215 protein-coding genes, 2 pseudogenes and 1 riboswitch (2 of these 218 running past the window's edge) are annotated in these 226362 nt (G+C 71.6%); of the genes and pseudogenes, 148 read left to right on the top strand and 69 right to left on the bottom strand.

Features of this window, described 5'->3' with window-relative positions; genetic code table 11:
• Nucleotides 1-443, bottom strand: the 5' portion of a protein-coding gene (locus AC07EG_RS09490) for a DUF4383 domain-containing protein (protein WP_478252557.1). The gene continues 13 nt to the left of window position 1, outside the view; the window shows 443 of its 456 coding nt (coding positions 1-443); the start codon lies at nucleotides 441-443; the stop codon falls past the left edge of the window.
• 129 nt (nucleotides 444-572) lie between these two features.
• Here AC07EG_RS09490 and AC07EG_RS09485 point away from each other — a divergent pair, with 129 nt between their 5' ends.
• The 3 genes from AC07EG_RS09485 to AC07EG_RS09475 all read left to right on the top strand — a co-directional run bounded on the left by AC07EG_RS09485 (nucleotide 573) and on the right by AC07EG_RS09475 (nucleotide 2645).
• Nucleotides 573-1094: a hypothetical protein gene (locus AC07EG_RS09485; protein ID WP_478252556.1), complete on the top strand. Its 522-nt coding sequence runs from the start codon at nucleotides 573-575 to the stop codon at nucleotides 1092-1094.
• Nucleotides 1094-1696, top strand: a complete 603-nt coding sequence (locus AC07EG_RS09480) for a hypothetical protein (RefSeq protein ID WP_478252555.1) — start codon at nucleotides 1094-1096, stop codon at nucleotides 1694-1696. Before AC07EG_RS09485 ends, AC07EG_RS09480 begins: the two co-directional genes overlap by 1 nt.
• A 91-nt stretch (nucleotides 1697-1787) precedes the next feature.
• Nucleotides 1788-2645, top strand: coding sequence for a manganese catalase (locus tag AC07EG_RS09475; protein ID WP_478252554.1), 858 nt, complete (start codon nucleotides 1788-1790; stop codon nucleotides 2643-2645).
• Between the two features lie 46 nt (nucleotides 2646-2691).
• Here the strand turns inward: AC07EG_RS09475 and AC07EG_RS09470 are convergent, their stop codons facing one another.
• Nucleotides 2692-3216 (bottom strand): DUF2231 domain-containing protein, encoded by a 525-nt coding sequence (locus tag AC07EG_RS09470; RefSeq protein WP_478252553.1) that lies wholly within the window; start codon nucleotides 3214-3216, stop codon nucleotides 2692-2694.
• Between the two features lie 91 nt (nucleotides 3217-3307).
• On the opposite strand from AC07EG_RS09470, the gene AC07EG_RS09465 reads away from it, so the two are divergent.
• A complete protein-coding gene (locus AC07EG_RS09465) occupies nucleotides 3308-4456 on the top strand; it encodes a zinc-dependent alcohol dehydrogenase (protein ID WP_478252552.1) in 1149 nt (382 codons plus the stop codon).
• Between the two features lie 13 nt (nucleotides 4457-4469).
• Nucleotides 4470-5042 carry a hypothetical protein gene (locus AC07EG_RS09460; RefSeq protein WP_478252551.1) on the top strand — a complete coding sequence of 191 codons (573 nt, stop codon included), beginning with the start codon at nucleotides 4470-4472 and terminating at the stop codon, nucleotides 5040-5042.
• A gap of 44 nt (nucleotides 5043-5086) precedes the next feature.
• On the opposite strand, the gene AC07EG_RS09455 is transcribed toward AC07EG_RS09460, so the two are convergent.
• The 3 genes from AC07EG_RS09455 to AC07EG_RS09445 all read right to left on the bottom strand — a co-directional run bounded on the left by AC07EG_RS09455 (nucleotide 5087) and on the right by AC07EG_RS09445 (nucleotide 7553).
• A complete protein-coding gene (locus AC07EG_RS09455; RefSeq protein WP_478252550.1) occupies nucleotides 5087-5527 on the bottom strand; it encodes a hypothetical protein in 441 nt (146 codons plus the stop codon).
• A gap of 263 nt (nucleotides 5528-5790) precedes the next feature.
• Nucleotides 5791-6429: a hypothetical protein gene (locus tag AC07EG_RS09450; protein WP_478252549.1), complete on the bottom strand. Its 639-nt coding sequence runs from the start codon at nucleotides 6427-6429 to the stop codon at nucleotides 5791-5793.
• Complete coding sequence (locus AC07EG_RS09445; RefSeq protein WP_478252548.1) at nucleotides 6426-7553, bottom strand: carboxylate-amine ligase; 1128 nt, start codon at nucleotides 7551-7553, stop codon at nucleotides 6426-6428. The genes AC07EG_RS09450 and AC07EG_RS09445 overlap by 4 nt, the downstream gene beginning before the upstream one ends.
• 56 nt (nucleotides 7554-7609) lie before the next feature.
• On the opposite strand from AC07EG_RS09445, the gene AC07EG_RS09440 reads away from it, so the two are divergent.
• A complete protein-coding gene (locus tag AC07EG_RS09440) occupies nucleotides 7610-7960 on the top strand; it encodes an arsenate reductase family protein (protein ID WP_478252547.1) in 351 nt (116 codons plus the stop codon).
• A 245-nt stretch (nucleotides 7961-8205) separates the two neighbouring features.
• A complete protein-coding gene (locus AC07EG_RS09435; RefSeq protein WP_478252546.1) occupies nucleotides 8206-8850 on the top strand; it encodes a sulfotransferase family protein in 645 nt (214 codons plus the stop codon).
• On the opposite strand, the gene AC07EG_RS09430 is transcribed toward AC07EG_RS09435, so the two are convergent.
• From AC07EG_RS09430 to AC07EG_RS09415, 4 genes are all read right to left on the bottom strand, one after another.
• Nucleotides 8801-10555, bottom strand: coding sequence for a fibronectin type III domain-containing protein (locus AC07EG_RS09430; protein ID WP_478252545.1), 1755 nt, complete (start codon nucleotides 10553-10555; stop codon nucleotides 8801-8803). The genes AC07EG_RS09435 and AC07EG_RS09430 overlap by 50 nt on opposite strands.
• Before the next feature lie 61 nt (nucleotides 10556-10616).
• Complete coding sequence (locus AC07EG_RS09425; RefSeq protein WP_478252544.1) at nucleotides 10617-12026, bottom strand: MFS transporter; 1410 nt, start codon at nucleotides 12024-12026, stop codon at nucleotides 10617-10619.
• Nucleotides 12023-12964 carry a 2OG-Fe(II) oxygenase family protein gene (locus tag AC07EG_RS09420; protein WP_478252543.1) on the bottom strand — a complete coding sequence of 314 codons (942 nt, stop codon included), beginning with the start codon at nucleotides 12962-12964 and terminating at the stop codon, nucleotides 12023-12025. The genes AC07EG_RS09425 and AC07EG_RS09420 overlap by 4 nt, the downstream gene beginning before the upstream one ends.
• On the bottom strand, nucleotides 12961-14148 hold the full coding sequence (locus tag AC07EG_RS09415) for an aminotransferase class V-fold PLP-dependent enzyme (protein ID WP_478252542.1): 1188 nt from the start codon (nucleotides 14146-14148) through the stop codon (nucleotides 12961-12963). Before AC07EG_RS09415 ends, AC07EG_RS09420 begins: the two co-directional genes overlap by 4 nt.
• A 512-nt stretch (nucleotides 14149-14660) precedes the next feature.
• On the opposite strand from AC07EG_RS09415, the gene lat reads away from it, so the two are divergent.
• From lat to cmcH, 7 genes are read left to right on the top strand one after another with little or no spacing between them, the layout of a single operon-like run.
• Complete coding sequence (lat, locus tag AC07EG_RS09410) at nucleotides 14661-15998, top strand: L-lysine 6-transaminase (protein WP_478252541.1); 1338 nt, start codon at nucleotides 14661-14663, stop codon at nucleotides 15996-15998.
• A gap of 48 nt (nucleotides 15999-16046) precedes the next feature.
• Entirely contained in the window at nucleotides 16047-26909 is a 10863-nt protein-coding gene (locus AC07EG_RS09405; RefSeq protein ID WP_478252540.1) for an amino acid adenylation domain-containing protein, read from the top strand.
• Complete coding sequence (locus tag AC07EG_RS09400) at nucleotides 26906-27889, top strand: 2OG-Fe(II) oxygenase family protein (RefSeq protein WP_478252539.1); 984 nt, start codon at nucleotides 26906-26908, stop codon at nucleotides 27887-27889. Before AC07EG_RS09405 ends, AC07EG_RS09400 begins: the two co-directional genes overlap by 4 nt.
• 10 nt (nucleotides 27890-27899) lie before the next feature.
• Entirely contained in the window at nucleotides 27900-28601 is a 702-nt protein-coding gene (locus AC07EG_RS09395) for a CmcI family methyltransferase (protein ID WP_478252538.1), read from the top strand.
• A 7-nt stretch (nucleotides 28602-28608) separates the two neighbouring features.
• Nucleotides 28609-29460, top strand: coding sequence for a CmcJ/NvfI family oxidoreductase (locus AC07EG_RS09390; RefSeq protein ID WP_478252537.1), 852 nt, complete (start codon nucleotides 28609-28611; stop codon nucleotides 29458-29460).
• 23 nt (nucleotides 29461-29483) lie between these two features.
• Entirely contained in the window at nucleotides 29484-30416 is a 933-nt protein-coding gene (locus AC07EG_RS09385; RefSeq protein WP_478252536.1) for a 2OG-Fe(II) oxygenase family protein, read from the top strand.
• 26 nt (nucleotides 30417-30442) lie between these two features.
• Nucleotides 30443-31996, top strand: coding sequence for a 3'-hydroxymethylcephem-O-carbamoyltransferase (gene cmcH, locus AC07EG_RS09380; protein WP_478252535.1), 1554 nt, complete (start codon nucleotides 30443-30445; stop codon nucleotides 31994-31996).
• Nucleotides 31997-32357: 361 nt separating this feature from the next.
• Here the strand turns inward: cmcH and bla are convergent, their stop codons facing one another.
• From bla to AC07EG_RS09360, 4 genes are all read right to left on the bottom strand, one after another.
• Nucleotides 32358-33290 carry a class A beta-lactamase gene (gene bla, locus AC07EG_RS09375; RefSeq protein ID WP_478252534.1) on the bottom strand — a complete coding sequence of 311 codons (933 nt, stop codon included), beginning with the start codon at nucleotides 33288-33290 and terminating at the stop codon, nucleotides 32358-32360.
• Nucleotides 33291-33441: 151 nt separating this feature from the next.
• Complete coding sequence (locus AC07EG_RS09370) at nucleotides 33442-35619, bottom strand: xanthine dehydrogenase family protein molybdopterin-binding subunit (RefSeq protein WP_478252533.1); 2178 nt, start codon at nucleotides 35617-35619, stop codon at nucleotides 33442-33444.
• On the bottom strand, nucleotides 35619-36578 hold the full coding sequence (locus AC07EG_RS09365; RefSeq protein WP_478252532.1) for an FAD binding domain-containing protein: 960 nt from the start codon (nucleotides 36576-36578) through the stop codon (nucleotides 35619-35621). Before AC07EG_RS09365 ends, AC07EG_RS09370 begins: the two co-directional genes overlap by 1 nt.
• Nucleotides 36565-37017: a (2Fe-2S)-binding protein gene (locus tag AC07EG_RS09360; RefSeq protein ID WP_478252531.1), complete on the bottom strand. Its 453-nt coding sequence runs from the start codon at nucleotides 37015-37017 to the stop codon at nucleotides 36565-36567. The genes AC07EG_RS09365 and AC07EG_RS09360 overlap by 14 nt, the downstream gene beginning before the upstream one ends.
• Before the next feature lie 164 nt (nucleotides 37018-37181).
• On the opposite strand from AC07EG_RS09360, the gene AC07EG_RS09355 reads away from it, so the two are divergent.
• Nucleotides 37182-37781: a TetR/AcrR family transcriptional regulator gene (locus tag AC07EG_RS09355; RefSeq protein ID WP_478252530.1), complete on the top strand. Its 600-nt coding sequence runs from the start codon at nucleotides 37182-37184 to the stop codon at nucleotides 37779-37781.
• A 22-nt stretch (nucleotides 37782-37803) separates the two neighbouring features.
• On the opposite strand, the gene AC07EG_RS09350 is transcribed toward AC07EG_RS09355, so the two are convergent.
• Nucleotides 37804-38349, bottom strand: coding sequence for a carboxymuconolactone decarboxylase family protein (locus AC07EG_RS09350; protein WP_478252529.1), 546 nt, complete (start codon nucleotides 38347-38349; stop codon nucleotides 37804-37806).
• 71 nt (nucleotides 38350-38420) lie between these two features.
• Here AC07EG_RS09350 and AC07EG_RS09345 point away from each other — a divergent pair, with 71 nt between their 5' ends.
• Entirely contained in the window at nucleotides 38421-38888 is a 468-nt protein-coding gene (locus tag AC07EG_RS09345; RefSeq protein WP_478252528.1) for a MarR family winged helix-turn-helix transcriptional regulator, read from the top strand.
• A gap of 5 nt (nucleotides 38889-38893) precedes the next feature.
• Here AC07EG_RS09345 and AC07EG_RS09340 read toward each other — a convergent pair whose 3' ends face one another.
• Nucleotides 38894-39466, bottom strand: coding sequence for a GrpB family protein (locus AC07EG_RS09340; RefSeq protein ID WP_478252527.1), 573 nt, complete (start codon nucleotides 39464-39466; stop codon nucleotides 38894-38896).
• Nucleotides 39467-39475: 9 nt separating this feature from the next.
• Entirely contained in the window at nucleotides 39476-40225 is a 750-nt protein-coding gene (locus AC07EG_RS09335; RefSeq protein ID WP_478252526.1) for a GbsR/MarR family transcriptional regulator, read from the bottom strand.
• Nucleotides 40226-40381: 156 nt separating this feature from the next.
• Between AC07EG_RS09335 and AC07EG_RS09330 the strand changes: the two genes are divergently transcribed.
• The 3 genes from AC07EG_RS09330 (at nucleotide 40382) to AC07EG_RS09320 (ending at nucleotide 45709) form a co-directional block, all read left to right on the top strand.
• A complete protein-coding gene (locus AC07EG_RS09330; protein WP_478252525.1) occupies nucleotides 40382-41542 on the top strand; it encodes a cytochrome P450 in 1161 nt (386 codons plus the stop codon).
• Between the two features lie 122 nt (nucleotides 41543-41664).
• On the top strand, nucleotides 41665-42951 hold the full coding sequence (locus tag AC07EG_RS09325) for an MFS transporter (protein WP_478252524.1): 1287 nt from the start codon (nucleotides 41665-41667) through the stop codon (nucleotides 42949-42951).
• Nucleotides 42952-42988: 37 nt separating this feature from the next.
• On the top strand, nucleotides 42989-45709 hold the full coding sequence (locus AC07EG_RS09320) for a family 78 glycoside hydrolase catalytic domain (RefSeq protein WP_478252523.1): 2721 nt from the start codon (nucleotides 42989-42991) through the stop codon (nucleotides 45707-45709).
• Here the strand turns inward: AC07EG_RS09320 and AC07EG_RS09315 are convergent.
• Both AC07EG_RS09315 and AC07EG_RS09310 read right to left on the bottom strand, forming a co-directional pair.
• Nucleotides 45682-48258: an alpha/beta hydrolase domain-containing protein gene (locus tag AC07EG_RS09315; protein ID WP_478252522.1), complete on the bottom strand. Its 2577-nt coding sequence runs from the start codon at nucleotides 48256-48258 to the stop codon at nucleotides 45682-45684. The two genes, AC07EG_RS09320 and AC07EG_RS09315, sit on opposite strands and share 28 nt — an antisense overlap.
• A 94-nt stretch (nucleotides 48259-48352) precedes the next feature.
• Nucleotides 48353-48925 carry a QsdR family transcriptional regulator gene (locus AC07EG_RS09310; protein ID WP_478252521.1) on the bottom strand — a complete coding sequence of 191 codons (573 nt, stop codon included), beginning with the start codon at nucleotides 48923-48925 and terminating at the stop codon, nucleotides 48353-48355.
• Between the two features lie 84 nt (nucleotides 48926-49009).
• Here AC07EG_RS09310 and AC07EG_RS09305 point away from each other — a divergent pair, with 84 nt between their 5' ends.
• Entirely contained in the window at nucleotides 49010-49342 is a 333-nt protein-coding gene (locus tag AC07EG_RS09305) for a hypothetical protein (RefSeq protein ID WP_478252520.1), read from the top strand.
• A 4-nt stretch (nucleotides 49343-49346) separates the two neighbouring features.
• Here AC07EG_RS09305 and AC07EG_RS09300 read toward each other — a convergent pair whose 3' ends face one another.
• Complete coding sequence (locus AC07EG_RS09300; protein ID WP_478252519.1) at nucleotides 49347-50321, bottom strand: LacI family DNA-binding transcriptional regulator; 975 nt, start codon at nucleotides 50319-50321, stop codon at nucleotides 49347-49349.
• A 56-nt stretch (nucleotides 50322-50377) separates the two neighbouring features.
• Between AC07EG_RS09300 and AC07EG_RS09295 the strand changes: the two genes are divergently transcribed.
• Complete coding sequence (locus tag AC07EG_RS09295; protein ID WP_478252518.1) at nucleotides 50378-51541, top strand: MFS transporter; 1164 nt, start codon at nucleotides 50378-50380, stop codon at nucleotides 51539-51541.
• Here AC07EG_RS09295 and AC07EG_RS09290 read toward each other — a convergent pair.
• Complete coding sequence (locus AC07EG_RS09290; protein ID WP_478252517.1) at nucleotides 51529-52152, bottom strand: class I SAM-dependent methyltransferase; 624 nt, start codon at nucleotides 52150-52152, stop codon at nucleotides 51529-51531. The two genes, AC07EG_RS09295 and AC07EG_RS09290, sit on opposite strands and share 13 nt — an antisense overlap.
• Nucleotides 52153-52372: 220 nt before the next feature.
• Between AC07EG_RS09290 and AC07EG_RS09285 the strand changes: the two genes are divergently transcribed.
• The gene (locus AC07EG_RS09285) at nucleotides 52373-53521 is read left to right on the top strand and encodes a GDSL-type esterase/lipase family protein (protein ID WP_478252516.1); all 1149 of its coding nucleotides are present in this window, start codon (nucleotides 52373-52375) and stop codon (nucleotides 53519-53521) included.
• Here AC07EG_RS09285 and AC07EG_RS09280 read toward each other — a convergent pair.
• Nucleotides 53518-53892: a hypothetical protein gene (locus AC07EG_RS09280; RefSeq protein WP_478252515.1), complete on the bottom strand. Its 375-nt coding sequence runs from the start codon at nucleotides 53890-53892 to the stop codon at nucleotides 53518-53520. The genes AC07EG_RS09285 and AC07EG_RS09280 overlap by 4 nt on opposite strands.
• A gap of 184 nt (nucleotides 53893-54076) precedes the next feature.
• Between AC07EG_RS09280 and AC07EG_RS09275 the strand changes: the two genes are divergently transcribed.
• The gene (locus AC07EG_RS09275; protein ID WP_478252514.1) at nucleotides 54077-54676 is read left to right on the top strand and encodes a maleylpyruvate isomerase family mycothiol-dependent enzyme; all 600 of its coding nucleotides are present in this window, start codon (nucleotides 54077-54079) and stop codon (nucleotides 54674-54676) included.
• Here AC07EG_RS09275 and aztA read toward each other — a convergent pair.
• The gene (aztA, locus tag AC07EG_RS09270) at nucleotides 54639-55358 is read right to left on the bottom strand and encodes a zinc ABC transporter ATP-binding protein AztA (protein ID WP_478252513.1); all 720 of its coding nucleotides are present in this window, start codon (nucleotides 55356-55358) and stop codon (nucleotides 54639-54641) included. The genes AC07EG_RS09275 and aztA overlap by 38 nt on opposite strands.
• Nucleotides 55359-55406: 48 nt before the next feature.
• Here aztA and aztB point away from each other — a divergent pair, with 48 nt between their 5' ends.
• The 4 genes from aztB to aztD are packed head-to-tail and all read left to right on the top strand — an operon-like array spanning nucleotide 55407 to nucleotide 59504.
• A complete protein-coding gene (gene aztB / locus AC07EG_RS09265) occupies nucleotides 55407-56258 on the top strand; it encodes a zinc ABC transporter permease AztB (RefSeq protein WP_478252512.1) in 852 nt (283 codons plus the stop codon).
• Nucleotides 56255-57415 carry a hypothetical protein gene (locus AC07EG_RS09260; RefSeq protein ID WP_478252511.1) on the top strand — a complete coding sequence of 387 codons (1161 nt, stop codon included), beginning with the start codon at nucleotides 56255-56257 and terminating at the stop codon, nucleotides 57413-57415. Before aztB ends, AC07EG_RS09260 begins: the two co-directional genes overlap by 4 nt.
• A complete protein-coding gene (gene aztC / locus AC07EG_RS09255) occupies nucleotides 57412-58317 on the top strand; it encodes a zinc ABC transporter substrate-binding protein AztC (RefSeq protein WP_478252510.1) in 906 nt (301 codons plus the stop codon). The genes AC07EG_RS09260 and aztC overlap by 4 nt, the downstream gene beginning before the upstream one ends.
• 23 nt (nucleotides 58318-58340) lie before the next feature.
• Nucleotides 58341-59504 (top strand): zinc metallochaperone AztD, encoded by a 1164-nt coding sequence (gene aztD / locus AC07EG_RS09250; RefSeq protein ID WP_478252509.1) that lies wholly within the window; start codon nucleotides 58341-58343, stop codon nucleotides 59502-59504.
• Between the two features lie 366 nt (nucleotides 59505-59870).
• On the opposite strand, the gene AC07EG_RS09245 is transcribed toward aztD, so the two are convergent.
• Complete coding sequence (locus AC07EG_RS09245; protein ID WP_478252508.1) at nucleotides 59871-60194, bottom strand: helix-turn-helix domain-containing protein; 324 nt, start codon at nucleotides 60192-60194, stop codon at nucleotides 59871-59873.
• Between the two features lie 201 nt (nucleotides 60195-60395).
• Between AC07EG_RS09245 and AC07EG_RS09240 the strand changes: the two genes are divergently transcribed.
• Both AC07EG_RS09240 and AC07EG_RS09235 read left to right on the top strand, forming a co-directional pair.
• Nucleotides 60396-60827 (top strand): Hsp20/alpha crystallin family protein, encoded by a 432-nt coding sequence (locus AC07EG_RS09240; protein ID WP_478252627.1) that lies wholly within the window; start codon nucleotides 60396-60398, stop codon nucleotides 60825-60827.
• Nucleotides 60828-60891: 64 nt separating this feature from the next.
• A complete protein-coding gene (locus AC07EG_RS09235) occupies nucleotides 60892-61347 on the top strand; it encodes a hypothetical protein (protein ID WP_478252507.1) in 456 nt (151 codons plus the stop codon).
• Nucleotide 61348: 1 nt separating this feature from the next.
• Here the strand turns inward: AC07EG_RS09235 and AC07EG_RS09230 are convergent, their stop codons facing one another.
• The 6 genes from AC07EG_RS09230 to AC07EG_RS09205 all read right to left on the bottom strand — a co-directional run bounded on the left by AC07EG_RS09230 (nucleotide 61349) and on the right by AC07EG_RS09205 (nucleotide 67331).
• Entirely contained in the window at nucleotides 61349-61969 is a 621-nt protein-coding gene (locus AC07EG_RS09230; RefSeq protein WP_478252506.1) for an NAD(P)-binding protein, read from the bottom strand.
• Between the two features lie 106 nt (nucleotides 61970-62075).
• Nucleotides 62076-63188, bottom strand: coding sequence for a family 2 encapsulin nanocompartment cargo protein terpene cyclase (locus AC07EG_RS09225; RefSeq protein WP_478252505.1), 1113 nt, complete (start codon nucleotides 63186-63188; stop codon nucleotides 62076-62078).
• A gap of 4 nt (nucleotides 63189-63192) precedes the next feature.
• Nucleotides 63193-64044, bottom strand: coding sequence for a geranyl diphosphate 2-C-methyltransferase (locus AC07EG_RS09220; protein ID WP_478252504.1), 852 nt, complete (start codon nucleotides 64042-64044; stop codon nucleotides 63193-63195).
• A 268-nt stretch (nucleotides 64045-64312) separates the two neighbouring features.
• A complete protein-coding gene (locus AC07EG_RS09215; RefSeq protein WP_478252503.1) occupies nucleotides 64313-65857 on the bottom strand; it encodes an outer membrane protein assembly factor BamB family protein in 1545 nt (514 codons plus the stop codon).
• Nucleotides 65858-65972: 115 nt separating this feature from the next.
• Entirely contained in the window at nucleotides 65973-66704 is a 732-nt protein-coding gene (locus AC07EG_RS09210) for a S1 family peptidase (RefSeq protein WP_478252502.1), read from the bottom strand.
• Nucleotides 66705-66905: 201 nt separating this feature from the next.
• On the bottom strand, nucleotides 66906-67331 hold the full coding sequence (locus AC07EG_RS09205; protein WP_478252501.1) for a hypothetical protein: 426 nt from the start codon (nucleotides 67329-67331) through the stop codon (nucleotides 66906-66908).
• Nucleotides 67332-67449: 118 nt separating this feature from the next.
• On the opposite strand from AC07EG_RS09205, the gene AC07EG_RS09200 reads away from it, so the two are divergent.
• Complete coding sequence (locus AC07EG_RS09200) at nucleotides 67450-68028, top strand: LURP-one-related family protein (protein WP_478252500.1); 579 nt, start codon at nucleotides 67450-67452, stop codon at nucleotides 68026-68028.
• Here AC07EG_RS09200 and AC07EG_RS09195 read toward each other — a convergent pair.
• Nucleotides 67941-68765, bottom strand: coding sequence for a helix-turn-helix transcriptional regulator (locus AC07EG_RS09195; RefSeq protein ID WP_478252499.1), 825 nt, complete (start codon nucleotides 68763-68765; stop codon nucleotides 67941-67943). The genes AC07EG_RS09200 and AC07EG_RS09195 overlap by 88 nt on opposite strands.
• Before the next feature lie 36 nt (nucleotides 68766-68801).
• On the opposite strand from AC07EG_RS09195, the gene AC07EG_RS09190 reads away from it, so the two are divergent.
• Nucleotides 68802-69167 (top strand): DUF4345 domain-containing protein, encoded by a 366-nt coding sequence (locus AC07EG_RS09190; RefSeq protein ID WP_478252498.1) that lies wholly within the window; start codon nucleotides 68802-68804, stop codon nucleotides 69165-69167.
• On the opposite strand, the gene AC07EG_RS09185 is transcribed toward AC07EG_RS09190, so the two are convergent.
• Nucleotides 69116-69943: an NAD(P)-dependent oxidoreductase gene (locus AC07EG_RS09185; RefSeq protein ID WP_478252497.1), complete on the bottom strand. Its 828-nt coding sequence runs from the start codon at nucleotides 69941-69943 to the stop codon at nucleotides 69116-69118. The two genes, AC07EG_RS09190 and AC07EG_RS09185, sit on opposite strands and share 52 nt — an antisense overlap.
• 82 nt (nucleotides 69944-70025) lie before the next feature.
• The gene (locus tag AC07EG_RS09180; RefSeq protein ID WP_478252496.1) at nucleotides 70026-70355 is read right to left on the bottom strand and encodes a winged helix-turn-helix transcriptional regulator; all 330 of its coding nucleotides are present in this window, start codon (nucleotides 70353-70355) and stop codon (nucleotides 70026-70028) included.
• Nucleotides 70356-70413: 58 nt separating this feature from the next.
• Between AC07EG_RS09180 and AC07EG_RS09175 the strand changes: the two genes are divergently transcribed.
• The 3 genes from AC07EG_RS09175 to AC07EG_RS09165 are packed head-to-tail and all read left to right on the top strand — an operon-like array spanning nucleotide 70414 to nucleotide 71921.
• A complete protein-coding gene (locus AC07EG_RS09175) occupies nucleotides 70414-70938 on the top strand; it encodes a GNAT family N-acetyltransferase (RefSeq protein WP_478252495.1) in 525 nt (174 codons plus the stop codon).
• On the top strand, nucleotides 70939-71475 hold the full coding sequence (locus AC07EG_RS09170; protein WP_478252494.1) for an NADAR family protein: 537 nt from the start codon (nucleotides 70939-70941) through the stop codon (nucleotides 71473-71475).
• The gene (locus tag AC07EG_RS09165; protein WP_478252493.1) at nucleotides 71472-71921 is read left to right on the top strand and encodes a VOC family protein; all 450 of its coding nucleotides are present in this window, start codon (nucleotides 71472-71474) and stop codon (nucleotides 71919-71921) included. Before AC07EG_RS09170 ends, AC07EG_RS09165 begins: the two co-directional genes overlap by 4 nt.
• A gap of 2 nt (nucleotides 71922-71923) precedes the next feature.
• Here the strand turns inward: AC07EG_RS09165 and AC07EG_RS09160 are convergent, their stop codons facing one another.
• From AC07EG_RS09160 to AC07EG_RS09150, 3 genes are all read right to left on the bottom strand, one after another.
• Entirely contained in the window at nucleotides 71924-72313 is a 390-nt protein-coding gene (locus tag AC07EG_RS09160) for a RidA family protein (protein WP_478252492.1), read from the bottom strand.
• Nucleotides 72314-72589: 276 nt separating this feature from the next.
• A complete protein-coding gene (locus AC07EG_RS09155) occupies nucleotides 72590-73258 on the bottom strand; it encodes a class I SAM-dependent methyltransferase (protein WP_478252626.1) in 669 nt (222 codons plus the stop codon).
• A gap of 366 nt (nucleotides 73259-73624) precedes the next feature.
• The gene (locus AC07EG_RS09150) at nucleotides 73625-73813 is read right to left on the bottom strand and encodes a hypothetical protein (RefSeq protein ID WP_478252629.1); all 189 of its coding nucleotides are present in this window, start codon (nucleotides 73811-73813) and stop codon (nucleotides 73625-73627) included.
• Here AC07EG_RS09150 and AC07EG_RS09145 point away from each other — a divergent pair.
• A pseudogene (locus AC07EG_RS09145) lies at nucleotides 73734-74313 on the top strand (glucuronyl esterase domain-containing protein). The gene AC07EG_RS09150 and the pseudogene AC07EG_RS09145 sit on opposite strands and share 80 nt — an antisense overlap.
• On the opposite strand, the gene AC07EG_RS09140 reads toward AC07EG_RS09145, so the two are convergent.
• The gene (locus tag AC07EG_RS09140) at nucleotides 74310-75116 is read right to left on the bottom strand and encodes an AAC(3) family N-acetyltransferase (protein WP_478252491.1); all 807 of its coding nucleotides are present in this window, start codon (nucleotides 75114-75116) and stop codon (nucleotides 74310-74312) included. The pseudogene AC07EG_RS09145 and the gene AC07EG_RS09140 sit on opposite strands and share 4 nt — an antisense overlap.
• A gap of 95 nt (nucleotides 75117-75211) precedes the next feature.
• Between AC07EG_RS09140 and AC07EG_RS09135 the strand changes: the two genes are divergently transcribed.
• From AC07EG_RS09135 to AC07EG_RS09115, 5 genes are read left to right on the top strand one after another with little or no spacing between them, the layout of a single operon-like run.
• Entirely contained in the window at nucleotides 75212-76039 is an 828-nt protein-coding gene (locus tag AC07EG_RS09135; RefSeq protein WP_478252490.1) for an ABC transporter ATP-binding protein, read from the top strand.
• A gap of 38 nt (nucleotides 76040-76077) precedes the next feature.
• Nucleotides 76078-77046, top strand: a complete 969-nt coding sequence (locus AC07EG_RS09130; RefSeq protein ID WP_478252489.1) for an ABC transporter substrate-binding protein — start codon at nucleotides 76078-76080, stop codon at nucleotides 77044-77046.
• Between the two features lies 1 nt (nucleotide 77047).
• Nucleotides 77048-79132, top strand: coding sequence for an iron ABC transporter permease (locus AC07EG_RS09125; protein ID WP_478252488.1), 2085 nt, complete (start codon nucleotides 77048-77050; stop codon nucleotides 79130-79132).
• 25 nt (nucleotides 79133-79157) lie between these two features.
• Nucleotides 79158-81332, top strand: a complete 2175-nt coding sequence (locus AC07EG_RS09120) for a hypothetical protein (RefSeq protein WP_478252487.1) — start codon at nucleotides 79158-79160, stop codon at nucleotides 81330-81332.
• Nucleotides 81333-81337: 5 nt separating this feature from the next.
• Nucleotides 81338-82150, top strand: coding sequence for a class I SAM-dependent methyltransferase (locus AC07EG_RS09115; protein ID WP_478252486.1), 813 nt, complete (start codon nucleotides 81338-81340; stop codon nucleotides 82148-82150).
• Here AC07EG_RS09115 and AC07EG_RS09110 read toward each other — a convergent pair whose 3' ends face one another.
• The 4 genes from AC07EG_RS09110 to AC07EG_RS09095 form a co-directional block, all read right to left on the bottom strand.
• Complete coding sequence (locus tag AC07EG_RS09110; RefSeq protein ID WP_478252485.1) at nucleotides 82151-83614, bottom strand: amidase; 1464 nt, start codon at nucleotides 83612-83614, stop codon at nucleotides 82151-82153.
• 322 nt (nucleotides 83615-83936) lie between these two features.
• Complete coding sequence (locus tag AC07EG_RS09105; RefSeq protein WP_478252484.1) at nucleotides 83937-85757, bottom strand: fibronectin type III domain-containing protein; 1821 nt, start codon at nucleotides 85755-85757, stop codon at nucleotides 83937-83939.
• Nucleotides 85758-85849: 92 nt separating this feature from the next.
• Nucleotides 85850-87334: a nitrilase-related carbon-nitrogen hydrolase gene (locus AC07EG_RS09100; protein WP_478252483.1), complete on the bottom strand. Its 1485-nt coding sequence runs from the start codon at nucleotides 87332-87334 to the stop codon at nucleotides 85850-85852.
• A 125-nt stretch (nucleotides 87335-87459) separates the two neighbouring features.
• Complete coding sequence (locus AC07EG_RS09095) at nucleotides 87460-88473, bottom strand: polysaccharide deacetylase family protein (RefSeq protein WP_478252482.1); 1014 nt, start codon at nucleotides 88471-88473, stop codon at nucleotides 87460-87462.
• 123 nt (nucleotides 88474-88596) lie between these two features.
• Between AC07EG_RS09095 and AC07EG_RS09090 the strand changes: the two genes are divergently transcribed.
• Together AC07EG_RS09090 and AC07EG_RS09085 are read left to right on the top strand one after the other, a co-directional pair.
• The gene (locus tag AC07EG_RS09090; protein WP_478252481.1) at nucleotides 88597-90168 is read left to right on the top strand and encodes a putative glycoside hydrolase; all 1572 of its coding nucleotides are present in this window, start codon (nucleotides 88597-88599) and stop codon (nucleotides 90166-90168) included.
• 66 nt (nucleotides 90169-90234) lie between these two features.
• Nucleotides 90235-90301: riboswitch (guanidine-III (ykkC-III) riboswitch) on the top strand.
• Between the two features lie 10 nt (nucleotides 90302-90311).
• Nucleotides 90312-90626, top strand: a complete 315-nt coding sequence (locus AC07EG_RS09085) for a DMT family transporter (RefSeq protein WP_478252625.1) — start codon at nucleotides 90312-90314, stop codon at nucleotides 90624-90626.
• A 6-nt stretch (nucleotides 90627-90632) separates the two neighbouring features.
• Here AC07EG_RS09085 and AC07EG_RS09080 read toward each other — a convergent pair whose 3' ends face one another.
• Nucleotides 90633-90842 (bottom strand): hypervirulence associated TUDOR domain-containing protein, encoded by a 210-nt coding sequence (locus AC07EG_RS09080; RefSeq protein WP_478252480.1) that lies wholly within the window; start codon nucleotides 90840-90842, stop codon nucleotides 90633-90635.
• 144 nt (nucleotides 90843-90986) lie between these two features.
• Here AC07EG_RS09080 and AC07EG_RS09075 point away from each other — a divergent pair, with 144 nt between their 5' ends.
• Nucleotides 90987-91943, top strand: a complete 957-nt coding sequence (locus AC07EG_RS09075; protein WP_478252479.1) for a glycoside hydrolase family 43 protein — start codon at nucleotides 90987-90989, stop codon at nucleotides 91941-91943.
• 458 nt (nucleotides 91944-92401) lie between these two features.
• Here AC07EG_RS09075 and AC07EG_RS09070 read toward each other — a convergent pair whose 3' ends face one another.
• Together AC07EG_RS09070 and AC07EG_RS09065 are read right to left on the bottom strand one after the other, a co-directional pair.
• Nucleotides 92402-92947 carry a hypothetical protein gene (locus AC07EG_RS09070; protein WP_478252478.1) on the bottom strand — a complete coding sequence of 182 codons (546 nt, stop codon included), beginning with the start codon at nucleotides 92945-92947 and terminating at the stop codon, nucleotides 92402-92404.
• Between the two features lie 348 nt (nucleotides 92948-93295).
• Nucleotides 93296-93643 (bottom strand): WGxxGxxG family protein, encoded by a 348-nt coding sequence (locus AC07EG_RS09065; RefSeq protein ID WP_478252477.1) that lies wholly within the window; start codon nucleotides 93641-93643, stop codon nucleotides 93296-93298.
• A gap of 228 nt (nucleotides 93644-93871) precedes the next feature.
• Between AC07EG_RS09065 and AC07EG_RS09060 the strand changes: the two genes are divergently transcribed.
• The 8 genes from AC07EG_RS09060 (at nucleotide 93872) to AC07EG_RS09025 (ending at nucleotide 101804) form a co-directional block, all read left to right on the top strand.
• Nucleotides 93872-94384: a hypothetical protein gene (locus tag AC07EG_RS09060; RefSeq protein ID WP_478252476.1), complete on the top strand. Its 513-nt coding sequence runs from the start codon at nucleotides 93872-93874 to the stop codon at nucleotides 94382-94384.
• 112 nt (nucleotides 94385-94496) lie between these two features.
• The gene (locus tag AC07EG_RS09055) at nucleotides 94497-95282 is read left to right on the top strand and encodes a hypothetical protein (RefSeq protein ID WP_478252475.1); all 786 of its coding nucleotides are present in this window, start codon (nucleotides 94497-94499) and stop codon (nucleotides 95280-95282) included.
• Nucleotides 95283-95563: 281 nt separating this feature from the next.
• A complete protein-coding gene (locus AC07EG_RS09050; RefSeq protein WP_478252474.1) occupies nucleotides 95564-95887 on the top strand; it encodes a hypothetical protein in 324 nt (107 codons plus the stop codon).
• A 94-nt stretch (nucleotides 95888-95981) separates the two neighbouring features.
• Complete coding sequence (locus AC07EG_RS09045) at nucleotides 95982-96326, top strand: hypothetical protein (RefSeq protein WP_478252473.1); 345 nt, start codon at nucleotides 95982-95984, stop codon at nucleotides 96324-96326.
• Between the two features lie 411 nt (nucleotides 96327-96737).
• Complete coding sequence (locus tag AC07EG_RS09040; RefSeq protein WP_478252472.1) at nucleotides 96738-98318, top strand: sugar transferase; 1581 nt, start codon at nucleotides 96738-96740, stop codon at nucleotides 98316-98318.
• Nucleotides 98319-98416: 98 nt separating this feature from the next.
• Nucleotides 98417-99031, top strand: a complete 615-nt coding sequence (locus AC07EG_RS09035) for a malonic semialdehyde reductase (RefSeq protein WP_478252471.1) — start codon at nucleotides 98417-98419, stop codon at nucleotides 99029-99031.
• Between the two features lie 206 nt (nucleotides 99032-99237).
• On the top strand, nucleotides 99238-101256 hold the full coding sequence (gene thrS / locus AC07EG_RS09030) for a threonine--tRNA ligase (RefSeq protein WP_478252624.1): 2019 nt from the start codon (nucleotides 99238-99240) through the stop codon (nucleotides 101254-101256).
• Entirely contained in the window at nucleotides 101253-101804 is a 552-nt protein-coding gene (locus AC07EG_RS09025; protein ID WP_478252470.1) for an HIT family protein, read from the top strand. The genes thrS and AC07EG_RS09025 overlap by 4 nt, the downstream gene beginning before the upstream one ends.
• A gap of 1073 nt (nucleotides 101805-102877) precedes the next feature.
• Here AC07EG_RS09025 and AC07EG_RS09020 read toward each other — a convergent pair.
• Entirely contained in the window at nucleotides 102878-103426 is a 549-nt protein-coding gene (locus AC07EG_RS09020) for a YceI family protein (RefSeq protein WP_478252469.1), read from the bottom strand.
• Nucleotides 103427-103524: 98 nt separating this feature from the next.
• Here AC07EG_RS09020 and AC07EG_RS09015 point away from each other — a divergent pair, with 98 nt between their 5' ends.
• Genes AC07EG_RS09015 through AC07EG_RS08995 form a run of 5 tightly spaced genes read left to right on the top strand, consistent with a single transcriptional unit; the run spans nucleotide 103525 to nucleotide 107319 of the window.
• Complete coding sequence (locus AC07EG_RS09015) at nucleotides 103525-104100, top strand: MarR family winged helix-turn-helix transcriptional regulator (protein ID WP_478252468.1); 576 nt, start codon at nucleotides 103525-103527, stop codon at nucleotides 104098-104100.
• A gap of 48 nt (nucleotides 104101-104148) precedes the next feature.
• On the top strand, nucleotides 104149-104766 hold the full coding sequence (pgsA, locus tag AC07EG_RS09010) for a phosphatidylinositol phosphate synthase (RefSeq protein ID WP_478252467.1): 618 nt from the start codon (nucleotides 104149-104151) through the stop codon (nucleotides 104764-104766).
• Nucleotides 104763-105680 carry a phosphatidylinositol mannoside acyltransferase gene (locus tag AC07EG_RS09005; RefSeq protein ID WP_478252466.1) on the top strand — a complete coding sequence of 306 codons (918 nt, stop codon included), beginning with the start codon at nucleotides 104763-104765 and terminating at the stop codon, nucleotides 105678-105680. The genes pgsA and AC07EG_RS09005 overlap by 4 nt, the downstream gene beginning before the upstream one ends.
• Nucleotides 105677-106819 (top strand): glycosyltransferase family 4 protein, encoded by a 1143-nt coding sequence (locus AC07EG_RS09000; RefSeq protein WP_478252465.1) that lies wholly within the window; start codon nucleotides 105677-105679, stop codon nucleotides 106817-106819. The genes AC07EG_RS09005 and AC07EG_RS09000 overlap by 4 nt, the downstream gene beginning before the upstream one ends.
• On the top strand, nucleotides 106816-107319 hold the full coding sequence (locus tag AC07EG_RS08995; RefSeq protein WP_478252464.1) for an NUDIX hydrolase: 504 nt from the start codon (nucleotides 106816-106818) through the stop codon (nucleotides 107317-107319). Before AC07EG_RS09000 ends, AC07EG_RS08995 begins: the two co-directional genes overlap by 4 nt.
• Here AC07EG_RS08995 and AC07EG_RS08990 read toward each other — a convergent pair whose 3' ends face one another.
• Nucleotides 107320-109431, bottom strand: coding sequence for an elongation factor G-like protein EF-G2 (locus AC07EG_RS08990; RefSeq protein ID WP_478252463.1), 2112 nt, complete (start codon nucleotides 109429-109431; stop codon nucleotides 107320-107322).
• A gap of 252 nt (nucleotides 109432-109683) precedes the next feature.
• Here AC07EG_RS08990 and pdxS point away from each other — a divergent pair, with 252 nt between their 5' ends.
• Nucleotides 109684-110598, top strand: coding sequence for a pyridoxal 5'-phosphate synthase lyase subunit PdxS (gene pdxS / locus AC07EG_RS08985; RefSeq protein WP_478252462.1), 915 nt, complete (start codon nucleotides 109684-109686; stop codon nucleotides 110596-110598).
• Nucleotides 110599-110643: 45 nt separating this feature from the next.
• Here the strand turns inward: pdxS and AC07EG_RS08980 are convergent, their stop codons facing one another.
• Nucleotides 110644-111201 carry a helix-turn-helix domain-containing protein gene (locus AC07EG_RS08980; protein WP_478252461.1) on the bottom strand — a complete coding sequence of 186 codons (558 nt, stop codon included), beginning with the start codon at nucleotides 111199-111201 and terminating at the stop codon, nucleotides 110644-110646.
• Between the two features lie 71 nt (nucleotides 111202-111272).
• Between AC07EG_RS08980 and AC07EG_RS08975 the strand changes: the two genes are divergently transcribed.
• From AC07EG_RS08975 to AC07EG_RS08910, 14 genes are all read left to right on the top strand, one after another.
• The gene (locus tag AC07EG_RS08975; RefSeq protein ID WP_478252623.1) at nucleotides 111273-111977 is read left to right on the top strand and encodes an AzlC family ABC transporter permease; all 705 of its coding nucleotides are present in this window, start codon (nucleotides 111273-111275) and stop codon (nucleotides 111975-111977) included.
• Nucleotides 111978-111979: 2 nt separating this feature from the next.
• Nucleotides 111980-112300, top strand: coding sequence for an AzlD domain-containing protein (locus tag AC07EG_RS08970; protein WP_478252622.1), 321 nt, complete (start codon nucleotides 111980-111982; stop codon nucleotides 112298-112300).
• A gap of 77 nt (nucleotides 112301-112377) precedes the next feature.
• Nucleotides 112378-113001 carry a pyridoxal 5'-phosphate synthase glutaminase subunit PdxT gene (gene pdxT / locus AC07EG_RS08965; RefSeq protein ID WP_478252460.1) on the top strand — a complete coding sequence of 208 codons (624 nt, stop codon included), beginning with the start codon at nucleotides 112378-112380 and terminating at the stop codon, nucleotides 112999-113001.
• A gap of 36 nt (nucleotides 113002-113037) precedes the next feature.
• Nucleotides 113038-113787, top strand: a complete 750-nt coding sequence (locus AC07EG_RS08960) for a YebC/PmpR family DNA-binding transcriptional regulator (protein ID WP_478252459.1) — start codon at nucleotides 113038-113040, stop codon at nucleotides 113785-113787.
• Nucleotides 113788-113819: 32 nt separating this feature from the next.
• Entirely contained in the window at nucleotides 113820-114341 is a 522-nt protein-coding gene (locus AC07EG_RS08955) for a DUF4262 domain-containing protein (protein WP_478252458.1), read from the top strand.
• 82 nt (nucleotides 114342-114423) lie between these two features.
• A complete protein-coding gene (gene ruvC / locus AC07EG_RS08950; protein WP_478252457.1) occupies nucleotides 114424-115002 on the top strand; it encodes a crossover junction endodeoxyribonuclease RuvC in 579 nt (192 codons plus the stop codon).
• Nucleotides 114999-115607 (top strand): Holliday junction branch migration protein RuvA, encoded by a 609-nt coding sequence (gene ruvA / locus AC07EG_RS08945; protein ID WP_478252456.1) that lies wholly within the window; start codon nucleotides 114999-115001, stop codon nucleotides 115605-115607. The genes ruvC and ruvA overlap by 4 nt, the downstream gene beginning before the upstream one ends.
• 9 nt (nucleotides 115608-115616) lie before the next feature.
• Nucleotides 115617-116699: a Holliday junction branch migration DNA helicase RuvB gene (gene ruvB / locus AC07EG_RS08940; RefSeq protein WP_478252455.1), complete on the top strand. Its 1083-nt coding sequence runs from the start codon at nucleotides 115617-115619 to the stop codon at nucleotides 116697-116699.
• Between the two features lie 132 nt (nucleotides 116700-116831).
• Nucleotides 116832-117248 (top strand): preprotein translocase subunit YajC, encoded by a 417-nt coding sequence (gene yajC, locus AC07EG_RS08935; RefSeq protein ID WP_478252454.1) that lies wholly within the window; start codon nucleotides 116832-116834, stop codon nucleotides 117246-117248.
• A gap of 184 nt (nucleotides 117249-117432) precedes the next feature.
• Nucleotides 117433-119151: a protein translocase subunit SecD gene (secD, locus tag AC07EG_RS08930; protein ID WP_478252453.1), complete on the top strand. Its 1719-nt coding sequence runs from the start codon at nucleotides 117433-117435 to the stop codon at nucleotides 119149-119151.
• 1 nt (nucleotide 119152) lies between these two features.
• Nucleotides 119153-120388, top strand: coding sequence for a protein translocase subunit SecF (gene secF / locus AC07EG_RS08925; protein ID WP_478252452.1), 1236 nt, complete (start codon nucleotides 119153-119155; stop codon nucleotides 120386-120388).
• 64 nt (nucleotides 120389-120452) lie between these two features.
• The gene (locus AC07EG_RS08920; RefSeq protein ID WP_478252451.1) at nucleotides 120453-120971 is read left to right on the top strand and encodes an adenine phosphoribosyltransferase; all 519 of its coding nucleotides are present in this window, start codon (nucleotides 120453-120455) and stop codon (nucleotides 120969-120971) included.
• Nucleotides 120972-121098: 127 nt separating this feature from the next.
• On the top strand, nucleotides 121099-123402 hold the full coding sequence (locus AC07EG_RS08915; RefSeq protein WP_478252621.1) for a RelA/SpoT family protein: 2304 nt from the start codon (nucleotides 121099-121101) through the stop codon (nucleotides 123400-123402).
• 30 nt (nucleotides 123403-123432) lie between these two features.
• The gene (locus tag AC07EG_RS08910; RefSeq protein ID WP_478252450.1) at nucleotides 123433-124212 is read left to right on the top strand and encodes an enoyl-CoA hydratase-related protein; all 780 of its coding nucleotides are present in this window, start codon (nucleotides 123433-123435) and stop codon (nucleotides 124210-124212) included.
• Nucleotides 124213-124279: 67 nt separating this feature from the next.
• Here the strand turns inward: AC07EG_RS08910 and AC07EG_RS08905 are convergent, their stop codons facing one another.
• Nucleotides 124280-125152: a peptidylprolyl isomerase gene (locus AC07EG_RS08905; RefSeq protein ID WP_478252449.1), complete on the bottom strand. Its 873-nt coding sequence runs from the start codon at nucleotides 125150-125152 to the stop codon at nucleotides 124280-124282.
• A 162-nt stretch (nucleotides 125153-125314) separates the two neighbouring features.
• Between AC07EG_RS08905 and AC07EG_RS08900 the strand changes: the two genes are divergently transcribed.
• Nucleotides 125315-125962: an MBL fold metallo-hydrolase gene (locus tag AC07EG_RS08900; protein ID WP_478252448.1), complete on the top strand. Its 648-nt coding sequence runs from the start codon at nucleotides 125315-125317 to the stop codon at nucleotides 125960-125962.
• Nucleotides 125963-125987: 25 nt separating this feature from the next.
• Nucleotides 125988-126602, top strand: a complete 615-nt coding sequence (locus AC07EG_RS08895; RefSeq protein ID WP_478252620.1) for a hypothetical protein — start codon at nucleotides 125988-125990, stop codon at nucleotides 126600-126602.
• On the opposite strand, the gene AC07EG_RS08890 is transcribed toward AC07EG_RS08895, so the two are convergent.
• On the bottom strand, nucleotides 126599-128032 hold the full coding sequence (locus AC07EG_RS08890) for a YibE/F family protein (RefSeq protein WP_478252447.1): 1434 nt from the start codon (nucleotides 128030-128032) through the stop codon (nucleotides 126599-126601). The genes AC07EG_RS08895 and AC07EG_RS08890 overlap by 4 nt on opposite strands.
• Before the next feature lie 532 nt (nucleotides 128033-128564).
• Between AC07EG_RS08890 and AC07EG_RS08885 the strand changes: the two genes are divergently transcribed.
• From AC07EG_RS08885 to AC07EG_RS08820, 14 genes are all read left to right on the top strand, one after another.
• Nucleotides 128565-129353 carry an IclR family transcriptional regulator gene (locus AC07EG_RS08885; RefSeq protein WP_478252446.1) on the top strand — a complete coding sequence of 263 codons (789 nt, stop codon included), beginning with the start codon at nucleotides 128565-128567 and terminating at the stop codon, nucleotides 129351-129353.
• Nucleotides 129354-129490: 137 nt separating this feature from the next.
• Nucleotides 129491-131065, top strand: a complete 1575-nt coding sequence (locus tag AC07EG_RS08880; protein WP_478252445.1) for an ABC transporter substrate-binding protein — start codon at nucleotides 129491-129493, stop codon at nucleotides 131063-131065.
• A gap of 12 nt (nucleotides 131066-131077) precedes the next feature.
• Complete coding sequence (locus AC07EG_RS08875) at nucleotides 131078-132034, top strand: ABC transporter permease (protein WP_478252444.1); 957 nt, start codon at nucleotides 131078-131080, stop codon at nucleotides 132032-132034.
• Nucleotides 132031-132864 (top strand): ABC transporter permease, encoded by an 834-nt coding sequence (locus tag AC07EG_RS08870; protein ID WP_478252443.1) that lies wholly within the window; start codon nucleotides 132031-132033, stop codon nucleotides 132862-132864. Before AC07EG_RS08875 ends, AC07EG_RS08870 begins: the two co-directional genes overlap by 4 nt.
• Entirely contained in the window at nucleotides 132861-134441 is a 1581-nt protein-coding gene (locus AC07EG_RS08865; protein ID WP_478252442.1) for a dipeptide ABC transporter ATP-binding protein, read from the top strand. Before AC07EG_RS08870 ends, AC07EG_RS08865 begins: the two co-directional genes overlap by 4 nt.
• Nucleotides 134438-135433, top strand: a complete 996-nt coding sequence (locus tag AC07EG_RS08860; protein ID WP_478252441.1) for a Gfo/Idh/MocA family protein — start codon at nucleotides 134438-134440, stop codon at nucleotides 135431-135433. The genes AC07EG_RS08865 and AC07EG_RS08860 overlap by 4 nt, the downstream gene beginning before the upstream one ends.
• Nucleotides 135430-136161 carry a creatininase family protein gene (locus AC07EG_RS08855; RefSeq protein WP_478252440.1) on the top strand — a complete coding sequence of 244 codons (732 nt, stop codon included), beginning with the start codon at nucleotides 135430-135432 and terminating at the stop codon, nucleotides 136159-136161. Before AC07EG_RS08860 ends, AC07EG_RS08855 begins: the two co-directional genes overlap by 4 nt.
• On the top strand, nucleotides 136158-136922 hold the full coding sequence (locus AC07EG_RS08850; protein WP_478252439.1) for an amidohydrolase family protein: 765 nt from the start codon (nucleotides 136158-136160) through the stop codon (nucleotides 136920-136922). The genes AC07EG_RS08855 and AC07EG_RS08850 overlap by 4 nt, the downstream gene beginning before the upstream one ends.
• Nucleotides 136919-138034 carry a mandelate racemase/muconate lactonizing enzyme family protein gene (locus AC07EG_RS08845; RefSeq protein WP_478252438.1) on the top strand — a complete coding sequence of 372 codons (1116 nt, stop codon included), beginning with the start codon at nucleotides 136919-136921 and terminating at the stop codon, nucleotides 138032-138034. The genes AC07EG_RS08850 and AC07EG_RS08845 overlap by 4 nt, the downstream gene beginning before the upstream one ends.
• On the top strand, nucleotides 138031-138900 hold the full coding sequence (locus AC07EG_RS08840; protein ID WP_478252437.1) for an amidohydrolase family protein: 870 nt from the start codon (nucleotides 138031-138033) through the stop codon (nucleotides 138898-138900). Before AC07EG_RS08845 ends, AC07EG_RS08840 begins: the two co-directional genes overlap by 4 nt.
• Nucleotides 138897-139652 (top strand): amidohydrolase family protein, encoded by a 756-nt coding sequence (locus AC07EG_RS08835; RefSeq protein ID WP_478252436.1) that lies wholly within the window; start codon nucleotides 138897-138899, stop codon nucleotides 139650-139652. The genes AC07EG_RS08840 and AC07EG_RS08835 overlap by 4 nt, the downstream gene beginning before the upstream one ends.
• Before the next feature lie 6 nt (nucleotides 139653-139658).
• The gene (locus tag AC07EG_RS08830; RefSeq protein ID WP_478252435.1) at nucleotides 139659-140615 is read left to right on the top strand and encodes a dihydrodipicolinate synthase family protein; all 957 of its coding nucleotides are present in this window, start codon (nucleotides 139659-139661) and stop codon (nucleotides 140613-140615) included.
• A 52-nt stretch (nucleotides 140616-140667) separates the two neighbouring features.
• A complete protein-coding gene (locus tag AC07EG_RS08825) occupies nucleotides 140668-141306 on the top strand; it encodes an NIPSNAP family protein (RefSeq protein WP_478252434.1) in 639 nt (212 codons plus the stop codon).
• A 32-nt stretch (nucleotides 141307-141338) separates the two neighbouring features.
• Nucleotides 141339-142235 (top strand): GNAT family N-acetyltransferase, encoded by an 897-nt coding sequence (locus AC07EG_RS08820; protein ID WP_478252433.1) that lies wholly within the window; start codon nucleotides 141339-141341, stop codon nucleotides 142233-142235.
• 1 nt (nucleotide 142236) lies between these two features.
• Here AC07EG_RS08820 and AC07EG_RS08815 read toward each other — a convergent pair whose 3' ends face one another.
• Entirely contained in the window at nucleotides 142237-142965 is a 729-nt protein-coding gene (locus AC07EG_RS08815) for a class I SAM-dependent methyltransferase (protein ID WP_478252432.1), read from the bottom strand.
• Between the two features lie 96 nt (nucleotides 142966-143061).
• Here AC07EG_RS08815 and AC07EG_RS08810 point away from each other — a divergent pair, with 96 nt between their 5' ends.
• From AC07EG_RS08810 to AC07EG_RS08790, 5 genes are all read left to right on the top strand, one after another.
• Nucleotides 143062-144582 carry an Rv2578c family radical SAM protein gene (locus tag AC07EG_RS08810; protein WP_478252431.1) on the top strand — a complete coding sequence of 507 codons (1521 nt, stop codon included), beginning with the start codon at nucleotides 143062-143064 and terminating at the stop codon, nucleotides 144580-144582.
• Nucleotides 144583-144681: 99 nt separating this feature from the next.
• The gene (aspS, locus tag AC07EG_RS08805; protein ID WP_478252430.1) at nucleotides 144682-146451 is read left to right on the top strand and encodes an aspartate--tRNA ligase; all 1770 of its coding nucleotides are present in this window, start codon (nucleotides 144682-144684) and stop codon (nucleotides 146449-146451) included.
• Between the two features lie 3 nt (nucleotides 146452-146454).
• Nucleotides 146455-147396 (top strand): DUF389 domain-containing protein, encoded by a 942-nt coding sequence (locus AC07EG_RS08800; RefSeq protein ID WP_478252429.1) that lies wholly within the window; start codon nucleotides 146455-146457, stop codon nucleotides 147394-147396.
• Between the two features lie 34 nt (nucleotides 147397-147430).
• On the top strand, nucleotides 147431-148672 hold the full coding sequence (locus AC07EG_RS08795; RefSeq protein ID WP_478252428.1) for a phosphotransferase: 1242 nt from the start codon (nucleotides 147431-147433) through the stop codon (nucleotides 148670-148672).
• 86 nt (nucleotides 148673-148758) lie between these two features.
• Complete coding sequence (locus AC07EG_RS08790; RefSeq protein ID WP_478252427.1) at nucleotides 148759-149601, top strand: SGNH/GDSL hydrolase family protein; 843 nt, start codon at nucleotides 148759-148761, stop codon at nucleotides 149599-149601.
• Here AC07EG_RS08790 and AC07EG_RS08785 read toward each other — a convergent pair.
• Entirely contained in the window at nucleotides 149555-150130 is a 576-nt protein-coding gene (locus AC07EG_RS08785; protein ID WP_478252426.1) for a TetR/AcrR family transcriptional regulator, read from the bottom strand. The genes AC07EG_RS08790 and AC07EG_RS08785 overlap by 47 nt on opposite strands.
• 52 nt (nucleotides 150131-150182) lie before the next feature.
• Here AC07EG_RS08785 and AC07EG_RS08780 point away from each other — a divergent pair, with 52 nt between their 5' ends.
• Nucleotides 150183-151316 carry an FAD-dependent oxidoreductase gene (locus AC07EG_RS08780; RefSeq protein ID WP_478252425.1) on the top strand — a complete coding sequence of 378 codons (1134 nt, stop codon included), beginning with the start codon at nucleotides 150183-150185 and terminating at the stop codon, nucleotides 151314-151316.
• Here the strand turns inward: AC07EG_RS08780 and AC07EG_RS08775 are convergent.
• A complete protein-coding gene (locus AC07EG_RS08775; RefSeq protein ID WP_478252424.1) occupies nucleotides 151241-152002 on the bottom strand; it encodes a metallophosphoesterase family protein in 762 nt (253 codons plus the stop codon). The genes AC07EG_RS08780 and AC07EG_RS08775 overlap by 76 nt on opposite strands.
• Nucleotides 152003-152092: 90 nt before the next feature.
• Between AC07EG_RS08775 and AC07EG_RS08770 the strand changes: the two genes are divergently transcribed.
• Nucleotides 152093-153463 carry a replication-associated recombination protein A gene (locus AC07EG_RS08770; RefSeq protein ID WP_478252423.1) on the top strand — a complete coding sequence of 457 codons (1371 nt, stop codon included), beginning with the start codon at nucleotides 152093-152095 and terminating at the stop codon, nucleotides 153461-153463.
• Nucleotides 153464-153500: 37 nt separating this feature from the next.
• On the opposite strand, the gene AC07EG_RS08765 is transcribed toward AC07EG_RS08770, so the two are convergent.
• Together AC07EG_RS08765 and AC07EG_RS08760 are read right to left on the bottom strand one after the other, a co-directional pair.
• Complete coding sequence (locus tag AC07EG_RS08765) at nucleotides 153501-155567, bottom strand: phosphocholine-specific phospholipase C (RefSeq protein ID WP_478252422.1); 2067 nt, start codon at nucleotides 155565-155567, stop codon at nucleotides 153501-153503.
• 41 nt (nucleotides 155568-155608) lie between these two features.
• Entirely contained in the window at nucleotides 155609-156445 is an 837-nt protein-coding gene (locus tag AC07EG_RS08760; protein WP_478252421.1) for a phosphoribosylaminoimidazolesuccinocarboxamide synthase, read from the bottom strand.
• 87 nt (nucleotides 156446-156532) lie between these two features.
• Between AC07EG_RS08760 and AC07EG_RS08755 the strand changes: the two genes are divergently transcribed.
• From AC07EG_RS08755 to AC07EG_RS08710, 10 genes and pseudogenes are all read left to right on the top strand, one after another.
• Nucleotides 156533-157396: a helix-turn-helix domain-containing protein gene (locus tag AC07EG_RS08755; RefSeq protein ID WP_478252420.1), complete on the top strand. Its 864-nt coding sequence runs from the start codon at nucleotides 156533-156535 to the stop codon at nucleotides 157394-157396.
• Nucleotides 157397-157438: 42 nt separating this feature from the next.
• The gene (locus AC07EG_RS08750; protein ID WP_478252419.1) at nucleotides 157439-157837 is read left to right on the top strand and encodes a DUF948 domain-containing protein; all 399 of its coding nucleotides are present in this window, start codon (nucleotides 157439-157441) and stop codon (nucleotides 157835-157837) included.
• A complete protein-coding gene (locus AC07EG_RS08745; RefSeq protein ID WP_478252418.1) occupies nucleotides 157834-158124 on the top strand; it encodes a hypothetical protein in 291 nt (96 codons plus the stop codon). Before AC07EG_RS08750 ends, AC07EG_RS08745 begins: the two co-directional genes overlap by 4 nt.
• 114 nt (nucleotides 158125-158238) lie before the next feature.
• Complete coding sequence (alaS, locus tag AC07EG_RS08740) at nucleotides 158239-160896, top strand: alanine--tRNA ligase (RefSeq protein ID WP_478252417.1); 2658 nt, start codon at nucleotides 158239-158241, stop codon at nucleotides 160894-160896.
• Nucleotides 160893-161384 (top strand): Holliday junction resolvase RuvX, encoded by a 492-nt coding sequence (gene ruvX / locus AC07EG_RS08735; protein WP_478252416.1) that lies wholly within the window; start codon nucleotides 160893-160895, stop codon nucleotides 161382-161384. Before alaS ends, ruvX begins: the two co-directional genes overlap by 4 nt.
• Complete coding sequence (mltG, locus tag AC07EG_RS08730) at nucleotides 161381-163228, top strand: endolytic transglycosylase MltG (protein ID WP_478252415.1); 1848 nt, start codon at nucleotides 161381-161383, stop codon at nucleotides 163226-163228. The genes ruvX and mltG overlap by 4 nt, the downstream gene beginning before the upstream one ends.
• Before the next feature lie 19 nt (nucleotides 163229-163247).
• Nucleotides 163248-164078, top strand: coding sequence for a shikimate dehydrogenase (locus AC07EG_RS08725; protein WP_478252619.1), 831 nt, complete (start codon nucleotides 163248-163250; stop codon nucleotides 164076-164078).
• Between the two features lie 41 nt (nucleotides 164079-164119).
• Entirely contained in the window at nucleotides 164120-165421 is a 1302-nt protein-coding gene (locus AC07EG_RS08720) for a GrpB family protein (protein ID WP_478252414.1), read from the top strand.
• A 75-nt stretch (nucleotides 165422-165496) separates the two neighbouring features.
• Nucleotides 165497-166704 (top strand): annotated as a pseudogene (locus AC07EG_RS08715) (endonuclease/exonuclease/phosphatase family protein).
• A gap of 21 nt (nucleotides 166705-166725) precedes the next feature.
• On the top strand, nucleotides 166726-167670 hold the full coding sequence (locus AC07EG_RS08710; RefSeq protein ID WP_478252413.1) for a D-2-hydroxyacid dehydrogenase family protein: 945 nt from the start codon (nucleotides 166726-166728) through the stop codon (nucleotides 167668-167670).
• Here the strand turns inward: AC07EG_RS08710 and AC07EG_RS08705 are convergent.
• Nucleotides 167667-168485 carry a serine hydrolase domain-containing protein gene (locus AC07EG_RS08705; RefSeq protein WP_478252412.1) on the bottom strand — a complete coding sequence of 273 codons (819 nt, stop codon included), beginning with the start codon at nucleotides 168483-168485 and terminating at the stop codon, nucleotides 167667-167669. The two genes, AC07EG_RS08710 and AC07EG_RS08705, sit on opposite strands and share 4 nt — an antisense overlap.
• Between AC07EG_RS08705 and AC07EG_RS08700 the strand changes: the two genes are divergently transcribed.
• Entirely contained in the window at nucleotides 168484-169398 is a 915-nt protein-coding gene (locus AC07EG_RS08700) for an SAM-dependent methyltransferase (RefSeq protein ID WP_478252411.1), read from the top strand. The two genes, AC07EG_RS08705 and AC07EG_RS08700, sit on opposite strands and share 2 nt — an antisense overlap.
• A gap of 1 nt (nucleotide 169399) precedes the next feature.
• Here the strand turns inward: AC07EG_RS08700 and AC07EG_RS08695 are convergent, their stop codons facing one another.
• From AC07EG_RS08695 to AC07EG_RS08655, 9 genes are all read right to left on the bottom strand, one after another.
• Nucleotides 169400-170740, bottom strand: coding sequence for a cytochrome P450 (locus AC07EG_RS08695; RefSeq protein ID WP_478252410.1), 1341 nt, complete (start codon nucleotides 170738-170740; stop codon nucleotides 169400-169402).
• Nucleotides 170741-170751: 11 nt separating this feature from the next.
• Complete coding sequence (locus tag AC07EG_RS08690) at nucleotides 170752-171534, bottom strand: thioesterase II family protein (RefSeq protein ID WP_478252409.1); 783 nt, start codon at nucleotides 171532-171534, stop codon at nucleotides 170752-170754.
• Nucleotides 171534-173237 carry a non-ribosomal peptide synthetase gene (locus AC07EG_RS08685; RefSeq protein ID WP_478252408.1) on the bottom strand — a complete coding sequence of 568 codons (1704 nt, stop codon included), beginning with the start codon at nucleotides 173235-173237 and terminating at the stop codon, nucleotides 171534-171536. The genes AC07EG_RS08690 and AC07EG_RS08685 overlap by 1 nt, the downstream gene beginning before the upstream one ends.
• Before the next feature lie 13 nt (nucleotides 173238-173250).
• A complete protein-coding gene (locus tag AC07EG_RS08680; RefSeq protein WP_478252407.1) occupies nucleotides 173251-174726 on the bottom strand; it encodes an FAD/NAD(P)-binding protein in 1476 nt (491 codons plus the stop codon).
• A 5-nt stretch (nucleotides 174727-174731) separates the two neighbouring features.
• Entirely contained in the window at nucleotides 174732-175913 is a 1182-nt protein-coding gene (locus tag AC07EG_RS08675) for a cytochrome P450 (protein ID WP_478252406.1), read from the bottom strand.
• A 910-nt stretch (nucleotides 175914-176823) separates the two neighbouring features.
• Entirely contained in the window at nucleotides 176824-178032 is a 1209-nt protein-coding gene (locus tag AC07EG_RS08670; RefSeq protein ID WP_478252405.1) for a DUF222 domain-containing protein, read from the bottom strand.
• Nucleotides 178033-178360: 328 nt separating this feature from the next.
• The gene (locus AC07EG_RS08665; RefSeq protein ID WP_478252404.1) at nucleotides 178361-178627 is read right to left on the bottom strand and encodes an HPr family phosphocarrier protein; all 267 of its coding nucleotides are present in this window, start codon (nucleotides 178625-178627) and stop codon (nucleotides 178361-178363) included.
• Between the two features lie 42 nt (nucleotides 178628-178669).
• The gene (locus AC07EG_RS08660) at nucleotides 178670-179899 is read right to left on the bottom strand and encodes a PTS transporter subunit EIIC (protein WP_478252403.1); all 1230 of its coding nucleotides are present in this window, start codon (nucleotides 179897-179899) and stop codon (nucleotides 178670-178672) included.
• Nucleotides 179896-180681, bottom strand: coding sequence for a GntR family transcriptional regulator (locus AC07EG_RS08655; protein ID WP_478252402.1), 786 nt, complete (start codon nucleotides 180679-180681; stop codon nucleotides 179896-179898). The genes AC07EG_RS08660 and AC07EG_RS08655 overlap by 4 nt, the downstream gene beginning before the upstream one ends.
• 226 nt (nucleotides 180682-180907) lie before the next feature.
• Here AC07EG_RS08655 and AC07EG_RS08650 point away from each other — a divergent pair, with 226 nt between their 5' ends.
• Nucleotides 180908-181144 (top strand): PTS sugar transporter subunit IIB, encoded by a 237-nt coding sequence (locus AC07EG_RS08650; protein WP_478252401.1) that lies wholly within the window; start codon nucleotides 180908-180910, stop codon nucleotides 181142-181144.
• Nucleotides 181141-181596, top strand: coding sequence for a PTS sugar transporter subunit IIA (locus tag AC07EG_RS08645; protein WP_478252400.1), 456 nt, complete (start codon nucleotides 181141-181143; stop codon nucleotides 181594-181596). Before AC07EG_RS08650 ends, AC07EG_RS08645 begins: the two co-directional genes overlap by 4 nt.
• A 55-nt stretch (nucleotides 181597-181651) precedes the next feature.
• Here the strand turns inward: AC07EG_RS08645 and AC07EG_RS08640 are convergent, their stop codons facing one another.
• Nucleotides 181652-182068, bottom strand: coding sequence for a QcrA and Rieske domain-containing protein (locus AC07EG_RS08640; RefSeq protein ID WP_478252399.1), 417 nt, complete (start codon nucleotides 182066-182068; stop codon nucleotides 181652-181654).
• 121 nt (nucleotides 182069-182189) lie between these two features.
• On the opposite strand from AC07EG_RS08640, the gene AC07EG_RS08635 reads away from it, so the two are divergent.
• From AC07EG_RS08635 to AC07EG_RS08590, 10 genes are all read left to right on the top strand, one after another.
• Complete coding sequence (locus AC07EG_RS08635; RefSeq protein ID WP_478252398.1) at nucleotides 182190-182567, top strand: hypothetical protein; 378 nt, start codon at nucleotides 182190-182192, stop codon at nucleotides 182565-182567.
• Nucleotides 182564-183076, top strand: a complete 513-nt coding sequence (locus tag AC07EG_RS08630; RefSeq protein ID WP_478252397.1) for a sigma-70 family RNA polymerase sigma factor — start codon at nucleotides 182564-182566, stop codon at nucleotides 183074-183076. The genes AC07EG_RS08635 and AC07EG_RS08630 overlap by 4 nt, the downstream gene beginning before the upstream one ends.
• A complete protein-coding gene (locus AC07EG_RS08625) occupies nucleotides 183073-183699 on the top strand; it encodes an anti-sigma factor family protein (protein WP_478252396.1) in 627 nt (208 codons plus the stop codon). Before AC07EG_RS08630 ends, AC07EG_RS08625 begins: the two co-directional genes overlap by 4 nt.
• Before the next feature lie 99 nt (nucleotides 183700-183798).
• Entirely contained in the window at nucleotides 183799-184422 is a 624-nt protein-coding gene (locus AC07EG_RS08620) for a prepilin peptidase (RefSeq protein WP_478252395.1), read from the top strand.
• Nucleotides 184423-184487: 65 nt separating this feature from the next.
• A complete protein-coding gene (aroC, locus tag AC07EG_RS08615; RefSeq protein WP_478252394.1) occupies nucleotides 184488-185675 on the top strand; it encodes a chorismate synthase in 1188 nt (395 codons plus the stop codon).
• Nucleotides 185672-186217, top strand: a complete 546-nt coding sequence (locus AC07EG_RS08610) for a shikimate kinase (RefSeq protein ID WP_478252393.1) — start codon at nucleotides 185672-185674, stop codon at nucleotides 186215-186217. The genes aroC and AC07EG_RS08610 overlap by 4 nt, the downstream gene beginning before the upstream one ends.
• Entirely contained in the window at nucleotides 186217-187323 is a 1107-nt protein-coding gene (aroB, locus tag AC07EG_RS08605; protein WP_478252392.1) for a 3-dehydroquinate synthase, read from the top strand. Before AC07EG_RS08610 ends, aroB begins: the two co-directional genes overlap by 1 nt.
• Nucleotides 187320-187754, top strand: coding sequence for a type II 3-dehydroquinate dehydratase (gene aroQ / locus AC07EG_RS08600; protein WP_478252391.1), 435 nt, complete (start codon nucleotides 187320-187322; stop codon nucleotides 187752-187754). The genes aroB and aroQ overlap by 4 nt, the downstream gene beginning before the upstream one ends.
• A 32-nt stretch (nucleotides 187755-187786) precedes the next feature.
• Nucleotides 187787-188701 carry a GNAT family N-acetyltransferase gene (locus AC07EG_RS08595; RefSeq protein ID WP_478252390.1) on the top strand — a complete coding sequence of 305 codons (915 nt, stop codon included), beginning with the start codon at nucleotides 187787-187789 and terminating at the stop codon, nucleotides 188699-188701.
• A 105-nt stretch (nucleotides 188702-188806) separates the two neighbouring features.
• Nucleotides 188807-190318 (top strand): glycoside hydrolase family protein, encoded by a 1512-nt coding sequence (locus AC07EG_RS08590; RefSeq protein WP_478252389.1) that lies wholly within the window; start codon nucleotides 188807-188809, stop codon nucleotides 190316-190318.
• Here AC07EG_RS08590 and AC07EG_RS08585 read toward each other — a convergent pair.
• A complete protein-coding gene (locus AC07EG_RS08585) occupies nucleotides 190291-190725 on the bottom strand; it encodes a B-4DMT family transporter (protein ID WP_478252388.1) in 435 nt (144 codons plus the stop codon). The genes AC07EG_RS08590 and AC07EG_RS08585 overlap by 28 nt on opposite strands.
• A 27-nt stretch (nucleotides 190726-190752) precedes the next feature.
• On the opposite strand from AC07EG_RS08585, the gene AC07EG_RS08580 reads away from it, so the two are divergent.
• The 3 genes from AC07EG_RS08580 to nusB are packed head-to-tail and all read left to right on the top strand — an operon-like array spanning nucleotide 190753 to nucleotide 192904.
• Nucleotides 190753-191850, top strand: a complete 1098-nt coding sequence (locus AC07EG_RS08580; RefSeq protein WP_478252387.1) for a M24 family metallopeptidase — start codon at nucleotides 190753-190755, stop codon at nucleotides 191848-191850.
• Nucleotides 191851-191891: 41 nt separating this feature from the next.
• Nucleotides 191892-192455 carry an elongation factor P gene (gene efp, locus AC07EG_RS08575; protein ID WP_478252386.1) on the top strand — a complete coding sequence of 188 codons (564 nt, stop codon included), beginning with the start codon at nucleotides 191892-191894 and terminating at the stop codon, nucleotides 192453-192455.
• Nucleotides 192452-192904 (top strand): transcription antitermination factor NusB, encoded by a 453-nt coding sequence (nusB, locus tag AC07EG_RS08570; RefSeq protein ID WP_478252385.1) that lies wholly within the window; start codon nucleotides 192452-192454, stop codon nucleotides 192902-192904. The genes efp and nusB overlap by 4 nt, the downstream gene beginning before the upstream one ends.
• 107 nt (nucleotides 192905-193011) lie before the next feature.
• On the opposite strand, the gene bldD is transcribed toward nusB, so the two are convergent.
• On the bottom strand, nucleotides 193012-193500 hold the full coding sequence (gene bldD / locus AC07EG_RS08565; protein WP_003096372.1) for a transcriptional regulator BldD: 489 nt from the start codon (nucleotides 193498-193500) through the stop codon (nucleotides 193012-193014).
• Nucleotides 193501-193757: 257 nt separating this feature from the next.
• On the opposite strand from bldD, the gene pyrR reads away from it, so the two are divergent.
• From pyrR to AC07EG_RS08500, 13 genes are all read left to right on the top strand, one after another.
• Nucleotides 193758-194375, top strand: a complete 618-nt coding sequence (gene pyrR / locus AC07EG_RS08560) for a bifunctional pyr operon transcriptional regulator/uracil phosphoribosyltransferase PyrR (RefSeq protein ID WP_478252384.1) — start codon at nucleotides 193758-193760, stop codon at nucleotides 194373-194375.
• Nucleotides 194372-195310 (top strand): aspartate carbamoyltransferase catalytic subunit, encoded by a 939-nt coding sequence (locus tag AC07EG_RS08555; RefSeq protein WP_478252383.1) that lies wholly within the window; start codon nucleotides 194372-194374, stop codon nucleotides 195308-195310. The genes pyrR and AC07EG_RS08555 overlap by 4 nt, the downstream gene beginning before the upstream one ends.
• Nucleotides 195307-196599, top strand: a complete 1293-nt coding sequence (locus tag AC07EG_RS08550) for a dihydroorotase (RefSeq protein WP_478252382.1) — start codon at nucleotides 195307-195309, stop codon at nucleotides 196597-196599. The genes AC07EG_RS08555 and AC07EG_RS08550 overlap by 4 nt, the downstream gene beginning before the upstream one ends.
• A complete protein-coding gene (locus tag AC07EG_RS08545; RefSeq protein ID WP_478252381.1) occupies nucleotides 196599-197111 on the top strand; it encodes a PH-like domain-containing protein in 513 nt (170 codons plus the stop codon). Before AC07EG_RS08550 ends, AC07EG_RS08545 begins: the two co-directional genes overlap by 1 nt.
• Nucleotides 197108-198232 carry a glutamine-hydrolyzing carbamoyl-phosphate synthase small subunit gene (carA, locus tag AC07EG_RS08540; protein WP_478252380.1) on the top strand — a complete coding sequence of 375 codons (1125 nt, stop codon included), beginning with the start codon at nucleotides 197108-197110 and terminating at the stop codon, nucleotides 198230-198232. Before AC07EG_RS08545 ends, carA begins: the two co-directional genes overlap by 4 nt.
• Nucleotides 198232-201546, top strand: a complete 3315-nt coding sequence (gene carB, locus AC07EG_RS08535) for a carbamoyl-phosphate synthase large subunit (protein ID WP_478252379.1) — start codon at nucleotides 198232-198234, stop codon at nucleotides 201544-201546. Before carA ends, carB begins: the two co-directional genes overlap by 1 nt.
• A complete protein-coding gene (gene pyrF, locus AC07EG_RS08530; RefSeq protein WP_478252378.1) occupies nucleotides 201543-202370 on the top strand; it encodes an orotidine-5'-phosphate decarboxylase in 828 nt (275 codons plus the stop codon). The genes carB and pyrF overlap by 4 nt, the downstream gene beginning before the upstream one ends.
• A gap of 181 nt (nucleotides 202371-202551) precedes the next feature.
• A complete protein-coding gene (mihF, locus tag AC07EG_RS08525; protein ID WP_113691187.1) occupies nucleotides 202552-202869 on the top strand; it encodes an integration host factor, actinobacterial type in 318 nt (105 codons plus the stop codon).
• Nucleotides 202870-202910: 41 nt separating this feature from the next.
• Nucleotides 202911-203468, top strand: a complete 558-nt coding sequence (gene gmk, locus AC07EG_RS08520) for a guanylate kinase (protein ID WP_478252377.1) — start codon at nucleotides 202911-202913, stop codon at nucleotides 203466-203468.
• 35 nt (nucleotides 203469-203503) lie between these two features.
• Nucleotides 203504-203776, top strand: a complete 273-nt coding sequence (rpoZ, locus tag AC07EG_RS08515) for a DNA-directed RNA polymerase subunit omega (RefSeq protein WP_113691188.1) — start codon at nucleotides 203504-203506, stop codon at nucleotides 203774-203776.
• Complete coding sequence (gene coaBC, locus AC07EG_RS08510; RefSeq protein WP_478252376.1) at nucleotides 203773-205023, top strand: bifunctional phosphopantothenoylcysteine decarboxylase/phosphopantothenate--cysteine ligase CoaBC; 1251 nt, start codon at nucleotides 203773-203775, stop codon at nucleotides 205021-205023. Before rpoZ ends, coaBC begins: the two co-directional genes overlap by 4 nt.
• Before the next feature lie 68 nt (nucleotides 205024-205091).
• Nucleotides 205092-206294 (top strand): methionine adenosyltransferase, encoded by a 1203-nt coding sequence (gene metK, locus AC07EG_RS08505; RefSeq protein ID WP_478252375.1) that lies wholly within the window; start codon nucleotides 205092-205094, stop codon nucleotides 206292-206294.
• A 67-nt stretch (nucleotides 206295-206361) separates the two neighbouring features.
• A complete protein-coding gene (locus AC07EG_RS08500) occupies nucleotides 206362-208536 on the top strand; it encodes a primosomal protein N' (RefSeq protein ID WP_478252374.1) in 2175 nt (724 codons plus the stop codon).
• Nucleotides 208537-208543: 7 nt separating this feature from the next.
• On the opposite strand, the gene AC07EG_RS08495 is transcribed toward AC07EG_RS08500, so the two are convergent.
• Nucleotides 208544-209206 carry a GntR family transcriptional regulator gene (locus tag AC07EG_RS08495; protein WP_478252373.1) on the bottom strand — a complete coding sequence of 221 codons (663 nt, stop codon included), beginning with the start codon at nucleotides 209204-209206 and terminating at the stop codon, nucleotides 208544-208546.
• Between the two features lie 24 nt (nucleotides 209207-209230).
• On the opposite strand from AC07EG_RS08495, the gene AC07EG_RS08490 reads away from it, so the two are divergent.
• The 11 genes from AC07EG_RS08490 (at nucleotide 209231) to AC07EG_RS08440 (ending at nucleotide 219787) form a co-directional block, all read left to right on the top strand.
• Nucleotides 209231-210151 carry a threonine ammonia-lyase gene (locus AC07EG_RS08490; protein ID WP_478252372.1) on the top strand — a complete coding sequence of 307 codons (921 nt, stop codon included), beginning with the start codon at nucleotides 209231-209233 and terminating at the stop codon, nucleotides 210149-210151.
• 48 nt (nucleotides 210152-210199) lie between these two features.
• Complete coding sequence (gene ggt, locus AC07EG_RS08485) at nucleotides 210200-212014, top strand: gamma-glutamyltransferase (RefSeq protein ID WP_478252371.1); 1815 nt, start codon at nucleotides 210200-210202, stop codon at nucleotides 212012-212014.
• Between the two features lie 101 nt (nucleotides 212015-212115).
• Nucleotides 212116-213048 (top strand): methionyl-tRNA formyltransferase, encoded by a 933-nt coding sequence (gene fmt, locus AC07EG_RS08480; protein ID WP_478252370.1) that lies wholly within the window; start codon nucleotides 212116-212118, stop codon nucleotides 213046-213048.
• Nucleotides 213045-214496 (top strand): RsmB/NOP family class I SAM-dependent RNA methyltransferase, encoded by a 1452-nt coding sequence (locus tag AC07EG_RS08475; protein ID WP_478252369.1) that lies wholly within the window; start codon nucleotides 213045-213047, stop codon nucleotides 214494-214496. Before fmt ends, AC07EG_RS08475 begins: the two co-directional genes overlap by 4 nt.
• Nucleotides 214496-214999 carry a flavoprotein gene (locus AC07EG_RS08470; protein ID WP_478252368.1) on the top strand — a complete coding sequence of 168 codons (504 nt, stop codon included), beginning with the start codon at nucleotides 214496-214498 and terminating at the stop codon, nucleotides 214997-214999. Before AC07EG_RS08475 ends, AC07EG_RS08470 begins: the two co-directional genes overlap by 1 nt.
• A 64-nt stretch (nucleotides 215000-215063) precedes the next feature.
• Nucleotides 215064-216047 (top strand): zinc-binding dehydrogenase, encoded by a 984-nt coding sequence (locus AC07EG_RS08465; protein ID WP_478252367.1) that lies wholly within the window; start codon nucleotides 215064-215066, stop codon nucleotides 216045-216047.
• Nucleotides 216048-216120: 73 nt separating this feature from the next.
• A complete protein-coding gene (gene rpe, locus AC07EG_RS08460; RefSeq protein ID WP_478252618.1) occupies nucleotides 216121-216792 on the top strand; it encodes a ribulose-phosphate 3-epimerase in 672 nt (223 codons plus the stop codon).
• Between the two features lie 25 nt (nucleotides 216793-216817).
• A complete protein-coding gene (locus AC07EG_RS08455; RefSeq protein WP_478252366.1) occupies nucleotides 216818-217489 on the top strand; it encodes a riboflavin synthase in 672 nt (223 codons plus the stop codon).
• Nucleotides 217486-218814, top strand: coding sequence for a bifunctional 3,4-dihydroxy-2-butanone-4-phosphate synthase/GTP cyclohydrolase II (locus AC07EG_RS08450; RefSeq protein WP_478252365.1), 1329 nt, complete (start codon nucleotides 217486-217488; stop codon nucleotides 218812-218814). The genes AC07EG_RS08455 and AC07EG_RS08450 overlap by 4 nt, the downstream gene beginning before the upstream one ends.
• Nucleotides 218811-219317 carry a 6,7-dimethyl-8-ribityllumazine synthase gene (gene ribH, locus AC07EG_RS08445; RefSeq protein ID WP_478252364.1) on the top strand — a complete coding sequence of 169 codons (507 nt, stop codon included), beginning with the start codon at nucleotides 218811-218813 and terminating at the stop codon, nucleotides 219315-219317. The genes AC07EG_RS08450 and ribH overlap by 4 nt, the downstream gene beginning before the upstream one ends.
• Nucleotides 219318-219331: 14 nt before the next feature.
• On the top strand, nucleotides 219332-219787 hold the full coding sequence (locus AC07EG_RS08440) for a PH domain-containing protein (RefSeq protein ID WP_478252617.1): 456 nt from the start codon (nucleotides 219332-219334) through the stop codon (nucleotides 219785-219787).
• Here AC07EG_RS08440 and AC07EG_RS08435 read toward each other — a convergent pair.
• Both AC07EG_RS08435 and AC07EG_RS08430 read right to left on the bottom strand, forming a co-directional pair.
• Complete coding sequence (locus tag AC07EG_RS08435) at nucleotides 219784-220563, bottom strand: exodeoxyribonuclease III (protein WP_478252363.1); 780 nt, start codon at nucleotides 220561-220563, stop codon at nucleotides 219784-219786. The genes AC07EG_RS08440 and AC07EG_RS08435 overlap by 4 nt on opposite strands.
• A gap of 108 nt (nucleotides 220564-220671) precedes the next feature.
• Nucleotides 220672-221373 carry a S1 family peptidase gene (locus AC07EG_RS08430; protein WP_478252362.1) on the bottom strand — a complete coding sequence of 234 codons (702 nt, stop codon included), beginning with the start codon at nucleotides 221371-221373 and terminating at the stop codon, nucleotides 220672-220674.
• Between the two features lie 237 nt (nucleotides 221374-221610).
• Here AC07EG_RS08430 and uvrC point away from each other — a divergent pair, with 237 nt between their 5' ends.
• From uvrC to whiA, 4 genes are all read left to right on the top strand, one after another.
• Nucleotides 221611-223734, top strand: coding sequence for an excinuclease ABC subunit UvrC (gene uvrC / locus AC07EG_RS08425; protein WP_478252361.1), 2124 nt, complete (start codon nucleotides 221611-221613; stop codon nucleotides 223732-223734).
• Between the two features lie 65 nt (nucleotides 223735-223799).
• Nucleotides 223800-224657 carry an RNase adapter RapZ gene (rapZ, locus tag AC07EG_RS08420; RefSeq protein ID WP_478252616.1) on the top strand — a complete coding sequence of 286 codons (858 nt, stop codon included), beginning with the start codon at nucleotides 223800-223802 and terminating at the stop codon, nucleotides 224655-224657.
• A gap of 22 nt (nucleotides 224658-224679) precedes the next feature.
• Nucleotides 224680-225666, top strand: a complete 987-nt coding sequence (locus tag AC07EG_RS08415; protein ID WP_478252360.1) for a gluconeogenesis factor YvcK family protein — start codon at nucleotides 224680-224682, stop codon at nucleotides 225664-225666.
• A protein-coding gene (gene whiA, locus AC07EG_RS08410) for a DNA-binding protein WhiA (RefSeq protein ID WP_478252359.1) crosses the window boundary here: on the top strand, nucleotides 225657-226362 show its 5' portion. Its footprint extends 284 nt past the window's final position; the window shows 706 of its 990 coding nt (coding positions 1-706); its start codon is at nucleotides 225657-225659; its stop codon lies beyond the right edge, outside the window. Before AC07EG_RS08415 ends, whiA begins: the two co-directional genes overlap by 10 nt.

Below are 226362 nucleotides of genomic sequence, written 5' to 3'. Positions count from 1 at the left end.
CTCGCGGTCTTGTCCAGCAGCAGCACGCCGAGCGCGATCATGCCGATGGCCAGTGCGAGGTGCAGCCAGTTGTCGGCGCCGTTGAGCGGGACGAAGTTCGCGGCGGAGTCGTGGTCGACGACCAGGCCGTAGACCCACAGCAGCAGGTAGACCAGGCCGCCGCCGATGAGGTAGTTGCGGGCGCCGTCGACCGACCTGGCCAGCAGGAGCCCGGCCAGCCCGAAGGCCAGGTGCACCAGGTTGTGCAGCACCGAGACGGCGAAGATGCCCAGCAGCATCGCGCCGGAGTGGTGGCCGGCGAAGGTGATGGTGTCGAAGTTCGTGGTGATCCCCGGGATGAAGCCCATCACCCCCACGAGCAGGAAGACGATCGAGACGGCCAGTGCGGCGTACTGGACGGGCCGGCGGCCGGTGCGGGTGGCTTGCTGGTTCCTGCGGGACATCGAGGTGTCCTCTCGCCGTTTCTTTCGCGTGCCCGACCGGGGCGACGCGCTGGTTCGACGCGATTACCCCGCCGATCCACGCGTAACCGGCCGATGATTGACCACCCGGCGGTGGGGTAGCCGACCGGCATGATGAAGCGGGTGTGGTGGCAGGGGCTGGTCGCCGGTGCGGCCGGGGTGGCGGTGATGACGGTGGGCGAGAAGCTCGAACAGCGCTTCACCGGCAGGCCCGATTCGCACGTGCCCGCCCGGGTGCTGCAGCGGCTGACCGGGATGGCGGAGCGGCCGGGGCGGCAGCCGGTGGCGGTGAACTGGGCGATGCACTTCGGCCAGGGCATCGTGCTGGGCTGCCTGCGGTCGGTGATGGCCAACGCCGGCCTGCGGGGGCCGTGGTCGTCGGCGAAGTTCGCGGTGGTGCGGCTGACCAACGACCAGATCCTGGAGAACGCCACCGGCGTCGGTGCCCCGCCCAGCACCTGGCCGCGTGGTGAGCTGGTGGTGGACCTGGCGCACAAGGCGGTCTACGCCTTCGTCACCGGGCTGGTGGCCGACGCGCTGGCGGCCCGGTCCGGCCCCGGGCCGGGGCAGCGGCACGCCATGGTGCTGCCCGGCCGTCACGCCGATGTCGGCCCGGTGCCGCGGAGTCGCTGATGGTGCTCACCAGGAAGGTCTTCGAAGCCCTGGCGTCGGCCCGGCACGCGCGTGCGTTCCACCCGCGGGGGCGGCTGTTCGGCGGTGAGCTGCGGGTGCGGCCCGGTGGCGGCCTGCCCATCCAGCCCGGCGAAACCGAGGTCACGGCCCGGCTGTCCAAGGGCGTCGGCACCCCCGGCGGCTTGCCGGACGCACTGGGCCTGGCGCTGCGGTTGCCCGGCTGGGACCTCACCCTGACCAGTTCCCGGGCGCGGATCCTGCCGTGGCCCGCGGCGTCCTGGAGCAGCGCGGTGTTCAGCAGCCTCACGCCGTACTCGGTGGACGGCCGCCTGCTGTGGATCGGTGCCAAGGCGGATGACCGCCCGACCACGGGCGGGGCGGCGCTGACCGGGGTGCCGCTGGAGTTCACCCTGTACACCGCGGGCCGCCGCGCCGGCTGGCAACCGGCGGCGGACCTGCGGTTGCACCCGGCCGGCGGGGACGGTGCCGAGCCGTCCTTCGACCCGATGCTGCACCACCCGGAGCACCTGCGGATGTACCCACGCTGGCTGGCCCGCCTGCGGGAGTCCGCCTACACCGGCAGCCGTTCCGGCCGTCGCTGAACCGGGCCGATTCCGGCAGCCGTGCCACGCATGGATCCGATCGTTCCGGGAAGCCGGGGGCCACACACCGAATTCCAGGAGGTTGTTCACTTTGTTCCGGCATACGAAATTGCTGCAGTTCGAGGCCAAGCCGGAGAAGCCCGATCCGGTGTACGCGCGCAAGCTGCAGGAGCTCATCGGTGGTGCTTACGGTGAGATGACGGTGACCATGCAGTACCTGTTCCAGGGGTGGAACTGCCGCATGGAGGGCAAGTACAAGGACCTGATCATGGACACCGCCACCGAGGAGATCGGGCACGTGGAGATGCTCGCGACCATGGTGGCCCGCCTGCTCGAGGGGGCGCCGGCGACGGTGACCGCCGAAGCGGTCAAGGATCCGGTGATGGCCGCGGTGATCGGGGGGATGGATCCGCAGCAGGCGATCATCGGTGGCGGCGGTGCGTTGCCGCACAACTCGCAGGGGGTGCCGTGGATCGGTTCCTACATCGTGGCCAGTGGGAACCTGCTGGCGGATTTCCAGGCGAATGTGGCGGCCGAGGCGCAGGGGCGGTTGCAGACCGCGCGGTTGTACAACATGACCGACGACCCGGGTGTGAAGGAGATGCTGAAGTTCAACCTGGCTCGTGACACGGTGCACCAGAAGCAGTGGCTGGCCGCGATCGAGGAGTTGCGGGCGGACGGGATCGAGGAGACCCCGATCGCGCCGAACGCGTTGTTCGACGAGGAGGACCAGGTGCACAACAACACCATCTGGCACCTGTCGGACGGCCCGGACGGCGCATCCGGTGGCTGGAGCCAGGGTGAGGGTTCCATCGAGTACCTGATGGACCCGGAAGCGCAGGGCGGCCCGGGCACCGCCCCGGCACCGGACCCCGCGCTCTACGGCACCCACGCCCTGGTGGAGAACGAGGCGGCGGGCGCCACGAAGGCCAAGCAGGCCAAGAACTGACCACGACCGCCCGGGTGACGTCCGCCGTCACCCGGGCGTGGTCCGGTCAGGCCGGCTGCCAGCGGTGCACACCCGCCCCCTGGGCGTAGGACAGGTGCCCGCCGAGCGCACCGCCCGCGCCGATCGCGGCCAGTCCGGCCACGCTCAACACGACCCCCGTGCGGTGCGCGCCCCGCGTGCGGCACAGGTAGGACAACGCGAACAGGGCCGCCCCGGTGGCGTTGACGGCGGCGTGCGCCAGCCCCACCCGGCGCTGGCGTTCGTCCAGTTCGGCGTAGTCGGCCAGGCCCAGCAGCACCGTGGGCGGCGTCGCCGCCAGGCCGACGGCGACCAGCTTGCGGGCGGCCTCCCGGTCGCCGGTGCCGAAGTCGAAGACCGCCGCGCTCACCCAGGCGCCGATGGGCAGGGTGACCAGCAGGGGGTGCAGCGGGTGGCCGAGCCAGGCGCCACGCAGCGCCCGCCGGGTTCCGGTGCGGTCCAGGGTACGGCGGACCCGGCCGGCGAGTCCGGCCGCCGGGCCGTCCGCGGAGCGCCACGATTCGACGCGCTGGAGCAATCGGTGCGGGTTCATGCCGACCCGGTTACCCCGCCGATGGGCTGGGTAACTCGGGGGACGCGTGCGGTTTTCCGCCGTCGAACACCCGATCCGGAGGGAAGTGCTGATGCGTGCGATGGTCTACCGCGGGCCGTACAAGGTCCGCGTCGAGGAGAAGGACATCCCGCCGATCGAGCACCCCGGTGACGCGATCGTCCGCGTCGGGCTGGCGGCGATCTGCGGCTCCGACCTGCACCTCTACCACGGGATGATGCCGGACACCCGGGTCGGCATGACCTTCGGGCACGAATTCGTCGGCGTGGTCGAGGAGGTCGGTTCCGGGGTCCGCCATCTCAAGCGCGGGGACCGGGTCATGGTGCCCTTCAACATCTACTGCGGAACGTGCTGGTTCTGCGCTCGCGGCCTGTTCTCCAACTGCCACAACGTCAACCCGAACGCCACCGCGGTCGGCGGCATCTACGGCTACTCCCACACCTGCGGTGGTTACGACGGCGGCCAGGCCGAGTTCGTCCGCGTGCCGTTCGCCGACGTGGGGCCGACGGTCATTCCCGAGTGGATGGACGAGGAAGACGCCCTCATGCTCACCGACGCCCTCGCCACCGGCTACTTCGGCGCCCAACTCGGCGACATCGTCGAAGGCGACGTGGTGGTGGTCTTCGGTGCCGGGCCGGTGGGCCTCTACGCCGCGAAATCGGCGTGGCTGATGGGTGCCGGGCGCGTCATCGTCATCGACCACCTCGAATACCGGCTGGCGAAGGCCCGCGAATTCGCCCACGCCGAAACCTACAACTTCGCCGAATACGACGACATCGTCGTGCACATGAAAAAGCTCACCGAGCACCTCGGGGCCGATGTCGCCATCGACGCGGTGGGCGCCGAAGCGGACGGCAACTTCACCCAGCACGTGACCTCGGCCAAGCTGAAGCTGCAGGGCGGTTCACCGGTGGCGCTGAACTGGGCCATCGACTCGGTGCGCAAGGGCGGCACCATTTCGGTGATGGGCGCCTACGGCCCGATGTTCAGCGCCGTCAAGTTCGGCGACGCGCTGAACAAGGGGCTCACCCTGCGGATGAACCAGTGCCCGGTCAAACGGCAGTGGCCACGGCTGTTCGAGCACATCCGCAACGGTTACCTCAAACCGAGCGACATCATCACCCACCGCGTTCCGCTCGAGCACATCGCCGAGGCGTACCACATGTTCTCGGCGAAGCTGGACGGCTGCATCAAACCGGTCATCGTGCCGGACGCCGCGTGAGAAAAGGGAAGCCATGACCTACACCTCGAAGCGACCGGCGATCGCCGAGTCCAGTGAGCAGTTGCGCGCCCGCATCCCCGGCTGGGGCGCGGACCTCGACCCGAAGGACCGCCCGTCGGTGCCGAAACTGCAGTGGCAGGAGGACCGCGGCGGCGCCCACTGGGACTTCCCGGAACGGCAACCGGAGAAGTGGCCGCGGGAACGCTCGATCGAGCACGAGTTCCTCACCCCCGTCTTCGGCACGTCGAGCCCGCCCAAGGGGCTTTCCGGCGTGCTGCGCAAGCTGGCTTACCGCAGGTTCAGCGAGGGCCGTGCCGCGCACTGGCTCATCCTGCTCGGCGCCGACCGGGTGGACGCCTGGGAAAGCCACCTGCGCTCGTTCGCCACCGCCCGCCCGGACAACCCGATCACGCAGACCGGTGTGCTCAGCGAGTTCTCCCGCCACGGGCTTTCCTCGCGGCTGGGGCGGAAACGCGCCGACGTCAAGCACCAGTGGCTCGACCCGCTCATCGTCGCGGGCCCGTGGCTGTTCGCCGGTGGACTCGCCGTCAAGGCGGTCAGGGCGGTGTGGCGGCGCCGGCGGTGATGATCCGGGGGCCAGCCGGGAAGACCGGGCCCCGGACTCGCCGGTCAGCGCGACGAAGCTCGTTCCGCGGCGGCGAGGTCGTCGAGCAGGTGGGCCCGGCCGGGGGCACCGGCGATCCGCAGGCCGTTGACGCAGCCGGGGACGTCGGCGGGGGACGAGCAGTTGTCCGGCCGGTTCCCGGTCACCGCGGCGCCGTTGACCAGCGTGACGCGGGCGGCCAGGGTGTCGATGCCGCCGCCGGAGCCGGGCCACGGGGACGAACCCGAGCCGGCCTCGCCCGCGGTGTTGCCGCTGACGGTGCCGCCGTCGAGGGCGAGGGTGCCCTGGTACACGCTGAGCCCGCCACCACTGCCGCCGTAACCGGCCCGGCCGGGATATCCGCCGGAGCCCGGGACACCGCTGTCGCCACCCCGGCCCGCGCGGTTGCCGGTGATCGTGCTGCCCTCGATCACCGGGTTCAGCGGCCGGCCCGGACTGCCGCTCACCTCGAGCCCGCCGCCCGTGCCACCGCTGCCGCCGTCTCCGCCGCTGCCGCCCGCGGAGCCGCCCGCCCCGCCCCGGCCACCGCCGGCGGCGGTGTTGCCGGTGAGGTCGCTGCCGGTGATCCGCAGGCTGGTACCGCTGCTGAGGGCGATGCCCCCGCCGAACCCGCCGCTCCCGCCGCGGCCACCCGCCTGGGTACCCGTGCCGTTGCCCCCGCGGCCGCCGGCGCCGGTGGTGTTGCCGGTGATCGAGCTGTTGACGATGGTCAGCGATGCGTCTCCGCCGGAGCTGTAGGAGTAGACGCCACCACCGAAGCCGCCGAGGCCGCCGCGGCCCGCGGTGGCTCCGGTGGATCCGGAACCCGGCGCGCGCCCGCACCGGCGGAGTTGCCGGTGAACACGCTGTTCGTGATGGTCAGCCCGCTCCAGTTCTGGATGCCGCCGCCGGCGTCACCCTGATCCGCGTCGCCCCAGGGAGTGAGCCCCTCACCGTCGGCGGCGTGGCCACCGGTGGGGGCCAGGTCGTTGAGGGTCAGCTCGCCCCGGTTGGCCATCAGCCGGAACCGCGGTGCGTGCTCGGCGCGGCTGATGGTGGCGTGGTTGCCGTTGATGGTGAGCTCGCCGCGGACTTCGGGCAGGCCCGTGTGCCACGTGGTGTCGGCCGCGGTGCTGAGCGAGTAGACGCAGCCCGGTGCCAGCGACAGGGTGTCCTCGGCGGTGGACGCGCTGGCCGCGGCGACCGCCTCGACCAGCGCGGCCGCATCGCAGGGAACGCCGGTTCCCGCGGCGTTGGCGGCCGGGGCGGCCGGGGTGGACGCCCCCAGCGCGGTTGCCACCACGAGGCCGGATCTTCCTCTCGGCAGTGCGGAGCCGGCCATCGAACACCCGGTGTCGAAAACGGTCACCCGCCGGACACTAGCCTGGTTCCCGATTCCGGATCTCCGCGTTTTCCCCGGTTGGTCCGCCCGGCGTGGCGCTGATCCTCCAAATCGGACTCGAGGAGCGCGGGCGTGGTGCACGAGGACTGGTCCCGGACGCTCAGCTGAGCCAAGTGGGTGAGGACGTCGGCGGCCGAGCCACGGGTGGCGAAGGCCGCGCGCTGGCGGACGGCGCCGTTGCCGAAGGCGCGGGTCCGGTCGAGCAGTTTGGTGGTCATCCGCAGTTCGCCGAACCGGTCCAGGTCCGGGTGCACGTGCTGGAGCAGGGCGGCGACGAGGTCGGCCTGCGGCACCAGCCGTCCGGTGCCCGGGTCGAAGCCGAGCCCGGTCAGGCCGTCCCTGGCGGCTCGCCAGCTCGCCAGGCGCAGCGGCTGCTCGGGCACCAGCGGCGCGGCCTCCCCGCGGGCGAGGCGCCGCAGCGCCGCGGCGGCCAGCGCGCGGACCAGCGTGGCCAGCGCGACGGTTTCGTCGGTGGTCGCGGGCACGTCCACCTGCACCTCCACGGTGCCGCCGGAAAGCCGGGCGTCCCAGTGGTTCCCGGCGTCGAGCAGCATCCCGGCCAGGTCGTCGTGGTGCGCGGCCGAGGTGAAGTAGGGCGGTGGCCCGGCGCAGGGCCGCCCGGACCGCAGGATGGTCCGGCAGCTGGCGTAGCCGGTGTCGCGGCCGAGGTGCACCGCGGAGTTGGCGCTGAGCGCGAGCAGCACCGGCAGCCACGGCCGGAGGTGGTTGAGCACCTGCACGCCGCTCTCGCGGTCGGGCACGATGACGCGGACGCAGCACCCGCAGACCAGCGGCTCGGCCAGTTCGCCTGCGGGCTGGGCACCGGCCGCGACCAGGCGGGCATCGGCCGACCGGGCCACGGCCGCGGTGGTGGTCCGCGCGGCCAGCACGTGCCGCCGCAGGTCGCGGGCGTGGCCGCAGAGCGGCGAGGTGAGCGAGAGCCGGCCGTGGCTCGCCACCCGCTGGGCCCGCAGGCCGACCACACCGGCGGCCCGGGCCACCTCGTCCGCACCCGGGGCGAGGTGACCGGTGGCGTCGTAGAGCAGGAACTCCTCCGCCACGCCCATCGACGGGGCGTCAAAGCCGGACATGGCCCACCGGCTACCACTGCCGGGTCCGGCCAAACCCCGCCGGGCACAATGGCGGCATGGAGATCTGGCACAACCCGCGGTGCACCAAGTCGCGGGCGGCGAAGAAGGCACTGGACGATTCGGGCACCGAGTACACCGAGCGGCGTTACCTCGACACCCCGCCCACGGTGGCCGAGCTGACCGAGGTGCTGGGCAAGCTCGGGCGGGAACCGTGGGACATCACCCGGACGAAGGAACCGGTCGCCAAGGAGCTCGGCCTGGCCACCCTGCCCCGGGACGCGGCGAACCGGTCCCGCTGGATCCAGCTGCTCGCGGAGAACCCGGTGCTGATCCAACGCCCGATCGTGATCGACGGGGAAAACGCGATGGTCGCGAGGGACGAGGAAACGCTCGGCAAGCTGGGTTAGCTCGGCGGGCCTCGCTCAGGACTGGGCGGGGGAGCGCTCGGCGAGCCGGGTCACCTCGCGCGGGCTGGGGGATGGGGAAAGCTGGGGTTGGCTCGGCGGGGCGTTGCGCAGGACTGGACGAAGGTGGGCGGTCGCGGGGTGACTCCGGCGGTCGAGCGCCTCGATCCGGAGCCGGGCCTGGCCGGGCAGCGTCGCGGGCCGCTGCCCGCCCGCGTTGCTGCGGGTGGCGAACGGAGGAGGAAGTCGTGAAGGTGATCGGTGCGGGTGCCGGCCGGACCGGCACCGTGTCCCTCTGCCGCGCCCTTCCCGCGCTCGGCTTCGGGCCGTGTCACCACATGAAGGACGTGCTCGGCGAGCCCGAGGCCACCGAGCGGTGGGCGCGCGCGTTGCGCGGTGATCGCGAAGCCTTGCGTGCCGCCGTCCGCGGGTATGCGTCTATTGTGGACTTCCCGGGTTGCCTGCTGTGGCGGGAGATCGCCGAGCTCTTCCCCCGCGCCCGGATCCTGCTCAGCGTTCGTGATCCGGAGAGCTGGTACCGCAGCGCCGCCGCGACGATCTTCGCGCCGGCCATGGCCGAACTGGCCGCCAAGCTCGGACCGGGAACCGAGGACCTGATCGCGGCGATGGCCGAGCGCGGTTTCGGCCCGGACAACCAGAAGGACTGGTTCAACCGGCACAACGAGGAGGTTCGCACCGAAGCGCCCCCGGACCGGTTGCTGGTGTACCGGGTCTCCGAGGGCTGGGCCCCGCTTTGTGACTTCCTCGGCGTCGGCGTACCGGAGGAACCGTTCCCCCGCGCCAACGACGCGGCCGATTTCACCGAGCAGGTCGAGGACTTCCTCAGCTCTTGGCCCACCGGATCCGGTTCGACTCCACACCGTCGGCGGTGACCCACACGGTTTCGTCGATCTGGTCGAAGGGGAACGCCTCGAAGCTGATCGTGCCGTCGGCCTTCGCGGTCTGCGTGGAACCCGGGCTGCGGTACGAAGTGGCGGTGGCGTGCGATGTGAACCGGTACGACTGCCCCGGCGTGAAACCCTCCGCCTCGATGTGCATGTAGGCGCATTCCGGAATCGAGCAATCGTCGATGTTCGTCACCGGAGCGCCCCGCGACAGGGTGATCGACCGTTCCGGCGCGATCGGCCGCACCCCGGCGGACCGGGCCCCCGGTCCGCGCCCCACCGCGTTCTCGGCGGTCACGGTGATCACGTAGGTGGCCCCACTGGACAAACCGCCGAGCGTGGTCGAGCGGGCAGCACCGCCGACGGACTTCGAGCCGCTGCCCGCGCTCGAGGTCCACGAGACGTGGTAGCCGGTGATCGGGCTGCCGTTGGGTGCGGCCGCACCCCAGTCCACCGTGATCGCCGCGGTCCCGGCGGTACCCCGCACCCCCGGCGGCGCGCCCGGCGGACTGGCGGGCTGCGCCGGTGGCGGATCCGGTTGCCGCGGCTCGGTTTTCGCGGGTGGCTGCGAACGAGCGGGCGGGGGCGCGGGCTGCCGCGGCGGTTCCGGCTGCTCCGGCTCCTCCGGACGGGGCCCCACCGGCACCGGGCGCACCTCGCCGTCGCCACCCACCACGAGCACGTGCCCGCCGTCGTGGCTGTCCACGTAGACCCGGGAATCCTCGCCCCGGGCCAGATGCGGCTCACCGGGCGGCACCGGCACGGTCTTCTTCGGCCTGCCCTGCGCGTCGTAGGTGAGCACGGCGTTCTTGGCGCGGTCGAGCAGCACCACCGCCTCCCCGGCGGAGGCGAATCCGGCGTAGTCCCCACCGGCGGGCAGGTCCACCGAGACCGGCGCCGCCTTCGCGGGGCTCGGGTCCACCAGGTGCACCCGCTGCGCCGGCGGGTCGAGCACGGCGAGCCTGCCCGCCACGTCGGTGGCGGTGAACCGGGCGTCCGGCGGCGCGTCGATGCCCAGCGCGGTGCCCTCGCCGAGGCCGTCCCCGCTCAGCGGGTGCACGGTGTCGGTGGTGGTGTCGACGAACACCGGCCGCTCGCCCAGCACGGTCAGCCCGCCGGTGTGCCCGCCGGGCACACCGGCCGGGCAGGTCAGCCGGTTCGCGTCGCGGGCCAGTTCGCACAGCGACCCGTTGTCCGGGCGGTGCACCCACACCGAGCCCGCGGGGGTGGCCACCGGCTCAGCCAGTCGACCACCGGCGGGCACGGTGGTCAGCACGTCGCCGAGGCGCACGATCCGCCCGGCCTGCCGGTAGACCAGGTACGGCCCGCCCGCCACCTCGAAGGCCACCGGCCGCTCGGGTGACGGCGCGGCGATCGACCGCTCCACCTCGAGATCGGACTTGCCGAACTCGATGATCCGGTTGCCGCCGACCACGTACCCGCCGGTTTCGCCCTGGACCACCTGGCTGCCCGGCTCACCACCGGGCAGCGACGCCTGCGCGTCCACGGTGCCGGTGGCGCCGTCGAGGTGGAACACCGCCTGCAGCACCGAGTTGAACACCCAGTGCCCCGACTGCAGGAAGTCCACCCCGCCGCCGGGAGCGGTGGCGCCGGACACCGCCACCCCCACCGCGGCCGTCAGCGCCGTCACGGTGACCACCAGCGGCGCGCGGCCACGTCCCCACCTCGTCACCGGACGAGGATAGACCGGCCGGGTCCCAGCGGTGGTCCACCCCCGGTGCGTCCGGCCCGGATCACCGGTGGGTGTCGCGCATCGCGGGCAGCACCGGGGTGAGCACCGCGATCGCGACCATGAACAGGGCGATGCCGAGGAACGCGCCGCCGTAGTGCCCGGCCAGTTCGGCCGGGCTGCCGGAGGTGCCGCTCGCGGTCACCGTCAGCAGCACGGCCAGCCCGAACGCGCCGCCGAACTGCCGGGTGGTGTTCATCAGCCCGGAGGCCGCACCGGCGTCGGACGGGCCGACCCCGGAGGTGACCGTGCGCGCCAGCGGGGTGCCCACCAGCCCGCCGCCGATCGAGGTCAGCACGGCGGGCCCGAGGATGCCGCCGAGGTAGTCGCTGTCCGGGGTGATCCGGCTCTGCCACCAGAAGCCGAGCGCGCCGATCAGCGCCCCGGCCGCGATGAGCACCCTGGCCTGCACCCGCCGCATCAGCCACGGCACCAGCCGCAGCCCGACCACCAGCATCACCACCGCGTGCGGCACGAAGGCGAGGCCGGTGACCGCGGCGCTGTAGCCCAGCACGTGCTGCATGGTCAGGGTGAGGAAGAACCACACCGGCACCTGGCTCGCCCCGGCCAGCAGCATGGCCAGGTTGCCCCAGCTGATGCCGGGCAGGCCGAACAACCGCGGCGGGATCAGCGGTGACGCGGCGAACCTGGCCTCCACCACCACGAAGACCAGCAGCGCGAGCGCCCCGCCCGCCAGCGGCAGCACCACCGCGGGCGCACCCCAGTCGTGGTCGTGCGTGTGCGACACCCCGAGCGTGAGCAGGGTCAGCCCGGCCGTGGCCAGCACCGCGCCCGGCAGGTCGAGCCGGACGCGGGCCCACGGCGTGTCCGCCGGCCGGGCGAGCACCCGCGCGGCGAACCACAGCACCGGCAGGCCGATCGGCACGTTGACCAGCAGCACCGACCGCCACGACAGGAACTCGGTCAGCACCCCGCCGAGCAGGTTGCCCGACGCCCCGCCGACCAGGGCCACCGCGGTGGAGATGGTCAGCGCCCGCGTGCGCGGCGCCCCCTCGGGGAACGAGGTGGTCAGCAGCGTGACGGCCAGCGGCGCGAGCACCGCGGCGCCCGCGCCCTGCCCGGCCCTGGCCGCGATCAGCACCGCCGGGGTGGTGGCCAGCCCGCCGGCCAGGCTGGCCGCGGTGAACACGGCCAGCCCGCCGAGGAACACCCGCCGGTGGCCGTGGACGTCGGCGAGCCTGCCGCCGAAGAGGAGCAGGCCGGCGAAGGCCAGCGTGTAGCCGTTGACCACCCACTGCAGCGCCGCCGGGTCGAAACCCAGCTCCGCCCGCACCGACGGCAGCGCCACGGTGATCACCGAGGTGTCGAAGACCACCAGGAAGTGCGCGATGCACGCCAGCGTCAGCGCGGTCGTGGCCGTGCCGGCCCCGCCTCCGCCCCGGACCGTGGTCACCGCGCGGCGGCGGTCTTCCGGATGTTGATGTAGTTCCCGCCGATCCAGTCGTCGAAGGTGGCCGTCTCGGCGGGAATGCTGACGTCGAACCCGCACTCCCTGGCCCGCGGCACGCTGAAGCTGAAGTCACCGCGGGGGCGCAGGAAGAACACGCTGGAGGTGCGGCTGCTGCCCACCCGCTGGTCCGCGCCGGGCGCGGCGACGTGGTGCTTCGGCGCCCTGATCCGGCCGTCGGCCACCAGCGTGGCCACCGCCCCGCAGAACACCAGCACCGCGTCCGGCTGCGCCGGGATGTCCACATAGGATCCGTCCACCTCGACCTGGAGGCTGACGAAACCGTTGGCGCACGGGGTCTGGTGGATCAGGGTGACGATGGACAGGTCGTAGTGCGGCGCCATCCGCAGCGGCTGCTCCTCGGCGACGCGGTCCTCGGGCACCTCGGGGAAGTACCGCAGGCGCAGCAGCGGTTCGCAGTCGAGGAAGTGGTCCATACCGCCGTCGGGGTCCGCGCCCGCCGTGGTCAGCACCTGCCGCGCGACCTCCTGCGAGGCGCGGTACACCCGGGCGAAGTACTCCTCCCACGCCTGGGCGAACTCCGGGGTCGGGAACAGGTTGTCCGCCGTGCCCATCGAGTACGACATCGAGTAGTCGGTGTACTTGCCGGTGTTGGTGATCTGCGCGGTGCTCTCGGACTCCAGCCCGGCGTAACCCCGGCGGATGGTCGGGATCGGCGTCATCACCGCCTTCTTCTCCGCTTCCGTGCCGTGCTCGAAGAAGTCCACCGCCACCTCGCGGGCCGAGGCGTGGTCCGCTTCGGTGAGCCCGGTGCCCTTGAGGTAGAACACGCCCTTCTCGCTCAGGCAGCGCCGGAACTGTTCGGCGTGCAACCCGGCCCGCAGCTCGGTCAGGTCGAAGGTGGGCACGGTCGCGTCGGTCATCTGCTCAGCTCCTTCAGCGCCTCGGCCAGGCGCTCGACTTCGGTTTCGGTGTTGTAGAAGTGCGTGGACACCCGCAGCAGCGCGTGGTCCGGCCGGTCGAGCACGGCCACTTCGATCCGGAAGCGCTCCCACAGCCGCCCGCGCAGCTCGGGACCGGTGCCCGGCGGCAACCGGAAGGCGGTGATCGCCCCGGACAGCCCGGGGTGCTCCGGGGTCACCGGCTCCAGGCCGAGCCAGCCGCTGAGCCGCTCGCGGGTGAAGGCCGCCAGTTCCCGTTGCCTGGCCCGGATGCGCTCGTGGCCGAAACCGGCCTGGAAGTCGATCGCCGAGGGCACCGCGAGCCAGGGGCACAGGTCGCGCGTGCCCTCGCACTCGAGGTCGCGCAGCCGGTCGGTGCTGCCGAACTGGTTGCGCTCGTCGGGTGCGCGCCCGCTGCCGGGCCGGTGGCCCCAGCTGACCTGGGTGGGCTGCAGCACGCCTGCCTGGTCCGCGCCGAAGTGCAGGAAGCCGACGCCGGTCGGGGCGAGCAGCCACTTGTGCCCGCTGCCCGCGTAGTAGTCGCACGGCAGCGCGTCCAGGGCCAATCCGGTGAACCCGGGGGCCTGCGCGCCGTCGACCACGGTCAGCACGCCGCGGCGGCGGGCCTCTTCGGACAACCGCGCGGCGGGCAGCACGAGGCCGGTGGCGGAGACGACGTGGCTGAAGAAGAACAGCCGGGTGCGCGGGCCCATCGCGGCCACCGCCGCGTCGACCACCTCCTCGGGCCCGGCTGGTTGAGCCGGTAGCCGAAAGGTCCGGACCACCAGGCCCCGCCGCCGGGCCGCCCGCTCCCAGCACCACCGCATGGGCGCGTACTCCTGGTCGGTGAGCAGGATTTCCCCGCCGGGGGCCAGCGGGACCGACGAGGCGACCAGGTTGACCGCACCGGTGACGTTGGTGGTGAAGGCCAGCCGGTGCGGGGTCGCGCCGAGGTGGGCGGCCAGGCGTTCGCGCGCCGTCCACAGCAGCGGCGGCAACTGCCGGGAGAGGAAATCCATGGGCGCGGCGGCCAGCCGCGTGCGCAGTCCGGTGACGTGGTCGAACACCGGCCGGGGGAGCGGGCCGCAGGAACCGGCGTTGAGGTCGATCACCCCCGGCGCGGCGGACAGCTGGTCACGGGCGTCCGCCCAGGCTGTCGCGGGCATGCGCAGGTCTCCCCAGATGCGTATCGGCGAAATGGCTAAAAAGGTAACCGCGCATTCGAGTAAAGCGGAGAAAAGCGCGGTGGCCGGGTGTGGGTGGAGCAATTCCCGAGGGGCCGTGCGGTCACGGCGGACTGCCAGGCGGAGCCCGCAGCCGGTGTGGAAAGGCTACCAGCCGCCGGCGCGCCTTGGCAAAGAAAAACCACCCGACCGGCCCCGCGACTCGGCCGCGCCGTCCGCCGCGACGAGCAAAAACCCTTGTGTACAGCCGATTCGCGCGCTCCATCGCATGGTGATCATGGTTGTGACGCCCCGTCGCCGGATGTCACCCCAATGGCGGTTCACGGTCCGGCTCGCGCTGTTAGCCTCGGATCATGTGACGAGCTGACCGTCATGCGTTGGTGTGCGCCGATCATTTTCCGGCGGTTCACCCGGCAGCAATCAAGCAATTGCCGAAGCGGGTTTCACCGACCCCGGACGGCCCTTCCACCACAAGCAGACGCTGGGGGACAGTCATGGATCTCGAGATGCCGCCCGCGCGCGTGCCGGTCCGAGCCGGGGAAGTGCGCCAGGCGCTCGCCAGGCACGTGCTCGCCGACGGTTACGACCTGGTGCTCGACCTCGACGCGAGTTCGGGTTCCTGGCTGGTCGACGCCGTCACCGGGACCCGTTACCTCGACCTGTTCTCATTCTTCGCCTCCGCGCCGCTCGGCATCAACCCGTCCTGCATGGTGGACGACGCCGCGTTCACCGGCGAACTCGCCGCGGCGGCGGTCAACAAGCCGTCGAACCCCGACGTCTACACCCTGCCCTACGCCAGGTTCGTCACCACCTTCGCCCGCGTGCTCGGCGACCCGCTGCTGCCGCACCTGTTCTTCGTCGACGGCGGGGCGCTGGCGGTGGAGAACGCGCTCAAGGCCGCGTTCGACTGGAAGGCGCAGCGGCTCGGCCTCGGCGAGCACGAGGTCAACCGGCTGGCGGTGCTGCACCTCGAACGCGCCTTCCACGGCCGCAGCGGGTACACCATGTCGCTGACCAACACCGATCCGGCCAAGACCGCGCGCTTCCCCAAGTTCGACTGGCCGCGCATCCCCGCCCCCGCGCTCGAACACCCGCTGGCCGAGCACACCGAGGCGAACCGGCTGGCCGAGCGGCGGGCCCTCGCGGCGGCCGAGGCGGCGTTCGGAGCCGCGGACGGCAGGATCGCCTGCTTCCTCGCCGAACCCATCCAGGGCGAAGGCGGCGACAACCACTTCAGCGCCGAATTCCTCCAGTCGATGCAGGAACTCTGCCACCGCAACGACGCGTTGTTCGTGCTCGACGAGGTGCAGAGCGGCGGCGGCATCACCGGCACCCCCTGGGCCTACCAGCAGCTCGGGCTGCGCCCGGACCTGGTGGCCTTCGGCAAGAAGACGCAGGTGTGCGGGGTGATGGGCGGCGGCCGGATCGGCGAGGTCCCGGCCAACGTGTTCGCGGTGTCCTCCCGGATCAGCTCGACCTGGGGCGGGAACCTGGCCGACATGGTGCGCGCCACCCGCGTGCTGGAGACGATCGAGCGCACGCGGCTGCTGGATTCGGTGGTGCAGCGCGGGAAGTACCTGCGTGACGGGCTGGAGGCGCTGGCCGAGCGCCACGCCGGGGTGACCAACGCCCGCGGCCGGGGGCTGATGTGCGCGGTCGACCTGCCGGACGCGGCCCGCCGCGACGAGGTGCTGGCGCGGATGTACCGCGAGCACCGGGTGCTGGCGCTGCCGTGCGGCACCCGCGGCCTGCGGTTCCGGCCGGCGCTGACCATCACCGAGAGCGAACTCGACCAGGGGCTCGAAGCGCTGGCGCGCAGCCTCGCCCGCTGACCCGATCGACCTCTCCCGCCTCCTCCCCGCCGTGAAGGAAGTCCCCCGATGACCTCTGCACGACACCTGAAGTCCGCCGCGGACTGGTGCGACCGCATCGGTGCGCTGAGCCAGCGCTGCGACCTGGAGATGCTGCTCACCGACCAGTGGCGGCACCGGGTCGCGGTCCGCGACGACGACCCGGCCGTGCGGGCCACCCGCGAGCAGGAACTGCTGATCACCGGTGGTGACTACACCGCGCTCAAGGCGGCCCTCGGCGACGGCGAGCACCTCGGCACCCACGCGCTGGCCACCCTGCACAGCGTGCTGCACGCCTACGGCCACGGCCACCAGACCGTGGTCGCCTACCTGGACGGGGGGCGCGTGCTCCCGGTGGTCGTCGACCACCTCGACCAGGCCGCGCTGACCTGCGCCGAAGCGGTCGAGCAGCTCGGCGGGGCGGTGCGGCGGCGCGAGTCCTACCTCGACCCGGCGGAGGTGCTGCAACGCGGCCTCTTCGACGCCCTGCTGCTGCGCACCGACCAGCGGCCCGCGCTCACCGACCTGCCGCCGTCGCCGCTGGTGGCGGTCGTGCGCGACGACGCGGCGGCCGGCTGCCTGCACTGGACGCTCGCCTACGCCGGGGAGTTCTTCGAGGACAAGATCATCGCCGGGGTGCTCGACGTGACCCGCGAGGTGCTCGGCCAGTTCGCCGGCCGCCCCGAGCAGCTCGTCGCCGACCTCGACCTGGTCTCGGCGGAGCAGGAACTCCAGCTGCACCAGTGGAACGGCACCGACGGCGAGTTCGACGAGGAGCACCGGCTCAACGAGTTGTTCGAGGCGGTGGCGGAGCGGGCGCCGGAGCGGGAAGCCGTGGTGTGCGGTGAGGTCCGGCTGAGCTACCGCGAGCTCAACGAGCGCGCCAACCAGTTCGCGCACCGGCTGCTCGGCGCGCCGGTCCGCGTCCGGCCGGGGGCGCTGGTCGGGCTGTACCTGGACAAGAGCGAACTGGGGGTGGTCGCCACCTTCGGCATCTGGAAGTCCGGTGCCGCCTACGTGCCGATCGACCCCGCCTACCCGGCCGACCGCATCCGCTTCATCGCCGGTGGCACCGGCCTGTCCGCCATCGTGACCAACCGGCGGCACGCTGCTCGCCTGCGTGAGGTCCTCGGCGCCGACGTGCACGTCATCGAGGTCGAAACGGTGCTGGCGGCGCCCCACGACGACTCGGCGCGGGAGAACCCCGGCCTGCCGCTCAGCAGCCACGACCGCGCGTACGTCACCTACACCTCGGGCACCACCGGTGTGCCCAAGGGCGTGCCGAAGTACCACCACAGCGTGGTCAACAGCATCACCGACCTCTCCGAGCGCTACGACATGCGGCGGCCGGGCACCGAGCGCGTGGCGCTGTTCGCCTCGTACGTGTTCGAGCCGCACCTGCGCCAGACCCTGATCGCGCTGCTCAACGAGCAGACGCTGGTGATCGTGCCCGACGACGTCCGGCTCGACCCCGACCGCTTCCCCGCCTACCTCGAGCGGTACGGCGTGACCTACCTCAACGCCACCGGCTCGGTGCTCCAGCACTTCGACCTGCGCCGGTGCCCGAGCCTGCGGAAGCTGCTGCTGGTCGGCGAGGAGCTGACCGCGGCCGGGCTGCGGCAGCTGCGCGAGAAGTTCACCGGGCACGTGGTCAACGAGTACGCCTTCACCGAGGCCGCCTTCGTCACCGCGATCAAGGAGTTCGCGCCGGGGGTCACCGAGCGCCGGGACCGCAGCATCGGCAGGCCGCTGCGCAACGTCAAGTGGTACGTGCTCAGCCAGGGCCTCAAGCAGCTGCCGATCGGCGCGATCGGCGAGCTGTACATCGGGGGCTGCGGGGTGGCACCCGGTTACCTCAACCGGGACGACCTGACCGCCGAGCGCTTCACCGCCAACCCGTTCCAGACCGAGGAGGAGCGGGCCCGGGGCCGCAACGGCAGGCTCTACCGGACCGGTGACCTCGCGCGGGTGCTGCTCAACGGCGAAGTCGAGTTCATGGGGCGCGGCGACTTCCAGCTCAAGCTGAACGGCGTGCGCGTCGAACCCGGTGAGATCGAGGCGCAGGCCACGGAGTTCCCCGGGGTGCGCAAGTGCGTGGTGGTGGCCAAGGAGACCGCCACCGGCGACCGGCACCTCGTCGGGTACTACCTGGTCGAAGACGGCGCCGAGGTGAGCGAAGCCGAGCTGATCGGCTTCCTCGAACAGCGGCTGATCCGGATCATGGTGCCGGCCAGGATGGTGCGGCTGACGAGCATCCCGGTCAACGTCAACGGCAAGGTCGACTGGCGGGCGCTGCCCGAGGTCAGCGTCGGCGACACCGAAGCGGATTCACCCACCGGCGACGGTGTCACCGGGCAGCTGCGGGAGATCTGGAGCGACGTGCTCGTGGTGCCGGCGTCCCGGATCGGCGCGCACGACGACTTCTTCCGGCTCGGCGGCCAGAGCATCTCCTGCATCCTGCTGATCGCCAGGGTCCGGCAGCGCCTCGGCCTGCCCCTCGCCGTCGAGGACGTCTTCGCGCTCCGCACGCTCAGCGCCCTGGCCACCCACCTGGAGCAGCAGGAGCACGGCGCCGAACCGGCGGTCGTGGCCGACGACGTGACCACCGGCGGCGACCCGGTCCGCATGGCGGCGAACGGGTTGCAGCAGGGCCTGCTCTACCACCACCTGAAGACCGCCGGTGGCGACGACGCGTACGTGGTGCAGTCGGTGTACCACTACCACGCGCCGATCCGCCCGGAGCTGATGAAGGACGCCTGGCAGCTGGCCAGGCAGAAGTACCCGGCGCTGCGGCTGCGGTTCGAATGGGCGGACGAGCCGGTCCAGGTCGTCGACAACGACGACAAGCCGGTCGACTGGCGCTTTGTCGACCTGAGCGCGTCGGCCGACGCGGAAGCGCAGATCCGCGAGTTGCAGGAACGCGACCGCACCGAGCCCTACGCACTGGCCGGCGGCCGCCTGTTCCGCGTCTACCTGATCAAGCAGCGCGAGGACCTGTACTCGCTGCTGTTCAGCTGCCACCACATCATCCTGGACGGCTGGAGCCTGCCGGTGCTGCACGACGAGGTGCACCGCGGTTACCTCGCGCTGCTCCGGGGCGCACCGGTGGAGTCCGAAGTGGACACCGCGTACGTGGCCGCGCAGCGGTACTGGGAGGAGCACCGCAACGACCACGCCGCCTACTGGGTCGAGCAGCTCGGCCGGATCGACGAGCGCGGGGACTTCGCCGGGCTGCTCAACGAAGCCAGCCGGTACCGGGTCTCGCTCGGCGACTACGACCACGTCCGGCAGCACCGCACGCGCAAGCTGCGCCTCGGCGCGGAGCTGACCGAAGCGCTCAAGGCGGCCTGCGCCGCCGACGAGGTGACCCTGCACTCGGTGCTGCAGTTCGCCTGGCACAAGGTGCTGCACGCGATCGGCGGCGGGAACACCACGGTGGTCGGCACCATCGTCTCCGGCCGCAACCTGCCGGTGGACGGCATCGAGCACTCGGCCGGGCTGTTCATCAACACGCTGCCGCTGGTCGTCGACCACGACACGCAGGCGGACCGCAGCGTGGCCGAGGCGGTCCGCGACATCCAGGCCGCGGTGAACACGATGAACAGCAAGAGCACCGTGGAACTGGGCAGGCTGCAGAGCGGGGAGCTCAAGCGGCGCCTGTTCGACACGCTGCTGGTGCTGGAGAACTACCCGCGGTTGCTGGACGAGGCCGAAGAGCGCGAGCACCAGGAGCTGCTGCGCTTCGAAATGGCCTACGACGCCGACAAGGTCGACTACCCGATCGCCGTGGTGGCGCGGGAAGAAGGCGAAGAACTGACCGTCACCCTCTGGTACGCGGGTGAACTGTTCGACGAGGAGACCATCGACACGCTGCTCGAGGTCACCCGGACGCTGTTCCAGCAGGTGGCAGGCGACCTTTCGCGGCCGGTGCGGGAACTGGACCTGGTCTCGCCGTCGATGCTGGCCCGGTTCGAGGCGTGGAACGAAACCGCCGAGGAATTCCCCGCGGAGAAAACGCTGCACGCGGTGTTCGAGGAAATGGCGGCCCGCTGGCCGGACGAAATCGCGGTGGTGTACCGGGAAACCCGGCTGACCTACCGCGAACTGAACGAACGGGCCAACCGGCTGGCCCACTACCTGCGCTCGGTGGCCGACCTGCGCCCGGACGACCTCATCGCGCTGGCGCTGGACAAGAGCGAGCTGATGATCACCGCGATCATCGCGGCCTGGAAGACCGGCGCCGCCTACGTGCCGATCGACACCGGCTACCCGGACGACCGCATCGCGTTCATGCTGGCGGACACCCGGGCCCGCCTGGTGGTGACCAACGAGGTCCACAGCGAACGGCTGCGTTCCCTGCCGGACGCGGAAACCCGGCACGTGCTGGAGATCGAGCTGCTGCACCTCGGCGACCAGCCCGCCACCAACCCGGTCACGCGGACCGCCGGCACCGACCTGGCCTACGCGATCTACACCTCCGGCACCACGGGCCAGCCGAAGGCGGTGCTGGTCGAACACCGCGGGGTGGTCAACCTCCAGGTGTCACTGGCGAAGTTGTTCGGCCTGGGCAAGGAGAACCGCGACGAAGCGCTGCTGTCGTTCTCCAACTACATCTTCGACCACTTCGTCGAGCAGATGACCGACGCGCTGCTCAACGGGCAGAAGCTGGTGGTGCTCGACGACAGCATGCGCACCGACCCGGAACGCCTGTGCCGGTACCTGAACGACGAGCAGGTCACCTACCTGTCCGGCACGCCGTCGGTGCTGTCGCTCTACGACTACTCGTCGGCGACCTCGCTGACCCGGATCGACGCCATCGGCGAGGACTTCACCGAGCCGGTGTTCCGCAAGATCCGCGACACCTTCCCCGGGCTGATCATCAACGGCTACGGCCCGACCGAGATCTCGATCACCAGCCACAAGCGGCCCTACCGGCCCGACGAGCACCGGGTGAACAAGAGCATCGGCTTCCCGGTCGCCAACACCAAGTGCTACGTGCTGAACGAGGCGATGAAGCAGGTGCCGGTCGGCGGCATCGGTGAGCTGTACATCGGCGGCATCGGCGTGACCCGCGGGTACCTCAACCGCGAGGAGCTGACCGCCGACCGGTTCCTGGACAACCCGTTCCAGTCACCGGAGGAGCGGGAGCGCGGCGAGAACGGCCGCATCTACAAAACCGGCGACCTGGTGCGCTGGCTGCCCAACGGCGAGGTGGAGTACCTGGGCCGCACCGACCTCCAGGTCAAGATCCGTGGTCAGCGCGTGGAGCTCGGCGAGGTGGAGGCGGCGCTGTCGTCCTACCCGGGGGTGGTGCGCTCGCTGGTGGTGGCCCGCGAGCACGCGGTGGGGCAGAAGTACCTGGTCGGGTTCTACGTCGGTGAGCAGGAGTTCGACGAGCAGGACCTGAAGTCGTGGATGCGCCGGAAGCTACCGGAATCCGTGGTGCCGGCGCGGGTGCTGCGGATCACCGACATCCCGGTCACGCCGAGCGGCAAGCTGGACGCCCGCCGCCTGCCGGAAACCGACTTCGGGGCCGGCGAGGGCGCCGAGTACGTCGCGCCGGTCAGCGAGTTCGAGCTGAAGCTGTGCGGCATCTGGTCGCAGGTGCTGGAAATCGCCCCGGACCGCATCGGCGTGCACGACGACTTCTTCGCGCTCGGCGGCGACAGCATCCGCGCGATGGCGCTGGCCCAGGCGATCACCACCGGCTTCGGCCAGGGGCTCGGGGTCGCGACCGTGCTGCAGCACACCACGCTGGCCGCGCAGGCCGCGCACCTCCAGGCCACCGCGGCCGAGCAGACGGCCTGGGCCCCGCCGCCCACCGCGGCCGAGCACCCGCCGGTCTCGCTGGCGCAGGAGCGGCTGCTGTTCATCGACGACTTCGAGGGCGGTACCGCGGCCTACAACATCCCGTTCGTGCTGCGGTTCCCCGCCGGTGCCGCGGACGCGCTGCCCGGTGCGCTGAACGTGCTCGTCCGCCGCCACGCCGCGTTGCGCACGCTGCTCCGGACCGACGACCACGGCGTGCGGCGGCAGTACCCGGTCCCGGACGCCCAGCTCGGCGTTCCGTTGACCACGGTGGACAGCCGAGCCGAGCTGGACGAGGTGCTGACCGAGCGCGCCGGGCACGTGTTCCGGCTGCACGAGGAACTGCCCATCCGGGCGGAGCTGGTCGAACTCGGCGACGAGGTGTACCTGAGCGTCGTGGTGCACCACACCTGCTTCGACGGCTGGTCGTGGGACGTCTTCCGCTGGGAACTGGCGGCCCTGCTGGCGGGGGCGGAGCTGCCCCCGGTCCGCGGCACCTACGGCGAGTTCGCCGGGTGGCAGCGGCAGTACCTGACCGGCAAGCGCCTGTCCGCGCTGACCGGCTTCTGGACCGGTGCCCTCGGCGGGTTCGAGACCGTCGGCCTGCCCGCCGACCACCCGCGCCCGCCGCGGTTCGACTACCGCGGCCGCGAGCTGGAGTTCGAGCTGGACGAGCGCACCACCGAGGCGCTGCGCGAACTGGCCAGGACGGCCAGGGTGAGCCTGTACAGCGTGCTGCTCGGTGCGTGGGCGGTGCTGCTCAGCCGGTACACCGGGCAGCACGACCTGGTGGTCGGCACGCCGTCGGCCAACCGCGGCCGTCCCGAGTTCGACCGGACCATCGGCTTCTTCGCGAACCTGCTGGCGCTGCGCGTCCGCATTGATCCGGCGGCGACCGTGCCCGCGTTCGTGCGCTCGGTCGGTGAGGTCGTGGTGGCCGCGCAGGTGCACGGCGAACTGCCGTTCGAGCAGCTGGTCAAGGAACTCGAGGTGGAGAAGGACCCGAGCCGCCACCCGATCCTGCAGCACAACTTCACCCTGCAGAACGTCTCCGACCACTCCAGCGCGCTGACCACGTACCAGCCGGACAGCGGCGGCTGGACCACCACGAAGTTCGACCTGTCGGCGACGCTCACCGAAACCGCCACCGGCCTGACGGGGAACCTGACCTACGCCGCCTCGCTGTTCGAAGACACCACCGCGAGCGGGTTCATCGCCACCTACCGGCACGTGCTGGCCGAGTTCGTCCGGCACGCCGCCGACGAGACCCCGATCGCGCAGCTCAGCGCGCTCGACGAGCCGGGGCAGGCGGCCCTGCTGAGCTCACCGGCCGAGCCAGCCACCCGGACCCGGACGCTGCACGCGGTGTTCGAGGAGGTGGCGGCGACCTGGCCGGACGAGATCGCCGTGGTCCACGGCGACGTGCGGCTGAGCTACCGCGAGCTGAACGAGCGGGCCAACCGGCTCGCGCACCACCTGCGTGCGGTCGCCGAGCCGCGGCCGGACGAGCTGGTCGGACTCGTGCTGGACAAGAGCGAGCTGACCGTCGTCGCGATCCTCGCGGTGTGGAAGGCCGGTGCGGCGTACCTGCCGATCGATCCCAGCTACCCCGACGACCGGATCGCGTTCATGCTGGCGGACACCGGGGCGGAACTGGTGCTCGCCGGGGCCGCGCACAGCTCGCGGCTGCCCGCCCTGACCGGGGCGAAGGTGCTCGACGTCGAGCGGCTCGACCTGAGCGGTGAATCCGCCGAGAACCCGGTCACCGAGACGACGAGCACCGAACTGGCCTACGCGATCTACACCTCCGGCACCACCGGCAGGCCCAAGGCGGTCCTCGTCTCACACGGTTCGGTCGACAGCTTCCGCGCGCAGCTGAGCGGGCGCTACTTCGGCTCACCGGGCGAAACCCGGGAAGCCGTGCTGTTCCTGGCGAACTACGTGTTCGACTTCTCCGTGGAGCAGCTGGCGCTGTCGGTGCTGGCCGGGCACAAGCTGGTCGTGCCGCCAGCCAACGACGAAGAGTTCTACGAGCTGGCCAACCGCGAAGGGCTGAGCTACGTCAGCGGCACCCCGACGCAGGTGCTGCGGTTCGACCTGTCGCGGCTGGCGCACCTGCGGACCGTGCTGGTCGCCGGTGAAGCCTTCCAGCCGCAGCACTTCGACAAGATCCGCGCCGAGTTCGACGGCCCGGTCCTCAACGCCTACGGCACCACCGAAACGACCGTCTACAACACCGTGCACCGCTTCGAACCCGGTGACCGGCACCGGAACACGCTCGGTACCCCGCTCGGCAACACCCGCCTGTACGTGCTCGGCGACGGGATGAAGCTGCTGCCCACGGGCGCGGTCGGGGAGCTGTACCTGGCGGGCGACTGCGTCACCGAGGGCTACCTGCACCGGCCCGAGCTGACCCGCGAGCGGTTCCTGCCCAATCCGTTCCCCGCCGAAGCCGGCCGGTTCCCGATGATCTACCGCACCGGTGACGTGGTGCGCCGCGGCCCGGACGGCGAGCTGCAGTACCTGGGCCGCAACGACGCCCAGGTGAAGATCAACGGGCTGCGGATCGAGCCGGGTGAGGTCGAGGCGGTGCTGGCGGCCTGCCCCGGCGTGCGCCAGTGCGCGGTGGTGGCCGGTGCCGATCCCCAGGCCCCCGAGCGCAAGCGGCTCGTCGGTTACTACCTGCCGGAGCCCGGTGCGGCCGTCGAGGAGGGTGACCTCCTCGCGGCGCTGCGGGCGCGGCTGATGCCGAGCATGGTGCCGTCGCTGCTGGTGCGGCTCGACCGCCCGCTGCCGATGACGATCACCGGCAAGCTGGACACCGACGCCCTGCCGAGCCCGGACTTCTCACCGAAGCGCGCGCCCTACGCGGCGCCCCGCGACCGCGTCGAAGCGCGGCTGTGCCACCTGTGGAGCGCGCAGCTGCCGGGCGGCTCGGTCGGCATCGACGACGACTTCTTCCGCTCCGGCGGGGACAGCATCAGTGCCCTGCACCTGGCCGGCCAGGTGCAGCGCGAGCTGGGGCGCAAGGTCGGCGTCAAGTCCATCTTCGACCACCCGACCGTGCGGTCGTTCGCCGAGAACGTGCGCTCCGGCCCGGCCGGCACCGGGGAGGCCGAGCCGGAGCAGGGCAGGCTGACCGGTGACTGCCCGCTGCTGCCCATCCAGGAGTGGTTCTTCGCCAAACCGCTGGCCGACCGGCACCGCTGGAACCACAACTTCGCCATCCGGACGCCGCTGCTGGACCTCGGGAAGCTGCGGGCCGCGCTGGACCGGCTGGTCGACCACCACGACGCCTTCCGGCTGCGGTTCCCCGAACCCGGCGTGCAGGTCTACGTCCCCGGCGCCCCGACGATCGAGTTGCACGAACTCGACGTGCGCGACCCGGACTTCCGGCAGCGGCTGATCGACTGGCAGAGCGGGTTCGACCTGGCCGGCGGCCCGACCGCCTGCGCCGCCTACCTGCACGGCTTCGACGACGGTTCGGCGCGCGTGTGGTTCGCCGTGCACCACCTCGTGGTCGACACGGTCAGCTGGCACATCCTCGCCCAGGACCTGGAGATCCTCTACAACGGCGGGGACCTGGGCGCGAAGACCGCCAGCTACCGGCAGTGGGCGCAGGCCGTGCGCGACTACCCCCCGGCCGACGGCGAACGCGAGTACTGGGCGGAAACCACCCGGGCCATGGAGTCCGCCGAACTGCTGGCACAAACCGGGAGCACCCGCCGCCGCGAGGAGTTCGCGCTCACCGCGGCCGACACGCGGACCCTGCTTTCGGACAGCCCGTGGGCGTACGACACCGAGGTCAACGACCTGCTGCTGACCGCGACCGGCTTGGCGCTGCGGTCGATCACCCGGCAGCCAGCCAACCACATCACCGTCGAGGGGCACGGCCGGGAACTGTTCGACGGCGCCCCGGACGTGCGGGACACCGTCGGCTGGTTCACCACCATGCACCCGTTCACCGTCGAAGTGGATCCCGGTGACCTGGGTGGCAGCATCCTCGCCACCCGGGCGAACCGGCGGCGGGTGCCGCACCACGGCATCGGCTACGGCGCCCTGTCCGGTGGCCGCGCGCCGCTGCCGCCGGTCAGCTTCAACTACCTCGGCAGGCTGGGCGGAACCGAGGGTTCCGGGGATTCCCGGGCGTGGCGGGTCGACCCGGAGTTGTCCGGCAGCCACACCGCGGACGGCAACCGCCAGGCGAACCGGTCCAGCATCGACGTGACGATGAGCTGCACCGGCGGCAGGCTGGTCGCGGTGGTGGACAGCCTGCTCGGCGAAGCCGCCACCCGGCTGTTCACCAGTGAGCTCAAGGTGTGGCTGGAACGGCTCGTCGCGCACACCGCCACCGTGGCCCGCAACGAACCGGCGCGGGAGGCCACCGAGCTGTTCGACCCGTACATCGTGGTCGACGAAGAAGCCGAACCGACGCTGTTCGTGCTGCCGCCCGGTGAAGGTGGTGCCGAGAGCTACCTGAGCAACCTCGCCCGGCGGCTGCCTGGCTACCGGCTGGTGCTGTTCAACAACGTCCACCTGCACACGCCGATGGGTTCGTTCGAGGAACTCGGCCGCTACTACGTCGAGCACATCCGGCGGTTGCAGCCGTCCGGCCCGTACCACCTCCTCGGCTGGAGCTTCGGCGGCGTGCTGTCGCTGGAGATCTCGCGGCAGCTGGCGCTGGCCGGGGAGCGGATCGACGACCTGCTGCTGATCGACCCGTACTTCGGGATGCGGCAGGCGTCGGCGAACATCGGGCTGCCCGGCGTCGAGGACATCCTCGACCCGATCAACTACCACTACCAGCCGGACCCCGGCGACCTCGACCGGCTGGCCGGGCAGCTCGGGAACCTGGTGCTGTTCAAGGCGGGCGAGCCGAACGACGTGGTGCACGGCCCGCACCAGCGCCGGTGCTTCGACCACTACCACGGGACGCGCTTCAACCACCTCGACCTGCTCCTGCCCGCCGAAGCGATCGAGGTGCGGGTGCTGGCCGGGGAGACGCACCACTCCTGGGTGCGGAACGAGGAACTGGTGAGTTCGATGTGCGAGCGGATTTCGGCGAGCCTGAGGAGAAATCGATGAAGATGCCATCAGCGGAAGTTCCGACGATCGACGTGTCGCCGTTGTTCGGGGAGGACACCGAGGAGAAGGTGCGCGTCGGCCAGGAGATCAACAAGGCCTGCCGCGGCTCGGGTTTCTTCTACGCGGCCAACCACGGCGTCGATGTGCAACTGCTCCAGGACGTGGTGAACGAGTTCCACCGCACCATGTCCGACGAGGAGAAGTACGACCTGGCGATCAACGCGTACAACCCGGGCAACCCGCACGTGCGCAACGGCTACTACATGGCCATCCCGGGCAAGAAGGCGGTGCAGTCCTTCTGCTACCTGAACCCGTCGTTCTCCGAGGACCACCCGGAGATCAAGGCCGGCACGCCGATGCACGAGGTGAACATCTGGCCGGACGAGGAGAAGCACCCGCGGTTCCGCCCGTTCTGCGAGCAGTACTACTGGACCATGCACCGCCTGTCCAAGGTGATGATGCGCGGCTTCGCCCTCGCGCTGGGCAAGGACGAGCTGTTCTTCGAACCGGAGCTGAAGGAGGAGGACACGCTCTCCTCGGTTTCGCTGATCCGGTACCCGTACCTGGAGGACTACCCGCCGGTGAAAACCGGCCCGGACGGCACGCTGCTCAGCTTCGAGGACCACTTCGACGTCTCGATGATCACCGTGCTGTACCAGACCCAGGTGCAGAACCTGCAGGTGGAGACCGTCGACGGCTGGCGGGACCTGCCCACCTCGGAGGACAACTTCCTGGTCAACGCCGGCACCTACCTGGCGCACCTGACCCACGACTACTTCCCGGCCCCGCTGCACCGGGTGAAGTTCGTCAACGCGGAACGCCTTTCGCTGCCGTTCTTCTTCCACGCCGGGCAGCACACCCTGATCGAGCCGTTCCACCCCGACGGCGAGCCGGACGCCGTCCGGCACCCGGCGGTCGAGTACGGCGACTACCTCAACCACGGTCTGCACTCGCTGATCGTGAAGAACGGGCAGACCTGAGGAGCACGGAATGAGCGACCACACCCGAGAGGGTTTCCTGGATCTGAACCTGTTCCGCGGGCTGGGGGAGGACCCGGTCTGGCAACCGCCGGAGCTGACCGACCGGCCGCGCGACTGGCCGCTCGACCGGTGGGCCGAGGCACCCCGCGACCTCGGTTACCCCGACTTCGCCCGGTACCAGTGGCGTGGGGTGCGCCTGCTCAAGGACCCGGACACGCAGGCCGCCTACCACGACCTGCTGTGTGAACTGCGGCCGCGCACGGTGGTCGAACTGGGCGTGTTCAGCGGTGGTTCGCTGATGTGGTTCCGCGACATGGCCGACCTGATGGGCATCGACTGCCAGGTCATCGGCATCGACCGCGACCTGTCCCGGTGCCAGATCCCGGAAAACGAGATGAAGAACATCTCGCTGCGCGAGGCCGACTGCGCGGACCTGGCCACCTACGAGCAGCTGCGCGACCTGCCGCACCCGCTGGTGTTCATCGACGACGCGCACGCGAACACGTTCAACATCCTGCGGTGGACGGTGGACAACCTCCTGGTGGAGGGCGACTACTTCATCATCGAGGACATGATCCCGTACTGGTACCGGTACGCGCCCAAGCTGCTGACCGAGTACCTGGCGGCGTTCCGGGACGAGCTGAGCCTGGACATGGTCTACGCCAACGCCAGCGCGCAGCTGGACCGCGGCGTGCTGCGCCGGAAGGCGTAGGTGGGCCGTGCCGACCGTATCGAGCCGCCTGTACTACGCGTTCCCGCTGACCCCGGACGGCGGGGCCGAGGACTGGTGCATCGACGCCGTGACCCGCCCGCCGGAGGTGCTGTTCAACTTCCGCAAGGTGGGGATGGAGACGACCATCCACGACCTGCGTGACGGCTCGATCCGGCCGGCTCTCGACACCACGGGGTTCGAAAAGGCCACCACGGCGACGGAAGTGGACCAGCGGGCGCTGCTGGACCGCGACGAGGGTGCTTTGTCGGCATATCAACGGGAAACCGGTGAGCTGCTGAAGTCGCTCACCGGCGCGGACGCGGTGGACTTCTTCGACGCCACGGTGCGGCGGCAGGACGGCGGCGGGGCCACGCAGGCACCGCACCAGCGGGTGCACGTGGACCAGAGCCCGGACAGCGCGCGGGCCCGGGCCGCGCGGCACCTCGGCGAGGGCTACCGGCGGTTCCAGATCATCAACGTCTGGCGGCCGCTGCTCGAACCGGTGCGCAACTTCCCGCTGGCGCTGTGCGACTTCCGTTCGCTGGACCTCGCCGCCGACCTGGTGCCGACCCGGCTGGACTTCCCGGAGTGGCTCAAGGACCGCGAGAACTACTCGGTCCGGCACAATCCCGCGCACCGCTGGTACTACTGGCACGCGCTCACCCCCGCTGAGGCGCTGGTGTTCAAGTGCTACGACAGCGCGAGCCGGGAGCTGGCCTCGGTCAGCGAGCACACCGGCGGTGAGCTGATCGACGTGGCGGGACTGTGCCCGCACACGGCCTTCTTCGACGAGAACGGGCCGTCGACCGGTCACCTGCGCACCTCGCTGGAGCTGCGCGCGCTGGCCTTCCACGAGTGAACCACGAGTTAGGAGCAGGGGAAATGGCGGACAAGACGGTACCGGTCTTCAGCCTGGCCGAACTGCGCGAGGGCAAGCGCCAGGCGGAGTTCCGCGAGTGGATCCGGCACGGGGTCTTCTACCTCACCGAGTACGGCGCCACGGAGCAGGACCACCGGCTGGCCACCGACACCGCGATGGAGTTCTTCGAGCAGGGCACCGCGGCGGAGAAGAAGGCGGTGACCACGAAGATCCCGACCATGCGGCGCGGTTACTCGGCGCTGGAGGCGGAAAGCACCGCCCAGGTCACCAACACCGGTACCTACACCGACTACTCGATGTCGTATTCGATGGGCATCGGCGGCAACCTGTTCCCGTCGGAGAAGTTCGAATCGGTGTGGAACAACTACTTCGACACGCTGTACCGCGCCGCGCAGGAGACCGCGCGCGTGGTGCTGACCGCGTCGGGCACCTACGACGGCGGTGACCTGGACACCCTGCTCGACTGCGATCCGGTGCTGCGCCTGCGTTACTTCCCCGAGGTCCCGGAGCACCGCGCGGCCGAGTACGAGCCGCGGCGGATGGCCCCGCACTACGACCTGTCCATCATCACCTTCATCCACCAGACCCCGTGCGCCAACGGCTTCATCAGCCTGCAGGCCGAGATCGACGGGGAGATGGTGAACCTGCCGCACGTCGAGGACGCCGTGGTGGTGCTGTGCGGGGCGATCGCGCCGCTGGTCACCCAGGGCGTGGTGCCGGCGCCGAACCACCACGTGGTCTCGCCGGAGGCGGGCATGCTGAAGGGCAGCGACCGCACGTCGAGCGTGTTCTTCCTGCGGCCGTCGACCGACTTCACCTTCTCGGTGCCCAAGGCCAGGGAGTACGGCCTCGACGTCAGCCTCGACCTGGAGACCGCGACGTTCGGCGACTGGATCGGGACCAACTACGTCACCATGCACGCCGTCACCTCGTAGCCACCCCGCCACGCCTGGAGGAACGAATGCTCATCGTCGCGTTCAAGCCGGGGCACGACGGTGCCGTCGCCGCGATCGGCGATCGCCGGTTGCTCTACTCGCTCGAATCGGAGAAGGACTCGCGGCCGCGGTACTCGCCGATCCTGGCCACCACCTTGCTCGACCTCGCCGAACGGCTCGACGCCGTGCCGGACGTGGTCGCGCTCGGCGGGTGGAGCGACCTCCGGCCGAACCGCATCGCCTGCACCGGTGCCGGCTACGCGGGGATCGGCGATCCCGTCGTGTCCACCTCGCGGTTCTTCGGCAAGGAGGTCGAGTTCTTCAGCTCGACGCACGAGCGTTCGCACATCTACATGGCGCTGGGCATGGCCCCGGCGGATGACAGCCCACTGCGGACGGTGCTGGTGTGGGAGGGGGACGTCGGCGCCTTCTACGTGGTCGACTCGGCCTGGCGGATCGTGCGCAAGGTGCCGGTGATGACCGGCCCGGGGGCGCGGTACTCGTTCCTGTTCGGCCTCGCCGACCCGACCTTCACCGGCGGGAAGCCGAGGTTGAACGACGCGGGGAAGCTGATGGCGCTGGCGGCCTTCGGCAACGCGGCCGACGCGAGCCCGGACATCACGCACGTGGTCGAGCGCATCCTGAAGCAGGATTCGATGTACCCGGCGCCCAAGGCGGAGTACCGGGACACCCCGCTGTTCAACGCCGGGGTGGAGTCGCCGGAGTGCAAGACCGCGGCTGCTCTGCTCACGGAACGCCTTTTCGAGACCTTCGCGGAAGTGGCTCGGGAGGAGTTGCCTGCGGGGAGTCCCCTCTATGTTTCCGGTGGGTGCGGGCTGAACTGCGACTGGAACAGCATGTGGGCTGACCTGGGGCATTTTTCCTCGGTTTTTGTGGCGCCCTGCACGAACGATTCGGGTTCGGCGCTGGGGACGGCCATCGATGCCCTGGCTGCGTTCACCGGGGATCCGCGGATTTCCTGGGACGTTTACAGCGGGCTGGAGTTCGAGGTGGATGCCTCGCCGGATCCGGCTCGGTGGACTTCGCGGGAGCTGGATCACGGCGCGCTGTCGACGGCGTTGGCTGCCGGCCGGGTGGTCGCCTGGGTGCAGGGCCGGTGGGAGATCGGGCCGCGGGCGCTGGGCAACCGTTCACTGCTCGCCGAGCCGTTCAGCACGGCGACGAAGGACCGGTTGAACGAGATCAAGCAGCGGGAGGGGTATCGCCCGATCGCCCCGGTGGCGCGGGTGGAGGATCTGGGCACGGTCTTCTGCGAGGACTTCGAGGACCCGTACATGCTGTATTTTCGGCGGGTGCGGCCGTCGAGCGGGTTGGGTGCGGTTACCCATGTTGACGGTTCGGCTCGGGTGCAGACGGTGCGCGAGTCGGGGAATGCGCAGATGCACCGGTTGCTCACGGCGTTCGCGAAGGAGCGGGGGGTGGGGGTGCTCTGTAACACCTCCCTGAACTTCAACGGGGAGGGGTTCATCAATCGGATGTCCGACTTGGTGCTCTATTGCGAGTCGCGGGGGATTGGTGACATGGTCGTCGGGGATACGTGGTACCAGCGGGTCCCGTAGGGGTTGCCCGCCCCGATTTTTCATCGTGACCACGGCGAAGCCCTCGTTGTCAAGGCTGGGGTGCTTACCTTGACAACGAGGTCTTCGCCGTGTTGTTGGCTTTGGATCGGGGATGGGGAGGGGTGGGTGGGGGTGGCTGGGCGCGTGGGGTGCCCGGCTTGCGTCACTTGGGGCTGGTGACGACTGTCTTCCTCTTTGTTTGCTCGCTTTGTTGAGTTTTTATTGCCTATCCTTTTCCTGCTTCCCTCTCTGTTGCCCGCGTCTCGTGCTGGTGTCCGCTTTCACGTGGGTGCGCGGGAGCCGAGTGCCGGGCGAGCCGGGGTGGCCAGGCCAAGGGGCGCCCGGTGGCCGGGCCAGGCGCTCAGGGGAGGGAGGTCAGGGCCACCTTGGCGGCGTCGGCCAGGAGGGCGTCGGCGCGTTTGGCGCGTGGGGTGTCCCGGCTGGTCATGACGGCCATCACGATGGGCGCGCGGTTCGGCGGCCAGAGCACGGCGATGTCGTTCCGGCCGCCGTAGTAACCGCTGCCGGTTTTGTCGCCGACGACCCAGTCGGCGGGGACGCCGGCCCGGATCACGGTGTCGCCGGTGGTGTTGCGCCGCAGCCAGTCGGTGAGCAGGGCCCGGTCGTCTTCGGCGAGGGCGTCGCCGAGTACGAACTGCCGCAGGTTCCCGGCGAGTGCGCGTGGCGTGCTGGTGTCCCGCACGTCGCCGGGGATGGCGGAGTTCAGGTCCGGCTCGAACCGGTCGGCCGAGGTGACGTCGTCGCCGATGGCGGCCAGGGCCGCGTCCAGGCCCGCCGGGCCGCCGATGTGCTTGAGCAGCAGGTTTCCCGCGGTGTTGTCGCTGAACCGCACGGCGGCGTCGCAGATCTCCCGCAGGGGCAGGCCGCTGCCGACGTGCTTTCCGGTGACCGGGGAGTTCTCCAGGATGTCGGCCTGGGTGTACCGGACCACCTCGTCGAGCTGCTCCGGCGTGGTGTTGTCCAGCACGACGGCCGCGGCCAGCGCCTTGAACGTGGAGGCGAAGGCGAACCGCTCGTCGGCGCGGAAGGCGACCGACCGGCCCGAGCCGGTGTCCACCGCGTACAGGCCCAGCCGCGCGTCGTACTGCTCCTGCAGCCGGTTGAACTCCTGCTCGAGGGCCGGATCCAGCGGGGCAGGAGCGGCACTGACCGGCGCGGGTGGTGCGGGCGGCGCCTGCTGCGGCGGGGCGGGTTCGGGTGAGGCCGACGAGCACGCGGTCAGGGTCAGTGCGGCGGCGGCCAGCCACGCGTGCCGCTTCGTGGTGGAGAGCATGCGGTCCTTCGGTTGTGCCGGGGATGACCCCACTATGGCACGAAAGCGTGGCTCCTCGCCGCGAACGGGGTGCCGGACCACCGGAACGGGTCGGCGTGTCCGCAAAGGACGGACGGCCGGTCCGGGTGGCCACCGGACCGGCCACCGGCGGTCACCGCTCGTCGAGCAGGTCCTCGATGGTGATCGGGAGGTGGCGCACCCGGATGCCCGTGGCGTTGTGGATGGCGTTGGCCACCGCCGCCGCCATGCCGACCGTGCCGATCTCGCCGAGCCCCTTGGCGCCCAGTGCGTTGTGCAGGGTGTCCGGGTACTCGACGAACTGCACGTCCACCTCGGGGATGTCCGCGTTCACCGGCAGCAGGTAGCCGGCGAAGTCGCCGTTGGCCAGGCGGCCGTTGCCCTCGATCTCCAGCCCTTCGTGCAAAGCCGACGAAACGCCCCAGATCATGCCGCCCATGAGCTGGCTGCGCGCCGCCTTCTCGTTGATCACCCGGCCGGCGTCGAACACCCCGAGCAGGCGCGAAACCCGGGCTTCCCGCGTCCACCGGTGCACCCGGACCTCGCAGAACTGGGCGCCGAACGAGCTGAACGAGTGCTTGGTCAGCTCCTCGCCGGGAGCGGACGAACCGGTCACCGCCAGCGAGGAACGGCCCGTCGCCCGCAGCACCTCGCCGAAGCCAAGGCTCCGGTCACCGGCGAACACCCGGCCGTCGGCGTAGGTGACCTCCTCGCCGTCGAACGGCCCGCCGGTGGCCGAGGCGAGGCCCAGCAGCTGGTCGATGGCGTTGGCCGCGGCCGCCATGGTGGCCGTGCCGGCGCTCGCCGTGGCCGTCGAGCCACCGGACAGGCCACCGGGCGGCAGCCGCGAATCGCCGAGCCGGGGGGTGACCCGCTCCGGGGCGATGTCCAGCGATTCGGCGCCCACCAGGGAGAGCACGGTCAGCAGGCCGGTGCCGGGGTCGGCGCCGCTGGTGGCCACGGTGGCCGTCCCGTCGTCGGCCAGGGTGACCTCGACCGTGGCGGGGAAGCGCAGGGCCGGGAACATCGCGGTGGCCACGCCCACGCCCACCAGCCAGTCGCCGTCGCGGTGGCCCTGCGGTGACCGGTTCGCCCAGCCGAACCGGTCGGCGCCGATGCGGAAGCACTCGTCGAGGTGCTTGCTCGACCACTGCAGGTCCCGCCCCGGCGGGGCGCTGGAGTTGTTCCGCAGGCGCAGCTCGATCGGGTCCAGCCGCAGCGCGATCGCCAGTTCGTCGATGGCGCTTTCCAGCGCGAACGAACCGGGTGCCTCGCCGGGGGCGCGCATGAACGTGGTCGGCGGGACGTTCAGCGGCACGATCTTCTGGCTGATGGCCAGGTTCTGCGTGGCGTACCACTCGCGCGACGTGCCGTGCGAGGTCGGCTCGACGAACGAACGGGCGGTGTCCGTGCTGCACCACGAGTCGTGGCGCAAGGCGATCAGCGTGCCGGTGGTGTCCGCCCCGAGGGAGATCCGCTGCACGGTCGCCGCGCGGCCGGCCGTCGCGGTGAACACCTGCTCCCGGGTCAGCGCCGCCTTGACCGGGCGGCCGAGCGCCTTGGCGGCGGCCGCGGCGAGGAAGGCCGGTGCCGAGGTCCGGCCCTTGCCGCCGAACGCCCCGCCGACGACCGGGTTCGACGCGTGCACCTGCTCCGGCTCCAGGCCGAACGCCGCGGCCAGCTCCGCCGCCTGCAGGTCGCTGCCCTGGTTCCCGCTGTGCACCGTCAGGCCCTGCTCGGTCCAGTGGGCGACGGCGGAATGCGGTTCCATCGCGGCGTGGTTCTGGGTGGCGGTGGTGTAGGTCGCGTCGACGACCACCGGGCTCGCCGCCAGGGCGTCCTCGATGGAGTCCACCCCCGGCGCCAGCACGGCCAGCGACGACGGCTCGCCGCCGAGGGAGGGCGGTGCGTCTTCCGCGGTGGCGAGGCCGTCGGCCAGCGAGGTCAGCGCGGGCCGGGTGCGGTAGGTGACCTCGACCAGCATGGCGGCGTCCCTGGCCTGCTCGAAGGTCTGCGCGACCACGAAGCCGATCGGCTGGCCGTAGTGGGTGACCTCGGCGTTCTGCAGCGGGACCCACGTCTCGCCGAAGAACGGCGTGGTCGGCGTCCTCAGCTCCAGCGGGTCGAACGGTGAGTAGATGCCGAGCACGCCCGGCGCGCTCCTCGCCGCGGTGGTGTCCATGGCTTCGACCTCGCCGTGCGCGATGGTGCTGAGCACGAGGTAGCCGTAGACCGTGCCGGGCGGGGTGTGGTCCAAGCCGTACTTGGCCCGGCCGGTGACCTTCTGCGGTGCGTCCAGCCTGGTGGGCATCAGCGGCTCCCCTCGGTCAGTTCGAGCAGTGCGCGGACGATGGTGCGCCGCAGCAGGGGCACCTTGAACCCGTTGGCGGACAGCGGCCTGGCGCCGGCACCCGCCACCGAGGCGGCCTTCTCGAAGGTCTCCAGGCTCACCGGCTCACCGCGCAGGGACGCCTCCACCGCGGGCAGGCGCCACGGCACGGTGCCCACGCCGCCCGCGGCCACCCTGGCGTCGGCGATGCGGGAATCGCGGATGTCCAGGGCGACCGCCGCGGAGCACAGCGCGAACTCGTAGGATTGCCGGTCGCGCACCTTGACGTAGGTGGACCGCGAAGCCCAGTCCAGCCGCGGGACCACCACCTCGGTGATCAGTTCGCCGGGGCGCAGGTCGTTCTCGGTGGCCGGGGTGTCACCCGGCGTGCGGTAGAAATCGGCCAGCCGGACCGCGCGGTCGCCGTCGGCGCCGGTCAGCCGGATCTCCGCGTCGAGCGCGACCAGCGCGACCGCCACGTCGCTGGCGTGCGTCGCCACGCAGGAGTCGCTGGTGCCGAGCACGGCGTGCATCCGGTTGGCGCCTTCGAGCGCCGGGCAGCCGCTGCCCGGTTCACGCTTGTTGCACGGCGTGGCGACGTCGCGGAAGTACGTGCACCTGGTGCGCTGCAACAGGTTGCCGCCGATGCTGGCCATGTTCCGCAATTGCTGGGACGCGCTCAGCGACAGCGCACGGGAGACCACCGGGTACACCCCGGGGTGCGCGGCGATGTCGCTCATCCGCTCCAGCGCGCCGAAGCGCAGGCCGTCGGTGGTGTCGATGCCGCGCAGCGGCAGCGCGTTGATGTCCAGCACGTGCCGCGGGGTCAGCACGTTGAGCTTCATCAGGTCGACCAGGGTGGTGCCCCCGGCGAGGAAGGTGCCGTCCGAGCCGGCGGCGTCGGTGACGGTGGTGGGCGCGGTCAGCTCAAACGGTCGCATCGGCCCCCCTCGCCTGCTCGACGGCCGCGACGATGTTCGGGTAGGCGGCGCACCGGCAGAGGTTGCCGGACATGAACTCGCGCACGTCGGTCACCCCCTGCTCGACCGCGGCGACCGCGGACATGATCTGGCCGGAGGTGCAGAACCCGCACTGCAGCGCGTCCTGCTCGACGAAGGCCCGCTGCACCGGGTGCAGTTCGTCCGATGTGGACAGACCTTCGACGGTGGTCACCGGGCCCCGCACGGTGGCGGCCAGGGTGAGGCAGGCGAGCACCGGCCTGCCGTCGACGTGCACGGTGCAGGCGCCGCACTGGCCCCGGTCGCAGCCCTTCTTCGGGCCGGTGACGGCGAGGCGCTCGCGCAGCGCGTCGAGCAGGGTGACGCCGGGGTCGGCCTCCAGCCGTTGGGTGGTGCCGTTGACTTCGAGTGAGATGTCCACTGGATCTCTTTCCCGCGGAGGGTCGGGGTGGTGGAAGCGGATAGTCATCCGGTTCAATCGAGGCTAGCGGATGACTATCCGCTTCGCAATCACCCGGAGTTGCTCCAGCTCACGCCCCGTGGTGCATTACATTTCTCCGGAGGAGCCGAGCGGGGGGAGGGCAGATGGCGGAGCGGAGCACGGGCTCGGTCAACCCCCGGCGCGCCGACACCCGGCGCAACCACGAGCGCATCCTGATCGCGGCGGGGGAGTCGCTGGCCCGGAGCGGCGAGGTTTCGTTCAACGCGATCGCGAAGCAGGCCGAGGTGGGCGTCGGCACGGTGTACCGGCACTTCCCGACGCCCGAGGCGCTCATCCTGGCCGTCTACCGGCGCGAAGTGCGCCACCTGATCGACATCGTGCCGACCCTGCTCGAAGCCCACCCGCCGGAGCGGGCCTTCCGGTTGTGGGCCACCGACCACCTGGCGCACTACATGATGACCAAGCGCGGCCTGGCCAGCGCGCTGCGCAACGTGACCGCATCCGGTGGTGCGGAACTGCCGGTGAACGCCTACGAGGCCATGGTGGGCGCGGTCGCCACGCTGCTCGAAGCCAACGTCGAAGCCGGCACCGTGCGTGCCGACCTGGATCCGGAAACGGTGCTGCGCGGCCTCGGCGGCCTGCTCTACCTCGACGCGAGCGGCGAGTGGCGCCGGGAAGCGGCCGGCCTGGCCGACCTGCTGTGGCGGGGGATGTGCTCCTGCGACTGCGGGAAGAACGCGTGACGATGCGGTACTGCGGCGGGGTTCAGTCCTTCGTCCAGGCGAACTGCTTCATCGGCTCGTCGAGCGGGGCGCGGGTGAGCCGGTTCGCCAGGGTGGACACGGTGTAGGTGCCGATGCCGAGCACCACTTCGAGCGCCTGCTGCTTGGTGAACCCGGCGTCGAGGAAGGCGGTCAGCTCGGCTGACGGCACTTCACCCGCGTTGTCGAGCACGGTGCGCGTGTAGTCCTGCAGAGCCGCGAGTCTGTTGTCCGGCAACGGTTTCTCGTCCCGCAGTGCCGCGGTCAGGGCGGGGTCGGCATCGAGTTGGCGCAGGCGCGCGGTGTGCATGGCGACGCAGACGTGGCAGCGGTTGCGGGTGGCCATCGTCATGATCACCGTCTCGCGGGCGAGCGGGTCCAGGCTGGTGGTGTCGAACAGGGCGGTCAGCTTCAGGAAGCCGTCGAGCAGCTGGGGTGCTTCGGCGAGGCGGGCGACCGCGGCGGGCAGGTAGTCGAGCTTCTTCTCGGTGGCGGCCATGGTGCGCCGCGCTGCCTCCGGGGCGGATTCGATGGTGTGGTCGGCGAACACGGTTCTCCTCAGGTGGTCAACTTGGTTGTCTTGATAGTAAACCTGGTTGTCCAACTTGGCAATGGTCGACAATGCTGGGTGTGACTCCCGGCTACGAACTGCCCATGCTGCTCTTCGGCGGCTTCCGCGCGCTCATCGACCGGCTGCACGAGGAGCTGGCACGGCAGGGCCACGCGGACGTGCGGCCCGCGCACGGGTTCGCCATGCAGGCGATCGGCGAGCAGGGCACCACGGCCTCGGAACTGGGGCGGCGGCTCGGCGTTTCGAAGCAGGCGGCGGGCAAGACCGTCGACCGGCTGGCCCGCCTCGGTTACGTCGAACGAGCCGCGTCACGCGCCGACGCACGCGCGAAGGTGGTGCGCCTGACCCCGCTCGGCATGGACGTCCTTTCCCGCTCGGCCGCGATCTTCGGCGAACTGCGCGCGGAATGGGCCGGTGTTCTGGGTGAGGACCAGGTCGCGGCGCTCGAAGCCGCCCTGCGCAGGGTCGTCCCGTCCGGCCCGGAGGTGGACGCAGTCGCCTGGTTCGGCGCGGACTGAGCCGCTCAGCGCCGGACCCACGCGTTCAGCCGCGGCTCGATCTCGGCGAAATAGGCGGATTTCGCCCGGGTGTAGTCGTCGTAGTCGGGCGCATGCGCATGCAGTTCGGCGAGTTCTCGCTTGAGCTGCCCGTAACGCGCCGCTTCGGCGGGGTGGTGGCGCAACCAGTCACGGAAGTCGAGCACGAAGCGGGCGAAGGGGGAATCGGTGCGGCGGATGTGCAGGATCGCGTCGCGGTCGGGCGAGTAGAACAGCCGCTTCTCGTGCAGCGCGGCGAGGTGCCGTGCCCCGGGCCGCGGCGTGTCGCGGTAGACGCCCGGGGAGTCCGGGCGTGAACCGTGTGCGGGCTCGAAGCCCACCGGCGCCAGGAGCACGGCGAGTTCCCCGAGCGCGGGCAGCTCCGGCATGCGCACCTGCAGGTCGATGCTGGGCTTCGCGGCAAGACCCGGCACCGCGGTGGATCCGATGTGGTCGTATTCGCAGCCGGCGTGCTCGGACAGGGCCGAGCGCACCTCGTCCAGGTACTGCTGCGCCGAACGAGGCCAGCCAGGATCGTGATCGACGACAATCGCGGGCACGCTTCGAACCTACCGAAGGCGATCGGCGGGCGTGGCTTTCGTGGTCTGCTGCAAACCAGTGGCTGGAATCCCGGTGCCGCTCTGGTCGTTCCGGAAGGCGCGGCGCCGGTGTTCCGCGGCGGCGGTCATGTCCTGGCGCAGCAGCTCGAAGAACTCCCCGGTGCGGCGCAGCCGGGCACCCGCCCCGGTGCCGGGCCCGAACAGCGCCGCGCCTTCGTGGGCGGCGGCGGCCCACAGGCCGATCGACCGGGTGCTGGCCGCCCACGCCCGGTACCAGATGTCCTCGTCGACGACGTAGCGCTCCCGCCGCTCCCCGGGGGCGCGTTCGCGGCGGACGAGGTCCAGGTTCTCCAGGTACCGCACCGCCTTCGAGATCGACGCCGGGCTGACCCCGAGCCCGCCGACCAGTTCGGCGGCGGTCAGGCAACCGGCCTCGCTGGTGAACAGGCAGGAGAGCACCCGCGCGCTCATCGGCGGCAGGCCGGTGCCGATCATCATCGTGGCGAACCGCTGTTCGAACTCGCCGACCGTGCGCCGCGGCGGTTCCGGAGCCGGTGCGCGGCGGCGGGCGCGCCGGGTGGTGGCCCGGTGCGCGCGGTCGGCCCGGTAGCCACCGAGACCGCCGTTGCGGGCGACCTCGCGGCTGATCGTCGACGTCGGCCGGTTCAGCCGCCGGGCGATTTCGGCGTAGTTCCGCCCCTCGCCGAGCCAATGCGCGATGCGTTCGCGCTCCTCGCGGGTCAGCCGGTCACCAGGCATGCCCCGCAGTGTGCGCTCCACACCAGGTCATTGCAACACCACGCCGATTGCATTACCCGGCAGGCTGATTGCAATTCCAGTTATACCAACAAAAATCACTGTTGACGGGTGGAGAAACGCAATTGTAGGTTTCCGGCAGAGTGAAGGGAGTCGACGATGTTGCCCGCACTACCGCTCGGCCGGGCCGCCGGCCGTCCGTTCGATCCACCCGAAGAGTTGCTGGCGCAGCCGCCGCTGACCCGGATGTCCTATCCGGACGGACACCGGGGCTGGCTGGCGACCGGGCACGCCGTGGTCCGCGAGGTGCTGGCCGATCAGCGGTTCAGCGCCCGCAGCGAGCTGCGCCACCTGCCGATCCCGGGCAGCCGGGCCGACCCGCGGCCCGCGCCGCCGGGCATGTTCGGCACCCAGGACGCCCCGGAGCACACCCGGTACCGGCGCCTGCTCGCCGGGCAGTTCACCGTGCGCCGCATGCGCCTGCTGGCCGAGCACATCGAGCACCTCACCGGGCAGTACCTCGACGCCGTGGCGGCCGAGGCCACCCCGGTGGACCTGGTGGAGTCGCTGGCCCAGCCCATTCCGGCGCAGGTGATCTGCGAACTGCTCGGCGTGCCCTTCGCCGACCGGGCCCGTTTCCAGGACGACGCCTACGCCCTGTTCCGCCTGGACCTCGCGCCGGAGCAACTGGCGGCGGCGTACGCGTCGGTGCACGGGTTCGTCGGCGAACTGGTGGCCGCCAAGCGGGCCGAGCCCGCCGACGACCTGCTCTCCGGGCTGACCACCAGCGACCTCACCGACGAGGAACTGGTCAACATCGGCTTCACGCTGCTGGGCGCCGGACTGGACACCACGGCGAACGTGATCGCGCTCGGCGCCTTCGCCCTGCTGAGCCGGCCGGAGCTGATCCCGGAACTGCACGCCGATCCCGATCGCACGGTCGAGGAACTGCTGCGGTACCTGAGCGTCGTGCCGTTCACCGTGCGCGTCGCGCTGGCCGACGTCGAGCTGGCGGGGGAGCTGATCAAGGCGGGGGAAACCGTCACGGTGTCGGTGGCCGCGGCCAACCGCGACCCGCGGCACTTCGCCGACCCGCACACCCCCGACCCGCGGCGGTCGACCGCCGGGCAGGTCGCCTTCGGCCACGGCATCCACCAGTGCCTTGGGCAGCAGCTGGCCAGGGTGGAGCTGCGGGTCGTGCTGCCCGCGTTGTTCGGGCGGTTCCCGGAGCTGCGCCTGGCCGTGCCGCCGGAGGAGGTCCCGCTGCGCACCGACATGCTCATCTACGGCGTGCACCGGCTGCCCGTGAACACGATGTGAAACGATTCATTACGTAGCGCTTCGTCCTCGTATGAGCCTTGAGTCCACTGACCAGTTTCGCTACAGTCCCGCTTGATACGTTTCAAAGTGTGACCTGCGTCAACGAGGACGAGGAGACTCACTTGACTTCCTCCGAAGCCGTCCGCGCCCCGGACGGCGAGTCCGGGACCGTGACCCGCCAGCAGTGGAAGTGGTCGGTACTGGCCGCGATGGCCTCCTACCTGGACGCCGGTTCGATCGTGGCGCTCGGTTCGGGGCTGGCGCTGTTCCAGTCGTACCTGGGGTTGAGCAGTGGCGCGGTGGGCGCGCTGGCGGCCATCGGCCCGAACGCGATCGGCTGCGCCGTCGGCGCGCTGATCGGCGGGCGGCTGGGCGACGTGCTCGGGCGCAAGCGCATCTACAAGTACGACCTGCTGGTCTACGCGGCGGGCATCCTGTGCATAGCGCTGGCGGTGAACGCGCCGATGTTGTTCATCGGCACCTTCGTCGTCGGGGTCGCGGTCGGCGCGGACGTGCCCACCTCGCTCGCGCTGGTCGGGGAGTTCTCGCCGTCGAAGGCCAGGGGCAAGCTGGTCAGCTTCACGCAGATCGCCTGGAACGCCGGGCCGGTGGTCGTGCTGCTGCTGGCGCTGGCGTTGTCGTCGCTGGGGTTGTTCGGCATCAGGATCGTGTTCCTGCACCTGTTCTTGGTCGCCATCGTCACCTGGGCACTGCGGCGGGGACTGGCGGAATCGGCGCGGTGGAAGGCGGCGTCGACCGGTGGCCCGTCGACCACGGCCCGGCTCGGCGCCCTCTTCCGCGGCGCCAACCTGCGGGCCCTGGTCTGGACCGGCACGATCTACCTGTTCTGGAACGTGGCCGCCGGCACCAACGGCATCTTCACCCCGTACATCATCACCACGCTGAACGCGGGCAGCCAGGCCGCGAGCGTGGCGCTGTCCGGCGCCGGGTTCGTCATCGGCATCCTCGGCACGCTGGTGTTCATGCGCCTGGTCGACCGCGGGCACGAACTGCGCAGGCGGATGTGGGCGCTCGGCGCGCTGGCGCAGGTGCTCGCCTTCGGGTTGTACCTGGTGTTCCCGTTCAACATCCCGGTGATCATCGGCAACATCGTGTTGTTCGGCGTCGGTGCCGCGTTCGCCGGTGAGGCGGTGTACAAGATCGTCAGCCAGGAGCTGTTCCCGACCATGCTGCGCGGCACCGCGCAGGGCGTGACCTTCGGCGTGGCGCGGATCTTCCTCGGCATCTGGAGCTTCTTCGTGCCGACGCTGGCGAACGCCGGGATCGGCTCGGTGGCGGCGTTGCTGGCCGTCTGCCTGCTGATCAGCGGGGTGGTCGGCTACTTCTTCATGCCGGACACCTCCGGCAAACCGCTGGAGCAGATCGAGGCCGAGCGGGCGGCCGCGTGAGCGGACCGCCGCGGTCAGGAATCCAGGAGGGCATCCGTTGACCACCACCACCGGTCCGGTCCGCTTCGAGCACCGCGACCACCCGCTCGGCCTCGGCACCGGAACGCCGCGGCTGTCCTGGCAGGTGCGCACCGGTGACCCGGACTGGGCGCAGACCGCGTACGAACTGGAGTCCGGCGGCACCGTGGTGCGGGTGGACTCCGCCGAGCAGGTGCTGGTGCCGTGGCCGTTCGAACCGCTGCCGTCCCGCGCGCGGGCCGCGGTCCGGGTCCGCGTCGCTTCCGGGCCGCGGTGGACGGACTGGAGCGAACCGTCCACTGTGGAGATCGGGCTGCTGTCGGCGGGCGACTGGACCGCGCGGTTCGTCACCCCGGCCGAACTGGGTGGCATCGGGGCACCGGCGCCGATCCTGAGCCGTACGGTGACCCTGCGGGCAGGCATCGCCTCCGCCCGGCTGTACGCCACCGCGCACGGGGTGTACCAGGCGCGGCTGAACGGCAACCGGGTCGGTGACGAGGTGCTCGCCCCGGGCTGGACCAGCTACCAGCACCGCCTGCGGTACCAGACCCACGACGTGACCGCGTTGCTGCACGAGGGCGGGAACGAACTCGACGTGCTCCTGGGCAACGGCTGGTACCGCGGACGGCTGGGCTGGGGCGGGCGGCGGGCCCACTACGGCGACCGGCTGGCGTTGCTCGCCCAGCTGGAGGTCACCTACGCGGACGGCTCCGCCGAGGTGATCGGCACCGACGAGCGGTGGACCGCGCGGAACAGCGGCGTGCTCGCCGACGACCTCTACGACGGCCAGCACACCGATCTCCGGCCGCTGGACTCTGCAGTGGACCAGGTGCGGCTGGTGGACGCCGGCCTGGACCGCCTGGTGGCGCCGGAAGGACCGCCGGTGCGGGTCACCGAGGTGCTCGCCGCGGCCGGGGTGTGGCGGTCGCCGTCTGGCCGGACACTGGTGGACTTCGGCCAGAACGTGGTCGGCTGGGTCCGGCTCCGCCTGCGGGACACCCGCGCCGGGCAGGAGGTCGTGGTGCGGCACGCGGAGGTGCTGGAGCACGGCGAACTCGGCGTCCGCCCGTTGCGTTCGGCGAAGGCCACCGACACCTACGTGCTCGGCGACGCCACCGAAGTCGTGGCCGAGCCGAACCTGACCTTCCACGGGTTCCGGTACGCCGAGATCACCGGGGCGGACGTGGCCGCCGAGGACCTGGCCGCCGTGGTCGTCGGCACCGACCTGCGGCGGACCGGCTGGTTCAGCTGCTCCGAACCCGAGCTGGAGCAGTTCCACCGCAACGTGGTGTGGGGTATGCGCGGCAACTTCCTCGACGTGCCGACCGACTGCCCGCAGCGCGACGAACGGCTCGGCTGGACCGGTGACATCCAGGTGTTCTCGCCGACCGCCGGATTCCTCTTCGACACCGCGGGCTTCCTGAGCAGCTGGCTCGCGGACCTCGCCGCCGAACAGCAGGAAGACGGTTCGGTGCCCTACGTCATCCCGGACGTGCTCCACGGCACCGAACCGGCCGCGGCGGCCTGGGGGGACGCGGCCGTGGTGGTGCCGTGGGTGCAGTACCGGCGCTACGGCGACACCGGTGTGCTCGCGCGGCAGTTCGGCAGCATGTGCGCGTGGGTGGACAAGATCGCCTCGCTGACCACGGACGGGGTGTGGACGGGCGGCTTCCAGTTCGGTGACTGGCTCGACCCGGCCGCACCGCCGGACAACCCGTTCGCGGCGCAGGCGGACCCCGACGTGGTGGCGACCGCGCACCTGGTCCGGTCCGCCGAGATCGTCGCCGAAGCCGCACGGGTGCTCGGCCGCGACCCCGGCCGGTACGAGGAACTGGCCGCCGCCACCCGCGACGCGTTCGCCCGGCACTACGTCACCGGTTCCGGCCGGGTGCTCAGCGACGCGCCGACCACCTACGCGCTGGCACTGGAATGGGACCTGCTGCCGACCGCCGCGCAACGGCAGCACGCCGCGGACCGGCTGGCCGATCTGGTGCGGGCCAACGGGTTCCGCATCGGCACCGGTTTCGTCGGCACCCCGCTGGTGACCGACGCGCTGACCGCGGCGGGCCGCCCCGGCCTGGCGTACCGCCTGCTGCTCGAACGCGGCTGCCCGTCGTGGCTGTACCCGGTGACCATGGGCGCCACCACGGTCTGGGAACGCTGGGACAGCATGCTGCCCGACGGCTCGATCAACCCGGGTGAGATGACCTCGTTCAACCACTACGCGCTGGGCGCCGTCGCCGACTGGCTGCACCGGAGCGTCGCGGGCCTGGCCCCGGCCGGGCCGGGTCACCGGCGGATCACCGTCCGGCCGGTCCCGGACGGCGCGCTGACCCACGCGTCGGCACGCCACGACACGCCGTACGGCACGGCGTCGGTGGCCTGGCGGCGGGACGGCGGGGAGTTCACGCTGGAGGTGGAGCTCCCGCCGGGGACGTCGGCCGAGGTGCACGTGCCCGGGCGGGCGCCGGTGCGGGTGCGGCACGGGCGGCACCACTGGACCGTGCCCGACCCGGTGCGCCCGCGACCCACCCCGGACACCGTGCGGGACCTGCTGGACGATCCCGAGCGGTGGCCGGAAGCGGTGGCGTTGCTCACCGAACTCGGCCTCGGCGAGGATTCGGCGCAGCTCGCCAGGGAAGCGGCGCCCTACCTGGACCGGCCCGCGGCCGAACTCGCACGCTTGCTCACGATGAAGGACCCGTCCGCCGATCAACTCCCGAAGCGGCGGTCCAGGTAGTCCTTGAACTGCACCGTCACCACGTGCTGATCCGACGGCCAGTTGGGCACGGCGACCGTGCGTGACTGGCCACCGGAGCCCCGCACCACCTCGGTCACCCGGATCGGGGAGGCCGCGCCGGGCTCGGCGGGCAGGTAGGCGTCCACGCCGGTGAGGAAGGGCAGCGTGTTGAACTGCGGCAGCGCGGTGCCCAGCTGCGAGGTCAGGTCGCAGCCGTCGTCGAAGGCGAAGGCGGCGAGGACCTGCCGCAGCCGCGGGGAAACGGCCGGATCCAGCAGGTTCACCCCGTTCAGCTCCAGCCGGTCGTTGTCCGCCTGGTCCGACCACCACTCCCGGCCGCGCAGCACGGTGAGCGCGGTGTGCGTCGGGCACTTGTCGATCTGGTCGGCGATCCCGCCCGGCGGGGAAACCTGCAACCGCAGGAACCGGTCGCTGCGCTCGAACGGCTCGAAGTAGTAGTGGTAGGTCTGCCGGCCTTCGCGGAGCAGGACCAGTTCGTAGTGCCGGTACCCGTGCACCTGCAACGGCCCGAACGCACCGTCCGCACCGGTCGTCAGGTCGTGCACGGGAGCGCCCCGGCGGGCACCGGTTCCGGCGTCGACCTCCCACACCTGCAGGCGCCCGGCGATCCCGGTGTTCTGCGGGAAGAACACCGCGCGCCCGGCGATCTGCACGAGGCCGGGCAGTTCGGGCGTCACCTCGGTGGTGATCGGCGGCGTGCCCCGCAGGAACTGGTGCACGTGCGTGAAGCTTTCCGCCGCGGTGGCGGATTCGGTGTGCCCCAGGTGCGGGAGCCGGACGTTGATCGCGCCGCCGATGCTCCCTTCGGGCTGCAAGCCGCTCCACAGCGCGAGCGTCGGCACCCCGCCGGGCGGTGTGGCGCTGGAGCGGCCGTCGACGTTGACGTACTTGCGCACCAGCGCCGCCCGTTCGGGGCTGCCGAGGTAGCTGTGCAGCACCGTGGTGCCACGGGAGTGCGCGATGACGTCCACCTCGGCCGCACCGGTGCGGGACCGGACGCCGGCGATGAAGGCGTCCAGTCCGGCGACGGCCTGGTCGTTGGTGAGGACGCTGGTGTCGTATTCGTAGGAGTACAGCAGCTTGTCGGCGTATCCGTTGGCGGAGAACCGTTTCGCGTTGGCCTGCCACTGGTGGGCCGAGCCCTGCTGGCCGTGCACGAAGATGATCGGCGTGCTGCCGCCGGAAGCCTCGTCCAGGTTCCGCTTCGCGTCGGCGGCGAGCAGGTACCCGGCGCGCACGTTCTGCGCGTCCACGGTGGCGACCTTGCCGAGGTGGTGGCCGAGGCTCGGGTACAGCTTCGCCAGGGTCGCCCGGTCGAACGGAATGTGCGTGCCGAACAGCTGGCAGAAGGTCTCCCCGCTGTTGTCCCCGGTGTTCAGCGCGGTCGGCGCGGCGACCTGCGACAGCCGGATGCCACCCAGCGCCAGGCCCAGTTCGTCGCGCTTCTTGGTCACGCCGTCCGCCTCGAACTCCAGCGGCGGCGCCGTCGGCGGCGGCGTGCCGCGCTCGGCCCAGCGGCGCAGGTGCTCGTACGCCGCGGCGGTGACGTGGTGCACCGGCACGCGGCTGAACGGCGGCTTGTCGCAGTTGTACTGCGGGGCCGCGCCCAGGTCGCGTTCGGAGATCGGCGCGCGGTAGACCTGCCCCTCGTACCCGGAGTGCGCACCGCCGGCGACCTCCCAGCGGCGGAACCGGTCGGTGTCCGCCGGGCGGCTGGTGTTCCGCACGTCGGTTTCGGAGAGCACCTGGAACACCGGTTCGGCACCGGCGCGGGTGGGAGCCGGGCCGACGATGAACCCGTAGCCGTCGAACACCGGTTGCTGCTGCGGCAGCACCTTGTCGTAGAGCACGGTCATCCGGCCAGCCGACTGGGAAGCACCGATGGCCAGCACCGTGCGCGGGCGCAGGCCGCCCAGCACCGCACCGGATTCCACGGCCCGGCCCGCCTGCGTGAAGATGTCGTAGGAGAGCTGGTCGGCGGCGTATTGGCCACCGCCGGTGACGTCCAGGCCGCCGTAGCGGGCCGGGCTCCACGCGCGGAGCTGGTCGACGCCGACGCGCTGGGCCGAAACGCCGATCCAGGCGTGCCCCGCGCGGATGACCGAGTCCGCGTTCCACAACGCGTCCAGGTCGTACCCGGCGGTCACGTTCTGCCATTCGACCAGCGTGGTGCCGCTGAACTTCGCGGCCTGCGCCGGCCGCCGCACCACCACGCGCGTGGAGTACGGCACGCCGGTGGCCACCTTGGTGCCGTCGGCCGCCCAGCCGTCGGCCAGGCCGGAGAGGTGGTACTCCTGCTCCACGTACCCCCTGGCGGCCAGGTCGGCCGGGGTGGAGAAGAACGGGTAGGTGTCCTCGATGTGCTCGGCCAGCGGATCACCGGGCACGGTGCTGGGCAGCGGCCCGGTCACCTGCGGTGGCGCGGCCGGAGCGGGCGCGGACTGGGCGAGCACGGGCGGGGCGGCCGGGAGCAGCAGGCCGAGCACAGCGGCCACGAGTCCGGCACGACCCCATCGGGCGATCGGCATGGTGTCTCCCACACGGCTTCGGGTAGGACTGCCGCGAACGTAACCGCGGCGCCACGATCCGTGCCGGTGGGCGGGAAAGCGTGAGACCGCCGTCTCAGCCGGGTTGCAGCACCGCCCGTGCCGCCCGTTCCACCAACTCCGGGTCGGGAGCCACCGCGCCGAGGAATTCGGCGTACACAGCGGATTCGATGATGCGCACGTAGAGGTAGGCCGTCTGGTCCAGCGCACCGGGCGACCACGGGCGTTCGCCGTGCGCCTCACGCAGGATGTCGCGTTGCACCGAAACCATCCGCCGGTGCACCACGCCGGAGGTGGTGAACAGCACCCGCGCCGCGGTGTCCGGTTCCGCGCGCAGGAACGCGTGGAACGGCGCGGCCGCGTGCAACTGGCCGACGAACGACCGGGTCACCTCCAGCACCCCTTCGGCGCCCGCGTGCCTGCGCCGTTGCCTGGCGCGGACCAGGAACCGCTCGGTGAACCGCCACAGCACCTCGCCCAGCAGGCCGTCGCGGCTGTGCGCCACCCGGTACAGCGTGGCGCGGCTGACCGCCAGGCTGGCCGCCAGCCGGTCCATGTCGACCCCGCCGTGCTCGGCGAAGAACCGGCACGCACCACGCACCACCTGGTCGTGGCTGACCACCCGCCGGACGCGGTCCCGGCCCGCCATCGCCGCCCTCCGATCCGCCGGGCCACCCGCCCGGCCCCACCAGCATCATCGTCCGGTGGGCGCGGGAGGCGCTAGCCTGAACCGATGGGCGATCCGCACATCCACGTGCAGCGGAAGGTGCTCCAGGCGGGTGCCGACCACCGCAACCTGGTCGCGTCCATGCTCGGCCGCGCCGTCGACGCCCCGGCCGTGGTCACCACCGGGTGCGGCGCCGAGGTGCCGTACGCGATGACCTCGCCGAACCCGGAGAGCGTCACCTGCCTGCCCTGCCGGGAACACGCGCACCGCGAGCACCGGAACTCCGCCGACCAGATCGGGAGAATGAGCGTGCTGCCGGGGGTGCGGGTCACCGCCGACGAGGTGGCCGAGCTGGTGCGCTGGCACCGGGAGCGGGCGGAGCGGTTCGGCACCGGGTGACCGCTCAGGTGGTGCCGCGCGGGACCAGCTCGGAAGCGTACGAGGTGGACGCCCGGGCGGACCGCTGGTCCAGCACCGCGGTGGCCGCGCCGGTGGCGATCGCCTCGACCGGGTGCGTGGTCGTGGTCAGCGCGGGCGTGCTGAGCGCGGCGAACTCCAGGTCGTCGAAACCCGCGACGGCGACATCACCGGGCACGGTGACCCCCGCGCGCCGAAGGGCACCGAGCGCGCCCAGCGCGGCGAGGTCACCCAGGGCGAAGATGGCGTCGGTGTCCGGCCAGCGGGCCAGGATCTCCGTCGCCGCCTCCGCACCGCGTGCGGCGGTGAAGTCACCCGGCACCACCCTCGCCGGGTAACCCGCTTCTTCGGCGGTGCGCAGGTAGGCGGCCACGGGCCGGTGGGTGCACGGCAGCCAGCCCGCGCCGGTGATCATGGCCGGTCGCCGCCTGCCGCCGTCGAGCAGGTGGGTGAGCAGCCGGGCGGTCGCCGGGCCGTTGTCGATGTCGAAGGCGGGCACGTGCCGGTTGCCGACCCCGATGGCCGCGACCCGCCGCCGCAGCGACCGGGGCACGGCGAGCAGCGCGGCTTCGGTCGGGTTGAGCAGCAGCATGCCGCCGATACCGGAATCCTCCGCCAGTCGCCCCAGCCCCGCCGGGGCGGACAGGGGCAGCCAGTGCACCGAGACACCGGCTTCGCGGGCCGCGGCCACCTTCGCCGCGACGGTGACCACCCGGCCGACGTACGGGTCGTGCAGCACCTGCTCGGTCCGGCCGTTGACCACCACCGCCAGCCGCGTGCCGCGGCCGGTGGCCAGCGCCCGCCCGGCCGCGTGCGGGATGTAGCCGAGTTCACCGGCCGCGGCGGCGACCCGGTCGCGCACCGCCGCGGACGCCGGGCCACGGCCGCTGAGCACCCGCGAAGCCGTCGACAGCGACACCCCCGCCGCCAGCGCCACCTCGGTCAGCCGCGCCTTCCCCATACCGGCCAGTCTGCCAGCTCTTGCACTGCAAGCGCTTGCAGGCATGGGGTGGGGCCATGTCGATCATCGAGACACCCCGGCGCGCGGCGGTCGGCGTCGCGGTCGTGTTCGGGCTCAACGGCTTGGCCGTGGCGTCCTGGTTCGCCCGCGTCCCGGCGGCCAGGGAGGTGCTGGACCTCACCGCGGGCGGCCTCGGCCTGGTGCTGCTGTGCCTGTCCGCCGGCGCGACGCTGGCCATGCTCACCGCCGGCGAGATCACCCACCGGCTCGGCCCGCGGCGTGCGGTCGTCGTCTCGACCGGGGGAGTCGCCGCCGGGCTGGCCCTGACCGGTGCCGCCATCGGCGCCTGGCCGTCGGCCGTGGCCGCCGGGATCGGCCTGTTCGTGCTGGGCTGCGGGTCGGGCATCTGCAACGTGGCGATGAACGTGGAAGCGGCGGCCGTCGAGCGGCTGATCGGGCGCACGGTGATGCCGCGCTTCCACGCGGCCTGGAGCCTCGGCACGGTTTCCGGCGCCGGGGTGGCGGCGCCCGCGGCCTGGCTGGAGGTGCCGGTCACCGTCCACCTGGCCGTGATCGCGCTGCTCACCCTGGCCGGCACGGTCCACGCGGCCCGCGGTTTCCAGCACGGCGGTGAAGCGGGCGGACGCGGTGGCAGCGGGGTGCTCACGGCCTGGCGGGAACCGCGCACGCTGCTGATCGGCTTGCTGGTGCTGGTGCTCGCGTTCACCGAAGGCACCGCCAACGACTGGCTCGCGGTGGCGTTCGTCGACGGGCACTCGGCCGGGCAGGCCGCCGGGGCCGCGGTGTTCGCGTTGTTCGTGACCACCATGACGGCGGGCCGGGTGCTCGGCACGCACGCACTGGACCGCTGGGGCCGGGTGCCGGTGCTGACCGGCACCATGCTGGTCGCGGCCACCGGGGTGCTGCTCGTGGTGCTGGCCCCCACGCCCGTGGCGCTCGCCGGGGTGCTGCTGTGGGGTCTCGGCACGTCGCTGGGCTTCCCGGTCGGGATGAGCGCGGCGGCCGACGACCCGAGTCACGCTTCGGCGCGGGTGAGCGTGGTGTCGATCATCGGCTACACCGCCTTCCTCGCCGGTCCGCCCGCCGTCGGCCTGCTCGGCGACCACCTCGGCGTGCTGCGGGCCCTGCTGGTCGTGCCGGTGCTGCTGGTGCCCGCGCTCGCCCTGGTGCCGGTGCTGCGCCCGCGTCAGGCGTCGTAGACCAGGGTGTACCGCCAGAACAGGCGGCGCCGGAGCCGCGCGCCGGGCAGCTCCCGCGCGGCGGCGGCGCGGATCTCGGCCAGGGTTTCGGCCGGCTCGGCGGTGGGCGCCCGCAGGTGCGGTGGCGTCTCGCGGGCGGGGCGCGGGTGCTTGACCAGGCCGACGAGCGGATTGACGAGCACCGCGGGCAGCGCGGCGAGCAGGTCGGCGAACCCGGCCTCGCGGTAGCAGCCGACCACCACGAGCCGCCCGCCCGGCGCCAGGCACTCGCGCAGCGCCCGCAGGGTCGGCTCCAGCGGCAGGTGGTGCAGCACGGCGACCAGGGTGATGGCGTCCCAGCGGCGTTCGGGGTCGCGTCCGGCGAAGTCACCGCGCACGATGGTGACCACCGGATCGCCTTCGAAGCGGTCCACCGCCAGCTGCGCGGTCGCGGGATCGGGCTCGAGCCCGGTGACCGTGGTGGCGCGGCGGCGGAGGCGGGCGGCGAGGTTGCCGGTGCCGCACCCGATGTCGAGCACGTGGCGGGCGTCGCCCACCTGCCTGGCCACCCATGGTCCGTAGTGGTCGTTGTGGCTCCACGGGTGTCGCTGGTTGAACCGGTGCAGCCCCATCGCGCCGACGATACCGAGGCGGTCCAGCCCGGTGGCGGCGGACGCGCGGCTGGCCAGCCCGTTTCGTACCGTTCGAGCCGCACCTCCCGATTGCGTTCCGCGGCGCCGTCGGCGCATTCCTGCTGCTGGCCGGCCACTACGACATACCGGCCGGGTGCCCAACACGCTCCGCATCGCCCCCGACGGCCCCCGGCGGCTTGGCCGCTGACAGACTGCGATCATGAACCACACCACGCCCATCACCGCCGAACTGATCCGCGGCGCGGTCGAGCTGGAGCCCACCGAGCACGGCCTGCAGCCGCACCGGCTCCCCGCCTGGGCGCGGGCGCAGTGCGCCGACGGCCAGCTGGCCATGGCCGAGGCGCAGCCGTCCGGGGTGCGGCTGGTGTTCCGCACCGCGGCCACCGCCATCGAACTGGACACGCTGCGCACCCGGGTCGGCTACCGAGACCTGCCGCTGCGCCCGGACGGGGTCTACGACCTGCTCATCGACGGTGAACCGGCCGGTCAGGCCGGTACGACCGGCGGCAAGGTGATGCTGCTCGACCTGGCCACCGGCACCGCGGAAACCCAGCCGGGCCCGGTGGGCACGGTCCGGTTCGACGGCCTGCCGGCGCGGCTGAAGGACGTGGAGATCTGGTTGCCGCACACCGAGATCACCGAACTGGTCGCCCTGCGCACCGACGCCCCGGTCGAAACCGCCCCGGCCACGGGGCGGCGGGTGTGGCTGCACCACGGCAGCTCGATCAGCCAGGGTTCGAACGCCGCCAGCCCGGCCACCACCTGGCCCGCGCTGGCCGCCGCCCGCGGTGACGTCGAGCTGATCAACCTGGGCTTCGGCGGCAGCGCCCTGCTCGACCCGTTCACCGCCCGCACCCTGCGCGACACCCCGGCCGACCTGGTCAGCGTCAAGCTCGGCATCAACCTGGTCAACGCCGACCTGATGCGACTGCGGGCCTTCGGCCCCGCCGTGCACGGCTTCCTCGACACCATCCGCGAAGGCCACCCGAGCACACCGCTGCTGGTCGTCTCCGCCCTCTACTGCCCGATCCACGAGCACACCCCCGGTCCCGGCGCCGTGGACTTCAGCACCGGCACGCTGAAGTTCCGCGCCACGGGCGATCCCGGGGAACGGGCGGCCGGAAAGCTCACGCTCACCGTCATCCGCGACGAGCTCGCCCGCATCGTGGCGCAGCGGGCCGACCCCCACCTGCACTACCTCGACGGCCGCGAACTCTACGGCGAAGCGGACGCCGCCGAGCTGCCGCTACCCGACGAACTCCACCCGGACCCCGCCGCCCACCAGCGCATCGGCCACCGCTTCGCCACCCTCGCCTTCGGCGACGGGGGCCCGTTCGCCCGGTCCTAAGAGGACGAACGCGCCAGCCAGCCGTGCAGCACCACCACCTCGAACCGGTGGTCGTCGACCACCGCGCGCAACCGCCCGTCGGCCTGGTGGGCGTGGAAGCGGGGCTCTGACATCAGCAGCACCAGCGGCTCCGCCCCGGCCCCGAGGGCCGCCTGGCACATGCTCGCGACCGAACGGAACCGCCGCCGGATCGGCACCTCGAGGTCACGCGCCCCGGTCAGGCCGATGTCGGTGAAGTTGCCCGCCGCCCACACCGCGGCCGTGCGGCCGTGCAGGTGCGCGTGCAACTGGCTGGGCTTGCAGCAGTGGACTTCGCTGATCCGGACCACCCGACCGGGCGCCGAGCGGGACTGACGGAACGGCCAGGGCACGTCGAGGCGACCTCCTGAGCAGCGTTAGGCGCTTGCGCACCGAGCAGCCTACGACGAACCCCACCGGTCGCGTGGCCGACCTCGGGATTACCGCCGCGGAAATTTCCTCGGCGGGGTGTCCATCGGCCGGGTCGCCGTTCGTAGTGGGAGCGAACAGGCACCCCGACGAGCTAGGAGCACCCCGATGCCACGCCAAGAGATCATGACCTGGGTGAAAGCCGAACGCCTCAGCGTCGCCGGCTTCCTCGACGGCCTCAGCGAGCGCGAATGGGAGGTGGACTCCCTCTGCGACGGGTGGACCGTACGGGAGGTGGCCGCGCACCTGACCCTGTCCACCCGGATGACCCTGTGGTTGTCGATCAAGGGGGCGATCCGGGCGCGGGGCGATGTGCACCGCATGTTCGACCAGTTGGCGCGGGAGCGGGCGGCCCGCTTCGCCCCGGCGGAGTTGGTGGCGCAACTTCGTGAGACGGCCGGTTCGACGCATCTCACGCCCGGGGCCAGTCCGTTCGACCCGCTGATCGACAACCTGGTCCACGGCCAGGACATGGCCCGCCCGCTGGGCCGCCCGCGCCCGATGCCGCTCGAACCGGCGGCTGCCGCGCTGCAGCACGCGTGGAGCAGCCGGTTCTACGGGGCGCAAAAACGTTTGCGCGACGTCCGGCTGGTCGCCACCGACTGGGACTGGACCGGCGGCCGCGGCCCCGCCGAGGTCCGCGGCACGGTGGCCGACCTGCTCATGCTGGTCACCGGCCGAACTCCGGCACCGGCGACGGCAAGCTGACCGGGACGCCCCAGGCCGTGCTGACGTGGGCGGGCGTCAGGACGGACCGGGGTGGGCCGTCGGCGACCAGGGCGCCGTCTTTCAGCAGCAGGCAGTGGTCTGCCTGGCTGGCGACACCCAGATCGTGGGTGACCCGCACGATCGTCACACCGGAGTCCCTGGCGGCGCGCAGTGCCTCGTCGATCAGGGTCTGGGCGTGGAGGTCCAGACCGGCGGCGGGTTCGTCCAGCAGCAGCAAACCGGACCGCTGGGCCAGGCCCTGGGCCACCAGGGCCCGCTGACGCTGCCCACCGGAGAGGCTGCCCAGCTGGCGGCGCGCCAGGGCAGTTATGTCCAGCCGGGCCAGGCAGTCCTCCACCACGGCCTTGTCCTCAGTGGACAATCGGCGCCACGGACCCCGATGGGCCCAGCGGCCCATGGTGACGGTGGCACGCACGGTGATCGGCAGCGCACTCGACACCTCGCTGTGCTGCGTCACGTAAGCCGGGCGGCCGGGCGCGGAAACGGTGCCCGCCGCCGTCGGCAGTACGCCGGCGATCACGTTGAGCAGGGATGACTTCCCCGCGCCGTTCGCCCCGACGACCGCGGTGAGCCCGCCGGACGGCACCACCGCGGTGATCCCGCGCAACACCTCCCGGGTGCCGTAGCTCGCGTGCACGTCACGCAATGTGATCTCGTTCATTCCGCCACCACCTATGATAATGAAAATCATTCCCACTATAGTGGCCGCGTGGACTGGTTGGTCATCCCCTTCGAGGTGTCGTTCGTGCAGCGCGCGCTGGTCGCCGGAGTGCTGGTGTCGGTGGTGTGCGCGCTGGTGGGCACCTGGGTGGTGCTGCGCGGCATGGCCTTCATCGGCGACGCGATGTCGCACGGCATGCTGCCCGGGGTGGCGATCGCCTCGCTCGCCGGGGTGAACCCGCTGCTCGGCGCGGCGGTCAGCGCCGGGGCGATGGCGCTCGGGGTCACCGCGCTGAGCCGTTCGCGGCGGTTGTCGCAGGACACCACCATCGGGCTGCTGTTCGTCGGGATGCTCGCCGGCGGCGTGATCATCGTTTCGCATTCGCAGTCGTTCGCGGTCGACCTCACCGGGTTCCTCTTCGGCGACGTGCTCGCCGTCGGCTCCGGCGACCTGCTCGGCCTGGCGATCACGCTGGCCGTCGTGGGACTGGTGTCGCTGCTGGGCTTCCGCTCGTTCACCGCGCTCACCTTCGACGCGCGGAAGGCGCACACACTCGGGCTGCGCCCCGGCCTGGCCAACGCGCTGCTGCTCACCCTGGTGACCCTGACCATCGTCGCGTCGTTCCGGGTGGTGGGCACCCTGCTGGTCTTCGGCCTGCTCATCGCGCCCGCCGCGGCCGCGGCGTACTGGGCGCGGCGCATCGCCACGATCATGCTGACCGCCGCCCTGCTCGGCTGCCTGGCCACGCTCGCCGGACTGGTCATCTCCTGGCACTGGGGCACCGCCGCCGGGGCGACCATCGCGGCCACTTCGGTCCTGTTGTTCTTCGCCTCCGCGCTGCTGTCCGCGGTGCGCCGGCGATTCCTGTCCACCACAACGGAAAACGAGTCGTCACGATGAAACTCAGCACAGCCGGCCCGCTGGTGGCCGTCGCGCTGCTGGCCGCCGCCTGCGGCACCGGCAGCGAGCCACCGGCGGCCGAAGCACCGCCGCACGGTTACGTCGAAGGGGCGGAGGAAACCGCCGAAGCGCAGTCGCGGCTGGTGGTGGCCGACCCCGCGACGGGGGCGGTGCAGGTGGTGGACCTGATCACCGAGCAGGTTCACCCGGCTGGACGGGTCGACGGCGTGCGCGGCATCGCCGGGGACGGGCGCTTCGGCTACCTGACCGCCGGGGACGGTTCGGTGCACGTGGTGGACAGCGGTTCCTGGATGGTCGACCACGGTGATCACGTGCACTACTACCGGGCCCAGGTCCGGCCGGTCGGCGTGGCGCCGAACCGGGAACTGGTGGCCGCCCACAGCGATCCCGTGGTGACCGCACTGTCCTATGCAGACGGGACGGTCACCTTGCTCGACCGGGCGCAGCTGGACAAGGGCTCGGTCGCCGAACTCGGCGGGATCGACCGGGCCGCGGCCGCGGTGCCGTACGGCGAGCACGTGCTGGCGGCGGCCGACCGGATCCGCGTGCACGACCGGCGGGGCCGGTTCGTCTCGGAGATCGGCGAGCCGTGCCCGGAAGCCGGGGGACAGGCGGTCACCCGGCGCGGGGTGGTGTTCGGCTGCGCGGACGGGGCGTTGCTGGTGACCGAAAAGGACGGTGTGTTCGCCGGGGAGAAGATCCCGTACCCGCAACCGGTCGGGGCGCCGGAGCGCGCCACCCGGTTCACCCATCGGCCCGGCAGCACCACGCTGGCGGCGACGGCGGGTGAACACGCGGTGTGGTCGCTGGACGTCGGGCGCCGGGTGTGGAGCCGGGTCGAGACCGGGCCGGTCGCCGCGGTGAACGCGGTGGGGGAGGGCGCGCCGTTGCTGGTGCTGACCCGCGACGGGGCCCTGCGGGCCTTCGACGCGGCCACCGGCGAGGAACGGGCGAGCACCCCGCTGCTGCCGCCCGGCGGGGCCACGCCCGCCATCCAGGTCGACACCAGTCGCGCCTACGTCAACAACCCCGCATCGGGAGAGGTGTACGAAATCGACTACAACGACAACCTCCGCCGCGCCAGGACGATCACCGTGCCGGGCAAGGCCGGGCTGCTGGTGGAGACCGGCCGGTGAAGCGGCTCGCGCTCCTCGTCGCGGCGCTGCTGCTGGCCGCGGGCTGCACCGCGGCGGGCGAGGGCCGTCCGTCCGTGGTGGTGACCACGAACATCCTCGGGGACCTCACCCGCACCATCGTCGGTGACCAGGCGCAGGTGACCGTGCTGATGAAACCGAACGCCGACCCGCACTCCTTCGGCATTTCCGCGCAGCAGGCCGCCGAGGTCGAACGCGCCGGGCTGATCGTCTACAACGGACTCGGGCTGGAAGAGGGCATCCTGCGCAACGTGGTCGCGGCCCAGGACAGCGGCGTGCCCGTCCTGCCGGTGGGGGAGCGGGTGCGCCCGATCAGCTACACCAGCGACGACGCCGCAGGCCGCCCCGATCCGCACTTCTGGACCGATCCCGGCCGGGTGCGCGACGCGGTGACGCTGATCGCCGACCAGGTCGTCGCCGAAGTGGACGGGGTGGACGCGGCGGTGGTCCGGGCCAACGCCGACCGGCTCGGCGGGGAGGTCGAGGCGCTGGACGCCGAGATGAGCCGCCGGTTCGCGGAAATCCCGCCGGAACGCCGGAAACTGGTGACCAACCACCACGTGTTCGGCTACCTCGCGCAGCGGTTCGGCTTCGAGGTCATCGGCGCGGTGATCCCCGGCGGCACCACCCTGGCCTCACCCAGTGCCGCCGACCTGAAGTCGCTGGCCGATGCCGTGCGCGCAGCCGGGGTCCCGGCGGTTTTCGCCGACTCCTCGCAACCGGACCGGCTCGCCCGCGTGCTGGCGGACCAGGCCGGTCTGCACGTGGTGGTCACCCCGCTGTTCTCCGAGTCGCTGAGCGAAGCGGGCCAGGGTGCCGCCACCTACCTGGAAATGATGCGCGCCAACACCGAGTCGATCGCGACCAGTCTCACGCGTCCGTAGTACAACCGAAAGGTACGAAAAAAATGAGAAAAACGCGGTTCGCGGCCGTCGCCGCGGTGGGCGCGCTCGTGCTGACGGCGTGCGGCTCCGAAGAGCAGCCGCCGCAGCACAACGCCGCGCCTCCGGCGCAGCAGCCCGTGGTCACCGACCCCGTCGCCGTCACCTACGACGGCGGGATCTACCTGCTCGACGGGAAAACCCTGCAGGTGGCCAAGGACATCCCGCTGGCGGGGTTCAACCGGCTCAACCCCGCCGGGAACGACCGCCACGTGCTCGTCTCCACCTCCACCGGGTTCCGGGTGCTCGACGCGGCCGGTGCCGTGCTGACCGACACCGAGGTGAAGGCCCCGAAGCCGGGGCACGTGGTGCGGCACGCGGGTAAAACGGTGCTCTTCGCCGACGGCACCGGCGAAGTGACCGTGTTCGACCCGGGAACGCTCGGTACGTCGACCCCGGCGCCGCAGTACAAGACCCCGGAGCCGCACCACGGCGTGGCGGTCGAACTCGCCAACGGTGAACTGGTCACCACCATCGGCAACGAGGACGAGCGGCCGGGCATCGCGGTGCTGGGCAGGGACCGCAAGGAGATCGCCCGCAACGAGGACTGCCCCGGCGTGCACGGTGAAGCCGCCGCGCGCGGGGAAGCCGTGGTGATCGGCTGCGAAACCGGCGCCCTGATCTACCGCGACGGCAAGATCACCAAGGTGACCAGCCCCGACCCGTACGGGCGGATCGGCAACCAGGCCGGTTCGGACGCCTCGCCCATCACCCTCGGCGACTACAAGGTCGACGAGGCCGCGGAACTGGAACGGCCGACCCGCATCTCGCTGATCGACACCGAACAGGCCACCCTCCGGCACGTCGACCTCGGCGTCAGCTACAGCTTCCGCTCGCTGGCCCGCGGCCCGCAGGGGGAGGCGCTGGTGCTGGGCACCGACGGGCAGCTCCACGTGGTGGACCCGGTCAGCGGCACGGTGGTCCGGCGGATCGCGGTGACCGGTTCGTGGCAGGAGCCACTGGAATGGCAGCAGCCCCGCCCGGCCATCTTCGTCCGCGGCGGAACGGCCTACGTGACCGAGCCGGGCAAGAAGGAGATCCACGCGGTGGACCTCGCTTCGGGTACCAAGACGGCGACCGGTGCGCTGCCGGGCGTGCCGAACGAGATCAGCGGCGTGCTCGCCCACTGATCGGCTACTGCCCGGGCCCGGTCGCCTGACCGGGCCCGGGTGCTTTCTCCGCCTACCGGTTCGGGGTGAGTGGTCGGCCTCCGCCCTGGCGGCTGGGTCGAGGCAGGGCGGTCGGTCGGCTGAGGCGGTGACCGGCTCGGCTGCCTGGCGGGGATCCGGGTGGCCGGCCCCTGCTCCCGGCTACTGGGCCGGGGCGCTCGCCTCCGCCTCGGTCACCGAGCTGGAAGCCGGTGCGGTCGGCCTCGCCTCCGGGCTACCGGCTCGAAGCCCTGGCCGCGGTCGAGGCGGTGTGCCTCGCTCCGGCCGCCGGCTGGGCAGGCGCCCTCGGACCGGAATCGACCGGGCCGCCTGGCCGAGGTGGTGCGGTCAGGCTTCCCCGTCGCGTTTGCCGAGTTCGGCTCGAAGGGCGCCGATCTCCTCGTGGGCTGCGGTCAGCTGGTCTTCCAGGCCGGCGATGCGCGCCGCCGCCTGCAGGGTGTGGCCCTGGTCGAACAGCTCCCGGAGCCGCGCCGCCTGTTCGAGTTGGCGCCGGGAGTAACGCCGGTGGCCACCGGCCGACCGCTCGGGTTGCACCACCGCGGCGGTGTCGAGGCTGCGCAGGAAGGCGATCTGCACGCCGAGCAGCTCCGCGGCCTGACCGGTGGTGAAGGCTGGGTAGTCCTGGTCGTCGAGCTTGCCCAGATCCGGCACAACTCCTCCTTCCGTAGCAGCCCACTCACCTTAAGATCAGCCGCCGGTTGACACAACCTCCAGTGCGCGCTACATATTTTGGTGTGACCGCTACCGGCTCCCAGCAGCGGCGGGAACAGAAAACTTGAGTCGAACGTTAGCAAGATGGCAACCAGCGATCCGCCCCCCGAGCGCGGGGAGCGTCGGAAGGAGGACGACATGATGTTGGTGCGCACCGACCCGTTCCGTGAGTTCGACCGGCTCACCCAGCAGTTCTTCGGCACCCCCGGCACCACGGCCCGCCCGGCCGCGATGCCGATGGACGCCTACCGCGACGGTGAGAACTACGTCGTGCAGTTCGACCTCCCCGGGGTCAGCCCCGAGTCGATCGACCTGGACGTCGAGCGCAACGTGCTGACCGTGCGGGCCGAGCGGCAGACCCAGTTCGGCGACGACGTGGAGGTCAGCGTGTCCGAGCGCCCGCGCGGGGTGTTCAGCAGGCAGCTCTTCCTCGGCGACACGCTCGACACCGAGCACATCGACGCCGACTACCACGGCGGTGTGCTGACCCTGCGCATCCCGGTCAGCGAGCGGGCGAAGCCGCGCAAGATCACCATCAGCTCGCGCGAAGACACCAAGCAGCTCAACGCCTGATCCCCGGTCCACCCCGCCCCGGCCGCCCAGCGCGGCCGGGGCCCGGCCACTGCCTGAAACCGAGATGCCTCCGCACTTCCACACCACCCTGTTCGGCTACGACCGCCTCGAGGTCGACGACCACCTGCGGCAGGCCGAACTGGCCCACGCGCGCCTCGCCGACGAACGCGACACCGCCACCGCCCGCTGCCGTGAACTCGAACGCCGCCTCGGCGTGGCACACCAGCAGAACGCCGAACTGCAGGAGCGGATCAACCTGCTCCAGCGCGAGCCGATCGACGCCGCGGCTCTGCAGGAACGCCTGCGCGGCATGCTCGACGTGGCCCGCGAAGAAGCCGCCGAGCACCTGTCCGCGGTCCGCGCGCAGGCCGCCGCCGAACTGGACCTGGCTCGCCGTGAGGTCGCCGAACTGACGCGGGTGCGCGATCGTTTGCGCGACCAGCTGCACCAGGCCGGTGAACTGCTCGAAGCCGTGGAAGCGGACCTGCTTCCCGAACGACCGCGTCTGGCGGTCGCCTGACCTACGAGGGCTGTGCGGCGCCTCGTCGCATGATCATGAGGCGATCACCGGCGGCGAGGCGCAGCGCCACCGCGTCGGCGCCCAGGTGCCGCACGCCGCCGCGCAGCACGCCGACCGCGCCGGCCTGGCACTCCCGCAGGGTCAGCCCGATCTCCGAGGACTGCACCGGCCGGGAGTGCACCAGCCACGCCGAACCCGGTTGGTGCCCGGGAGCCACCCGGTGCCCGAGCGCGCCCGCGGCCAGCGCGGCCCCGGTGGTGTCCGACGCGATCACCACCTGGTCGGCACCACGCAGGAAACCGACGTGCCCGTGGTCGTTGACCGCGGTCACCACCACCGCGTCCGGCGGGCACAGTTCCCGCGCGAGCATGGTGATGAACACCGCCGAGGAATCCGGCTGCACCGCCACGACCACGTGCCGCGCCCCGGTGATCCCGGCCCGCCGCAACGCGGACCGGTCGGCGGCGTCGCCGAGCACCGCGGGCAGGCCGAGCTGTTCGGCTTCGGCGACCGCCGTGTCGCGGTGGTCCACGACCACGAGCGGCACACCGGTGGACAGCAGCAAGCGGGCCGCGGCGGCGCCGATCGCGCCGAACCCGATGACCACGGTGTGCCCGGTCACGGGAGCTTCCGCCTCTGGAGGCACATGAGCCGCGAGTAGACCCGGCTCACACGGACGGGTGTAGAGCATCGGCGGAATATTTACGACTTCTTTGCGGGTGGCCGGGTCAAGCGCTGCGGTACCGCGGATTGCGGGCGTGCCATTCGAACCCGCCCGCCATCCAGTCCCGGACGCCGTCGAGGAACCGGTGCAGTTCCGGCGACGGCACCATCCGCAGTTTCCGGTGCCCCTCCTGGAAATCACGCACCATCGAGTTGTGCAGCGCGACGGTGGACTCGGTGGCCTCCTCGATCGAGCAGTTCCGGTCGGCCGCGATCTGCAGCACCATGTTGCACACCGGGTGCTCGTCGGCGGCGTCCTTCGCCACCGAGTGCAGGTCGTTGACCAGCACGCACGCGGTGCCCGCCTGCATCATCAGTTCGCGCACACGCGGGTCGTAGTACAGGTGCGGTGCCAGTTCGTACCCGCCGACCGCGTCGATCAGCGTCATCGAGGTGTAGAAGCTGTCGTGCTGGCGCGCCGCCAGGTACTCCCACGCCGGTGGGTAGGCGGCGGTGTACCGCCAAGCCGCGTAGGCGTCCCAGGAAACGAACATCGCGAAGGTGGAGTAGCAGACCCGCTGCACCTGCACGGGGGTGCCGTGCCTGCCGAGGTGTCCGATGCCCGAGTTCAGCGCCACGAGAATGGGGTCCCCGCGCAGCGCTTCGTCCAGTTGCCTGGTGAATTCGCCCGCCGGGGCGACCGGGTCCATGGCCGACATCACCAGCGCCAGCCGCGGTGGCAGTTCCGTCGGCGCGGCCCCGAGTTGGCTGTCGTCGGCGTAGTAGTCATCGGCCGCCCACCACGCCGCGTTCAGCTGCGCGGCGATCAGCAGGAGGTCGGGGTCGTCGGAGTCGGGGTGGGCGAGCACGGCCAGCCGCCCGAAACCGGCGCCGGCGATCTGGTCCAGGCCCGCGCCGGTGAAACCGCAGTCGGCGGCCCAGGCGACCAGCCGCCGGTCGACCTCCTCGGCGAGCGCTTCGTTGTCGCGCCGCAGGACGGGGCAGTAGAGCGGGGGCGCACTGCCGTCGCCCCACGGCATCTCCGCGTAACCGGGTTCGGCCACCGCGGCGGACGGTGGTTCGACCGCTTCGATACGAGCCGCCAGCCGCGCGGCCGAGGTGCCGAGGCCGGACGGGCCGGAGAGCACCGCGACGAGAGCGGAATCGGTGTCGGCCACCGGCTCACACCCGGTCGGCGGCGATGAGCAGGTAGTGGAAACTGCCTTCGCGGTAGGCGGTGAGGAACGGCCCTTCGATACCGGTGGCCACGGAGGACTTCTCCCGCAGTTCCCAGTACGGAATGGTCGCCGCGGTCAGGTCCACCACGTTGATCGGCACGAAACCGTTCGCCGCCAGCGCCTTGAAGTAGTCGCCGCGGGCGTGGATGTTGCAGATGTAGTGCTGGTCGATCTGGCTGACCGCCCGCGACCGGCCACCGGTGACGTCGTTGTAGCAGCCGGTGATCGTCACGTAGCGGCCGCCGGGGGCCAGCTGGCGGGCGTGCTCGGCGAACAGCTCGTGCAGGTCCACGTACATGGTGGATTCGTTGTTCCAGATGCCGGCGAACGCGCCGCTCTCGAAGCCGGTGTCGAGCATGTTCCGCACGTGGTAGCGGACGTGGCCGTGGACGCCGAGCCGGGCGGCCTGCCGGTTGGCGAAGTCGACCTGCTGCCGGGACAGCGACACGCCCTCGACCCGGCAGCCGAACCGCCGGTGCGCCATCACGCTGGTGCCGCCGCGGCCGCAGCCGGCGTCGAGCAGGCGGTCACCGGGGGCGACCCGGCCGAGGTGGTCGAGCAGCACTTCGGCCTGCGCGGTTTCCAGCCGGTGCATTTCGGCGATGATGGCGTCGTCCCGCTTTTCCGCCGGCGTTTCCAGCACGGCCGGGTCGAAATCGCCGATGCCGTAGTGGTGGTGGTAAAGACCGTCGATGTCGCCGAGCCGGAGGTTGACCGGGTCCTTCTCCTTGTCCCAGTAGTCGGCGATCGACTGCTGATAGGCGGTGCGCACCACAGGCCGGTCGAGAGAGGTCATTCCGGCGGCTCCTTAACGGCAGAAATCTCTGGTCTGGCAAAAGTTTTCCGGCAGTTCCGGTGTCGACGCGGTCCAACGCTAGACGCGGCTCGGTGCTCGAAACAAGAAGCTTGATCGCGGTTCACTCAGGGGTGGACACCCGGCTGTGGGCGATTGCCTGCTTGGCCTAGCCGAGGGCTCGGCAGGCCATTACCGGAAGGCCGACGAGTGGACGACGGAACCAATGTTTTCCCCGAAAGGCTGAGCGCCGCATTGACTGTCCGTGAACTCACCGAAAGCCGGTGACCGGGGTGGCTCCGGCGCGGGCGACGACCAGCGCACCCGGGGCGGGCACGAGGGCGTGCCGCCGGAGCCCGGACAGCATGGGCGGTGGTGCCCCGGCGGGCGACGGCAGCACCACCGGCAGGGCAACCGCCGGGCCGCCGTCGAGTTCCTGGCGGTGCAGGTACGACCCACCCGGCGCCGAGCACAGGCGCCAGTAGGCCGTCGGGGTGGTCGCGTGGGCCAGGCGGTCGGGGCAGGCCGCGAGGTCGACGGCCACGCCGCCGCCGAGCACGGCGCCGGTGAGTTCGCCGTTCTCGCTGCGCTCGAGCAACGGGGTCTCCCCGAGGCCGACGCGGGCGCCGGCTGGACCATCCACAGTGGACAAGACGGCGCCGGTGGCGGCGTCGAGCAGGACGTCGGCGGCGGCACCGGGTTGGCGCAGCGCCAGGGAAAGCACCTGCCCGCCGGGGGAGGAGTCGAGGAAGTAGTCGGTGCGCTCCGGGGTCGGTTCGGTCACCGGCAGGCGGAACTCCCAGCGCTGGGCGCCGGTGCGCGCGTCCAGGCCGAGCACGCCGATCCGGTCCGGGCAGCGGATCGGGGCGGTCACCACGTCGCGCCCGCTCGCGGGCAGCGCGTACGGCGATTCGCAACCCTCCGGCGCCGACCAGGTCCACAACTTCGCGCCGGTGCGCAGGTCCACCGTGTCGATGCGGAAGTCGTCGTCGCCCCGGTAGCCGGTTCGCGGCAACGCGGTGGTGGTCGGCGCGAGCCGGCCGGCGGCCCCGGCCACCTCGTCGATCAGGCTGTCGTGCACGGCGGCCCCGGTGAACGCGTCCAGCACGACCAGGTGGTGGAAACCGGTGTCGCGCCCGCCGCCCGGCGCATACGAAGCCAGCAGCAGCGCGCGGTCCGGCGTGGCCACCAGCGCGCGCACGTGCGCGCCGGGGCGGGCGTAGGTCCACCGCACGGCACCCGTCGGGCCGTCGAGCGCGGTGAGGTCACCGTGCGGCCCGGCGACCGCCACCCCGGCCCCGGCCGCCACCACCTCGCGCACCCCGGCGGGGGAGGTCCACGACCACGAGGCGCCGGACACCCGGTCGGCCACCGGCGCGGCGGGCACGGCCGCCGCCGTCACCGAGCGAACCGGCAGCCGGGGCACCACGGTCACCGCCGTGACCGCGCCCGCCACCAGCACGACCACCAGCGGCGCGGCGAGCCACCAGCGCGGCGGGCCGAGGGCGAGCGCGACCGCGCCCGCCGCCACCACCGCCGCGACCGCGAGCACGCCGGTGGCGCTGCCCGGGGTGCCGCTGCGCAGGTCGGCGACCAGGCAGTACCCCGCCCAGGCGGCGGAGCCGGCGGCCAGCGCCAGCGCGATCCAGTGGTTCACCCGCGCCTTGCCGAGCGTCAGCAGCGACACCGCGACCAGCGCCGTGGTCAGCAACGCCACGTCGACGTCCGGCCACCCCGGCCGGACCGCGTCGCCGGGCAGGAAGAAGGCCACGACCGCGCACCCGGCGGCGAGCGCCGTGACCACCGCACCCATCATCGGGGGTCATCCTCGCACGCGGGTACGACATCCCGTGGCCGTGGAAATGACCACACGGTGAACCGCCACCCCCGGCGCCGTGGCGGGGGTGGCGGTCCGGTGTGGTCCGTCCTGATCAGACGCCGGCCACCTGCTGGATCCAGCTGCGGTACCGGGTGATGTTGGTGTACGCGGTGCTGTTCGACCGGTCACTGGTCGAGGCGACGCCGACCTGGCGGCCGGAGGCGAACATCGGGCCGCCCGAGTCACCACCGGCGGTGATGCCGTCGATGCGGTTGGCGCACACCGAGATCCCGCCGTAGTAGTCGCTGCAGTTGACCGAGTTGACCCGGACGTTGGCGTACTTGAGGTACCGCGACTGGCAGTTGATCTCCGAGCCGCACTGGCTGGTCGCGCCCCAGCCGTAGACCTGCACGGTCTGGCCGGTGGCCACGTCGCTGGTGGTGCCCAGCGGGGAGTAGGTGGCGTTGACCGAGGTGGTCAGCCGCACGATGGCCAGGTCCGCCGAGCCGGGGTAGCGGGTGATCGTGCTGCCGGTGGCCATCGTGCCGCCGGTGGTCTGGTCGAGGCTGCCGATCCGGAAGGTGTAGGTGCCGCTGCTGGCCACGCAGTGCTTCGCGGTCAGGATGTACTGCGGCGCGATGATCGTCGCGGTGCAGGTCTGCCTGCCGTTGACGAACAGCCGGGCCGCCCACGGGCCGCTGGTGGCGTACTGGCCGCCGATGATGAACGGCTGCACCTGGGCGGGTTCGTCCGCGGCGACCGGGGTGGCGGTGGCGGGCGCGGTGAACCCGAGCAGGGCCAGCAGCGCGCTGCCGAACAGCACGGCCAAGGAGCGCAAGCGCATGATTCCGACTCGATTCTGCGGCACGGGGTGCGTGCCGCGTCGGGGGGAGGGGATGCGCTCATTCTGTGACCGGCGGGCGAAGGCCGGGAACCGACGAAAGTCTGGTGGTCCAGACCGGGAATACCTATTTCGCCGGAGTTATGACCACGGTGTTATCCGTACCGCTGCGCCGTTCGGCGGAGTGAACAACAGGTAGTGCGCCTAGTCCAGGAGCTGTCCCGGATCGGCTTCGTGGCCCGGTTCGCCCGGGGTCCGGCGGCGGCGCTTGAGGCGCGCTTCCCAGCTGTGGCGGCTGCCCCCGGTGAGTTCGCGCGCCCGCGCCACGTAGTCCCGGAACACCTCGTAGTAGGTGTCGTCGTACTCCTCGACCACCTGGTAGGTCCAGCGCCCCGGCAGCACGTTGCGGCCGAGCAGTTCGCGCTCCAGGTCGGCGGCCAGTTCGTGGTGCCCGGCGCGGCGCAGCCCGTCGATGCCCTCCTCCAGTGCGAAGTCGGCGGTGCCGGTGAGCTGGTGGAAGGTGTAGAGGGCACCACGGGCGCGTTCGATGGTCTCGAAGGCGGCGCTGATCTTGCCGACGGCCTCGTCGGTGTCGATGCTGTCCTTCGTCGGGCCTGACAGGTCGGTCATGATCACCGGGTACCCCGCCGATCGCCGGGCGAAAGCACCGTCTTCCGACCCTGTCACAGCGCGTGCAGGCCCTGCCCTACCATCCGGGTGACCAACGACACAGCCGAGGGACCGCCACGTGAACCATTCCGCGCTGCACATGCACCAGAAGGTCACCTTCGCGGTGAACCGCTACGAAATCTTCGCCGACCGCGACGGGCAACCGGGCGAGCTGATCGCCTTCGTCGAGCAGAAGCGGCTCAAGTTCAAGGAGGAGGTGACCATCTACACCGACTCCACCAAGCGCACCGTGCTGGCCGCGTTCAAGGCCCGCAAGGTGATCGACCTCGGCAGCGGCTACGACGTCACCGACGCCGGTGGCCGGTCGATCGGCCAGTTCCGCAAGGACTTCGGCAAGTCGCTGCTCAACTCCACCTGGCACCTCGAGCAGCCCGGTCTCGGCACGGCCACCGGCAGCGAGCGCAGCGGCGGCATCGCCGTGCTGCGGCGGGTGTGGAACTTCCTGCCGATCATCGAGAACGTGCCGTTCCCGTTCCGCTACCACTTCGACTTCGTGCGCGACGGCAAGCCGGTGTTCAGCGTGGACAAGAAGACCTGGCTGCGGGACCACTACCTGATCGCCATCCCGGACCCCGGGGTGGACCGCAGGCTGGTCATCGCGCAGGCCGTGGCGGTGGACGCGCTGCAGTCCCGCTGATCGCCGAGCACCACCAGGCGGGTCGCCGGGTTGAGCAGGCGGCTCGCGCTGAGGCCGAACAGGGCGCGGAAGCTGTCGCTGAAGTGACCCGGTGAGGCGTATCCGGCGCCGACGGCGGCGGTGGTCAGGGAGTGCCCCCCGGCGATCGCCGCCGCGACGTGCCGCAGGCGCGCCCACTGCCGGTAGCGGCGGAAGGTCGTGCCCGTGTGCGCGGTGAACAGGTGCTGGAACCGCGAAGCCGACAGGTGCACCGCTCCGGCGACGCCGGCCGCGGTCAACCGGCCCTCGCGGTCTTCGCGCAGCAGCCGGAGAGCGTCGGCGATCCTGGCGTCGGCGGGTTCGGCAGGGGAGCCGAGCGGGGGCAGCCTGCCGCCGCGGGCGCCCGCGGCGAAGGCCAGCTCGTCCCGGTGTCCGATGTGGATCGGACCGGCCCCGGTCATCCGCTCGCGCACCCCGGCCAGCCACGCCGGGTTCGGATCCCGGTAGAGGAACAGCATCCGCCCGCTCCCGGCCTCGACGTGACTCTGCACGCGAGCCGGGATCAGCGCGCTGCGCACACGCCGTTCGCCGCCCGCGTGCACGGTGAACTCGCCGTCGAGGCCGAGGGCGAAGCAGTGCACCGAGCCCGAGTGCGCGCGCAACCGGAGCGGCGGTCCGAGGTAGGCGGCCCACCCGAGCCCCACCCAGACCGTCGCCCAGCACGTTTCCGGAAGCGCCGCGTCGTCCACCGTCAGCATGCTGGCACAGCTGACGGCGGACGAAAAGGAGCACGCATGACCACGATCCTGCCCCTCGGGGTGGCCGGGTTCTTCCTCGCGATGGGTTTGTCCGCGCTCGCCGCCCCCGCGGCGCTGGTGCGGCCGTTCCGCCTCACCGCCGACACCCCGGAGAGCCGTTCCGAGGTCCGGGCGGTCTACGGCGGGTTCGGTGTCGCCGTCGCCGGTGTGCTGGTCGCCGGGGTGCTCGCCGACGGCGATTTCCGCCGGGGTGTGCTGGTCACGGTCGCACTGGCCCTGGCGGGCATGGCGCTCGGCCGGGTGGTCTCCCGGCTGCTCGACCGGGCGACGCCGTTCTACCCGATCTGGTTCTACTGCGGGGTCGAGGCGGTCGCCGCGGGGGCGCTGCTGCTGACCGCGTGATCGTCCAGGAGGGCCAGCAGCGGTGCCCGGAGCCGCGCCGGTACGCCCTGCGCGGCCGAGGTGCCGGCGATGTTCGCCAGCGCCACCTGCTCGACGCGCCGGTTCTCGTCGGTGAACTCGGCCGTGGTCACCAGCGGCAGGACGTCGGCCATCGAGTGCAGCCACGGCACGAGGAGGTCGGTGGTGAACGACCCGGCGGCGACGCCTTCGGTGCCGACCAGTGCGGTCGCGTGGAAGGCACCGGCGAACATGCCGTACATGGCGCCCAGCAGGGCGAGGTCGTGCAGCGCCGCCAGCCCCGGGTCCGCCCCGAGGAACCGGACGGTGCCCCAGCTGCCCAGCGGGCCCGACCACCGGTCGAACGCCGCCCGGGACCCGCTGCAGAGCACCACCGCTTCGGACTGCCCGATCGCCTGCGGCACCGCCATGATCCCGCCGTCCAGATAGGACACCCCGTGGCCGCTCGCCCAATCGGCGAACCGGCGGGCTTCGTCGGCCGTGCCGTTGGTGACGTTGAGCAGCACCCGCCCGGACAACTGCCCGGCCACCGGTTCGAGCAGCTCACGCACGACCGGGTAGTCCAGCACGCACACCACGACCAGCTCGCCGGCGAGCACCGCTTCGGCCACCGTCGCCGCGTGCACGGCACCCCGCTCGACCAGCGCGCCCGCCTTGTCCGCCGACCGGTTCCACACCGTGGTCGGCAGGCCCGCGGCCAGGAAGGCCGAAGCCAGCGCCTGGCCCATCGCGCCCAGTCCGAGAACCGTCACCCTCATCCGCACTCCCTTTCCCGTTGTACCCGGCCGATCTTCGGCGGGCGGCGGGCGGGACGGCAAGTACGCACAAAAAGGTAACCACTCACCCCGCGGTGGGCACGAGGTGTTCCAGGCTCCATTCGGTGAGCGGTTCCAGCGCCTTCGTCAGCGAAACCCCCGCGCCGGTCAGCGAATACTCGACGTGCGGCACCCGGCCCGGCAGTTCCCGGCGGGTGCACAACCCGTCGGCGGCCAGTTCACGCAACTGCTGGGTGAGCACCTTCTCGCTGATGCCGCCGACCAGCCGGCGCAGTTCCCCGAAGCGGCGCGGCCGCTCCCGCAGCTCCCACAGCAGCAGGATCTTCCACTTCCCGCTGAGCAGCTCCACCGCCGCGTCCAGGCTGCAGAAGTGGGCCCCGGGTTTTGCGTGCATGGCGTTCCCTCCAGGAAATCGGTGTCCCGGGCCATTCTGCAGCGCTAGGCTCGGCGGGGTGCTGACCGGGAAGCTGGTGAAACTGCGCGCGCTGGAGCCGTCGGACGCCGAGGTGCTGCACCGCTGGAACGAGGACCCGGAGGTGGGCCGGTGGATGGTCAACGAGTACCCGATGTCCCTGGCCCAGGTCGTCAAGCGTGGTGCGGAACGGCCACCCAGCACCTACGGCGAGCTGCGCCTGTGCATCGAGACGCTGGCGGAGCGGCGCCCGATCGGCGTGATCAGCCTGACCGGCGCCGAACCCGAGTCGGGGCGGGCGGAGCTGGACGTCTGCGTCGGTGAACCGGAGTTCCGCGGTGGCGGCTACGGCACGGACGCGATCCGGGTGCTCTGCCGCTACGGGTTCGGCGCGATGCGCCTGCACGGGATCAGCCTGTGGGTGGTGGCGGAGAACGAGGGCGCGCTGCACGTGTACCGGAAGCTGGGTTTCGTGCAGGAGGGCAGGCGCCGGGAGAGCTTCTTCCGCGACGGCCGGTGGCACGACGAAATTCTGATGAGCGTGCTCGAGGGGGAGTTGACCTAGGTGCGGACCAGGGAGGAACTGGTGGCCGCGATCGAGGCGGGGCGGCGGTTCGAGTTCTGCTTCTTCTGGGGCCACACCCCCGGTGACGCACCGGTGGGCAAGTGGTGCCTGAGCCAGTGGTGGCCGGTGGCGTTCACCGTTGACGGCGTGGAGTACCGCAGCGCCGAGCACTTCATGATGGCGGAGAAGGCGCGCTTGTTCGGCGACACCGGCACCGAGCGCCGCATCCTGGCCAGTCAAACGCCCGCCGAGGCGAAGGCACTGGGGCGCGGGGTGCGCAACTTCGACCACGGCACCTGGGCCGCCGCTCGCTTCGACATCGTGGTGCGCGGCAACGAGGCCAAGTTCGGCAGGCACGAGCCGCTGCGGGAGTTCCTGCGGTCCACCGGCGAGCAGGTGCTGGTCGAAGCGGCGCCACGGGACGTGGTCTGGGGGATCGGGCTGGGCGCGGCGGATCCGCGGGCGGCCGATCCGGCGCGGTGGCGGGGGCGGAACCTGCTCGGGTTCGCGCTGATGGCGGTCCGGGAGCGGCTTTGACCGGGAACTTCTACCACCTGTGCTTCGTGGTGCAGGACATCCAGCGGGCCACGGAGGACCTCACGCGCACGCTCGGCGTGAGCTGGTCGCCGATCCGCGAGGGACGGCTGGGCGAGTGGGACTACCGCATCGTCTTCTCGGCGGGCGGGCCGCCGTTCTTCGAGGTGATCCAGGGGCCGCCGGGCAGTCCGTGGGACGCCTCCGGCGGCTCGCGGTTCGACCACATCGGGTACTGGTCGGGTGATGTCCTGGCGGACCAGCGGGTGCTGCACGACCGGGGCGCGCCGCTGGAGTTCGACGCGTGCCCGTACGGCCGCCCGTTCGCCTACCACCGGCTGGACAGCCTGGGCGTGCGCGTCGAACTGGTCGACCTCGCCGCCCAGGAGGGCTTTCTCGAGGCGTGGCACCCCGGCGGTGAGCCGATGCCGCCGATCGACCTGCGCTGAGATCAGCCCGCCACGGCGTCCACCTCGAACAACATGCCGGGCAGCGCCAGTTTCGCCACACCGAGCAGGGTCTGCGTGGGCGGCCGGTCGCCCCAGATCTCGGCGATCTGCGTACCGAGCACGCCCAGCTTCTCCTCGTCGTGGTCGACGATGTAGGTGCCGAGGCGGACGACCGCGCCGAAGTCCAGGCCCGCCGCGGCGAGCGCGATCCGCAGGTTGGCGAAGGACTGGCGCACCTGCGCGGCGAAGTCACCCGGGACGAGGTGACCGCCGGTGTCCGCCGCCCACTGCCCGGCGATGAACACCAGGTCGCCGGAGGTGCGGGCGAGGTGGCTGTAGCCGTAGGGCACGGGGTCGGCCAGGCCACGGGGATTGATCAGGGTGTGGGACATGCGGTGATCCTGCACCCTCCACCGCGCTGGAGGTCAAGGCGGAACCCACTTCGCCAGCCACCCCGGAGTGGCCTGGGTAGTGCCAGCCGGCCCACGGTGATCCGGCAATGCCAGTCAGCTGGAGGTAACCCGGCAAAGCCGAAGCAGCCCAGAGCGATCCGGGCACCACCAGCGGCCCCAGGGTGACCCGGCGATGCCGGTCAACCCCAGCCTCCCCCCGTTCCAGTCCAAAGCCGAAACACCACCGTAGTCACGGTAGAACCCCGGGGTGGGCACTCACCCCACGATCAACCGGAACCCCGCATCCCACTGCGCCAACCCCAGCAACTCCCGGTGCCGCTCCGCCCACCGCCCGCTCTCCAGATCAGCCCGCAACTGACGCACCCCACGCTCCACCGCCACCGGATCCGTTTGCGCCAAAGCAGAACAAGCCCGCCGCACCCCGGGATCGAGATAGGCCGCCGGTCGCCGCCAGTAAGCCGGGAAAACGCCATCGGTGAAATCCCACGGCAGCGGCAGCGGTATGACAGCCCGAGCCCCCAACTCCTCCGCGATGTCCGCAGCGGACGGCCGGGAAAGTTCCAGAGCCGCGATTTCGGGCACGTACTCGCGGACGAACCAGAATTCCGTGTGCCGCCGGGTGTCGTAGGCGAGCACCACCCGGCGTGGCGCGATCCGGCGGAGTTCGGCGATCCCGGCCCGCCAGTCGGTCCAGTGGTGCACGGTGAGCACGGCCAGCGCGGCGTCGGCGGCACCGTCGCGGACCGGCAGCGCTTCGGCGAGCCCGCGCACGGCCGGGCTCGCGGACCCCGGTCGCTGCCGGATCATTCCGGCGGAGGGCTCCACGGCGAGCACGGTCCGGCCTTCCGGTTCGTAGGAACCCGTCCCGGCACCCACGTCCACGATGGTTTCGGCGGGCCCGAGCGCGTCGAGCACGGCCGTCATCCAGCGCGGGTCGGTGCGGCGGCCCAGTGCGTACCCGGCGCCGATCCGGTCGTAGATCACCCGCGAAACCCTACGCGCACTCTTCTTGACACTCACCTCACGCCCGTTTTACCGCGAAGTTTGTCCGAAATTTTCGAACCGCCACCACCTATCCGGAAGGAGGGCCCGGTGCAGCTCGGTCGGGCCGGTTCAAGATCCGTTCGATGGTCACCCCGCTGGCGGTGGCGGCGTTGCTGGTGCCGGGCACGGTGCCCGCCGGCGCCAAGCTCCCCGATCCGTTCAAGCGGCTCAACGGGACGCGCATCGCCACCAAGGCCGATTGGCGGTGCCATCGTGCGGAGCTCAAAAACTGGCGGAAAAGTACGTCTACGGCGAGAAGCCGAAGAAGCCGGCCAGCGTCACCGGCAGCGTGACGAACAGCGGTATCACGGTGAACGCGTCCGAGAACGGCAAGAGCGCGAGCTGCTCGGCCAAGGTGGAACTGCCGAGCGGCAGCGGGCCGTTCCCGGCCGTGGTGGTGCTGGGCGGGTTCGGCGCGGACACCGCCGCGATCAAGGCCGCCTGCGCCGCGGTGATCGGCTACGACCCGCTGGCCGTGGGCAAGGAAGGCACCCCGCGCAACAACAAGCAGGGCGCCTTCTGCACCCTCTACGGCTCCTCCAGCAGCACCGGCCTGCTGCTCGCCTTGGCGTGGGGCCTTCGTCACCGGGGCGTTCGACCAGCGGATCGCGCTGACCTTGCCGGTCGAATCGGGCAGCGGCGGCGCCAAGGAAAGCGGTTCCCAGCCGCTGAGCAGTGCCTACGGCGAGCAGCCGTGGCTGGGTGACGCCTTCAACGCCCACACCGGCAATCCCGGCGGGCTGGCGGTGGACACCCACCAGGTGGCCGCCATGGTCGCCCCGCCTGGCCTGCTGATCATGGAGAACCCGCACATCGACTGGCTGGCGGCGAAGTCCGGCAGCGTGGCCGCGCTCGGCGGCGCCGAGGTGTACGAGGCGCTCGGGGCCGGGAACCTGGGTGGGTGGCGGGACTGGCAGACCCCGGCACTGTCCTAACCGGACTGGACGCGGTGGCGCGCCAGCCAGTCCTCGGCGTAGGCCACCGCGTCCGCCAGCGGGAACAGCCGGGTGGTGCTCGCGCCGACCGTGCCGTGCCGGACCGTCTCGGCGCGGTCGGCTTCGAAATCGGCGCCCAGTGCGGCGAAGTCGTCGCTGTCGATGCGGGTCTCGCGCAGGGTGACCCATTGCCGCCCGGATTCGGTCCGCATGGCGAAAGCCACGTCCTCGTGCGGGCCGGGCACCCGGTATTCGGCGAGGTGGAAGCAGGAGCAGCTGTCGAAGCCCGCGCCCAGCAACAACACCCGGGCGCCGAGGGCTTCCAGGCGGGCGAGCGGGCTCTGCTCGCCGAGCCGGCAGTCGACGGCGTGGCCTTCGGTGATTTCGGTGGCCCGCGGCCCGAGCGCGGCGAACGAGGTCTGGGGATGCGCGCTGCGCAACGCCCCCGGCCAGGTCCGGACGGCCTCCGCGATCGCGCCCATCATCCGTGACGGTGTTACCAGGGGGTCGTAGGCGGGCATGGCCGACCGGATCACCGGCCACCAGTCCGGCGGCACCGGCGGGGCGGACCAGTCGGCCGGGTCGGAGTTCTCCCCGGTCATCGTGGGAACCACCAGCGTGCCCCCGGGTCCGAGCACGTCCAGCAGAGCTTCGACGACGGCCACCGCGCCCCCGGCCACCCAGCCCAGCGATCGCAGCGACGAGTGCACCAGCAGCGTCTGCCCGGCCTCGACCCCGGCGCCACGCAGCCCGGCGGCGAGCGAGTCACGGGTGCAGAGCGGTCCAGCCGGTGCGGAGGTCATGGGCCAACCCTATCCGGATGCTCCACAGAGGACGGAATGTGCCGGTGCCCACCCGGCGCTTGCCACTTAGGTAAGCCTGTCTTTAATGTGTGCTCGTGTCCCAGACCCCGCCCGCCGCTTCCGGCGTGTCCGCGCACGAGATCGACGTCGCCTACGGGCGTGACGTCGTGGTGAGTGCCGCTTCCGTCACCGTCGGCGCCGGGGCGGTCACCGCCCTGATCGGGCCCAACGGCAGCGGGAAGTCCACCCTGCTGCGGGCGCTGGCCCGGTTGCACGACCCGGTGGCGGGCGGCATCTCCTTCACCGACGGCGCCGAACTGCGGGCGCTGTCCAGCCGGGAGCTGGCCCAGCGGATCACCCTGCTTTCCCAGCACCGCAGCGTTCCCGGCGGGTTGTCGGTGCGCGAGCTGGTCGAGTTCGGCCGCCACCCCCACCGGTCCCGCTGGGGCGGCCGCGACCCCGGCGGACCCGAGGCGGTGGCCCGCGCGATGCGGCTGACCGGGCTCGCCGCCATCGCCGACCGGCCGGTGCAGGCGCTCTCCGGCGGGCAGGCGCAACGCGTGTGGCTGGCCAGCTGCCTCGCCCAGGACACCACGCTGCTGCTGCTCGACGAGCCGACCACCTTCCTCGACCTGCGTTACCAGGTCGAAATCCTGGACATGGTCCGCGACCTCGCCGACGAGCACGGCGTCGGCGTCGGGGTGGTGCTGCACGACCTCGACCAGGCCGCCGCCATCGCCGACCGGCTGCTGCTGATCGAGGGCGGCCGGATCACCGCCGAGGGCAGTCCCGGCGAAGTGCTCACCGAAGCGAACCTCACCCGGGCCTACGGCATCCGGGTGGACGTCGAAGCCGGCCCGGACGGGCGGATCCGCACCCGGGCCGTCGGCCGGTTCAACGGCGTGCCCGCCGCCAGGGCCTGACCGGTTCCCGCCGGTCGTCGATTCCGAGTAGGAGACACATGCGCAAGTTCACCGGGCTGGCCACGGCTGCCCTCTTGCTGGCCGCGGGCTGCGGCACCACCGAAGATCCGCAGAGCCAGCCGGCCACCACCGCGGCGGGCGCGCCGATCACCGTGGTCGACTCCCGTGGCAAGGAGGTGCGGCTCGACGGGCCGGCCGAGCGCGTCGCGGCCACCGAGTGGAACGGGGTGGAGCACCTGGTCTCGCTCGGCGTGATGCCGGTCGCGGTGTCCGACATCAAGGGCTACGGCCAGTGGGTCAGCGCGGCACCGCTCGACGCCACCCCGAAGGACATCGGTACCCGCGGCGAGCCCAGCATCGACACGCTCAACTCGCTCGACCTCGACCTCGTCGTGGTCACCGACAGCCTGGCCGAGGGCGCGCTGGAGCAGATCGAGGCCAAGGTGCCGGTGGTGGTGCTGGCCGGCGGTGACACCAAGGACCCGATCGGCTCGATGTTCTCCGCGCTGGACCTGATCGCCAAGGCCACCGGGACCGAGGCCAAGGCCGCGCAGCTGCGCACCGAGTTCGACAACAAGATCAACGAGGGCCGGGCGGCCGTGGAGCAGGCGGGCGCGGCCGGGCAGCCGGTCGCCTTCTCCGACTCCTACGTCAGCTCCGGCACGGTCAGCATCCGCCCGTTCGCCAAGGGCGCGCTGGTGCCCGCGGTGTTCGAGCGCATCGGGCTGACCAACCCGTGGCCGATGGAGGGCGACCCGGTCTACGGGCTCGCGCAGGCCGACGTCGAGGGGCTGACCCAGCTGCCGGACGTGCGCTTCTGGTACATGGCCAACGATTCCTTCGGCGACCCGTACACCCAGGAGCTGGCGGGCAACACCATCTGGACCAACCTGCCGTTCGTCAAGAGCGGGAAGGTGCGGCGGCTGCCGGACTCGCTGTGGATGTTCGGCGGGCCGAAGTCCATGGCGCAGTACGTCGACGCCGCGGTCACCGCGCTGAAGTCGTAACTTGGACACGCTGGACGCCGTCCGGGCACCGGTGGTGGCCGGGCGGCGGGGTGGACGGCTCGCGCTGCTGGTGCTCGGCCTCGGGGTGCTCGTCGTGCTCGGCGCGGCCGTGCACCTGACCCAGGGCACGGCCAGCGTCGGCCCGTGGGACGTGCTGCGGTTGCTCGCCGGCGCCGAAACCCCGGACACCACCGCGGTGCTGCTCGAATCGCGGCTGCCGCGCCTGGCCGCGGCACTGGTGGTGGGGGTCGCGCTCGGCGTGGCGGGTGCGACGCTGCAATCGGTGTCGCGCAACGCGATCGCCTCCCCGGACACGCTCGCCGTGGACGCCGGTGCGCACCTGGCCATCGTCGCGGTCGCCGCGGTGGGCGTCTCGCTGCCGCTGCTCGGTGCCGCGGGCATCGCCTTCGCCGGTGGGCTGGGCGCGGCCCTGCTGGTGCTCGGCCTGGCGGGCACCGGCGGGCAGGGCGTCGTGCGGCTGGTGCTGGCCGGTACCGCCATCGCGCTGGCGATGATCTCGGCCACCCGCGTGCTGCTGCTGTTGTTCTCGCAGGAAACCCGCGGCCTGTTCGCCTGGGGCGCGGGTTCGCTGGGGCAGAACGGGCTGGACGGGGTCCTGACCATCGGCCCGCTGGTCGGCGGTGCGCTGGTCCTGCTGCTGGTGCTGGCCCGGCGGCTCGACCTGATGTACCTGGGCGACGACCACGCCAGGACGCTCGGGGTGCACGTCGGGCGGATCCGGTTCGCCGCGATCGCGCTGGCCGTGCTGCTGTCGGCGTCGGCGGTGACCATCGCCGGCCCCATCGGCTTCGTCGGCCTCGCCGCGCCCGCGCTGGTGCGGTTGCTGGTGCACGTGGTGCCGGGGCTGCACCGGCACGCGGCGCTGCTGCCGGTGTCCGCGGTGATGGGCGTGGCCCTGCTGCTCGGCGCGGACGTGCTGCTGCGGGCGGTGATCGGTTCGCAGGGGGCGCTGGAGGTGCCGACCGGGGTGGTGACCACCGTGCTCGGCGCGGTGTTCCTGCTGGTGCTCGCGCGCAACGTCCGCGTCGCGCCGACGGCGGCCGAACCGCCGTCCGCCCACGCCAGGGCCGGGGTGAGCGGGGTGCGGTACCGCGTGGTGCTCGGCGTGCTGGTCGTCGTCGCGGTCGGCGCGGTGGCCGGCTCGGTGCTGCTCGGTGACACCAAACTGCTGCTCGGCGACCTGCTGAACTGGCTGACCGGGCAGGCGGGCCCGCTGGTCTCCGGGGTGATGGAGAACCGGGCGCCGCGGGTGGCCGCCGCCTTCCTCGCCGGTGCGGCGCTGGCGCTGGCGGGTGCGGTGATCCAGGCGGTGGCCCGCAACCCGCTGGCGGAACCGGGCATCATCGGCGTCTCCGGCGGGGCCGGGCTCGGCGCGGTCACGGTGATCACGCTGGTGCCCGGCGTCGGGTTCTGGACCCAGGCCGGGTTCGCCGGGCTCGGCGCGGCACTGGCCACGGTGCTGGTGTTCGCGCTGGCGGCCAAGGGCGGGCTGGCCAGCGAACGCCTGGTGCTGATCGGGTTCGGGGTGCAGGCCGGCACGCAGGCACTGGTGACGCTGCTGATCACCATGTCCGATCCGTGGAACGAGGCGAAGGCGCTGACCTGGCTCGGCGGCTCCACCTACGGCCGGTCGTTCGCGCACCTGCTGCCGATGGCACTGGCGATCCTGCTGATCGTGCCGCTGCTGGTCCGGGCGCGCGGGGAGCTCGACCTGCTCTCGCTGGACGACGAAACCCCGCGGGTGCTGGGCGTGCCGGTGACCCGGTCGCGGCTGGTCCTGCTCTCCGGGGCGGTGCTGCTGACCGGCAGCGCGGTCGCCGGGATCGGGGTGGTCGCCTTCGTCGGGCTGGTCGCCCCGCACGCCGCCCGCGCCGTCGTCGGGCGGCGGCACACGCGGGTGCTGCCGGTGGCCGCGTTGCTCGGCGGCATCCTCGTCGGGGTGGCCGACACCATCGGGCGCACGGTGATCGCCCCGTCCCAGCTGCCCGCCGGGCTGATGACCGCGTTGATCGGGGTGCCGTACTTCGTCTGGCTGCTCCACCGGTCGCGAATCGCCTCGCGGTGACCGCCGGGTAGGGCACCATGTCCGGGTGAGCCAGGAAGCCGGTAGCTACGAGGAGTGGATGGCGAAGCTGGCGTTGCGGTCGGTGGCCGACGAAGCGTTCCGCCGGCGTGACGTCGTCGATGCGCTGGTGCGGGAACGGGTTCGCGTGGACGACGCCAAACGGGCCTTCCTCGACAGCCGGACCGCGCTGGACCGGATCCGGATCGAGCAGGAGCGGCTGAACCGGGCGGGGGCGTCGGCCTCGCCACCCCCGGCGCGGCCGACGCCGGGGCAGGTGGGCTGGCTGGTGCTGGCCGCCGCCTTCGGCGTCGGTTACCTGTCGCTGCTGCTGGCCGCGTGGGCGCGGATGCCGTTGCCGTGGCAGGTGTTCGGCCTCGTCGGCCTGGTCGCGGTGCTGGTGCTGTCCGGCAGGCTGGTGCTGAACCGGGTGCCCGCGGTGTCGGACCGGCTCGGCGGGCCGGCGTTCGGCACCGAGCAGCCGCACGAGGACCAGCTCGGCCTCGGCGACCGCCGGTCGTTCGTGCTCGACGAAATCGTGCTGCCCGAGGTGTGGGCGCTGATCCGGCGCAACCGCCTGCGCGAGTACGGCACCACACTGGTGTTCAGCGAACTCGACGGCCTCTACGAGGACGACGCCTCGCGGCTGGTGATCACCGAAGGCACCAGCCGCATCCAGCGGATCGTCCGCCGCGAGGACTCCGCCGCCGTGGCGCTCGCGGGCTACCGCGGCGTCGGCAAGACCACCGTGCTGCGCTCGGTGGAGCGCGGCCTGGTCCACGGCCCGGACGCCGCGCCGCCGCTGGTGGTGGTCGCTTCGGCCCCGGCGCACTACGAACCCCGTGACTTCGTGCTGCACCTGCACGCGCTGCTCTGCAAGGCGGTGCTCGGCAAGATCGCCGAGGTCCGGGGTGAACGGGTGCCGCTCGGCCGCCGCTTCCGGTCGGGGGTGCGCGGGACGGCCCGGTTCCTGGCGCCGGTGGTGTTCGGCGCGGCCGTGGCCATCCTGCTGTGGGGCGGGGGGACCACGGCGTTCGTCACCGGTGCCGGTGACCTGATCAGCTCGCCGCCGTCGCTGCCGCAGCTGTGGGCGGGGCAGCCGTGGCACCGGCTGGCCGCGCTGGCCGTCGCCGCCTGGGTGGTGCTGCGCGTGGTGCTCGCCGCGCTGTGGCTGGTGCTCGCCGGGATCGCCGCGCTGGTGCGCCGGGAACGCGGCCCCGACCTGAGCGGGCTGCGGACGTCGGCCGAACGGCAGCTGGACCGCATCCGCTTCCTGCAGACCCACACCACCGGCTGGTCCGGGAAGCTGGCCATGCCGCTGAAGAGCGAGGCGACCGGGACCTGGTCCACCCAGCGGGCCGAGCAGCAGCTGACCCACCCCGAAGTGGTCGACCAGTTCCGCGACTTCGCCGAGCGCAGCGCGAAGCGGTTCCGCGAAACCGGGTTGTGCGACCGCGTCGTGGTGGCGATCGACGAACTGGACAAGATCGGCGAGCCGGAGAAGGCACACCAGTTCGTCAACGACGTCAAGGGGGTCTTCGGCGTGCCGGGCTGCCTGTTCTTCGTCTCGGTGTCCGACGACGCGGTGCTCGGCTTCGAGCAACGCGGGCTCGCCGTGCGCGACGCGTTCGACAGCGCCTTTTCGGAAATGGTGCGGCTGACGCCGTTCAGCCTGGAAGAGAGCCGGCTGTGGGTGGCGTTGCGCGTGGTCGGGGTGCCCGAGCAGTTCTCCTGCCTGTGCCACTGCCTCTCCGGTGGGCTGCCCCGGGATCTGCGCCGGTACACCATCGAGATGACGGACCTGGCCGCCACCGTGCACCAGCCGTCGCTGGCGCTGGTGGCCGGCACGCTGGTGCGGTCCGAACTGGCCGCGAAGGCCCACGTGCTCTCGTCGATGGCCGACGCCGAGCTGTCCGCCGCCCTGCTGTCCATTCCGGACACCGAGAACCCGTTGGAACTGGCGGAACTCGCCTACCGGCTGAACGAACTGCCGGGGCAGCTGAGCCGGCACAGCGCCTGCTTCGCGTTGTTCTGCGCGACGGTCCTCGAGGTGTTCGGTGACGACCTGGCCGAGGACGGCCTCGGACCGGAACTGCACCAGCTCGCGGTGGCGAAGCTGCAGATGGCGATGCACCCGGGGCGCTCGTGGGAACTGCTCACCGAATTCCGCAAGAGCCGCGGCCTCGACCTCGCCCACGGGTGAAACCGGTGAACTGGACCTGGGACCCGTCGCTCTACGCCGGAAGCGCCGAGTACTACGCGCGCGGGCGCATCCCGTATCCCGGGCAGCTGGCCGAAGTGCTGGCCCCGGACGGACCCGGGCGGCTGCTGGACGTCGGCTGCGGCCCCGGTTCGCTGACGCTGCAACTGGCGAACGCGTTCGACGAGGCGATCGGGATCGACGCCGACCCCGGCATGATCGCCGAAGCCCGCCGCCGTGCCGCTGCCGCCGGAATGGGCCACGTCCGGTGGCTGCACCTGCGGGCGGAGGAACTGCCCGCCGGACTCGGCCGGTTCCGGCTGATCACCTTCGCCCAGTCGTTCCACTGGACCGACCGGCCACGGGTCGCCGCCGCGGTGCGCGGCATGCTGGACGAGGACGGCGCCTGCGCGCACCTGCACGCCGTGACGCACCGGGGCGTGGCGAACCCGGCCCCGATGCCGCACCCCAGCCCACCGCACACGGAGATCACCGAGCTGGTGCGCGCCTACCTCGGGCCGGTGCGCCGGGCGGGCCGCGGGGTGCTCCCGCACGGCACCCCGGGCGGTGAGGCGGAGATCTACCGCGCCGCCGGGTTCACCGGTCCCCGGCGGCTGGTGGTTCCCGGCCGGGTGGTCACCCGCCGGATCGGCGACCTCGTCGCCGCGGTCCACTCGCTGTCCAGCTCGACCCCGCACCTGTTCGGCGACCGCCGCCCGGAATTCGAAGGCGAACTGCGGGAACTGCTGCACCGCCGGAGCCCGGACGGGTTGTTCAGCGAACGGTCCACCGACCTCACCGTCGACCTCTGGCGGCCCTAGCTAGTCCAGCGGTGGCCGCCGCTGGCCCCACGGCCGGGCCTGTTCGAGCTGGGCGGCCAGGCGCAGCAACGTGCCGTCGGCACCGAGCCGCCCGACGAACTGGGCGCCGATGGGCAGCCCGCCCGCGGTCCAGTGCAGCGGCACGCTCATCGCGGGCCGTCCGGTGAGGTTGGCCAGCTGGGTGTACGGCACCCAGCTCAGGTTCTCGTGGATCAGCTTCTCGACGATCGGGGTGTGCCGCAGCAATCCCGCCGCCCCGGCGCTGAGCAGCCCGCGCTGCACCACGCGCACCGGCGCCGGGGTGTCGAAGGCCCCGATCTTCGGCGGCGGCGTGGCCGTGGTCGGGGTGAGCAGCAGGTCGTGGGTCTCGTGGAACCCGGCGAGCCTGCGGGTGTGCTCGTGCCGCCGTTCGATGGCCCGCAGCAGGTCGACCGGGCCGGTCGCCCGGCCCAGCGCGGCCATCGTGCGCGTGTCCAGTTCGAAGGCCGTGTCCGGCGCGCCACTGGCGGCCTTGCACTCGGCCACCGAGTGCGCGCAGCTGACGAACCAGCTGGTGAGGAAGTCCTTGGCCAGCGTGGCGTCGTCGAACGGCGGCGTGCCGAGTTCGACCACCTCGTGCCCCAGTTCGGCGAGCAGGTCACCGGCCGCGCGGGCGGCGGCGACCGCCTCGGGGTGCGGGCTGGCGTTGATCGCGCTGGCGGTGCACAACCCGATGCGCAACCGGCCGGGGTCGCGCCCGACCTCCTCGGCGAACGGCGTCTCCGGACCGGCCGCGAGGTACGGCGACAACGATGTGGGCCCGGCGAGCACGTCGAGCATGGCCGCGGTGTCCCGCACCGACCGGGAGACCACGCCGTCGGTGGCGGTGCCGCCGAGCCCTTCGGCACGGGACGGTCCCGCCGGGATGAGCCCGCGAGAGGGCTTGAGGCCGAACAGGCCGCACGCCGACGCCGGGATCCGGATCGAGCCACCACCGTCGCTGGCCCCCGCGCACGGCACGATGCCCGCCGCCACGGCCGCGGCCGCCCCACCGGAGGACCCGCCGGGGGTGTGCCCGGTGTGCCACGGATTGCGTGCCGGGCCGAACAGGTCCGGTTCGGTGATGCCCTTGGCGCCGAACTCCGGGGTGTTGGTCTTGCCGAACACCACCAGCCCGGCCTCCAGCCAGCGCCGCACCACCGTGGTGGTCTCGCGGGCGGGCACCGAGGCCATCGAGCGGGACCCGCCGCTGGTCGGCTCGCCAGCCAGGTCCTGGTGCAGGTCCTTGAGCAGGAACGGGACCCCGGTGAAGGGCGCGTCCGGCACGGCGGCGGGCGGTTCGACCGCCCGCACCACGGCGTTGAGCCGCGGGTTCACCGCCGCCAGCCGGGCGCGCGCCGCTTCGAGCAGTTCCGCCGGGGTGACCTGGCCGCCTCGGACCAGCGCGGCCAGCCCGACCGCGTCGTAGCTCGGGTACTCGTCCATGGGCCGATCTTGCCCCACCGGTCCGCGGATCGCGGCGCTGACCTGGCGGGTGTGCGGCGGATCGGCGGCGGGCGGACCCAGGAGATCTCGCTGATCGCCGTGGTCTCCGGTGCCGCCGCGGTGCTGGCGGGCGTGCTCGCCGGTCTGGTGGGCCACCTGCTCCGGCCCGACCCCGGGCCTGCTGTGGGCTCGTTCCCGGCCGCCCGCCGCCCCGGTGGTCAGGGCCGGGCTGCACCGCGCTCGGGCGCGGCGTCGCCATGGCCCTGCTGTGGCAGGCGCTGTGGCCCGATCCCGGGCTGGTGCGCCCGGCCGTCCCGGAAGGCTAGCCCGCCGGCCAGGTGAACCGGTTGGAGGTCACGCCGTCGGCGACCACCCAGACCTGTTCGCCGACCTGGTCGAAGTGGAACGCCTCGAAGGTCACCGAACCGTCGGAGTCGGTCGTCTGCCCCGAACCCGGGTTCTTGTAGCCTTCGGCGGTGGAGAACGGGTTGAAGTCGTACTCGGTGTTCGGTTCGAACCCTTCGGCCACCACGTGCATCTTCGCGCAGTCGGGCACCGAGCAGCCGTCTCCGTAGGCTTCCTCTTCACCGCGGGAAACGGTGATCGAGCGCGGTGACTTCGGGGTCACCGCGGCGGAGTTCGCGCCGGGCCCGCGGCCCGCGGAGTTCTCCGCGGTCACCGTGACGGTGTAGGTCGCGTTGTTGGTCAGGCCGCTGAGCGAGGTCGACCGGACCGCGCCGCCGACGCTCTTCGAACCGCCGCCCGCGCTGGAGGACCAGGTGATGTGGTAGCCGGTGACGGCACCGCCGTTGGGCGCGGCGGCCCCCCAGCTGACGGTGATCGCGGCGTTCCCGGCGGTGGCCTTGACCCCCGGCGGCGCGCCCGGCGGGCTGGCCGGTTTCGGCGGCGGGGCCGGGTTCTGCGCGGGCGGCTGCGGTTGCGCCGGTGGGGTCTGCCGCTGCTGTTGCGGCGGTGGCTGCCGTTGTTGCTGTGGTTGCGGTTGCTGCTGCGCGGGCGGGGGCACCGGCGGGGGAGCGGCGGGCGGCGGCGCCAGGGGAGCGGGCCGGGCGGCACCGGCCACCGGCACCGGGTCGACCGAGCCGTCGTGGTCGACCACGAGCACGTGCCCGCCGTCGGCGCTGTCGACGTAGACCCGGGAGTCCTCACCCCGGCTCAGCCGCGGTTCGCCCGGCGGGACCGGGGTGCTCTTGCGCGGCCTGCCGTCGCGGTCGTAGGTGAGCACGGTGTTCTTGGCGCGGTCGAGCAGCACGACGGCCTGGCCCGAGGAGGCGACCCCGTCGTAGTCCCCGGCGGGCAGGTCGACGGTGACCGGCGGCGCCTTCGCCGGTGTGGTGTCGACCAGGTGCATCCGGTGCCCCTCGCCGTCCAGCACGGCGATGCGGCCCCCCACGTCGGTGGCGGCGAACCGGGCGGACGGCGGGGCGTCCACACCGAGCGCGGTGCCCGGCCCCAGACCGCCCTCGACGACGGGGTGCACGGTGTCGGTGGAGGTGTCGACGAACACCGGCTGGTCACCGACCACGGTCAGCCCGCCGGTGTGCCCGCTGGGTGCGTTCGCCCGGCAGGCGAGCCGGTCGGCGTCGCGGGTCAGCTCGCACAGCGCGTTGGTGCCGAGGTGGTGGACCCACACCGAACCGGCGGGGGTGGTCACCGGATCTCCCAGCCCGCCACCCGCGGACACCGTGGTGTGCTGGTCACCGAGCCGCACCACCTGCCCGGCCTGGCGGTACACCAGGTACGGCCCACCGGCGATCTCCAGGGCCACCGGGCGCTCCCGCGCCGCGGGCGCGGTCACCTTGCCCACCGCCAGATCGGACTTGCCGAATTCGATGATCCGGTTGCCGCCGACCACGTACCCGCCGGTCTCGCCCTGCACCACCTGGCTGCCCGGATCGGCGCCCGGCAGGCCGAACTGCGCGTCGACGCCGCGGCTCGCCCCGTCGATGTGGAACACCGTGCCGAGCAGGGTGTTGAACACCCAGTGCCCGGACGGGAAGAAGTCGACCCCGCCTTCGGGGCTGGTCGCGCCGGACACCGCGAGACCGCCCGCGGTCACCAGCGCGACCACGGTCACCACCAGCGGTGACCGGCCCCGCCACCGCGCGAGCTTCCCCTTGTCCACGCGTCGAGCGTAGGGGAAAGCCCGTCCCGGGTGAACCCGGCCGCCGGTGTGCCGTGATGCCGGGGACCTGGGCTTTCGCCGGGCGGTGCGGTTCAGTCCGGGTCCATGCCGCCCGCGCCCCCGCGGCCGGTGGGCTGGTTCTCCTCGGGCCCGGTGTCCGGCCGGTCGTGCTGCTCGTCGGCCACCGTCGGCCGGGTGTGCTCTTCGCCGAAGTCCTGGTCCTGTTCCATGCTCTCGGCGGTGACGGGATCGATTTCGGGGGTGCTCATGCGCCTGGGTTTCCCGAAAAGCGCGAGCGCACACGCGAGCAGGCACAGCCAGGCGAACCAGTCGCCCAGCCTGCTGTAGGCGGTGGGCCCGGTGCCGAGCGGGACGTCGGCGACCGCGACGGCGAACGGCCGGTGGCCGGTGCGGTCCTCGGCGAGCACCCGCCCGTGCGGATCGGCGAGCAGCGTGCGGCCGTCGGTACCGGCCCAGGCGACGGCGAAGCCGTGCTCCACCCCGCGCAGCACCGCGGTCCGGCTGTGCTGCCAGGCGTCCACGTCCTCGTCGTCGGCCGGGACCGCGACCAGTCCGGTCCCGGTCAGCGCGTAGTCCCGGCTGGGGTCGGTGAAGTTGACGTCCATGCAGTTCTGCAGGCCGATCCCGGACGGCAGCCACGCCAGGTCGCGGCCCGCCGCACCGGCGCCGTGCCACTTCCGGTACACCACCGGGGTGCCACCGCCGGCAGGCAGGCCGATCGTGGTGTTGACCTTGCCACCGGGTGTCTGCACCAGCGCGCCGAGCACCACCTCGGTGCCGGTGGCCGCGGCGACCTCGCGCAAGGGCGCCAGCGCACTGCCCAACTGCGCTTCGCCGATGGTGAAGACCGCCTCCGGCAGCACCGCCAGGCGCACGTCCAGCCGCCGCAACTGGTCCACGTAGGACTCCAGGAGCGCCCGGCCGGCCGGCTCGGCGATGGGGGTGGCCCAGGCGTTGTCCGAACGGGCGAGCACGGCGGCCCGGGTGGTCGTGGCCGCGGGTTCGGCCAGCCCGACCATGCCGTGACCCAGTGCGGCCAGCAGCACCAGTGCGGTGGCGACCCCCGTCCGCACCCGTTTCGCCGACGCCGCCGCGATCCCGGCGGGCACCAGCACCAGCAGGAACTCGATGCCCCACATCCCGGTCACCGAGGCGAGCTGGGTGACGACCGGGACGCCGGCCTGCGTGGTGGCGAACGCGCCCAGCACCCCCACCGGGCTGACCACCGAGATCAGGTACAGCCCGCCCGTCCAGGCCGCCGCCGCGGCGAAGGCACCCGCCCGCCGGAACACCGCGACGGCGATCGCGGGCAGCAGTCCTGAGCACAGCAGGATCACCGGCACCACCGGCAGCGGGATCGACGCCGAACCGAGGAAGTACGCCCAGCTGTGCGCCGTGCCCAGCACCCCGGCGGCGAACGCCACCTTCGCCGCCGGGCGGCGGAGCGCCAGCAGGAACAACGGCAGCAGCGCCACCCACGTCAGAGCCGGTACGGGTGCGGGCCCCGTGCCCAGGTACACCAGCAACGCCGAACCGGCGAGCGCCAGGATCGCCACGTCACCACCCCCCTGCGGTCACCGCCGAGTCTGGCGGGCCGGGGGGCCGGGTTCACTGGTGCTGACCGGAAGGCCGGTCCGGCTGGACGCACCGCCACCGACGTCGTCGGGTGCGGCCCGTCCGGTCAGTAGGCCTTGGCCGTCACGGAAAAGCGGTCCGCCGGGACACCGGTGCCGTACGGGTAGGAGATCTTCGCCGGATCGCCGTCCGAAGTGAACCGGCTGCCCGGGTCGGCGGCGAGTTCGTCGAGCCACTTGGCCGAGCCGTAGTCGGCCTCTTCCCCGTCCGCGCCCTGGGAGCGGATGCGCGGAATGGCGTTCGCGTCGAAGTCGGAGGCGAAGGGCGAGGGCGCCGGGTGCGCCCCGACCAGCAGCACGCCGGTGTACTGGTAGCCGTCACCCGATCGAGCGAGATCGGTCTCGCGGGGCCGGGCGCCGAACGGCAGCGCGAGCGTGGCCGGCTGGTACCCGGGCACGGCGTCGCGGATGGCCTTGTCCCCGGCCGCCACGTCCTCGCGGGCCCGGTCCGCGGCGGTGGTCCGCAGGTTGGTGTGGCCCAGGGTGTGGTTGCCGATCTCGAACCCGTGCTCGTGCAGCCAGCGCAGCGCCTGCGCCCCCGCCTCGCCCCCGCCGAACGGGTCCGCGTTGACGTACATGCTCGCCACCGCCGGGAAGCCCGGGTTCGCCGCCGCGACGTCCAGCAGGATGCGCACCGCGGTGTCCGGCGCCGGGGCGCCGTCCGGGCCGAGGGTCAGCACACTGGGGTCACCGTCGTCGAAGGTCAGCACCACCGGGTGCTTGCCGGCCGGCAGGTCGAGCCGGCCTTCGGCGAAGGCGGCGGTGGTCACCGGGACGTAGCCCTCCCGCGCCAGCCGTTCGAGTTCGGCGCGGAAGTCCTGCGGTGTCCGGTCGAACACCGACGACGGCGACGCCACGATCCGGTGGTACATCAGCACCGGGACGCGGCCGAGTTCGTTGGCGCTCACCGCCGCCGGATCCGGCGCCCGGGCGGGCAGCGGCGGTTCCGCCGGCGCGGCGGAGGCGGCGGGAGCGGGAGCGGGTGTTGCCGGGGTGTGCGCCGCACAACCCGCCAGCAGCAGCGAACCGGCGGCGAGCGCGAGAAGACGCTGGAAGGTCATGGCGGCCAAGGTAAGTCCGGAGTGGACGGACCCGCAGCGCTGTCCGCACGTTCGGATGAATCCTGGTTGGCCGTGCCCCGACCGGGGAAGAACCCCGGGGAAGCACCGATCAGTGGAGGTAGAATGGTCCGCCGCTCGTTCGTCCGAAAGCGACTGCCCGTGCTCGGTGCCGCGGTACTGGCACCGATCGGGATCCTCATCCCGGTGGCCGTGGTCCTGCACCCGGACGTTTCCGTCACCGAACTCGGCGAAGGGGCGACCGTGTCCCCCGAAAGCCTGGCCCGGATGGAGATCACCACCAGTGGGGACGCCTCGGCGGCGCGGGTCCGGCTGGACGGCGCGCCGGTGCCGTTCGAGCTCCGCGACGGCCGGATCCGGCTCACCGGCCCGGCTCCCGCGGAGGGGCCGCACACCCTCGAGGTCGAAGTGCCCGGCAGCCCGAAGGTGCTGCCGTCGGCCGAGCTGACCCGGCGGTTCACCGTGGACGTGACCCCGCCGGGGCTGGTCGTGGACCCGGCCGCGGTGGACGACCCCAAGGCGCCGGCCACCGTGCGCGGCCAGGCCACCGGGGCGGACGCGGTCACCGTGCACGGCCAGCCCGCCGCGCTGGAGGCGGACGGGCGGTTCTCCGCCACGGTGCCACCGCAGGTGACCGAGGTGGCGGTGGAGGCCCGCGACGCGGCCGGGAACGTGGCGAAGCAGGAGGTGCCGATCGCGATCAAGCACCCCGGTATGCGCGCGGTGCACATGTCCGCGCTGGCGTGGAGCTCGCCCTCGCTGCGGGAACCGGTGCTGCGGATGGCCGCGGACAAGCTGATCGACACCGTCCAGCTGGACGTCAAGGACGAGAGCGGTGAGATCGGCTACCTCTCGCAGGTGCCGCTGGCCAAGGAGATCGGCGCCACCCGCGACCACTACGACGCGCGGGCGGCGCTCGACGAGCTGCACAACGCCGGGGTCCGCGTGGTCGCCCGCGTGGTGGCCTTCCGCGACCCGATCCTGGCCGAGGCCTCGTGGAACAACGGCAACCGCGACCGGGTGATCCAGAAGGCGGACGGCCAGCCGTGGACGGGCGGGTACGGCAAGTACGCCTTCACCAACTTCGCCGACCCCTCGGTGCGCAAGTACAACGTGGACCTCGCCGAGGAAGCCGCCGCGCTGGGCTTCGACGACATCCTCTACGACTACGTGCGGCGGCCGGACGGCAAGCTCGACCAGATGCGCTTCCCCGGGCTGACCGTGAGCCCCGAGCAGTCGATCGCGGACTTCCTGGCCGAGACCCAGCCCAGGGTGCGGGCGCACGGCGCGGTGCTGGGGGCGTCGGTGTTCGGCATCGCGGCGACCCGCCCGGAGCAGATCGCGCAGAGCATCCCGCTGCTGGCCAAGCACTCCGACTACGTGGCGCCGATGGTCTACCCGTCGCACTGGGGGCCGGGGGAGTACCAGGTGGCCGATCCGGAGGCGCAGCCGTTCGACATCACCCAGAAGTCGCTGGCCGACTTCGCCAGGCTCTCCGCCGAGGGTGACGGGCAGACCGTGGTCATCCCGTGGTTGCAGGCGTTCAGCCTGAAGCGGTCCTACGGCCCCGAGGAGGTCCGGGCCCAGATCAAGGCGGCCGAGGCGGTCGGGATCAAGTCGTTCCTGCTGTGGAACGCGGCGTGCAAGTACGACGCGGCCGGGTTGCGTCCACAGTAGACATAAGGTGGCCGGTGAGCTCCGGCTCGGTGGTTTGCCGCCGCGCGCCGGGTGTGGGATGTTGGCGTGGAGCCCGGCGAGCGGGCTTCCGGACGAGGGGTGCCGTACCCGGTGTGCGACAAGACGGCCCGCTGGAGGCCGTGGTGTCGTGGATCGTGCTGGTGCTCTCGGGGGTGCTGGAAGCCGTGTGGGCGACCGCGCTGGGCAAGTCCGAAGGGCTGAGCCGCGTCGGGCCCGCCGCGGTGTTCTTCGCCGCGCTGGCCGCGAGCATGCTGGGGCTGGGCTACGCCATGCGGGAGCTGCCGGTCGGCACCTCGTACGCGGTGTGGGTGGGCATCGGCGCGGTGCTCACCGTGGTCTACGCGATGGTCACCGGCCAGGAACCGCTGTCCGTGCTCAAGGTGCTGTTCCTGGCCATGATCGTCGGCGGGGTGATCGGGCTGAAGCTGGTCCACTGACCCCGGTCAGGCCGGGTGGATCTTGTCCGGGTGGTGGACCGCGGTCTTCCCGGACTTCTCGCTGCGCACCAGGTACTGCGGGTTGTCCTCGGACGCCTTGACCTCCCGGCCACCGGCGTGGGTGTCGCTGGTGAGCACGTCTTCGACGGTGCCGATCGAACTCTGGTTGCCGGCGTCCCACCGCACGCGGTCGCCCTTGCTGAACTTCTTCGCCATGCCGGGGTGGTTACCCGGTGCCGGTCCGGTGAACCGGGTGCGCCCGGCACCCCGAAGGGTGGTTTGGTGCCCCGGCGGGGTTGCCCGGGTGGCCGGTGGGCGTCCGGAGGCCGATCCTCGGTGCACGTTGCTCCGGGGGTGTCGATGAAGATCAGGCGAGGGAGCCGGGCCGTTCCACTGGTCGCGGTGGCGGCGGTGCTCGGCCTGCTGGGCGGGCACGCCCCGGCGACGGCGGCCAAGGCGGCCCCGGTGCGGTTGATCAACGCCGACTTCGCCGACCCCGACCTGCTCCGCACCCCGGAGGGCTACTTCGCCTATTCGACCAGCAGTCCGGCAGGCAAGGTGCCCTGGGCGAGCGCCCCCGCACCGGACGGGCCGTGGACGGTGCGCGGGGACGCACTGGCCCGCCTCCCGGTGTGGGGTTCGGCGCAGAGCGGCTTCTGGGCCCCGGACGTGGTGCGCCGCGACGACGGCCGGTTCCTGCTGTACTTCACCGGCGGGCAGAAGAGCGACGGCCGGATGTGCATCGGCGTGGCCGTCGGGGACCGGCCTGCCGGGCCGTTCGAGCCGGTGGGGGAGCAGCCGCTGATCTGCCTGCCCGAGGACGGCGGGGACATCGACCCGCAAACCTTCGTCGACGCCGATGGCCGCCGGTTCCTGCTGTACAAGAGCAACGGCGCGGCCGTCGGTGCGCCCGCCGCGATCTGGTCGCAGGAGCTGACCGCCGACGGCCTCGGCCTGATCGGCACCCGCCGGGAACTGCTGCGCGCCGACCTCCAGCACGAGAAGAACGTGGTGGAAGCCCCGGTGGTGGTGCGGCGCCCGACGAAGTACCTGCTCTTCTACGCCTCCGACACCTACGACAGCTCCAGCTACCACACCGCCTTCGCCACCGCCCCGGCGCTGGTGGGCCCGTTCGTGAAGGCCCCGTCGCCGCTGCTGACCACCGCCGGCCTGGGCGGCCAGGTGGACGGCCCCGGCGGCGCCGATGTCCTGGAGGACCGCATCTTCTTCCACGGGTGGCTCACCCCGGAACACCGGGCGCGGGGCCTGTACTCCCTGCCGCTGAGCTACCAGGACGACCTGCCGGTGCTCGGCTGAGCCCTTGGCCGTCTCCTGGGCTCTGGCTCCCGGCTCCCGGCTCCCGGCCGCTGGCCCGCTGGCTCTCGGCTTCTGACCCGCTGGCCTCTGGCTTTGGCTGCCGGCTCACTGGCCGCTGGCTTCCGGTCCACCGTCTCGCCCCGGCGACCGGCCGCCGATTCCTGGGCTGCTGGCCTCAGCCACGGCCGCCAGTCGCTGGTCCCCTGGCTTCGCTCGCTGGACTCCGGCCTGGGCGCCAGCCACTGCTCGCCAGCCGCTCGTCACCAGCCGTCGGTCGTCAGATGCCAGCCGCCGGCCGCGAGACTTCGGCCCGGCCGCCAGTCACCAGCCGTCAGCCGCCAGTTGCCGGCCGCGGGTTGCTGGTCGCTGGGCCACGGCTCCGGCCATCAGCTGCCAGCAGCCAGCAGCCGACAGCCGGGCGCTGGGCTCGGGCCCGGCCGTCGGCCTCGAGCCGCCGGTCAGGCGGCGGGCAGTGGCGGCAGTTCGCCACCGGACTGCCCCGCGGGCTGCGGGCTCTGGCTGGGCTGGCTGGGCTGGCTGCTCGGCTGCGAGCCGCCGAGCAGTTCGTTGAGCAGTTCCTCCAGGCGCTGGAACAACTCCTGCAGCAACTCCTTGAGCTTGCCCGCGTCCGGCGGCTGCTGCCGGGCCACCGTGGCCTGCCCGGCGAGTTCGTCGAGCCCCTTCGCGGCTTCCGCCGAGGCGTACTTCGCGCTCGCGGCGGACTCCTGCGCGGCGTCGGGCACCGTGTAGCGCTGGCCCGCCGCGATCTCCGCCAGCAACGGGTCGAGTTCGGCCAGCGTGCCGCGGGTGCCCTCGACGTCACCGGCGTCGGCGCGTTGCTGGAGCTGGGTCCGCAGGCCGTCGACCTTCGCCGCGGCGCTGGTGGTGCTGGTGGCGCCGGTGCCACCGCCACCCCCGTTCGCCGTGGCGAGGGCCGCGCCGGTCAGTACGAGCGCGGCCGCCGAGACCACCGCCGCGATGGCGTGCGTGAACTTGTGCTTCATCCCGTGCTCCTCCGGAAGTGGGGTGCGTGACCGTTCCATCGTCACCGCACCGGAGCGCCCCCGCCACGCTCGGAGTCCGTTGTGGACTCCGGCCCGGTTCGCTCCGTCAACGCGGTCGCGGTTTTTCCGCGGCAAACACCTATTTCGCGTGACGCCTCAGGAAATGGTGCGTACGTTCCATTCACGCGCGGTGCCCGCCACCACCCGCCGGAGACATTCCCGGCACCCCGTCGGGTGCATTCGGCGGTCGATCTTGGCTCGACCGTTCTCCGACGTGATAAGCGCTCTGGTACCGAGGCCGAAAAAAGCCCCCGGCGCACAGCACCGGGGGCTTTTTCACCGCAACGTTCAGCCCGGCGGGTTCCGCCGCGGGGCCGCGGGCGGATAGGCGTTGGCGGGCGGCTCCTCCGCACGCGCGGCCGGATAGCCCGCCATCGCTTCCCGCTTCGGGCCGCGGCGGAACAAACCGCCGAGGCCGAGCAGGCCCAGCAGGCCGAGCAGCCCCCACCAGCCGTTGTCGCCGTCGTCGTTGTTGTCGCCGGTACCGCTGTTGTCGCCGTTGTCGCGGACACCGTCGCCGTCGTCGTCGGGAGCCTGCTGGACCACGGCCGGTGCGGTGGCCGTGGCCGAGGCGAGTGGCGCGGTGCCGAGCGCCACCGCCAGCGCGGCCAGCACCCCGCAGATCGTCCTGCGCATACCGTTCGTCTCCTTACGTCGCCGCAGTGTTCGGAGGTCCAGCGGTACCCGGGGGCCGCCGGTCCATGCGCACCGTCACCGGATCGGGGGAGGAAGGGGTGCGCCGAGCCGTCAGCCTTTCGAACGGTGGCCCGGTGAAGATCGACACCGATCGCAGTTTTGCGTCAACCATTCGGGTGAGGGCCGATTACCGTGCCGGGTGTACCACCGCGAACGGAGGCGGGTCGCTTGTTGGTGCTCGAGCACGGTACGTACCATGTGACGCTGGTTCAGCCAATCGATCGAAGTGCCCGAACTCGAGCGGGTTGTTTTTTCGAAACCGAGGGACAACAACGAATGTTCGACCACCTGTCGGTGTCCGCGCCCGGCGCGGTCTTCACCCCGCGACTGCTGCCGATCACCGGTGACCGGCTCATCCACCCCGCCGACCGCCAGAACGAACTGGGCCGGATCGTGCTCCGGTGGGGCAGGCAGTGGATCGCCCAGACCTGGGCGGCCGGCGAGCACTTCCGCATACTCGGCGCGGGTGCCGGCGAGCCACCGCGTTACGAGGACAAACACGTTCGGGGGTGGTTGTTCCTCCGTCCGGAAATGGGTTCTCTGGCGGAAAAGGTGCGCACCGGTGAGATAGATGTCGCCACTGCGCTGTGCGTGGAGGCCGAAGCGTGGCCGGAATTGGCGGGCGGCCGACAACGCGGCGCCGACGCACTATCGGGTGGCACCGGGTTTTCGGCGAAATAATGGGGTATTCATGGAGCAGCGGCGATCGCCGCTAGATAAGTCCATGGAAAGGATCGAACACCCGATGTCTGTCATCCGACGCGCTCTTGGCGCGGGGGCACTGGTAGTGCCCGTGATCCTGCTGACGGCCGGTCCTTCGGCTGCCGATGCTCCGTTCGACTACGACGGTGGTGGTGCCTTCTACTCCGCATCCGGCACCCACGCCGGGTTCGGTGGCGCCGGCACCTTCGATGTGGCTTCGGCCGTCGACGGTGACGGTGACGCCTGGTACTCCCTGTCCGGATCGTACGCCGGCTTCGGTGGCGCCGGAACGGTGGATGTCCAGTCGGCGGCGGAGGGCCCGTCCGACTGGGACGACGACTCGTGGGACGACGAAGACAGCTGGCACCACGAAGAGACGTACTACCACGAAGAGTCGTACTACGAAGCCGACGACGAGCGCGAGGTCACCGTGGTAGCGGTGGATCTGGCCGAGCGCGACCCGATGCCGGCCGAGGAGGAGGGCAACGAGGCGGAAGCGATCGAGTCCGACGAGTCCGAGGCAGTCGAGGTCGAGGAAGCCGAAGAGAACGAGTCCACTGTGGTCGTCTACGAGGAGGACGACGACTACGGGCCCACGCTCAGCTCGTACGAGAACGCTTCGGCTGTCGGCCCGGACGGTGCCGCCACCACCGGTAACTACAGCGCCACGCACATGGGCAGCGCCGTGCACCTGAGCTGGGCCTCGGCGGCGAGCGAGAACGGTGCCGCCACCACTGGTGTGTTCAGCGGTTCGGGTCCGGACGGTTCGGCCTACGGTGAGTGGACCTCGGCCGCCGGCCCCGACGGTGCGGCCCTGTACGAGAACGGCAGCTCGGCGGAGCACTCGTTCGGCGACTACGAAGTCGAAGACGACTGATCCATCCGTGACAAAAGGCTCCGCGCCGGCCCAGTGCCGACGCGGAGTCTTTTGCTGCGCGGAAAAACTTCATCGCCGCCGGCTCGCATTTCCGGCGAATTTGACGGCCCGAACCACCCCAACGGGGGAATGGTCCGGTGGTCAGCGGGTCGCCACCAGACACGATCGTTGTACTCGACTGGAAAGCAGGCGGTCTGGTCAGTACTTTGTGTCGCACGGTGCGGAGAACGAAAAACTCCTGTCGCCGGACATTTCCCCTTTTCCACTTCGAGGAGTCCGCTTTGCTGAAGAAACTCGGCTACGCCTCCGTCCTGACCGCGGCTGGTTTGCTCGCGATGGGCGGCGCCGCTTCTGCCGACGACCACGACGACCAGGCCGGTCTGGTCAACCTGAACAACCTCGACGTGCTGCACAACGTCAACGCCGTGGCCGGCGTGTGCGACAACAACATCAACGTGCTCGGCGTCCAGGTCGTGGTGGAAGACGTCGCCAACGGTCTCAACGTGCCGATCCTGTCGCCGGGCGAGAACGAGGCCGACGGCGAGACGCCGGAGAACTGCGCCTCCGGTGGCGTGCTCGACGGTGGCTCGGTCCAGGACGACTGAGCGTCCGCGGTGCCCGCTCCTCGCGGGCACCGCGGATCCGGTGGCGCCCGCCGCCACCGGACCATTCAACCCCTGAAGTCAGCTAGGAGCTTTTGTGTTGAAGAGGATCGGTGTCATCGCGGGTTCGGCCGCGGCCGGGCTGGTCATGCTGGGGGGTGTGGCCGCCGCCGAAGGTGGCCAGGCGCCGCGCATGGAGGATGACGACCAGGTCGGCCTGGCGAACCTGAACAACCTCGACGTGCTGCACAACGTCAACGCCGTGGTGGGCGTGTGCGACAACGACATCAACGTGCTCGGCGTCCAGGTCGTGGTGGAGGACGTCGCCAACGGCCTCAACGTGCCGATTCTCTCCCCGGGGGAGAACGAGGCCGAAGGCGAGACGCCGGAGAACTGCGCGAGCGGCGGGATCGCCGACGACGGGACCGTTCAGGACAACTGACGCCTGTGACGCGAAGGCCCGGGACTTGCCCCGTCCCGGGCCTTCGCCCGTGTCCGGGCCGGGAATCCGTCCACTCGGGAACCCGGGGCCCGGCTGCGCCTGCTCCACTGTGGACCGGTGACCACGGCCGGCCCAATGGCACCGGCCGCCCGGGTGAGGGGCAGGATTTTCTGACTACTTTGCGTAGGGGTTTCCGGAAGACCAATGATCACCCTTCGTCACCGTTCTGTTATTTTCGGGGTGACCTGTCAGCCGTCTCAGTGAGTTGAATTCGGCGTGTGACCTTGTAACGCTGCTTTCGGAGTGACCGATACCACCGCGTGTATCGCTCGGGACACTACTGAGCGTATACCACCTCTGGTCGCCCTCAGTAACAATTCTGGGGGTCCCCTGCGGAGAGTGGGAGGTCCGATGGAAGAGTCGGCGCGGCGGTCTTCACCGGTCAATTCCTTGCCGGTCGACGACGCGCGGCCCCACATCGGCCTTCCGGCGACTCCGCGCCCGCCCCAGCGGCCACCGCAGAGCCCACCGCCGGGCCCACCCCAACCGGCCGAGCCGCGCCCGGCCGCGGGCCCCGCGCCCGCGCCGCGCTCGGCGGACTGGGAATCCGGCTACCGCAGCCTGGTCGTGCTCGGTGACCTGCTCGCCACCACCGCCGTGGTCACCGCGGGCGCGTTCGTGCTGCACGGTTTCGGGGCCGCCTGGCCGCTCACGCAGTGGCTCGCGCTGGGCACCGTGCTCGCCATCGCGTGCGCGCTGCCCGCCAGCCGGGCGTGGAACCCGAGGGTGCTCGGTGAGGGTGCCGAGGAGTTCCGAAGACTCGGGCGGGGCCTGTTCGCCGCGGCGGTCGTGGTCGCGCTCGGCGGGCTGCTCTTCGGTGCGCTCGCCGTGCAGCCCTGGGTGTTCGCGATCATCCCCGCCGTCGCACTGGTCTCGTTCCCGCAACGTTATGTGCTCCGCCGCTGGCTGCACCGCACCCGCCGCCGCGGCGGCTGCCTGCTGCCGGTGCTCGCGGCGGGCAGTCCGGAAACCGTGCGCGACCTGATCGCGCGCACCCGCGCCGAATCCCACGTCGGCTGGCGCGTCGAAGCGGTGTGCACCTTCACCGGTGAGGGCGAGCCCGGCAGCGGTGAGCTGGACGGCGTGCCGGTGGTGGGCAGGCTCGACGAACTCGCCGACCACGTCCGCCGTGGTGGTTACCGCGTGGTCGCGGTCACCGCCGACCCGTACTGGAGCCCCCGCAAACTGCAGCAGGTGGCCTGGGACCTCGAAGGCACCGCCGCCGAAATGGTGGTCGCGCCGGTGCTGATGGAGGTGGCGGGCCCGCGCCTCAACGTCTCCGGTGTGCTCGGCATGCCGCTGCTGCGGGTGACCGCGCCGACCTTCACCGGCGGCCGCCGCCTGGTCAAGGAGGTCGTCGACCGGGTCGCCGCCGGCCTGCTGCTGGCGCTGCTCTCCCCGCTGCTGCTGGCCATCGCGGTGGCGATCAAGCTGGGCGACCGCGGGCCGGTGATCTACCGCCAGCGCCGGGTCGGCCGCAACGGCCAGCCCTTCACGATGCTGAAGTTCCGCACCATGGTGGTCGACGCCGAAGCCGCGCGGAAGCAGCTGCTCGAAGCCAACGAGGGGGCCGGCCCGCTGTTCAAGCTGCGCCGCGACCCGCGGGTCACCCGGGTCGGTGGCCTGCTGCGCCGGTACTCCCTCGACGAGCTGCCGCAGCTGTTCAACGTGCTGACCGGCCGGATGTCGCTGGTCGGCCCGCGCCCGCCGCTGCCGGAGGAGACCAAGGCCTACGCCGCCGACGCCCGCCGCCGCCTGCTGGTCAAGCCGGGGCTGACCGGGTTGTGGCAGGTCAGCGGCCGCAGCGATCTGACCTGGGCGGAGAGCATCCGCCTCGACCTGCGTTACGTCGAGGACTGGTCGCTGGCGCTGGACCTGGTGATCCTCTGGAAGACCGCGCGGGCCGTGCTGAGCGGCGACGGCGCTTACTGAGCTCCTGGTGTGACCTGAATCTAGTTGAATTCGAAATAGTCAAGCGCTCAACTATGTTGGCGGGAGGGAGTCAGGAACCAACCGGGAAGGACAGTCCGATGAGCATCACCAACACGCGCACCGACGGCCTGGCACTGGCGGACGAGGTGCAGGACCTCCTCTTCCGCGAGGCCCGCACGGCCAACACCTTCAGCGACGAGCCGGTCGGGGAGGACCAGGTCAAGGCCATCTACGACCTGGTCAAGTGGGCGCCCACCTCGATGAACACCCAGCCGCTGCGGGCGCTGGTGCTGCGCAGCGACGAGGCGCGCGAGCGCCTGGTGCCGCTGCTGGCCGAGGGCAACCGCGCCAAGACCGCCGCCGCCCCGCTGACGGTGATCCTGGCCGCCGACACCGAGTTCCACCAGAACCTGCCGCGGTTGTTCCCGCACAACCCGGCCGCCAAGGACTACTTCGCCGACGAGGACGTCCGCGTGGAGACGGCCAAGGCCAACTCGCTGCTGCAGGTGGGTTACTTCATCATCGGCGTGCGCGCGGCCGGGCTGGCCGCCGGTCCGCTGACCGGGTTCGACGCGCACGGGGTGGACAAGGAGTTCTTCCACGACCGCCCGTGGCGCTCGCTGGTCGTGGTGAACGTCGGCAAGCCGGGTGACGGCGCCTGGTACGACCGGCTGCCCCGGCTCGGCTACGACCAGGTGGTGGAGACCGTCTGACCGGGCGGACGGCACCGTTGCCGCCCGGCCGAACCACGGTTGCGGCCCGTTCGCACGCTTGATCGCGGGAAGTGCTCCGTTGGCGTTCGCCTCGGATGAGCCCGCGCGGTCACGGCGGCTAGCATCACTGGAGTCATCGGAACACCCCAGTTGAGGAGCCCACCGTGTCAGAGTTCTCGCCAACCGCGGCCACCCCGTCCGAACGCGTGGTGGTCACCGCGGGCACTACGGCGAGCGCGGCGGTACGCGAAGCCGGGCTCCCCGGCAAGGGGCCGGACGCGATCGTGGTGGTGCGCGACCCCGAGGGCAGGCTCCGGGATCTGGCCTGGGTGCCGGAAACCGACACCGAGGTCGAGCCGGTGGCGGCGAACACCGAGGACGGCCGCTCGGTGATCCGCCACTCCTGCGCGCACGTGCTCGCGCAGGCGGTGCAGCAGCAGTTCCCCGAGGCGAAGCTGGGCATCGGCCCGCCGGTCAAGGACGGCTTCTACTACGACTTCGCCGTCGACACCCCGTTCACCCCGGAAGACCTGCAGGCGCTGGAAAAGCGGATGAAGCAGATCATCAAGGGGTCGCAGCAGTTCTCGCGGCGGGTGCTGGAGTCGGTCGAAGCGGCCAAGGCCGAGCTGGCCGATGAGCCGTTCAAGCTGGAACTGGTGGACATCAAGTCCGATGTGGACACTTCAGAGGTGATGGAGGTCGGCGGCGGTGAGCTGACCGTCTACGACAACCTCGACCCGCGCACCAAGGAACGGGTGTGGGGCGACCTGTGCCGCGGGCCGCACCTGCCCACCACCAAGCACATCCCGGCGTTCAAGCTGACCAGGGTCGCCGCGGCGTACTGGCGCGGCAACGAGAAGAACCCGCAGCTGCAGCGCATCTACGGCACCGCGTGGGAATCGGCCGAGGCGCAGGAGCGCCACCTGGAGCTGCTGGCCGAGGCCGAGCGGCGCGACCACCGCAAGCTCGGGGTCGAGCTGGACCTGTTCTCCTTCCCCGACGAGATCGGCTCCGGGCTGGCGGTGTTCCACCCGAAGGGCGGGATCATCCGGCAGGAGCTGGAGAACTACTCGCGGCAGCGGCACGTCGAGGCGGGCTACGACTTCGTCAACTCGCCGCACATCACCAAGGCTTCGCTGTTCGAGATCTCCGGGCACCTCGGCTGGTACAAGGATGGCATGTACCCGCCGATGCACCTGGACGCGGAGTACAACGAGGACGGCACGGTCCGCAGGCCGGGGCAGGACTACTACCTCAAGCCGATGAACTGCCCGTTCCACGACCTGATCTTCCGCTCGCGCGGGCGGTCCTACCGCGAACTGCCGCTGCGCATGTTCGAGTTCGGCTCGGTGTACCGGTACGAGAAGTCCGGCGTGGTGCACGGGCTCACCCGCGTGCGCGGCATGACGCAGGACGACGCGCACATCTTCTGCACCCCGGAGCAGGTGCCCGGTGAGCTGCGCTCGCTGCTCGGCTTCGTGCTCGGGCTGCTGCGCGACTACGGGCTCGACGACTTCTACCTCGAACTGTCCACCCGGAACGACGAGAAGTACGTCGGTACCGACGAGATGTGGGCCGAGGCCACCGAAACGCTGCGGGCGGCCGCCGCCGACTCCGGGCTGGAGCTGGTGCCCGACCCCGGTGGCGCGGCCTTCTACGGCCCGAAGATCTCGGTGCAGGCCAAGGACGCGCTCGGCCGCACCTGGCAGATGTCGACCATCCAGCTCGACTTCAACCTGCCCGAGCTGTTCGAGCTGGAGTACACCGCGCCGGGCGGGGAGCGGAAGCGGCCGGTGATGATCCACCGCGCGCTGTTCGGCTCGATCGAGCGGTTCTTCGGGGTGCTGACCGAGCACTACGCCGGTGCGTTCCCGGCGTGGCTGTCGCCGGTGCAGGTGGTCGGCATCCCGATCGCCGACGAGCACACCGAGCACCTGCGCGGGGTGGAGAAGGCGTTGCGCACCAAGGGGATCCGGGCCGAGCTGGACCTCGGGGACGACCGGATGCAGAAGAAGATCCGCACGCACACCATGCAGAAGGTGCCGTTCATGCTGCTGGCGGGCGGCAAGGACGTGGAGTCGGGCGCGGTGTCGTTCCGGTTCCGCGACGGCGGTCAGCTGAACGGGGTGCCGGTGGACGCCGCGGTGGAGGCGATCGCCGGGTGGATCGGCCGCCGGGAGAACGCCTCGCCGTCGGCGGAGAGCTTCGGAGCGGTCCTCGCGTGAGTGGCGGCCCGGAATTCGAGGCGCAGGACGGCGTCGGGGTGCCCGACGCGCTGCAGCGGTTGTGGACCCCGCACCGGCTGGCCTACATCCAGGGGGAGAACAAGCCGGAGGGGGACCAGCCGACCGGCTGCCCGTTCTGCCGGCTGGTCGACCTGGACGACGCCGAGGCGCTGATCCTGGCCAGGGGTGAGTCGGTGTACGCGGTGCTGAACCTGTACCCGTACAATCCGGGGCACCTGATGGTGGTGCCGTACCGGCACGTGGCCGACTACACCGATCTCACCGCCGACGAGACGGTCGAACTGGCGCGGTTCACGCAGCACGCGATGGGGGTGGTGCGCAAGGTGTCGGATGCGCACGGGTTCAACATCGGGATGAACCAGGGCGTCATCGCCGGCGCGGGCATCGCCGCGCACCTGCACCAGCACCTGGTACCGAGGTGGGGTGGCGACGCCAACTTCATGCCGGTGGTGGGGCACACGAAGGTGCTGCCGCAGCTGCTGAACCAGACCCGCACCCTCCTGGCGGACGCCTGGCACGCCGAATAACCACCCGCGGCCCGCGAGCGCTCGTACCCCCGACGACACGAGCGCTCGCCGGGACCCGGTGAGTCCTTCGGAGCCAGCCCGCAGCGCGGCGGCGATGAGCCGTGCCCGGCGGTGGGCAGCACGTTCGGCGCAGTGGTGGCTCGGTGTCAATGCGGTCTGATCGCCCGCTGCACGGATCGTGTGCGGATCGACCAGCCGGTTCTGGGATTAGGCTGCCCAGCGGACTCGTGCACCGGCGGTGGACACGCAGGAGCCGGTGATCTGCTGTGCCCGCCTGCTTACCGCCGATGTCGCCTGGCGGGTTGTTCAGGTCACCGGCGGGGGTGATGTCCCTTGCCTTGCCTGGTAGTGGCGGCATGTTCGGTGCAGTGGTGGCTCGGTGTCAATGCGGTCTGGCCGCCCGTCGCGCGGGTCGTGTGCGGGCGGCCTGGTCAACGCGCTGCGGGCTGACGAGGTCGATCCGCTGAGAAGCCGACCGGCGGTTCCGGGGCCGGGTTGCCGAGTGGACTGGTGCACCGGCAGCGGACGCGCACCGGCTGGTGGTGGGCTGTACCCGCCTGCTGCCGCCAAGGTCGCCCGGCGAGTTGTTCAGGTCACCGCGATGTCCCTTGCCTTGCCTGATAGCGGCGGCACGCTCGGCGCAGTGGTGGCTCGGTGTCAACGCGGTCTGATCGCCCGCCGCACGGGTCGCGTGCGGATGGCCAGGCCGCCAGGCGGACTCGGGCACCAGCGGCGGACGCGCACAGCCGGTGGCGTGCTGCGCCCACCTGCCTTCCGTCGCTCCCGCCTGGCGGTTCATCGATAGCACCACTCTCCGGCGGGATGATGAGCCTGCCAGGCAGCGGGCGAAACGTTCGGCGCATCAGTCGCCGGGATCTGCCCGGCTCGGCCTCGAAGGCGGATCCGCTCGCCCGCCGTACGGCCGGTCTGGTCAACGCCCCGCGCTGATGAGGTTGAGCCGCCGATCCTGCTTGGCGGGTTGTTCAGGTCCCCAGGTGCGGTCACCCGGCCCACCGTCGTGAGGGTGGCCGTCCCCCTGGGCGGTCACCCTCACGACGTGCTGGCTGGCACGCTCAGTCCTGCAGCGCGGCCTCGATCTCGAGGGTGATCTTCACCTTCTCGCCGAGGAAGGCGTTGCCCTCCGGGCCGATGCCGAAGTCGCGGCGGGCGACGGTGGCTTCGGCGGAGACGCCGATGGTGGTGGCGTTGTTGTTCGCCGGGTTCGGGCCGATGCCGTTGAACTCGGCCTCCAGGGTCACCGGCACGGTCACCCCGCGCCAGGTCAGCTCGCCGTCGATGAGGAACTCGTCGTCGTCCTGGCGGATGCCGGTGGAGCGGAAGACGATCTTCGGGTGGTTCGCCGCGTCGAAGTACTCCTCGGTCTTGAGGTGCTCGTCGCGGGCACCGACGCCGGTGCTGATCGAGGCGACCTCGATCTCGGCGGTCACGCTGGAGTCGAGAATGCTCTCCCCGGTCACGATCTGGCCACCGAACTGCTGGAAGCTGCCCCGGGACTTGGCCAGGCCGAGGTGCTTGACGCTGTAGGTGACCTCGGAGTGGGCGGGGTCGATGTTCCAGGTCCCGGTGACGTAACCGGGGATCTCGGTGGTGGGTGCGCTCATGTGAAGTCCTCCTAGGTCGTTCGAGGGCCTGGTAGTTGAACCCTCAACCAGACCATAGCGAAATATGGTTGAGCGTTCAACCAGGTATCATGGGCGGTATGACCGAACCGAGGTGGCTCACCGATGAGGAGCAGCGGGTCTGGCGCTCGTTCTCGGCCGCCGTCTCGATGCTGCGCGCGCACGTCGAAGGGCAGCTCCAGCAGCAGAGCGGCATGCCGCACACCTACTACGAAGTGCTCGTCGCGTTGTCCGAGGCACCTCGCCGCACGCTGCGCATGAGTGATCTTGCCGACGTTTCGCGGTCCTCGCGCAGCAGGCTCTCCCACGCGGTGTCCCGCCTCGAAGCCAACGGCTGGGTCCGGCGCTACTCCTGCGCCACGGACAAGCGCGGGGCGTGGGCCGAGCTGACGCCCGAGGGGTTCGCGGCACTGGAAGCGGCTGCTCCCGGGCACGTGGAGGCGGTGCGGGACAGCCTGTTCGACCCGCTCACCCCGGACCAGGTGCGGGCGCTCGGCGAGATCAGCGACGCGATCGTCGCCCGTCTGGCAGGCACCTGCGCCGAAGCCAAGGCCAGGGAACTGGCCGAGGAACCCTGCGCCGCCGAGCCGTGCACCGAGGAGCCGCCGGTGCGTTCCGGCGAGCCGAAGGCCGGGTCCCGGGGAGCGTCTGGATAGGCTGCGGGGGACCCACACCCCTCCCAGCTAGGTCCGGCCACCACACTCATGCTCAACATCTTCGCGCGTGCCTCGGTCTCCCGCGTCACCGATCCCATCGGCGCGGTGCTGGTGCGCGCCGGGCTGACCCCGAACGTGATGACCGTGGCGGGCACCCTGGGCGCGATGGTCTGCGCACTGGTCTTCTTCCCGAACGGCTGGCTGCTCACCGGCACGTTCACCGTGTGGGGCTTCGCCATGCTCGACCTGCTCGACGGCGCGATGGCCAGGGCGAGGGGCCACGGCACCCCGTTCGGCGCGGTGCTGGACGCCACCTGCGACCGGCTGGTCGACGGGGCGTTGTTCGCCGCGATCGCCTGGTGGTGCTTCGCCATCGCGGACAACCACCGCGCCGCCGCGGCCGCGCTGGTCTGCCTGGTGCTCGCGCAGGTCATCTCCTACGTCAAGGCCCGCGCCGACGCCTCCGGCCTGGCCGCCGACGGCGGGCTGGTCGAACGCGCCGAACGGCTGATCATCGCGCTGGTCGGCACCGGGCTGATGGGGCTGGGCGTGCCGCACGCGGTGGAGGTGTCGCTGTGGCTGCTCGCCGTGCTGTCGCTGATCACCCTGCTGCAGCGGCTCAGCGCGGTGGCCACGGCGGCCAAGGCCGCGCGGGAGGACGGATGAGCCTCGCCGGCCGGATGACGGACCTCGCTTACGCGGCGGGCTGGCGCGCTTCGCGCATGTTGTCCGAACCGGCCGCGAGCGCGGTCTTCGGGCTCGGCGCCGACCTGGCCACCTGGCGTGGCGGGCCGAGCGTGCGGCAGCTGCGCCGCAACCTGGCCAGGGTGGTGCCCCAGGCCGACGAGACCGAACTGGACGAGCTGACCAAGCGCGCGATGCGCTCCTACGCGCGGTACTGGCAGGAAAGCTTCCGGCTGCCGGCGATGGACCCCGAAGTGGTCCGCGCGAAGGTCGCCGCCGCGATCACCGGGGTGGAGAACCTCGACGCCGCGCTCGCCGAGGGCAACGGCGTGGTGTTCGCCCTGCCGCACACCGGGAACTGGGACGCCGCCGGGGTCTGGCTGACCGGTTACCTCGGCGGGTTCACCACGGTGGTCGAACGGCTCAAACCCGAATCGCTGTTCCGCCGCTTCGTCGCCTTCCGCGAATCGCTCGGCTTCGAGGTGGTGCCGCTGACCGGCGACAGCGCCGCGTTCCGCGTGCTGCTCAAGCGCCTGCGTGAGAACAAGGCCATCTGCCTGCTCGGCGACCGCGACCTGACCCGCTCCGGGGTGGACGTGACCTTCTTCGGCGAGCACACCCGCATGCCGCCCGGCCCGGCCCGGCTCGCCGCCACCACCGGCGCCGCGCTGATCCCGGTCGGCTGCTGGTTCACCGAGGGCGGCTGGCAGATCCGGATGCACCCGCGGATCCGGGTGACCGCGCGGGCCGAGGTGCCCGCCGCCACCCAGGCGCTGGCCGACATCTTCGCCGGCGACATCGCCGCGCACCCGGCCGACTGGCACATGCTGCAACCGTTCTGGACCGCCGACTTCCCCGGCGGCCTGCCGGAAGAGGTCGAGGCGGGCAAGGCATGAGGGTCGGCGTCGTCTGCCCGTACTCCTTCGACGTGCCTGGCGGGGTGCAGGGGCACGTGGTCGACCTGGCGCAGGCCCTGCTCGCCCGCGGGCACGAGGTGTCCGTGCTGGCCCCCGCCGACGACGACGCCGACGTGCCCGCGTTCGTGCACCCGGCAGGCCGGGCGCTCGGCATCCCGTACAACGGCTCGGTGGCCCGCCTGCAGTTCGGCCCGGTGTCCTACGCCAGGGTCCGGCGCTGGTTGCGGGACAACGACTTCGACGTGCTGCACCTGCACGAGCCCGCGGTGCCGAGCCTGTCGCTGCTGGCGCTGAAGATCGCCGACGGGCCGATCGTGGCCACCTTCCACACCGCCACCCCGCGTTCGCGCACGCTCTCGGCGTTCCAGCCGGTGCTGCGGCCGCTGCTGGAGAAGATCACCGCGCGCATCGCGGTGTCGGCGCTGGCCCGCCGGGTGCAGGTGGAGCACTCCGGCGGGGACGCGGTGGAGATCCCGAACGGCGTGGACGCCGCGTTCTTCGCCGAGGCCGCCCCGCTCGACGGATATCCGCGCAGCGGCGGCACGGTGGGTTTCCTCGGCCGGTACAGCGAACCGCGCAAGGGCATGGGCGTGCTGCTCGACGCGCTCCGGCCGCTGCTGCCGGAGTTCCCGGAGCTGCGCGTGCTGGTGGCGGGCCGGGGTGACGAGAAGGCGCTGATCCGCGAAGCCGGTCCGGAACTGGCACCGCACCTGGAGCTGCTCGGCCAGGTCGACGACCGGACCAAGGCACGGGCGTTGCGCAGCGTGGACGTCTACTGCGCGCCCAACACCGGCGGCGAGAGCTTCGGCATGATCCTCACCGAGGCGATGGCCGCCGGGACCTGCGTGCTGGCCAGCGACCTCGACTCCTTCCGCCGCGTGCTCGACGACGGCCGCGCCGGCGCGCTCGCCCCGACCGGGAACCCCGCCGCGTGGACCGCGGCGCTGCGTGAACTGCTCGGTGATCCCGCGCGGCGCGCGTCGCTGGCCGCGGCGGCGGGGGAGCGGGTGGTCATCTACGACTGGTCCGTGGTCAGCACCCAGGTGCTGCGGGTGTACGAAGCGGCGATCGCGGCGGATCCGCGGCGCGTCAGCCCGGACGTGGAGCCCGCTTCGTGACCACGCTGATCGTGCTGCTGTCGCTGGCGGCGGTGGCCATCGTGCTGTTCGGGCTGTTCCTGGTGGCCACGGCCAACCGGCTGGACCGGCTGCACGTGCGCACCGACGCGGGCTGGGCCGCGCTCGACGCGGCGCTGGCGCGCCGGGCGGTGGTGGCCCGCGCGGTCGCCGCGGCGGGTGACCAGTCGGACGCGCGGGCGGCCCGCCTGCGCGAGGCCGCCGCACGGGCCGAGGCGGCGCCGCGGTCCGAGCGCGAGGCCGAGGAGAACGAACTGACCCGCCTGCTGTCCGAAGTGGACCGTTCGGTGCTGCCGGCCGGGCTGGCCGAGGAACTCGACGACGCCGGGTACCGCGTGGTGATCGCCCGCCGGGTGCACAACGACGCCGTGCGCGACACGCTGGCGCTCCGGCGGCGGCGCAAGGTCCGGTACTTCAAGCTCGCCGGGACCGCCCCGCGGCCGGAGTACTTCGAGATCGCCGAACCCGAACTGGGCGGCTGATCACCCGCTCTTCACCGCTCCCTCCGGCATCGGGTCGAACCGGGCGTGCCGCCGGGTGAAGGTGGCCGTGCCCGAGGTCAGCGCCCGCAGGTCGATCGCGTAGCGCAGCAGTTCGGTGGCGGGGACCTCGGCGCGGACGACCGTGCGCCCGCCACCGGCCGCCTCGGTGCCCAGCACCCGGCCGCGCCGGGAGGACAGGTCGCCGAGCACCGTGCCGAGGTGGTCGTCCGGCAGGTCCACCGCGACCTCGTCGAGCGGTTCGAGCAACGCGATGCCGGCCTTGGCTGCGGCGTCCTTGAGCGCCAGCGCACCGGCGGTCTGGAAGGCGGCGTCGGAGGAGTCCACGCTGTGCGCCTTGCCGTCGACCAGGGTGACCTTGATGTCCACCACCGGGTGCCCTTCGGCGAGCCCCCTGGCCAGTTGCGCCCGCACGCCCTTCTCCACGCTCGGGATGAACTGGTGCGGCACCGCCCCGCCGACCACCTTGTCGACGAACTGGAACCCGCCGCCGCGCGGCAGCGGTTCGACCTCGATGTCGCACACGGCGTACTGGCCGTGCCCGCCGGACTGCTTGACGTGCCTGCCGTGCCCGGTCGCCTTGCTCGCGAACGTCTCCCGCAGGCTGATCCGCACCGGCTCGGTGTCGATCTCGGCGCCGCCGGCGCGCAACCGGGAGAGCACCACGTCGGCGTGCGCCTCGCCCATGCACCACAGCACCAGCTGCGAGGTCTCGGCGTTGCGGTCCAGCCGCAGGGTCGGATCACCGGCCACCAGCCGGGACAGGTTGCGGGCCAGCGTGTCCTCGTCGCTGCGCTTCTTCGCCACCACGGCGACGGGCAGCAGCGGCTCGGGCATCGGCCACGGTTTCATCAGCAGCGGTTCCTCCGGCGACGACACCGTGTCGCCGGTTTCGGCGGACCCCACCTTGGTCAGCGCGCACAGGTCGCCCGCCACGCAGTACGGCACTTCACGCAGGTTCGAGCCCAGCGGGGAGTACAGGTGCGCCACGCGCTCGTCGGCGTCGTGGTCCTCGTGCCCGCGTTCGGCGAGGCCGTGCCCGGAGACGTGCACCGGCCGCTCGGGGCGCAGGGTCCCGGAGAACACCCGCACCAGCGAAACCCGGCCGACGTAGGAGTCCACCGCGGTGCGCACCACCTCGGCGGCGAGCGGACCGGCCGGATCGGCGCTGAGCCGGGGCCGGGGGATGCCGTCGGGTGAGGTGACCTCGGGCAGCGGGTGCTCCAGCGGCGACGGGAAGGCCCGCGCCATGCCGTCGAGCAGTTCCCCGAGGCCGACGCCGGTCTGCGCGCACACCGGGATGACCGGGTGGAAGGAGCCCTTGGCGACCGCGGCTTCGAGATCGGCGATCAGCGTGGCTTCGGAGATCTCCTCACCGGCGAGGTAGCGGTCCATCAGGCCCTCGTCCTCGCTCTCGGCGATGATGCCCTCGATCAGCTCGTTGCGGGCGTCGGCGAGGCGGTCGAGGTCGGCCGGGTCCGGTTCGCCGATCTTGGGCGGGAAGCCGCCGGAGTAGTCGAAGTACCGCTGGGTGATCAAGCCGATCAGGCCCTCGCCCGCCGGCAGGTACAGCGGCAGCACCCCGCTGCCGAAGGCGGCCCGGCAGGCGGCGATCTCGGCGTCGGCGTCGGCGCGCTGGTGGTCCAGCCGGGCGATCACCACCGCGCGCGGCATGGCCACCGCGGCGCACTCGGCCCAGACCGCGGCCGTGGCCGCGTCCACGCCCTCGGCGGCGCACACCACGAACAAGGCGGCGTCCGCCGCCCGCAGCCCGGCCCGCAGTTCCCCGACGAAGTCCGCGTAACCGGGGGTGTCGATCAGGTTGATCTTGATGCCGTCGTGCAGCAGCGGCGCGACGGACAGCCCGACCGAGCGCTGCTGCCGCACGGCGGCGGGGTCGTGGTCGCACACGGTGGTGCCCTCGACCACCGAACCGGCCCGCGACACCGTGCCGGAGGCGGCCAGCAACGCCTCGGTCAGCGTCGTCTTGCCCGATCCGGAGGGACCGACGAGCACCACGTTGCGCACGTTGGCCGGGTCGTCCACAGCGACCGCGGCCCCGGCTCCACCGTTCTTCGAGTGCTTTTCGGCCATGAGTGGCCTCCCTGCGTCGGTGTCGGCTCGAGTGTGTGTCCTCGATCACACACCCGGACGGACAGTGACCACAAGGCGCAACCGCAACAAGCACCCGGCTGGCGCGGCCGCACCCGAGTGGCCTCCCCGCTCACCAGGCCATTCGCCGCAAGTGGACTGCTGAGATAGCCGCGCACTGGCCTGTGAGGAGGGGCCACGTGCGTCGTATCTTCGAGCTCGGTTCCCGGAAAGCTCACCCCGAAAGGCCCAGTCGTGTCTGACGTCCAGCCCACCAGCCCCGCCCAGCCCGAAACCGGCACCGCACGCGTCAAGCGCGGCATGGCCGAGATGCTCAAGGGCGGCGTGATCATGGATGTGGTCACCGCCGAGCAGGCCAAGATCGCCGAGGACGCCGGCGCGGTCGCGGTGATGGCGCTCGAGCGCGTCCCGGCCGACATCCGCGCGCAGGGCGGCGTGGCCAGGATGAGCGACCCCGACCTGATCGACGGCATCATCGAGGCGGTCTCCATCCCGGTGATGGCCAAGGCCAGGATCGGCCACTTCGTCGAGGCCCAGGTGCTGCAGTCGCTCGGCGTCGACTACATCGACGAGTCCGAGGTGCTCACCCCGGCCGACTACGCCAACCACATCGACAAGTGGGCGTTCACCGTGCCGTTCGTCTGCGGGGCGACGAACCTCGGCGAGGCGCTGCGCCGGATCAACGAGGGCGCGGCGATGATCCGCTCGAAGGGCGAGGCCGGCACCGGCGACGTGTCCAACGCGACCACGCACATGCGCAAGATCCGCGCCGAGCTGCGGCGGCTGTCGTCGCTGCCCGAGGACGAGCTGTTCGTCGCCGCCAAGGAGCTCCAGGCGCCGTACGAGCTGGTCAAGGAGGTCGCCGAGCGGGGCAAGCTGCCGGTGGTGCTGTTCACCGCGGGCGGCATCGCCACCCCGGCCGACGCCGCGATGATGATGCAGCTGGGTGCCGAGGGCGTTTTTGTCGGCTCGGGCATCTTCAAGTCGGGCAACCCGGCCCGCCGCGCCGAGGCGATCGTCAAGGCGACCACCTTCCACGACGACCCGGACATGCTGGCCAAGGTCTCCCGCGGCCTCGGCGAAGCGATGGTCGGCATCAACGTCGACGACGTGCCGGAGCCGCACCGCCTGGCCGAACGCGGCTGGTAGCAGTACGCGGCGGCGGGGTCGCCGCCACTTGTCGGGGTCGTCGCGTCAGGTGTGCTCGGAGAGCATGACGACCGTGGTGCCCGGGTCCAGCGCCTCGAACACGTGGACTTCGTCGCCGGGGTAGGCGACGTAGTCACCCGGGCCCACCTCGACCGGCTCGTCGGCCATGCCGACCAGCGCGCGGCCGTGGCAGACGACCACGTGCTCGACGATCCCGGCCCGGTGCGGGTCCGAGCGGCGCACGCTGCCCGGCTCCGCCCGGATCAGGTAGATGTCGCGGCGCGCGTGCGGCGGGCACGACGCCAGCAGGGTGGCCAGGTAGTCGGCCTCCTCGGAGGCTACCGTGATGCCCTCGCCGGAGCGGATCACCTGCACCCGCGGCACCGCGGGCTCGACCAGCCGGGAGAACGGCACGTCGAGCGCCTTGCCCAGCGCCCAGAGCGTTTCCACGCTCGGGTTGCCGGTGCCCGACTCCAGCTGCGACAGCGTCGACTTGGCGATCCCGGCCAGCCGGGCGAGCTCGGTCAGGGTCAGTCCGGCGCGTTCGCGTTCCCGCCGGAGTGACGCCGCGATCACGTCGAGTGGGGCGCCTTCGGTAGCCATCTGTGTTCGCTCCGTCAGTCGTTTCGTTCGGCTTGACGAACAGCCGCCAGGTCTGTTCATCTTAGGAGGTGATCCGTTCGATACAACGAACCCTGGGCCGGGAGCTGGTGCGCGACATCGGGCTGGTCTGCCTCGCCGACGGCATCGTCGGCATCTCGTACGGGGCCATCGCGGTCAGCTCGGGCTTCGAGATCTGGGTGCCGATGCTGCTTTCGGTGGTCGTGTTCGCCGGGGCCGCGCAGTTCCTGTTCATCGGCCTCGTCGCCGCGGGCGGCAACCCGGTCGCGGCGGTGGTGGCGAGCCTGCTGGTCAACGCCCGGCACGTCCCGTTCGGCTTCGCCATCGGGGACGTCTTCGGCAAGGGCTGGGCGCGGCGCCTGGTGGGCAGCCACCTGATGATCGACGAGACGGTCGCCTTCGCGCTCGCGCAGGAGGACCGGCAGCGCCGCCGGGCCGCCTACTGGGCCTGCGGCGTGAGCCTCTTCGTGGTGTGGAACGCGGGCGTGGTGATCGGTGCCTTCGCCGGGACCGCGATCACCGACACCGCCGCGTTCGGCCTGGACGCCGCGTTCCCCGCGGTGCTGTTCGCGCTGGTGCTGCCCTCGCTCAAGGACCGCGGGGTGCGCAACGCGGTGCTGGCCGGGGCCGTGCTGGCGGTGGCCGGTGCGCCGTTCCTGCCCGCCGGGGTGCCGGTGCTGCTGGCCCTGCTCGGCGTGCCGCTCGCCCTGCTCGGGCGCACGCCCGGCGAGACGGAGAAGAGCGGGGTGGCGGCGTGATCATGTCACCGGTGCTGCTCATCGCCTGCGCCCTCGTGCTGGGCGCGGGCACCTTCGCCTTCCGGTTCGCCGGACCCGCGTTGCGCGCGAAGGTGGAACTGAACGCACGGGCCGAGAAGCTGATGGCCACCGCCGCGGTGGTCCTGCTCGCCGCGCTGGTGGCGACCTCGGCGCTGATCGAGGGCACCGAGTTCGCCGGGGTCGCCCGCCCGGCCGGGGTGCTGGTCGGCGGCGTGCTGGCGTGGCGGAAGGCGCCGTTCGTGGTCGTGGTGCTCGCCGCGGCCGCCACCGCGGCGGGCCTGCGCCTGCTCGGCGTGCCCTGAGTCCGGACCCCCGGCACCCCGCCCCGGGTCGAGGCCCTAGGCTTGACCAGCGGAATCCTGGTCGGGAGGGAACTGACGTGTCGAAGGCGCGGCCGGTGGTCGGCGTGCTCGCCCTGCAGGGTGACGTGGCCGAGCACCTGGCGATGACCGAGCGGGCCGGGGCCACCGCGGTTCCGGTGCGCCGCGCCGCCGAGTTGTCCGAAGTGGACGGTCTGGTCCTGCCCGGCGGCGAGTCCACCACGATGTCCCGGCTGCTGGAGACCTTCGAACTGCTCGAGCCGCTGCGCGAGCGCCTGCGCACCGGCCTGCCCGCGTTCGGCTCCTGCGCCGGGATGATCCTGCTGGCCCGCCAGGCCCTCGACGGCCGCGCGGACCAGCACCAGCTCGACGCGCTGGACGTGGTGGTGCGCCGCAACGCCTTCGGCAGGCAGGTCGACTCCTTCGAGGAGGACCTGGCGTTCACCGGCGTGGACGGGCCCGCGCTGCACGCGGTGTTCATCCGCGCGCCCTGGGTGGAGAAGGTGGGCCAGGACGTCGAAGTGCTGGCCAGGGTGCCGGAAGCTCCCGGCGGGCCGGACGCGGCCGCTAGGATCGTCGCGGTCAGGCAGGGGAGGGTGCTCGCCACGGCCTTCCACCCGGAACTCACGGGTGACGAGCGCGTGCACCGGCTGTTCGTGCGAATCGTGCGTGGGCAGGCATAAGTACGGCGGCACGCCGCCGGATCGGATGGAGGAAAGATGAGCGGCCACTCCAAGTGGGCCACCACCAAGCACAAGAAGGCCGCCCTCGACGCGAAGCGTGGCAAGCTGTTCGCGAGGCTGATCAAGAACATCGAGGTCGCCGCGCGGACCGGCGGGGGCGACCCGGACGGCAACCCGACGCTGTTCGACGCGATCCAGAAGGCGAAGAAGAACTCCGTCCCGCAGGACAACATCGAGCGCGCGCGCAAGCGCGGCGCCGGTGAGGAAGCGGGCGGCGCCGACTGGCAGACGATCATGTACGAGGGCTACGGGCCGAACGGCGTCGCCGTGCTCATCGAATGCCTCACCGACAACAAGAACCGCGCCGCCAGCGAGGTGCGCACCGCGCTGACCCGGAACAACGGCTCGCTGGCCGACCCCGGTTCGGTGGCCTACCTGTTCAACCGCAAGGGCGTGGTGCTGCTGCCGAAGGCCGGCGCCGGCGAGGACGACGTGCTGATGGCCGTGCTCGACGCCGGTGCCGAAGAGGTCAACGACCTCGGCGAGAGCTTCGAGATCGTCTCCGAGGCCACCGACCTGGTCGCGGTGCGGAAAGCCTTGCAGGAAGCCGGTTTCGACTACGAGTCGGCGGAGGCGAGCTTCGTGCCGTCGGTCAACGTGCCGCTCGAAGCCGACGGCGCGCGCAAGGTCTTCCGGCTGATCGACGCCCTCGAGGACTGCGACGACGTGCAGAACGTGTGGGCCAACTTCGACGTCTCCGACGAGGTGCTGGCCGAAGTCGGTTAGCTTCTTGGGCCGGGCCTCGGTCATGCGGCAGAATGTGCGCCGTGACGACCGAGGCCCTCGCCCCAGAAGAACAGGCACTGCAGGACTGGATCGTCGCCGAGGGCGAACGCCGCGGCAACGCGGTGATCCAGGTACCCGCCGACGAGGAGGGGGCGGGCTACTGCTTCACCGCCTGCGCGTGGGCGATGCACCAGGTGCCGGAGGCGGTGGTGATCGGCCTGCCCGAGCACATCGGCCCGGTGCTGCTCGACGCCTACGTCGACCGCGCCGCCGCGGGGGAGCGGTTCGAGTTCGGCGGGCTCTACCACGACTTCTTCGACGGCCTCCCGGTCACCTTCGAGAAGGTGGCGCTCGGGCACTACGCCGAATACTTCGGCAGCGCCTTCCTGATCTACCCCGAAGGCGACTTCCCGGCCGTGCAGATCATCGTGCCCTCCCCGGACGGGAAGTGGCCGTGGGACCCCGACGCACCGGAGGGGTTCATGACCTGGCAGCACGTGCTCACCGAAAGCGGTGACCCGGAAAGCTGGACCCCCGGCGTCAACGGTCCCTGAGCCCCGGCGCGCCCTCGCCGGTCCGGCGGCGCCCGACCGGTAGCCTGCTCCTCGAACGGTTGTTCGGCGAGGAGTGGAACCTGTGCGCGTGCTCGGTGTGGACCCCGGCCTGACCCGCTGCGGTCTCGGCGTGGTGGACGGGGGGGCCGGCCGCACGGTCCGCTGCGTGGCCGTCGACGTGGTCCGCACCCCACCGGAAGCCGACCTGGCCACCCGGCTGCTCGCGGTGGCCGACGCGGTGGACAGCTGGTTCGACACCTACCAGCCCGAAGTCGTCGCCATCGAGCGCGTGTTCAGCCAGCACAACGTGCGCACCGCGATGGGCACCGCGCAGGCCGGGGGCGTGGTGGCACTGGGTGCCGCGCGCCGCGGGCTGCCGGTCCACTTCCACACGCCGAGCGAGGTCAAGGCCGCGGTCACCGGCTCGGGGCGGGCGGACAAGGCGCAGGTCACCGGCATGGTCACCAAACTGCTCGGGCTGGCGCGGGCCCCGAAACCGGCGGACGCCGCCGACGCGCTCGCGCTGGCGATCTGTCACCTGTGGCGGGAACCGATGCGGGCCAGGCTCGCCGCCGCCGAGGCGCGGGCCGCCGAACTGGCCAAGGTCCACCGCGCCCGGCTGGCCGAGGCGGCGAAGAAGAATGCGAGGGCGGGACGATGATCTCTTCGGTGCACGGGGAAGTGCTCTCCGTCGGACTGGACCACGCGGTGGTCGAGGTGGGCGGGGTCGGGTTCGCGGTGCAGGCCACCCCGAGCACGCTGGCTGCGCTGCGCCGCGGTGAGCGGGTGCGGCTGCACACGTCGCTGGTGGTCCGCGAGGACTCGCTGACCCTGTTCGGCTTCGCCGACGCGGACGCCCGCGAGCTGTTCGTGCTGCTGCAGACGGTCTCCGGCATCGGACCGCGGCTGGCGCTGGCCGCGCTGGCCGTGCTCGACCCGGACAAGCTGCGGTCCGCGCTGGCCGACGGCGACATCAACGTGCTCACCCAGGTGCCCGGTATCGGCAAGAAGGGCGCCGAACGGCTCAGCCTGGAACTGCGGGACAAGGTCACCGCGGTGCCCGGTGCGAACCCGGCGGACGCGGTCCCGGCGGCAGGCGGCGCGGTGCGCGGTGAGGTGGTCGAGGCGCTGGTGGGCCTCGGGTTCGCGGCGAAGCAGGCCGAACAGGCCGTCGACCGGGTGCTCGCGGAAGCGGGTGAGCAAGCGCCGGTCGACACCTCGCAGGTGCTGCGCTCGGCGCTGACCACCCTGGGTCGCAAGCGCTAGGCGGGCACCGTGCACGATGAGCGGGTGACCGAGCCCGATGCCGACGCCGAAACCCTGTCGGCGTTCGCGCAGACCGGCGACCGGGACGTGGAGACCACGCTCCGGCCGCGCAAACTGGACGACTTCGTCGGCCAGCCGCGCGTGCGCGAGCAGCTGCAGCTGGTGCTGGAGAGCGCCCGCCGCCGCGGGGTGCCGCCGGACCACGTGCTGCTGTCCGGCCCGCCGGGGCTCGGCAAGACCAGCATGTCGATGATCATCGCGGCCGAACTCGACGCCGCCATCCGGATCACCTCCGGACCCGCGCTGGAGCGGGCGGGCGACCTCGCCGCGATGCTGTCCAACCTCGCCGAGGGCGACGTGCTGTTCATCGACGAGATCCACCGCATCGCCCGGCCGGCGGAGGAAATGCTCTACCTGGCGATGGAGGACTTCCGGGTGGACGTGGTGGTCGGCAAGGGGCCGGGCGCCACCAGCATCCCGCTGGAGATCGCGCCGTTCACCCTGGTCGGCGCCACCACCCGGTCCGGCGCGCTGACCGGCCCGCTGCGCGACCGCTTCGGCTTCACCGGGCACATGGAGTTCTACAGCGCCGAGGAGCTCGCCCAGGTGCTGCGCCGGTCGGCCACCATTCTCGGCATCACGCTGGAGGCCGACGGCGAAGCCGAGATCGCCCGCCGGTCCCGCGGCACCCCCCGGATCGCCAACCGGCTGCTGCGCCGGGTCCGCGACTACGCCGAGGTCCGGTCGGACGGCCGGGTCAGCCTCGACGTGGCCCGCGCCGCGCTCGAGGTCTACGACGTGGACGAACTCGGGCTCGACCGGCTCGACCGCGCCGTGCTGTCCGCGCTGGTCAAGTCCTTCCACGGCGGCCCGGTCGGGGTGGCCACGCTGGCCGTCGCGGTGGGCGAGGAGGCGACCACGGTGGAAGAGGTGTGCGAGCCCTACCTGGTCCGCGCGGGTATGCTCGCCCGGACCCCCCGTGGCCGGGTCGCTACCCCGGCGGCGTGGGAGCACCTCGGCCTCCGGCCGCCGACCGAGGTGCCCTGGGAAACCGGACGGTTCGACCAGGCGAACCCTGGTCTGTTCGGGTAGCGGGACGGCCGGGCCGCGGTGCCGCCGACGGCACCACGGGTGGCACCTGGCACACTCGAACAAGCAGACCCAGAACAAATCGGGCGAATCGGCAGGCGGTCCCCCGCTGTCGGACCCGCTGAATGGAGAGTCATGGAAGGCCTTTTCCTGCCGCTGCTGCTCATGCTGGTCGTGGCGATCCCCCTGTTCCTGGGGAGCCGCAAGCAGAAGCAAGCGGTCCAGCGTCAGCAGGAGCTGCAGAACAACCTGGTCGAGGGCGACCGCGTGATGACCACCTCCGGTCTGTACGCGACCGTCGCGGACACCAGCGGCGACACCACCATCGACCTGGAGATCGCTCCCGGGGTGGTGACCACCTGGCTGCGCCAGGCCGTCCGCGAGAAGGTCGAGCCGGTCATCGAGGACACCGCGGACGACGAAATCGAGACCGACGAGGACTCCGCGACCGACGCGACGCTGGTCGAGGCTTCCGACACCGAGGTCGAGAAGAAGGACGCCGAGAAGGCCGGTCCGCAGATCGCCCCGCCGCTCGAGCACGGCAAGAAGTAACACCCTGCGCACCGGCGCGCACGCGCCGATGAGGGGGTAACGCAGGGCTCACGCAGCACCGAGTAGTGTCTCGGTGCTGCGTATGCCCGCGTCCGCGCGGGCTTACCCGGACAACTTCCAGTCAGGCAGGCCCAGCCCAACGCACCACCGCGGGAAGGCCCCAGTTCGAGGAGACCGACGCACCGTGGCACCACCGGCCGGGCAGATCCGCCCGGGACGCTATCTCGCGTTCTTCGTCCTGATCGTCATCGGTTTGTACTCGCTGGTGTTCTTCACCGGCAACGGGAAACCGACCCCCAAGCTGGGCATCGAGCTGCAGGGCGGCACGCGGGTCACGCTGACCGCGCGGACCCTGGACGGCGCCGAGCCGTCCAAGGAGGCGCTCAACCAGGCGAAGACGATCATCGAGACCCGGGTCAACGGGATCGGTGTCGCCGGCACCGAGGTGGTGCTCGACGGCAACAACGTCGTCATCACCGTGCCCGGTGAGCAGGGCGACCAGGCCAAGAGCCTGGGGCAGACGGCCAAGCTCGGCTTCCGCAAGGTGGCCAGCGTGCAGCCGAACACCCCGGTCCAGCAGCCGCCCGCCGGTCAGCCGCCCGCGTCGCAGCCGCCCGCCGGCGGGCAGCCGAGCGAGGCTCCCGCCGCGGGGCAGCAGCCGTCGACGCCGCCCGCCGGTGGGTCCGCCCCGGGTGCCGCGCCCGCGCAGGAGCAGCCCGCCCCGCCGCCGCCCGGTTCGCCGGAGGCCGAGGCCGCCGCGATCCAGGCCGCCAAGGCGCTGCGGCAGAACCCCGCGCTGGTCGCCGCCAACCCGGCCGACCAGGCCGCGGCCGCCGCCGCCCAGCAGCTGCAGCAGGAGACCCTGGCGCAGTTCCAGTGCACCCCGAACGACCCGCTGCGCGGCAACGACGACCCGACCCTGCCGCTGGTCGCCTGCCTCAAGGACGGCACGCAGAAGTTCGTGCTGGAGCCCGAGTTCCTGCCCGGCACGATGATCGACACCGCCAGCTCCGGCTACGACAGCCAGCGCGGCGGGTACGTGGTCGACCTGACCTTCAAGGCCGACGGCACCAAGGTCTGGGGCGACTTCACCTCGGCCAACGTGAACAACCAGGCCGCGTTCGTGCTGGACACCCAGGTGGTCTCGGCGCCGAACATCACCGTGCCGATCCTCGACGGCCGCACCCAGATCACCGGCGGTTTCACCCAGTCCGAGGCGAAGAACCTGGCCGACGTGCTGAAGTACGGCTCGCTGCCGCTGTCGTTCGCCTCCTCCGACGCCACCACGGTCTCCGCCACGCTGGGCCTGGCCTCGCTGCAGGCCGGGCTGATCGCCGGTGGCATCGGGCTGCTGCTGGTGTTCGTCTACTGCCTGTTCTATTACCGCCTGCTCGGCGTGCTGACGATCCTTTCGCTCGGCCTGTCCGCCGTGATCGTCTACGGCGTGCTGGTGCTGCTCGGCCGGTGGATCAACTTCTCGCTCGACCTGGCGGGCGTCGCCGGGTTCATCATCGCCATCGGGGTCACCGCGGACTCGTTCGTGGTCTTCTTCGAACGGCTCAAGGACGAGATGCGCGAGGGCCGGTCGTTCCGCTCGGCGGTGCCGCGCGGCTGGATCCGCGGCAGGCGCACCATCCTGGCTTCGGACGCGGTGATGTTCCTCGCCGCCGCCGTGCTCTACCTGCTGGCGGTCGGCGAGGTGCGCGGGTTCGCCTTCACCCTCGGCATGTCCACCGTGCTCGACCTGGTGGTGGTGTTCCTGGTGACCCACCCGCTGGTGGCCATGGTGTCGAAGTCCAAGACGCTGTCGAACCCGAAGATCTCGGGGCTCGGCGGGGTGCAGCGAGTCGGCTCACAACGCCGCACAGCCAAGGTCGCCGGCGCGACCGTGAAGGAGGCCTGACGTGGGGGTCGAGGAGCGGGGCAGCACCGCGAAGAAGAAGGGCTCGGTGTTCCACCGGCTCTACGTCGGCACCGGCGCCTTCGACATCGTCGGCGCGCGCAAGTACTGGTACGTCTTCTTCGGCCTGCTGATGCTGGTGTGCGTGGGCTCGATCGGGATCAAGGGCTTCAACCTCGGCATCGACTTCGAGGGCGGCACGCAGATCCAGATGCCCGCCGCCGGGGCGGCGGGCGAGGTGGACGAGCAGCGCGCCAAGGAGGTCTTCGCCGAGGCCGCCGGTGAGCCCGCCGCCGAAGCGCAGAAGGTCGGCACCGGCGCGGCGCAGACCGTGCAGATCCGGTCCGACACGCTGGACGCGGCCCAGGTCGCCAGGGTCAAGCAGGCGTTGTTCGAGGCCTTCCAGCCGCTCGGCGCGAACGGCCAGCCCAATCAGCTCTCCATCAGCGACAGCGCGGTCAGCGCGTCGTGGGGCGGGGAGATCTCGGAGAAGGCGCTCATCGCGCTCGGTGTCTTCCTGGTGCTGGTGACCATCTTCCTGGCGATCTACTTCGAACGCTGGATGGCGGTCGCGGCGCTGATCTCGCTGATCCACGACATCGTGGTGACCGCGGGCATCTACTCGCTGGTCGGCTTCGAGGTCACCCCGGCCACGGTGATCGGCCTGCTGACCATCCTCGGGTTCTCCCTGTACGACACCGTGGTGGTCTTCGACAAGGTCAAGGAGAACACCCGCGGCATCCTGGGCCTGACCAGGCGCACCTACGCCGAGGCGGCGAACCTGGCGCTGAACCAGACGCTGATGCGGTCGATCAACACCGCGGTGATCGCCCTGCTGCCGGTGCTCGGCCTGCTGATCATCGGTTACGTCCTGCTCGGCTCCGGCACGCTGCAGGACCTGGCGCTGGTGCAGCTGACCGGCATGCTGGCCGGCGTGCTGTCCTCGGTCGCGCTGGCCACCCCGCTGCTGGTCGACTTCAAGATGCGGGACCCGAAGTTCAAGCAGCAGGCGCAGCGGGTCAAGGCGCGCCGGGAGAACCTGGCGCGCAAGGCCGCCGAGCGCGACGCCGCCCCCGACGAGGACGACTTCGATGCGAGCGACGACGAGCAGCTCAACGCCGAACTGCGCAAGGAACGCGCCTACGCGGCCGCGTCGAGCGTGCCGGCCCGGCACCAGAAGGCCGCGCCGCGGCGTGGCCGCCCGACCGGCAAGCAACCGTCGGGCAAGCGCCGGCGCTGATCGTTTTCACCGGGAATGGGGCACTGCCGCGGGTGGTGCCCCTTTTCCGTTCGAGGGAGCACAGATGGACTTGGACAAGGCACTCGGGCTGATCGCCGAGGTGCCCGACTTCCCGAAGCCGGGCATCCTGTTCCGGGACTTCGCGCCGCTGTTCGCCGACGCGGACGGGTTCGCCGCGGTGACCGGCGCGCTGGCGGGCACGCTCGAGGAGGGGGTCGAGCTGCTGGCCGCGGTGGAGGCCCGGGGGTTCCTGCTCGCCGCGGCGCTCGGGCAGGCCAGCGGGCTCGGCGTGGTCATGGTGCGCAAACCGGGCAAACTGCCGCGGGTGGCGGCCAAGGCCGACTACGAACTGGAGTACGGCCGGGCGACGCTGGAGCTGCCCGCGGGCGTGGTCCAGCCGGGTCAGCGCGTCGCGGTGATCGACGACGTGCTGGCCACCGGCGGCACCGTCGCGGCCGCGTGCGACTTGCTGGAGCAGGCCGGTGCGGTGGTCAGCGGGGTTTCGGTGGTGCTCGAACTGGACGGCCTCGGCGGTCGCGCGGCGTTGCCGGGGCACGTGGTGCGCACCCTGCGCACCTGCTGAGCGGGGCAACGGAACGCCGGTGCCCGCGGGCGCGTTACGCTGATTGCACGAGGTCGCCAATCGACGGGAGGTGCGGGTGAGCCAGGAATCCGCGGCGCCTGCCAAGGACGGCGGCAAGTCCCGCCCGGTGCCGTCCCCGGCCGTGCAGCCGGCCAACGGCAACGGCAACGGCAGCAGCCGGGCCCCGTCGGCGACCCGGCGCGTGCGCGCCCGGCTGGCCCGGCGCATCACCGCCCAGCGCGCCGCCTCGGTCAAGCAGGTGCTCGAGCCGCTGGCCGCGGTGCACCGCGAGATGCACCCCAGCGCCGACCTGGCCCTGCTTCAGCGCGCCTACGACGTGGCCGAGGAGCTGCACCGCAACCAGCGCCGCAAGTCGGGCGACCCGTACATCACCCACCCGCTGGCCGTGGCGACGATCCTGGCCGAGCTGGGCATGGACACCACCACGCTGGTGGCCGGCCTGCTGCACGACACCGTGGAGGACACCGGCTACCCGGTCGAGCAGCTCTCGGCCGACTTCGGCGACAAGGTGGCCCAGCTGGTCGACGGGGTCACCAAGCTGGACAAGGTCAAGCTGGGCACCGCGGCCGAGGCGGAGACCATCCGCAAGATGGTCATCGCGATGGCCCGCGACCCGCGCGTGCTGGTGATCAAGCTGGCCGACCGGTTGCACAACATGCGCACCATGCGCTTCCTGCCGCCGGAGAAGCAGGCCCGCAAGGCGAAGGAAACGCTGGAGGTGCTCGCCCCGCTGGCCCACCGGCTGGGCATGGCCACGGTGAAGTGGGAGCTCGAAGACCTGGCCTTCGCCATCCTGCAGCCGAAGAAGTACGACGAGATCGTGCGCCTGGTGGCCGACCGCGCGCCTTCGCGCGACACCTACCTGCGCTGGGTCATCGGCGACCTGACCACCAACCTGGACGCCTCCCGGATCACCGCGAAGGTCGAGGGCAGGCCGAAGCACTACTACTCGATCCACCAGAAGATGATCGTCCGCGGCCGCGACCTCGACGACATCCACGACCTGGTGGGCGTGCGGATCCTGGTCGAGGACGTGCGTGACTGCTACGCCGCGATGGGTGTGGTGCACGCGCTGTGGCAGCCGATGCCCGGCCGGTTCAAGGACTACATCGCGCAACCCCGGTTCGGGGTGTACCAGTCGCTGCACACCACGGTGATCGGCCCGGACGGCAAACCGCTCGAGGTGCAGATCCGCACCTACGAGATGCACCGCACCGCCGAGTACGGCATCGCCGCGCACTGGCGGTACAAGGAGACCAAGGGCACGCACACCGGCAACGCCGTCGACGTCGACGAGATGGCGTGGATGCGGCAGCTGCTCGACTGGCAGCGCGAAGCCGCCGACCCCGGCGAGTTCCTCGAATCGCTGCGCTACGAGCTGGCCGCGCGTGAGATCTTCGTGTTCACGCCGAAGGGCGACGTGATCACGCTGCCGGTCGACTCGACGCCGGTGGACTTCGCCTACGCCGTGCACACCGAGGTCGGGCACCGCTGCATCGGCGCGCGGGTCAACGGCAGGCTCGTCGCGCTGGAACGCAAGCTGGAGAACGGTGAGGTCGTCGAGATCTTCACCTCGAAGGCCGAGGGCGCCGGCCCCAGCCGCGACTGGCTGGGCTTCGCCGGCTCACCGAAGGCGCGGGCGAAGATCCGGCAGTGGTTCGCCAAGGAACGCCGCGACGAGGCGATCGACGCGGGCAAGGAGGCGATCACCAAGGAGGTCCGCAAGGTCGGCCTGCCGTTGCAGCGGCTGGTCTCGGCGGACGCCATGGGCGCGCTGGCCACCGAACTGCGTCACGGGGACATCAGCTCGCTCTACGCCGCGGTCGGCGAAGGCAACACCAGCGCCAAGCACGTGGTCTCGCGCCTGGTCGCGTTGATCGGCGGGGTCGAGGAGGCCGAGGAGGAACTCGCCGAGCGGGCGACCCCGTCCACGGTGACCCGGCGGCGCGGTTCGAACGACGTCGGCGTGATCGTCAAGGGCGCCAGCGACGTCTGGGCCAAGCTGGCGCGCTGCTGCACCCCGGTGCCGGGCGACGAGATCCTCGGGTTCGTCACCCGCGGCGGTGGCGTGAGCGTGCACCGCACGGACTGCACCAACGCCGAGGACCTGCGGGCGCAGCCCGAGCGGCTGGTCGAGGTCGAGTGGGCGCCGTCGGAGTCGTCGGTGTTCCTGGTGGCCATCCAGGTCGAGGCGCTCGACCGGCACCGCCTGCTCTCCGACATCACCAAGGTGCTGGCGGACGAAAAGGTGAACATCCTGTCCGCCTCGGTGACCACCTCGCGCGACCGGGTGGCGGTGAGCCGGTTCTCCTTCGAGATGGGCGACCCGAAGCACCTCGGGCACGTGCTGAAGGTGGTGCGCAGCGTGGAGGGCGTCTACGACGTGTACCGGGTCACTTCGGCGGCCTGACCGGGTTGGCCGCTGCGTAAGGTGCCAGCCATGACTGACGGGCTCCAGTTCGGCGTGCACGACGAGGTCGCGCGGCTGACCTTCGCCAGGCCGGAGAAGAAGAACGCGATCACCCACGGCATGTGGGCGGGGATCAGCGAAGTGGTCGCCGAGGTGGAGCGCGATCCGGCGGTGAAGGTGCTGGTGCTGACCGGAGCCGGCGCCGACTTCTCGGCGGGCGCGGACATCAGCGAGTTCGGTGCACTGCGGTCGACCGCCGAGGCCGCGGCGACCTACGACAAGGCGATCGAGACCGCGGTGGGCGCGCTGGCCGGCCTGCGGAAGCCGACCGTCGCGATGATCCGCGGCAACTGCATCGGCGGCGGCTGCCAGCTCTCGGTGGCCTGCGACTTCCGCTTCGCCGCGACCGGCTCGCGGTTCGGCATCACCCCGGCCAAGCTCGGCATCGTCTACGACTTCCAGTCCACCCGGCAGCTGGTCGAACTGATCGGACCGGCCCACGCGCGGTACTTCCTGCTCAGCGGCTCGCTGATCGACTCGGCTCGCGCGCGGGAGATCGGCCTGCTCAACGAGGTCTACGACGACGACGCGCTGGAGGACTCGGTCGCCGAGTTCACCCGCACGCTCTGCTCGCGCTCGCAGGCGTCGATCCGGGGGATGAACCGGATCATCGAAAAGATCCTGTCCGGCCAGTCCGAACCGGACGCCGAGGTCGACCAGATCCGCCTCGACGCGCTGCACGGCGAGGACTACGCGGAGGGTGTGGCCGCCTTCCTGGCGCGGCGCCCGCCGAACTTCACCCACCGCTGAGCCACCGGAACGGCAAAAGGGGCGCCACCCGCGCGGGTGGCGCCCCTTCCGCTGTGCGTCCGGTGCCTCAGCCGACCGTGGCCGCGGTGAACTTGACCGGGGTCTTCGGCTTGCCGGTGCCGTCCTGACTGGACGCCGCGGCCGCCGGGTCGATCCCGTCGCGCGCGACCTTGTCCAGCACCTCCAGGCCGGGATCGCCGATGGTGCCGAACACGGTGTAGTTCGGCGGCAGCTGGGCGTCGCCGTAGACCATGAAGAACTGGCTGCCGTTGGTGCCCTTGCCGGTCTCCGGGTCCTTGCCCGCGTTCGCCATCGCCAGGATGCCGCGGCCGTAGGTCAGCTCGGGGAACACCTCGTCGTCGAAGGTGTAGCCCGGCCCGCCCATGCCGGTGGCCTGCGGGTCGCCGCACTGCAGCATCTGCAGCCCCTCGGTGCCGAGGCGGTGGCATTCGGTGTCGGTGTAGAAGCCCTGGTTCACCAGGTTGACGAAGCTGTTCACGGTGCACGGCGCGAGCGCCTTGTTCAGCGTCAGCGGGATGTCGCCGGCGGTGGTCTTCATCGTCACGTTCACCGTGCCGCTCGACGGGACCTGCCCGGCGGCCGGCGCGTTCACCGGCTTCGCGGCCGGCTTGCCCGCCTCGGCCGGGTACTCGCAGGACACCGGGTCGGCCAGCGGCTGCGCCCGCTTCGGCTCGGGGTGGCGCTCGGTCGGGATCTGCACCGGCGCCGGGGTGGGCGGCGTGTCCGACGCCTCCGGCTGCGCGACGTCCTCCCGATCCCGGGTCACCAGGAACACGACCAGGCCGGCGACTAGCCCCACCACGACGATCGTCACGCCGACGCCGATGATCCTGCGCCGCTTCGCCCGTTCCGCACGTCGAGTCAGCTGCCGCTCGAGCTTGCGCTTGGCGGCTTCGCGGCGTTGCTGGTTGGTCGCCACCTGCCCTCCCGCTTCCAATCGGTGTCACACGTCGGTGTCCTGCGTGGCGGCAGTCTATTGGCACAGCCTGTGAGAACCCTGTAGAGGGGCCGCTAGGCTGGCCCAGCCGGTTCATCCGGACGGGTGGAGTGGGTCGTTTCGCGCGCTTCGGAGGTGCGGTTCTTGCTCGTCGTCGGGTTCCCCAGCGGGACCTTCGCCGCCAACTGTTACCTGGTCGCCCCGGAGGCGGGCGCCGGATGCGTGGTCGTCGATCCCGGGCAGGACGCCGCGGCGAAGATCGCCCCGGCGCTCGAAGAGCACCGGCTGACCCCGGTCGCCGTGCTCGCCACGCACGGGCACTTCGACCACATCGCGGACGCGGCGGAACTGGGCCTCCCGGTGCACATCCGCCCCGAAGACCGCGGCCTGCTCGCCGACCCGTGGTCCGGCGCCAGCCCGCAGCTGGTCGCCGCGCTCGGCGACGCCGTCCGCCCGGTCGAACCAGCTGAACTCGCCGACCTCACCGACGGGGAACTGCGGCTCGCGGGGCTGACGATCACCGCGCAGCACACCCCCGGGCACACCCCGGGCTCGGCGATCTTCCGCATCGGCGAGCTGGTGTTCACCGGGGACACCCTGTTCGCCGGTTCCGTCGGCCGGACCGACCTGCCCGGAGGCAGCGTGACGCAGCTCGAGCGGTCACTGGCGGAGCGGCTGCTCACCCTGGACGACCGGACCGTGGTGCTGCCCGGCCACGGCGGCACCACCACCATCGGTGCCGAGCGCCGGGCCAACCCGTTCCTGACCGGTCTGCGGGTGACCCGTGGCTGAGCCGGAGAAGCCGTCCGGGCGGATCATGCTCACCTCGGACGACCCGAAGCTGCGGCGGCGCCGCGGCTGCTCGGGCCTGGTCGGCGTGGCCATCTTCGCGGCCGCGTTCGGCGGCATCGGCGGGCTGATCGGCGGGCAGGTGGCCGGACTGGTGGTCGCCGCGGTGGTCGCGCTGCCGCTGCTCTACCTGGTCGCGTTCAACCTGCGCCGCCGCGTCTGGCTCGAGTCCAACAAGCTGTACGTGCGCACCTGGCGGGTCCGCGAGATCGACCTGACCCAGGCCGGGCGGCTCGACCTGCTGGTCACCGACGTGCGCGGCACCCGCTCGGTCGGCCTGCTGGTCAACGCGGGCAACCGGCGCAAGACGGTCAAGATCGACCTGGCCGTCTACGCCGGAACCGGTGGCCGTGAGCTCCAGATCCTCGCGCTGCGCAAGCTCGCCGACGCGCTGGCCGACAACTTCGAGGCCAACGGCATGGTGTTCTCCCAGCTGCTCGTCGCGCAGCTGCGCGCGGAGGCCCGCGGCGACGCCGCCCCGGACCGCCCGCTCTACCGCCTCGCCTCCGCCGCGCCGACGGGCAAGCTGGCGCAACGGTTCACCATGGAAGCCGTCAGCCGCTTCGTGGCGAGCCTGGACTAGGGGCTTCGCGGGGCCTCTCGGCTGGCGATCAACGCGGCGAGCACGGTGGTCACCGGCACCGCGGCCACGATGCCGATGCTGCCCGCGAGCGTGCGGACGATCTCCTGCGCGATGTCCTGCGACCCGAGGATCGAGCCGAGCCCCACGCCGGACAGCGAGGACACCAGCAGCACCGGTAGCGCCGCCCCGGCGTAGGCCATGACCAGCGTGTTCACCGCCGACCCGACGTGGTCGCGCCCGATGCGCACACCCGCCGCGTACAACTCGCGCCACCCCAGCTCCGGGTTCGCGCGCCGCAGTTCCCAGACCGCGCTGGTCTGGGTGACCGTCACGTCGTCGAGCACCCCGAGCGCGCCGATCACCACCCCGGCGAGCAGCAGCCCGCGCGCGTCGATGCCGTGCCCGAGCGCGGCGATCAGCGACGAGGTGTCCTCGTCGAGCCCGGTCAACGAGGCGGCGGCGGAGAACGCCGCGGAGATGCCGCCGATCAGCGCGAGGCTGACCAGCGTGCCGAGCACCGCCACCGACGTCCGCGCCGACAGCCCGTGCGTCAGGTACAACGCGATGAACATGATCAGCCCGGCGCCGCTGATGGCCACCAGCAGCGGGTTCTCCCCGGCGAGGATGGCGGGCAGCACGAACAGCACGAGCACGGCGAAGCTGAGCACCAGCGCACCGAGTGCGGCGAGCCCGCTCCACCGCCCGAGCACCACGACCGCGATCGCGAACAACGCCGCGAGCGCGGCCAGCGGCAGGCCGCGCTGGAAGTCGACCAGCTGGTAGGACTCGGCGTCGGCGGGGTCGTCCCCGGCGAACGAGAGCACCACCGCGTCGCCCGCGGTGAACCGCGGGGTGCTCGGCTCGAGCGGCATGATCTTGCGAATGGTCTGCCCGGCGGCGCCGCCGTCGCTGAGCAGCACGTCCACCGTGAGGCACCGCGGCCCGCCCTCGACCGGTGCACCCACTTGGACCTCACCGGGGGTGAGGCAGGGGCCGGTCGCGGTGGTGGTGACGTCGCCGTGCACCGGGGTGCCGACCAGGATGGCAGGCTGGGGGTCGGCCTGACCCCACGGATACAGCAGCCCGACCCCGACGACGGTGGCCAGCGCCAGCGGCGCGAGCAGGAGGAGCAGGAGCTTCTTCACCCGCGCGGAGGCGGGGGCCGCCGGGCCGTGCCCATGGCCATGGCCGTGCCCATGCCCGTGACCGTGCTCGCGGGCTGCTGGCTTCGCGCCGGGCTCTGACTCGGGCGTTGCCGCACTCGCACGTGCTGTCGCGTCCGCTTGCCCGGCCCGCTTCCGGACAGGTGCAGCCCGTTCAACCGACTCGGCCCGCTCCCCACCTGCACCACGAGCGACGGCTCGCTCCGCCCGGGGCGCCCGCTCGCGAGCACCCCGGCGCCCGGCCGAGGCACCTCGCTCCGCGGACACCGGTCGTTCGCCGGTGCCGGTGCGCTGGACAGGCGTCGGCCACTCGCCACTGTTCGTGCCGTCGGCAGCGGGCCGCTCCCCAGCGCCCTCATCCGCGACCGGCCATCCGCCGGTGCCCGCGCCTTCATCCGCGACCGGCCACCCGCCGGTGTCCGCGCGCTCGGCCGGAGGGCGGCGTTCCCCGGTGGGCGAGCGGCGAGTGGAGCCACGTTCAGCGGGATCCCGGATATCCGAGCGGCGAGGTGCCCTGCGCTCGGACGGAACCGGGTGTTCCCCGGTGCCCGCGCGTTCCGAAGCCTCCCGTTCCCGCCGGGCCTGCCGCGTTTCGCGAGGGCGTCGTGCCGCGGGACGGGACGGGTGATCGCCGCCGGGGAGGCGGATCGGGCCGGTCGGGCTGTCATCACCGTCGAAGGGGTGGTCGCGGGGCACGGCGTCATCCTGCCCCAACCGGCGTAACGGCGGCAGGCGCGGGCCCGCGCTGCTATTATCCGTATTCCGAAAATAACACCGAAAGCCGGAAGAAGGGCAGGTCGTGGCCGCGGAGAGCAAGCAGCCGGAGCCGCGTCCGGCCTCGCCCGCGGTGAGCCGCACGCTGACCGTGCTGGAAACCCTGGTCGCCGCCGAAGACGGGCTCACCCTCACCGCGCTCGCCCGCGAGACCGGCATCCCGCTGGCCACCTGCGCCGCCATCGTCTACACCCTCGAACAACGCGGGTACGCCGCGCGCCGGGTGGTCGGCCGCAGCCACTTCTGGCGCGTCACGCTCCGGCTCTACGACCTCGCCGCCCCGCTGATCAGGCAGGACGACCTGGCCGAGGTCGCCCAGCCCGAGCTGCGCGAACTCGCCGACGAACTCGGGATGCCCGCGCACGTCGGCGTGCTCGACGGCGCGTCGGTGGTCTACGTGGCGAAGGCCGCGACCCCCGGGTTCATCCAGTTCGACACCTATCCCGGCAAGGTCGCCCCGTTCAACCTCACCGCGCTCGGCCGCGCCATCGCCGCGTACCTGCCCGCCGAGCAACTCGACCCGCTGCTGTCGCAGCTGGTCGCCGGTCGCGGGCCGAAGGCGAAGAAGCCCTCCGCCCGGGTCTTCCTGGCTCAACTGGACCAGGTGCGCGACGCCGGGTTCGCGGTGGAGGACGAGGAGGAGGAACCCGACATCGCCTGCGTCGCGGCGCCGGTTTTCCACTCGGACGGCCGAATCGCCGGTTCACTCGGCGTCACCGGATTCGCCAGGGACCTGATCGGCGACAAACTCGACCTCGCCACCGAACTCGTTGTGCGCCAAGCGAAAGGGGTTTCCGCGAAACTCGGGTTCTAGGTCGGGTCCTTGCGCCCGCCCGGATCGGCGACCTAGCATCTTCGAATCGGGGGAACTATCTTCGAAATAGCGAATTTCAGAGGTTTCCTCGCTGGACCAACGGTGTGCAGGGGACGCGAGGGACACTGGAGGCGGCCGTGAGGCGTGGGCACGGACTGGGGGCGGCCGCACTGGCCACGCTCCTGATCACCTCGGCCTGCAGCAACAACGCCGGTGAGGCGCCCGAGCAACCGCAGGCCAGCGCCGGCAGCGGCACCGGCCCGATCGCGCCGGGCGGCACGCTGGTCTACGGGCAGCTCGCCGGGGTCTCCCAGCTCGACCCGAACACCATCGCCAGCGGCGCGCAGACCCAGCTGCAGACGCTGCTCTGGAACGGGCTCACCACCTGGACCCCGGAGAACACCGCCAAGCCCGACCTCGCCGAGTCGTGGCAGTCCACCCCCGACCACCGCACCTGGACCTTCAAGCTCCGCGCCGGGGTGAAGTACCACAACGGCAAGGCGTTCACCGCCGCCGAAGCGAAGAAGAACTTCGACCGGGTGCTCGACCCGGCGGTCCCGGCGCAGGTCGCGGCCAAGATCGACATGATCGAGTCGGTGACCGCGCCGGACGACACCACCCTGGTGCTCGCACTCGGCGCACCCAACCCCGAGTTGCCGGTCGACGTGATCGACGTGCGGATGACCGACGTGGACGACCTGGCCAACATCGATCGCGCCGCGAACGGCACCGGGCCGTACCGGCTCAAGTCGTTCGTACCGGACCAGACGGTAGAACTGGTGCGCAACGACGGTTACTGGGGCCCCCGCCCGAACCTCGACGGCATCCGGATCGTGCGGTACGCCGACGCGACCGCGGCCAACGCGGCGCTGCGGGCCGGTCAGGTGCACGTGCTGTGGAGCGTCGCGCCGGACAGCGTCGCCGGGCTGGCCACCGACGGCAGGCAGCTGCTCACCGCCGCCGAACCCGCCGGATTCGTGGTCTGGGAACTGGACACCAGCGCGGCGCCGTTCAGCAACCCCAAGGCACGCGAGGCCCTGTCGTACGCGGCGAACCGCACCGAGATGATGGCCGCCGCGTACGCCGGTTACGGCGTGCCGACACCGGCCAACACGCCGGTCAACCCGAAGAACCGGTTCTACGACCCGAGCGTGCCGTCGCACGGGTTCGACCTCGACCGGGCCAAGCAGCTGTTCGCCGAAGCGGGCCTCACCGAGGGCAGCACGCTGACCTTCTGGGCGGTTGCGGGCAACTACCAGGAGTGGACCACGATCGGCCAGATCCTGCAGCAGGACCTGGCCAAGATCGGCATCGAGCTGGAGATCCAGACCAACGAGGTGAGCACCTGGTCGGCGAAGTTCTACCCGAAGGGCAAGAGCTACCCGAACCTGCTCGCCGCGAACTACCTGTCGTTCACCCCGCCGCCGGACAGCTATCCGCTGGCCTGGTTCGAGGGCACCAAGGGCACCTGCGAGTGCAACTGGGTGGCCCCGCCGGAGTACGACGACGCGATCGCGACCATCGAATCGGCGGGGGAGGGGCCCGAGCGGGAGGCCGCGTTCAGGACCGCGCAGCGGGTGTTGAACCGGGAGAACCCGGTGATCTTCATCGGGTCGACGGCCTTCCTGTCCGTGGCGCAGCCGCAGCTGCGCGGGTTGTGGGTGCAGGCGGAGGGCACGCTGCACCTGGAGGAAGCCGGATTCGCGGCCTAGGCGGTGGCGGACGTGACCGGCTACCTGCTCCGGCGCCTCGCGGTCAGCGCGCTGATGCTCGGCGTCTCCGTGCTGATCTTCGTGGTGCTGCGGCTGCTGCCCGGCGACCCGACCGTGGCGCGGGTCGGCGCGGCGCAGAACATCGACCCCGCGGCGCTCGCCGCGCTGCGCGGGGAACTCGGCCTCGACGAGCCGATCCCGGTGCAGTACTGGGCGTGGATCACCGGCATCTTCGGCGGCGAGCTGGGCCGGTCGTACTTCAGCCAGTTCGACGTGACGGTGCTGATCGGCCAGTCGCTCGGCCCCACGCTGGAGCTGTCCGCCGCCGGCCTGGTGCTGGCGGTGCTGCTGGCGGTGGTGCTCGCGGTGCTGCCGACGGTGGTGCGCAGCCGCTGGCCGGGGCGGCTGGTCGGCGCGTACACCGCCGCGGGCATGGCGGCGCCGCCGTTCGTGTTCGGCATCGTGCTGCTGGCGGTGTTCAGCGTCCGGCTGGGTGTGCTGCCGCACGGGTACGTGCCGCTGGCCGAAGACCCGCTGGGCAACCTGCGCACGCTGGTGCTGCCCGCGCTGACCCTGGGCATCTGCCTGTCCGCGCCGCTGATCCGGCACCTGCGTGCCGCGTTGTCCGAGGTGGACGGGGCGGCCCACGTGCGAACGGCCACCGGCAAGGGCATCGGCAGGCGGGCGGTGGTGCTGCGGCACGTGCTGCCGAACGCGTTGCTGCCCGCGCTCACCTCGCTCGGCGTGACCGTCGGCGGTGTGCTCTCGGGCGCGGTCGTGGTCGAGTACGTGTTCGGCTGGCCCGGCCTCGGTTCGCTGATCGTGGACTCGGTGTTCAAGCGGGACTACGGCGTCATCCAGGGCACGGTGCTGCTGCTGGCGGCGGCCTTCGTGGTGGTCAACCTGGCGGTCGACCTGCTCTACGGGTTTCTCGACCCGCGCCTGCGCGTCGGCCGGGGGCGGCGGTGACCGCGCCCGCCGCCGGCCGGCGGCTGCTCGCCCGGCCCGCCGCCGTCGCCGCGCTGGCCGTGCTCGGTACCTTCGTGCTGCTGTCGCTGCTCGCCCCGTTGCTGCTGCCGGACCCGGCGGCGATCAACGCGCGCAACCGGTTCGCCGCACCCGGCTGGCCGCACCTGTTCGGCACCGACGAACTCGGGCGCGACCTGCTCTCCCGGGTCGCGCACGCCGGTCAGCTCTCGCTCGGGTTCGCGGCCGGGGCGACCCTGGTGGCGATGGCCGCCGGGGTGGCGTGGGGCCTGCTCGCGGCGGCCCGGTCCGGCTGGCTGGACGAGGTGCTGATGCGCGTGGCCGAAGCCGCGCTGGCCATTCCGATCGTGTTGTTCGCGCTGGTCTTCGTCGCCGCCTTCGGCTCGGCGACGCCGTCGATGGTCGTCGTCACCGGCCTGCTGATGAGCCCGCTGACCGCGCGGATCGCGCGCTCGGCCGTGCTCGCCGAACTCGAGTCGGAGTACGTGCGGGGGCTGGAGGCGGTCGGCGCGCCGCGGCTGCGCATCCTGTTCGCCGAGGTGCTGCCGAACGCGGTGCCCGCACTGCTCGCGCAGGCGTCGCTGAACCTCGCCACCGCGCTGATGCTGGAGGCCACGCTGAGCTTCGTCGGCCTCGGGGTGCAGCCGCCGGACGCGTCGTGGGGCACGCTGCTGAAGTCCGGGTACGACCGGTTGTACGAGTCGATCTGGTACCCGTTGCTGCCCGCGCTGGTGCTCGTCGTGGCGATCGGCGCGTTGAACGCGCTCGGCGACCAGGTGCAGCGCGTGCTGCGGGCGGGTGGGGCGCCGTGACCGTGTTCACCGTGGAGGACCTCGCGGTCGGCCTGCGTGGCGGCCCGGCGCTGGTGCACGGGCTCAGCCTGCGGCTGGCGGCGGGGGAGCGGCTGGCGCTGGTCGGCGAGTCGGGCAGCGGGAAGACGATCGCGTCGCTGTCGATGCTGCGGCTGAACCCGCCGCCGACCGAGATCACCGGCGGGCGGGTGCTGTTGACCGGGGTCGACCTGGTCACCGCGCCGGACCGCGAACTCGACCGGGTGCGCGGCGGGCGCGTCTCGATGATCTACCAGGACCCGCTGTCCTGCCTGAACCCGGTGCGCACGATCGGCGACCAGCTCGCGGAGGCGATCCGGGCGCACCGCGACGTGAGCGCGGCGCGGGCGCGGTCGACCGCGGTCGACCTGCTCGGCGAGGTCGGCATCGCCGACGGCGCCCGGCGCGTGCGCCAGTACCCGCACGAGTTCTCCGGCGGCATGCGGCAGCGGGTGATGATCGCGATGGCGATCTCGTGCGAACCGGAGGTGCTCATCGCCGACGAGCCGACCACCGCGCTCGACGTCACCACCCAGGCCCGCATCCTGGCCCTGCTCGACGACCTGGCCACGCGCCGCGGCATGGCGGTCCTGTTCATCACGCACGACCTCGCGGTCGCCTCCGGGTTCTGCACCCGCATCCAGGTCATGCGCGAAGGCCGGGTGGTCGAATCCGGTGGACTGCCCGGCGTGCTGACCGCCCCGGCGCACCAGTACACCCGCGACCTGCTGCGCTCGGTGGTCACCCTGAGCACCCCGGTCGACCCGGTCGAACCGGTGCCACAACCGCCGTTGCTCGAGGCGGAGGGACTGGTCCGGCGGTTCGGTCCCGGCGATGCCGCGGTCGGCGGCGTGTCGCTGACGGTGCACCGCGGGGAGACCTTCGGGCTGGTGGGGGAGTCGGGGGCGGGCAAGTCCACGCTGACCCGGCTGTTGCTCGGGCTGGACCGGCCCGATGCGGGCGTGGTGCGGTACGACGGCGTCGCGCTCGGTTCGCTTCCGCGTGGCGAACTGCGGCGCCGCCGCCGGGACATGCAACTCGTGCCGCAGGACCCGGTCGGCTCGCTGAACCGGCGCAAGACCGTCGAGCAGATCGTCGGGCTGCCGCTCGCGGTGCACCGGCGGGCGCCGAAGGCGGACCGGCGCCGCCGGGTGGCCGAGCTGCTCGACCTGGTCGGCCTGCCCGCCGCGGTCAGCGGGCGCTACCCGCGCGAACTGTCCGGCGGGCAGTGCCAGCGCGTCAACATCGCCCGCGCGCTCGCGCTCGAACCGTCGTTCGTGGTGCTCGACGAGGCGGTCTCCGCGGTCGACGTGGTGACCCGGGCGCAGATCCTGCGCCTGCTCGGCGGCCTGCAGCGTGAACTGGGGCTGACCTACCTGTTCGTCTCGCACGACCTCGCCGTGGTGCGGCGGGTGGCACCGAGGCTGGCGGTGATGCGGCACGGGCGGATCGTCGAAACGGGCACCCGCGCCGAACTCTTCGACCAGCCGAAGCACGAGTACACCCGCGCCCTGATCGACGCGGTTCCCGAACTGGTCACGGGGGAGGTGTCCCGGTGAACGTCCCCTCGGTCGCGCTGGTCGGACTCGGTGAGATCGGCCTCGGCGCGCACCTGCCCGCCCTGCTGCGCCACCGCGGGGTCCGGCTCGCCGCGGTCGTCGACCCGGACCCCGCCCGCCGCGCGCTCGCCGCCGAGCACACCTCGGTTCCCGCGTTCGAAGCCGTCGGCGAGGTGCTCGCCGATCCCGCGATCGACGCGGTCGTGCTGGCCACCCCGCCGTGGGTGACCCCGAGCCTGGTCGGTCGCGTGGCCGCGACCGGCCGGTTCGTGCTCGCCGAGAAACCGATCGCGGTGTCCTCCGCAGCCGCCGCGCCGCTCGTGAAACTGCCCGCCGGCCAGCGCAAACGCGTGCAGGTGGGGCTGACCTACCGGCACGATCCCGCACTGGCGGTGCTCCGCGAGTGGATCACCGCGGGCAAGCTCGGGACCGGCCTGCTGGCCCGCGCGCACATCTACGACGAACGACGCGATCCGGGATTGCCCGAGCACGCGCGGCGGATCGAGGCCACACTGGCGCACGGAATGCCCGTGGTCCACGAGGGAGCGCACGTGTTCGACTGGTTCGCCACGCTGTTCGGCGGCCCTCCCGAGCGCCTGGAGGACTCCTGGGCGGTGTCCACCCGAGCGGACCTGCCCTCGCCCAACCTCTGCGGTGCCCGGCTGCGCTATCCGGGCGGGGTCACCGTGCTGGCCGAGTTCGGCTGGCTGACCGGCGCGCTGCCGCGCTGCGAGATCAGCATCATCGGCGACCGCGGGCACGCCGAACTGGACGGGTTCACCTTCGACCTGCGGCTGACCACCGCCGACGGGGTGGAGCACGTGGCTTTCGACGGCGACCGCACCACCCGGTGCTTCGACCTGCAGCTGACGCGGTTCACCGAGCTGATCAGCGGCGCGCGGGCGACGCCGTCCCCCGGCCTGGCCGACGGCCTGGCCGCACTGGAGATCAGCGAGCGGGTCGCCGTGCTCGCGGCTTGGAGCCTGGCATGACCGTGTTCGACTGGTCCGACCGCACCCGTGCCGAACTCGGCGCGCTGCTGCCGGAAGCGCTGGTGGTGCTGCCGTTCGGCGCGACCGAGCAGCACGGGCCGCACCTGGCCACCGGCACCGACGCGCTGCTGGCCACCACCGTGGCCCGGCGCGCGGCCGAGCAGGCGGCCGGGTCGTGCCGCCGCGACCTGGTGCTCGCGCCCTGCCTGCCGTTCGGCGCCTCCGACCACCACCTCCCGTTCGGCGGCACGCTGTCGCTGACCACCGAGGTCGCCATCGCGGTGCTCACCGACCTCATGCGCTCGGTGGTCACCTGCGGTGGACGGCGCCTGGTCGTGGTCAACGGGCACGGCGGCAACCAGGGCGTCTGCCACGCGGCGGCCGCCGCCGCGTCCGCGCGCCACGGCCTGTCGACGGCGGTCGTGCACTACTGGGACCTGGTGGCCGACCGGTCGGCCACCCCGGTGCCGGGGCACGCGGGTGAGTTCGAGACCTCGCTGGTGCTGGCCGTCGACCCGGACCTCGCCGGCCGCCCGGTCGAACGCACCGCACTGCCCGAGACCACCGCGATGGCCGGGGTGGACCGGCACGACCAGGCCACCTGGCTGCGCATCGACGGTTACACCGACCGCCCCGAGCGGGCGAGCGCCGAACGCGGGTCCGGCTGGCTGGACGAGATCGCGAAGGCACTGGCCGACCGGCTGATCGCGCTGGCGGACCTGCCGTGATCGACTTCCACACCCACCCACCTGCCTGGCACGCGGCGACCTGGCTCGGCGGCGCCGGGTTCGGGCCCGGCGAGTTCCTCGAATACCTCGACGGCTCCGGCATCGAGGCCGCGGTGGTGCTCGCCCACGACGGGCTGTTCAACGCGACCCGGCAGGCCAACGACGAACTGGCCCGGTTCACCGCGGTCGACCCGCGGCGGATGATCGCGTTCGGCACGGTGAACCCGCGCCACGCCGACGCCGCCGACGAGGTGCGCCGCTGCTTCACCGAACTGGGCTTCGGCGGCCTGAAGCTGCACCCCTGGTTGCAGGGGTTCAGCATGCACGAAACCGCGCTCGACCCGATCTGCGAGGAGGTCGAGTCGGCGGGCGGCATCCTGCTCTCCCACGACGGCTCGCCGCCGTACTCGACCCCGGGCCAGATCGCCGCGCTGGCCCGCCGCCACCCCCGCCTCAAGGTGGTGCTCGGGCACGGCGGGCTGCACGACTGCTGGCGCGAGGCGCTCGCCGCGGTCACCGCGACCCCGAACCTCTACCTTTGCCTGTGCGGGACGCCGCCGTACGCTGCCCGCCACATCCTCGCCTCCGCGCCGGGCGGCAAGGTGCTCTTCGGCACCGACGCCGGCCTGTCCGACCGGGCGAGCCAGGACTACGCGGTGGCCAGGATCGCCGAGATCGACGGCTGGGGCATCACCGCGAAGCAGCGGGAGGAGATGCTGGTGACCAATCCCCGGCGGCTGCTCGGCGGGTGGCTCGGATGAGCGTGCTGACGGCGAGGATCGCGGCGGTGCACACGCTGCCGGTCAGCCTGCCCGCCCACCCCGCGCTGGTCGTGCGCGGCGCGAAGGGCACCCACGACCGGTCCGACTTCCTGCTCATCCGCGTGGTCACCACCGAGGGCGTGGAGGGTTTCGGCGAGGTCAGCGCCACCCCGCTGTGGAGCGGGGAGGACGCGGCCAGCGCCGACCACTTCGTGCGCAACGTGCTGACCACCGCGCTGCTCGGCCGCAAACTCGCCCCGCCGGGTGCGCTCGAAGCGATCATGGACCGGGTGCTGGCGGCCAACCAGTTCACCAAGGCGGGCGTGTCGACCGCGTTGTGGGACGCCTACGCCCGCACGCTGGGCATGCCGCTGACCACCGCGCTCGGGGGCCCCTACCGCGACGAGGTGCCGATCAAGCTGTCGCTGTCCGGGGACGGCGAGGTGCTGGAGAAGGCGTACGGCGCGGCGGTGTCGGCGGGCTTCACCTCGTTCAAGGTCAAGGTGGGCCTCGGCATCGACGGCGACCTGACCCGGGTGGCCAGGGTGCGTGAACTCGCCGGGCTGGGCGCGTTCATCGGGGTGGACGCCAACGGCGGCTGGAGCCGGGCCGAGGCCCGGGAGGCGGTCCGGCGGCTGATCACCTTCGGACCGGCGTTCGTCGAGCAGCCGGTCAGACCGGCTGACCTGGAGGGCATGGCGGCGGTGCGCTCGCTGGGCGTGCCGGTGATCGCCGACGAGTCCGTGTTCGGCGCGGACGACCTGGCCAGGGTGATCCGGGCGTCGGCGGCCGACGTGATCAGCGTGTACCTCGGCAAGGCGGGCGGCCCGGCGAAGGCCGTGGTGCAGGGCCGGGTCGCCGAGACCTTCGGCCTGGACACGCTGATCGGCTCCAACGGTGAACTGGGCATCGGCGCGGCCGCCCAGCTGCACGTGGCGTGCGCGCTGCCCGCGCTGAGCGAACACCTGCCGTCGGACATCATCGGCGCGCACTACTACGCCGAGGACATCCTGGCCGAGCCGCTGGACAGCAACGGCAAACGGGTCCGGCTGACCGACGGCCACGGCCTCGGCGTGGCCCCGAGGGACGACCTGCGGCGGCGGTTCCGGTGATCGTCGACGTGCACTCGCACACGCCGACGCACCGCGAGGCCGTGCCGCCGGACCAGCGCCGCGTGTACTCGAACTGGCGCACCGACCGCGACGTGAGCACCACGAACTCCTGGGCCGACTACGACCGCGACATGGCCGCCGCCGACGTGTCCATCGTGTTCAACATCGCCGTCGACGACCCGGAGCCGATGACCGGCCTGCCGTACCCGCCGGAGCGCACGAACGACGCGACCGCCGAGTTCGCCGCCGCCGACCCCGCCCACCGCATCGGGTTCTTCTCGGTGAACCCGCGGTGGGACCACGTCTTCGACGAGGCCGAACGCTGCCGCGAACTGGGCCTGCGCGGGGTGAAGCTGGGCCCGAACTACCAGGACTTCGACCCGCTGGGCGAACCGGCGCTGGCCTTCTACGCCTACTGCGAGAAGGCCGCCCTGCCGATCCTGTTCCACGCCGGTGCCTCACCGATGCGGCACGCCCCGCTGCGCTACACCCAGCCGCTGGTGTTCGACGAGATCGCGCTGCGGTTCCCCGAGTTGCGCATCGTGCTGGCGCACATGGGTCACCCCTGGGGCACCGACACGGCCGTGACGATCCGGAAGCACCCGCACGTGTACGCCGATGTGTCGTCGATCTACCTGCGCCCGTGGGTCTGCTACCAATCCCTGCTCGCCGCGCACGAATGGGGTTGCCTGGGCAAGCTGCTGCTAGGCAGCGACTTCCCGATCGCCGGCACGGCCGAGGCGATGGCGGGCATCCGCCGCGTCAACGACATCCTGGACGGCACCGCTCTGCCGAGGGTGCCGCTGGACCAGGTCGAAGCGATCATCCACGCCGACGCCCTGGGTGCATTGGGGCTGGACCGATGACGCCGGTGGTGGACGCGCACGTGCGCATCGGCGAGGGCCGGGAGGTTGCGCTCACCGCGTTCGACCTGATCACCACCATGGACCGGCTGGGCATCGACACCGCGCTGGTTTCGCCGGGCGAGCGGTGCATCGCGGTCGACAACCGCGAAGGCAACCTGCAGACCACGTCGGCGGCCGCGGTGTCCGAGGGCCGCCTGCTGGCCTACGCGGTGGCCACCCCGTGGCGCGGCCCGGCGGCGGTCGACGAACTCGCACGCGCCGCCGACGCCGGGGCCGTCGCGCTGGCCGTCGACTCGGTGCTGCAGGGCTTCGACCTGCTCGACGGCCTGCTGGACCCGCTGCTCGACTTCGCCGGGGACCACGGCTGGTTCGTCTACGTGCGGACCGGCACCCCGCCGAGCGCGCTGCCGATGCCGCTCGCGCTGCTGGCCCAGCGGTACCCAGAACTGGACTTCGTGATGGGTCGCAGCGGCGCCACCGACTTCTGGATCGACGCCGCGCCCGCCCTGCGGCAGGCGCCGAACCTCTACGCCGACACCGCGTACGCGCCGTGGGACACCGTCCTGAGCGAATTCGCGCGCGACCCGGAGATCGGCACCTCGCGCGTGGTGTTCAGCACCGACGCGCCGTACACCGTGCCCGCGGCGGAACTGCGCCGGGTGCGGGACTGGACGATCGCCGAACCGGAGCGCGCCGCCGTGCTCGGGGGAACGGTGCGCGATCTGCTCGGCGGGTCCATCGGAAGAGGGTGAGCGGGGATGACGATCGCGGAGGTGCGCACCGAGGAGGAGGGCGTGCTGCGGCCGCCGGTGCGCGGGGTGTCGCCGGTGCTGGAGGTGCCCTTCGCCGACAACGGCGACCTGGACGTGCCGGGGTTCCGGCGCGTGGTGGGGTACGTGCTGGGGACCGGGGTGGGCAGCGTGATGTTCCCCGGGTTCGCCTCGGAGTTCCACAAGCTGGGGGAGTGGGAGCGGCAGCTGCTGACCGGCATCCTGCTGGAGGAGACCGCCACGCGCCCGGAGGTTTCGGCGATCATCGCGGTGCAGGACCACGCCACCCGGCTCGCCGTGCAGCGCGCGGTCGACGCGGTCGCCGCCGGGGCCGACCTGATCAACCTGCTGCCGCCGCACTTCCTGGCGCCGTCACGGCGGTCGGTCGTGGCGCACGTGCGCGCGGTGCTCGCCGCGGTCGCCCCGACGCCGGTGGTCCTGCAGTACGCGCCCGCGGAGACCGGCACCAGCCTCGACGGCGCCACGCTGTGCGCGCTCGCCCGCGAGCACCCGAACCTGGCGCTGGTGAAGGTCGAATCCAGTCCACCGGGTGCGCTGATCGAGGAGCTGGCCGCCGCCGATCCGCCGCTGCCCGCGGTCGAGGGGTACGCCGGGGTGCACCTGCCCGACGCGATCCGCCGCGGTGCGGTCGGCACGCAGCCCGGCTGCTCGTTCACCGAGGTCTACGTCGAGCTGTGGCGGCGGTTCAGCGAGGGCGACGAGACCGGCGGCATGCAGTTGTACCGGCGGCTGCTGCCCTACATCTCGTACTGGATGCTCGACACCGAGCTGATCGTGGCCGCGGAGAAGCTGATCTCCGTGCGGCGCGGGCTGTTCGCCAGCGCGCACTGCCGGGAGCCGGGGCACCGGCTGGACCACGAGGAGGTCCGGATGGTGGACCGGTTCGTCGCCGAGTTCGACGACCTGCTGCCGTCACTGGCGTGATGGCCGGATCACTGACAGAAGGTGTCAGTGATCCGGCCCTAGCCTGCGCGCCATGAACCTTCCTGTGCTCGAACTGCGCCAGTACACCCTGCGTCCCGGCCGGCGTGACGAGCTCGTCGAGTTGTTCGACCGCGAGTTCGTCACCGGCCAGGAGGCGTGCGGGATGCGGGTGCTCGGCCAGTTCCGCGACGCCGACGACCCCGACCGGTTCGTCTGGCTGCGCGGTTTCCCGGACCTGCCGTCGCGGGCCGCCGCGCTGACCGAGTTCTACGGCGGCCCGATCTGGGCGGAACACGGTCCGGCCGCGAACGCCACCATGCTCGATTCCGACAACGTCCTGCTGCTTCGACCGGCCCGGCCGGGCACCGGGTTCGCGCAGATCGCCACGGCGTCGGACGGGGTGTACACGGCGACGATCTGCCCGGTGGACACCGGCGACTTCGCCGCGTTCTTCGAGGAATCGGTGGTGCCCGAGCTGGACGAACCGCCGCTGGCGTCGTTCGAAACCCTGGTCGCGGAGAACAACTTCCCGGCGCTGCCGGTGCGCGAAGGCGAGCGGGTGTTCGTCTGGTTCTCGCGGTTCGACGACTTGGACACGGCTCGCAAGCAGGACTGGCGCGAGCGGGTCGGCCTGGGTGCCGAACAGCAGGTGCTGGTGCTGCACCCGACCGCCGGATCGGCACTGCGCTGAAACTGTCGGTGCCGCGTGCGACCCTGCCGGGCATGGGTACCTGGGACACCGGTCCCTTCGACAACGACGTGGCGCGCACGTTCGCCGCGGAGCTGGACGAAGTGGACCAGGCGTTCCGGCCGGAGGTCATCCACCGCGCCCTGGTGGCTGCGGCGGATTCGACCGGCTGGCTGGACGCCGGAACGGGGGAGAGAGCGGTCGCGGCGGCAGCGTTGGTCGCGGCCGGGCAGCGGGGCGGCGCAGCCGCCGATCTCAGTGGCGGGCCGGAATTCCCGGTGCCGCCGATGCACGAGCAGTACCGGGAATCGGCCGCCCGCGCCCTGGCGCGGGTGACCGGCCCGGAGTCCGAACTCGCCGAACTGTGGGAGGCAGGTGAAGCCGCTGGGCCGTGGCGACGGGAGCAGGCGCTGTTGCGCGATCTGCTGCGCCCGGAGCCGGAAGTGCGCATCGAGCCGTGGACGGCCGAAGATCTGTGGCTGCTCCGGCGGGCCAACACGCCGGAAATGACCGCGCACACGGGCGGTCCGGAAACGGAGGAGAAGCTGCTCAACCGGCAGCGGCGCTACCAGGACACCGCGCGTCCCGAATCGGTGGACCGCATGTTCCGGATCCGGTTCGGCGACGAACTGGCGGGCACCGTGGGCTACTGGAAGCGAACCCGGCTGGGAAAGGAGGTGTACGAAACCGGCTGGGGAGTGCTTCCGGAGTTCCGGGGCCGGGGTGTCGCGGCACGGGCGGTGCGGCTGACCATGATGAGCGCGCGTGAGCAAGCGCGGTTCACCGTGGTGCACGCCTATCCGTCGGTGCACAACGCGCCGTCGAACGCGTTGTGCCGCAAGGCGGGCTTCGTCTTCGTCGCACCCTGCGAGTTCGAGTACCCGCCCGGGCGGTTCATGCAGTGCAACGACTGGCGGTACGACCTGCTCTGAGTCAGGACGTGCGCTGGGCGAGGAAGACGTATTCGCGACCGGGCCGGTCCGGGGCGTCCCGCACGTCCAGTACCCGGTAACCGTGGTCGGTCAGACTCGACTCCACCTCGTCACGCCCGCGGAACCGGAGCGTCGAGTCGGAGGTGAGCACCGTGCCGTCGGCGTGGAAGCGGTAGCTGTGGCGGAAGGAGACCAGTGGCAGGTCCACCGAGGTGACCTCCCGCGTGTGCTCCACGCGCCCGATCCCGGGCAGGTCGAGCACGGCGTGCGCCGGGTCGGCGGCCCAGTCCTCCCACGCCCGTCGTTCGGGACGCCTGGTTTCGAACGCGAGGTGTCCGTGCGGTCGTAGTGCGGCGTGGATCCCTCGCAGGGTTCGCGTCCATTCGTCGTCGGTGAGAAAGACCTGCGCCACGTTCGCGGTCATCACCGCCAGGTCGGCGTCGAGGGCGGGCAACGTGCTGGCGTCGCCGTGGAGCCAGGTGATGCTTCCGTTGTGCGGCTTGGCTTTCGCGACCTCGAGCGAGGCCGCGGCCGGATCGGCGCCGATGACCGTGCGGCCGCGTTCAGCGAGCAGGACGGCCAGCGAGCCCGTACCGCAGCCGAGGTCGAGCACGCGCTGCGCACCGACCTCCTCGGCGATCGCGAGATAGGTGGCCAGGTCGTCGCGCTCGCCGTCGAAGGCGTCGTAGATCCGGGCGAGGCGGGGGTGGGCGAAGATCGGGTCCGGCATCCGGTCAACCTAGGTACACCCGTGCCCGCCCCGCGACCCGATTTCCCGGCACGCCTGGGGTTTGACACGGCTTCGAACGTGTGTTCGACTCTGGGGGTGCGGTGGGACAGACAGCGGGTCGGTGGCGAGGGCGAGCAGATCATTCCGGGACTGGGGCTGGCCGGGCTGGTGCGCTCGGTCACCTCACCCGAATTCGCCGGGGTGACCTTCCACGAGGTGCGGGCGCGGTCGGTGCTGAACAAGGTTCCCGGCTCGTCCGCGGTGCCGTTCAGCTGGACGGTCAACCCGTACCGGGGCTGCTCCCACGCGTGCACCTACTGCCTCGCCGGCGACACCGAGGTGCTGATGGCCGACGGCGAACTCAAGCGGCTCGAGGAGATCGAGGTCGGTGACGAGGTCTTCGGCACCCGCGCGCACCAGGGGCACCGGCGCGGCACGGCCACGCGCGTGCTCGCGCACTGGGCCACGGTCAACCGGGCGTACCGCGTGGTGCTGGAGAACGGCGTCGAGCTGATCGCCAGCGGTGACCACCGGTTCCTGACCGAGCGCGGCTGGCGGCACGTCACCGCCGATCGCCCCGGGCCAACTGCGCGGCCGCACCTGACGGTGGGCGAGCAACTGGTCGGCATCAGCCTGTACAGCGCCGAGCTGCCCGCGCGGCTGGGGGTGGCGCGGATCGAGGACCTCGGCCGGGACATCCCGATGTACGACCTGACCACCGAAAGCGGCGACTTCATCGCGAACGGCGTGGTCAGCCACAACTGCTTCGCCCGCAAGACGCACACCTACCTGGACTTCGACGCCGGCAAGGACTTCGACAGCCAGGTGGTGGTCAAGATCAACGCACCCGAGGTGCTGGCCGCCCAGCTGCGCAAACCCGGCTGGACCCGCGAGCACGTCGCGATGGGCACCAACACCGACCCGTACCAGCGCGCCGAAGGCCGGTACCGGCTGATGCCCGGCATCATCTCCGCGCTCGCCGATTCGGGCACGCCGTTCTCCATCCTGACCAAGGGCACCGTGCTGACCAGGGACCTGCCGCTGCTGTCCTCGGTGAGCACCGAGGTACCGGTCGGGTTGAGCGTGTCGATCGCCCTGCTCGACCGGGAACTCCAGCAGCGGCTCGAACCCGGCACCCCGAGCCCGCAGGCGCGGCTGGAGCTGGTGCGCCGCATCCGCGACGCCGGCCTGCCGTGCGGGGTGCTGGTGGCCCCGATCCTGCCGGGCCTGACCGATTCCGACGAAGCACTGGACGGCGTGCTCGCCGCGATCGCCGCGGCCGGTGCAACCAGCGTGACCGCGATCGCCCTGCACCTGCGTCCCGGCGCGCGTGAATGGTTCGCGCGCTGGCTGGCGGTCGAATACCCCGCGCTCGTCCCGCTGTACCGCGAGCTGTACGGACGCGGCAGCTACGCCAAGGCCGCCTACCGCAAGCAGCTGTCCGCGCGGTTCGCCCGCCTGAGGCGGCGGCACGGCCTCGACTCGAACGTCTTCCGCACGAGCGAGCCAGGCGCCGCCGGTCCGGTCAACCAGGTGGACGACCTCCCCGTCCAGCGGCGGGCGTCGCGCACCCCGCGCCAGGAACCGCTCTTCCCGCTGCAGCCGGGCGGCGGCTGACCTGCCTCAGCCGTGCCGCCGGTGGTTCGTTAGCCTCTATTGCCGGGGAAATCCCCTGCTGAATCGCCAGACGAGCCACGTCCGAGGAGAGCAACCGCAGTGCTTCGCACCCACAACGCCGGCACCCTGCGTGCCGAGCACGCCGGCCAGACCGTAGTCCTCACCGGCTGGGTGGCCCGTCGGCGCGATCACGGCGGCGTGATCTTCATCGACCTCCGCGACGCCAGCGGAGTCGCCCAGGTCGTCTTCCGCGAAGGCGAGATGGCCGAGCGCGCCCACAGCCTGCGCTCGGAGTTCTGCCTCCGCGTCACCGGCGAGGTCTCCGCGCGCCCGGCAGGCAACGAGAACGCCGAGATCCCCACCGGCGCCATCGAGGTGCTGGTGACCGAACTCGAGGTGCTCTCCGAGTCGGCCGTGCTGCCCTTCCCGATCGACGACCGGGTCGACGTCGGTGAGGAGGTCCGCCTCAAGCACCGCTACCTCGACCTGCGGCGCAGCGGCCCGGCGAAGGCCATGCGCCTGCGCAGCGAGGTGAACCGGGTGGCCCGCGAGGTGCTGCACGCCCAGGACTTCGTCGAGGTCGAGACCCCGACCATGACCCGGTCCACCCCCGAGGGCGCCCGCGACTTCGTCATCCCCGCCCGGCTCAAGCCCGGCTCCTGGTACGCGCTGCCGCAGTCACCGCAGCTGTTCAAGCAGCTGCTCATGGTCGGCGGGCTGGAGCGGTACTACCAGATCGCCCGCTGCTACCGCGACGAGGACTTCCGCGCCGACCGCCAGCCCGAGTTCACCCAGCTCGACATCGAGATGAGCTTCGTCGAGCAGGACGACGTGATCGCGCTCGGCGAGGACATCGTCAGCGCGCTGTGGAAGCTGATCGACGTCGAACTGCCCCGGCCGTTCCGCCGCCTCAGCTACGCCGAGGCCATGGCGAAGTACGGCTCGGACAAGCCGGACCTGCGCTTCGACCTCGAACTGACCGAGATGACCGAGTACTTCGCCGACACCCCGTTCCGGGTGTTCCAGGCGCCGTACGTCGGTGCCGTGGTGATGGCCGGTGGCGCGAGCCAGCCGCGCCGCACGCTCGACGGCTGGCAGGAGTTCGCCAAGCAGCGCGGCCACCGCGGCCTCGCCTACGTGCTGTTCAACGAGGACGGCACGCTCGGCGGCCCGGTCGCGAAGAACCTGTCCGAGGCCGAGCGCGATGGCCTCGCCGCCGCGGTCGGCGCGAAGCCCGGCGACTGCGTGTTCTTCGCCGCCGGCAAGCCCAGCGAGGCCAGGGCGCTGCTCGGCGCCGCCCGCGTCGAGATCGGGCACCGCCTCGGCCTGATCGACGAGAACGCCTGGTCGCTGGTGTGGGTGGTCGACTTCCCGATGTTCGTCGCGGCCGACGAGTCCGACGACGTGGCAGTCGGCGGCGGCAACTGGAACGCCCTGCACCACGCGTTCACCTCGCCGACCCCGGAGTGGATCGACAAGTTCGAGCAGGACCCGGGCAACGCACTGGCCTACGCCTACGACATCGTCTGCAACGGCAACGAGATCGGCGGCGGCTCCATCCGTATCCACCGCGCCGACGTGCAGAAGCGCGTGTTCGAGCTGATGGGCCTGTCCGCCGAGGAGGCCCAGGAGAAGTTCGGCTTCCTGCTCGACGCCTTCCAGTTCGGCCCGCCGCCGCACGGCGGCATCGCCTTCGGCTGGGACCGCATCACCATGCTGCTGGCCGGTGCCGACTCGCTGCGCGACGTGATCGCCTTCCCGAAGACCGGCGGCGGGTACGACCCGCTGACCGCGGCACCGGCGCCGATCACCGCCGAGCAGCGCAAGGAAGCCGGCGTGGACGCGAAGCCGGCGCCCGCCAAGGCGTAATCGGTGCTGCACCTGCGTGCGGTCTCGCCACCGGAGAAGACCGATCGCGTGCTCGAAGTGCTGTCCGAGCATCGCGGAGCCACGCACCTCGTGCTGATCAAGGACGCCGCGGTCGACCCCGCGGGCGATGTGGTGGAGGCCGACATCGCCCGCGAGGCGGCCGACGAGATCATCGACGCGTTGTGCGTGCTCGAGCTCGACCACACCGGTGGCATCACGCTCGAGGTCATCGACACGGCGCTGTCCGATTCCGCCGACCAGGCGGAGGAGGAAGCGCCCGGCGAAGGCGCCGACGCGGTGGTGTGGCAGGAGCTGCTCAGCCGGACGGGTGAGGAGTCGCGGCTCAACGTGACCTTCCTCAGCTTCCTGTCGATCGCCTGCATGCTGGCCGCGGTCGGCGTGGTGACCGACTCGCCGGTGACCCTCGTCGGCGCGATGGTGGTGGGCCCGGAGTTCGGCCCGCTCGCCGCGATCGCCGTCGGCCTGGTGATGCGCCGGTGGGACCTGGTGCGCCGCGCCGGCGCGGCGCTCGCGGTCGGGTTCCCGGTCGCCATGCTGCTCACCCTCGGGTTCACCGTGGTGGGTGAGGCGACCGGCCTGTTCGACCGGGCTTCCCTGCTCGGTGAGCACGAAGCGGACTTCATCTACCAGGTCGGCCCGTACTCGCTGATCGTCGCGCTGCTCGCCGGCGCGGCCGGCATGCTGTCGCTGACCTCGGCGAAGTCGGCGGCGCTGGTCGGGGTGTTCATCTCGGTGACCACCGTGCCGGCGGCCGGGTACGCGGTGGTCGCGGCCGTACTTAACGAGTGGGGTCGCTGTATCGGTTCCGTCATCCAGCTCGTGATAAACCTGGGAGGAATCGTCGTGGCGGCGGCCGTTGTGCTGATGCTGCGCCGCAGGGGACAACGTTTGGCCTCCACGGAACGTCCACTCTCACGCGGGTGACGGGCACGCACGCTCACGAGTAGGGTCGGGGACAATGACTGTGGACACTTCGAAGAAATCCACGAACACATCGGGTAGCAGGGCGGTGGTTTCGGCAGGCACCAGGGTTGCCGCCGGCGAAGCCATGAAGGTCACTGAGGCTGACGAAGCGCTCGGAGCCGCGATCCGGGCGGGTGAAGCCGTCCTCGCCCACCGGTTCGGCAGCACGATCCCCCTGGTCGACCCCGAGGACTTGCGGGGCACCGGCCCCGCCACCGTGGTCCGCGTCCGGGTGGCGGCCTCGCCGTTCGCGCTGCCGCGCACGCTGGTGATCAAGCACTACCCCGGCGAGCCGCCGGAGCGCGGTGCGGACCCGTTCGCCCAGGAAGCGGTCAGCTACCAGCTGTTCACCGCGCTGGCCCAGGACGAGCGCATGTGCCCGGAGCTGGTCGCGCACGACGGCGGCCACCGGGTCCTCGTGCTCGACGACCTCGGCCGCGCGCCGACCGTGCAGGACCGGCTGCGTGGCGCCGATGCCAGAGCCGCCGAGCGCGCGCTGCTGTCCTGGGCGCGTTCGCTGGGCAGGCTGCACGCCAACACCGCCGGCCGCGAAGCCGACTTCAACGCGCTGCTGCGCCGCCTCGGCGGCCGGGCCGTCGGCGACGACACCACGCCGGTGCTCGCGTCGGCCCAGCTGCCCGCGCTGCTGTCCGAACTGCTCGGTGTGGACACCCCGGACACCGTCCGCCGGCACGCCGAGCAGCTCGCCGAGCTGGCCGCGTCGCCGCGTTACCGCGCGTTCAGCCCGGTGGAGCTGTGCCCGGACAACAACCTCGCGACCAGCGGGGGAGTGCGCTTCCTCGACTTCGAACGCGGGTGCGTGCGCAGTGCACTGGTCGACGCCGCGTACCTGCGGGTGCCGTTCGCGTCGTGCCCGTACGCGCTGGCGTTGCCCGCAGGCATGAGCGAGGCGATGGTCGCCGCGTGGCGCGCCGAGGTCGCCGGGGTGTGGCCCGCGCTCGCCGACGACGACATCCTCTCCGAGCACCTGCTGGAGAGCCAGCTGCTGCGCGTCTGGCTGGCGACCTGGGAGCTGCTGCCCGGGCTGGCGCCCGAGCGCGGCGCCGCGCCGACGAGCCGAGCAGCCGCACTGGTCAGCTGGTGGAGTGATCTGGGCAAGCACGCCGAACGCGCCGGGCTCGACGACGTCGCCGCGCACGCGCTGGAGGTGTCCGCCGCACTGGACGAGCGGCACGGCCCCGGCCTGCGCCTGGCGCTGTACCCGGCGTTCCGCTAGCACCGCACCGAGGGTTCTCCGAGGCGTCCTCACGCCGTTACCCGGTCCTCACCACGGATGAGCCTGGGTGCCGGAAGGTCTGCGTTGTGACCGTGCTGCGTGATGAATTCACCCTGGCATCCGAGGTTCCCGACTTTCCCGAACCGGCTCCGCGCCGGGTGTCCCGGCTGGCCGTGCTCGGTGACTCGACCGCGGTCGGCCTCGGCGACCCGCTGCCGGGCGGGGCCTGGCGCGGGGTCGGCCCGCTGGTGGCCGACGCGCTGGGCGTCGAGCCGGACGGCTACCTGAACGCCTCGTTCACCGGTGCGCGGATGCGCTGCGTGCGGACCGAGCAGCTGGAGGTCGCGCTGGCGCACCGCCCCGAGGTGGTGCTGCTGATCGTCGGCATGAACGACACCCTGCGCTCCGACTTCGACGCCGCGGCCATCGCCGCCGACCTCGACCACGTGGTGCGCGAACTGCTCGCCGTCGGCTCGGTGGTCATCCCGGTGCGCTTCCACGACCACGGCCGGGTCTTCCGCCTGCCGGGTTCGCTGTACCGGGCGCTGCGGGCGCGGATCGACGAGCTGAACGCGGTGATCGACGGCGTGGTCGCCGCCCGCGGCCTGCGGTGCCTCGACCTGATGACCCTGCCCGGCGCCTACGAGCTGAGCGCGTGGAGCGTGGACCGGCTGCACCCGTCGGAGCTGGGGCACCGGATGCTCGCGCAGGGGTTCGCCGGACTGCTCACCGAGGCGGGGGTGGAGATCCGCGTGCCGGTGAGCCTGGAGTGCTCGGGCGGCGCGAACGCCGGTGCCGTGCAGCACGTCGGCTGGCTGGTGGTGAAGGGCATCCCGTGGCTCTGGCGGCGCGGACGCGACCTGCTGCCCTACGCCGCGCGCATCATGTGGCGGTCGTACCGGGAGAACCGGTCAGTCCCAGTGCGCTGACCAGCAGCCGGAGCGATTCCTCCGGCCGGAAGTCGCCGGACGGCCGGGTCAGTTCGTGCAGCACCATGCCCTCGATGTGGTCGAGCAGCACCTTCGCGTGCAGGTCGCGCTGGGTCGACCCGGCGGCGTCGAGCAGCGCGTGCAGCGGCGCCGCCGCCCGGGCTCCGGCGGCCTCGAGCTGGAGCCGCAGCTGCGGGTCCCAGGCCGCTTCCAGGAACAGGGCGTAGCGCGCGAGCGTCGCGACGCGGTCCGGGCCGGCCAGGTGCCGGGCGAACCGGGCGGCGCCCTCGGCCAGCCCCTCGTCCGCCAGTTCGGTGGCGACGGCGAAGTCACGCTCGGCCAGTCCCGCCAGCACCCCGGCGAGCAGGGCTCCGCGGGTGCGGAAGTGGTTCGACGTCGTCCCCGCGGGCAGCCCGGCTTCCGCGTCGACCGCGCGATGGGTCAGCCCGCGCGCGCCCTGGGTGCCGAGCACGGTGATCGCCGCGTCCACCACCTGGTCACGGCGCGGCCGTTCGTTGTCTGGAGGCACCGGCTCAACCTAGCACTACAGCTGTGACTACATCTGTAGTAGCGTGGTCCGCATGACAACAACGGTTGCGGTGGTCGGCGGCGGCATCGGCGGACTCGCCTGCGCACTCCGGTTGAACCAGGCGGACCTGGACGTGACGGTCTTCGAACGCCGCCCGCGCGTCGAAGGCCGGGGCACCGCGCTCGGCATGTGGCCGGCCGCGTTGCACGCGCTCGACGCGATCGGGCTGGGCGAGCGCGTGCGGCGCACCGGCGTCGCGCAGCGGGAGATGCGGTTCCGCCGGTCGGACGGCCGGACGCTCGCGCGGCTCGACGTCGGCCGCCTCGAACGCCGGACCGGTGACCTGCCCGTGTTGATCTCGCGAGCCGCGTTGATCAGCCTGCTTCGCGACGCCCTGCCGACGGCGCTGCTGCGCACGGGTCAGCCAGTTGAACCGGCCGACGTCGCCGACCTGTGTGCCGAATACGACGTGGTCATCGGCGCGGACGGCATCGGCAGCGCGGTGCGCCGAGCGCGGTTCGGCGCCGCGCACCGGCCGCGTTACTCGGGCTACTCCGCGTGGATCGGCATGGTGCCATCCGGCGGCGAGGTCAGCCAGGAGGTGTTCGGGCGGGGACGCAAGTTCGGCGTCACGCCCGCCGAGGGCGGTTCAACCAACTGGTACGCCCCGATCCGCGTCCCGGAAGGCGGCCTCGTCGGCGAACCGGTGGTCCAGCTGCGTGAACTGTTCGGCGACTGGTGCGACCCGATCCCGTCGCTGATCGAGCGCAGCGCCGGCGCGGAGATCCTGAGCTACCCCATCCGCTACCTCGCGCCGCGGCTGCCGAGCCTGGTCGCCGGCAACGCCGTGCTGATCGGCGACGCCGCCCACCTGATGACCGCCGACCTCGGCCAGGGGGCGTGCCAAGCCCTGGTCGACGGGGTCGCCCTCGGCGCACGTCTCGCCGATGGCCACGACGTCGCGCACGCGTTGCACCAGTTCGACCGCGAGCGCAGGCGCCCAGCTCAGCGCGTCGCGACCGCCGCCCGCCTGCTCGGCGGATTCACCCTCCGCCCGGAGCTGTCCACCGTGCGCGACCTGACCTTCCTCGCCGCCGGATCGCTCGGCCGTCACGCTCCACGGCCGTCGCGCGGGGCGAACACCTTGAGCGCCTCGGCGTCCGACGGCGGGTTGCGCACGAAGTAGCGCACCCACTCCTCGATGTCCGGATAGGTCGACGCCGCCGCGATCGAGTCCGCGGCGGCTTCCGCGTCGAACAGGGTGCGCCGGTGCTGCACCGCGGGCCCCGCCGTGCCGCCGAGCAGCACCCAGTGCGCGCCCGGCGAGCCGTACGGCATGCCGACGCTGCCCGCGTTGACCACCAGCCGCCGGTCGACCAGCCTGCTGAACGGCATGTGCGTGTGCCCGCAGACGACGGTCGCCTCGGTGACGCCGTCGAGCACCTCGGCCCAGCGGTCGAGCGAGCTGTCCACCAGCACGACCTCCTCGTCGTCGCGCGGGGTGGCGTGGCAGAACAGGACCGGCCCCAGCCCGGCGACGTCCAGCCGGGCCGTCGCGGGCAGTCCGGCCAGCAGGTCCACCTGGTCGGACCGCAGCTGCTCCGCGCACCACGGCGCGATCGGATCGGGGATGTCCGTGCCACCGCCGCGCGCCAGCTGCACCAGCTCGCGATCGGCGTTGCCGTTGACCCACACCGCCCGGTCACCGAGCGCGCCGAGCCGGTCGAGCACCTCCACCGGCTGCGGCCCGGCCGCGACATCGCCGGTCAGCACGATCCGGTCCGCGCCTGCCACGTCCGGCTCGGCCAGCACCGCGTCCAGCGCGGGCAGCACACCGTGGATGTCGGACAGCACCGCCACTCGATCGATCATGCGTCGAGTCTGCTCGACCGCGGCCCTCACGGGCAGAGGTGTTCGCGGCCAGCGGACCGGCTGTCGGACCCAGCGGCTAACGTCAACGGCGTGGCGCAGGACGAACTCTTCACGGTGAACCCGGACGTGGCGGCACCCCCGCCGGAACCCGCGAAACCGGTGGCCGAGCGGCCGCTCCCGGTCGGCTCCCCGCTGGCGGTGCGGATGCGGCCGCGCTCGCTCGACGAGGTGGTCGGCCAGCAGCACCTGCTCGGCGAAGGCGCGCCGCTGCGCCGGCTGGTCGAAGGTGCCGCGCCCGCGTCGGTGCTGCTGTACGGCCCGCCGGGAACGGGCAAGACGACGCTGGCCAACCTGGTCTCCACCGCGACCGGGCGCCGGTTCGTCGCGTTGTCCGCGCTCTCCGCCGGGGTCAAGGAGGTGCGCGGGGTCATCGAGGAGGCCCGGCGCCGCCGCAACTACAACGCCGAGAACACCGTGCTGTTCATCGACGAGGTGCACCGCTTCTCCAAGACCCAGCAGGACGCGCTGCTCGGCGCGGTCGAGGACCGCACGGTACTGCTGGTCGCGGCCACCACGGAGAACCCGTCGTTCTCGGTGGTCTCCCCGTTGCTGTCGCGTTCGCTGGTGCTGCAGCTGCGCCCGCTCACCGACCAGGACGTCAGCGAGCTGATCGACCGCGCGCTGGCCGACGAACGCGGTCTCGGCGGTGCACTCGAACTGGCCGACGACGCCCGTGAGCACCTGGTCCGCCTCGCTTCCGGGGACGCGCGCCGCGCGCTGACCGCGCTCGAAGCCGCCGCGGACGCGGCCGGGGCCACCGAGCACGGCGTGATCGACCTGGCCACCGTCGAGGCCACCGTGGACAAGGCGGCGGTGCGCTACGACCGCGACGGCGACCAGCACTACGACGTGATCAGCGCGTTCATCAAATCGATCCGCGGGTCGGACGTGGACGCCGCGCTGCACTACCTGGCACGCATGATCGAGGCGGGGGAGGACCCGCGCTTCCTGGCCAGGCGGCTGGTGGTGCACGCCAGCGAGGACATCGGCATGGCCGACCCGACCGCGTTGCAGTCGGCGGTCGCCGCCGCGCACGCGGTGCAGTTCATCGGCATGCCCGAGGGCAGGCTCGCGCTCGCGCAGGCGACGGTCCACCTGGCCACCGCGCCGAAGTCCAACGCGGTGATCACCGGCATCGACGCCGCGCTGGCCGACGTGCGGGCGGGCAAGCTCGGCACGGTGCCGCCGCACCTGCGCGACGGCCACTACGCCGGCGCGGCGAAGCTGGGCAACGCGCAGGGCTACCGGTACCCGCACAGCGTGCCCGAGGGGGTGCTCAGCCAGCAGTACCCGCCGGACGTGCTGGTCGGCACGGACTACTACCACCCGACGCAGCGCGGCGCCGAGCGCACGCTGGCCGAACGGGTGCCGAAGCTGCGCCGCACCATCCGAGGGCAGTAGCCCCGGCACCCGTATAACGCCCTATACCGCTCGGGTCCTACGGGGTGAACCCGGGCTGGCCGTTCTCCACGTGCCCGGTCAACGCGCGGAGGAAGGCGGGATCCTCGACCGCCGTGATGCGGACGTCGTACCAGCCGGCCTTGACCGGCACCGGCACCTGCGTGGACCGGCCCGGTTCAACCCGCACGACGGGACCGCCGCCGACGCGCAACGACACCGCGGCGGCGCCCGAGTTCCCGATGGTCAGTTCGAGGCCGCTCCGGTGCGGCAGGAACCGCGTCCGCACGTCCACCCCGGCGGCCGCGCCCGAGCGGCTGCCCCGGAACTCCCACCAACCGCGGTTCGGCCCCTGCACCACCACGCGGTACTGGTCGCCCTTGTTCGGCAGCACCTCGGTCAACGTGCCGGTGACGTCCCGGTGCGCCGGTTCAGCCAGTTCGCCCGTGTACGCGTAGACGGCGAAGTGCGCCGACGCCGAGCCGCTGTTGTGCAGCGACAGCGCGAGTTCACCGCGCGCGTTCAGCGCACCGGACACCGACGCCTGGTACGGCAGCGCCCGCGCCCGGCGGCGGCCCGGCTCCTGCGCGGGCAGCTCCTGCTCGGCGGGCGGGGTCGGGTGCCAGCGCGAGATCGGCTCGGGCACCGGGCCCGGCTTGGCCACCGCGGGCGGGCTGCCCGGGCGCTCGAAGTCGAAGGCACCGGTCAGATCACCGGACACCGACCGCCGCCACGCCGAGATGTTCGGCTCGGCGACCCCGGTCCATCGCTCCAGCAGCCGGATCACCGACGTGTGGTCGTACACGGTCGAATCCACGTAACCACCGATGGTCCACGGCGAGACCACGGTCATCGGCACCCGCGGGCCGAACCCGAGCGGCTGCCCGCCCGCGTGGTCGGCGTCGTCCGGTGCGGTGGACGGCGGCACCGGCGGCGGCACGTGGTCGAAGTACCCGTCGTTCTCGTCGAAGTTCAGCAGCAGCACCGTCTTCGACCAGGTGTCCGGATCGGCGGCGATCGCGTCGAGCACGTCGTAGACCAGGTTCGCGCTGCCCACCGGGGTCGACGCCCCGGGGTGCTCCGAATCCGCCGCCGACGGCACCAGCCAGCTGACCTTCGGCAGCGTGCCCGCCGCGATGTCCGCGCGCAGGCGGCCCACCAGCGACTCCGGCTCACCGCGGAACATCGCCCGGTCGAACAGGTCGCGCTCGGCCGCGGTCAAGCCAGCGACACCGGCGTCGAACTTCGCCAGCAGCGCCTTCTGCTCCGCCACGGGCTTGTCGAACAGCGAGAAGTAGAACTCCTCGGTGGTGCGGTACCCGCCCGGCACAGCGGCGAGGATCTTGTGCCCGATCTTCTTGAACGGCACGAAGTACTCGACCGCGTTGTCGGTGAAGTTGTCCCACTCCTGGTAGATCCGCCACGACACCCCCGCCGCGTGCAGCCGCTCCGGATAGGTCGTCCAGGAGTAACCGGGGTGGTCGTAGGAGTAGGCCGCGTTGGTCACCGCCCGCGACCCGCCCGGCTCGAACCCGGTGGTCCCGGTCATCAGGAAGTTCCGGTTCGGGTTGGTCGAGCCGAAGACCGAGCAGTGGTAGGCGTCGCAGATGGTGAACGTGTCGGCCAGTTCGTACTGCAGCGCGATGTCCGCGCGGTCGTAGTAGGTCATCGTGGCCGGACCCTTGGCCGCGATCCACGCGTCGTTCCAGCCCCTGGCCCACGCCTTGCCGCTGCCGCCCCAGCTGTGGTCGAGGTCGCCGAGGTACTGGATGTCCTCCGGATCGCGCCCCGCCCGGATCGCGCCCTCGCGCAGCGAGAACGGCAGCACCACGCCACCGGCCGGGTTCGGCTGGCTGAACACGTTCCCGCCGCCGGGCAGCGCCAGCGGGTGCGCGTCACCGAAACCGCGCACCCCGCGCAACTTCCCGAAGTAGTGGTCGAACGAACGGTTCTCCTGCATGAGCACGATGACGTGCTCGACCTCGCCGAGCCCGCGTCCCCGGCGCATCGGCGCCGCCATGGCGGCGTGCAGGGAGGGCGGGAGCAGCGAGCCGGCGAGCGCGGCCCCGGAGGTGGCCAGCAACCGACGGCGTGAAAGTTCAGGCATGCCCGAAACCTTCACCTATTCAGGTGAACGGGACGAGAACGTCAGCGGTCCCAGGTGTTCCCGGTGATGCGCTCGTAGACCTCGACGTACTTCGCCCGGGTGGCGGCCACGATGTCAGCGGGGATTTCCGGGCCGGGCGGGGTCTGATCCCAGCCGGTCGTGCGTGACCAATCACGCACGAACTGCTTGTCGAACGAGCGCTGCGGCCGCCCCGGCTCCCACTCGTCGGCGGGCCAGAACCGCGACGAGTCCGAAGTCAGCACCTCGTCGCCGAGGGTCAGCGTGCCGTCCGCGTCGAAGCCGAACTCCAGCTTCGTGTCCGCGATGATCACGCCCTTGGTCGCCGCGTGCTCCGCGCCCTTCCGGTAGACCTCCAGGGTGAGCTCGCGGATGCGGTCGGCGGTGTCCTGCCCGATCTCGTTCACCACCTCCTCGAAGGTCATGAACTCGTCGTGGCCGGTGTCGGAGATCTTGGTGGTCGGCGTGAAGATCGGCTCCGGCAGCTTGTCGCCCTCGACCAGGCCGCCGGGCAGGCGGATGCCGGAGACCGCGCCGTCGCGCTGGTACTCCCGCAGGCCCAGCCCGGTCAGGTGCCCGCGGGCGATGCACTCGACCTGGATCATCTTCAGCGGCTTGCAGCGGAGCCCGCGCCCGGCGAACTCCGCCGGCACGTCGGTGGCCGAGATCACGTGGTTGGGCACCACGTCCCGCAGGTGCTCGAACCACCACACGGACAGCTGGGTGAGCAGCTTGCCCTTGTCCGGGATCGGGGTCGGCAGTGACACGTCGTAGACGGAGACCCGGTCGGAAGCCACCAGCAGGAGGTCGCCCTCCCACTCGTACAGATCGCGGACCTTGCCTGCGTGCACGTGCTTCATGCGCCATCCCGTCGGTGCGGTTGTCTCGACAAGCAGCGTTCTAGCACATGGCGTAGTGGCATATGCCACTTGTGCTAACGTGACCCCGTGTCACAGCACATCCCCACCGAACGGGTGCAGGTCGCGGCCCTCCTGCGCCGCCTGCGCGAGCAGGCGGGCGTCACCCGCGGCGAGGCCGCCGAACTGCTCGGCTGCACCCCGTCCAAGATCGGCGACCTGGAACTCGGGCGGTCCGGTGCCAAACCGGCCGAACTGGAGAAGCTGCTCGTCCACTACGGCGCCGGCGTCGGCCAGCGGGCGGACCTGATCCGGTTCGCCAAGACCTCGCACGGCCGCAAGCGGCGCGGCGCCTACGGCCCGGTCCCCGTTCCGGCGAACCTGCGGCGCGTGCTGGACCTGGAGGCGCAGGCGCGGGAGTCGACCCACTACTCCGGCGAGCTGATCCCGCCGCTGCTGCAGGTGCGGGCCTACGCCGAAGCCCTGCTCGCCGACGAGCCGGTCAACCTGGTCGACCTGCAGCTCGCCCGGCGCGAGTGCCTCGACCGCACCGACCGCCCGCGCCTGCGGCTGCGGTGCGTGCTCGCCGAAGCGGCCCTGCGCACGGGCATCGGCGGCAACGCCGCGATGGCGGCGCAACTGGCGCGGTTGTGCTGGTTGAACGAAACCGTGCCCAACGTCGAGATCCAGGTGCTTCCCGCGGGCGCGGGCGCCCACCCGTTCCTGGGCCGGACCGTCTCCCTGCACGCCTTCCCGCCACCGGCGCCGCCGGTGTTGATCACCGACGGGCACGACCGGCACGTCTTCTGCGACCGCCCGTCCGTGGTCCGCCAGACCGCCGAGCGGTTCAGCGCCCTGCGCGCGCGGGCGCTCGGCGTGCGGGAAAGCACGGACTTCCTGCGGCGGCTCGGGCAGCACTGGGCCAGTACGGTGGGAAGCAGCCACGCACGGTAGCCTGACCGGCAATCAGGTGGCCACGAACTCCCGGGAGGATCCGTGTCGGCAGGGCAGATCGCCGCGCTCATCGCCGCAGGCGCCTTCGTTGTGCTGGTGGTGCTGCTCGCGATCCCGTTGCTCAAGCTCGGCCGCACGCTCGACGAGGCGACCATCGCCATCCGCAAGGCGCACGAGAACACCGACCCCCTGCTCGCCGAGGCCAACCAGACCATCACGCACGTCAACACCCAGCTCGAGCGGGTGGACGGGATCACCGCGAACGCGCAGGCGGTCAGCGGGAACGTCTCGGCGCTGTCGTCGGTGTTCACCGCCACGCTCGGCGGCCCGCTGGTCAAGACCGCGGCGCTGTCCTACGGCATCAGCAAGGCCGTCAAGGCGCGCCGGGCCAGGGCGAACGGGAAGCCGGTGCGCGCCCGGAAGAGGAGCAGGAAGTCATGAAGCGGCTGTTCTGGCTCGGGGTCGGAGTGGTCGCCGGCGTCGCGCTCTCGCGCAAGGCGACCGAAACCGCGCGGCAGGCGACCCCCGCGGGCATCGCGGCCAACCTCGGCGACGCCGTGCGCGAACTCGCCGGTGCGGTGGGCTCGTTCGGCGCCGAGGTGCGCGCCGGGATGAACGAGCGCGAACAAGAGCTGAACGACTTCGTCGAGGACCGCGCCGCTCTTCCGGCGCGCTCGCAGGGAAAGCACGCCGCGGTCGTCCGGCGAGCTCGCCGGGCGGAGGGCTGACCGGGCCGCGTCGCCGACGCCGCGCCGGACCCTCCGCCGCCGCAGCCAGCCCCCGTTCATGGCTCGGCGCGTGACCGCCTGTCCGCGGTCGAGCCCCAGCGCAAGGAAACACCAGTGGAAACACACGAGATCAACAAGCGCTTCCTGGCCCACTTCGAAGACCGCGGGCACACCAGGGTGCCCAGCGCGTCGCTGATCCTGGACGACCCGAACCTGCTCTTCGTCAACGCCGGCATGGTGCAGTTCAAGCCGTACTTCCTCGGTGAGGTGCCGCCGCCGTACCCGCGGGCGACCAGCATCCAGAAGTGCGTGCGCACCGGGGACATCGACGAGGTCGGCAAGACCACCCGGCACAACACCTTCTTCCAGATGGCCGGGAACTTCTCCTTCGGCGACTACTTCAAGGAAGGCGCGATCGCCAACGCCTGGGAGCTGATCACCAAGTCCCAGGACGACGGCGGGTTCGGCTTCGACCCCGAGCGCATCTGGGTCACCGTCTACGAGCACGACTCGGAGGCGGCCGGGCTCTGGCAGAAGGTCGCGGGCATCCCGACCGAGCGCATCCAGACGCGCGACGGCCGCGACAACTACTGGGACATGGGCGTGCCCGGCCCCGGTGGCCCGTGCTCGGAGATCTACTACGACCGCGGCCCGGAGCACGGCCGCGACGGCGGCCCGGTCGTCGACGAGGACCGCTACCTCGAAATCTGGAACCTCGTGTTCATGCAGGACGTGCGGGGGGAGCAGAGCCCGAAGTACGGCCACCCGCCGATCGGTGAGCTGCCGAAGAAGAACATCGACACCGGCATGGGCGTCGAGCGCGTCGCCTACCTGCTCCAAGGCGTGGAGAACGTCTACGAGACCGACCTCGTCCGCCCGGTCATCGCCAAGGCCGAGGAGTTCTCCGGCCGCCGCTACGGCGCCGACCACACCGACGACGTGCGCTTCCGGGTGATCGCCGACCACGCCCGCTCCGGCGTGATGCTGATCGGCGACGGGGTCACCCCCGGCAACGACGGCCGCGGTTACGTGCTGCGACGGCTGCTGCGCCGCATCGTCCGCTCGATGCGGCTGCTCGGCGTGCAGGAACCGGTGCTGCCGGAGTTCGCCGGCGTGGTCCGCGACGTGATGGGCCCCTCCTACCCTGAACTGGTCGCCGATTTCGGCCGTATCTCCGACGTGGTCAAAACCGAAGAAGAGGCTTTCCTGTCGACGCTCACCTCGGGCTCGCGGATCTTCGACCTCGCCGCCGAGGAGACGAAGTCCGCCGGCGGCGGCATCCTCGCCGGGGACAAGGCGTTCCAGCTGCACGACACCTACGGCTTCCCGATCGACCTGACCCTCGAGATGGCCGCCGAGCAGGGCCTGACCGTGGACGAGGACGGCTTCCGCACGCTGATGGAGGAGCAGCGCCAGCGCGCGAAGGCCGACGCCGCGGCCCGCAAGAGCGGCCACGGCGACCTGTCGGTCTACCGCGAGGTGCTCGAACAGCACGGTGAGACGCAGTTCCTCGGCTACACCGACCTGCAGGCCACCGCCAGGGTGATCGGCCTGCTGGCCGACGGGGTCCCGGTCCGCAGCGTGGCCGCGGGCAAGAAGGCCGAGGTCGTGCTCGACCGCACCCCGTTCTACGCCGAAAGCGGTGGCCAGGTCGCCGACACCGGCGTGCTGATCGGCGAGGGCGTCGAGTTGAAGGTGCACGACGTCCAGAAGATCGTGCAGGGCCTCTACGTGCACCGCGTCGAGGTCGTCGAAGGCGAGGTCGGGCTCGACACCGAGGTGACCGGTTCGGTCGACGCCACCCGGCGATCGATGATCGAGCGGTCGCACTCGGCCACGCACCTGGTGCACGCCGCGGTGCGCGGCGCCTACGGCAAGCGCGCGGCGCAGGCCGGTTCACTCAACTCGCCCGGCCGCATGCGGTTCGACTTCACCACCGCGGGCCCGGTCTCGGCCGGCGTGCTGACCGAGGTCGAGGAGGAGGTCAACGACTACCTCCAGACCGACGTCGAGGTGCAGAGCTACGTCACCACCAAGGACAAGGCCCTCGAACTGGGCGCGGTCGCGTTGTTCGGTGAGAAGTACGGCAACGACGTCCGCGTGGTCGACATGGGCGACTACTCGCGTGAGCTGTGCGGGGGCACCCACGTCGACCGGATCGGCCAGCTCGGCCTGGTCAAGCTGGTGTCCGACGCGTCGATCGGGTCGGGTGTGCACCGCGTCGAGGCGCTGGTCGGCACGGACGCGCTGCGCTACGTCCGCAAGGAGCAGCTGCTGGTCTCGCAGCTCGCCGGTTCGCTGAAGGTGCCCACCGAGCAGCTGCCCTCGCGCATCGAGGACCTGCTCTCGCGCCTGCGTTCGGCGGAGAAGGAGATCGAGCAGCTCAAAACGCGCCAGGTGCTGGGGTCCGCGGGTGACCTGGCGGACAAGGCCGTCGACGTCGGCGGGGTCAGCCTGGTGGCCGAGCAGCTCGACGGGGTCGACGGCAGCGGACTGCGTGCGCTGGCCGGTGAAATCCGCGGGCGGCTCGGCACCCGGCCCGGGGTGGTCGCGTTGTTCTCCCCGGCGGGGGAGAAGGTCAGCTTCGTCGTGGCGACGACCGCGGCCGCGCGGGACAAGGGCTTCGCCGCCGGCAAGCTCGTGCCCAGCTTCGCCGAGACCATCGGCGGGCGTGGCGGCGGCAAGCCGGACATGGCACAGGGCGGTGGCTCGAACCCGGCGGGCGTGCCGCAGGCGATCGAGGCCCTGCGCGCCGCGGTAGCCCGCGGGTGACCCAGCGGAAGGCGGACCGGCCCGGGGAGCAGGATCCCGGGACCGGCCGCCGGCTTGCGGTCGACGTGGGCTCGGTGCGGGTCGGTGTCGCGCTGAGTGATCCGGCGCCCCTTCTGGCCTCCCCACTCGTTACCCTGAAGCGTGATGCGGCAGACAATGGTGACGTTGAGCAGTTGGCGAGCCTGGTCGTCGAGCACGAGGTGGTCGAAGTGATCGTGGGACTGCCGAGAACGCTCGCGGACCGGCACGGCTCCGCCGCCGTCATCGCGGTCGAATACGGTGAACTGCTCGCCGAGCGGGTGGCCCCGGTACCGGTGCGCTTCGCCGACGAGCGGCTCACCACGGTGACCGCGTCGCGCATGCTCTCGCAGCGCGGGGTCAAGGGCCGCAAGCAGCGGGCGGTGGTCGACCAGGCGGCCGCCGTCGAAATCCTCCAAGGCTGGCTGGACGGGCGTGCGGCGTTCCGCGCGCGGAAGGGTGAGTCGTGAGGAGCGAGTCTCCCGGGGTACCCGAAGGCGGCGGCAGACGGCGGCGCCCGGAAGCCGACGTCCCGCCCGAAGCAGCCACCCCCCGCGGCACCGGCCGCCGCCGGTTGCGTGAACCGGACGAGCCGGTCCGCCGCGAGGGTGAACTCCGCATGCCCCCGCCCCGCGAAGGCAGCGGCGGTCGCCGACGGCTGCGGGACGACGAACCGCCGTCGCGTCCTGAGCCCGCGCCGCCGCGCCGCCGGCACCGCTACGCCGAATCCGACGAGGATTCGCTCGCCACGCCGCAGCTGGGCACACCCGCCCCGGCGGCCGAACCACCGCGCCGCCCGGCCGCGCGCCCGCCGGTCCAACCAGCTCGACGCGCCCGCGCCGAAGCGCCCCCGCCGCCTCCGCGCCGTCGTCCCGCCCCACCACCGCCCCCGCCCCCGGCCCCGCCGCAGCCGCCGCCGGACGATCGCCCGACCGAGGTGCTCGACGCCGGTCGGGTGGCGCGATACGGCCGCGAACCGGACCCTGAACCGGTGCCCGAGTTCGACGACCGCGACCGCGCCTCCCGCAACCGCCCCGACGACGAGTACGAAAGCTTCGCCGACGACGAGTTCTACGACGACGAGTACTACGACGAGGACGAGTACGGCGACTACAACGACGACAGTGACGAGCAACGAGCCGAACCCGCACGCATCGGCGAGGAACCGCCCGACGACTCCCGCCCGCGCCGCAAGCGCGGCAAGCGCGCGTTCGGCTGGATCGCCGCGCTCCTGCTGATCGTCGCGGTCGGCGGCGCCGCCTGGTACGGCGCGCAGGAACTGCTCGGCTTCGGCTACGACGACTTCGAGGGCACCGGCGAGTCCGACGTACTGGTCGAGGTGGCCGAGGGCGACTCGACCAACGCGATCGCGACGAAGATGGCGCAGGCGGGCGTGGTCGCCAGCCAGAAGGCGTTCGTCGAGGCCGCCGAGGACGAGTCCAAGGTCCGCAGCGTCCAGCCCGGCTACTACCAGATGAAGACGAAGATGTCGGGCAGCAGCGCGGTCGGCAAGCTGATCGACCCCGCCTCCCGCAAGGGCGTCCTGCAGATCCGCGGTGGCACCCAGCTCGACAACATCACCCAGCCCGACGGCAAGGTCACCGAGGGCGTGTACGCGCTGCTGTCCAAGTCGTCCTGCGCGACGGTCAACGGAACGAGCACCTGCGTGCCGGTCGAAGAGCTGCGCAAGGTCGTCGAAAACGCCGACCTTGCCGCGCTCGGCGTGCCCGGCTGGGCGGTCGAAGGCGCGAGCAAGGTCGAACCGCAGCGGCGCATCGAAGGGCTGATCCAGCCCGGCGTGTACGACGTGAAGCCCGGCTGGGACGCCACCCAGCTGCTCACCGAGGTGCTGAAGACCTCGACGGCCCGGCTGCAGGCCGCCGGTCTGCCGAAGGCGGCCGAGGGCACCGGCAAGACGCCCTACGAGTTGCTGGTGATCGCCTCCATCGTGGAACGCGAAGGCGTGCAGCAGGACTTCACCAAGATCGCGCGGGTCATCTACAACCGGCTCGACGAGAACATGCGCCTGGAGATGGACTCCACCGTCAACTACGTGCTCGACAAGCCGGTCATCACGACCAGCGAAGAGGACCGGAAGAACGACAACCCGTACAACACCTACAAGATCAAGGGCCTGACCCCGGGGCCGATCTCGGCGCCCAGCAAGGACGCCATCGACGCGGCCGCGAAACCGGCCGAAGGCGCGCTGCTGTTCTTCGTCAAGTGCGAGAAGAACGGGCTGTCCTGCTTCGCCGAGAACTTCGAGGACCACCAGAAGAACAAGGATCTCGCGAAGGAACGCGGTGCCTACTGAACTGCCGCACCGGTCAGGGATCCTCGGCAAGCCCGTCGCGCATTCGCTCTCACCCGTGCTGCACGGCGCGGGTTACGCGGCGCTCGGCATGGACGGCTGGCGCTACGACCGGATCGAGGTGGACGACGAGGGCCTGCCCGCGTTCATCCGCGGCCTCGGCCCGGAGTGGGCCGGCTTCTCGGTGACCATGCCCGGCAAGCGCGCGGCGATCGCGCTGGCCGACGAGGTGACCGAACGCGGGCGCGCGGTCGGCGCGATCAACACGCTGGTCCGCCGGGACGGCCGCTGGTTCGCCGACTGCACCGACGTCGACGGGGTGACCGGCGCGCTGCTCGCCGCGGGTGGTTACCAGCCCGCGAGCGGGGACTCCGGCGTGGTGCTCGGCGCGGGCGGAACCGCGGCGGCGAGCGTGGTCGCACTGGCTGAACTCGGCGTGCGCTCGGTGCGACTGATCGTGCGAGACCCGGCCCGAGCGGGGGAGACGGTCGCCGCGGCCGAGCGCGCCGGCGTGGCCGTCGACGTCTCGCGCTGGTCCGAAACCGACTTCGGCGACGCCGTGGCCAAGGCCGCGGTGCTGGTCAACACCGTGCCACCGGCCGCGATCGAACCGCACCTGGTGGAACTGGCGACCGCGTCGTGCCTGCTGGACGTCATCTACCACCCGTGGCCCACCCCGCTGGCCGACGCGGTGGCCGCGCGGGGCGGGCGCCTGGCCACCGGGTTGGACATGCTCCTGCACCAGGCCTTCCGGCAGTTCGAGCACATCACCGGCCGGACCGCCCCCCGCGAAGCGATGCGGGACGCGCTGCGCGAGGCCACCGGAAACATCTTGCCGCTGCCGCTGGGCTGAGTTACGTTGGCCGACTGCCTTGAGGAAGGACCAAGCCAGTCATGCCGAAACCGGATCGCGAAAAGTATTCCGATTCCGACGTGGAGACCAGCTGGGTCGACCAGCCGCCCGTGCTCAACTCCACGGTCACGCTCGTCGACTACGACCCCGAATGGCCCGCGCTGTACGAACGCGAGGCCGCCCGCATCCGCCGGGTCCTGGGGGACACCGTCGTGCTCATCGAACACGTCGGTTCGACCTCGGTGCCCGGCCTCTGCGCCAAGCCGATCATCGACATCCTGCTCGTGGTGCCCGACTCCGACGACGAGGACGCCTACCTGCCGCGCCTGGAAGCCGCCGGGTACGTGCTGAAGATCCGCGAGCCCGACTGGGAGAAGCACCGCGCGTTCAAAGGGCCGGACACGAACATCAACCTGCACGTCTACTCGCCCGACACCCCGGAGATCGAACGCTACCGGGTCTTCCGCGACCGCCTGCGGTCCAACCAGGCCGACCGCGAACTCTACGCGGAAACCAAGCGCCGGCTCGCCGCGCGCAAATGGAAGTACATCCAGAACTACGCCGACGCCAAGAACGACGTGGTCGACGAAATCATGAGCCGCGCCCTCGGGCAGCCGGTGTCGCGCCGCGACCCCGTGCCGTCCAACGAGCACGACCAGTACGACGGCTTCGCCGCGGACTACGCCGAGCACGCCCGCCACAACCCGTACCAGGAGCTGTACGACCGCCCGGCGATCCTCGCGCTGGCCGGGGACCTCGACGGGCGCAAGGTGCTCGACGTCGGCTGCGCGGCCGGGCACCTCACCGCCGCCCTGGCCGACCGGGGCGCGGACGTGATCGGCCTGGACGGCAGCCCGGCGATGGTCGACGTGGCGAAACGCGAGTTCGGCGACCGCGCCCGCTTCCAGCAGGGCGACCTGGCCGCACCGCTGGACTTCGCCGACGGTGCGTTCGACCTGGTGACCGCTTCCCTGGTGCTGCACTACCTGGAGGACTGGGGCCCGGTGCTCGCCGAGCTCCGCCGGGTGCTGCGCCCGGGCGGCGCGCTGGTGATGTCGGTGCACCACCCGGAGGACTGGCACTGGTTCGACCGGCCGGACTACTTCCGGCGTGAGCAGGTGACCGACCAGTTCCCGCTCGGCGGCCGCGAGGTCGACGTGCGGTTCTACCGCCGCCCGCTCAGCCAGACCTTCGGCGCGCTGCGCGCAGCCGGCTTCACCGTCGACGTCATCGACGAACCGATGCCGCTGCCCGAGTGCCGGGAAGTCTCGCCGCGTGCGTACGCCTCGCTGACCACGACACCGCGGTTCCTCTACTTCCGCGCGCTCGCGCCGGCGGCGTAGCCACTGTTCACCTCCCGGGTCCTGTTTCACCCGAACGAGATCGCCTAGGGTGACGCCGACCCGGGAGGTAGAACCGTGCAGCGATCCAGGTGGTTCCTGACGTCCGTGCTCGCGGTGACCGCGCTGGTCGCCGCCACCACACCGGCAACGGCGGAACCCGGTGCCCCGAGCAGCGTCCGGTTCGCCACGTTCAACGCGTCGCTGAACCGCGCGCAGGCCGGTCAGCTGTTCGCCGACCTGTCCACCCCGGACAACCCGCAGGCCCGCGAAGCCGCCGAGGTCATCCAGCGCAACCGGCCGGACGTGCTGCTGGTCAACGAGTTCGACTACGTGCCGGGCAACGCCGCCGCCGACCTGTTCCGGCGGAACTACCTGGGCGTCGGCCAGAACGGCGCCGCGCCGATCGACTACCCCTACGCGTTCACCGCGCCGGTCAACACCGGCGTGTCCACCGGGTTCGACCTGGACCGCAACGGCAAGGTCGAAGGCGGGAACGACGCCCACGGCTTCGGGGCCTTCGAAGGCCAGTACGGCATGCTCGTGCTCTCGAAGCACCCGATCGACACCGCCGCCGCGCGCACGTTCCAGCGGTTCCGCTGGGCGGACATGCCGGGCGCGCTGCTGCCCGACGACCCGGCCACCCCGGCGAAGGCCGACTGGTACTCCCCGGAGATCCTCGACGTGCTGCGCCTGTCGTCGAAGTCCCACTGGGACCTGCCGATCCAGGTCGACGGCTCGGCCGTGCACTTCCTGGTCGCCCACCCGACGCCGCCGGTGTTCGACGGGCCGGAGGACCGCAACGGCACGAAGAACCACGACGAGGTCCGGTTCTGGGCGGACTACGTCACCCCGGGCAAGAGCGGGTACATCTACGACGACCGCGGCACCCGCGGCGGACTCGGTGCCCGGGACCGGTTCGTCATCGCCGGGGACTACAACGCCGACCAGCACGACGGCGACGGCATCGACGGCGGCATCGAACGCCTGCTGCGCGCGCCGCGCGTGATCGACCCGCACCCGGGCAGCGTCGGCGGGGTGGTGGCCGCTCACGACCAAGGCGGCGCGAACACCACGCACCGGGGCGCCGCCTTCTTCGACACGGGCGACTTCGCGGACAACACACCCGGCAACCTCCGCGTCGACTACGTGCTCCCGTCGCACGGACTGGCCCGTGGCGCGCCGAGGTGTTCTGGCCGCTGCCCGGATCGCCGCTGGCCAGGCTCAACGACGTCTCCGACCACCACCTGGTCCGGGTCGACGTGCTGGTGCCCAGGCGGTCCTGAGCCCGGGTTAGCCTGACCGGCATGAAGATCGCCATCCTGGACGACTACCAGAACGTCGCGCTGAGCTTCGCCGACTGGGACTCACTCGGGGCCGACATCGAGGTGTTCACCGAGTACATCGGCGACCGCGACGAGCTGGTCCGGCGGCTGGCGGGCTTCGAGGTGGTGGTGGCGATGCGCGAGCGCACCCGGTTCGACGAGGCGCTGCTGTCCCGGTTGCCCGAGTTGAAGCTGCTGGTGAGCACCGGCCGCCGCAACGCGGCCATCGACGTCGCCGCGGCCGGCAGGCACGGCGTCGTGGTGTCGTCCACCGGCTACATCGCGCACCCGACCGCCGAGCACACCTGGGCCCTGATCCTCGCCGCCTCGCGGAACCTGCCGGCCGAGTTCCGCTCGATGCGCGACGGCGGCTGGCAGCGCACCGTCGGCACCGGGCTGCACGGCAAGACGCTCGGGCTGCTCGGCTTGGGCAGGCTCGGCGCCCGCGTCGCGCGGATCGGCCAGGCGTTCGGCATGGAGACCATCGCCTGGAGCCAGAACCTGACACCGGAGCGGGCCGCCGAGCACGGCGTCACCGCGGTGACCAAGGAGGACCTGTTCCGCCAGTCGGACGTGCTGTCGGTGCACCTGGTGCTCAGCGACCGCTCACGCGGCCTGGTCGGCGCCGACGAGCTCGCCCTGATGAAGCCGAGCGCGCTGCTGGTGAACACCTCGCGCGGTCCGATCGTCGACCAGGACGCCCTGCTCGACACCCTGCGCCGCCGGGCGATCCGCGCCGCCGCGATCGACGTCTACGACGAGGAGCCGCTGCCCGCGGACCACCCCATTCGCGAACTGGACAACGCGGTGCTCACCCCGCACATCGGTTACGTGACGCACGAGGTCTACAAGATCTTCTACGGCGACGCCGTCGAGGACATCGCCGCCTACCAGGAGGGCACCCCCATCCGGGTGATGGAACCCTAGTTCCCGCGCAACTCCGCCAGCACGGCGTCGGTGAACGGCGGCCACGCCTCGACGGCCCACGGCCCGAACGCGCGGTCAGCCAGCGCGACGCACGCGGCGCCGGCGTCCGGGTCCACCCAGAGGAACGTGCCGGACTGGCCGAAGTGCCCGAACGTCCGGGGCGAACTGGCTGAACCCGTCCAGTGCGGGCTCTTGTGGTCGCGGATCTCGAACCCGAGGCCCCAGTCGTTCGGCTTCTGGTGGCCGTACCCGGGCAGCACCCCGGTCAGCCCGGGGAAGACCACCGAGGTCGCCTCGGTGACGGTCGAAGGATCGAGCAGCTTCGGCTGCTGGAGTTCGGCGGCGAACTTGATCAGGTCGTCCACGGTGGACACCGCTCCCGCGGCGGGTGAGCCGTCGAGCCGCGTGCTCGCCATGCCCAGCGGCTCCAGCAGCGCCTGGGACAGGTAGGTGGCAAACGCGATGCCCGAGTGCTCGGTCAGCGCGTCGGCGAGCTGCTCGAACCCGGTGTTCGAATAGAGCCGGCGATTGCCCGGCTCGGCCATCGGCTTGTGCGCGTCGAAGGCCAGGCCGGAGGTGTGCGCGAGCAGGTGCCGGACGGTCGAACCGGGTGGACCGGCCGGGGTGTCCAGCTCGACGACACCCTCCTCGATGGCGATCAGCGCCGCATACGCGGTGAGCGGCTTGGTGACCGAAGCCAGGGGGAACTCCCGATCCGGGTCACCGTGACGGCCGGCCACGGTGCCGTCGGCGCGCACCACCGCCGCGGCCGCGTTGTCCACCGGCCACTGCTCGATCAACCGCAAGCTCTCCATGCGCCCACCCTACAATCAGCCGCCGAATGGCCTACTGAGCGCCCTCCGTGTCATTTTAGAATCGCCCCCGGCCTTTTTACCCGGCGGCGTGGGGAAGATGCGGCGAATGGCGGAATCAGTGGATTGGGCGGCGTCCGGTGTGGATGTGACCAAGCCCGCACTGGCGAGGGTGTACGACTACATGCTCGGCGGTGAGCTGAACTTCCCGGCGGACCGCCTGGTTGCCGAGCGCCTGGCCGAGGTCGGGCCGTTCCGGGAGATGGCCCGGTTGAACCGGCACTTCCTGCGCCGCGCGGTCCGCCTTTGCATCGGCGTCGGCGTGCGGCAGTTCCTCGACCTGGGTTCCGGCATCCCGGCCACCGGCAACGTGCACGAGATCGCCCAGGCGGCCGACCCGTCGAGCCGGGTGGTCTACGTCGACCACGACCCGATCGCCGTGGCGCACAGCGAAGTCCTGCTGGCGGACAACCCGAACGCGGCCATCCTGCACGCCGACCTCCGGCAACCCGAGGCGGTCGTCGCGCACCCGATCACCCGCGCCCTACTGGATTTCGACCAGCCGATCGCGCTCTTCCTGCTCGGCGTGGTCCAGTACATTCCCGATTCGGCGAATCCAGCCGGACTGATCGCCGATTATCTGCGACACCTGCCTTCCGGCAGTCTGCTCGCGATGACCCATTTCACCGCGCAGAACATGGAAACCGAAATGGTAGCGGCAGTGCGTCATTTCGAGGAAACCGCGGCGCCGGTCACGCTGCGCTCGGCCGAGCAGATCGCCGCCCTGCTGCCCGGTCTCGACCCGGTCGAACCGGGCGTGGTGCTCACCGCGAACTGGCACCCGGAACTCGGCGGCCCGTGGGTGCCCGACCCCGACCGGTCCGGTCACTACGCCGTCGTCGCCCGGAAGGGCTGACTCAGCGCCGGTGCGCCACCACCGGCAGGTGGTCCGGGTGCAACGTGGTCGACGCGATCGGCCGCACTCGCGCACCGGCCCGCAGTGGCAGCCGCCAGCGCCGGAGCAGCACCGCCAGCACGATCAGCATCTCCGCCGCCGCGAACGAACCGCCCATGCACACCCGCACACCTTCGCCGTACGGGATGAACGCGCCCCGCGGCAGCCGGCTCGCCCGCTCCGGGAGCCACCGATCGGGGTCGAACCGGTCGGGCTCGGGAAACAGCGCGGGATCGCGGTGCAGCACGTAGGGGCTGTAGAACACGTTCGCCCCGGCCGGGATCGAGTAGCCGCCGACCTCGATGTCGACCGTCGGGATCCGCGGGAACAACCATCCCGGCGGGTACAACCGCAGCGTCTCGTGCACGACCCGCGTGACGTATCTGAACTTCGGCACGTCGTTGAACTCGACCGGCCGATCCCCGAGCACGTCGTCGAGTTCGCCGAACACGCGATCCGCGATTTCGGGGTGCCGGTCCAACTGGAGGAACAACCAGCCCAACGCGGCCGACGACACCTCGGTACCGACGAAGAACATGGTCATGACCTCGTCGTGGACCTGCTGATCGTTGAGCGTCTCCCCGGTGTCGGGATCGCGCGCCCTGAGCAACGCCGAAAGCATGTCGCGACCCGTCGTGCCCTCGGCCCGGTACACCGCGATGACCTCGTCGATCAGGTCGTGCACCCGCCTGCCCGCCTCCGCGTACAACCGGTTGGACCGCGTCGGCAGCGCGTAGAGCAGTCCCGTCGGGGCATAGGCGCGCTTGCCCACACCGCGGAACACGATCGGCAGCCAGCGCGCGGCCTCCCGGGCGGACTCACTGCCGGCGTCCGAGGCGAACATGCACCGCACCAGGATGGCGGCGGCGATCTCGTTCAACTCGCTGTGCAGTTCCAGCGGCTGGCCGTCCACCCAGTTCGACATCTGCTCTTCGGCCGCCGCCCGCATCGTCGCGGCATACCCGGCGACGCGCTCCTGGGTGAACAACGGCGCGAGCATGCGCCGCCGCTGCCGGTGCGGCTCACCCCACGAACTGCCGATCCCGTCCCCGCCGAGCAACTTGAGCTTTTCGAAGAGCACTCCGTTCCGGGTCACCTGGTTGTGCTCAACGAGCAACTCGCGCACCGTGGCGGGGCTGTTCACCAGGAACGCCGGCTCCCGCCCGAGGCGGAACGACACCACCTCGCCGCAGGCCCGCTGCCGATCGACGAACTCGAGCGGCCGCCGGAACAACCGCAGCGCGTGCCCGAACACCGGGCGCCCGCCCGGCGCCACCGGCGGTCGTGTGCGTTCTCCTGTCATGACCGCTCCCATCAGGAACTGCTGGACCGTGCGGAGTGCCACCGGGTGAGCCGGTCGCCGACCACATCGAGGAGCGCCCGCTGGTGGTCTCGCAGGAAGAAGTGCCCACGCCCGACCGTGACCCGCTCGAAGGCGGCGGTCGTGCAGGATCGCCACTGATCGAGGTCGTCCTCGGACACCTGCGAATCCTCGGCACCGGCCGCGACCAGCACCGGGCAGTCCAATGGCACGACTCGGTCCACCCGGTACGACCGGCGGCATTCCAGCGTCGCTCGCAGGTCCCCGGCCAACCAGCTGGCGAACCGCGAATCGCCGAGCAGGACCTCGTCCACCCCACCGGACGCACGGACCCAGTCGAGCAGAGCGCCGTCGTCGCCGGACGCCACCGGCAGCCGTTTCGCCTGCAAGTGCGGTGGCGGCATCGAGCAGGCGATCAACCCGTCAACCGCCTCGTCCGTGGTGTCAAGCAGCCTTCGCGCCGCCTCGTAGCCGACCAGCGCGCCGAAGCTGTGCCCGAAGAAAGCCCAATGCGGTCCACCCGGTTCGACCAGCCGAAGCAACTCCGCGACCAGTTCGTCGGTGATCCGGTCGAGCCTGCGCAACGGCGCCTCATGGATCCGGCGTTCGCGCCCCGGTAGCAGAACGGGCCAGACCTCGATCGACTCGGCCAACGCCGCCGACCACGCGGTGAACTGCGATGCACCCGTACCGGCGGCCCCGATGCAAACCAGCCGAACCTCGGGCCGTTCCCGCCGGTCCACCTGAGGGAACCACAAATGTCCTCGCCCGGCCATCAGCCTGCCCCGTTCCCATCGACGACGCCGGCCAGCTCCGCGACCGTCGGGTACTGGAACACGTCGACCGGGCTGAGTTCGGTGCCGAGATCGGCAGCGACTCGCCGGACGAACCGGGTGATCAGCGAAGACGTCATGCCGAGCAGGAAGAGATCCGACCGGAGGTCGGCCGGATCGAACCGCTCCAGACCAAGCAGGTCGGCGGCGATCGCCCCCAGCGCCGCCTGGGTTGCGCTGAGACTCCCAACGTCGCCGAACCCGGCCGGCGCGCGCAGTGCGGCCCGGTCGACCTTGCCCCAGGCCGTCAACGGCAGTTCGTCGACCTGATTGAACAACGCCGGGATCATGTACGAGGGCAGCCGCGCAGACAACCACTGGCGCAGCACGGCCACGTCCAACTCGCCGCCGCCTTCAGCCACGATATGTGCGACCAGCCGTCCGGCGTCCTCGTGCACCACACAGTCGTGCACCGCCGCGTGCCCTCGCAGCACAGCCCGTACCTCGCCGAGTTCGACCCGGAAGCCGCCGATCTGCACTTGGTCGTCAGTGCGGCCGAGAAAGTAGAACAGCCCATCCGCTTCTCGCACGCCGCGGTCACCGGTGCGGTACACGCGTTTGCCGTCGATCTGGATGAACCGCTCCGCGGTCAGCTCCGGGCACCCCAAATATCCCAGAGCGACCCCAGCACCGCCGATGACCAGCTCACCGGGTGTGCCGTCGGCAACCGGGCGCAGCGCCTCGTTGACCACGGTAATCTCGCTGCCGTCGCACGTCCGTCCAATCGGAACGCGCTGCGCGTCCGGATCGATCTCCACGTACGTACTCGCGATCGTCGCTTCCGACACCCCGTAGCTGTTGACGAGCAAGCGCCCGCGCGCCCAGCGCTGCGCGACTTCCGACGGAAGTTCCTCCCCGGCGCAGACCACGGCTCGCAGCGCGGGGAAGTGGTCCGGGTCCATCTCCTGCAACCGCGACGGTGTGGCGACCAGAGCGCTCACCTGCTGCTCCCGCAAGTACCGGTCCAGCTCCGGTCCGGCAAGACGCTGGCGTTCTGAAGGCACGCACAGCTGAGCGCCGAGTGCGAGCGGCGCGATCATCTCGAAGATCGCCGCTTCGACGTGCTGAGGAGCGAGCACGGCCACCCGGTCATTCGCCCGCCAGCCGAAGTGGCGTTCGGCTGTCCGGACAACCGGTACCAGCGCCGAATGGCGGCCGAGCACTCCCTTCGGCTTCCCGGTAGATCCGGAGGTGTAGACGACGTACGCCAGTTCAGCTGGATCGACACCCGGCGGGCGCTGCCACACACCACGCTCGACGATCTCGACCGCCGCGCTGAACGCGCCCACTGCCGGGTCTTCGGCAGCGGACACGGTGAGCCGCACCCCCGCGTCCTGGATCAGCTCGGCCCGCCGCAACTCAGGCAAGGTCGGCTCGACCAGCAGGAACGCGCCACCCGCTCGCCACACCGCCAACGTGGCCGCGATGCCCAACGCCGAACGCGGTATCTCGACGGCAACCAGCTCGCCCTGGACGAGGCCCCACTCAGCGAGTTGACGGGCGATCTGCTCGATAGCGGCCCCGAACTGGGCGTAGTCCAGTTGACCGTCCACCGCGGACACGCAGGCCCGGTCGCCTTGTGCGTGGATCCGCTGCTCGATCAGATCGCCTACGGTTCGGCCGGCTAGGCCGACGCACGAAGTCATCATCGCTCCTGTCTCAGGGCCGGTCGCGGTCGATGAGGTGTTGCACCGCCTGCTGCGCACGCCGGGTGATGGCGCTGAGAATGGTCGTTTCCACGTAACGTTCACCGACGGTCAACTCGCCGAGTGCGTACAGGCCGGGAACGGTCGAGCCGGTGGCGTCACGCACGAGCCCGGTGTCCGCGTCGATGCGAATGCCGCCGAACGGATGAGCCTCGGCGAGGCCGTTTCGAATCATTGAGCCGACCAGTTGCTTCGCCTGGCGGGGAAGGGGCGGCACCTGCGGTCGCACCGAGTCGACGATGCGATCGGCGAAGTAGTGGTCTGAGCCCGCATGGATCAGGAACCCAGGTTCAGCGGCCTCAACCTTGTCGATGCCACCCACGAGCCGAAGTTGATCCGTGTGCAGGAGGTCCGTCAACTTGACGGCGGACTCCGCGGGCATGGGCGCGCACAGTCTGTTGCAGACACCATGCCAATCGCGCAGGAAGGCGGCTCTGGTGCTGTCGTCGAAGTAGCTCCACGCCTTGTCGGAGAGGTGCCGGGCAACGGCGACGAGCAGCATGTGCCAGGGCGGCCCGTCCTGAGCCTTGTCAGCATGGCGAAGGAAGCGCTTCTCCGGGGCTTCGTCCTCGCGCAGTTCGCGCCACAGGTCGGACAGCGGCACCTGATGAGCGCGGAACTCCGCTCGAAGCATGCGAAAGATGTCCACCAAGGACAGGCGGCCTCGTGCTCCGGCGAGGTCGCGAACCGAGTCGTCGTTGATTGCGAGCAGAGCGGGACCGGCGCCGGGATAGCGAACACCGGGCAAGTAGCCACTCCGGGAGATGGCCAGTATTTGTCCTCTATGGCCGGCAGAAGCCAGTTGCAGGACAACGTCGATCGCGGTAAGCCCGGTGCCCAGCACTGCGACTGTCTCGTCACGCGCGATTCGTGACACCGTTTCGTCGAGTGGATATGGCTCGTTGGCGAAGCCTGGCTGCCCCACCAACCCGTAGATGTCCGCCGATTCGGTCGTTCCCAGGCACAGGAACACGGCGTCGAACAGGTGCTCGCCGTCAGCAGCCGTGCGCAACACGAACCCGCCGGCTTCGCGAGCAAGCGACGCCCCTCGGTCGCTGACCAGCGCGATCCCCATCCCACGCCGACGGCCCACCGCCACCGCAGTCTCGACTACGTCCTCGAGGTAGCGCCCGTAGACGCTGCGGGACACGAACCCCTCACCTGTCACAGCGCCGGACTCATGGCGACGAAGCCACTGCACAAAATGTTCGGGCTCACCAGGCCGTACCGACATCATCCGTGCCGGCAAGTTGAGCAGCGCCTTTTCGCTGCCCGGCTGGTAGGCGCGCCCCGGCCCGAACGGCTGACGCGGGTCGAAGACCGCGATTTCATGGTCGACCGCCGCTCCCAGTACATCTCCGAGATGGTGCACAAGCATGTCCAGCACACTGGACCCCGCTGCGCCAGCACCTACTATGCCGATGCGCACCCGGCTCACCCGCCGGACGGCGACAAGTTCGCCGCAGTCGGCGCGTGCAACCGGATCGGAAGTTTCGTGAGTGATGGAAGGTTCGCGTCACCGTTCCACTCGACACCTTCGCTGGCCAGGCAAGCCCCGGTCCGCAGCGCTTCGGCCATCCGCTCGAACATGACCTCGATCTCGAGTTCCGCCATCGCAGCGCCGGCGCACCGATGGCGTCCATATCCGAAGGCGAGGTGGCGGGCCTCACGACCGGACGAGAGCAGTTGCCAGTTCGCTCCAGCGAGCAGAACGAGGAGCTTGTCGCCGGCCTGGATGCGGCATCCGCCAACTTCGACGTCTTGAGTTGCGACCCGGCCCACAAAACGAGACGGGGTGGCCTTGGCGAGCGCAGTGCTCATCTCGAACTCTGGTGGTCCCGCGGTTGTCAACGCATCGTGCAGCGTAATGGAGAGAAATCCCGGCATCGTCTGGTGGCCAGAGGCGATCAGCATGACGAGGTTGGCTGCGATGTCGGAGTCGTCGAGATGCTCCTCGTCGGCAGCGCGTACGAGTACACTGACGCCATCATCGCCGGGAGTCGCTCGACGTTCGCGAACGAGCCGCAACGCGTACTCGTAGAGTGTCCGGGCGCGACGGTGTACCTCAGGATCTATCGTGTGGTCCAACCCGCTGACAATGGTTGTGATCGCGTCGGACCCAGCGAGCACCAGGTCCAGGTCGGACTCCGCTATCCCGAGCAACCTGCCCAACACGCGCAACGGAAAGGCTCGCGCGATCCCGTCGACGAAGTCGAGGTCGATTGACCGATCCAACGGCAGCAGTTCAGCCGCCAGTTCGCGCATCCAGGGTTCCAGGGCGCGAATCCGTTGTGGAGTGAGCGCGGCTCGTGCGACCTTCTTCAGCCTCAGGTGTTCGCTGCCGTCCTTCATCAGCATCATGCGAGCCACCACGGCATCCATAGTGGAATCGGCGCCGCTGCCGAGCCGCGGGGCTTGGTCGACATTGAGCCGTTCCGATGAGCACCGTTCGTCTGCCAGCACTAGGGGTACTTCGTCCACTCCGCACACGAGCCACGCCGATACGTATGGATCCCAGTGCACCGGACCACGTTCGGCCAGTGCCATCAAAATTTCTTGTGCGTCGCCGGGACGAAGCACGAGGTTGTAGACACTGAGATCCTTCGGGCAAGTCACCTGCGCCTTGTCGTGAGCCGGCGTTGGGGGCGGGTAGGCACCGGCTACTTCGCACGGGGACAACGAACACTCCTTCCAGCGGGGAAAGACATCAAAGCCGCGTCTAATAGCCTGGACCACGTCAGAGAATCCCCGAATTACCCGGGTGGCCGTAAAGAACGAGTCTGTCTTACGGCGTGGAGGTGGCGGCCGAATGAGACAATGTTCCGCCGACGGAGCTCGAGTGTAGTGCGTTGCTTGCGCCATGCCAACAGTGTTATCAACAGTACTCAGAAGTTGCATGGGCGAATATGCGTGCTGTCATTGTTGGTACATACACCGGCGATCCAGTGTGGCGTCCCTGGAGTCGTGGCGGCGTTCACGTATTGCTCCATATGGCCGCCGGGTCGTTCGGGCGAATGGTTCAGGGATACTTCAGTGCTCGTCCGAAGAAACGGTGCGGGCGACCCTCGGCGACTTGATGTCGTTGACCTCCTTGGGCAGGCAGTGTTGGCCTTGGGGGTGGGGACTCGTGCAGCGGGCATGGCGACATTGCCATCGGCCGTTCTCAGTGTCCGCCCGGCGCCACATTCAGCGCATCCACCGAATGAACGCAGGTCGTTCGGCGATCGGACGCGCTTGATGCGATCGGCGGCCTGTTATGCCGCCATTTGTCACAAAGTCCGGCGTCGATTCGGGTGCGTGCTGCTGTCGGGATCGTTCGCGATGTCCGCCGAACGTTCAAGTCACTGTCTGCGCGGTGGTCGGCTGTCCACTTGGCGTTTCGAATGTGACGTTCTTCGCGTGATTGCTTGCAGCGCCCTGTGCATGTAGCGCACACTTCTGCTTCGCCGGAATCTCCTTGTCTGTGCCCATTGGAAGGAGGTTCGGCGGGCTGATGAGCCGGTCGTGCTGGTTCGGGTGGCGGCTGTCACGCGCAGCGGCACTGAGGCTGCCCGTGCTCGCCACCGGCGGCCGCGGCGTCAGCCGGTGTGTTGCGCGACTCGTGCAGTGGTTCAGGTGTGCTCGTGTACGTCTCGCCGCTCGGGGTCGTGACGGTGAGCGTGCCGTCGGCCGCCATGGCGTGGTGCCAGCCCCGGACGTGCTGAAGGGTGTGATCAGAGGTGCAGAGTCCGACGTGTGCGGTCTCAGTCGGATCGCCGTGGTGGTCGCAGAGTTCGACTTCTGTCGGCCTGGCCGGTCGGGTGCACCCGGGCCGCCGGCATTCGCGGTCGCGCACCTTGACCAGCTCGGTGACATTCTCCGACGCGCTGTAACGGGTATCGCTCACTTCGGTCAGCTGACCGCTCCGCGGCTCGGTGATGAGTCGCTGGAAGACGGTCTTGCGACCGCTGCAGATCTCCCGGGCGAGCCAGGCGGGGATCACGCCATGCCCGGCGAGTTCCGCCGGCTTGTCGTTGAGCCCGGCGTAGGTCATCGCGTCCAGGTAGAGATAGCAGTGAGCTTGGAGTTCGCCACCGAGTTGCTTGCCCATCAGCAGATCCAGCATCGTGTCGGCGCGGAGTTGGTCCAGTGTGCGTTCCTCATCGGCGGTCTTCAGCCGCCGGGCCAGTTGGTCGACATTGCTGAAGGCGGCGACGACTTGCTCCACCGGCGCCGAGCTGACCGCCAGGGAGGCATAACCGGCGTCACCGTGGCGCAAACGCACGTGGCGGCCCCGGCGGCGTCCCTTGGCGCGATCGGCGTGGCCTTCCTGATCGACCTTGGCGGCCACCCGATTGGTGACCCTTCTGGCCTGCGTCGGATTCCGGCCTACGAGCAGATCCTCCAGCATGGTGTCGACCTCGGGCAGCTTGCTGTCGGGAAGCCAGCTGGTGGCGTCCCGAACGCGTTCGGCGACGGTCAGCGGGATGATGCCTTTCTCCAGCAAGGCAAGCGTTTTGGGCATGTGGGCGGTCAGCGTCTCGGCGGCGGCGATGGTGGCCGCGGCCCGATGCTTGGTCATCGACAGCGCCAGGGACAGCTCTTCGGGTAAGCCACGCCTGACTTCGGCTCTTCGGCAGAGCTCGGCGACCAGCTTCATCCTTCGTGCGTGCAGGCGAGAAATCTCCTTCTCGTTCTGCTGGAGTTCGGTGATGACGTGGTGAAGCTCGGACGGCTTCGTGGTGTTGGTTTCCATGCCTCGACGGTATCCGCCGGGTCCGTCATTTCGAATCACACGATCGTGACGTGCGACTGGCCTCGCTGAATTGTCGTGGGTGGCGGTTACGGTGGGGTGGCCGGAGGCCGGGCCGTCGTCGCCGAGAGCTGGGGAATCGCCTGGTCAGGTGCTTGTGGTGTGTGGTTCGGGTCGAGTGTGCGGGCTGGAGATAGGTGAGGCAGAGGACTGTTCGGCTGGGCCCTCACTACTGGCGAAAGTGCCCAATGGCCAGTTGAGCGCCCGGAACGCTGGGCGCACAGGAAAGCCGCCCCAAGGCAAGGCCCCGGGGCGGCTTTCGGCTCTCCTGCTACGCGTCGAGGTCGCTCTCGATCAATTCAGCCACCGCCTCGATCGCGGCTTCCGCGCCTTCGCCTTCGGCGGTGATCACCACTTCGTCGCCATGGGCGGCGCCCAGCGTCATCAGGCTGAGCACACTTCCCGCCGCGACGGGAGTGCCGCCGTCCTTGGCGATCGAGACCGCCACCGGCTGGGCCGCCGCGGCCTTGGCGACCAGCGCGGCCGGCCGGGCGTGCAGCCCCACCTTGCTCGCCACCTTGACACGTCGCTCCGGCATTGAGCCGTCCTTTCCTTGTGGTGCTTGTTTTCCGTTGTGCGCTTACTTCGCGGCCGTGGCGTCGAGGTCGGCCTCGATCGAGTCGTCCTCCTCGCGGCCCGGGGTCCGCAGGTTCCACTTCACGATGACGAAGCGGAACAGGAAGTAGTAGATCACGGCGTAGACGAGGCCGATCGGGATCAGCAGCCAGACGTTGGAACTCGCCGCCGGGTGCGTCGAGTTCAGTGCGAAGTCGATGGCACCGGCGGAGAACGAGAACCCGAGGTGGATGTCCAGTGCGTTGACCAAGGCCATCGAGATGCCGGTCAGCACCGCGTGGATCAGGTACAGCGGCCAGGCCACGAACATGAACGCGAACTCGATCGGCTCGGTCACACCGGTGAGGAACGAGGTGAACGCGGCGGCCACCATCACGCCACCGACGACCTTCTTCTGCGACGGCTTCGCGGTCTGCCAGATCGCCAGCGCGGCGGCGGGCAGCGCGAACATGAAGATCGGGAAGAAGCCGGTCATGAACGCACCCGCGGTCGGGTCGCCGTCGAGGAACCTGGTCAGGTCACCACCGTCGAAGATGAACCACACCGGGACGTTGATCAGCTGGTGCAGGCCGACGGGGATGAGCAGGCGGTTGACCAGCCCGTAGATACCGCCACCGACCACGTCGCTGCTGGTCACGGCTTCGCCGATGTTCTGGATGCCGGCGTCGATGACCGGGAAGATCAGGCCGAAGATCACGCCCAGCACCAGCAGGACCAGCGAGTTGATGATCGGCACGAACCGGCGGCCACCGAAGAAGGCCAGGTAGGTGGGCAGCTTGATGCGGTGGAACCGCTGCCACAGCACCGCGGTGACCAGGCCGACGATCACACCCGCGAGCACCGAGTACGGCCATTTGACCGGGGCGAGGTACCAGCCCTCCTTGAAGCCCTCCAGCTCGTTGATCGGCGCGAACACCTGGACGACCTTGTTGAAGACGATGAAGCCGACGACCGCGGCGACACCGGTGGAGCCATCGCCCTTGCGCGCGAAGCCCACCGCGATGCCCACGGCGAACAGCAGCGGCAGCCAGTCGAGCAGGCCACCGCCCGCGGCGCTGAGCACGGCGGCGACCTTGTCCCAGCCGAGACCGTCCTTGCCGAGCAGGTCGTCCTGGCCCAGCCGCAGCAACAGGCCGGCGGCCGGCAGGGTCGCGATCGGGAGCATCAGGCTGCGGCCGAACCGCTGCAGACCGGCCAGCCCCTTACCCCTCGCCCCCGTTGTGGTGGCGCTCATCGGGTACCTCCATGTTTGGCGGGGTTACCGGAATCCGGGGAACTCCGGTCCAACTGCATAGTCACCTGGTAGTGATCTCCCCGGTACCAGGAAGTCATGTCCTCCACCGGCGCTCCGGCCATGCTGGAGACGCGGCGGAAGACGAGCAGCGGACTGCCGGTACGGATACCGAGCAGCCGTGCGGTCTCCTTGTCCGCCGACTCGGCCCAGACGGTCTGCCAGGCGTGGTCGAGGCGGATGTCCTGCTCGGCCAGCTGCGCGTACAGCGACCGGGTGAGGTCCAGATCGAACAACCCCGCCACCTTGACGGGGTGGTACCAGCCGCGTTCCACGGCCAGCGGGACCCCGTCGGCGCGGCGCAGCCGCTTGAGCCGCAGCGCGGTGGCGCCCTCGGCGAGGCCGAGCGCGCTCGCGGTGGCCGCGGGCGGGACCTCGGTGGTGGTGCCGAGCACCTCGGTGGTCGGTTCCAGGCCCCGGCGGCGCATGTCGTCGGTGAACGACATGAGGTAGAGCTGCAGCTCCATCCGGCGGCTGGCGGTGAACGTGCCCTTGCCCCGCACCCGGGACAGCAAGCCCTCTTCGACCAGCTTGCCGATCGCCGAGCGCACCGTGAGCCGGGAGACCTGGTAGCGCTCCGCCAGCTCCCGTTCGGACGGGATGGGGGAGCCGGGTGGCAGCTCTCGCTCGACCGCGTGCCGCAGGATCTCCCGCAACTGCGCGTGCTTCGGCGTCGGACCGTCGACGACGCGGTCGGGCCGGGAGGGGAACGCCGCTGCGCTCATACCCTCCACCTCCTTCCGCCGACTCCGGGCCCCTGGTGCTCGCACCGGAGCGCGAAGATTGGTACGTTCCGGTCTAGACCATTCATTGATGGGGCAGAATGCTCCGCTGACTGATCGGGTGTCAACAGCCGTTACGAGTTCGTGCTCGTGATCGGCACCGGTACCGGCGATCGGCGTAGTTGTGCCTGGCGCGAATGCGCCGGGCCCGGATTTCAGGAGGTCACCGGTGGCGGACGACAGGCCGGAACAGATCCTCGCGGCGCTCGGCGGCGCGGACAACGTGATCGAGATCGAGGGCTGCATCACCCGCCTTCGCTGCGAGCTGGAGGACGGCTCGGTCATCGACGAGGCGGCGCTGAAGAAGGCCGGCGCGATGGGCGTGGTGAAGATGGGCTCGGTGGTCCAGGTCATCGTGGGCCCCGAGGCGGACACGATCGCCAGCGACATCCAGGACCTGATGTGAGCCTGGAGATCCAGAGCCCGGTGGCCGGGCGCACGGTACCGATGAGCGAGGTCCCGGACCAGGTCTTCGCGCAGGCGATGGTGGGCCCGGGGATCGCGGTGCAGCCGTCCGGCGGCCGGGCCGACGCGGTCTCCCCGGTCGACGGCACCGTGGTCACGCTGCACCCGCACGCGTTCGTGGTGTCCACCGAAGACGGCCGCGGGGTGCTGGTCCACCTGGGCATCGACACGGTGCAGCAGAAGGGCGAGGGGTTCACCCTGCACGTGGTCAAGGGCGAGGCCGTGCGCGCGGGCCAGCCGTTGATCAGCTGGGACCCGGAGGCGGTCACGGCTGCCGGCTACTCCGCCGTGGTCCCGGTGGTCGCGCTGGACGCCCAGGCCGACGCGCTCTCGTCGCTGAAGACCGGCACCGAGGTCACCGAGGGCGACGCGTTGTTCACCTGGAACGACTGAGCCGGAATCGGCGGACGGCCCCGGGAGCTGAGCTCGGCTCCCGGGGCCGCTCGGTTCAGGCGCTGAGCACCTGGCCGTTCTCCACCTTCACCGCCACCGCGGGGAGCGGCGTCTCCGCGGGACCCTGCCGGACCGCTCCGGTCAGGGCGTCGAAGACCGAGCCGTGGCACGGGCAGGTCAGGTCCTTGCCCTCGGCCTTGACCGCGCAGCCCTGGTGCGTGCACACCGCGCTGAACGCGACCGCGGTCGAATCGGTCGGGCGGGCGACGATGATCTCCTGGTCACCTGATTTGACGGCTTTCGCCTCGCCGACCGGGATGTCGGCCAGCGCGACGAGCGCCCCGTTGCCGGCGGCGGTGGTCGGGGAGTCGTCCGTTCCGCACGCCGTGAGCGCGGCCGTGCCGGCGGCCACACCGGCGACGGCGGCTCCGGTGACCAGGACGGTGCGGCGGGTGTGTTGTTCGGCAGTCATGCCCTCTCACACGATGCGGGTACCGATTCGGTTCAAAATCGGTCCGCCGACTGAACCAACGGGGTGCCGCGCCCGTGTGGTGGAAGTAGTGTCCTTCCACACGCGCGCAGGGGAGTCGGCCATGTTCACATGGGCGTTACGGTTGCTGGTGGTCGCGGGGCTGCTGGTCTCCGCGTGGATCCACTTCGACCTCTGGCAGCTGGGGTACCGCGACATCGACCTGATCGGCCCGTTGTTCCTGGTCAACGTGGTGGCGGGCGTGGTGATCGCGCTCGCGGTGCTGTTCTGGCGCCACTGGCTGCCGCTGCTGGCCGCCGCCGGGTTCGGTGCGGTGACCCTCGGCGCCTTCTTCCTCTCGGTGACCGTCGGCCTGTTCGGCATGAGGAACGAACTCTTCTGGGGCTCTTCGCAGGTGTGGGCGGCCGTCGCCGAGGGAGCCTGCGTGGTGTTCGGGCTGGCGGCGATCGCGGTGCGCGACCGGGACGGCGCCCGGGTGTGAAGGACGCGCCGGAAGACGAGTTGATGCGCGCGCTGCACTCGGACCACGCGGCCGCGCTCTGGTCCTACGCGTTGAGCCTCACCGGCAGCAACACCGCTCGCGCCGAGGACGTCGTGCAGGAAACACTGTTACGTGCCTGGAAACACCCCCGGGTGCTCGACCAGTCACAGGGATCGGCACGCGCCTGGCTGTTCACCGTGGCGCGCCGCATCGCCATCGACGACTGGCGCTCGGCGGCCTCCCGAGCCGAGGTCACCACCGACGCGCCTCCGGAGCAGGCCGTACCCGACGACACCGAACGCGCGTTGCAGGGATGGCTGGTGGCGGAGGCGCTCGGGCAGTTGTCCGAGCGGCACCGCGAGGTGCTCGTGCTCTGCTTCTTCCAGGGCCTCTCGGTCGCCGACGCGGCCAGGCGATTGGGGGTCGCCGAAGGCACCGTGAAGTCGAGGACGCATTATGCGCTCAGGGCGTTGAAGCTGGCGCTGGAGGAGAAGGGGGTCGTGCGGTGAACGATGACCCCTTCGCGTCCTACGACGCGGCCTACGTGCTCGGCGCGCTTACCCCGGAAGACCGCTACGCGTTCGAAGCCCACCTCGAGGTCTGCCGGGAGTGCGCACGCGCCGTCCGGGAACTGGCCGGGCTGCCCGGACTGCTGTCGCAGGTGCCTGCCGACGCGTTGAACCCGGTCGCGCGCGAGCCGCGCGGGTTGCGTTCGTCGCTGATGCGGCGGGTTCGCCGGATTCGACTCCGCCGCAGGTGGACGACCGCGGGAGCGCTCGCGGCGGCCGCGGCGCTGGTCGTGGTGGTGGCCTTCCCACTGACGGCGCAGGAGGAACCCGGTAGTGCGATGGTCGCGCTCGGCGAGTTCCCGGTCGAGGCGGTCGCGCAGGTCAAAGACGTGCCCGGTGGCTCACGGGTTGAAATGAAGTGCAGCTACGACGGCGGCAAGGTGGGTGACTACCTGCTGGTCGCGGTCAACCGGGAAGGCCAGGTCGACGAACTCGCCAGCTGGCGGGCCATCCCCGATGACACCGCGCAGATCTCCGTCGCCACGACGTGGCACCGCGCCGACATCGCCGCGCTGGAGATCCGCACGACGGCGGGCAAGCCGCTGCTGCGCTGGGAGCCTTGAGCACGCGAACGGTCCGTTCGCACCGGTTTACCCGGGGTGTTGCTCCGTTGGCGCCCCACCTCATTTGCCAGCATCCCAAGATCGTCCGAGTCTGACGACGTGCCTTGGTTCTACTTCCCCTGTGCTGTCCTCACCGGCTGGCTGGCGGGCCTCGCCGGTCGCTGGGCGCTGCGCCGCACCACGCCTCCCGTGCGCGTGCCCGGGTGGTGCGCTGTCACGGTGGTCGCGTTGTCGTGGCCGCTGCTGGGCTTGCTCGGTGTGCCGTCGTGGTGGTTGCCCGTACCGCTGGCCGTGGTCGCCGTTGCGGTTCCGCTGTTCGTGGTCGATCTGCGTGAACGGCGGTTGCCGGATGCGCTGACCCTGCCCGCCTACCCGATCTTCATCGCCGCGCTCGCGTTCGCCGCGGTCGAGGGCGGGCCCGGCTTACTGTGGCGAGCGGTGCTGGGCGCGGTGGTGTTCGGTGGGTTGCACGCCGTGACCCATTGGGTGATTCCGCACGCACTGGGTGCCGGTGACGTCAAACTGACCGGCTCGCTCGGGCTGGTTCTCGGTGCGGTCGGCTGGACGGCCATGCTGGTGGCTATCGCGGTGGCCGCGCTGGTGACCGCTGCGTTGGGTTTGCTCGCGCGCATCCGCGGTTCACCCATCTGGGACGACGGTGTTCCGCACGGGCCCGGTCTGCTGACCGCCACCGCCGCGGTGGCGTTGTTTCCCGGTCAGTGAGAACCCCGCCGGCGGGCGTGGAGGGTGTGCGCCGGGGCAGGTCACCGGCGTGACAGGATCGTGTCGTGTTGCGCTGGATGACCGCAGGTGAATCGCACGGGCCCGCCTTGGCCGCCGTGCTCGAGGGCATGGTGGCCGGAGTCGAGGTCACCACCGCCGACGTGACCGAACAGCTGGCTCGCCGTCGGCTCGGGTTCGGCCGGAGCCCCAGGATGGGCTTCGAGAAGGACCGCATCGAGTTCCTCGGCGGCGTGCGGCACGGCCTCACCCAGGGTGGCCCGGTCGCCGTGCAGATCGAGAACGCCGAGTGGCCCAAGTGGGAGAAGGTGATGTCGGCCGACCCGGTCGACCCCGCTGAACTCGAGGGCCTCGCGCGCAACGAGCCGCTGACCCGCCCGCGGCCCGGTCACGCCGATCTGCCCGGCATGCAGAAGTACGGCTTCCACGAGGCGCGGCCCGTGCTCGAACGGGCGAGCGCGCGGGAGACCGCCTCGCGCACCGCGCTCGGCACGGTCGCGCGGGCGTACCTGCGGCAGTTGCTCGAGGTCGAAATCGTCAGCCACGTGGTTTCGATCGGCGGAGCGGAGGCACCGGAGGGGCCGCTGCCCGGCCCGCAGGACCTGGCCGCGATCGACGAGAGCCCGGTGCGGGCGTTCAGTGCGGAGGGCACCGAGGCCATGGTCGCCGAGGTGGACGCCGTGCGGAAGGCCGGTGACACGGTCGGCGGGGTGATCGAGGTGATCGCCTACGGGCTGCCGCCGGGCCTCGGTTCCCACGTGCACTGGGACCGCCGGCTCGACGCGCGCCTCGCCGGCGCGCTGATGGGCGTGCAGGCGATGAAGGGCGTGGAGGTCGGCGACGGTTTCACGACCGCGAAGCGGTGGGGGAGCCAGGCGCACGACGAGATCGACCGCGGCACCGGTCCCGTCGGGGTGACCCGCCGGTCGAACCGTGCGGGCGGGCTCGAAGGTGGCATCACCAACGGGGAGCCGGTGCGCGTGCGCGTCGCGATGAAGCCGATCTCGACCGTGCCGAAGGCTTTGTCCACAGTGGACGTCACCACCGGTGAACCGGCGGTCGCCATCCACCAGCGGTCGGACGTCTGCGCGGTGCCGCGGGCGGGCGTCGTGCTCGAATCCGTGGTGGCACTGGTGCTCGCCGATGCGGCGCTGGAAAAATTCGGCGGTGACTCACTGGCCGAGAGCAAGCGCAACGCGGAGGGGTACCTGCGAGCGCTCGAGGAGCGCTGGTGAGTCCGCGCGCGGTCGTGGTCGGCCCGCCCGGTTCAGGCAAGAGCACTGTCGGGCGTCTGCTGGCGGAACGGCTCGAGGTCGAGTTCCGGGACACCGACGACGACATCGTCAACCGCGCCGGCAAGTCCATTTCGGACATCTTCGCCGACGACGGTGAACCCGCTTTCCGAGTCCTGGAAGAAGAAATGGTCGCGGTCGCGCTCGCTGAACACACCGGGGTGCTGGCCTTGGGCGGCGGGGCCGTGCTCTCGGAACGCACACGCGGTGCGCTGGCCGGGCACACCGTGGTCTTCCTCAACGTCGGCATGGCCGAAGGGGTGCGCCGCACCGGGGTTTCGTCGGCGCGGCCGCTGCTCGCCGGGGTGAACCCGCGTGCGACCTACAAGGCGCTGCTCGACGCGCGGCTGCCGGTCTACCGCGAGGTCGCCACCGTCGAGGTCGATACCGATGAACTGATTCCCGCCGACGTGGTCACCGCGATCGAGGCGCGGCTGGGGAAAACCGGCGGGGTCGAAGCCGCACAGCACGAACGGGGAGCATGATGTCCGAACCGGTCCGTATCCAGGTCAAGGCGGGTACACCGTACGACGTGGTGGTCGGCCGCGGCCTGCTCGGCGAACTCACCGACACCGTTCGCGACGCCTCGAAGATCGCGCTGATCCACCCGCCGACCCTCACCACGACGGCGGAGGCCATCCGCGAGGAGTTGAGCGAGGCCGGTCTCGACGCGCACCGCATGGAGATTCCGGACGCCGAAGACGGCAAGGCGCTCTCGGTGGCCGGGTTCTGCTGGGAGGTGCTCGGCCGGATCGGCCTGGATCGGCGCGGGGTGGTGGTCGGCCTCGGCGGCGGCGCGGTGACCGACCTGGCCGGTTTCGTCGCGGCGACCTGGATGCGCGGTGTCCGCCTGGTCAACGTGCCAACCACGCTGCTCGGCATGGTGGACGCGGCGGTCGGCGGCAAGACCGGCATCAACACCGACGCCGGCAAGAACCTGGTCGGCGTGTTCCACGAGCCGTCCGCGGTGCTGGTCGACCTGGCAACACTGGAGACCCTGCCCCCCAACGAGCTGGTCGCCGGCATGGCCGAGGTGGTCAAGGCCGGGTTCATCGCCGACCCGCGCATCCTCGAGTTGATCGAGGGGAGCCCCGCGAACGCGCTGGACACCCAGGGCGATGTCCTCGGTGAGCTGGTCCGGCGCGCGATCCAGGTGAAGGCCGACGTGGTCTCCGCCGATCTGCGCGAGTCAGACCTGCGCGAAATCCTCAACTACGGGCACACCCTCGGCCACGCGATCGAACGGCGTGAGCGGTACCGCTGGCGGCACGGGGCGGCGGTGAGCGTCGGCCTGGTGTTCGCGGCTGAACTGGCCCGGCTCGCGGGGCGGCTGGATGACGAGACTGCTGACCGGCACGCCGCCGTATTGCGACTGCTCGGCCTGCCGACCACGTACGACGCGGACGCGCTGCCGCAGCTGCTCGACGGTATGCGCACGGACAAGAAGACCCGCTCCGGTGTGCTGCGCTTCGTCGTGCTGGATGGACTGGCGAAGCCCGGGCGCCTGGAGGGCCCCGACCCGGCGCTGCTGGCGGCGGCGTATTCGGCGGTCGCCGCGGACAAGAGCGGTGGCGGGAGCGTGCTGCTGTGAAGATCTTCGTGTTCAACGGGCCGAACCTCGGGCGGCTCGGCAAGCGCGAACCCGGCGTTTACGGCGCGTCCACCCACGACGACCTGGTCCGACTCTGCGAAGAAACCGGAAAGTCCCTGGGAGTGGAGGTCGAGGTCCGCCAGACCGACCACGAGGGCGAGATGGTCACCTGGTTGCACGAGGCGGCGGACGCCGGTGCGGCCGTCGTACTCAACGCGGGGGCGTGGACCCACTACTCGATCGCCGTGCGAGATGCCGCTGCGCAGTTGACGGCGCCGCTGGTCGAACTGCACATCTCGAACGTGCACCGGCGTGAGGCGTTCCGGCACCACAGCGTGCTCTCGGACATCGCCGCCGCGGTCATGGCCGGGTTCGGGGTGGCCGGTTACGGACTCGCCATACGATGGCTGGCGGAGCAGCAGACGGGCTGACCGCCACCGAAAAACGACATCTGGGGGGATGCGTGGTTCCGGTACTCACCACCGAACGGCTCAGGTTGCGCGGGCTCACCCGCGAGGACACTGACGCCGTGTTCCGCATCTTCGCCGACCCGGAGATGAGCCGGTTCTTCCAGTCGGACCTCGCTGACCCGGTGCAGTGCCACGCGATGATCGAGCGCCGGCTGTCCTACGACGGGCCGCCGGAACTCGGGCACTGGGTGGTCGAGCGGGACGGCGAAGTCATCGGCTTGGCGCACCTGCGACCGTCCTGGGAGCTGCCGGGCGAAGTGGTCGAACTCGGCTACTTCCTCGAACGACGGCACGGCGGCAGCGGATTGGCGACGGAAGCCGCGGCGCGACTGGTGGACTACGGGCTGGTCGAGCTGGGTGCACCGGCGGTCTGGGCGCTGATCCGGGAGGACAACGTCTCCAGCGTGAAGCTGGCGGAGCGCCTGGGCTTCCTGGACGTCGGCAGCGGGGTGCACTACGGCGCCGAGCACCGGGTCCACGTCAAACTGCCGGGCACGCACGGCACGGTGCACCACATCGAACTCTGGGTGCCGGACCTCGCCGAGGCGGAGGCGAGTTTCGGCTGGCTGCTCGGTGAGCTGAGCTGGCGCGAGTTCCAGCGATGGCCTGCCGGGGTGAGCTGGAAACGCGGTTCGACCTATCTCGTGGTGGAGCAGTCACCGGCGCTGACCGCCCGCGAGCACCGGCGCTGCGACCCCGGGTTGAACCACCTGGCCCTGCACGTGGCCACCGCGCAGCAGGTCGACCGGCTGGCCGGGGAAGCGGGAGCGCACGGCTGGAAGCCGCTTTTCGCGGAGCGGTACCCGCACGCCGGGGGTGAGCGGCACTACGCCGCCTACCTGGAGAACGCGCACGGGTTCGAGGTCGAACTCGTCGCCACGCCAGCAGGCCCGCACTCGAACGGGTGAACCTCTCCGTACACTGAGTCGTAGTAAGTCCCGTGTCGCGTGCCCGTCGACACGTACGTGTCCACCGGCTCGGGAGCACGATTGTCGTTCCGCAGGTCCCCGCGCGTGCGCGTCGCGCTCACCTGGCTCCTGGGTGCCGCCCTGGTCGCCGGGTGCACGCCCAGCCGGGCGCAGTCGCAGGCCGAGGGCGCCGGGCCGGGGGCCGTGGTCGGCGGGGAGGCGCCGCCACCGGGCAGCCCGGTGCCGCCGCCGGTGATCCCGCCGGGCGCGTCGCCCTCGGTCGACGCGGCGCGGCAGTCGGCGGGCGTGGTCGCGGCCGGGGGCATCGGGGCGCCCTACAACTACGGCCCCGCGGTGATGCAGGACGGCGACCGCACCCGCATGTGGTGGTGCAGCCAGTACCCCGCCGCGCGCCCGCCGGGCGACGACATCCTCCACGCGGAGGCGGCGGGCATCGGCGGCCCGTTCAACGGCGCCGGCGGCGGCCCCGCGCAGGCGGTGCTCTCCGGCAACCCCGGCGCGTTCGACGGGGTGCACACGTGCGATCCGTCGGTGCTCAAGGTCAACGGGGTCTACTACCTCTACTACACCGGCGCGGCGGGCGACCACGCGCTCGGCAACTCCATCGGCATGGCGACCAGCCCCGACGGCCTCAACTGGACCAGGGCCAACAGCGGCAACCCGATCCTCAACCCGGCCCGCGACACCCACCGCGACAACACCTACGGCGCGGGGCAGCCGGCCGCGGTCTTCCTCGACGGCTGGTTCTACCTGATGTTCACCGACACCACCGGCCGCGCAGCCGGCTGGAACGGCGCGGGCCAGTTCATCGTGCGTTCGAAGGACCCCGCCTTCCTCAACGGCGTCGAAGCGCTGGGGGAGCGCGGCTTCGAACCGGCCCCGAGCACGCAGGCGCCCCGCACGCGTTCCCTGGTCGACGCGTTCAGCGCCGACCTGATGTGGATCGAGGCGCTCGAATCCTTCGCCGTCGCGCACGAGACCGAAGACGGGACGACGGTCACCTTCCTCGACCGCGACTTCAGCCTGCGCCCCTACCCGCCGGTGCTGGTGCCCGGACCGTGGAAGGAAGGTCCCGGCCTGTTGCGCCAGCCGGACGGGCACGCGCCGATCTCGGTGGACGACCCCTGCGGCCGGATCCCGCTGGACGTGGTCCGCGCGACGATGACCGGCGAAGCGGGGGCACCGACGCACCTCAAGCACTTCGGCATCGACCTGCACGGCATCGACGGCTGCGGCGACGTCAACCGCATGCTCACCGTGCTCGACGGCTTCGCCATGCCCTCACCGGTGCGCACGATGGACCTGGTCGCCGGCGGCAGCGTGGTCCGGGTGGACCGGCGCACGGTGGCCGACCGGCTCGCTGTCCGGCTGCTCGACCGCCGCGTCCCCGGCCTGGACCGGGTGCCGGTGGCCGCGAAGCTGGCCGCCGGGGTGCCCGCCGTGCAGGCGCCGACCGGCGGCACCGGCCTGCTGCTCGACGACGGCAAGCTCTGGGCCGTGCGCCCGCCGGGGATCGCCGAGTTGAACGGGTCGGCCGTCACCCCGATCAGCGACGAGCAGTGGAACAGCTATCCGGCGGGCTTGGCCCTTGGCTGATCCGGTGACTCCGCCGGGTGGCGCCCGATCCGGTCACCGGCGAACAGGCCGAGCCACGCCGGGACCAGGATGAGCAACGCGGTGAACGCGGCCCCGCCGGTCAGCGCGTCCGGCAGCGCTTCGAGCCCGGTGCGGTCGACGAACAGCGCGCGGCCCGCCACGTCGAGCACCCCCGCCACCGGCCCGGCCACCAGCGCGGCGATGAACCACGTGCGGCCCCGGTCGGGCGCCCCGCGCCAGGCGTCCAGCGCCGCCCACAGCACCGAGGCGCCGACGAGCAGCGCGATGATGCCGACGGTCAGCACGTCCAGCTCGGTCGGCCGGAACACCGCGGCCTTGGCCCGCAGCACCGACGCGACCGCGTGCAACACCGCGAGGACCAGCGCACGCGTTACCCAGCCTGCCATCCGCACACTGTGTCATAAACTGACCCGGTGCCCGAAACCCACGCCGCTCGCCGCGCCGCGCTCCGCTCCCTGATCCGGGACACCGGGCTCGACGCGCTCCTGGTCACCGACCTGCTCAACATCCGCTACCTCACCGGGTTCACCGGGTCGAACGCGGCGCTGCTGGTGCACGCCGAAGCCGAGGCCCGCACGCTGTTCTGCACCGACGGCCGGTACACCACCCAGTCCGAGGCCCAGGTGCCCGACCTGGAGCGCGTGCTCGACCGCGCCAGCGCCGCCGCGCTCGCCCGGCACGCCGCGGCGAACCGGGCCGACTACGGCCGCACCGGGTTCGAGAGCCAGCACGTGAACGTGGAGCAGTACGAGTCGCTCAAGTCGATCGCCGAGGGCGTGGAGCTGCACCGGGCACCGAACCAGGTCGAACGGCTTCGACTGGTCAAGGACCAGGCCGAGGTCGAGGCGCTGCGCATGGCCTGCGCCGCCGCCGACCGCGCGCTGACCGACCTGGTCGAACAGGGGGACCTGCGGGCGGGCCGGACCGAGCGCGAGGTCGCCCGCGCGCTGGAGAACCGCATGCTCGACCACGGCTCGGCGGGCGCGTCCTTCGAGTCGATCGTCGCCTCCGGCGCGAACTCGGCCATCCCGCACCACCGGCCCACCGACAAGCCGCTGGCCGAGTGCGACTTCGTCAAACTGGACTTCGGCGCGATCATCGACGGCTACCACTCCGACATGACCCGCACGCTGGTGCTCGGCGAGCCCGCCGACTGGCAGCGCGAGCTGTACGAGCTGGTGCACCGCGCGCAGGCCGCCGGGCTGGCCGCGGTGCTGCCCGGCGCCGAGGTCGCCGCGGTGGACAAGGCCGCCCGCGAGGTGATCGAACAGGCCGGGCACGGCGAGCGGTTCTCACACGGGCTCGGCCACGGCGTCGGCCTCGAGGTGCACGAGGCACCCAGCCTGGCCACCACGGGGGTCGGTACACTGTCCGCCGGTATGGCGGTCACCGTCGAGCCAGGTGTGTACCTCGCCGGCCGCGGTGGCGTGCGCATCGAGGACACGCTGATCGTCCGTGACGGCACGGGGGAGGTCCTCACCCTGAGCACCAAGGAACTCGTGGTCGTCTAGCACACGGCCCGCTTCGAGCAGACACAGGAGATCCCAGACCCGTGGCCACCACCAACGACCTGAAGAACGGCATGGTCCTCAACCTCGACGGACAGCTGTGGTCGGTCGTGAACTTCCAGCACGTCAAGCCGGGCAAGGGCGGCGCGTTCGTGCGCACCACGCTCAAGCACGTCCTGAGCGGCAAGGTCGTGGACAAGACGTTCAACGCCGGCACCAAGGTCGAGACCGCGACGGTGGACCGCCGCACGATGACCTACCTGTACAACGACGGCAGCGACTTCGTCTTCATGGACGGCGACACCTACGACCAGATCAACGTGGCGCGCGAGGTGGTCGGCGACGGCGCGAACTACCTGCTCGAGAACACCGAGGTGCAGGTGGCCATCCACGAGAGCACCCCGCTCTACGTGGAACTGCCCACCTCGGTCGAGCTGGTCGTCCAGCACACCGACCCCGGCCTGCAGGGCGACCGCTCCACCGGCGGCACCAAGCCGGCCACGCTGGAGACCGGCGCCGAGATCCAGGTGCCGCTGTTCCTGACCACCGGCGAGAAGGTCAAGGTCGACACCCGCGACGGGCGCTACCTCGGCCGGGTTTCGAGTTGAGTTCAACCGGTTCGCCCAAGCGCGGCGGCCCGATCGGCCGCCGGGCTTCGCGCAAACGCGCCGTCGAGATGCTGTACGAGGCCGCGCAGCGGGACTCCGACGCGGTGACCCTGCTCGCCGGTCGCGTGGGGTCGACCGAGGTGGACCCGATCAGCGACTACACCGTTTCCCTGGTCGAGGGCGTCACCGCGCGGCGTGAGCAGATCGACGAGCTGCTCGCCGAGCACGCGCAGGGCTGGTCGCTGGACCGCATGCCGCCGGTCGACCTGGCGGTACTGCGGGTCGGGGTCTACGAACTGCTGTGGGCCGCCGACGTACCCGATCCGGTGGCCATCGACGAGGCCGTCGGCATCGCCAAGGAGCTGTCGACGGACGACTCGCCGCGGTTCGTCAACGGCGTGCTCGGCCGGATCGGCACCATCGCCGACCGCCTGCGCGCGGTGCTGTAGCACCGCCGGACACCTGCCCGAGCACACCGAAGGGGCCTCCCCACCGGAACCAGCTGGTTCGCCGGGAAGGCCCCTTCGGGCTGTGCGGCCGGGCCGGCCGGCACGGCTCAGTCCTCTTTGGATGGCCGTGCTTCCGGGGGCAGCACTCCCCAGTCGATCAACTGCTCCGTCAGCTCCCCGGGCGTCATGTCGTAGATGATCGCGAGCGAGCGGAGGTCCTCGGTGCGGATGGAGAGCACCTTGCCGTTGTAGTCCCCGCGCTGGCTCTGGATGGTCGCGGCGTACCGCGCCAGCGGCCCGACCTTCTCGGCGGGCAACTGCTGGAGCCGCTCCAGGTTGATCACGATCTTCGTGGCCGGCTCCGCCCCAGACGGAACGCGGCCCTCGGGCAGCAGCTCGACCACCGGCACCCCGTAGAAGTCCGCCAGCTCGGCGAGCTTCTGCACGGTCACGGCCCGGTCGCCGCGCTCGTACGAACCCACGACGACCGCCTTCCAGCGTCCGCCGGACTTCTGCTCGACCCCGTGCAGGGACAGGCCCTGCTGCTGGCGGATCCCGCGGAGCTTCGCCCCGAGCGCCTTGGCGTAATCGCCCATCTGGTGGTTCTCCGTTTCGTCGTCCCCGCCCGGCCGAGTAGCCGGAGGGGCACTTCTTGAGTCGAATACTCAGAGTAATGGTTACGCGTTGTCGTCACCAGGTCAAGCAGATCATTGCGCGAGGGTGGTGCGAATGGGGCACACCACCCGTAAGGCTGAGCGCCGATCCTGTTACCCTGTGCACGATTTCCTGCATCGACCTGGGAAATCGACGTCCTTTAACGACCCGTCCCGTGAGGCGGGGAAGGAGGTCCACCGTGACATCGCGTCCGCGCGGTGTGACGGATCCGGCCGGTGAGCGCGAGCTCCTGTCGGCCGGAGACGTCGCACGCACCATCGCTCGAATGGCTCATCAGGTCATCGAGAAGACCGCACTCGGTGCGGGCCACTCGGCCCCGCCCGTGTTGCTGGGCATCCCCACGCGGGGCACCCCGCTCGCCGCCCGGCTCGCCGAGCGCGTGATCGAGTTCTCCGGGGTCGACGTGCCGATCGGCGCGCTCGACGTCACCCTCTACCGCGACGACCTCCGCCGCCGCCCGACCCGCCCGCTGGAGCAGACGCAGCTGCCCGGCACCGGGATCGACGACCGCGTGGTGGTGCTCGTCGACGACGTGCTGTTCTCCGGCCGCACCATCCGGGCCGCCCTCGACGCCCTGCGCGACCACGGCCGCCCGCGGGCGGTCCAGCTGGCTGTCCTGGTCGACCGCGGCCACCGCGAGCTGCCGATCCGCGCCGACTACGTGGGCAAGAACGTGCCGACCTCGCGCACCGAGGAGGTCGCCGTGCTGCTGTCCGAAGTAGACGAGCGCGATGCGGTCCTGCTGCGCGGCGGTCCGGTCGAACCGGGTGGACCGGCTCAGGAAGGGAAATCGTGAAGCACCTGCTCGCCACCGACGGGCTGGATCCGGACCTGGCGAAGTCCATCCTGGACACCGCCGGCGAACTCAAGCGCACGCTGCTCGGGCGTGAGGTGCGCAAGCTGCCCACGCTGCGCGGGCGCACCGTGCTCACCCTGTTCTACGAGAACTCCACCCGCACCAGGGTCTCCTTCGAGATCGCGGGCAAGTGGATGAGCGCCGACGTGGTGAACGTCTCGGCGGGCGGCTCCTCGGTGGGCAAGGGCGAGTCGCTGCGGGACACCGCGCTGACCCTGTCCGCGGCCGGGGCCGACTGCGTGATCATCCGCCACCCCGCCTCCGGCGCCGCCCACCGCCTGGCCGGCTGGCTCGGCGAGACCGGCACGAAGGTGGTCAACGCGGGCGACGGCACGCACGAGCACCCGACGCAGGCGCTGCTCGACGCGGCCACCCTGCGGGACCGGCTCGGCTCGCTGGACGGCCGCCGCGTCGCGATCGTGGGTGACGTCGTGCACAGCCGGGTCGCCCGGTCCAACGTGCACCTGCTCGCCGCGCTCGGCGCCGAGGTGGTGCTCGTCGCACCACCCACCCTGCTGCCCGTCGGCGTGGAAAGCTGGCCGGTGACGGTGTCGCACCACCTGGACGCGGAACTGCCCGCGGCGGACGCGGTGATGATGCTGCGGGTCCAGGCCGAGCGCATGCACGGCGGGTTCTTCCCGTCCGCGCGGGAGTACTCGATCGCCTACGGGCTGAACGAGCGGCGGCTCGCGCTGCTCGCCGACCACGCGGTCGTCCTGCACCCGGGGCCGATGCTGCGCGGCATGGAGATCGCCTCGGCGGTCGCCGACTCGCCGGCTTCGGCGATCACCGAGCAGGTGCGCAACGGGGTGCACGTCCGCATGGCCGTGCTGTACCACCTGCTCGCGGGTGAGGAAGAAGGAGTCGCCGCATGACCACCGAGATCCTGCTCAAGGGTGTCCGGCTCTACGGCGAGGGCGATCCGGTCGACGTGCTGATCGCCGACGGCGAGATCGCCGGCATCGGTGCACCCGGTGCGACCGAAGCCGCCGAGGTGGTCGAAGCCGCCGGTCAGGTGCTGCTGCCCGGCTTCGTCGACCTGCACACCCACCTGCGTGAACCCGGCCGCGAGGACACCGAGACCATCGCCACCGGCTCGGCCGCCGCCGCGCTCGGCGGGTACACCGCGGTCTTCGCCATGGCCAACACCGACCCGGTCGCCGACAACGCGGTCGTGGTCGAGCACGTGTGGCGCCTCGGCCGGGCCGCCGGGCTGGTCGACGTGCACCCGGTCGGCGCGGTGACCGTCGGGCTCGCCGGGGAGAAGCTGGCCGAACTGGGCACGATGGCCGCCTCGGCCGCCGGCGTGCGGGTGTTCTCCGACGACGGCAAGTGCGTGCACGACCCGCTGCTGATGCGCCGCGCGCTGGAGTACTCGATCGCGCTCGACGCGGTGATCGCCCAGCACGCCGAGGAACCCCGGCTGACCGTCGGCGCCCAGGCCCACGAAGGTGAGCAGGCCGCCCGCCTGGGTTACCCCGGCTGGCCCGCCGCCGCGGAGGAGTCCATCGTGGCCAGGGACTGCCTGCTCGCCCAGCACGCCGGGGCCCGGCTGCACATCTGCCACGTGTCCACCGCGGGCACCGCCGACGTGCTGGCCTGGGCGAAGGCGCGCGGCACCCGGGTCAGCGCCGAGGTCACCCCGCACCACCTGCTGCTCACCGACGAGCGGTTGAGCGGGTACGACCCGGTCAACAAGGTGAACCCGCCGCTGCGCACCGGCGCCGACGCCGAGCGGCTGCGCCGCGCGCTGGCCGACGGGGTCATCGACTGCGTCGCCACCGACCACGCGCCGCACGCCGTGCAGGACAAGGACTGCGAATGGGCCGCGGCCAAGCCCGGCATGCTCGGCCTGCAGACCGCGCTGTCCATCGTCACCGAGACCATGGTCCGGTCCGGCCTGCTCGACTGGCGCGGCGTGGCCAGGGTGATGAGCGAGCGGCCGGCCGAGATCGCCGGGCTGCCCGACCACGGCCGCCCGCTGGCCGTCGGCGAGCCTGCCAACCTGACCCTGGTCGACCCGGACGCCGAGTGGACCGTGCGCGGCGCCGAGCTGGCGAGCATCGCGTCGAACACCCCGTACGAGGGCATGCGGCTGCCGGGCGCGGTCACCGCGACCCTGCTGCGCGGGCGGTTTACCGTGCGAGAAGGGAAACTGGCCTGATGGAGCGTTTTCTGCTGACCCTGCTGGTCGCGGCCTTCTTCGCGCTGTGCCTCTGCGGCATGTGGCTGGGCTGGCGCCGCAAGGCGCGATCCCAGAGCGCACGCGTGGCGCCGTTCCCCGAACCGCCGGTCGAACCGGGTGAACCGCGGCTGACCGCCGACGGGTTGTACGTGAGCACCACCATCGCCGGGCGCTGGCAGGAGCGCATCGTCACCCGCGGCGCGGGGATGCGCGGGTACGCGACGCTGCGGCTCTACGACGAGGGCGTGGAGGTCGACCGCGGGCGCGCGCCCGGGTTCTGGATCCCGCGCGCCTCGATCACCGGGGTCCGCACGGACAGGGGCATGGCCGGGAAGGTGATGGGCACCGACAGCCTGCTGGTGCTCACCTGGCGCCTCGGCGACGAGCAGCTGGACACCGGGTTCCGCGGGGACGACCTGGCGGTCTACCCGCGGTGGCTCGAAGAACTCGGCAAGAACGGTACGGAGATCAAGGGAAGTGCCTCGACATGACGAATAGCCGGACGCCTGCCGCACTGGTCCTGGAGGACGGCCGGGTCTTCCGCGGCACCGCCTACGGAGCCGAGGGGCGCACCCTCGGCGAGGCCGTGTTCTGCACCGGGATGACCGGGTACCAGGAAACGCTGACCGACCCCTCCTACCACCGCCAGATCGTGGTGCAGACCGCACCGCAGATCGGCAACACCGGGTGGAACGACGAGGACGACGAGTCCAAGCGCATCTGGGTCTCGGGTTACGTGGTCCGCGACCCCGCCCGCACCCCGTCCAACTGGCGCTCCACCCGCTCGCTCGACGACGCGCTCGGCGAGCAGGGCGTGGTCGGCATCGCCGGGGTGGACACCCGCACGCTCACCCGCCACCTGCGTGAACAGGGCGCGATGCGCTCCGGGGTGTTCTCCGGGGACGCCCTGGGCACCGACGACGAGATGCTCGGCGAGGTGCTGGCCAGCCCGCCGATGAAGGGCGCCGACCTGGCCGGTGAGGTCACCACGGCCGAACCGTACGTGGTGCCCGCGGTGGGCGAGCGCCGCTTCCGGGTCGCCGCGCTGGACCTCGGCATCAAGTCGAACACCCCGCGCCAGATGACCGCGCGCGGCATCGAGGTGCACGTGCTGCCCTCGTCCAGCTCGCTGGACCGGCTGCTGGAGGTCGAGCCCGACGGCATCTTCCTGTCCAACGGACCCGGCGACCCGGCCACCACCGAGCACGCCACCGCACTGACCCGCGCGGCGCTGGAACGGCGCATCCCGCTGTTCGGCATCTGCTTCGGCAACCAGATCCTCGGCCGCGCGCTGGGGCTGGGCACCTACAAGATGCGCTACGGGCACCGCGGCATCAACATCCCGGTGATCGATGTGGCCACCGGCCGGGTGGCGATCACCGCGCAGAACCACGGCTTCGCCCTGGAGGGCGAGCCCGGCCAGCGGTTCGACTCGCCGTTCGGCGCCGCGACGATCAGCCACTACTGCCCGAACGACAACACGGTCGAGGGCGTGCGCGCCGAGGACGTGCCCGCGTTCTCCGTGCAGTACCACCCCGAAGCCGCCGCCGGCCCGCACGACGCCGCCCCCCTCTTCGACGAGTTCGTCAGCCTGATGGAGACAGCCAAGTAATGCCGAAACGCACAGACATCGAGCACGTGCTCGTCATCGGTTCCGGCCCGATCGTGATCGGGCAGGCCGCCGAATTCGACTACTCCGGCACCCAGGCCTGCCGCGTGCTGCGCGCCGAGGGCCTGCGGGTCAGCCTGGTGAACTCCAACCCGGCCACGATCATGACCGACCCGGAGTTCGCCGACTCGACCTACATCGAGCCGGTCACCCCGGACTTCGTCGAGAAGGTCATCGCGACCGAACGCCCGCAGGCGCTGCTGGCCACGCTCGGCGGGCAGACCGCGCTGAACTGCGCGGTCGCCCTGCACGAACGCGGCGTGCTGGAGAAGTACGGCGTCGAACTGATCGGCGCCGACATCGACGCCATCCAGCGCGGTGAGGACCGGCAGAAGTTCAAGGACATCGTGCGCCAGGTCGGCGCCGACGTGCCGCGCAGCGCGGTGTGCCATTCGATGGAGGAAGTCCGCGAGACGGTCGAGGAGCTCGGCCTGCCGGTGGTCATCCGCCCGTCGTTCACCATGGGCGGGCTCGGCTCCGGCATGGCGCACACCCCGGAGGACCTGGAGCGGCTGGCTTCGGTCGGGCTGGAGGAGAGCCCGGTCACCGAGGTGCTGATCGAGGAGAGCGTGCTCGGGTGGAAGGAGTACGAACTCGAGCTGATGCGCGACCGCCACGACAACGTGGTGGTCATCTGCTCGATCGAGAACGTCGACGCGATGGGCGTGCACACCGGTGACTCGGTCACCGTGGCGCCGGCGATGACCCTGACCGACCGCGAGTACCAGCACATGCGCGACGTCGGCATCGACGTGCTGCGCGCGGTCGGGGTGGACACCGGCGGCTGCAACATCCAGTTCGCGATCAACCCGCGCGACGGCCGCATGGTGGTCATCGAGATGAACCCGCGGGTGTCGCGGTCGAGCGCGCTGGCCTCGAAGGCGACCGGGTTCCCGATCGCCAAGATCGCCGCGAAGCTGGCCATCGGCTACACCCTCGACGAGATCCGCAACGACATCACCGGTGAGACCCCCGCCTCGTTCGAGCCCTCGCTCGACTACGTGGTGGTGAAGGTGCCGCGGTTCGCCTTCGAGAAGTTCCCCGGCGCGGACCCGTCGCTGACCACCACGATGAAGAGCGTCGGCGAGGCCATGTCCATGGGCCGCAGCTTCCCGGAGGCGCTGGGCAAGGCGCTGCGCTCGATCGACACCAAGGCGGCCGGCTTCTGGACCACGCCCGATCCCGAGGGCGCCACGCTGGAGTCCACGCTGGAGGCGCTGCGCACCCCGCACGACGGCCGCCTGTACGCGGTGGAGCGGGCGCTGCGCCTGGGTGCCACGGTCGAGCAGGTGCACGAGGCCAGCGGGATCGACCCGTGGTTCATCGACCAGATCGCGCTGATCGGCGAGGTGGGCGAGGAGATCTCGACCGCGCCGGTGCTCGACGGTGAACTGCTGCGCCGCGGCAAGCGGACCGGGCTGTCCGACCGCCAGATCGCCGCGCTGCGCCCGGAGCTGGCCGGCGAGGACGGCGTGCGGGCCCTGCGGCACCGCCTCGGCGTGCGCCCGGTGTTCAAGACGGTGGACACCTGCGCCGCCGAGTTCGCCGCGAAGACCCCGTACCACTACTCGGCCTACGAGACCGATCCCGCCGCGGAGTCGGAGGTGGCGCCGCAGCCGGACAAGCCGAAGGTGCTCATCCTCGGCTCCGGGCCGAACCGGATCGGGCAGGGCATCGAGTTCGACTACTCCTGCGTGCACGCCGCGCTCGCCCTGCGCGAGGCCGGGTTCGAAGCGGTGATGGTCAACTGCAACCCGGAGACCGTGTCCACCGACTACGACACGTCCGACCGGCTGTACTTCGAGCCGCTGTCGTTCGAGGACGTGCTCGAGGTGGTGCACGCCGAACGCGAGTCCGGCACGGTGGCCGGCGTGATCGTGCAGCTGGGTGGGCAGACCCCGCTCGCGCTCGCGCGCCGCCTCGCCGCGGCGGGCGTGCCGGTGGTCGGCACCTCACCGGAGGCCATCCACCTGGCCGAGGACCGCGGTGCCTTCGGCGAGGTGCTGCGGGCGGCGGGCCTGCCCGCCCCGCGCTACGGCACGGCGACCTCCTTCGAGGGCGCCAGGCGGATCGCCGACGAGATCGGCTACCCGGTGCTGGTGCGCCCGTCGTACGTGCTCGGCGGCCGCGGCATGGAGATCGTCTACGACGAGCAGTCGCTGGCCGGGTACATCCAGCGCGCCACCGAGGTCACCCCGGAGCACCCGGTGCTGGTCGACCGGTTCCTCGACGACGCCATCGAGATCGACGTGGACGCCCTGTTCGACGGCGAGGAGCTGTACCTGGGCGGCGTGATGGAGCACATCGAGGAGGCGGGCATCCACTCCGGTGACTCCTCCTGCGCGCTGCCGCCGATCACCCTCGGCCGCACCGACCTGGACACCGTGCGCCGGTCCACCGAGGCGATCGCGCGCGGCGTGGGCGTGCGCGGCCTGCTGAACGTGCAGTACGCGCTCAAGGACGACGTGCTCTACGTGCTCGAGGCCAATCCGCGGGCGTCGCGCACGGTGCCGTTCGTGTCCAAGGCGACCGCCGTGCCGCTGGCGAAGGCGGCGTCGCTGATCATGACCGGCTCGACGATCAAGGAGCTGCGGGCCTCCGGCGTGCTCCCGGCCGAGGGCGACGGCGGCGACCTGCCCGCCGATTCGCCGGTGTCGGTCAAGGAGGCCGTGCTGCCCTTCCACCGCTTCCGCACCCCGGAGGGGCACGGCGTGGATTCCTTGCTGGGCCCGGAAATGAAGTCCACCGGCGAGGTGATGGGCGTGGACGTCTCCTTCGGCAAGGCGTTCGCCAAGTCGCAGAGCGGTGCCTACGGCTCGCTGCCCACCTCCGGCAAGGTGTTCGTCTCGGTGGCCAACCGCGACAAGCGCTCGCTGGTCTTCCCGGTCAAGCGCCTGGCCGACCTCGGGTTCGAGATCCTGGCCACCTCCGGCACCGCGGAAGTGCTGCGCCGCAACGGAATCCAGTGCTCGGTGCTGCGCAAGCACTTCGAGGGCAGCACCGAGGGCGAGCCCAACGTGGTCGAGGTGATCCTCAGCGGCGGCGTGGACATGGTGATCAACACCCCGTACGGCAACAGCGGCCCGCGGGTGGACGGTTACGAGATCCGCACCGCCGCGGTTTCCCGCGACATCCCCTGCATCACCACGATCCAGGGCGCTGCCGCGGCCGTACACGGCATCGAGGCGCTCATCCGGGGTGATATCGGGGTGCGCTCGCTCCAGGAGCTCCAGGCGGCTCTCCGGGCCGCGAAATGATCATGGAACGGTTCGGGGCCCGGCTGAGCCGGGCGATCGCGGACCGCGGCTCGTTGTGCGCCGGGGTGGACCCCCACCCCGGCCTGCTGCGGGCGTGGGGCCTGTCCGAGGACGCGAACGGCCTGGAGCGCTTCGCGCTGACCGCCACCGAGGTCATCGCCGAGCACGTGGCCATCATCAAGCCCCAGTCGGCGTTCTTCGAGACCCACGGGTCGAAGGGCATCGCCGTGCTGGAGCGCGTGGTCGAGCTGGCGCGCGCGGCGGGCGCGCTCGTGCTGCTCGACGTCAAGCGCGGTGACATCGGCTCGACCATGGCCGCCTACACGGCGGCCTACCTGGCCGACGGGGCCCCGCTCGCCGCCGACGCCATCACCGTCTCGCCCTACCTCGGCTTCGGCTCGCTGGAAGCCGCGCTGACGGCCGCCGAAACCAGCGGGCGCGGGGTTTTTGTGCTCGCGCGCACGTCCAACCCCGAAAGCACCGGGCTGCAGGGCACGGTGACCGCCTCCGGCCGCACGGTGGCGCAGGAAATCGTCGACGCGGTGGCCGAGCGCAACGCGGGAGCCGCGCCGCTGGGCGACATCGGCGTCGTCGCCGGTGCCACCATCGGCCGCGGGGAGCTGGACCTGAATAGGCTGAACGGCCCAATCCTGGCGCCCGGTTTCGGCGCCCAGGGTGCCACCGCGGCGGATTTACGTGCTCTTTTCGGGGCGGGTTCTCCGGCCGTGCTGGCGTCCTCTTCCCGCGACATCCTGCGCTTCGGACCGGCTCCCGGCGCCCTGCGCGAGGCCGTGTTCCGGGTACGGGATTCGTTGCGGGACTGAACCTTCCGTGCTTGCCGCACGTTGTTCCCGGCGGATGGGGAAGTGGTCCGAACAGGCGTGCGGCACGCCGATACCACCACCCGCATCCCCAGGTGGAGGGCCACCCCCGCATTGTGGCAGGTATGGCAGGTGGGTACCGTCCCGAGGACGGCCGAATTATTGAGTAATACCGGAGGAAATCGTGGCACTTCCCCAGCTGACCGAGGAACAGCGTGCTGAGGCGCTGAAGAAGGCCGCTGCTGCCCGTCGCGCCCGCGCCGAGCTCAAGGAGCGGCTGAAGCGGGGTGGCACCACGCTGGTCGACGTGCTCAAGCAGGCGGACGAGGACGAGGTTCTCGGCAAGATGAAGGTTTCCGCTCTGCTGGAAGCCCTGCCCGGCGTCGGCAAGGTCCGCGCGCAGCAGACGATGGAGCGGCTCGAGATCGCTCCGAGCCGTCGCCTGCGTGGACTCGGTGACCGGCAGCGCAAGGCGCTGCTCGCCGAGTTCAGCGGCGAGTGAGCGGCGCGGAACACGGCGGCACCACAGCTGAGGGTGGGCCGGTGACGGGCAACCGGCACCGGCTCACCGTCGTATCCGGGCCGTCCGGGGTCGGCAAGTCCAGCGTGGTCACCGAGCTGCGCAAGCTGGACCCGGGGATCTTCTTCAGCGTTTCGGTGACCACCCGCCGCCCCCGCCCCGGCGAGGTGGACGGCGAGCACTACCACTTCATCGACCGCCCCGCGTTCGAGGCGATGGTGGCCAAGGGCGAACTGCTCGAACACGCCGAGTTCACCGGCAACTGCTACGGCACCCCGCGTGCCCCGGTGGAGCGGGCGCTGGCCGAGGGCAAGCAGGCGATCCTGGAGATCGAACTGCAGGGCGCCCGCCAGGTCCGCACGGCGATGCCGGAGTCCCGGCTGGTGATGCTGGTCCCGCCGTCGTGGGGGGTGCTGGTGGGCAGGCTGACCGGCCGCGGCACCGAGGCCGACGAAGCGGTCAAGGCCCGCCTGGCCGAAGCGGAGCGTGAGCTGGCCGCCGCCGGCGAGTTCGACGCGACCGTGGTCAACGACGACGTGAAGACCGCCGCGGCGGAGTTGTTAAGCTTGATGACGAGCTAGCTTGTTTTTTCCACAACCGTTCAGGAGTACTGCGCGTGACCATCACCCTGGGTGCACAGCACGAGGAACTCGAAGGCATCACCAACCCGCCCATCGACGACCTGCTCGAGAAGGTCAGCTCGAAGTACGCGCTGGTGATCTACTCGGCCAAGCGCGCCCGCCAGATCAACGACTACTACGCGCAGCTCGGTGAGGGCCTGCTGGAGTACGTCGGCCCGCTGGTCGAGCCGGGCCCCCGTGAGAAGCCGCTGTCGATCGCGCTGCGCGAGATCCACGCCGGCCTGCTCGAGCACACCGAAGGCGAATGAGCCAGGCCCCGGGGCGCAAGCCCCGGGTCGTTCTCGGGGTCGGCGGCGGCATCGCCGCCTACAAGGCGTGCGAGGTGCTGCGCGGGCTGACCGAGTCCGGGCACGACGTGCGCGTGGTGCCCACCGAAGCCGCGCTGAACTTCGTCGGCGCGGCCACGTTCGAGGCGCTGTCCGGCCACCCCGTGCACACCGGGGTGTTCTCCGACGTGCCCGGCGTGCAGCACGTCCGGATCGGCCACGAGGCGGACCTGGTGCTGGTGGTGCCCGCCACCGCGGACCTGCTGGCCAGGGCCGCCCACGGGCGCGCCGACGACCTGCTGACCGGCACGCTGCTGATGGCCCGCTGCCCGGTGGCGTTCTTCCCGGCCATGCACACCGAGATGTGGCACCACCCGGCCACGCGGGACAACGTGGCGCTGCTGCGGTCGCGCGGGCTGGTGGTCACCGAGCCGGACGCCGGCCGGTTGACCGGGACCGACAGCGGCAAGGGCAGGCTGGCCGACCCCCGTGAGATCGTCGACCTGGCGAAACTGCTGCTCGCCGCACCCGGTGCGCTGCCGCGCGACCTGGAGGGGCAACGCGTGGTGGTCTCCGCCGGTGGCACGCGCGAGCCGCTGGACCCGGTCCGCTACCTCGGCAACCGCTCGTCCGGAAAGCAGGGTTACGCGCTGGCGCGCGTGGCCGCCCAGCGCGGCGCCGAGGTGACCCTGGTCGCCGCGCACACCGTCGACCTGCCCGGTCCCGCCGGCGCGACGGTCCGCCACGTGTCCACGGCCGAGCAGCTCGCCGAAGCCGTGCGCGCGGAGGCCGCGCACGCCGACGTGGTGGTGATGGCCGCCGCGGTGGCCGACTTCCGCCCCGCGACCCGGGCCGAGCACAAGATCAAGAAAAGCGACGACGGCGGCGCGCCCACCGTCGAACTGGTGCGCAACCCGGACATCCTGGCCGGTTTGGTCGCCGACCGGCGCCCGGGCCAGGTGGTGGTCGGGTTCGCCGCCGAAACCGGGGACGAGGGCGGTGACGTGCTGCACCACGCCAGGGCCAAGCTCAAGCGCAAGGGCGCGGACCTGCTGGTGGTGAACGCGGTCGGCGACGGCAAGGCGTTCGAGGTCGAGGACAACGCCGGCTGGCTGCTGGACGCGGCGGGCGGCGAAACGCCTATCCCGTTCGGCTCGAAAGCGCAACTGGCGGCCGCGGTGTGGGACGCGGTTGCGGTCTTCCGCGGGAACCAGCAAGAACCAAGGTGATCGGGTACCGCCGCCCAGTACGCTAACGGGTGACCAGGGGCACCCTAGGAAAGGGAAGTGACGAGATCGTGAGTGCGTCGAACCGCAGGCTGTTCACTTCCGAGTCGGTGACCGAAGGGCATCCGGACAAGATCTGCGATGCGATCAGCGACTCGATCCTCGACGCCCTGCTGAGCAAGGACCCGCGCAGCCGGGTGGCGGTGGAGACGCTGATCACCACCGGGCAGGTGCACGTGGCCGGTGAGGTGACCACCGAGGCCTACGCCGACATCCCGACCATCGTCCGCGACGTGATCCTGCGGATCGGGTACGACTCCTCGGCCAAGGGCTTCGACGGCAACTCGTGCGGGGTCAACGTGGCGATCGGCGCGCAGTCGCCGGACATCGCGCAGGGCGTGGACACCGCGTACGAGTCGCGGCTGGAGAACGCCGCCGACGACATCGACCGCCAGGGCGCGGGCGACCAGGGCCTGATGTTCGGCTACGCCTGCTCGGACACCCCCGAGCTGATGCCGCTGCCGATCGCGCTGGCCCACCGGCTCTCGCAGCGGCTGACCGGCGTGCGCAACAACGGCGTGCTGCCGTACCTGCGCCCGGACGGCAAGACCCAGGTGACCATCGAGTACGCCGGTGACCAGCCGGTGCGGCTGGACACCGTGGTCGTGTCCACCCAGCACGCCGACGGCATCGACCTGGAGAAGATGCTCGGCGTCGACGTCAAGGAGCACGTGGTCGCGCCGGAGCTGGCCGACCTGGAGCTGGACACCTCCGACGTGCGCCTGCTGGTCAACCCGACCGGCCGGTTCGTCATCGGCGGGCCGATGGGTGACGCGGGGCTGACCGGCCGCAAGATCATCGTCGACACCTACGGCGGCATGGCCCGCCACGGTGGGGGCGCGTTCTCCGGGAAGGACCCGTCCAAGGTCGACCGGTCCGCGGCGTACGCGATGCGGTGGGTGGCCAAGAACGTGGTGGCCGCCGGGCTGGCTTCGCGGGTCGAGGTGCAGGTCGCCTACGCGATCGGCAAGGCTTCGCCGGTCGGGTTGTTCGTGGAGACCTTCGGCACCGAGACGGTGGACCCGTCGAAGATCCAGGCCGCCATCCGCGAGGTGTTCGACCTGCGTCCCGCCGCGATCATCCGGGACCTGGACCTGCTGCGCCCGATCTACGCGCCGACCGCGGCGTACGGGCACTTCGGCCGCCCCGAGCTGGAGCTGCCGTGGGAGAGCACCCAGCGCGCGGCGGACCTGCGCTCGATCGCCGGCGCCTGAGCAGCCGATCCGTCGAAGCCCTCGGCCCCGAACTGGGCCGGGGGCTTCTTCTGGTAGAGATCACGGGGTGAACGGCGCGACCCCGTTGTGGGACCTCCCCGAGCCGCCGCCCGCCCCGCGCAAGACGGGCGAGGCCGCGGCGGCGTCCGGGGCGTCCGGTACACCTGGGTCGACCGGGGCGGCTGGGGCCTCGAAGAAGAACGCGACCCCGAAGTCGAAGGCGGCCGCCGCGAAGGCCGCGGCCGCGCAGCGCCGTGGTGCGCAGAAACCGGCGCCGAGCGAGCCGGTCGCGCGCGTGATCGTGGACGTGCCGCTCGCCCACCTGGACCGCACCTTCGACTACCAGGTGCCGGAGAAGTTCCACGAGACCGCCGTGCCGGGCTGCCGCGTCCGGGTGCGCTTCGCCGGACAGCTGGTCGACGGGTTCCTCCTCGAACGCGCGGACACCACCGAGCACCAGGGCAGGTTGAGCTTCCTGGACCGGGTCACCTCCAGTGAACCGGTGCTGGGACCGGAACTGGCGGCGCTGGCCCGCGCGGTGGCGCAGCGGTACGGCGGCACGCTGATCGACGTGCTGCGCCTGGCGATCCCCCCGCGGCACGCGAAGGCCGAGGGAGAGCCGCCGCGCGAGGCCGCACCGGTGCCCGAGGCGCCCGGTCGAACCGGCTGGACGCGTTACCCGGCCGGTGGTTCGTTCCTGGATGCGCTCGGCTCGGGTCGCCGGGCGCACGCGGTGTGGCAGGCGTTGCCGGGGGAGGACTGGCCGCGCCGGCTCGCCGAAGCGGCGGCCACCGTCGCCGCCGCCGGCCGGGGCGCGGTGCTGGTCGTACCGGATCAACGCGACCTCAAGCGCCTGCACCGGGCCTGCGCCGACCTCGTCGGCGATGACGCGGTGGTCGCGCTGACCGCCGAGAGCGGGCCCGCCGAGCGGTACCGCCGCTGGCTGGCCGTGTCGCGCGGGGCGGTCAAGGTGGTCGTCGGCACGCGGGCCACCATGTTCGCCCCGGTGGACGACCCCGGCCTGTTCGTGGTCTGGGACGACGGGGACGACCTGCACGCCGATCCGCACATGCCCTACCCCCAGGTGCGCGACGTGCTCATGGTGCGGGCGCACGCCAGCAACGCGTCGCTGCTGGTCGCCGGGTTCAACCGGACGGCCGAGGCGCAGCTGCTCGTGGAGACCGGCTGGGCGCACCCCATCGTGGCGAGCCGGGAGGACCTGCGTGCGCGGGCACCCCGGGTGACGCCGGTGGGGGAGGACTTCGACGTCGCCAGGGACGAAGCCGCGAAGGCGGCGCGCCTGCCGTCGGTCGCCTTCGAAGCGGCGCGCCAGGGCCTGGCCGCCGGTGCGCCGGTGCTGGTCCAAGTACCTCGACGCGGGTACGTCCCGGCGCTCGCGTGCGGCCAGTGCCGTACCCCCGCGCGGTGCCGCCGCTGCGCCGGACCGCTGGTGCTGCCAGGTGGACGCGACCAGGACGGCCCGCGGGCGCCGCACTGCCGGTGGTGCGGGGTGCCCGAGGCCGCGTTCCGCTGCCCGGCCTGCGGCTCGGCGCGCCTGCGGGCGGTGGTGATCGGCGCCAAGCGCACCGCCGAGGAGATGGGGCGCGCGTTCCCGGGGATCGCGGTGCGCACTTCCGGCGCGACCGAAGTGCTGGCGGAGGTACCCGCGCGCCCGGCACTGGTGGTCGCGACGCCGGGCGCGGAACCGGTGGCCGAGGGCGGCTACGGCGCGGCGCTGCTGCTCGACGGCTGGGCGCTGCTCGGCAGGCAGGACCTGCGGGCGGCGGAGGAGACACTGCGCCGGTGGATGGCCGCCGCGGCGCTGGTCCGGCCGGGGCCGGAGGGCGGCCGGGTGGTCGTCGGCGCGGAGGCGGGGCTGGCGCCGGTGCAGGCGCTGGTGCGCTGGGACCCGGCGTGGCACGCGAGCGTCGAACTGGGTGAACGCCGTGAGCTGGGCTTCCCGCCGGCGGTGCGGATGGCCAGCGTGGAGGGCAGCCCCGAGACGGTGGCGACCTACCTCGACGAGACGCGGTTGCCGGACACCGCCGAACTCCTCGGCCCGGTACCGCTCGGCGAAGTCGACGACGAGGGGCGCGCGGAACGCGAGCGCATGCTGATCCGGGTGCCGCGCGAAGACGGCCGCGCCCTCGCCGCGGCGCTGGCGAGCGGGCAGGCCGTGCGCAGCGCGCGCAAGGAGGCCGAGGCGGTGCGGGTGCAACTCGACCCGCTGGAGCTGATCTAGTTCCCGATCAGGCGCCGCCGGACGGAGGGTCGAGCCAGTCGAGCACGGCGCGCAGGCCGGCGTCCCAGTGCGCGGTGAGCAATCGCGCCGCGCGCTCGGTGTCGCCGGAGGCGAACTCGACGAGGATTTCCAGGTGCTGGCGGTCCGGTTCGGTGCGGTCGACCGTCTCGCGCAGGTAGGTCAGTTCGTAGCGCGACAGGTTGGTGCGCACGCGGCCGACCATCTCCTGGAGCTGCTGGTTGCCCGCGGCGGCGACCAGGCTGGCGTGCCACTCCGAGTCGAGCCGCCAGCGCCGGATCGGGTCGCTGCAGTCCTCGAGTTCGGCGAGCAGCCGTTCCAGTTCGCGCACGGTCGCGGAGGGCGGCGTGCTCGCGTTCCGCACGGCGAGGCTCTCCAGCGCGCCCAGGATCGGGTACAGCTCGCTGGCCTCCCGCGCGTCGAGCGGTCGCACGGTGAAGCCGCGGGCCAGCGCGGAGCGCAGCACCCCTTCGGCTTCGAGGCGGAGCAGGGCCTCGCGGACCGGGGTGCGGGAGACGTCCAACTCGCGCGACAGGGCGGCCTCGGTCACCGCTGTGCCTGGTGGGTAGGCACCCGACCAGAAGAGTTCGACGACCCGGGCGTACACGGCGCCGCGCAGCGGCTCGGCGCGCGCGATGGGCGTTGCGGACACCTGTTCATCGTATACGATACGCAGATGGTGGCGCTCTCCGCGGCGAACATCGCCGAAGCTGTCGAACTGGTCGAACCGGCCTTCCAGCACACCCCGCAGTTCCACGATCCCGTGCTGGACCAGCGGCTCGGTCGCGAACTGGTGCTCAAGGTCGAGACGCTCAACCCGCTCGGCTCGTTCAAGGGGCGCGGGGCGAGCTACTTCGTCCGCGGCCTCGAACCGGGACGGGAGGTCGTCTGCGCGTCCGCCGGGAACTTCGGGCAGGGAATCGCCTACGCGGCCGCCGCACGTGGCATCCCGGTCACCGTGTTCACCGCCGAGAACGCGAACGCGGGCAAGATCGCGCGCATGCGGGCGTTCGGCGCGGTCGTGAAGCAGTCCGGCGCCGACTTCGACGTCGCGAAGGACGCGGCGCGCGAGTACGCCGCGGCGGACGAGCGGTTGTTCGTGGAGGACGGGGAGGTGCCCGCCATCGCCGAGGGCGCCGGCACGATCGGCGTCGAACTGGCGCCGCTCGAACTCGACACGCTGCTGGTGCCGGTCGGCAACGGCGCGCTGATCGGGGGCATCGGCTGCTACCTTCGCGCACACGGGGCGCGGACCCGCCTGATCGGCGTGTGCGCGGCCGGGGCGCCGGCGATGCGGTACAGCTGGCGCGACCGCACCCCCGTGGCCACCGAGAGCGTGGCCACCATCGCCGACGGGATCGCCGTCCGGGTGCCGGTGCCCGCGGCGGTCGAGTGGGCCGTCGAGTACGTCGACGACATGGTGCTCGTCGAAGAGGCGACGATCGAACGGGCGATGCGCCTGCTCCGCGAAACCACGGGGCAGCTGGTTGAACCGTCCGCCGTGGCCGGGATCGCCGCGCTGCTGGAACACGACATCCCCGGGCAGCGCATCGGCACGATCATCACCGGCCGCAATTACCACGCCGATACCGCCTGAACGCCCGTACTGGTGAATTTCGCGGCGTGCTGCGGCAGGATGTCGCGCATGCCTGTTCAGCGCAGAACCCGCATCCTCCGCAGCGTTCTCGCCGTGTCGTGCGCGACGGCACTGGTCTCCGCCGCCGCTCCCGCTTCGGCCGCGCCCGGCGTGCCACCCGGCAAGGTCCCGGAGCAGGCGGGATACCTCGGCGCGGTGTCCAGCATCGACGCCGACGCCAGCCAAATCGGCATCGACGTGCTCCGCCGGGGCGGCAACGCCGTCGACGCGGCGGTCGCCACGGCCGCCGCGCTCGGGGTGACCGACCCGTTCTCCGCCGGGATCGGCGGCGGCGGGTTCTTCGTCTACTACGAAGCCCGCACCGGCGAGGTGCACACGATCGACGGCCGCGAGACCGCGCCCGCCACGGCCGACGAGAACCTGTTCGTCGAGAACGGCAAGGCCATCCCGTTCGCCGAGGCGGTGACCAGCGGCCTGTCCGTCGGCGTGCCGGGCACCCCGCTCACCTGGCGCGACGCGCTGCGCAAATGGGGCACGCTGCCGCTGTCCAGGGCGATCCTCCCGGCCGCCGACCTGGCCGAGCGCGGGTTCACCGTGGACCAGACCTTCCACGACCAGGTCGCGAACAACGCCGAGCGGTTCAGCGCGTTTCCGGCGACCAGGCAGATCTACCTCCCCGGCGGCGCGCCGCCCGCGGTGGGCAGCCGGTTCACCAACGCCGACGTCGCCAGGACCTACCGCGAACTGGCGCACACCGGTACCGCCGCGCTCTACCGCGGCCGCATCGGTGAGGACCTCGTCCGCACCGTCCGGCAGCCGCCGGTCGACCCGGCCGCCGGGCTCAACGTCCGCCCCGGTGAACTGACCACGCAGGACCTCGCGGAGTACCGCACGGTCGACCGCGAGCCCACGCACACCGAGTACCGCGGGCTCGACGTCTACGGCATGCCGGCGCCCTCGTCCGGCGGGCTGACCGTCGGCCAGGCGCTGAACATGCTCGAAGGCACCGACCTGTCCAAGCTGGACAAGGCCGACTACCTGCACCGGTTCCTCGAGTCCACCCGGCTGTCCTTCGCCGACCGCAACCGCTGGATCGGCGACCCCGGCTTCGTCGACGTGCCGCAGGCCGAGTTGCTCAGCCAGGAGTTCGCGGACAGCCGCGCCTGCCTGATCGACCCGGCGCAGGCCCTGCCCAGCCCGGTCGCCCCAGGCGACCCGCGTGCGCCCCAGCCGTGCACACCCGGCGGAACCGCCGCGCCCACGCCGTACGAAGGGGAGAACACCACCCACCTGACCACCGCGGACCGGTGGGGCAACATCGTGGTCTACACGCTGACCATCGAGCAGGAGGGCGGCAGCGGCATGGTGGTGCCCGGCCGCGGGTTCCTGCTGAACAACGAGCTGACCGACTTCTCCCTGGTGCCGGTGACCCCGGGCGTGCCCGACCCGAACCTGCCCGGTCCCCGCAAGCGCCCGCGGTCCTCGATGGCCCCGACGATCGTGCTCGCCGACGGCAAGCCGCTGCTGGCGGTCGGTTCACCGGGTGGCGCGTCGATCATCACCACCGTGCTGCAGGTGCTGACCGGGCGGCTGGACCGCGACCTGAGCCTGGTCGAGGCCATCGCCGAACCGCGTGCGTCGCAGCGCAACTCCGACAACGCCCAGGTGGAGCAGGCGTTCCTGGACCAGCCGGAGACCGCGCAACTGCGGGCGCGCGGGCAGGAGTTCTCCTCGGCACCCGCCGAGATCGGCGCGGCGACCGCGGTGGAACTGCTGCCGGACGGCCGCTGGCTCGCCGCCGCGGAACCGGTGCGCCGCGGCGGTGGCTCGGCGAGGGTGGTGCTGCCGGTACCGCACCCCTGACCGGCTAGCTCGGAGCGAACATCACCGGCGACTAGACTCGCGGTGATGTTCGCTCCCGCTGCTTCCTCCCCGCCACCGGCCGCCGCCCCCGAGGGGGTCCGATGAGGCTGGTCTTCGCCGGCACCCCGGAACCGGCCGTGCCCGCGTTGCGCGCCCTGCTCGACTCCGGCCGCCACGAGGTCGTCGCCGTGGTCACCCGGCCGGACGCCCAGGCCGGCCGCGGCCGCAAGGTGCTGCGCTCGCCGGTCGGCGCACTCGCCGACGAGCACGGCATCGAGGTGCTCACCCCGGCCCGGGCCGGTGACCCCGACTTCCTGGCGCGGCTGACCGAACTGGCCCCGGACGCCTGCCCGGTGGTGGCCTACGGCGCGCTGCTGCCGCAGGCCGCGCTCGACATCCCGGTGCACGGCTGGGTGAACCTGCACTTCTCGCTGCTGCCCGCCTGGCGCGGGGCCGCGCCGGTGCAGGCGGCCGTGCGCGCCGGTGACGAGATCACCGGCGCGTCCACCTTCCGCATCGTCAAGGAACTCGACGCCGGACCGGTTTTCGGCGTGGTGACCGAGAAGATCGGTGCCACCGACACCGCCGGCGAACTGCTCGGCAGGCTCGCCGAGTCCGGCGCGCGGCTGCTGCTGTCCACAATGGATGGCATCGAGAACGGCGAGCTGACCGCGGTACCGCAGACCGGCGAGGGCGTCAGCTACGCACCCAAGATCACCGTCGAGGACGCGCGGGTGTCGTTCGGCGACCCGGCGATCGCGGTGGACCGCCAGATCCGCGCGGTCACCCCGGAACCGGGGGCCTGGGCGGAGTTCCGGGGGGAGCGGTTCAAACTGGGGCCGGTGTCGGTCACCGGCGAGCAGGAGGAGCCGCTCGCCCCGGGGGAATTGCGGGTGGAGCGCAAGCGGGTGCTCGCCGGCACGGCCACCAGGCCGGTGGTGCTCGGCCAGGTGCAGGCGCAGGGCAAAAAACGGATGGCTGCCACCGATTGGGCGCGCGGCACGAGGATCGAACAGGGAGAGCGCCTGACATGAACAGCCCCCGAGAGAACCGGGACCGCGGCGAGCGGCGCCCGTCGCGGCCGCAGCGCGGGCGTCCGGCGCCCCGCAAGGACGGCCCCCGGCGCCCGCCGCCCGAGGACCCCGCCCGCCGCGTCGCACTGGACGTGCTCCGCGCGGTCCGCGAACGCGACGCCTACGCCAACCTGGTGCTGCCGGACCTGTTGCGGGAGCGGCGGATCAAGGGCCGCGACGCCGCGCTGGCCACCGAGCTGACCTACGGCGCGTCACGGGCGCAGGGCCTGCTGGACGCGGTGCTCACCGCCTGCCTCGACCGCCCGCTGTCCAAAGTGGATGGTGTGGTGCTGGACGGGCTGCGCCTGGGCGCCTACCAGCTGCTGCGCACCCGGATCCCGGAGCACGCCGCCGTGACCTCCACCGTGGACCTCGTGCGCGCCGACGCCGGTTCGCACACCGCCGGATTCGTCAACGCGGTGCTGCGCGCGGTCTCGGCCAAGGACGAGGCCGCCTGGCTGGACGAGGTCGCCCCGTCGCCGGACGAGGACCCGATCGGCAACTTCGCGCTGCGCACCGCGCACCCCCGCTGGGTCGCCCGCTCCTTCGCCGAAGCGCTGGGGGACAAGGGACCCGAGCTGGAAGCGGCACTGGCCGCCGACGACGAGCGGCCCGAGGTGCACCTGGTCGCCCGGCCGGGTGAGATCACCGCGGACGAACTGGCCGCGATCACCGGCGGCGAGCCCGCGCCCTACTCGCCCTACGGGGTGCGGCTGCCGGCCGGGGCGGGCGACCCCGCCGACGTCGAGCCGGTCAAGGAGAAACTGGCCGCGGTGCAGGACGAGGGCAGCCAGCTGTGCGCCGTCGCGGTGACCAGGGTCCCGGTGGACGGCCGGGACGAGCGCTGGCTCGACCTGTGCGCGGGGCCCGGCGGCAAGGCCGCGCTGCTCGGCGCGCTCGCCGCGTTGTCCGGTGCCGCGGTCGACGCCGTGGAAAAAGCACCCCATCGGGCGAACCTGGTCCGCAAGTCGACCGAGGGCCTGCCGGTCACCGTGCACCTCGGCGACGGCCGCGAGCCCGAACTGGAGGCCGGTTACGACCGCGTGCTGGTCGACGCGCCGTGCAGCGGCCTCGGTTCACTGCGCCGGCGCCCCGAGTCGCGCTGGCGGCGCCAGCCGTCGGACGTGGCGGAACTGACCAAGCTGCAGGGGGAACTGCTCACCTCCGCGCTGAACCTGGTGCGTCCCGGCGGCATCGTCACCTACGTGGTCTGCTCACCGCACCTCGCCGAAACCGAGGGTGTCGTGGGGGAGACCGCCCGGCGCGCCAAGGCCGAGACGCTCGACGCGCGCGAGTTCTTCCCCGGCGTGCCGCAGCTCGGCGATGGGCCGTACGTGCAGCTGTGGCCGCACCGCCACGGCACCGACGCGATGTTCTGCGCGGTCCTGCGGCGCCCGGAGACCGCCTGATGGATCGGGTGCTCGGGCTCGTCGGCAGTTCCTGCGGCGGCCTCGACACCCGGTTCCGCACCGACCTGGCCGAACCGGCGGCGGCCCGCGGCTGGCGGCTGGCCATCACGCTGACGCCGACCGCGTCGCGCTGGCTGGACTCGGCGGGTGAGCTGGACCGCCTGCGCGACCTCACCGACCTCCCGGTGCGGTCCACCTCGCGGCTGCCCGGCGAGCCGCGGCCGCACCCGGACCCGGCGCACTTCCTGTTCGCCCCGGCCTCGGCGAACTCGGTGGCCAAGCTGGCGCTGGGCCTGGCCGACAACCAGGCGCTGACCGTGCTCGGCGACGCGCTCGGTGAACCCGGCGTGACCATCGCGGTCGGCTACCAGGTGCGCGACGCGCGGTCCGCGCACCCGGCGTGGCGGGGGCACCTGGCCGCGCTCGGCGGGGCGGGCGTGCGGTTGCACCGGCTGGACCACCGCCGCTCGTGGTCGGGCGTGCTCGACGAACTGGACACTTGACCTCTAGTTAACTGGAACTCCTACGGTCGTGCCGACACCGTCGAAAACGATCTTGGAGTCCAGCATGCACGCCATCCGCCAGCACGAGTTCGGCCCGGCCGGGAACCTGCGCTACGAGGAGGTGGCGGATCCGGAGCCCGGGCCGGGCCAGGTGCGGATCAGCGTGCGCGCGGCCGGGGTGCACCTGCTCGACACCTCGATCCGCCAGGGCGTCGGCGGCGGGCCGATGCCCCTGCCCGAACTGCCGATGACCCCGGGCCGCGAGGTGGCGGGCGTGGTGGACGAACTCGGCGCGGACGCCGATCCGAGCTGGCTGGGCAGACGGGTGGTGGCGCACCTCGGCGCGGCCAGCGGCGGGTACGCCGAACTCGCCGTCGCGCCGGTCACCGCGTTGCAGGAGATCCCGGACGGGGTCACCGACGACGGCGCGGTCGCCACCATCGGCACCGGCCGCACCGCGATGGCCGTGCTGAACGACGCGAAGATCACCGCCGCCGACGTGGTGCTCGTCACCGCGGCGGCCGGTGGCATCGGCAGCTTCGCGGTGCAGCACGCGCACAACACGGGTGCCTTCGTGGTCGGCCTCGCCCGCGGCGCGGAGAAGCTGGCCATCGTCGGCGAACTCGGGGCCGACCTCGTCTTCGACTACAGCGAGGACGACTGGGCGGCGCGGGTCCGGGAAGCGCTGGGCGGCCGCGAGGTGACCGTGGCACTGGACGGCGTCGGCGGCGCGCCGGGCCGCGCCGCGCTGGAGCTGCTGGGCGTCGGCGGCAGGCTGGTCATGTTCGGCTGGTCGGCCGGGGAGCCGCTGCCGCTGTCCGCAATGGACTTCTACGGCCGCGGCCTGACCGTCTCGGTGCCGATCGGCCAGCGGATCATGCGCACGCCCGGTGCGCTGCGCGCGCTGGAGGACCAGGCGCTCGCCGAGGTCGCGGCGGGCCGGATCGTGCCGCTGGTCAACGAGCCGATCCCGCTGGCCGAGGCCGCGCGGGCGCACACCGACCTGGAGCACCGCCGGACGGTGGGCAAGGTCGTGCTCCGGCCGTGACCTGAGCATCGCAGCATGCGAGACGGACGCCGGGGCGCGACCTCCTAGACTGCGGGTCGTGGCACATCGACCGTTGATCGCACCCAGCATCCTGTCCGCCGACTTCGCCCGGCTCGGCGCGGAGATCGAAGCCGTCGCCGGGCACGGCGAAACCCGGGCCGACTGGGTGCACGTCGACGTGATGGACGCGCACTTCGTGCCGAACCTGACCCTGGGCCTGCCGGTGGTGCAGTCGCTGCTCAAGCACACCGACCTGCCGCTGGACTGCCACCTGATGATCGAGGACCCCGACCGCTGGGCGATCGGGTACGCCGAGGCTGGCGCGCACAACGTGACCGTCCACGTCGAAGCCGCGCACGATCCGGTGAAGCTGGCGAAGGACCTGCGGGCGGCCGGGGCGAAGGCGGGCCTGTCGATCAAGCCCGGCACGCCGCTGGAGGACCACCTCGACACGCTCAAGCACTACGACACGCTGCTGGTGATGTCGGTGGAACCGGGCTTCGGCGGGCAGTCCTTCATCGCCGATGTGCTGGAGAAGGTGCGCACCGCGCGCCGCCTGGTCGACACCGGCCACCTCAAGCTGCTCGTGGAGATCGACGGCGGGATCAACGCCGACACCATCGAACAGGCCGCGGAGGCCGGCGTCGACTGCTTCGTCGCCGGTTCCGCGGTCTACGGGGCCGGGGACCCCGGCAAGGCCGTGGCCGCCCTTCGCGAGCAGGCCGCCCGGGCCGCCGGGCGCTGACCGAAACCACACAGGAGGCGTTCAAGTGTTCACCGGCATCGTCGAGGAACTCGGCGAGATCACCGCGGTAGAGCAGCTCACCGATGCCGCGCGGCTGGCCGTGCGGGGCCCGGTGGTCACCTCGGACGCCGCGCACGGCGATTCCATCGCGGTCAACGGGGTGTGCCTGACCGTGGTGGAGGTGACCGGAGACACGTTCACCGTGGATGTGGTGCACGAGACACTCCGCCGCTCCAGCCTGGGCAAGGTGGCCGCCGGCGACCGGGTCAACCTGGAACGCGCGACCGCGCTCGGCGACCGCCTCGGCGGGCACATCATGCAGGGGCACGTGGACGGCACCGGGACGTTCCTGTCCAGGGACCCGGACGGGCTGACCCACTTCGCGCTGCCTCCCGCCCTGGCCAGGTACGTGGTGGAGAAGGGGTCCATCGCGGTGGACGGGGTGTCGCTGACGGTGGCCGCGATCTCCGCGGAGGAGTTCTCCATCGCGCTCATCCCGACCACGCTGGAGCTGACCACGCTCGGCAGGCGGGAACCGGGCGAACCGGTCAACCTCGAGGTCGATGTGCTGGCCAAGTACGTGGAGAAGCTGGCTGCACCACATCTGCCGACGGCCGGGCGGTCTTCGGTGGACAATGGCGGTACAGATGGCGGTACAGGCGGTAGTGACGGCGGCACCAAGGAGCAGCGCGGATGAGTGACATCGACGAGTGGGCGCCGGCCGGCGGGAACAGCCCGGCGGCCCCGCGCGGGCAGGCCGCGATCGACCGGGCCATCGCCGACATCCGGGCGGGCAAGCCGGTGGTCGTGGTGGACGACGAGGACCGCGAGAACGAGGGCGACCTCATCTTCGCCGCCGAGAAGGCCACCCCCGAGCTGCTGGCCTTCATGGTCCGCTACACCTCGGGCTACGTCTGCGTCGCGCTGACCGAACAGGACTGCCAGCGGCTCGACCTGCCGCCGATGTACCACACGAACCAGGACCAGCGGGGCACCGCGTACACGGTCACCGTGGACGCCGCCGAGGGCATCAGCACCGGCATCTCGGCCGCCGACCGCTGCCACACCATCCGGCTGCTGGCCGATCCCAAGACCGTGCCCGCCGACTTCCGGCGCCCGGGCCACGTGGTGCCGCTGCGCGCCAAGGAGGGCGGCGTGCTGCGCCGGCCCGGGCACACCGAGGCGTCGGTCGACCTGGCTCGACTCGCCGGGTTGTCCCCGGCCGGGGTGCTCTGCGAGATCGTGTCGCAGAAGGACGAGGGCGACATGGCCCGCCGCGACGAGCTGGAGGTCTTCGCCGCCGACCACGACCTGCAGCTGATCACCATCGCCGACCTGATCGCCTACCGGCGGCGCACCGAGAGCCAGGTCGAGCGGGTGGCCGAGGCCCGCATCCCGCTCGCGCACGGCACCTTCCGCGCGGTCGGCTACGACAGCCTGCTCGACGGCATCGAGCACGTCGCGTTCGTCTACGGCGAGATCGGCGACGGCGAGGACATCCTGGTCCGCGTGCACTCCGAATGCCTGACCGGCGACGTGTTCGGCTCGCTGCGCTGCGACTGCGGCCCGCAGCTGGACGCCGCGCTGGCCGCGGTCGCCGAAGAGGGCCGCGGCATCGTGCTCTACGTGCGCGGGCACGAGGGCCGGGGCATCGGCCTGCTGCACAAGCTGCAGGCCTACCAGCTGCAGGACGCCGGGGCCGACACGGTGGACGCGAACCTGGCGCTCGGCGTGCCCGCCGACGCCCGCGACTACGGCACCGGCGCGCAGATCCTCTGCGACCTCGGGGTGAAGTCGATGCGGCTGCTGACCAACAACCCGGCCAAGCGGGTCGGGCTGGAGGGCTACGGGCTGCGGGTGACCGGGCGCATGCCGCTGCCGATCTCGCCCAACCCGGAGAACCTGCGTTACCTCAAGACCAAGCGCGACCGGATGGGGCACGACCTGTCGCAGCTGGAGCACTTCGATGACGTGGGCGCGGTCGGGGTGGACGACGTGGTGAACGGCGGTGGCCCGCGGTGAGCGGCGAAGGACGGCCGTCCGGCGGGCTGGACCTGAGCGAGTGCACGAACCTGCGGCTGGCGATCGTGGCCACCCGGTGGCACGAGGAGATCACCGGCAGCCTGCTCGACCGCGCGCTGGCCACCGCCCGTGAGGCGAAGCTGGACGAGGAGCCGATCGTGGTCCGGGTGGCGGGCGCGGTGGAACTGCCGGTGGTCGCCCAGGCGCTGGCGCGCACGCACGACGCGGTGGTCGCGCTCGGGGTGGTGATCCGCGGCGGCACCCCGCACTTCGAGTACGTGTGCGACGCGGTGACCGCCGGGTTGACCAGGGTGGCCCTCGACGAGAGCACGCCGGTGGGCAACGGGGTGCTCACCTGCGACACCGAACAGCAGGCACGGGACCGGGCCGGGTTGCCCGGCTCGGCCGAGGACAAGGGCGCCGAGGCGACCGTGGCGGCGCTGGACACCGCGCACGTGCTGCGCGGGCTGCGGCAGCCGTGGACCGAACGAGGATTCGTGTGACCGGAACGACTGGGATGACCGAGACCACCGGGGACGCCACCGTCACCGCCCGCCCGCGGCGGGCGGTGTGGATGTGCGGGGCGCTGGCGCTGCTGCTGATCGGCGTGTTCACCACGGTGGCCCTGCTGCTGCGCAACTCCGACACCGGGGTGATCTTCCAGACCGCCGACCAGGTGGCGATGATCGGCATCGGCGTGCTGCTGGCCGGGCTGACCATGCTGTTCGCCGTGCCGAAGGCCACCGCGGACGCCGAGGGCATCAGCGTGCGCAACGTCTGGGGCACACGCCGGTTCTCCTGGGCGGAGGTGCTGTCGGTCAGCTTCCCCGACGGTGCGTCCTTCGCCCGGCTGGAACTGCCCGAAGACGAGTACCACTCGGTGCTCGCGGTGCAGGCGGTCGACCGCGAACGCGCGGTGGCGGCGGTGCGCGCGCTGCGCAAGCTGCACCGCCGGTTCCACGAGGACGGCTAGCTCTCCAGGTCGACCACGACCGGGGCGTGGTCCGAGCCGCCCTTGCCCTTGCGTTCTTCGCGGTCGACGTAGGAGTCGGTGATCGCGGCGGCGAAGCGGGGGTTGGCGAGGACCAGGTCGATGCGCATGCCGCGGTTCTTCGGGAAGGCCAGCTGCCGGTAGTCCCAGTAGGTGAACGGCTGGTCGTACTTCAGCGCCCGGGGCAGCACGTCGGTGAGCCCGGCCGCGAGCACCTGCGCGAGCGCGTCGCGTTCCGGCGTGGTCACGTGCGTCGAGTCGGCGAAGGCGGCGATGTCCCACACGTCGGTGTCGGCCGGTGCGATGTTGAAGTCACCGAGCACGGCGAACGGCAGGTCCAGCTTCTGCTCCGCCTCGACCGTCTCGCGCAGCGCGTTCAGCCAGCGCAACTTGTAGTCGTAGTGGGTGTGCCCCGGCACGCGCCCGTTCGGCACGTACACCGACCACACCCGCACCCCGCCGCAGGTGGCGCCGATGGCGCGCGGTTCGACCGCGTCCTCGTAGCTGGGCTGGTCGACCAGGCCGCGCTGGACGTCTTCCAGGCCGACCCGGGAGAGCACGGCGACCCCGTTCCACCGGCCGACGCCGTAGGCCGCGGTCTCGTAGCCGAGTCCGCGCACCTCCTCGTGCGGGAAGGCATCGCTGTCGCACTTGAGCTCCTGGAGGCACAGCACGTCGGGCTGGTTGGACTCGAGCCAGTTCAGCAGCCGCGGCAGCCGGGCGCCGACGGAGTTCACGTTCCAGGTGGCGATGCGCATGCGCCCATTGTCCGCCCGGCTCCCGGCATGGGAACGGCCGCCCCCGCCGGGCCGGTGCCCGGCGGGAGCGGCCGCGGAACGGGGGCGGCGCTACCGGTTCAAGATCCTCTAGACGCCCGCGGTGCCGCTGATCCACGAGCGGCTGCTGGCCACGCTCGCGTAGTTGTTCGTGCCGGTGGTGTTGCTGCCGTCCTGGTTCTGCACGGTGGACGCGACCCCGACCTGCTTGCCGCCGGAGAGCTGCGGGCCACCCGAGTCGCCCTTCCACGCCGAGCCGTTGACGCCCCTGCTCTGGATGGCCGGGCCGCCGTAGGCGTCGGTCGACTGGCCGGTGACGGTCACCCTGGCCGTCTTGAGCACCGGCGAGGGCGGCCCGGTGGGCGTGGTGCGGCCCCAGCCGTAGATGTCACCGGCCGAGCCGGCGGCCGGGTCGGCGTCGCCGAGGGTGATGTAGTCGGTGTCGATCGGGCTGGTCAGGTGCAGCAGCGCGATGTCACCGGCGGGGGAGACCTCCTGCCGGTCGACCGCCGCCTCGGTGCCGGAGCCGAGGTCGTTGCTGCCGACCTTGACGCTCATCGAGCTCCCGAGGCAGTGCTCGGCGGTCAGCACCCACTCGGCGGCGATGATGGTGCCCGAGCAGTTGAAGTTGCCGCCCACGTAGACCTGCGCGCCCCAGGGCACGGCCGGGGCGGTCTCGCCGCCGACGATGAACGGCTGCACGCCGGCGGTGGCCACCCCGCCGCCGAACAGGGTCACGGCGAGGGTGGCGGACGCCGCACACGCGGCGCCAAGGGTACGGACTCGGCTCACGGTCGAGGTCCTTTCGCGACGGACTCCTACAGGACACCGGGAAATTCGGCGTTGCCACGGAACGTAATCAACCGCCACGGCCGGGCAGTACCGACGATCGTCGGATGGTGGCTAGATTCCTACCTAAGGAGGTAATTCCCCACCGCGCGTCATGGGGACACCGATACGGGTGTCGTCCTGCCGGGTGAGACCCGGGGGTGCGTGAGGTTGTCAGGGGTGCGCCATAGGCTTGTCGTCGTGGCTGACCCGTCGACCTACCGCCCTTCGCAGGGCAGCATTCCCGACGCCCCCGGCGTGTACAAGTTCCGCGATTCCACCCAGCGGGTCATCTACGTCGGCAAGGCGAAGAGCCTGCGCAGCCGGCTGAACTCGTACTTCGCCGACCTGGCCGGGCTGCACCCGCGCACCCGCCAGATGGTCACCACCGCGGCCGGTGTGGAGTGGACCGTGGTCGGCACCGAGGTCGAGGCGCTCCAGCTGGAGTACAACTGGATCAAGGAGTTCGACCCGCGGTTCAACGTGCGCTACCGCGACGACAAGAGCTACCCGGTGCTCGCGGTGACCCTGCACGAGGAGTTCCCCCGGCTGCACGTCTACCGCGGTGCGCGCAAGCGCGGGGTGCGCTACTTCGGCCCGTACGCGCACGCGTGGGCCATCCGTGAGACGCTCGACCTGCTGCTGCGCGTGTTCCCGGCCCGCACCTGCTCGGCCGGGGTGTTCCGGCGGCACACCCAGATCGGCAGGCCGTGCCTGCTCGGCTACATCGGCAAGTGCTCGGCGCCGTGCGTCGGGCGGGTGTCCGCCGACGAGCACCGCGGCATCGTCGAGGACTTCTGCGACTTCCTCGCCGGGCGCACCGATCTGATGGTGCGCCGCCTGGAGCGCGAGATGGCGGAGGCGTCCGAGGAACTGGAGTTCGAAAAGGCCGCCCGCCTGCGTGACGACCTCGGCGCACTGCGACGCGCGATGGAGAAGCAGGCGGTGGTGCTCGGCGACGGCACCGACGCCGACGTGGTCGCCTTCGCGCACGACGAGCTGGAGGCCGCGGTCCAGGTGTTCCACGTGCGTGGCGGCCGGGTGCGCGGGCAGCGCGGCTGGGTGATCGACAAGGCCGAGGAGATGGACGTCCCGGCGCTGGTGGAGCAGTTCATCGCGCAGTTCTACGGCGAGCAGGCCGAACTCGAGGCCGGTGAGGACGGCACGGGCTCGCCGGTGCCGCGTGAGCTGCTGGTCCCCGAACTGCCCGCCGATCCCGAGGCGGTGGAGGAGTTCCTGTCCGGGCTGCGCGGGGGCAAGGTGCGGGTGCGGGTCCCCCAGCGGGGTGACAAACGCGCGCTGGCCGAGACCGTCACCCGCAACGCCCAGGAGGCGTTCACCCAGCACAAGCTCCGCCGGGCGGGCGACCTGACCGCCCGCTCGGCCGCGCTCGCCGAACTGCAGGAGCACCTGGGCCTGGACTCGGCGCCGCTGCGCATCGAGTGCGTGGACATCAGCCACATCGCCGGCACCGACGTGGTGGCCTCCCTGGTGGTCTTCGAGGACGGTGTGCCGCGCAAGTCCGAGTACCGCCGGTTCGCCCTGCGCGAGGCCGCCGAGGAAGGCGACGTCGCTTCGATCGCCGAGGTGGTGCGGCGCCGGTTCGCGCGGTACCTGAAGGAAACCAGCGAAGCGGCGGCGGGGGTCGAGGGCCCGGCGGCGGCAGAAGGCCCGGAGGCCGCAGAAGGGGCGGCGGGAGCAGCAGCGGCAGAAGGCTCGGCGGGGGCAGCGGGGTCTGTGGGGTCAGCGGGGTCTGTGGGGTCTGTGGGGTCTGTGGGGTCGACGGTGTCGGCAGGACCCGGGGGGCCCGCTCCCGGTATCGATCCGGAGACCGGCCGCCCGCGCAAGTTCGCCTACCCCCCGAACCTGCTGGTGGTCGACGGCGCCGGGCCGCAGGCCACCGCCGCCGCCGACGTGCTCGCCGAACTCGGCATCACCGACGTCGCCGTGGTCGGCCTGGCGAAACGGCTGGAGGAGGTGTGGCTGCCCGCCGACCCGGACCCGGTCATCCTGCCGCGCACCTCCGACGCGCTGTACCTTCTGCAACGCGTGCGCGACGAAGCGCACCGGTTCGCGATCAGGTACCACCGCGAGAAGCGGTCGAAGCGGCTGCAGGTGTCGGCACTGGACGGTGTGCCGGGTCTCGGGCAAGCCCGCCGGACCGCGTTGATCAAGCACTTCGGTTCGGTGAAGAAGCTGAAGCAGGCCACCGTGGACGAGATCTCGGGAGTGCCCGGTGTCGGCAGGCGCACCGCGCAGGCGGTGCACGCCGCACTGGCCGGGGAGACCACCACCACCGGTAGAGAAGGGGAAACGGGCACGTGAGCGGGGAGCAGGGTTACCAGGGCGGTCAGCCCGACGACGCGGCGCAGGCCGAGCGGACCTCCGGAATGGAGGTGGCGGTGGTCAGCGGCCTGTCCGGGGCCGGGCGGAGCACCGCGGCGAAGTGCCTGGAGGACCTCGGCTGGTTCGTGGTGGACAACCTGCCACCGGAGCTGATCGCCACCATGGTCGAACTGGGTGCGCAGGCCAGGGGCGCGATCACCAAGGTCGCGGTGGTGATGGACGTGCGCTCGCGCGCGTTCACCGACGACCTCGCCTCGGTGATCAAGGACCTGGACGCCCGCGGGTACAAGCCGAGGGTGCTGTTCCTGGAGGCCACCGACGCGGTGCTGGTGCGCCGGTTCGAGGCGGTCCGGCGCGGGCACCCGATGCAGGGCGACGGCAGGCTGGCCGACGGCATCACCGCCGAGCGCGCGCTGCTGGCGCCGCTGCGCGAGGAAGCCGACCTGGTGCTGGAGACCTCCGCGCTGTCGGTGCACGAGCTGCGCGCGAAGATCGAGGACGCGTTCGGCTCCGAGGCCAGCACGCAGACCAGGGTCACCGTGCTGTCCTTCGGCTACAAGTACGGCCTGCCGATGGACGCGGACCTGGTGATGGACGTGCGCTTCCTGCCGAACCCGTTCTGGATCCCGGAACTGCGCGAGCACACCGGGCTCGACGGCGAGGTGCGCAACTACGTGCTGAGCCAGGAGGGCGCCGAGGAGTTCCTCGAGCGCTACCATCAGCTGCTGCGCCTGGTCGGCGCCGGCTACAAGCGCGAGGGCAAGCGGTACCTCACGCTGGCCGTCGGCTGCACCGGTGGCAAGCACCGCAGCGTCGCCCTGTCCGAGGAACTCGCGCGACGACTGTCCAATGAGGATGGAATGGCGGTCAAGGTCGTGCACCGCGACCTCGGCCGGGAGTGAAGAACCGAGATTGGGAGCCGATTTGCGCGCTGTCGCGCTCGGTGGCGGGCACGGCCTGCACGCCACCCTCACCGCGTTGCGGCGGATCACCGAGGACGTCACCGCGGTGGTCACCGTCGCCGACGACGGTGGTTCGTCGGGACGGCTGCGCCGGGAACTGGGCCTGCTGCCGCCCGGTGACCTGCGGCAGGCGCTGGCCGCGCTGACCGCCACCGAGGACGGCGGCACGCTGTGGGCCGAGGTGTTCCAGCACCGCTTCGGCGGCCACGGCGCGCTCAACGGGCACGCGGTGGGCAACCTGCTGCTGGCCGGGCTGTTCGAGGTGCTCGGTGACCCGGTGGCCGCGCTGGACGAGGCGGTCAAACTGGTCGGCGCGGCCGGTCGCGTGCTGCCGATGTGCCCGGAGCCGCTGGAGATCGAAGCCGAGGTGACCGGGCTGGAGAACGGCGCGGTCAGCCGGATCCGCGGGCAGGTGGCGGTGGCCAGCACCCCGGGGCAGGTCAGCCGGATCACCCTGCGCAACCCCGGCCGCCCGGCCGAACCGCCCGCCGCCTGCACCGAGGCGGTGGACGCGGTGCTCGGCGCGGACGCGGTCTTCCTCGGCCCCGGTTCGTGGTTCACCAGCGTGCTGCCGCACCTGCTGGTGCCGGGGCTGCACGACGCGCTGGTGCGCACCGAGGCCACCAAGGTGGTCATCCTCAACCTCATCCCGCAACCGGGTGAGACGGCTGGCTTCTCACCCGAACGGCATCTGCACGTACTCTTCGAGCACGCTCCCCGGCTGAAGGTGGACGTGGTGGTCGCCGACCGCGACTGGGTCCCCACCCCGGCGCGGTTGCGCCAGGCCGCCGCGGAGCTGGGAGCGACAGCGCACCTGGTCTCCATCGCCGACCCGGACGTGGCGGGCAGGCACGACCCGGATGCGCTGGCGAAGTGCGTGCGAGAGGCCCTCGGTCTGGCGGACCGGGGCGAACAGGGAGAGCAGGAGGGGCAGGGGCGATGGCGATGACCGCATCGGTCAAGGACGAGCTGAGCAGGCTGGAGATCACCAAGGTCGGGCCGCGGCGGTCGGAGGTGGCCTCCCTGCTGCGGTTCGCCGGTGGCCTGCACATCGTCGGCGGCCGGGTGGTGGTCGAGGCCGAACTGGACACCGGTTCGGTGGCGCGGCGGCTGCGCCGGGAGATCCACGACCTCTACGGGCACCAGTCCGACGTGCACGTCATCTCCTCCAGCGGGCTGCGCAAGGGCACCCGGTACGTGGTGCGCGTGGTCAAGGACGGTGAGGGCCTGGCCCGCCAGACCGGGCTGATCGACCAGCGCGGGCGCCCGGTGCGCGGGCTGCCCGCCGCGGTGGTCTCCGGCGGGGTCGCCGACGCCGAAGCGGCCTGGCGCGGTGCTTTCCTGGCCCACGGCTCGCTGACCGAACCGGGCCGGTCGTCCTCCCTGGAGGTCACCTGCCCCGGGCCGGAGGCGGCGCTGGCGCTGGTCGGCGCGGCCAGGCGGCTGGGCATCCAGGCGAAGTCGCGCGAGGTGCGCGGCGCGGACCGCGTGGTGGTCCGCGACGGGGACGCGATCGGCGCGCTGCTGACCCGGCTGGGCGCGCACTCGAGCGTGCTGCAGTGGGAAGAGCGGCGGATGCGCCGCGAGGTGCGGGCGACGGCGAACCGGCTGGCGAACTTCGACGACGCGAACCTGCGGCGCTCGG

The sequence above is a fragment of the Amycolatopsis sp. NPDC045836 genome (genome assembly GCF_056431745.1).
The sequence above is the reverse complement of the archived record's forward strand: the minus strand, read 5'-3'. Positions and strand labels throughout refer to the sequence as shown.

What these genes read in the sequence shown, in the direction of transcription:
- AC07EG_RS09190 (WP_478252498.1), top strand. Translation starts at nt 68,802, where the DNA reads ATGACCACGATCCTGCCCCTCGGGGTGGCCGGGTTCTTCCTCGCGATG.
- coaBC (WP_478252376.1), top strand. Translation starts at nt 203,773, where the DNA reads ATGAGCCAGGCCCCGGGGCGCAAGCCCCGGGTCGTTCTCGGGGTCGGC.
- AC07EG_RS09205 (WP_478252501.1), bottom strand. Translation starts at nt 67,331, where the DNA reads ATGACCGACCTGTCAGGCCCGACGAAGGACAGCATCGACACCGACGAG.
- carB (WP_478252379.1), top strand. Translation starts at nt 198,232, where the DNA reads ATGCCGAAACGCACAGACATCGAGCACGTGCTCGTCATCGGTTCCGGC.
- AC07EG_RS09130 (WP_478252489.1), top strand. Translation starts at nt 76,078, where the DNA reads ATGCGCAAGTTCACCGGGCTGGCCACGGCTGCCCTCTTGCTGGCCGCG.
- AC07EG_RS09345 (WP_478252528.1), top strand. Translation starts at nt 38,421, where the DNA reads ATGCTGGGTGTGACTCCCGGCTACGAACTGCCCATGCTGCTCTTCGGC.
- AC07EG_RS08440 (WP_478252617.1), top strand. Translation starts at nt 219,332, where the DNA reads ATGACCGAGACCACCGGGGACGCCACCGTCACCGCCCGCCCGCGGCGG.
- AC07EG_RS09415 (WP_478252542.1), bottom strand. Translation starts at nt 14,148, where the DNA reads ATGCCCGCGACAGCCTGGGCGGACGCCCGTGACCAGCTGTCCGCCGCG.
- AC07EG_RS08980 (WP_478252461.1), bottom strand. Translation starts at nt 111,201, where the DNA reads ATGGCTACCGAAGGCGCCCCACTCGACGTGATCGCGGCGTCACTCCGG.
- AC07EG_RS08955 (WP_478252458.1), top strand. Translation starts at nt 113,820, where the DNA reads ATGTGCGCCGTGACGACCGAGGCCCTCGCCCCAGAAGAACAGGCACTG.
- AC07EG_RS08550 (WP_478252382.1), top strand. Translation starts at nt 195,307, where the DNA reads ATGACCACCGAGATCCTGCTCAAGGGTGTCCGGCTCTACGGCGAGGGC.
- AC07EG_RS08465 (WP_478252367.1), top strand. Translation starts at nt 215,064, where the DNA reads ATGCACGCCATCCGCCAGCACGAGTTCGGCCCGGCCGGGAACCTGCGC.
- lat (WP_478252541.1), top strand. Translation starts at nt 14,661, where the DNA reads ATGGATCTCGAGATGCCGCCCGCGCGCGTGCCGGTCCGAGCCGGGGAA.
- AC07EG_RS08700 (WP_478252411.1), top strand. Translation starts at nt 168,484, where the DNA reads ATGCGCCCACCCTACAATCAGCCGCCGAATGGCCTACTGAGCGCCCTC.
- AC07EG_RS08655 (WP_478252402.1), bottom strand. Translation starts at nt 180,681, where the DNA reads ATGAGCGCAGCGGCGTTCCCCTCCCGGCCCGACCGCGTCGTCGACGGT.
- AC07EG_RS09195 (WP_478252499.1), bottom strand. Translation starts at nt 68,765, where the DNA reads ATGCTGACGGTGGACGACGCGGCGCTTCCGGAAACGTGCTGGGCGACG.
- AC07EG_RS08720 (WP_478252414.1), top strand. Translation starts at nt 164,120, where the DNA reads ATGCCGAAACCGGATCGCGAAAAGTATTCCGATTCCGACGTGGAGACC.
- AC07EG_RS08775 (WP_478252424.1), bottom strand. Translation starts at nt 152,002, where the DNA reads ATGATCGATCGAGTGGCGGTGCTGTCCGACATCCACGGTGTGCTGCCC.
- AC07EG_RS09330 (WP_478252525.1), top strand. Translation starts at nt 40,382, where the DNA reads ATGTTGCCCGCACTACCGCTCGGCCGGGCCGCCGGCCGTCCGTTCGAT.
- AC07EG_RS09395 (WP_478252538.1), top strand. Translation starts at nt 27,900, where the DNA reads ATGAGCGACCACACCCGAGAGGGTTTCCTGGATCTGAACCTGTTCCGC.
- AC07EG_RS09295 (WP_478252518.1), top strand. Translation starts at nt 50,378, where the DNA reads ATGTCGATCATCGAGACACCCCGGCGCGCGGCGGTCGGCGTCGCGGTC.
- AC07EG_RS08635 (WP_478252398.1), top strand. Translation starts at nt 182,190, where the DNA reads ATGTTCACATGGGCGTTACGGTTGCTGGTGGTCGCGGGGCTGCTGGTC.
- bla (WP_478252534.1), bottom strand. Translation starts at nt 33,290, where the DNA reads ATGCTCTCCACCACGAAGCGGCACGCGTGGCTGGCCGCCGCCGCACTG.
- AC07EG_RS09005 (WP_478252466.1), top strand. Translation starts at nt 104,763, where the DNA reads ATGAGCCTCGCCGGCCGGATGACGGACCTCGCTTACGCGGCGGGCTGG.
- AC07EG_RS09370 (WP_478252533.1), bottom strand. Translation starts at nt 35,619, where the DNA reads ATGCCCACCAGGCTGGACGCACCGCAGAAGGTCACCGGCCGGGCCAAG.
- carA (WP_478252380.1), top strand. Translation starts at nt 197,108, where the DNA reads ATGACGAATAGCCGGACGCCTGCCGCACTGGTCCTGGAGGACGGCCGG.
- AC07EG_RS09305 (WP_478252520.1), top strand. Translation starts at nt 49,010, where the DNA reads ATGGGCGATCCGCACATCCACGTGCAGCGGAAGGTGCTCCAGGCGGGT.
- AC07EG_RS09015 (WP_478252468.1), top strand. Translation starts at nt 103,525, where the DNA reads ATGACCGAACCGAGGTGGCTCACCGATGAGGAGCAGCGGGTCTGGCGC.
- AC07EG_RS09220 (WP_478252504.1), bottom strand. Translation starts at nt 64,044, where the DNA reads ATGACCTCTCTCGACCGGCCTGTGGTGCGCACCGCCTATCAGCAGTCG.
- AC07EG_RS09155 (WP_478252626.1), bottom strand. Translation starts at nt 73,258, where the DNA reads ATGACGGCCGTGCTCGACGCGCTCGGGCCCGCCGAAACCATCGTGGAC.
- AC07EG_RS09020 (WP_478252469.1), bottom strand. Translation starts at nt 103,426, where the DNA reads ATGAGCGCACCCACCACCGAGATCCCCGGTTACGTCACCGGGACCTGG.
- AC07EG_RS09365 (WP_478252532.1), bottom strand. Translation starts at nt 36,578, where the DNA reads ATGCGACCGTTTGAGCTGACCGCGCCCACCACCGTCACCGACGCCGCC.
- aztA (WP_478252513.1), bottom strand. Translation starts at nt 55,358, where the DNA reads ATGAACGAGATCACATTGCGTGACGTGCACGCGAGCTACGGCACCCGG.
- AC07EG_RS09070 (WP_478252478.1), bottom strand. Translation starts at nt 92,947, where the DNA reads ATGAAGCACAAGTTCACGCACGCCATCGCGGCGGTGGTCTCGGCGGCC.
- AC07EG_RS09440 (WP_478252547.1), top strand. Translation starts at nt 7,610, where the DNA reads ATGGAGATCTGGCACAACCCGCGGTGCACCAAGTCGCGGGCGGCGAAG.
- fmt (WP_478252370.1), top strand. Translation starts at nt 212,116, where the DNA reads ATGAGGCTGGTCTTCGCCGGCACCCCGGAACCGGCCGTGCCCGCGTTG.
- AC07EG_RS09090 (WP_478252481.1), top strand. Translation starts at nt 88,597, where the DNA reads ATGGTCCGCCGCTCGTTCGTCCGAAAGCGACTGCCCGTGCTCGGTGCC.
- AC07EG_RS09240 (WP_478252627.1), top strand. Translation starts at nt 60,396, where the DNA reads ATGTTGGTGCGCACCGACCCGTTCCGTGAGTTCGACCGGCTCACCCAG.
- AC07EG_RS09000 (WP_478252465.1), top strand. Translation starts at nt 105,677, where the DNA reads ATGAGGGTCGGCGTCGTCTGCCCGTACTCCTTCGACGTGCCTGGCGGG.
- AC07EG_RS08665 (WP_478252404.1), bottom strand. Translation starts at nt 178,627, where the DNA reads ATGCCGGAGCGACGTGTCAAGGTGGCGAGCAAGGTGGGGCTGCACGCC.
- yajC (WP_478252454.1), top strand. Translation starts at nt 116,832, where the DNA reads ATGGAAGGCCTTTTCCTGCCGCTGCTGCTCATGCTGGTCGTGGCGATC.
- AC07EG_RS08765 (WP_478252422.1), bottom strand. Translation starts at nt 155,567, where the DNA reads ATGCCTGAACTTTCACGCCGTCGGTTGCTGGCCACCTCCGGGGCCGCG.
- AC07EG_RS08990 (WP_478252463.1), bottom strand. Translation starts at nt 109,431, where the DNA reads ATGGCCGAAAAGCACTCGAAGAACGGTGGAGCCGGGGCCGCGGTCGCT.
- AC07EG_RS08690 (WP_478252409.1), bottom strand. Translation starts at nt 171,534, where the DNA reads ATGGCCGGGCGAGGACATTTGTGGTTCCCTCAGGTGGACCGGCGGGAA.
- aroB (WP_478252392.1), top strand. Translation starts at nt 186,217, where the DNA reads ATGTCCGAACCGGTCCGTATCCAGGTCAAGGCGGGTACACCGTACGAC.
- AC07EG_RS08450 (WP_478252365.1), top strand. Translation starts at nt 217,486, where the DNA reads ATGAGTGACATCGACGAGTGGGCGCCGGCCGGCGGGAACAGCCCGGCG.
- AC07EG_RS09290 (WP_478252517.1), bottom strand. Translation starts at nt 52,152, where the DNA reads ATGGGGCTGCACCGGTTCAACCAGCGACACCCGTGGAGCCACAACGAC.
- AC07EG_RS09140 (WP_478252491.1), bottom strand. Translation starts at nt 75,116, where the DNA reads ATGACCTCCGCACCGGCTGGACCGCTCTGCACCCGTGACTCGCTCGCC.
- AC07EG_RS08670 (WP_478252405.1), bottom strand. Translation starts at nt 178,032, where the DNA reads ATGGAAACCAACACCACGAAGCCGTCCGAGCTTCACCACGTCATCACC.
- AC07EG_RS08780 (WP_478252425.1), top strand. Translation starts at nt 150,183, where the DNA reads ATGACAACAACGGTTGCGGTGGTCGGCGGCGGCATCGGCGGACTCGCC.
- AC07EG_RS08660 (WP_478252403.1), bottom strand. Translation starts at nt 179,899, where the DNA reads ATGAGCGCCACCACAACGGGGGCGAGGGGTAAGGGGCTGGCCGGTCTG.
- AC07EG_RS09420 (WP_478252543.1), bottom strand. Translation starts at nt 12,964, where the DNA reads ATGACCGACGCGACCGTGCCCACCTTCGACCTGACCGAGCTGCGGGCC.
- AC07EG_RS09405 (WP_478252540.1), top strand. Translation starts at nt 16,047, where the DNA reads ATGACCTCTGCACGACACCTGAAGTCCGCCGCGGACTGGTGCGACCGC.
- AC07EG_RS09335 (WP_478252526.1), bottom strand. Translation starts at nt 40,225, where the DNA reads ATGCCTGGTGACCGGCTGACCCGCGAGGAGCGCGAACGCATCGCGCAT.
- AC07EG_RS09300 (WP_478252519.1), bottom strand. Translation starts at nt 50,321, where the DNA reads ATGGGGAAGGCGCGGCTGACCGAGGTGGCGCTGGCGGCGGGGGTGTCG.
- AC07EG_RS08710 (WP_478252413.1), top strand. Translation starts at nt 166,726, where the DNA reads ATGAAGATCGCCATCCTGGACGACTACCAGAACGTCGCGCTGAGCTTC.
- AC07EG_RS09470 (WP_478252553.1), bottom strand. Translation starts at nt 3,216, where the DNA reads ATGAACCCGCACCGATTGCTCCAGCGCGTCGAATCGTGGCGCTCCGCG.
- AC07EG_RS09275 (WP_478252514.1), top strand. Translation starts at nt 54,077, where the DNA reads ATGCCACGCCAAGAGATCATGACCTGGGTGAAAGCCGAACGCCTCAGC.
- AC07EG_RS09385 (WP_478252536.1), top strand. Translation starts at nt 29,484, where the DNA reads ATGGCGGACAAGACGGTACCGGTCTTCAGCCTGGCCGAACTGCGCGAG.
- ruvA (WP_478252456.1), top strand. Translation starts at nt 114,999, where the DNA reads ATGATCTCTTCGGTGCACGGGGAAGTGCTCTCCGTCGGACTGGACCAC.
- AC07EG_RS08695 (WP_478252410.1), bottom strand. Translation starts at nt 170,740, where the DNA reads ATGACAGGAGAACGCACACGACCGCCGGTGGCGCCGGGCGGGCGCCCG.
- AC07EG_RS09315 (WP_478252522.1), bottom strand. Translation starts at nt 48,258, where the DNA reads ATGCCGATCGCCCGATGGGGTCGTGCCGGACTCGTGGCCGCTGTGCTC.
- AC07EG_RS08475 (WP_478252369.1), top strand. Translation starts at nt 213,045, where the DNA reads ATGAACAGCCCCCGAGAGAACCGGGACCGCGGCGAGCGGCGCCCGTCG.
- AC07EG_RS08830 (WP_478252435.1), top strand. Translation starts at nt 139,659, where the DNA reads ATGACGATCGCGGAGGTGCGCACCGAGGAGGAGGGCGTGCTGCGGCCG.
- AC07EG_RS09065 (WP_478252477.1), bottom strand. Translation starts at nt 93,643, where the DNA reads ATGCGCAGGACGATCTGCGGGGTGCTGGCCGCGCTGGCGGTGGCGCTC.
- AC07EG_RS09465 (WP_478252552.1), top strand. Translation starts at nt 3,308, where the DNA reads ATGCGTGCGATGGTCTACCGCGGGCCGTACAAGGTCCGCGTCGAGGAG.
- AC07EG_RS08845 (WP_478252438.1), top strand. Translation starts at nt 136,919, where the DNA reads ATGAGCGTGCTGACGGCGAGGATCGCGGCGGTGCACACGCTGCCGGTC.
- aztD (WP_478252509.1), top strand. Translation starts at nt 58,341, where the DNA reads ATGAGAAAAACGCGGTTCGCGGCCGTCGCCGCGGTGGGCGCGCTCGTG.
- AC07EG_RS08855 (WP_478252440.1), top strand. Translation starts at nt 135,430, where the DNA reads ATGACCGTGTTCGACTGGTCCGACCGCACCCGTGCCGAACTCGGCGCG.
- AC07EG_RS08970 (WP_478252622.1), top strand. Translation starts at nt 111,980, where the DNA reads ATGTCACCGGTGCTGCTCATCGCCTGCGCCCTCGTGCTGGGCGCGGGC.
- AC07EG_RS09235 (WP_478252507.1), top strand. Translation starts at nt 60,892, where the DNA reads ATGCCTCCGCACTTCCACACCACCCTGTTCGGCTACGACCGCCTCGAG.
- rapZ (WP_478252616.1), top strand. Translation starts at nt 223,800, where the DNA reads ATGGAGGTGGCGGTGGTCAGCGGCCTGTCCGGGGCCGGGCGGAGCACC.
- AC07EG_RS08435 (WP_478252363.1), bottom strand. Translation starts at nt 220,563, where the DNA reads ATGCGCATCGCCACCTGGAACGTGAACTCCGTCGGCGCCCGGCTGCCG.
- AC07EG_RS09215 (WP_478252503.1), bottom strand. Translation starts at nt 65,857, where the DNA reads ATGATGGGTGCGGTGGTCACGGCGCTCGCCGCCGGGTGCGCGGTCGTG.
- AC07EG_RS08960 (WP_478252459.1), top strand. Translation starts at nt 113,038, where the DNA reads ATGAGCGGCCACTCCAAGTGGGCCACCACCAAGCACAAGAAGGCCGCC.
- AC07EG_RS09400 (WP_478252539.1), top strand. Translation starts at nt 26,906, where the DNA reads ATGAAGATGCCATCAGCGGAAGTTCCGACGATCGACGTGTCGCCGTTG.
- cmcH (WP_478252535.1), top strand. Translation starts at nt 30,443, where the DNA reads ATGCTCATCGTCGCGTTCAAGCCGGGGCACGACGGTGCCGTCGCCGCG.
- AC07EG_RS08910 (WP_478252450.1), top strand. Translation starts at nt 123,433, where the DNA reads ATGACTGACGGGCTCCAGTTCGGCGTGCACGACGAGGTCGCGCGGCTG.
- AC07EG_RS09460 (WP_478252551.1), top strand. Translation starts at nt 4,470, where the DNA reads ATGACCTACACCTCGAAGCGACCGGCGATCGCCGAGTCCAGTGAGCAG.
- AC07EG_RS09035 (WP_478252471.1), top strand. Translation starts at nt 98,417, where the DNA reads ATGAGCATCACCAACACGCGCACCGACGGCCTGGCACTGGCGGACGAG.
- AC07EG_RS09080 (WP_478252480.1), bottom strand. Translation starts at nt 90,842, where the DNA reads ATGGCGAAGAAGTTCAGCAAGGGCGACCGCGTGCGGTGGGACGCCGGC.
- AC07EG_RS09095 (WP_478252482.1), bottom strand. Translation starts at nt 88,473, where the DNA reads ATGACCTTCCAGCGTCTTCTCGCGCTCGCCGCCGGTTCGCTGCTGCTG.
- AC07EG_RS09185 (WP_478252497.1), bottom strand. Translation starts at nt 69,943, where the DNA reads ATGAGGGTGACGGTTCTCGGACTGGGCGCGATGGGCCAGGCGCTGGCT.
- AC07EG_RS08795 (WP_478252428.1), top strand. Translation starts at nt 147,431, where the DNA reads ATGACTGTGGACACTTCGAAGAAATCCACGAACACATCGGGTAGCAGG.
- AC07EG_RS09445 (WP_478252548.1), bottom strand. Translation starts at nt 7,553, where the DNA reads ATGTCCGGCTTTGACGCCCCGTCGATGGGCGTGGCGGAGGAGTTCCTG.
- pgsA (WP_478252467.1), top strand. Translation starts at nt 104,149, where the DNA reads ATGCTCAACATCTTCGCGCGTGCCTCGGTCTCCCGCGTCACCGATCCC.
- AC07EG_RS08585 (WP_478252388.1), bottom strand. Translation starts at nt 190,725, where the DNA reads ATGGCAGGCTGGGTAACGCGTGCGCTGGTCCTCGCGGTGTTGCACGCG.
- AC07EG_RS09110 (WP_478252485.1), bottom strand. Translation starts at nt 83,614, where the DNA reads ATGGACGAGTACCCGAGCTACGACGCGGTCGGGCTGGCCGCGCTGGTC.
- AC07EG_RS08745 (WP_478252418.1), top strand. Translation starts at nt 157,834, where the DNA reads ATGAAGCGGCTGTTCTGGCTCGGGGTCGGAGTGGTCGCCGGCGTCGCG.
- AC07EG_RS08835 (WP_478252436.1), top strand. Translation starts at nt 138,897, where the DNA reads ATGACGCCGGTGGTGGACGCGCACGTGCGCATCGGCGAGGGCCGGGAG.
- AC07EG_RS09480 (WP_478252555.1), top strand. Translation starts at nt 1,094, where the DNA reads ATGGTGCTCACCAGGAAGGTCTTCGAAGCCCTGGCGTCGGCCCGGCAC.
- pyrF (WP_478252378.1), top strand. Translation starts at nt 201,543, where the DNA reads ATGATCATGGAACGGTTCGGGGCCCGGCTGAGCCGGGCGATCGCGGAC.
- AC07EG_RS08760 (WP_478252421.1), bottom strand. Translation starts at nt 156,445, where the DNA reads ATGAAGCACGTGCACGCAGGCAAGGTCCGCGATCTGTACGAGTGGGAG.
- AC07EG_RS08820 (WP_478252433.1), top strand. Translation starts at nt 141,339, where the DNA reads ATGGGTACCTGGGACACCGGTCCCTTCGACAACGACGTGGCGCGCACG.
- bldD (WP_003096372.1), bottom strand. Translation starts at nt 193,500, where the DNA reads ATGGGCGATTACGCCAAGGCGCTCGGGGCGAAGCTCCGCGGGATCCGC.
- ggt (WP_478252371.1), top strand. Translation starts at nt 210,200, where the DNA reads ATGCCTGTTCAGCGCAGAACCCGCATCCTCCGCAGCGTTCTCGCCGTG.
- AC07EG_RS08815 (WP_478252432.1), bottom strand. Translation starts at nt 142,965, where the DNA reads ATGCCGGACCCGATCTTCGCCCACCCCCGCCTCGCCCGGATCTACGAC.
- AC07EG_RS08490 (WP_478252372.1), top strand. Translation starts at nt 209,231, where the DNA reads ATGGTGGCGCTCTCCGCGGCGAACATCGCCGAAGCTGTCGAACTGGTC.
- AC07EG_RS08920 (WP_478252451.1), top strand. Translation starts at nt 120,453, where the DNA reads ATGGACTTGGACAAGGCACTCGGGCTGATCGCCGAGGTGCCCGACTTC.
- AC07EG_RS09355 (WP_478252530.1), top strand. Translation starts at nt 37,182, where the DNA reads ATGGCGGAGCGGAGCACGGGCTCGGTCAACCCCCGGCGCGCCGACACC.
- AC07EG_RS08895 (WP_478252620.1), top strand. Translation starts at nt 125,988, where the DNA reads ATGCTCACCTCGGACGACCCGAAGCTGCGGCGGCGCCGCGGCTGCTCG.
- AC07EG_RS09485 (WP_478252556.1), top strand. Translation starts at nt 573, where the DNA reads ATGATGAAGCGGGTGTGGTGGCAGGGGCTGGTCGCCGGTGCGGCCGGG.
- AC07EG_RS09285 (WP_478252516.1), top strand. Translation starts at nt 52,373, where the DNA reads ATGAACCACACCACGCCCATCACCGCCGAACTGATCCGCGGCGCGGTC.
- AC07EG_RS09075 (WP_478252479.1), top strand. Translation starts at nt 90,987, where the DNA reads ATGAAGATCAGGCGAGGGAGCCGGGCCGTTCCACTGGTCGCGGTGGCG.
- AC07EG_RS08545 (WP_478252381.1), top strand. Translation starts at nt 196,599, where the DNA reads ATGGAGCGTTTTCTGCTGACCCTGCTGGTCGCGGCCTTCTTCGCGCTG.
- AC07EG_RS08640 (WP_478252399.1), bottom strand. Translation starts at nt 182,068, where the DNA reads ATGACTGCCGAACAACACACCCGCCGCACCGTCCTGGTCACCGGAGCC.
- AC07EG_RS09260 (WP_478252511.1), top strand. Translation starts at nt 56,255, where the DNA reads ATGAAACTCAGCACAGCCGGCCCGCTGGTGGCCGTCGCGCTGCTGGCC.
- AC07EG_RS09160 (WP_478252492.1), bottom strand. Translation starts at nt 72,313, where the DNA reads ATGTCCCACACCCTGATCAATCCCCGTGGCCTGGCCGACCCCGTGCCC.
- AC07EG_RS08705 (WP_478252412.1), bottom strand. Translation starts at nt 168,485, where the DNA reads ATGGAGAGCTTGCGGTTGATCGAGCAGTGGCCGGTGGACAACGCGGCC.
- AC07EG_RS09210 (WP_478252502.1), bottom strand. Translation starts at nt 66,704, where the DNA reads ATGCGCTTGCGCTCCTTGGCCGTGCTGTTCGGCAGCGCGCTGCTGGCC.
- AC07EG_RS09180 (WP_478252496.1), bottom strand. Translation starts at nt 70,355, where the DNA reads ATGCACGCAAAACCCGGGGCCCACTTCTGCAGCCTGGACGCGGCGGTG.
- AC07EG_RS08685 (WP_478252408.1), bottom strand. Translation starts at nt 173,237, where the DNA reads ATGACTTCGTGCGTCGGCCTAGCCGGCCGAACCGTAGGCGATCTGATC.
- AC07EG_RS08470 (WP_478252368.1), top strand. Translation starts at nt 214,496, where the DNA reads ATGGATCGGGTGCTCGGGCTCGTCGGCAGTTCCTGCGGCGGCCTCGAC.
- AC07EG_RS09040 (WP_478252472.1), top strand. Translation starts at nt 96,738, where the DNA reads ATGGAAGAGTCGGCGCGGCGGTCTTCACCGGTCAATTCCTTGCCGGTC.
- AC07EG_RS08825 (WP_478252434.1), top strand. Translation starts at nt 140,668, where the DNA reads ATGAACCTTCCTGTGCTCGAACTGCGCCAGTACACCCTGCGTCCCGGC.
- AC07EG_RS09310 (WP_478252521.1), bottom strand. Translation starts at nt 48,925, where the DNA reads ATGGCGGGCCGGGACCGCGTCCGGCGGGTGGTCAGCCACGACCAGGTG.